The following is a 230,686-nucleotide window of genomic DNA, read 5'->3' as shown; positions in this document are numbered from 1 at the left end:
CTTCGAGAAAATCCGCAGCGAGCACCCGAACGAGCCTATTGCCACTGACTATCTGCTCTACAGCACCGTATTCAGCGAGCTCTTCCGCCTCGATCTGCTCGACACCACCTTCTACGCCAACGATGGATTCCTGACTGGAAAACATACCGTCACTGAAGATCCACAGATGCGCGATCACATCAAAGACCTGACGGATCAGGCAGTCGACAAGGCAACGCAGCAGTTGAAAGAGAACCAGAATGATGTAAATGCGCTCTTCGCCCGCGGCTGGGCCAAGAGCCTTCAGGCTGTCTATCTTGCTATGGTGGAACGCAGCTTCGGTGCCGCCCTGAAGCTCGCGTCGCAGGCACATAGCGATCACGCCAAGGTTCTACAACTGAGCCCGGACTACGTAGACGCCAAGCTGGTCACAGGTGATTATGAGTACGTGGTTGGCGCTCTGTCGCTGCCTTTCAAGATACTCGTTGGCTTTGCCGGAATCCACGGATCAAAGGCCACCGGCATGGAGATGCTGCGTGACGCCGGTTCGCGCGGTGTCATCACCTCCGTTGAGGCGCGCATTTGCATGATGCTCTTTCTGCGCCGCGAAGCAAAGTACCAGGAAGCCGAACAGATTGCTGAAGGATTGGTGAGGGAATACCCTCGAGACTTTCTGTTTCGTCTAGAGGTGGCCAACTTACAGAAAGACGCGGGGCAGGGTTTGAAGGCGATCTCAAGCTATCGCGAGGTGATCGAGCTATCGAGAAGGCCCGACTACTTCCCATCGTCTCATCTTGAGCTGGTTTACTTCGGCCTCGGCGATACCCTGCGCGGCCAGAAACTCTACGCCGAAGCCGTCGAGGCATTTGACAGCGCAGCATACGAGCCGACAACGAGTCCGGAACTGAAACGTCGCGCGCTGTTGTACGCCGGACAGGTCTACGATCTAATGCACGACCACGACAAGGCCCGCCAGCAATATCAAGCAGTGATCGACGCGGGCAGCGATTCCGCACAGGCCGACCAGGCGCGCAAGTTCATGCGGACGGCATACTCAGGGCGCTAGCCGCAGCAGATCGACTGAAGCCAAACGCATCCTCGATCAGGTCCGAAGCCATCTTCAATGCATCGATCTCCCGAATAGCAGCCTGTATCCTCTGCGCGGCTCTTCGATATTTCCCATCCCTGAGCACCGTCTGAACCGCCCGCCGCAGCCGATTCACTGAAAGCCTCTTCAGTGGAACCACCACTCCCACATTCCTGTAAGCAATGCGGGCGGCAACCCCCGGCTGGTCGTTCCCCAGCGGAATTGCCACCAACGGAATTCCCTCAGCAAGAGCCTCCAGCGTGGTATTTAATCCCGCATGCGTGATCACGGCTGCAGCTTTTCCAAGAACTTCCAGTTGTGGCGCATAGCCAACAACCAAAGGATCGCCCGCCAGAGGCCCAAGATCCTCAGGGCGAATCCCGCCGCCTAAAGAAATCACCAGCTGAGCATCTAAGCCCTTGCAAGCCTCAGCAATCATGCGAAAGACGTGATCCATCCGATTCTGCAGCGTTCCGAGCGAGGCATAGATCAGTGGCCGTCCATCAAGCCGCTCCCATGGAAAGGAAACAGGCTGCCGCATCCCCGCGTCCACAAACGGTCCCGTGTAGTGCAGCGGAGAAGGCACCTTGGAAAGAGGGAACTCAAGCGCCGCAGGTAATTGCGTAATCTGGGCAAGCGGCGACAGCATATCGCTCGCATGCCGAAGCATCGGCAGTCCCCAGACCCTGCGTTGCTCGTTGAGCACATCCAGGACCGGCGCAGCGAAACGAGACAGCAGCGTACCGCCAACGCGGTTGCGCAGCCTGCCGAAAGCTCCCGCACTGTACTTCCAGCCAAAAACAAAAGGGGGAATCAGATCGCTGCGAAGCAAAGGCGGAAAGCAGGCGATGGAGACAAAAGGCAGCCTTAGAAAGTCCGCGACAGTTCCCGAGGGATCAGCCTCATCCACTAGAAGAACCTCAGCACCGGAGTCCCTTACCGCATCCGGAGCGTCGTGCAGAATCATCCGCGTGTATTTCTTCACCCGCTCCACCGTGAATCGGAAGACATTCATGCCCCTCTGTTCCCCAAGCTGCTGATCCAGCCTTAAGAGCGTGCCAGGCGGATAGTCCTCTTCACCGATCAGCCGAAACTCAATTCCTGCCACGCGTACCTTCGACTCGACATCGGCGATTCCAAAAAGAACGAGCGAATGTCCTCGTTGCTCAAGGCTCCGCGCGAGCGCCATCATGGGATTCAAATGTCCGGTGCCGGGAAAACAGAATGCTCCTATACGTGCCATGCTTAAGCTCAATCTTTCTGAGGGTTTCTAGTTGTAAGGGCCGGAAAAACATTGTCAGGAAGCCGCTTACGGCAGCCAGTCGAATTACGAATAAAGGCCAATATTGGATTTGTGGCAGAATGAACGCAGTGGCGAATAGGGAACCGGCCACCCACGATTTGCGTATCTGTCTACAGTAGTTCGAGGAAATGATTTATGGCAGTATTTTGCAGCAATTGTGGCAAGTCTCTCACTGACGACGCACGTTTCTGTTCGGCTTGCGGCCGTCCGATCTACGTGGCAGCCCCCGTATATGTGCAGACGAGACTGATTCGCCCGCGCGAAGGACGCATGATCGCCGGCGTATGCCAGGGCCTCGCAAATAATTATCACTGGGACGTGGTGTGGGTGCGCGTGGTTACCGTGCTCGCGACAGTCTTCTCGAGTGGCGCTGGATTGATCGCCTACATCGTTTTCTGGCTCGTGATGCCGGAAGAGCCGCTTGCCCTGCCTCCAGTCACGACTTACACACAGCCGAACGGCAGTTAGCTGTGTTCTATAACTCAGGCGGCGTAAAGCTCTTCGCGGAAACAATAGGCGAGGGGCAGGATGTCATCCTGCTCCACCCGACACCCGTCCACCATGCCTTCTGGCTGCCCGTAGCCGAAATGCTCGCCCAGCGCTATCGCGTCATCATGCCTGATCTACGCGGCCACGGCCAATCCGAGGCCGGAGAAGGCGCGATCAAAGTCGAAAAGCTGGGTCAAGACATCGAGCGTCTGATGAACGAACTCGGCATCGGCAAAGCTCTTTTTGCAGGATGCTCACTCGGTGGCTACACCCTTTACGAGTTGTGGCGCCGTGTGCCGAATCGCATCACCGCTCTCGCTTTCTGCTGCTCAAAGCCGCAAGCTGATGCCGACGCAAACCGCGCAAAGCGCAAGGAGTGGATTGACGGCATCAGGCTGCACGGTACGGGTGATTTCTTCGAGGCGATGCTCAACACTCTCATCGGGGCGACAACACTCCGGCGCTTTTCCCAGAAGATCGGCGAGGCGCGAGAGATGATGCAACTCACTCGCGCCGAAGCCGCCATCGCCATCCAGCAGGGACTGGCTTCGCGCCCAGACTCGGTCGCGACCGCGAAGACCATTCGTGTTCCCGCCTGTGTCGTCGCAGCCGCAGAAGACTACGGCAGCACCGTCGAAGACATGAAGCTACTCGCAGAAACCATCCGCAACGGCGGCTATGGGGCCGAGTTCCATGTTCTTCATGATGCAGGGCATTACGCACCCTGGGAGCAGCCCGAAACCGTCGGCCCGATCCTGCGGCGCTTCTTCGATTCAGTTGTTGGTTAAGGGAACCAAAGCCTAAGATATAGCGTACTGGCAACCGAGAGTCAGGTTCCGCAGCAGGTTCAGATCCGCAAGCACGAAAGCAAGTTCAAGCACGAAAGCGAGTTCAGGAGCAGCAATGTCACGCCGTTGGCTCTATCTCTGTTTTCCCATTTTGCTAGGCATACTGTTTATCCCGCGCGCGCAAGCATCCACCGACCGTGTTTCCTTCATGCATGACATCGATATCAGTGACACGGACGAAGCCGACGACGCGGTTTGTTTCCTCTGCTCGATTCGCGTCAACGGCAAAGTGAATGGAGACGCCGTAGCTTTTCTCGGAGGCATCCACGTCAACGGCGAAATCAATGGCGATGCCGTCTCATTTCTCGGCGATGTTGCGATGGGCGACCAGTCCCGCATCGGCGGTGATTGCGTCGTATTCGGCGGCCCGCTGCGTCGAACCGGCAACGCCACAGTGAACGGCGACACGGTGAACTTCCCATTCATCATCATCATGCTGCCGTTCATTTTCGTTGCGCTCCTCATCTATGGAGTCATCGCGCTCTTCCGCCGCAGACGATACGCAGCATATCCCATGCCTCCTCCAACGATGCGCCGATAGTGCGCGCAAAGCTGGACGCAGATTCGAAAGATAGTTAGGCTCAAAGAAATACTCCCCGTTTTTTTTGAGGCCGCTTGATTTCGACACGCCCCTTTGCCCATCCTGATCCCAGTTCTCCCCTAGCCTGCGATGGCGTAAGCCTCGAAACTCTTGCGAAAAAATTCGGCACGCCGCTGTACACCTATTCAGCCGGCCAGATCCTTCACCGGCTGCGCCTCTTTACCAGCGCATTCGCATCCATCCCGCATCTCGTCTGCTATTCGGTCAAAGCGAACTCCGCGCTGGCGATTCTGAAACTGCTCGATCAGCACGGAGCGGGCTTCGACATCGTCTCGGGCGGCGAGCTGGAGCGCATTCTACGCGTCAACAAACAAGCCGCAGAGCGCGTCGTTTTCTCCGGAGTCGGCAAGACGGCAGCCGAGATCGACCTGGCCCTCCGCTCGGGCATCCTCATCTTCAACGTGGAGAGTGCCGCCGAACTCGACTTGCTCGCTGAGCGAGCCAGCAAGCTGCGCAAGCGCGCCCGAGTCGCGCTGCGTGTCAATCCCGACGTATTCGCCGAGACCCACCCCTACATCTCCACTGGGTTGCGCGAGCATAAATTCGGCATCGATATCCGTCAGGCGCGAGCTGTCTATAAATTGGCGGCAAAACAAAAGTACCTCGATCCATGCGGGGCAAGCGTCCACATCGGTTCGCAGATCCGCAGCGCCGATCCCTTCGGCGCCGCCGCGGAACGCGTCGCGCAACTCATCCGCGATCTCCGCTCGGATGGTCTGGCCATCACTTCAGTCGACGTAGGCGGCGGCCTCGGCATCGAATACCACTCCGATCACAGCTTCAATCCTGAAGAAAAGATTCATCAGTACGCGACGGCTCTTCTGAAGTCGCTGCGGCCGATCGAAAATCTCCGGCTGCTCCTCGAGCCCGGACGCTTCATCGTCGCGCAGGCAGGAGCCCTGCTGACACGCGTCCTCTACGTGAAAAAGAACGGTGAAAAAACCTTCGTCGTCACCGACGCAGCCATGAACGACCTCATCCGTCCCGCGCTCTATCAGGCGCACCATGACATCGTGCCAGTCATGCCGCGCAAAGGCGCGCGCAAGAAGGTCGTTGACGTCGTCGGCCCCGTTTGTGAAACAGGAGACTTCTTCGCACGTGACAGAGAACTGCCCGAGCTGAAGCCGGGAGACCTGGTCGCAATCCTTGATGCTGGCGCCTACGGACTCTCACTCAGCTCAAATTACAATTCGCGTCCGCGCCCTGCTGAAGTGTTGGTCGAAGGCAAAAGAGCACGACTCATTCGCCGCCGCGAAACGATGGACGATCTCTTCGCGCCAGAACAGATCTAAAGATGTATCGACGCATAATTAGCCAGCGGTCAAGGCGCTGTCATCCTGACACTGAGCGTAGCGAAGTGGAAGGATCTGCTTTTATCTTCCGAGCACGAAAAAGGGTGCCCCATCCTTTCGCTCTTTTGCGAAAGGGTGGGAAAGCAGATACCAGAATCTACTTCACACCCTTGGCCGGGTCCCACGATCCCTGTTCCTTGCGGATGGAAACGATCTGCCCGATGTGGTACGCATTGTGCGTGCCAATGTGCGCAATGGTAGAAGCCGATTCCGCCAGCTTCTTATCGTCGGCGCTTTCGACCGCCTTTTCCCACTCCGTCATCACTGCGTCGAGTTCGCGGACCGTTGCATCCCACTTCTTGCTGTCAAAGTTGGTGAAGGTCTCGTCATTGTTGCCGCTGAATTTCTCCGGCGTCTCGCCTTTGAACTTCGCCAGCGATTGCTTGTCCCAGAAGAGAATGTGATACGTGAGCTCTCCAATGGAGTGCATATCGGGTTTGCTCTTCCAGTTCACTTGCTCTGGCGTGAGCCCTTGCACTGCGATGTTGGCCGGCACAAACCAGTCTTCCACGTTGTGCGTCGTTTTAAGCTGCTCCAGCAAAACGCCTCTCAGTGTCATCGGTTTCTCCTTGGACTGATCCTGCGCGAAAGCGTGTAAAGAAAGCGACAACATCACAAGCGCGATGAGTCTTTTCATGCTCAAAGTCTCCTCGACCATATTCAGACCGGAGACTATTCGTGTCAGCACACCTATGTCTTCAAAATTTTGATAAAGCGCTGTTTTTTTGTAGATCAGCAGCCACGTCAGCCGATCGTACGCTGGCGAGAGCCGATCGACCATCAGGCGTGATAACGTTTTTTCATTGGAAAAACTAACAAGTTCAAGAAAGGGTTTTCTGGATGCGGGTGATTCTACGAAGTGCGGCAGTTGTGTGTCTTGTCGCTGCCAGCGCCACGCTTTTTGCCTCTGACGCGACACAAGTCAAGACAGACAAAGGCAAGGTTCAGGGATACGTCAACAAAGATGGCCAGATACGGATATTCAAAGGCGTTCCTTACGCGACTCCGCCCGTAGGACAGCTCCGCTGGAAGCCTCCGCAACCAGCCGCAAAATGGCACGACATTCGACAGGCCACCAGCTACGGTTATCGCTGCATGCAGCCTCCTGTTTTCGACGACATGATCTTCCACGATCCCGGCCAGAACGAAGACTGCCTCACCCTCAACATCTGGACGCCAGCCAAAGATAAGAAGGCGAAGCTCCCCGTCATGGTATGGATCTACGGCGGCGGGTTCACAGGAGGCACGACCTCCGAAGCGCGTCAGGACGGCGAAAATCTCGCGCACAAAGGCGTCATCGTCGTCTCCATGAATTACCGCCTCAGCATCTTCGGCTTCTTCGTCCATCCCGAACTGACCGCAGAATCGCCGCAGCACGCTTCCGGCAACTACGGCCTCCTCGACCAGACCGCAGCCCTTCAGTGGGTGCATAAAAACATCAAGCAGTTCGGCGGCGATCCGGATAAGGTAACCATCTTCGGCGAATCAGCCGGTTCGTCCTCGGTAAGCGCGCAAATGGCATCGCCGCTGGCGCGGAATCTCTTTCAGCGCGCAATCGGTGAGAGCGGTGGAGCGTTCAGCGCAACGCATCCTTTTGCCACTCGCGAACAACGCGAGAAGCAAGATCCCGAAAAGATAGCCGCGGCCCTTGGCACCACAAAACTCTCTGAGCTGCGCGCCCTGAGCGCCGATCAGATCCTGGCCGCCGCGACACCCAAGCCCGGCGACGATCCTGTTCGCTTTTCCCCGGACGTCGACGGCTATTTCCTGCCAGAGAGCGTCGCAGCAATCTACGCCTCCGGTAAACAGGCGCATATTCCTCTCATCGCCGGATGGAACGCCGACGAAGGCGGCATCCCGCAGAAAACGATGACCGTCGCTGAATACACTGAGATGGCGCAAAAGCGATTCGGCCCGAACGCCGACAAATTTCTCGCTGCCTATTCCGCCACAACAGACGACGAAGCTCTGCGCGCCGCCAAAGATCTCGCCGCGGACACGTTTATCGCCGACTCAACATGGCGCTGGCTCGAAGCCCAGGTTGCAACCGGCGGACAACCCGTCTACCGCTATCACTTCGAACTCGAATCTCCCGGCGACAAGTTCCACGAAGCCGGCACAGCCTTCCATTCCGATGACATCGAGTACGTTTTTGGGACACTCGATTCGCGACAGGGAGCGGTATGGCGCCCCGAAGATCGCAAAATGTCGGAGATCATCCAGACCTACTGGACCAACTTCGCGAAGACCGGCGATCCCAACGGTGGCGACTTGCCCAAGTGGCCAACCTACAACCCAGCAGACGGCTGGCAGGTGATGCACCTGACGCCTACGCCCGAGGCACGTCCTGACCCGCTCAGGGCAAGATACCAATTTCTCGAGCAACAACCTGCGGAAACCCTCTCATCAACCAGCGATAAGTAAAACGGATCGGGCAAGCTGGATCTCTTGCGAAGGACAAAGGCTGCGCTATCGCGCAGCCTTCATCATGAAAGCGATCTTTTAGTTCTGAATGGAGTGCGCCGAAGCGAGCGTGTTTGCTTCCGCTACAGACGGAGGAGATTTCGTCTGCGGGGCATCCACAGACTTTGCCGTGGTTGGCAGTGTACCCGTGTGATCCGGCCCTAGCCCCAGCTTGATCAGGGCACGGGAATCCGGAGTGAGCTTGGTCTGCCATCCATTGTCTGACTGAAATTTCTGCATCGCTGTCTGGGTTTCAGAATCCCATTGTCCAGACGGTTCGCCGCTCAGATAGTTCTGCTTGATGAGTGCACTCTGAATTTCGCGGGCGCGGTCAGGATCAATGCCGCGTTGTCCCTGGACTTTGTGTGAAACGGGTTTTTTCTTGCTATGGCCCGACGTCGGCGTACGATGGCTGCGCTCCGCGAATGCGGGAGCAGCAACAAGGGCCGCGGTTAGAAGAATAGTCTGGCAGGCTCGAACAAAAAGCATGCGGTTGGAAACCTCATTAGGGGAACTTTTACGAACCTTTTTGTGAAGGGTAAAGGCGAACCCTCTGAATTGCAAGCAATTCCATGCCGGCGCCTCATTACTTTTGAGGCGCCGGACACCAGAATGGTTTTATGTTCGGATTACGGAAGTGTTCCGCCGAGTAACGTGCCGCCATCTCTCGGGCGTTGCGGATCCACCACGTTGAAGACCACATCCGAGCCAGATTTCAGTCCGGAAATGATTGCGTTGTAATCAGCCTTATTGTGCACCGGCTGCTTGTTTACCGACGTAATCACGTATCCCTCAAGTCCCGAGAGCCCGATCTCATCGGCAAACGACCCAGCCTTGACACCCTGGATCAGCACGCCATGCAGCGCAGAAGGTGCATTCGACGGCAGGTCTGCGACGGTAATGCCGAGCTTGCTCTGTGAGGCATCCGTACCGTTGCCTGGAGCGTTCTGCTCTTCATCGTTGCCAGAACCCTGCGCTTCTTCCATCTTCGTGCGGTCGATGATCGAAACAGTCGCAGTGGACTGCTTGCCATCGCGCAGATAGCCAAGCTGCACTGTGCTGCCCGGCTTGCGCCCGGAAATATCATTCACCAGATCGTCGCCATCCTTGATCGAACGGCCATCGATGCTTGTGATGATGTCTCCCGGCTTGAGGCCGGCCTTGTCAGCAGGCATACCCGCAGTCACGCCGCGAATAATCACGCCGCTCTTCGCGCCATACACGCGCTGCACCGCGCTCGAAACCGTGGGCTGGAAGGTGATTCCAATCGATCCGCGCACAACCTTATGCGCTGGGCTGACGAGTGCGTTATAAACATCGACCACGGTATTCGCCGGCATGGCAAAGCCGATGCCCTGATACCCGGCAGATTGCGTAAAGATAGCCGTATTTACGCCGACCACCTCACCTGCCATATTCACGAGCGGACCACCCGAGTTGCCGGGGTTGATCGCCGCGTCGGTCTGAATAAAGTGCTGGAATTGACCTCTCGGGCCGCCTTCAATCGTGCGGTTCTTCGCCGACACGATACCCGCCGTTACCGTCTGGTTGAGGCTGAACGGGCTTCCGATCGCAACCACCCAATCACCCACCTGTGAGCTCTCAGAGTTGCCCAGTTTGACGGTGGGAAGGGGACGGTCCGCGTCAATCTTGATCACTGCGAGATCCGTGGCCTTATCGACGCCGACCACCTTCGCCGGATGTCCCGGTCCGTTGCCGTCAGGATCGCTCGCCAGCTTCACATAAATGCGATCCGCTTTGTCGACCACGTGGTTGTTGGTGACGATGTAGCCCTTGGGATCAACGATGAAGCCGGAACCAAGCGCGGCATGCGCCTGGTCATCTGGCTGTCCCTGATCGGGACCCATGCCAAAAAAGCGGTTGAAGAAATCCTGCATGCCGCCTTGGCCCTGGCCCTGGCCTTGTCCCTGATCCTGATCGTCATCATCGTCGCCGTTGCCGTTATCGGGATTTTGCGGCATCTGGCGGAAGCGCTGGGTGCCGGCGCCGCCGCGACGACGTCCCTGCTGCTGTTCCTTGGGCAAGGTTTCTGTGTTGATGTTCACCACTGCCGGGCCCACTTCCTTGGCAATCTTGGTGAAATCAGTCGAAAGATCCCGGGGCGAAGGAACCTTAAGCGGGGTCGCGTCGGAACTGTCGACCTTCGCTTCCTGCCCTCTCACACCATGCGAGACAACGGAGCCAATCAGAATTCCGGCCGTAAGCGTGGTCAGAATCGTAAAAGTGGTAGCGAGACGGCGTACACGAAGCCGTTCGAGCAGCGATTTCATTCAGGTCTAACCTCTATGTGTTGGTTGGAGCCATTCAATAGAACTGACGGCGCATGCGCGCGAGTCCAACATTCCAGTATACCGAGGAAAGTGAAGTTGAAATGGCGAACAGATGGGCAAGTTTCACTTTCTCTTCTCGTTCCATTAGACGCGCCAAATCGGGAATCTGTCGCAATTCGCTCAGTCTGGCCAATGTCTAGTTAAGTGGAACCGTTTCATGCGCCGTGGGTTGCATGCGGTTCGGCAGGAATTCTGTAAAACCGATCCCCGCCAGAATCAGCAGCGCCCCCGCGCTCGCCCGCAGGTTGAGCCGTTCACCCAAAATGACAAATGATGTTAGCCACGCAAAAACCGGCTCAAGCGCCAGAATCAGAGCCGTATGCGTCGCCGGTAGAAACTGCTGCGCCCACGACTGCACCGTGAACGCAGCAGCAGTAGCCAGCAACGCCGCAATCAAAAGCGCAACCACAACCCGCGGAGTCCACCGGATCGAAGGATGCTCCAGAATCGGACCGCTCACCGCCATAAACAGGGCACAGAAGCCGATCTGCAACAGCGCCAGCTGCGTATACGGAACGCGAGGCGCCGTATGCGCCAGCGCCAGCACATGCAACGCAAATCCGACCGCACACCCGAATGTCAGAAGGTCGCCGCGATTCACAGACACAAAATCAAACCCGGCCCCCGCAGGCGTAGTCAGCAAAACAATCCCGACGAACGCAACGAGCGCCCCGAGATAAGCGTTCCACTGCGGAACGTGCGCTCCCGCAGGGCGCAGCAACGGAATCCCCGAAAACAACGGCACCAGCACCACGACCAGTCCGGTAATAAACGCCGATTTCGAAGGACTTGTAAGCCGCAGCCCCGCCGTCTGAAATTGATATCCCATCGCCAGACAGAATCCAACAACCGCCCCACTCACCATCGCCCGTCGCGTCACATGTTTCCAGTGCGCGCGATACACAACCGCCAGGCACGCGAAGGCCAGCGCCATGCGAATGAAATTAAACAGCAGCGGAGAAACATCCCGCAGCGCGCCCTTGATCAGAACGAAGGTCGCTCCCCAGACAAACACAACCGCGGTAAGGAGCAGGTGAGCGCGCAGGGAACGGGACATGAGGGAAGAGTAGCAGAGCGTTTGGACCGGTCAGAGAGCGCCGCAGCGAAAAACACCCACGCCGTAGCGCTTATTTTGCGAGACTATCGAAAATCTCCCGAACATCAAGAAAGATAGGCGTCCCCGTCGCCTCAAAGCGCTCAGTCCTATGCCATCCCGCAACCCAGTCAAAGCCTGTCTGCGTAGATGGATCGATCACCCAGATATTCTTCACGCCCATCGCGCGATAGTCTTCCAGCCGATCGTTGTAGCGCTGCACGCGGTCTTCTGGCGAAAGAATCTCAACCACGACCAAGGGAGGATGCGTAATGACTTGTTCAGTCGGCATGTCACGCGATATAAGGCAGACATCCGGAATGCGCACGCGAGTAGAAGATACCCTTACACGTAGTTCGGGAAGAACATGAACATTCCATTCATTTCTGCGTGCATAAAACCACGCAAGCAAAGCCATCTGAACAGATGCATGATCGAACTCGCCCAAATTCCGCTCCTCAATCTCGCCGTCTACATAGTCGCGGTCGGGATGGTAGGAGGTCTTGAGATAGGTTTCGATTGCCACCTGTGCCGATGTAGCCATCGCCCCTCCTGCCCAACATTCTAACTAACCCAGGTCAAATTTATACAAGCCAACATCCAACCGCTGCGAGACAATCGCGCTAGCCGTATGAGCAGCGAAACTCCAGCCGCAAGAAGCAACACAGCCCTGCTCCCCGACGAGCCGCACCCCGCAAGCGGCCCACGTCGCGCCGCCGTTCTCTTTATCCTCGTCACCGTTACCCTCGACATGCTGGCGATGGGGATGATCGCGCCCGTCCTGCCGCGCCTCGTCACGCAATTCCTCCACGGCAACCAGACCCGCGCCGCCGAGATGTACGGCATCTTCGCCACTGTCTGGGCGCTCATGCAGTTCATCTTTTCGCCATTGCTCGGATCGCTCTCCGACCGCTTCGGCCGCCGGCCCATCGTGCTGCTCTCAAACTTCGGCCTCGGTCTCGACTATCTCGTGATGGCGCTAGCGCCTACGCTCAGTTGGCTCTTCATTGGACGCGTCATCTCCGGCATCACCTCCGCCAGCGTTCCAACCGCGATGGCCTACATCGCCGACGTCACTCCGCCAGCGAAGCGCTCGCAGGCTTTCGGCCTGATCAGTGCCGCCTTCGGCGTGGGCTTCGTGCTGGGACCCGCACTCGGCGGCATCCTCGGCAACATCAGCACACGGCTGCCATTTTATGTAGCGGGCAGCATGAGCCTGCTGAATGCGCTTTACGGCTTATTCATTCTGCCGGAATCGCTATCGCGCGAGCGACGCGGAAGGTTTTCGTGGGCCAGCGCGAATCCCATGGGTTCACTTGTGCTGCTGCGCCCGCACATCGAACTGTTCGGCCTGGCCTCGGTCATCTTCCTCGGATACCTGGCGCACCAGGTGCTCACCAGCACCTACGTTCTCTATGCCGATTACCGCTATCACTGGAGCGACCGCACTGTAGGCCTCTCGCTCGCCGTCGTCGGCATCTGCTCCGCCATCGCCGGCGCCGTCCTTGTCAAACCCGCCGTGAAATTGCTCGGTGACCGCAACGCGCTTCTGCTTGGCCTCGTATTCGCAACCGCAGGCTTTGCCATGTTCGGCCTTTCGCAAACCGGACTCCTCTTTTGGTTCGGAATCCCCGTCATGTGCCTCTGGGGACTCTCCGGTCCCACCGCGCAGAGCCTCATGACGCTTTACGTCCTACCCGATCAGCAAGGCCGACTGCAAGGTGCGGTGAGCAGTATTCGCGGCCTCGCCGGATTGATCGGGCCCGCGATCTTTGATGTGCGCATCGCCATCCATAATTACGGGAACGCCGGTGGTAGGGGTCGTCGAGAGGTCTGAGGCCATGATGACTGCTGATCCGCGCAGGAATCCAAAGGGAGAGGCGGCCATGCGTCCCAGGCGCAATGGCACAAGGTGGGCCTGACGTCTACGGTTGCTTTGAGCAAGCAGGTCGAGAGGGCTGGGCCTGTTTTTCGGGGGAGTCCAACCGCATGCATCTCTCGGGGAAGGCGTTTGCGCATCTCCTGCCCGAGTTCGCGTCTCTGTTGCCAGGGCTCAATGGCTCGTGTCAGATCAATTCGGTTTTCGGGACTTGGGCTTCCGAATCGATAGAGACCTACGATTCGAATTTCGCCATATGTGCTTTTTTGCCGTTCGCAGCGGATGTAGATTTTGGTCTTGTCATGAAGCAGACCTCTTGAACTCAGATTTCAAAGCGACCAAAGCATGCCAGCAAGAGTATGGCGGCCGACTACTTACCTGCAAGGGCTTTGAGATGGCTAATCTACTTGGCGGATTCGACGACGGGCTGCGGCGGCACTACCGCTTTGCCCGTGCGGCGAGCCAACAGGACGAGGGCGATTCCTGCAAGGATAGACCCGACAGCGGCGACTTGGGCGTTGCTCATGCCCCAGTAAAGTTTCGGGTTGATGCGAATGAACTCAATGAGAAAACGCGCGATGCCGGTCATGACGAGGTATTCGCCCGTAATCTCTCCAGCTGATCTTGGAGTTTCGGGCCTGCTGCGATGCCAGAGAATCCATGCAATCAGGAGAGCAGCAATCAGCTCATATATGGGAGTTGGATGGACCCGCTGGGTTGTTGGCACCAGACCATTGGGAAAGCTCATTCCCCAAGGAAGATTGGTCGGGATGCCGTAATCGCCATCTCCAGAAATAAGACAGCCGAGACGACCAACACCATAGCCCACGGCAGCCGCAGGCGCAGCGAGATCCAGCATGCCAAGCTTGCTCAATCCTGCTCCTCGGCTCTGCCACAGCAGAGCAAGAATGCCCGCAATCAGTCCGCCGAACCACGCGAAACCGGCGCGGTCGAGGAGCATTCCCGCTGGATCTTGAACGAGCAGTTGGGGCGTTTCAAGCACGTGCCACAACTTGGCGCCGAGCACCCCGATCACGGTGGAGATAGCTACAATACCGATAGCATCAGCATCGACTTTCCATCGCCGAAAATTGCGGTGAAGTACCCAGCAGGCTGCGACGGCCGCGAGCCAGAGCATAATGCCAAATGTTCCGATAGAAAAACGACCAATATGAATGAAGGGATACATGAACAGCTTACCTTCTCGAGTATAGAGCCTGCATAGAGAAGGTTCCACAACCGCATGCCATATTTAGAGCTATCCTAGTAACGTGATGAGCGCGCCTGTTACTCTCCCTGCCCTCAAAGTTCTCTTCAGCCGACAGCAAATCGCGGATCGAGTTGCGGAGATAGGACGGCAGATCGATCGCGACTATGCGGGCCAAAGCATTGTGCTGCTGGGTGTCCTGAAAGGCGCGGCGATCTTCCTTGCTGACCTGGCGCGCAATATCAGCATCGATTGCACCTTTGATTTCGTCGCTGTTTCAAGCTATGGCAAGGGACAGAAAACCAGCGGAGCCGTAAAGCTCATCAAAGATGTGGATCAGCCAATTGAAGGTAAACACGTCATCGTAGTGGAAGATATTCTCGATACCGGCCTCACGCTCGATTTTCTGCACAAACTCTTTCAACAGCATCAGCCGCGATCTTTGCGCATTGCCGCACTGCTCGATAAGCCTTCGCGACGCATGGTAAAAATTGAGGCGGATTATGTCGGCTTCAAGATTCCCAACCAGTTTGTCCTTGGCTACGGCATGGATTATGCCGAGCGTTTCCGTAATTTACCTGATATCTGTCTCATGCCTCCGGATTATCCGGAGTAGGCATGCCTGGAGTGAAGTAACCTCATGACGACCAAAGTAGTCACCCTAGAAGAAGTAGAGAAAGAGAACGGATCCTTTGATGCCGTTGCTTTCAGCCAGCAAGTACTTTCAAGTGGCCGGTCGCTGGCCGCAGTATTCGATCACACCCTTTTAAAGCCCGAAGCAACACGCGAGCAGGTTATCAAGCTTTGCGAGGAGGCGGCGGAGTATCGTTTCGCCTGCGCCATGGTGAATCCGGGTTGGGTTGGCACAGCGCACACGGTACTCGCGAGCAGTGGGGTTCCCATTGGTACGGTTCTCGGATTCCCGCTGGGCGCTTCACTCTCTGTCTCGAAGCGCGAAGAAGCCGTAGAGTTGGTGAAGCTAGGCGCGCATGATCTCGATATGGTTCTGAATATCGGGATGTTGAAGTCAGGGATGAACGAACGCGTCCAACAGGATATTCGAGGCGTAGTGGAAGTCGCGCATGAGGCTGGCGCCATTGTTAAAGTGATCCTTGAAACCTGTCTGCTCAGTGTCGAAGAGAAGCTGCGCGCTTCAGAGTTGGTCATTGCGGCCGGGGCTGACTTTCTGAAGACGAGCACTGGGTTCTCAACCGGCGGGGCTACTCCGGCAGATGTTGCATTGTTGCGCGGCGTAGCTGGTTCGCGCTGCGGCGTGAAGGCTTCGGGTGGCATACGCACGTTGGCTGATACCCGGGTGATGCTTGAGGCTGGAGCCAACCGGATCGGGGCAAGTGCTTCGGTCAACATTCTGCGCGAACTTCATCAGGGCTGAACGGGAATCAGCTTCGCTACCCAACGCCATCAGCAAAGGACTTACGAGCCGCGATATCATGGCTCGTTCCCTTTTCGTGTATCCAATGGGCCTGACAGGAGTTGCGTGACCAAAGAGCAAGCCAAAGAACAAGATCGTACTGCAGCGAAGAATCTCCCTGCGCCTGAGCGCGCGGGGGGACCGCAGACTCCCGAGCGCAGAGATACCGATCCTGACTTTGAGGGCGACTACAGGCCGACTTCTCAGGCGGTCGCACCGCAGGTGCAAGTACGCGTGGAGCCGCTGCAGACGGAATTCCTCGTCCGGCTGGCTGATGCTCTCAATACCACTCTCGATCTCCAAACCTTGCTGCAGCGCACGGCCGACCTGGTTCGTGCGGTTATCGACTATCGCATCTTTGCCATCATGCTGCTCAACGACCGCACCAACGATCTGCGCATGCGTTTTCAGATCGGCCATACGCCGGAAGCCGAGCGTTTGCGCATTCGCGTGGGCAAAGGAATCGTCGGCCAGGCAGCGCAGACACGCGAGGCCGTGCTGGTAAACGACGTCAGCAAAGCGGAGAACTACATCAACGTCCATCCACATGTCCGCTCAGAGTTGGCAGTACCGCTGATCGTCAAGAACCGCGTGATCGGCATCATCGATATCCAATCCGAGCAGCTTAACTACTTTCAGCCCGAACACCTGCATCTACTCAAGCTGACCGCGTCACGCATCGGACAGGCTATTGAGAACGCGCGGCTTTACACGCGCGTCTCGCGGCAAGCACAGACGCTGCAGGTGCTGAACGAGATCAGCCGCGAGTTTACGTCGATCCTGGATCTGGAGTCGCTGCTGGAACGCATCGGCACGCTGCTGCGGCGGATCATCGACTACCAGATGTTCTCAGTATGGATCGTGAACGAGCGTGAGCAGGTGCTTGAGAATCGATTCGCGCTGCGCTTCGGCGAGCGTTTCTATCCGAGCGAAAAGCTGCCGCTCGATGGTGGTTTGGTGGGCGTGGCGATTGCGGAACGTCGGCTGATTCATATTCCCGATGTGCGCAAAGATCCGCGCTATCGCATGTTCAATCCCGAGACGCGCTCGGAGATGGCGATGCCGCTCATTTATAAGGGTAAGGTTATCGGCATCCTCGATATCGAACACACGCGCGCGCACTTCTTCAACGAGGATCATGAACGCGCGCTGACGACACTCGCGGCGCAGATTGCCATCTCTATCGAGAATGCGCGGCTTTACCAGCGCGTTGCACAGCAGGAGCAGCGGCTGGAGAGCGATCTTGCGATGGCACGCGAGGTGCAGTTGCGGTTGTTGCCTCCGTTCAAGCCCAAACATACGCGGGCTGAGTTTGCGGCACGATTTCTGCCTGCGCGGACGCTTGGCGGCGATCTCTATGACTTCGTTCCGTATGATGCGAACCGCACTGCCATCGTGCTGGGCGATGTGAGCGGTAAGGCTGCTCCGGCTGCGCTGTACGCAGCGCTGGTGAGCGGCATTATGCGATCGGAGGCGACAGCGCATCTGTCTCCTTCAGAGATGCTGAAGACTCTGAATGACTCGTTGCAAGAGCGTCGGGTCGATTCGCAGTATGTGACGATGCTCTATTCCGTGTGGAATGACGAAAATCAGACACTGCAGATCTCCAATGCTGGTTCTGTTCAGCCTCTCTTCTGCCGCGAAGGCGAGGTCGAGACGATTCAGGCGGAAGGATTTCCACTCGGAATGTTTCCTAGCGTCAAGTATGAAGAGTTCACTCTTTCAACGCAGCCTGGCGATTCACTCATCTTCTTCTCCGATGGCATCGCCGATGCGCAGAATGCGGAGGGTGACATGTTCGGCAACGAGCGGTTGACGGCTGTGGTCAAGAAGCATCAGCACAAGTCGGCGTCGAAAATTGCAGAGGCCATTTTCAACGAGGTCGGCAAATTTCAAAAAGGCGTCGAACGTTTCGATGACGAGACCGTTGTTGTGCTTCGCGTGCTTTAGATTTTCCATCCATTCTTCTCTAGTAACTTTCCGGTACGATACATAGAAATGCTTGAGACGAAAACCGAACGCATTGTTACGCCTGCACGCAACATTCTCGGCAGCCTACGCCTGCCGGGGGACAAGAGCATCTCACATCGCTACGCATTGTTGAGTGCGCTCGCGTCCGGAACAACGAAGATCACCAACTTCTCAACTGGGGCGGATTGCGCCAGCAGCCTGGGGTGCGCCGCTGCGCTGGGGGCTGCCGTCACTCGCCGGGACGATGGCACGATCGAGATCCTCGGATCGGGCGAATTCAAGGCATCGTCTACTCCTCTGGATTGTGGCAACTCCGGTTCTACGATGCGCATGCTTACGGGGCTGCTTGCTGCTACGCCTCACACGTATACGCTGATCGGCGATGCATCGTTGAGCCGACGTCCGATGGAGCGCGTACGCAAGCCCATCTCGCAGATGGGGGCCGAGATTACGCTCACGGATGGGCATGCTCCGGTGACGATTCGCGGAGGCAAGCTCAAGGCGATTGACTATACGACTCCTGTTCCGAGCGCGCAGGTGAAGACCGCGGTGCTCTTTGCCGGATTGCAGGCTGAGGGGACGACGACTGTGCACGAGTCGGTTCGCACGCGCGACCATGGCGAGCTGGCGTTGCGCGCCTTTGGCGCTCACGTTGATCGCTCGGCGGATTCGGTGAGCATTGCCGGTAGTCAGGCTCTGACGGCGATTGAGGCTGCGATTCCGGGCGATATCTCTTCGGCTGCCTTCTTTCTGTGCGCTGCTGCGCTCTTTCCCGGTTCGAACCTTGTCTTCGACTCGCTTGGGCTGAATCCCACGCGAGCCACGCTGCTTGATGTTCTGACTGCCCTTGGCGCTCATATCGGCGTGCTCAACCTTGAGGAGAAGCACGGCGAATTGGTTGGAATGGTGCAGGTGAATGCTCCGGTGAACGGACTTACGGGAACGACGATTTCCGGTGCGCTTTCAGCGCAATTAATCGATGAATTGCCTGTTTTAGCGGCAATTGCGCCTTACACGCAGAATGGCATTCGCATCCGCGATGCGAAGGAGCTTCGCGTGAAGGAATCGGATCGCATTGCGCTGGTGGCGAACAACCTGCGCGCGATGGGCGCCCATGTTGAGGAGTTCGAGGATGGGCTCGATGTTCCAGGCGGCCAGCAGTTGCACGGCGCAGAGATCAATTCAGGTGGCGATCATCGCATTGCCATGGCGTTTTCTGTGGCTGCGCTGAAGGCCTCGGGCGACACGGTGATTCAGGGCGCGGAGTCGGCTGCGATTTCGTTTCCTGAGTTTTATGAATTGCTGGATCAGGTGGCGGAGCGGTAGTCCCCCCTCCCCAATTTTGGCTCTCTTTATTTTCAATGATTTAGCGGGGGATGATCCCCCGCTATGCGTATGAAACTAAATGAGTTAAGTACTTTCTAGTGTTTTCAATCACTTAGCGGGGGGGGTCCTCTTCGCTTCGCTCAGAATGACGAGCTATGTAGCCTGAAAAAACACCCTCTATTTCCAGAATAGCAAATTTCGCGAAATAGTACGCCAAACTTATTCCTCCCGCAACCTGCTCAGAATGAGTTGTTTACAGATATCAAGCTGCCTCAAGGAGCTTGACACGTGCAGAGTGCCGCGCGGTCGGGGCGGTCGAATACCGACGAGCAGCCAAAGCAGCTTAAATTAAAGGCGCGGCACACCTGAGAGTGTGCCGCGCCTTTGGAGCCGTTATACCACCACCGAGTTGCTGACCTGGCTGGACAACTGCCCCAGCCGCGTCGAAACACCGTCGAACCGCAGAACGGCCTTTTCAGCGAAGAACCAATGCCCATGGTAAAACTCGTTTGCGCCGGTCGGAGCCGTAGTACTGCGCGGCCTATTCAAGCACGTAACCCGGCGAAGATCCTTAACGAACCCGACGCGCAGCTGTCATTCTTCTGATAGCTGCGCAAGGGACGTTTTTACCCCGGAATGCACTTGCCTGACCAAGGCTGAATCCTCAGCCGTTACCCTGCAGGGAACAGGGAATCAAGAGAGTTAACACCACAGAGTGTCATTAGAACCCATTAGAACGTCCTGAACCGTCTTCAACCGTTCTGAAACACCTGAGGACATTCGGCTTGAAAAATCACCTAAAAAATCACCCCAGATTTGCACGGCACGGCTAGAAATGCAATCTTCAGGAACAGAGGCTGCAATGAAAAATCTTATGGAGGAAATCTGCATTTCTTGCAGCGAAAAATGCACCGAACTACCCGGTTTTTCAACCAAATTCACAGGCATTCGCGCCACGTTTTCCTCGAACGAAATAATGGTAGTCTGCACCTGTGATTGGCAAAACGGAACATTTTTGATCGCCAAAAACGACAGGGCCACATAGAGAAGGTTTTTGAAGCCCTGAAAACAAAGAAGCCTAGTGTGTCACCACTAGGCTTCTTAGGAAGGAGATGTATGAGCACTCCTTGTTGGATTGAGCGGGCGAGACCCCTGCTCAACTTCCTTGGAATTGTTCTAGTGCTTGCTGGGAAGTTTGTCGACTTACTGAGCAAGCTTAACAATAACTAACCATTGAAGGGCCTGTCTTCGTTTCCACGGGGGCAGGTCCTTCTTTGTCTCAGCCTCAGGCCACTGCCTTGTCGATGTCAAGTCTTCTTTCCAGACAACTGTGGAAGGGACATTTGCCCCCAGCCGCTCCGAGATGCAGGGCATGGCCAGATCTATTTTACGAAAACCTTATGTGTGGGATTGGCGTGCCGGGTCGTCGTCGGCACGCCATCCACTTCCAAATGGTCTCATGCATCCCCGCGGTGCAGAGACGAAACAGACAATTAGTCGCCGGTGCCGCAGGTGCAAATGCCTGCGCCACTGCCGAGAATGTTGATAAATGAGCACTGCGCCTGCAGGTTCGCCAGCTCAGTGGCACCCAGTGTCGAGTCCGAGGACTCGGTTTCAGTGACCGGCCATATTATCCCGCCGAAACTGCCAAAGGCAGTCCCAGGCTGAATATGGGTCGCCCACACGCGAAGGTTAGCCTTGGGGGTTACATTTGCGGTCGGATCGCACGGCGAGTTGTTCACAGCGGCGGAGATGACCTTGATCACGCCGGAGAATGGGCTGGTGCCGGGGCCGGTAAGCGGGTTTTTGGTGAGATCGGTGCGAACCGACAACCTGCGCAGGCCATTATGTGTTTCGACGCATCCGCAGCATTCGGCCAGCTGCTGATCCGCCGCAAACACATAAATCATCGCGCAGAGGTTGCCATACGTCAGGCCGGGATTGTCGATCCGGACTGTTGCGTCTGGCACCGGAAATCCGGCGAGGACCGGTGCGTTGAAGTCAAAATAGTTGACTTTGTAGACGTCCTGAGCAGAGGCCACGCCAGCGCCCGCTACTGCGAGGCCAACGAGTACCAAGCCCAGGGATAGGAATTTGGATCTAGAGATTAGCATTTTCGGGTTCTCCTAAGCGCTGTCTAAAAAGCAGGGACCCGGCGCTGCTGTCTACGATGAACCTCAGTCCAACAGCAGACAACTACCCAACCGGACTAATCAGGGGATTGGTTTCGCTATAAATTCTTCTACCTTTGGGACAATCTCAGGACGAACTCGTTTGCGATTTCTTCAACTCATGGGTAGAAACTATCCGTGTGTAACACGCTATGGGGTTGGAAGGGGCCTGGCACGCGCCGAGTGTCGCGCGATCAGGGAGATGGAGAAGCCGATGAGAACGATGTGGGCAAAAAGTGCGCTGGCCAGCTCTGTCCAGGAAAACCTTGCATTTGGGTTCTTCGGAACAGCAGAGAGCGGGATCACCACGTATTGCATAAAGAGATGAAGCCCGACACAAAAGATGGCGCCAGAGAGATACGGGCGCCGGATCAGGATCGGTAACTTCAGAGCAGTAAAGTAGTAGACGGTGGCGGCTCCGATGGCGATGGTGAAATGCAGGATGACTCCGAGAAGAACGCCGAGCGCGCCCAGTTGTGTCGCCGCGTGCATGCCTATAAGGCCGCTGGCGATGTAACGGAAGATGTTCCGCGCAGGAATGCCCAGCATGAATGTGTAGTGGATGATGGCATCAGAACCATCGAGGAAACCAGCCAGCAGGCCTCCACCGGCAATGGTGGCCAAGGCCCGGGGACGCGGGACGGTAGCAACAGCGGTTGCCATGCGGATGATTCCCTCCTGCTTGATAGGAGAGTCTTCCATTCACCTGGAGAAAAGTAAAAGGCCCGGCGATGATGAACCGGGCCTTCCGTGCGTTCTGCTGATTCTTAGTGTGGCTGGGGTTGCGGCTGTGTTGGCTGTGGCGGCAACGGTTGCGACTGCGGCCGGGCCTGTGGTTCAGGCACAGGCCGTTGCTCTTGTTGCTGCAGGTTCTGCTGTTGTGCCGGAAGCGTCACTTCCGGCAGCGACTTCGCTGGCTGAAGCCCCGGGACGATGGGCGCCTGCGAGATGTTTCCGGTTGCCGCTTCGGTGATGCTGATGCCGAAACGGTCCAGCGTGGCGGCCAGGATCTGTCCAAGCGCGGCGCGGTCGATGGCGTACTTTGCTGTCGACGAGATCACGGTGTTCTCCGCGATGGCCAGAGCACGCTGCTGCTGCAGCACCAGGGCTGTCGTGGATGCGCCGAGATGCAGCTTCTTGAGCTCTGCGTCGAGGCTCTGCTGATCGTAGTCACGCGTGGCCAGCGCCGATTGCACCGCAGCGCGATCGTTGGTGAGGGCAAACTGCGCGTTGACCACGTTCATGCGCGTCTGCACGTAGAGCTGCTGCAAACGCATCTGCGCCTGGCGGTACTCAAGTTCTGAACGCTCCTGCACAGACTGCGCGAAGCGGTTGCGGATTGGAACGCTAAGATTGAAGCCCACGCCCTTGTTCGGACCGCTGCTGTTGAAGAGATTGGAGAAGGTGGTGCTGTAGTCGACGCTGGGGTATTGTCCGGGAGGGCAAGGGACCGTACCCGATGCTCCAAAGTTGACGCAGTTGGGATTCTGCGAGCCGCCCAGGGCCGAGGCTCCATAAAAGCCGTAGACGTCGAGCGTCGGCAGGAGGCCGCTCTTTGCGCCTTTCAGCGTGATCTCATCGTTCTTGATGGCGAGGAGGGACTGCTCGATAGCCGGACTATTCGCGTCTGCCTGCCGCACCAGGTCATCAGCCGAGCGGCGCTCCTCAGGCATTTCGATCAGGCTGATGCGATCGGTGGGAATGACTGGCGCATTCGCAAGGGTTGGATCTTCCAGGCTGCGCGCAATGGCCTGTTTCATGACCAGCTGCTGATATTCGAGATTGCTTTGCGACGCGATGACTGCTTGCTTGTCCTGTTCGACCGCGCTGTTGGCGCTTACTACGTCGAGCGGAGCCAGCGTACCGATCTGGAGTTGCTTCTCGTTATCAGAAGCCAGCTGGGAGGACTGCTGCAGAGCACGATTCTTGGCCTGCAGGTCCTCGTAGGCGCTGACCAATCCCCAATAGATGTTCTCGATCTGATTGATGGTGAAGAGAAGCTGCTGACGGAAGGCCGAATCGGCGATACGGCGGTCGTTCTTGGCCTGGACGATGAAGCGGCCGTTGACGCCCCAACCGAAGCCATACAAAAGATGCTGGGTGATCTGCGCGTTGAAGGTCGAAGACAGCTGCGGGCTGTAGGCAGCAAAGACGTTCGCGGTGGTCTGGTAGCTGTTGTTAAACCCTACTTTCAGATTCGTGCCGGTGATGAAATCCTGGGCGTAGTTGAAGTTGTATTGGTTCGTGTTCTGCGACAGCGCCGGGGCGCCGGCGAACGCGGGAGTGCTTTGCGGAATGGTCTGGCGCTGAAGCTCGATGCTGCCCGTGAGTGCCGGATCGAAGTTTCCAGGGGCCGGTCCGGTCCCGCTGGTGGTGAGCGCCTGACCGCCGGTACCGGTACCCGCGCCGCCCACGGCTGCGCTTGTTCCACCGGGACCGCCGCCTCCGGTGACGGTGGTGCCTGCGCCGCCGAGGGTGTTGGTGACAAGACCGCTGCTGACGCCGAGCAGCAGGTTGGAGCCGGATTTCGCGCGCATGATGTCGGTATCAGCGATATCGAGCGTGAGGCGCTGGATGGCGATGTCGTAGTTATTTTCAAGCGCGAGTAAAACTGCGTCGCTCATGCTGAGATAAATTTTGCCGTTCTTGACCAGATCGTCGAGCCGGACCGAATTGCTGAAGCGGGGCGACGCCGGGTTGAGCGGTTTGTAAGGAGCAATGGGGTTTGGCCAGTACCCGCGCGGCTTCGAAAAGTCATACGGCGTGTCGCGCATATAGAGCGGCTGGGTAAAGTTCGGGGCCGGCTCCGTTGGAAATGTCTGTTGCGCATTGGCCGGCGCGGCGGCCGGGGTCGTAGCCTGGGCAGTCGTCGGGGGCTGCTGTGTCTGCTGGCCGAGCGCCCATGTCGGGGCGGTGCTGGCAAGCAGCATGGTAATGGCAGCTGTGGCCCGCAATTTCAAAAAGAACGCGCCTTTCCCAACCGATTTCAACTTCGATACTTCGCGGCGTTCACTCAAAAATTCCATTCGCCTCTCCATCTAATTACAGCGGTCACGTTCCAGACGCAGATACGGCATTTTCAGACGCGGCTGGCTTCCTCGTGTGCGCCCTCGCGCTGCTCAAGAGCACACTGGTTTATGGTTGCGTAACTTGGGCGTTACTCCTCGTCTATACGCGATTCATCCCGGCTTCGTTCCGTGGATTCGACAGACATGTCGTAGAAAACAGACGCAAAATCACCACCGTGACAGGAAAAGCTGAGTATATCGCAGGCCTGTTGAGACCTGGTTCTCAAGTGCCCCGTCTCTGTCCTTCCTAAAAGTACGAATCTTCAGACTCTAGATGTTCTATGCTCGCGTTTGGACGCTCTAAATGGTTGAGAAAATTCGCGAACGCGGCGAGCCGGGGGTATCGGGGTGGAAGCTGGTGCTGGCGTATGACGGCACGGACTTCCATGGCTGGCAGGTGCAACCGGATCAGGTGACGATTCAAGGCACGCTGGCGGATGCGATTGAGCGCATCACCGGCGAGCGGGTTCTGCCGCAGGGCAGCGGGCGAACGGATGCTGGGGTTCATGCGCTGGGACAGGTGGCTAGTTTTGCCATGGCGGCGGCGATTCCGGCGGCGAATTTTCATCGAGCGTTGAACCGCGCCCTACCGGCTTCAATTCGGGTGCTGGAGGCGGCGAGTGTTGCACCTGACTTTCATGCGCGGCATAGCGCCGTTGGAAAGCGATATGAGTACCGGATTTTTCGTGGGGAGATCTGCCCGCCGTGGATTTCGCGGTATGTCTATGCGTTGAACTGGCCGCTGGATCTGGATGCGATGCGGGAGGCGGCTGCCGTGGTGGTTGGCGAGCATGACTTTGCTTCGTTTGCGGCCAGCGATCCGGATCTGGCGAGGCGATCGGCCCCGAATACGATCTCTGATTCGATCTCAGATCAGGGTGAAGGTGCTTCTACGGTGAGGACGATCTTCTCTTCGCGCTGGGATTGCGTTGATTCGGATTTGCTGGTGTATCGGGTGCATGGGTCAGCGTTTCTGCATCACATGGTGCGAAATCTGGTCGGTACTTTTCTGGATGTGGGGCGCGGCCATATTGCGGCTACGGAAATGAAGCGGATTCTGGAGGCGCGGTCGCGGACGGCTGCCGGAGCAACGGCTCCGGCTCGGGGTTTGTGGCTGATTTCAGTGGAGTATTGACGGCTGGTGCTACGCTCAAAGTTATGGCGGTTACGGGTCCAGCGGCGGGTTTGGCTACTGCGTTTGCGCGCATCGGCCAACTCGCCTCGCTCCGGCCCGTGCATGAGGCGTTTGGCTGGCTGCATCTGCATGAACAGCAGATTATGGCGTGGCAGCAGGAACTGGTGATGGTGGCTGCGCCTCCGTTTGGCGAGGGGCCGCGCGCGGAGTGGCTGTGCGGGAAATTTCGCGAGCTGGAGCTGGATGATGTTGGGCTGGACGGGATTGGGAATGCGGTCGGCGTCTATCGCGGCGAGGAGAGCGGCGGCGCGTGTGTGCTGCTTTCGGCGCATATTGATACGGTCTTCCCTGCTGATACTCCGATTGAGCCACAGCTTAATGGGACGCGGCTGACTGCTCCGGGAGCATGCGACAACGGCGCAGGCGTGGCGGCGCTGCTCGCGGTCGCGGCGGCACTGGGCCATGCGGGGATTCGTCCGGCTTGCGATCTTGTTTTTGTTGGCAATGTGGGCGAAGAGGGTGAGGGCAATCTGCGCGGCATGCGGCATTTTTATCAGCATGCTCCGCTGCGCGATCGCGTGGCGGCACACGTTGTGTTGGATGGAGCGGGACACGAAGTGGCTGTGACGCATGCGCTGGGAAGCCGGCGGTATCTTGTGACCATTGCGGGACCGGGTGGGCATTCTTGGACGGATGCGGGACGCGCGAATCCAGTGGTAGTGCTGAGCCGGGCAATTGCGGGGCTTGGCGATCTGAATTTGTCTACGAAGCCCAGAACTACGCTCAATGTCGGCACAATTGAGGGTGGTACTTCGGTGAACGCGATTCCAGAACAGGTGACGGCGCGCTTTGATGCTCGGTCGACGGATGCTGAGCAGTTGATCCGACTGGAGGTGGAGATTCATCGCGCGGTGGAAGACGCGGTGATCGAAGCCAACGAGGGTGTGAAGCGGGAGCATGCGCTGCGATTTTCGATTGAAATGATTGGCGACCGGCCTGCCGGGGCTCTGGCGGAGCACTCGATCATCTTTGAGAATTTGCGGGCGGTGGATCGTCATCTCGGGATTCGCTCCGAGACGCGGATTGCTTCCACGGATGCGAATATTCCGCTGTCATTGGGAGTGCCCGCGCTTTCTCTCGGAGCGGGCGGCGATGGCGGCGGGATTCATACGCGCAACGAGTGGTATGACGCGCGCGGGCGCGAGCTTGGACTGCGGCGAATTTTATTACTGCTGCTAGCTTGCTGCTCGTGAACTTCTCCTGTGATTCACAAGCGAAAAAAGCAGGTCCTTCCCCTTCACTTCGTTCAGTGTCAGGATGACAGCCATCAATTTATCGAGATGTTAGACTCCGATTCGTGAAAGCAATCCTTCTTCTCTTCCCTTCTCTTTTGATTTCTGCTTGTGTTTCAGCGCAGACGGCTACTCCTGCCGACACAATTTATTTTCACGGCAATATTCTTACCGGCGTCGATCTTGAGGCGGCGCAGCCGCAGCGGGTTTCGGCGATTGCTGTTCGCGGTGGGGTGGTTGTGGCTTCCGGAACGGATGCCGATGTGAAGAAGCTGCAGGGTGCTTCGACCAAGATGGTGGATCTTGGCGGGGCGTTTGTGATGCCGGGGTTCAATGATGCGCACGCGCATCTGGGAGATGCGGGGCGGATCAAGCTTTCGGTGGATGTAACGGGGACGAAGTCGCTTGCGGAGATGCAGGAGCGAGTGAAGGCTGCGGCTCAGGCGGCTGCTCCGGGTGCCTGGCTTACGGGAGGGGGATGGGATCACACGCTCTGGGCTTCGAAGACGCTGCCGACGAAGGCGGATCTCGATGCTGCTGCAGGCGGGCATCCGGCGTTTCTGGTTCGCGTAGACGGGCATATTGCGATTGCCAACACAGCAGCGTTGAATGCGGCCGGGATCACGAAGACGACGCCTGATCCGCAGGGCGGCAAGATCGATCGCGACGCGAATGGCGTGGCTACGGGCATTATTCGTGAGACGGCACAGGCGCTGATCGACAAGGTAATTCCGCCGCCTACTCCGGAGCTGCGGCGGCGTGGGATTGAACTGGCGCTGGCGGATGCGGTCGAGCATGGCGTCACTTCGGTTCAGGACAATTCTGACTGGGAAGATTTTTTGGTCTACGAGCAACTGGAAAAGGAAGGCAAGCTTCCGGCTCGCATCAGCGAATGGCTGCCGTTCAATGCTTCTGTGGATCTGCTGAAGCAGCATCGCGCGTATCATCCGGCAGATGATGCGATGTTGCATACCACGATGCTGAAGGGTTTTATGGACGGGTCTCTAGGGTCGCGGACGGCGGCTCTGAAGGCTCCATATGGCGACGATCCGGGCAACTCGGGGATTCCGCGCTATCAGCAGGCGCAACTGAACCAGATGGCGATTGAGCGCGCGCAGGCTGGTTTTCAGATGGGCTTTCACGCGATTGGCGATCGCGCGGTGAGTATGGCTCTGGATGCGTTTGCGGCGGCACAGGGTTCTGGGCCGCTGAAGGCTGATATGCAGACAATGCGCGCTCCTAACGGGCGCAAGATCATCCACGCGACCCTGACGGGTTCGCGCAATCGCATTGAGCATTCGCAGGTGGTCGACCCGGCGGATTTTGCGCGCTACAAACAGCTGGGCGTGATTGCTTCGATGCAGCCGAACCATCTGCTCACCGATATGAACTGGGCCGAGCAGCGTTTGGGGCCGGATCGCGCCAAGTATGCGTATGCCTGGAAGTCATTTCTGGATGCGGGTGTGCCGCTTGCGTTCGGTACCGATTATCCGGTTGAGCCGATCACGCCGTATCGCGGCGTGTATTGCGCGGTGACGCGCATGAATGAGGCGGGGACGCAGACCTATTTCCCGGAGCAAAAACTCACGATCTGGCAGGCGATTTATGCGTATACGCAGGGGTCTGCTTACGCCGAATTTGCGGAGAGCAGGAAAGGCAAGCTGGCGAATGGCTATCTTGCCGACTTTGTTGTGCTGGATCGTGATATTACCTCTGTCGCTCCGCCTGAGATTTTGAGGACGCAGGTCTTGCGGACAGTGGTGAACGGGCAGACGGTATATCAGGCTGGCGTGAAGGCGCGTTAGGACCCTGCGGCTGTGGATTGATCCCACCCTTTCGCAAAGAACGCGAAAGGATGGCGCACCCAAAGGTTGCTGAATAAATTGGACACCGACCCACGCACACATTTGTCGCTGGTTTGCGGAACAGCAGGTCCTCGACTGCGCACCTTCGGTGCTCCGCTCAGGATGACAACTTTTTAATTGCTGGTCCCGACACTTCCCTGTCGCCGCGTTACGAAGAGCGCGAGGATCAGCGACATGAAGACGAAGAGAGCCGCCAGGTAGAACGGCATTCCCGGCATGTGCCAGCCGCTGCCAGGGCGAATGACAAAGGCAAAGCTGAAGGTAACAACTTCGGTTTTTTCGGTACGCCACAGCGCGACCTCGTATTTGATTTAAACGACTTCGACGAAACGGTAGTCGGTCCTTGGGACTGAGCGGCGAGTCGTTCAACTTTGTTGCCTGGGCCTGTGGCACTATCCTGGCACGCGCTCATTCCCGCACCAGTGAGCCGGCAGTTACTGCGGCAATTCGAAAATTCTTGATGAAGCTCTGGCCGATTGGGCCGAGCGGTACGGCGACCAGACGGAAGCCGATCATGCGACTCTCGTAAAAGCCATCAAGAGCGGAAAGGTAAAGGCCCAAACAGAAGGCATTGCCGAATAAGAATTACGGGCTGCTGTGAGTGCAATCTTATGCGCGAACAGCAGATCGAATCTTCGGCAATCCAGCGACCGTCTCTTTCAGTTCCCCATTCCGCGAGATCAGTTGCAGCAATCGACGCGTAATTTCGTCGTCGGCCTCGACATTGTGACGCAGGCTCACTGGATAGCGCACCACCGCTTCAAGCCCAGTGTCCGTAAGCTGGAGCTGTGCCTTCGGCTTCAGCGGCGCAAACGGTACCTCAAACCTCTCCTCAATGCTGCGTTGCTGTCGGTCGAGGAGCGGCTGATATTTTTCATAGACACTCTGAACAATCTGCATCATCGTCTCTTCGACCAGCTTGTGATTGCCCGCAGGTTGCAATCCAATCGAAATCTCATGCCATGAGTAATGCGTCCCGGGAACCTGCTTAAACATCGGCGTCGTCGGCTGAAAGAGCACGGCGTTGGCAAAGGCAACAACGCGTCCCGTCGGCTGCAGGTCGATGCCTGTGCCGGCCAACTCGAGCATATAAAACCGCACAAAGCCGACATCGATAACATCGCCCGTCACGCCCGAAATCGTGATGCGGTCACCCACCCGGATACCATAGCGACCAATCAGGAAGAAATACGCCGCGACTGACAGAAGAATGGTCTGGAGTCCTACGGCGATGCCGGCCGTTAGAAATCCGGCGAATGTAGCCAGTGCGCTGAACTCGGTAACAAAGCTGAAGATCAAGACCAGCCCGATCAGAAAGCCGATGACAAATCGTCGAACGACGAGGAATTGCCTTCTGCGTCGATTGTCGGCAATGTAGCGAAACGTCGCCCTTTTCCATAAGTCGGAAATCAGTAGCAGAAAACCAAGCACTGCGATCATGATTCCCACGCGGACCAAAACGCTACGTAAAAGCGCACCTGACTCGCGCCGTATGGAGTTGCGCCAATCCTCAAGGTTCGCCTTGCTCTCGTCGAGGGCCACCACTTCCTGGCTCAGCGGCACTTCTACTCCCGCAATCTGATCGAATCTGGCAGCGAGCGTGTCAAAGTCCTGCTTTGAAGGGAGCGCCTCGCCTGGTTGAGGATTATCCGCAGTGGTTGACAACGCGCGACCCTGTTGGATCGTTGCTCGCAGCTCTGTGCGGAGAGGCGAGCGTAAGGTGTTGACGAAATCCTCCAATTGGTTCGTCTCGAGTTGAAGGCTTTCAATTTGTCGGAGGCTCACAGATTGGTCGTAAAGCCTGTGAAGGGCCCCGAACAATCCAGTTGGACTATTGATGTTCTGCGGAGTCGACGCGGTAACCGGTTGGTTCTTAGGGTCAAAAATTTCCGGCAGAGTACTCTTCAGTTGCGCAACACTGGCTTCAAACCCATTTGGATTGGGCTGATTTTCCGAATCCCCCTTCTTCTTTGTAGCTTTCTGCTCAGAATTCCTGGTCAACTGAGTCAGCGAATTGATCATCGACTTGCCGAGATCGAGTTCGCCCTGCAGGCGATCTCTCTGGTCGGTCAGCGCCTGTACATCGCGGCGCCGGGCCGAAGCGATTTTGCTGTTCAGCTGGTTGATCTGCGTCTGTAACTGAGCGTTGTGGGTGGTTGTATCCTGCAGCAGCTTCACGAGGTTCTGGTGCGATGTTGAGGCCGCCCCCTGAGGAATCTCGCTGGGCAGAAGGGGAGCAGCCTTTTCCGCGGATGCAAATGCAAGCGCCACTACCTCGGTCGCCATTTTGTTCGCAGTCGACTGATAGAGCGCATCCGTGGGAAGGCCCACCGGCTGGATCTGCGTCTTGTTCTTGCGATACCAGGTAATGACCGAATTGAGGTGGTGTAATATCTGCCGCTCATCAAGCGTTGCAGTGGCAGGCTTTTGATCCTGTGTCTGCCCGCTGAGAGAAAAAGCTGCAAGGAGAACCGTGATCGCGCATGCGCAAATGTGCAGGGGAGGTCGAAATCGCATTAGCTCAATTTTAGGCGCGACAGCGCAAGTCGCATAATGCTATCGATGAATCTTCTCTCAATTTGCATGCCGAAGGCGTGTGCAGACAATTTTTGTGCAGGTCTCCGCATCGCGCCTGATCAAACTTCTTCATGGAGATCCGGACTGCCCTTTCTGCAACAAATGCTTCTTAGATGTGTAACAAGTTGAAAAGAATAGCAAGGAGCAAGAATGCAAGGCACGATTCGAAAGCAATTAACGGTAATTCTGACTGGTGTGATTTTGCTGGTGGCGGGATGCTCATCCAAAACAAAGCCAACAGACGAAAACTTTATGGCAGGCTTAAATGCTTATTACGCGAACCACAACGACTGTCTCTTTCCAAGCGCGCTGCGATTCCCATACGAAGTCAGTCCGGGACCCGATGCGAAACAAGACAAACAGCGCATGGATGCACTGATGAATTCCGGACTGATGAAGCGCACGGAAGACCAGAGTATTCATGTTGAGGTCTATGCGCTAACCGCTGCGGGCGAGCGCGCAGGGAGCAGGTTCTGCTATGGGCATCGTGAAGTGACCAGCATTGACAGCTTTACGCCGCCATCGAAAGAAGCGAATGGAATGCTCAAATCGACCGTTACCTACAAATATAAAATGATGGACGTGCCGGTGTGGGCGAGAACCGATGAAGTGCAAAAGGCGTTTCCGGAGATGGCCAAAGCGCTCTTAGGCGACGCCACCGGCGAAAACACCCTGGCGAATGCTGGAGTCGGATGGCAGATTCCCGACTGACTTCATCGCAGCATCAACTGCTCATGAAGTGTGAAAATCCGCCCCGTGACCAGGTGACTGGAAACAAAACAAGCAAGCGCGGAGGCAGAGAAGATCGTCGTCAACACAACAAATTGATAGAGTGCAGCAAACATAGGCGAAGCTCCTGAAAGCACCATGCCGGCCATGATACCAGGAATCCAGACAATTCCTAGCGAGCGAATATTGTCGACCGAAGGAATCAGGCAAGCGCGAAACGCGGCGTTGAGATAGGGCAGTACAGCCGCATCAGCGCTCGCTCCAAGTGCCAATGCCGATTCAATTTCTCCAACATGAGAGGTGACCTCACCACGTAGTCGATCAAGAAAAAGTGACTGCGTGTTCATCGTATTCGCAATCACCATACTTCCTACCGGCACAAGCATCGTGATTTTCAGTGGAATCACGCCGAAGACGATCATGATTGCCAGTACCACGCCCGTACCGGCGCAAATAGAGGTCAATGCCAGCAAGAATGCGCGTGGAATGCGCTTCGCGCGTTTCCGCACAATGCTTGCCGCAGCAAGCATCATCACAGCAAGAACCAGTAGGGATGTCCACTGAGGTCCGCGCAGCATGAGCGCGAGAATCGCACCCACGGCCACGATCTGTACTACACCTCGAATCTCCGCGACGGGCAATTCTTTGAGTATTCCGGGGGCACGCTTGCGCGCCAGGAGCATGACCGCCAACGCGAGCAGTGCGGCCACAACGCATTCCGCAATGCCGAGTGTAAGCTGCGAGTGAAACAAATGATTAAGCACGCAGCACCTCAGCCGCAGGTCCATAAGCTTTAACGCGTCCAAATTCAAGAGCGAGAACTTTGTCCGCCATTGCGCGAGCCTGTTCGCTGCTGTGTGTCACCCATACGCACGTTAAATGGCGCTCGTAGATCAACGATTCCAGAAGTGCCTCGACCCCCAGCCGCGCTGCTTCATCGAGCGCTGAGGTGGGTTCATCGAGCAGCAACGTCTCCGGGTTATTCGCCAGCGCTCGAGTAATGGCAACACGCTGTGCCTCTCCCCCGGAGAGCGTAAGTGCATCGCGCGATCCGAACCCTGCCAGTCCAACGTGGGCAAGCAATGCGTTTATTTCATTTGCGGGAATGCTCTGGCCATTTTGCCTTGGGCCAAAGGCAACATTCTCTGCAACTGATCCGGGGAAGAGATAAGCGCGTTGCATCACCATCCCCATTCGCCGTCGCAGTTCGCGTGGAGGCAGCGTGCGTGTGTCTGTCCCGTTCAGGCAGACGGTACCGCTTGTGGGCTCATCCAGCCGATTTAACAGTCGAAGCAGAGTGCTCTTGCCCGAACCGCTTGGTCCAACCACGGCGAGCACTTCGCCGCGCTGCAATTCGAAGTTCACATCAGTAAGGAGAGAGCGTGGTTCAGGTGATGTAAGTGTACGTCCCAGTTGTGAGCAGGCAAGCATGTAGTGGTAAGTGTAATTGCAGCAGAAGTTGGCTCTAGGTCGGCCATGGAACAGGACCTGTGAAGCTTCAGCGGTGTGACAAAGGCGTTATTGAAAACAAGTCAGAAGGACAAACAAGAAGACCCAGAAGATACCCATGGTGTGCCAATACCACGCCGTACAATCGACGACAATCTGACGCATCTCAACCCGTCGAAGTAGAAACAGCGCGCAGAGTGCGATCGCGAGCGCCAGAATACCCAATCCAAGATGGATTCCGTGGGTCGCTGTGATCAGGTAGAAGAAGTGGCTGTTTTCATTTGTCCCGAAGAAGAGGCCTTGCGAGGCGAGCTGCTGCCAAGCTATCCATTGTCCGGCCAAAAACATTAGGCCTAAGACAACTGTACCGATCAGCCAGGGTGACGCGCGTCGCACGGCTGGCCGTCCAAGCCCAAGCCACTCCTCCATCACATCGACTTCGTGAAAAAGGTGCTGGCGCGCAGTTTCGATCGTCGCGCTGCTCAGAAGCAAAATAGCTGTATTAATCCAGAGAATCGGTGGAACTGCCAATGGGTGCCAGTCGGACACGTAGTTATCGCGGGGATCGAAATGCCCGGCATTCTGCCGCACAAAAAAAGCGCTCACAATCGCGATAAAAAACATCAGATCGCCCGCCAGGGCAAAGAAAAGCCCAAGACGATAGCGTGTCAACAGTTCGCGTGGCCCGCGCCTCCCCTGTGGATGATTATCCCAGTTATCGTCGCCTCCGCCTCCACCCGTAGGCCGCCTGTCGACTGGCGGCTTGCCGCCAATTCCAGTATCTTTACGATCAATTTCGGCTGGGGTACGAGTAAAGGTGGCGGGCATGCGCGGAATCCCTCTCGCGTACAGCTTACTCCTGTTCGGCCTCCTCGGCACACTGCAGAACGAAGTCGGCTGAATTTGTGTGAAAACGATATTCATAAGGGCCCCGGTTGACCCTGTATTGGATGTTATCGGGTGCCCACTCCAGCGTTGTAGCTCGCCAGGGATTTGCCCCGGCAGGTTCTCCGCGTCGCACGCTCCAGACAAGATTGATCAGAAAAAGCAGCTGCGCCGTCGCCAGGAAGAGCGCCGAATGCGTAATTCCGGTTTGCAGCGGCAGCAGGGAATTCAGCATCGACGTGCTCCCGGTAAGTTGGGCGTAGTGTCGCGGTTGTCCGGCAAGGCCGGCGAAGTGCATGGGAAAGAAGGTCGCATAGGCTCCGACGAGAGAGAGCCAGAAGTGCCATTTGCCCAGCCGTTCGTTCATCATGCGACCGGTCATCAGGGGAAACCAGTAGTACACCGCCGCGAAGAGTGAAAACATCCCTGCCATCGCCATGATCAGGTGAAAATGTGCAACCACGAAATAGGTATTGTGCAGGTAAGCATCCAGAACCGGCTGCGCAAGAATGGGCCCTGTGAGGCCGCCCGCAATAAAAAAAGATAGAAATCCCAACGTAAACAGCATTGGCGTCGGTAGAGGAGTGACGCGGCTATCACGACCGCGAGACAGCATGGCCATCCATCCCAACATCTTCGCAGAACTGGGGATGGCGATTGCCATCGTCGTCAATGCAAACGCTGTTCCTGCATAGGGATTCATTCCGCTCACAAACATGTGATGTCCCCACACCAGCAGCCCGAAAAAACCGATTGCGAGTGTAGTTGCCACCATGAACCGATAACTGAAAACTGGACGCCGCGTGAAATTAGCCAGAAGAGAGGAAGTCAACCCCATTGCCGGCAAGATCGCGATGTAGACCTCCGGGTGCCCAAAGAACCAAAAAAGATGAAGCCACAACATTGGCGATCCGCTCGCGTGCGGATGAGTTCGATCAAGGACCAGCCCGTCGATGACTTCTCCAGGCGGCACAAAAAAACTCGTTGCCAGATGCCGATCGCTCAGCAGCAGCACTACCGCTGCAAATAGAACGCTGAAGGCAAAGAGAATGAGCACCGCCGTCACCAGCCATGCCCAGACGGTAAGCGGCATGCGCATCGCTGTCATTCCTTCGCAGCGCTTGGAGATGACAGTCGTCAGCAGATTGATTGCGCTTAACACCGAAGCCAGGCAGAAAATACCGATGCTCGCCAACCACAAATCCATGCCTGCAGCTTGGCCGGGCCCCGCGGCAGCGATCGCACTGAGCGGGGGATAGTTTGTCCACCCGGAGATTGGCGCTCCTCCGCCAACAAAAAACGCGCTGATCAATACTCCGAACGAGACCACAGTTAGCCACAGTGAAACCGCGTTCAACAGCGGGAGGGCCATACGCCGCGCACCAATCTGCGCTGGAAGGACAAGGCTGGCAAATCCATTCACTGGAGCTGTCGTCAGCACAAAGAAGACCATTAGAGTGCCGTGCATTGTTACCAGCGCCAGATATCCTTCAGGCGGTACTACGCCCCAGAGCGGCAACTTAAGATTTGGCGCGACGATGTGAATCCGCATGAAGATCGAAAGCATGGTGCCGACAGCGACGGCTATCAGCGAGAGCAGCAGGTAGGCAATGCCAATGGTACGGTGATCTGTCGTGAGAAACCATCGACGTGGCGCCTTGGTGATCTGCACTCCTGAACTCATCGTCCGGCTCCCGAAATGCCTGTGGGACTGTGGCTTGACAGCCAAGCAGAATATTCGCTCTCCGATACCACCCGAAGATGCGATTGCATCCGCGCGTGTCCTAGTCCGCAGACTTGAGAGCAAAGAATGGGATAGTCGCCTGCAACTGTAGGCGTGAAGTGGATATGCATCTCCATGCCTGGCACCGCATTCTGTTTTACGCGCATGCCTGGAACGAAGAATCCATGAATTACATCAATGGAGCGAATCCTGAGATCGACCTCGCGTCCGGCGGGGAGCAGGAGAACGCTCGAGACAATATCGTCCGCGCTGTGCGGATCCGTATGATCGAGCCCAAGCGGGTTTCCAGCCGGCGCGTTGATAAGTTCCGGCCGCGTCGGCCCAAACGAGTTGTCGGCTCCGGGATAACGGAAGTACCACTGAAACTGCATCCCAGTCACCTCCACTTGGAGGGCATTGGGAGCAGCTCCCTGATACCGGATTGTTGCCCAGAGGCGTTGCGCACTGACGGCCATCCACGCATAGATAAGCGTCAGTGCGATCAGCGGAACCAGTTCATGCTTCGGCGAAACGCCAAAACGGTTTAGAACAGGACCTTTTCGGCGGATCATTGTGGCCAGCACAAAAACGTGCGCCAGAAGAAACAGCGTTCCTAGGATTACCAGATTCCACCACATCAAGCTGTCGACTGGAACGCCGTGCAAGGCGCCGTTCGGTGGCATCCACCAGACGCGATCAGCCATCATGCAATGATTGTCTCTCAGTGGCTCTGTCCAGAACGAACCAGATCGACAAAGAGGCGATGGACACGACGGTCGGACGAGAGTTCCGGGTGGAATGTTGCTGCAAGCAGCTTTGCCTGTCTTACCAGAACAGGGAAGCCATCGCGCTCAGCGAGCACCTCGACTTCGGCGCCTGTTTTCACGATACGCGGCGCACGAATGAAAACCATTTCCAGCGGTCCTCCCTCAAGGCGCGTGTCAGCGTTGAGAATCGCGCTGTCGATCTGCCGCCCATACGCATTGCGCTCCACCGTTGCGTCAAGCACTGCGAGACTCTCCTGGCTGGGATTGCGTACTTCTTTCGCGAGCAGGATGCACCCGGCGCAGGTACCGAAGGTGGGCTTCTCCCGCACGAAACTTTGAAGGGCCTCAAGAAATCCATCCCGCGCGAGGAACTTGAGAAAGGTAGTCGATTCGCCGCCGGGGATAATCAGGCCATCGATAGCCGCCAGTTGTTCGGGTCTACGAACCAGCACTGCCTCCGCGCCCGCTTCGCGCAGAGCAACCCCATGCGCATCAAAGTCGCCTTGTATCGCCAGTACGCCAATTTGGGGAATCGTCTGACCCACTTCTGACTTTGTTGACACGTTCGAAGAGATACCTCGGTACTGAAGCTATTCAGCGAAATCGCAAAGAAGCAGTGCTGATAGCCCTCAACAAGATGCGACTTCCAATCAACGCGGAGCGCGTCCGTCTCAATAGCGGACTACCAACCACGAGTTTGGAGCAACTGGTCTTGCTCCAATGCGGACACGGCGAGTCCCTTCATCGTGCCTGTCACCTGTTCTGAAGCCTCTGCGACAATCTTCGGATCGTTGTAATGTGTCGTCGCTAGGACAATGGCGCGAGCTCTGGACACAGCTTCCGCGCGCGCAGCTTGATCATGTTCCACATCCAACGGAGTAGCGCGCTCTTTCATGAATATCCCGGAACCTACGAAAACGGTCTCAGCGCCCAGTTGCATCATCAAGGCTGCGTCCGCAGGAGTAGCAATACCTCCTGCAGAAAAGTTGGGTACCGGAAGCTTACCAGCCTTCGCAACCATGCGAACGAGTTCGTACGGAGCGCGATGTTCCTTGGCCGCCACGTAAAGCTCGTCATCAGAAAGCACTGTAAGGGCGCGCATCTCTCGAACGATCTGGCGCATATGCTTCACCGCGTGGACAACGTCACCCGTTCCAGCTTCGCCCTTGGTACGGATCATCGCCGCACCTTCGGCAATGCGGCGAAGAGTTTCGCCAAGATCGCGTGCGCCGCAGACAAAGGGAGTGGTGAAAGCATGCTTATCGATATGGTGAGCCTCATCGGCTGGGGTAAGGACCTCGGACTCGTCAATGAAGTCCACCCCGATCTCCTGCAATATCTGTGCTTCCGCGAAGTGGCCGATGCGCGCCTTTGCCATAACCGGAATGGAAACCGCGCCCATAATCTCTTTGATAAGCTTGGGACTTGCCATGCGCGCCACGCCGCCTTCAGCCCGAATCATGGCGGGAACGCGCTCCAGAGCCATGACGGAGACCGCGCCCGATTCTTCCGCGATGCGCGCCTGCTCAACGTTCATGACGTCCATAATGACGCCGCCCTTCAGCATTTCCGCGAGGCCGATCTTTAGCCGAAGACTCGTGGCGGTTGTGTTGCCATTATTTGTGCTCATTTTGCGTTCCTCCCGGCGTTGCTGGCCGCCTGGGAAAATAAGCGGTTTACAGATATACGCCCTTTGAAAATGTCTGTGAACACTACAGTTTAGCAGCTTTTGCATGGGCGTCTCATGCAGATCCTGGCGACTGCTAAGTCCGGACTTCTGGTCCCAAGATGCGCCACTATTACATTGAAACCATGATTTTGCTATAAGCAGAGGGTTTTTCTGCCCACTCTGCGATCGCCCGTGGCGCTTCATTGAGTCCAACAATCAGGCTGACTGCATCCTCCACGGGAAACCGCTTCGCCTCGAGCATTTGAACTACTGTGCGGAAGTCTCCCGGCAGAGCATTGCGTGAGCCGCGTATATCCAGCTCTTTCTGGACAAACCATCTTGTCTCGTAAGCCACCGGCTCTTTCGCGTATCCGATATAGACAACCCGCCCGGTAAAGGCCACTTCTTCCACCGCCATGCGGAATGTTTGCGGAAGACCAATCGCCTCAATGAATACGTCTGGCCCTAGACCGTTTGTCAGTTCTCGTAAAGCGCTGTGGCAATCCTGCGTCTCGCTGTTGATCGAATGCTGCGCCCCGGCCTTGCGCGCGATCTCCAGTTTCCGGTCGTCGATATCCATGGCAATCGTGGTTGCTCCAGCAAAACTGGCAGCCGCGATCGCGCCGAGCCCAACACCGCCACAGCCAAGAACAGCGACCGTATCCTTTGCCGTAAGCTGCCCGCGAGAAGTTGCGTGAAAGCCAATCGAAAGCGGTTCAACCAAACAAAGTTCTTTCAGGCTTAGATTCCCGCGCACGATCTTGTTGAGCGGAGCAGAGATATACTCCGTAAGCGCTCCATCACGCTGCACGCCCATTGTCTGGTTGAACTCGCATGCGTTCGGTCTCTGTTGCAAACATGATGCGCACTGGCCGCAATTCTTGTAGGGCAGAAGCGTGACATTGGCCCCCTGCGCCAAATCGCTATTCTCACCCGCATCTTCCACTGTGGCAGCAATCTCGTGGCCGGGAACACGCGGATAAGAAACCAGCGGATTCTTGCCACGAAAGGAGCTTAGGTCGGTGCCACAAAGCCCGACCAGGCGCACGCGCAACAGAACTTCGTCAGGCGCGCGCAGAGGGACCGAGCGGGTCCCAACGGTCAGTCTTCCCGGAGCTTCCATGATCAGTGCCTTCATGTTCGAACCTTTTCCGACCGCTGCAGCACGCTTCGATCGACAGTAATAAACAGCGCCTTGCCTCGCGCTAAAATTTCGCCTGAAGCGGACTCAATTTCGGCCTCGCAGTAATTTCTGCGTCCTTCGTGCGAAATCCTCCGGCCAGTCACAGTGATCTTCTGCCGTATCGGTACCGGGTGCAAATACTCAATCTCCATCTGCCGTGTCATGGCGATCACATCGTGTACGCGATTGGCTTTACTCATTGCCTCATCCAGGAGTGTAGCGATCACGCCGCCATGAGCATGTTGCGGAGGTCCTTCAAATCGCCTCGCCAGCGATGTATAGCAGACTACCTGATGGTTATCGTCGACGAGAAACTTCAGCCGCAGCCCAGAGCGGTTTGTCTCGCCACACCCAAAACAATGATTGGGCGCGCCATGCGATAGGGGCGTGACGGCCTTGGATTTCATGCGGTCTTCAGCGCATCCAGAAAGAGTTCCCGATCGACATTGCCGCCAGTGAACACCACACCCACGCGCCCATCGTGCGTCTCGCGTTCTTTTAGAACAGCTGCCAATCCTGCTCCTGCCGCGCCTTCAGCAACATTGTGTGTGTCTTCATAATAGGAGCGCATCGCATCAGCAATCTCGCCTTCACTCACTTCAACCATGTGATCGACATTTGCAAGGATGATTTCAAGCGCCTCGGGAACCGGCACCCGGCATGAGAGCCCGTCCGCCAGTCGTGAATTTGCCGTTGCGGAAAGTGCCTTTTTTTTACGGAACGATAACGCATAAGCGGGCGCATCTTTCGCTACCACGCCTACGATTTTCGTTTTCAGTCCAAGAGCATTTCGTACGGAGATCATCCCGCATATTGAAGATCCAAGCCCAATCGGCACATATACAACGCTGAGTTCGGGCGCACCCTGGAAGAATTCAAGCGCATAGGTAGCCGTGCCGTACACCAGCAGCGTGTGAAACGAGGGCACAGGATGCAAACCACGAGTCTCTGCGAGAGTCCGTGAGTGCTCCAGGGCCGCCTGAAAATCATCGCCATACTCAATCAACTCTGCTCCGAGTGACTGCATCGCCCGATTCTTCTCGCGACTGTTGCCAAACGGAACCACAATGACCGAGGTCAATCCAAGACGTGACGCTGCGAGCGCCACGCCCTGTCCATGATTGCCGCGTGTCGCTGCGATCACGCCAGTCAGCGTAGGTTTACTCTTTTTGAGCCAGTCCATATAAACAGCGGCGCCACGAAGCTTGAAGGCACCCACGGGTGAGTGGTTCTCATGTTTAACCCACACCTCAGTGCCACAGCGTGCATTCAGCAGCGGCCATGTGTATTGCGGTGTAGGTGGCATGACCGCGCGGACAACCTGTGTTGCGCTCTTGATCTCATCGAGAGTGGGCAGTTTCATAGAGGACTCTTTATCGTTAAGCTACCAAATTTTTACCACTCATCGTGACTGCGCCTTTGTGACCAGGAACAACTCTGAACACGATGCTATGAGCGATATAATCACAATATCTATGCCGAACTTCGATTTAATCGATGCGCCCCAGCCAGAAGCAGCGGCGCATTCAAGAACCTTCTATCTGGAAACCTTCGGATGCCAGATGAACGTGCACGACTCGGAAAAAGTCATCGGCACGCTCACGCAGCAGGGCTATCACCAGGTGGAAACCGAAGAGGCTGCCGACCTCATCCTCTATAACACCTGTTCCATCCGTGACAAGGCAGAGCAGAAGGTCTTCAACCGCCTGAATGACTACAAGAAACTGACCGCGCAGGGCAAGCGCTTCGGCGTTCTCGGATGCGTGGCGCAGCAGGAAGGCGAGCGCATCTTCGAGCGTGCCCCTTATGTCTCGCTGGTTTCCGGCTCGGCGTCCTACCGCAAGCTTCCCGAGATGCTCGTGCGCCTGGAACTCGGTGAAAAACGGATTACCGGTCTCGACGACCGCCAAACCGAAGAGACCTTCGAAACCGAATTCACGACACGCAGCAATCCTCATCGCGGCTATATCACCATTATTGAGGGCTGCGATAAGTTCTGTGCCTACTGTGTCGTTCCATATACACGTGGCAAAGAACGAAGCCGCACATCGACGTCGGTTCTGGTCGAAGCGCGCCGGATGGCCGATAGTGGTTACACCGAAATCCAACTTCTCGGTCAGAATGTTAATTCCTACTGTGATCCAGAAAGAAAGAAGTCATTTGCGGAGTTGCTCGCTGCCATAGGTGAAATTCCCGGCATTCGCCGCGTGCGTTTCACGACCTCGCATCCGCGGGATTTTACACGCGACATCGTCGACGCCATTGATGCTGTACCATCACTTTGCGATCACGTTCACCTGCCGGTGCAGAGCGGATCATCTGATGTGCTCCACATGATGCAGCGCGAGTATACACGCGACTGGTACCTTGAGCGCATCTCATGGATCAAGGCGGCTAAACGCCAGATCAGTATGACTACGGACGTCATCGTAGGTTTCCCTGGCGAAACGCAGGCAGATTTCGAGGAAACCATTACGCTTCTGCATGCGGTTCAATACGACGGTGTCTTTGCATTTAAGTATTCGCCGCGCCCAAACACCCCTGCTGTGAGGATGCCGGATTCCATATCCGACGAGATCAAAGCCGAGCGCCTGCAAGTCCTCCTTGATCGCCAGCGTGAAATCCAAAGGGTCAACTATAGCAATTACATGGGGCAAGTTCTGGAGGTGATGGTTGAGGGTCATAATCAGGCCAGGGGACAGGTCATCGGACGCACTTCACAGAATAAAACGTTGAACTTTACCGCTAGCCAGCCTATTCTTCCCGCTACGGGAAGCTATTTGCCGGTGAGAGTTACAAAGACTTTCCCGAACAGCCTCGTAGGCGAAGCGGTAGCATAAGAGGTCACGCTGGATGGAAATCGAGATGAAAATCCGGGGCCTGATGGTCGATCCATCAACCAATGCGCCGATCGTCATTCTGAAAGACGTGCAGGGAGATACTGTGTTGCCTATCTGGGTGGGTTTGTATGAGGCCAACGCTATCGCCCTTGAAGTGGAAAAGGCGACGACGCCGCGCCCCATGACACACGACCTGCTTAAAAACCTGGTCCAAGGTCTGAACGCCACCGTGCAACGTGTTGTGGTTACAGAGCTTAAGAACGACACCTTTTACGCTGTGTTGTGGCTTGAGCAAGACGGAGAGTCCGTCACCATTGATTGCCGCCCATCCGACGCTTTGGCGCTCGCACTGCGCGCTGACTGCCCGATTTTCGTGGATGAAGATGTCCTGCGCGTCGCCAAAGTCATCTCTAACCCCACCGATCAGGCAACACAGGAAGAGCTGCGTCGTTGGCTGGAGAATCTGAACGACGAGGATCTCGGACGTTACAAGATGTAGTTGAGCAGGCGTTCGTAGTTTAAACGAAGGCCCTATCGTCGATTAACAGAGACTGATGCCAATCATCCCTTGGCCATATAGATGAAGCGCAAGAGAAATAGCGCGGCCAAAACATACAGCAGCCAGTCCTGCCAGCGAAAGCGCCCGCTGAAGATATGCAGCAGCGCAAAAGCAATGATGCCGAAGCTCAATCCGTTCGCGATTGAGTACGTCAGCGGAATCGTCACAAGTGTCAGAAATGCCGGGAAGGCTATCAGCGGATCAGACCACTTGATTTCGCTGATGGACGAGAGCATCAGTCCACCGACAATGATCAACGCTGGCGACGTTGCGGCTGTTGGGATGGCGCCGACGAGCGGCGCTACAAACAGAGCCACAATAAACAGAATGCCCGTAACGATCGCAGTTACACCCGACCGCCCTCCCGCGGCAACCCCCGCGCTCGATTCAATGTAGCTGACGACCGTACTCGTTCCCGTAAGCGAGCCGGCAATGGTTGCAGTCGCATCGGCAAAAAAAATGCGGTTCAAGCGCGCGATACGATGTTGCGCATCAATCAGTCCAGCCTTCTGGCTCACTGCCACTAGCGTGCCAATGTTGTCGAAGAGATCGACGAAGAGGAAGACAAAAATAATCTCGAAAACGCCAATATGCAGTGCCCCGCGGATGTCGAGCTTAAAGGCTGTTGCCGTGATGTCGCTGAAGCGGTATGCCTCCGGATGCCAATGTACAAGGCTGAAGGCCCACCCTGTCAGCGCTGTGCCCATAATTCCGATCAGCATGGACGCGCGCACGCGAAATACCTGGAGCAGCGCAATGAGCAACAATCCAAAGATGGCAAGTGCAGTCTGCGGATTGCGCAGATTCCCAAGTCCCACAACGGTCGCCGGGTCGGCAACGATAATGCCAGCATTTCGTAGTCCGATAAATGCGATAAAGAGTCCGACGCCGCCCGCGACAGCCGCATGCAGTTCATGCGGAATCGCACCGACCAGCAACTGGCGAATGCCGCCGACGGTGAGCAGCAGAAAAATCACGCCGGAAAGAAAAACTGCACCGAGAGCCGTCTGCCATGGCACGCCCATGTGTTTTACCACGGTGTAGGTGAAGTAAGCGTTGAGTCCCATCCCCGGTGCGAGTGCGATTGGATAGTTTGCCAGCGCCCCCATCAGGATGCTGCCCAAGGCGGCGCAGCAGCACGTTGCCGCAGTCACCGCGGCAACGGGCATCCCGGTCTCGTGCAAAATCGCCGGATTCACGAAGACGATGTAGGCCATCGTGACAAACGTCGTGAAGCCAGCAAGAATCTCGGTGCGCCAGTTTGTTTCAAGCGCTTCAAAGAGGAAGTAACGCTCGAGAGCGGAGACAAAGCTCCCGCGCTTTTCTGGTGACGTAATCGTGGTCATGCTTGCGCGTAGTCTACACAGAAGGCCCCGTCGCCCCAAGCAACTTTATGGCGCTTTGCAATGAAGTGTCTCGGCCTTTCCGGCTGACATTTATCGCCCCGCACGAACCGCACCCGCCAGATCTTTAAGTAGGCCGTGGGTTTCGGTCCAGTCGATGCATGCGTCGGTAATGCTTTGCCCGTACGTAAGAGCCTTGCCATTCACAAGGTTCTGTGAACCCGCAATCAGATTGCTTTCGAGCATTACACCCATAATGCGGCGATCGCCCGCTGCAATTTGCGTAGCCACTTCGCGAGAAACCACACCCTGTTTCTTGTGATCCTTGCCACTATTGGCGTGGCTGCAGTCGATCATGATCCGAGCCTTAACGCCGGCTTTTTCCATCTGCTCAGATGTCGAGGCAACAGAGGCCGTATCGTAGTTCGTCGTCTGCCTGCCGCCGCGCAGAATGATGTGGCAGTCGGGATTTCCCGCCGTAAAGAGAATCGCAGATTGGCCTGTTTCCGAAGTACCAAGAAACGTATGCGGATGTCCCGCCGAAACGATGGCCTCAATCGCGATCTGTACATTGCCAGAGGTCCCGTTCTTAAAGCCGACCGGGCAAGACAAGCCGGAGGCGAGCTGCCGGTGTACCTGACTTTCCGTAGTGCGCGCGCCGATGGCTCCCCAACTGACCAGTTCAGCAACATACTGCGGCGAGATCATATCCAGAAATTCAGTCCCCGCAGGCACGCCCATCTCCGCAAGATCGAGCAACAGATGCCGTGCCAGTCTCAGTCCATCGTTGATACGGAAAGATTCATCGAGATGAGGATCGTTAATCAGTCCCTTCCAGCCAAGCGTGGTGCGTGGCTTCTCAAAATAGACGCGCATCACGATTCGCAACTCATTCCCGAATTCGTCGATTGCATTCTTCAACAATCCGGCATACTCGCGCGCAGCTTTGGTGTCATGGATGGAACAAGGCCCAACGACCACAACAAGGCGCGAATCGCTTCCATTGAGAATGTTGATGATCTCGTTTCGGGCCTGAAAAACAGTCGCTGATGCCCGCTCGGTGACAGGTAATTCTTCTTCGAGAAATACCGGCGGTAGGACAACCTTCGTCGCTTTTATGCGTAAATCATTTGTTGGGTAGAACATGGGTCTTACTTTTAATGTAACAGTGGAGTCCGCTTGCTGACTTTCGGCACGAGCCACGCGGAATGCTGCGCTTCGACGTTCGAGTGACCGCATCTGGTACTCTCGCCTCAGTAGCCCATGCCTGAGTTCTGTGATGTTGCCTTGCCTGTTCCATTGGATCGCGCCTTTACCTATGCGTTAAATGGCGAGATTCCCGGCGTCGGCTGTCGCGTCCTTGTGCCCTTTCGCAATGAAAAGCTTGCTGGTGTCGTGGTACGCGTGCATGACGACGCTCCGCCGGTCGAAGCAAAAGCTCTGATCGGCATTCTTGATCAGGAGCCGCTGATTTCTGGTCCATTGCTGGAGTTGGCGCAGTGGATCGCGCAATACTATATCGCTCCGTTGGGTGAGGTTTTGCGGACGATGCTGCCGTTGATGGCCGAGGTGCGGCGCATGGTGCTGTATCGGATTACCGATACAGGACGGCAGGTGCTGCAAGATGGCGCAGAGAGAGGCTCGTCGCGGCGCTCAAAGCTTCCTCCCGGCGAGCAGAACCTTGAATATGCGGTTCTCAATTACTTGGAGGGCGGGGGAACAGCCAGGGTTTCACGGTTGCGGTCCTCCACTGGAGCAAGTCTGCAGTTGCTTCAAGGCATGCTGCGTAAGCGCTGGATCGCGCGAGAGACGCAAGCAGATGCCCGCGATGCGCGACGAACGGTGCGGTGGGCAGTGGTGATTGAAAATGCGCGGCTTCCGAAGCTGAATGAAAATCAGCAAGCGATTCTTGCAGAACTGGCCGGTGCGGGTGGTGGCGAGTTACCTGTGGCGGAATTGCGCAAGTTGCCAACGCCCGCATCGACGGTGGCCACCCTAGTGAAGCGCGGATTGGTTCGGATTGAAGAGCGCGCGGCAGATTTTCATCTCAGTGGTCTGAGGGTGAAACGACCTGAATATGAGCTGAACATGCAGCAGAGAGCAGCCTTCGATGCCATTATCACCGCTGTAGCCTCGAACGAGTTTCGACCGTATCTGTTGCATGGTGTTACCGGGTCAGGGAAGACTGCCGTATACCTGGCGGCGATGCGACATGTACTGGATCTCGGCAAGTCCGCGATTCTCCTGGTGCCGGAGATCGGTTTGACTCCAGCGATGGCGGCGCAATTGCACCACGCCTTCGCGTCTGAGGTTGCATTGCTGCATTCGGCACTCACTCCTGAGGAACGCGCGGAGCAGTGGCACAGGATTCGCAGAGGCGATGCGCGCATAGTAGTGGGGACGCGGTCAGCGGTCTTTGCTCCAGTGGCAAACCTCGGACTGATTGTCGTCGATGAGGAGCATGATTCGAGCTACAAACAGGAAGAGATGCCGCGTTACCATGCGCGAGATGTGGCGGTAATGCGGGCGAAGCTATCATCCGCGGTTGTTGTGCTCGGATCGGCTACACCGTCGCTGGAATCGTGGCGGAACGCGCAGCGCGGGCGTTACGAAAAAATCAAAATGCATGAACGCGTGAATCAACGCCCACTGCCGATGGTAGATCTGGTCGACATGCGGCGGGAGTTTCAGGAGACAGGTCAGGAACAACTCTTTTCGCGGGCGTTGATTGAAGAAACAAAGGCCACGCTGGAGCGCGGAGAACAGGCAATTATTTTGCTGAATCGTCGAGGTTATTCCTATGTGGTTTTATGCCGGGCCTGCGGTGAAAAGCTGGAATGCGAGAACTGCGCCATCGCTCTGACCTATCACAAGACTGTTCCGAACGACGATCAGCATGCTCACGTGGGTCAGCGCCTGGAGTGTCACTACTGCGGCTACAAACGGACGGTGCCAAAGCTATGTCCCAAATGTGAGAGCGAGCACCTGTATTTTCTGGGTGCCGGCTCGCAGCAGGGCGAAGAACGGCTACAGGAGATTTTCCCGGGCGCGCGTATCGGAAGGATGGATCGCGACACGGTGCGCGGGCGACATGATCTGGAACGGCTGCTGATGCGCCTGCATTCGGGTGAGATCAATCTGCTGGTTGGCACTCAGATGATCGCTAAGGGTCACGATATTCACGGAGTGACGCTCGTGGGGGTTGTCGGTTGCGACCATGCGCTAGGACTGCCCGATTTTCGCGCCTCGGAGCGTGTCTTTCAGCTACTGACACAGGTATCAGGGCGCGCAGGCAGAGGTGAACTGCCCGGCAAGGTTATTGTTCAGACATACCACCCGGGCCACTACGCGATTGAGTGTGCCGCCAAGCACGATTTCCATGCTTTCGTTGAACGAGAGTTGAAGTACAGACGGTGGATGCACTATCCGCCCTTCGATGTGCTGGCAAATGTCCTCATTCAAAGTCAGCATTTGGAGGAAGCCGCCGGATGGGCTTCCTCTCTCGGGCGATGGTTTCAGCAGACGCAGTTGACTGGCGTACGTGTGCTTGGTCCAGCTACTGCGCCGATCTCCCGAATCAAGCGCATTTACCGCTTCCACCTGGTGATGAAAGCAGAAAAGCGCCAGGTTCTCGGAAACGGGCTGCGATCTGTGCTGGCACATGCCGAAGAAATTGGGATTCCGCGTCGAAGTTTGATTGTGGATGTGGACGCAATAAGCCTGATGTGAGGCTGCCTCGCTCCAGACAGGTTTTTGCAGCAAAAAGTCAGGAATCGAGAAGGTGCAGTTCCTTACCAGGCTTGAAGCGGACCGCCTTGCCTGGGGTTATGGTTACCTCCGCGCCCGTGCGTGGGTTGCGGCCAATGCCGGTTTTACGGGGACGTACATTAAAGACTCCGAAGCCCCGCAATTCGATGCGGTCGCCCTGAGCGAGAGCCTTTTTCAGGCTTTCGAAGACCGTATCCACCGCCGCTTCAGCTTTGTTGCGCGGCAGGCCTGTGCGTTCGATGACGTGATGGATAATGTCTTGTTTTATCAACGCGTTCACCTCTATTTCTTAGGCATTGCCGCCGGGATTCACGGCTACAGGGATACTAGAAAGCTTTTCCTGTGTTGTCAATGCGCTAAATGACTCATAAGATGCGCATTTTGAGTGGATTATTCAACTTTTTTTGATTTCGCGATACGCTTAAAGAGCATGGTGAGGAGTTGCATGTCAATTAAGAGCGACCGTTGGATTCGGGAACAGGCCACAAAACACCAGATGATCCATCCTTTTAGCGAAAAGCAAGTAAAGGAAGGGGTTATTTCGTACGGGTTGTCGTCCTACGGGTACGATTTGCGGGTTTCTGACGAATTTAAGATCTTTACAAACGTAAATAGCGCTATCATTGACCCCAAGGACTTTGACGAGCGGTCTTTTGTGACGGTGCAGGCCGAGTCAGTCATTATCCCCCCAAACTCATTTGCACTGGCGCGCTCTGTTGAGTATTTCAAGATTCCGCGTGATGTGTTGACTATCTGCGTAGGGAAGTCAACCTACGCGCGTTGCGGGATCATCGTAAACGTAACCCCATTTGAGCCAGAATGGGAGGGTTACGTGACCTTGGAGATTTCAAACACGACGCCTTTGCCGGCGCGTGTGTATGCCAACGAAGGGCTCTGCCAGATTCTGTTTTTCCAGTCCGATGAGGTGTGCGAGATCAGCTACGCTGATCGTCGCGGGAAGTATCAGAAGCAACAGGGAATTGTTTTACCGAAGTTGTGATGGAAGAGAAACGCATTTACGCGCAGCGCCTGCGAGTGGGCTTGTTTGCTGTGGAACCCATTCGTCGAGAAGGCCTGCGCAGCATACTTGAAGAAATTCGCGGCATTGAGCTTATCGATGCCGGTCTTGACGGTTTGTTGGTCGCAGAATCGCTGGATCTTGCCGTAATCAGCCTGATGGTCCGCTCCGAGATCCTCACAACCATCGAGCGCCTGAGAGCTGCTACGCCTTCGATTCGCATCATTGTGATGAGTGAAGACGGTGATGATGAGAGCGTGATCGCGGCGATTATGGCTGGCGCGAAGGGCTATTTGCTGGATACAGCCACGCCCGATGAAGTCTCCCGCGCGGTCGAACTCGTGGCTAGCGGCTCGATTTGGGCGCCAAGGAGAACGCTCTCGCTGTTGGTTGATCGAATGATCGATGGCGGGACCATCTCACCACGCTCTGCCCCACAATTCACCCACCGCGAATTGGAAGTCCTGCAATTGCTGGTTTCAGCTCGCTCTAACAGGGAAATCGCCGAAGCTTTAGGAATTGAGGTACGTACGGTTAAGTCATACGTAGGACGCATGATGCGGAAGGTTGGCGTGGGAAACCGGATTGCGCTCTCAATTCATGCCGCCAAGCATGCGCTGGGTGGCGGTCCTGGTCAAAACAGCTGATATTCGTTCGAATCGGCTACTTTCAACTCCCTAAATCCCCTTATTCAGGGCTTACTTAGGTCCATCCTACCTCTGTTATCTTGCGGGTCTGTCGGGAAAGCCGTAAAACCCTATTAGCAACAACGCAGATCTGGGGAACGGGGCTGGCCTGTGCAGATCAATGCACGGCCACCCCATTTTTTCTCTTCTTTATCTCCCCATCCCTGGTCATCTTGTCAATTTGTCAATCTTTGATCCACAGGCTCTTTCCCTGCCCTGAATTTTACGTCTACGTTGCCGTTGCAACTCAACCCTAGACGAGTGCCCTGCATCACAGTGTCTGAAGCGAAGAACGTGTTTCCCAGTTTCTTGACGCACACAGCATTCTGCTGAAGGATGAGAGTCGGCGTCGATTTGGCGAAAGATCAAATATCGACCGTAGGGAGAAAAAGAATCAACATGAAAAAGCTATTTGCGCTGTTGTGTGTTGCAGGAATGTCTTTACCGGCGCTTGCAGCCAGCGATAAGGCGGCTCTGGATACGCGTCTGGAGAATGCAAGGACCGTGATCGATGAGATCATGCAAACTCCGGACAAGGGAATTCCCGACTCGATTGTGAAGCAGGCAACCTGCATTGCCGTTGTGCCCAGCCTCAAGAAGGGCGCCTTCATTGTGGGCGGACAGTATGGGCAGGGCGTCGTCACCTGCCGAACAGGGCGTGGCTGGAGCGGTCCGGTGTTCATCCGTATGGCGGGCGGTTCATTTGGATTCCAAATCGGCGGCGAGGGGACAGATCTGGTGCTGGTTGCGGTGAACGACAAGGGCTTGCAGGATCTGTTGAAGAGCAAGTTCAAGATTGGTGGGGATGCTTCTGCAGCGGCTGGACCGGTGGGGCGTACTGCGCAGGCTTCGACCGACGTTACGCTGCATGCGGAATTGCTGACCTATTCGCGCACCAAGGGACTCTTTGCCGGCATCGATCTGGACGGGACTACTGTAAGCCAGAATACCGATGACACGACGACGTTCTACGGCGGGCCGCATGCCTTTGATCAAGTCCTGAAGGGAAATGTGCTGCCACCCGAAGACTCAAGGCCGTTTCTTCGCACGATTGCCAAATACTTCCATGAGTCACAACAGCAGTCAGGCGAATAGCCATCTTTGATTGCAAAATAGAAGAGGGGCCGCGCCAGCGGCTCCTTTTCTATTTCATCCCTGCTGCAGCCTTACGAATTCCTTTTGCATTTACACTGACAATTAATTTTCGTTCATGCAAGAGAGCCTTGAGTTCGCTGTCGTCTGGGGATTGGTCCGTCTGCTTCGCCTGTTGCCGGGCAACGTTGCGCGGGCTGTTGGAGTTGGCATTGGATTGCTGGCGTTCCGCATCGTACCCAGGCTACGGAGTGTCGGGCTCAGGAATCTGGAACTGGCATTCCCAGATTGGAATCACAAGCAGCGATATGACGTCTTGCGCAACCTTTATCGTCATCTGGGCTGGCTGCTGGCTGAATTCTGTCAGATGCCCCGGTACACACGTGAGAATTCGCGATCCTTTCTTCGATATGATGGGCTGGATCGCTATCTGGCTGCCCGCGATAAGGGCAAAGGCGTGCTCATCGTTACTGGCCACCTGGGCGCGTGGGAACTATCGAGCTTCTATCATTCGCTCATGGGCTATCCCATGAGCATGGTCATACGGCGTCTTGATAACGCTCGCGTGGATGGACTGGTGAATCACATTCGTTGCCTCCACGGGAATCGCGTGCTGCACAAGGATGACTTTGCTCGGGGATTGTTGGGGGCGATGCGTCAGGGCGAGACCGTTGGCATTCTGATGGATACAAATATGACTCCGCCACAGGGTGTCTTTGTGCCGTTCTTTGGGAAGCCTGCTTGCACGGCGTCAGGTCTTGCACGGGTGGCGTTGAAAACCGGAGCCGCGGTCCTGCCGGGATTTATGCTGTGGGAGAAGGCCGAGCAGAAATACGTGCTGCACTTTGGTGATGAGATTGTTTTTGACCGCACCGGTGATGACGAAGCGGACACCGTTACGAACACTGCCAAATGTACAGCGGCAATAGAAGCGTATGTGAGGCAGTATCCTGATCAGTGGCTGTGGGTTCACCGGCGATGGAAGACGCGCCCAGAGGGCGAGCCTCCAATCTATTGACCGCGGAAAAATTTCGGACGAGTTCATGCTTCAACTGAGGGAAATTGCAGCGTCGATTGGCGCGGATCTAGTGGGATCGAATGGTGTCGTGATCCGGCGCGTGACAAGTGCTTCGCTGGCTGATGCCGATTCGCTTGTCTTCGCTGAGGACGAGTTGACGTTACGCGAGGCACTCGAATCCAAAGCAGCAGCCGTGCTGGTAACGGAGGAGTTGTCAATACACGCAGGTGGCGCGAAGCCATTGCTGGTGATGCGACAGCCTCGTCTCGGATTTGCGAAGGCAGCGCGTTTATTGCGTTCTTCGCAGGAAAAGACCGGAGTGCATCCAACCGCTGTGATAGCCCCCACTGCTGTTCTCCATAACGATATTTTTGTTGGTCCGTATGCCGTTGTAGAGGATGATGCGGAAATTGGCGAAGGTTCGAGCATTGGTAGTGGTTCAGTTGTGGGCGCAGGGGTGCGCCTTGGGAAAAGTTGTCGGATATATCCGCGTGTGGTTCTGTATCCAGGGGTTACCCTGGGCGAGCGTGTGGTAGTCCACGCCGGCGCTGTACTGGGTGCGGATGGCTTCGGCTACGTGCGCGATGCCGCAACGGGTGAATACCTTCAGTTTCCACAGCAGGGAAAGCTCATCATTGAAGACGACGTTGAGATTGGCGCGAATACCACCATCGATCGCGGCGCACTTGAAGAAACGCGCATCGCATGCGGCGTGAAATTAGATAACCTGGTCCATGTCGGACATAATGTACGCGTTGGAAAGAACGTGGTGATCGCGGCGCAGACTGGCGTTTCGGGCAGCAGCGTCATTGGAGATGACGCCATCGTCGGCGGTCAGGTGGGGATTGCCGATCATGTTGAGATTGGCGATAAGGTCATTCTCGGAGCGCAGGCCGGAATCCCGTCACGCAAGAAGATTCGTGGCCCTGGGATTGTTTTCTGGGGTACACCAGCGCGGCCAATCAAGGACTATCTTAAAGAGCTAGCCGTGCTCGCCCGGCTGACTCGGTCGTCGAAGAAGAAGGAAGACTAGGATCTTGGCCATTGTCGTCATCGGCGGACACTCACGCAATATAGGCAGGACTTCGGCCGTTGCCACCTGATTGAACGATGATGTGGTGAGTTTTGCGCAGCAGCGCATAAGCCGCACGGCTCATAACAAGAAAGGAAATCTATGGGAATGGGAAGACGATGGGGCATCGGGCTTCTTCTGTTCCTCTTGTTGGTCATCGGCTCTCTTGCTGCATGGTTGCTTTATTGGAGAGGGAAGCGCGGCAGGGACATCGTCGATGCAGGGACAGTGCCGGTCCTTACTGTCACAAGTTCGGATTTTGCCAACGGCGGCATCGTTCCGCCGAGATTTACATGCGATGGAGGTAATCTATCGCCCCAACTGTCGATTTCTGGGCCGCCGGCGGCTACTAAGAGCCTGGCATGGATCGTCTATGATACCGATTCTCCAGTGATCTTCGTGCACTGGGTGGCCTTCAATCTCCCTGCAGAAATGCGCGATTTACCTGAAGGCGTCTCATCGCAAGCAGAAAGCCTACATGGTGCGGTGCAGGGAAAGAACGACTTTGACAAGATCGGCTATGGCGGCCCGTGTCCGCCGGGGAAGAAGCCTCATCACTACGTCTTCAATGTTTATGCGCTCGATACTCAGTTGCAACTCCACGAAGGTGCAACCCCAGAGGACGTAGTTCAAGCTGCAAAAGGCCACGTGCTGGCTGAAGGCAAGCTCGTAGGAGTGTATACACGCCGCCAATAGCGGCTTTCAAGGTTATTTCTGCGGTGGGAACGGCTCTGCTTTCATCGAACCGTCGCGTTGCTTCATGAGAATCTGCACTTTGCCTTCGGCTTGATCCAGATGCTCCTTGCAGACCGCGGAAAGACTCATGCCCTCCTCGAATAATCTGATCGATTCCTCGAGGGGAAGGTCACCGCGCTCCATCTGTTCCACAATCTTTTCCAGCCGCTTCAATGATTCTTCAAAGCTTGACAACGCTTGTTCCCTCGGTGATGTCCTGTTTTGTCACTGTGACGTTGGGGAGCACGGCAGCCAACACTTCGGCGGCAGACGTGTAGCGTCCGAAGGGTGCGCTGACCTGGACGCCCTGGACCATCGGTCGTGCCGTTTCCAGCATTTCCTGGGCGATACGAATACCCTCAGCGCGTGCAGTCTCGGGCGACGCTGCTGACTGCATCCGCAGCATGATGGTATCCGGTACGGCGACGCGCAGATCGTTCTTCATGAATTCAGCGTTGCGCAGACTGGTGAGCGGCCAAATGCCGGCAATGACCGGAATCCGGAAGCTCTCGATACGTTTGAGAAATGCTTCGAGGACCCGCAGGTCGAAGACGGGCTGCGTAATTGCGTATTCCGCGCCAGCCTCCACTTTGTAAGCGAACCTCCGGACTTCGTTATCAATATCCGGCACGCCGGGATTGGCGGCACAAGCGATGGTAAAGCCGGTGGATGCACCGATAGGGTTGCCACCGATGTCGAGTCCGTGATTCAGCCGGTTCACTATGTTTACTAGCCCGATCGCATCCACATCGAAAACTGCGGTTGCGTCGGGATAATTGCCAAGCTTCGGCGGATCGCCAGTCAGGCACAGGATATTTCTCAGACCGATCGATGATGCGCCCAGCAGATCGCTTTGAATGCTAAGCACATTCCGGTCGCGGCAGGTGTAGTGCAGGATCGTCTCGATGCCGGTCTTCTGCTGAATCTGAATGCAAAGACTTTGCGCGCTCATGCGTGCTGAGGCACGCGGAGAATCCGGCACGTTAATAACGTCGATGCCAAGGCCGGCGAGCAGACTGGCTCCGGCAAGCTCTTTGGAGCAGTCAATGCCCTTTGGCGGAACAATCTCAACCATCGCCACGAATTTGCCGTCGCGAATGAGTCGTCCGAGGCTTGAGCGTTCGTCGATCGGTGGTGGAGGCGTTTCTGTCACGATGGGCGCGCGCGCGGTATGTCCTGCGCTGCTTTTCTGCGCCTCCACAGCGCGTGTCGCAGACTTCATCGCGCGAATGTGATTCGGTGTGGTGCCACAACAACCGCCAATAATCTGTACGCCCGACTTCAAGAACTTTCGCGTGAAGCTTGCCATGTACTCTGGCGAACAGAGATAGATATTGCGCCCGTCTACAGCGCGAGGCATGCCCGCGTTCGGCATCACGGCAAGGGGAAGGTCGCTTGCGCCAGCCATGCATTCAATCGCAGTCAGAACCGTCGCCGGTCCTGTGCTGCAGTTCACGCCGATGGCGTCTGCGCCCCAGGACGCCAGCTTGGCTGCCGCGACTTCTGGAGTAGCGCCATCAAGGCAATGCGCCTCTTCATCGACGGTGACGAGAGCCATCACGGGCAGATCAGGCGCGATTTCGCGCGCCGCAAGAAGAGCTTGCTCGGCCTCGTTCAATGCGGGCATGGTCTCGATCACCAGCAGGTCTACGCCAACACCTGGACCGCCAGCAATAAGGCCCTGAATCTGCTCGGCAAATGCAGCGCGAGCTTCTTCAAGGGATGTCTTGCCCAGAGGTTCAAGATGAATGCCCAGCGGACCGACAGAACCAGCGACCCAGGCCATGCCAGCCTGTTTGTCTTTCAGTTGGTTAACTGCTTGCCGCGCGATGCGTGCTCCAGCCTGATTGATCTTTGCGACCTGGTCCTGCAGCCCATAGCGAACCAGCCGGAATTGGTTTGCGCCAAAAGTATTGGTCTCAATGACCTCGGCGCCGGTTTGCAGGTACTCTTCGTGAATGGAACGAACCAGTTCAGGTTGCGATAGATTGAGTTCGTCGTAGCACCGGTTAATAAATACACCGCGAGCATAGAGCATTGTGCCCATAGCGCCGTCAAATATGACAGTGCGGTTGCCAAACAGGTTGTGAAGACGGTTTGTCATTGGCCTTCTAGTCATGCTAAGGCACTTGCGTCGAGAGCGCCAGCGGGGAATCAGTTGCGATACGCTGAATCATGTTGACGTGACAGACTACAGTACGTCTGCTTTGTTATACTTGGCTTTCCCACGAACTCCGTAGAAGGATCGGTTGAGGTCTCAGGATTTGAAGAGAAGAAGTCTGCTCTCAGTTGTTGGATTAATGTGCTCCGTATCGTTTTTGACCGCTTGCGGCAAAAACTTTTACTTTGCCGGCCGTAGCCTTCCACCCAGCGGAGTTCTCAACCGCGTTATCGTAGCTGTCCAGAATCCCAGCGCTCTAGCCAAAGGCTCCCTGTTGTTCGACGACGCGTTGTATGACATTCGTCACGCCTTCAACAACGTAAATCAGACGTTTTCGATCAGCGGATTCTCAGGCGCTCTTCCGGTCACCATCCAGAACATGCCCGAGCAGCAGGTAGGCGCGGTGTTTTCCATTGGTGACGGGAGCCTCACAACGGTGAGCTATGCCTCGGAGAAGGTGCAGTCGACGACAGCAGCCGGCAACCTGAATGGAGTCTCGCAAAGCATCTTCATCTCACGTGATCTGAACTACATTTACGCAGCTTCGCAATCTGCGCATTCGCTTACTGTGGTGGATCACGGCGCAACTTATACGCTGAATGTTCCCGGTGTCTATCGCGTTTCCATGAACCCGGGAAATACGGTGGCGCTGGCTTTTGTGCAGAATACCGATGATGTATATAGCATCGTCCATCTCAATTCGGACCAGCAGCAACAGGCGATCAACAATCCCCACTGGAATCCGGGTCTGACGAATCCGCAACTGCAAAACACGCAGCCAGCTCAGGACTGCGAGCCGCAGAATCTTCCGGTCTACTGCGTGTTTCCGGTGAGTTCTGCAGCCAATGCGGGCACGATCACGAATCCATCCTCTACACCGACGGCAACGTTCGATCGTCCTGTCAAGGCGGTGTTTTCATCTGATGGTTCCACCGCATATGTTCTGAACTGCGGGCCGGAGTGTGGTGGCACGGCTTCCGGCATTACGACCCTGCCGATTACGGGGGCCTCGCTGAATCCCTCGGGAATTGGAGCCAGCGGCATTGCGCTGGTAGCCGCAAGCAACATCGCAGTCCCGGGCGGAGCGACCAACGGTCTGTTTAGCGGCAGCACCTTTTATGTAGCGGGTCAGCAACTGCAGAGCGATGGTCTGCTGGCCGGCAATCTTTCGATTGTGAACACGACCACCGGACAGGTGACTGGTCAATATTCAATCAGCGACGGTACCCACAACAAGATGGCCCTGGCTGATAATGACACCCTTTGGATCGGTTCGTATCAGTGCCAGTCCGGTGAACGCTACAAGCTGAGCCAATCCACCGCACCGGGAACTCCCTTTGGCTGCATTACGATGTTCAACACCTCGAACAACTCAGTCTTGGTGGAGTCGTTCAAGGGCGACGGCACTGGCATTGCCGCTGTGACCGGCCTGAACAAGGTCTATACGGCGGAGGGTGGTCAGGTCTACATCTACAACACGCCGGACGGTTCGGCCCGCGACAACACGAACGTGACGGTTACGGGAACAGCGTACGACGTGGCCTACATGGATGCCGCCAGCGACGGCGATAACACCACTTACTAAGGCATCATCCAGACTAACGAGGCGCGAAGATTACATCGCGCCTTTTGTTTGCTGCTTTTTCAACTCCATATAGAAAGCTTGCTCCCGATCGACCACATAGCTTTTGTAGCCTTGAGGATCGATGAACGGGTTAGCCCCGGCTTTGCCAATGCGCGCAAATTTTCCAGTCATTCCATAGTAGCCACCGTGCGCCCCTAGAAAAACATCACACGGCAACGAATTTAGAACACGGAATGTGCGCTCGTAGTCCTGCGCAATCTGTGGATACGCTGCGTTGTTCACAAGTTTGTATCCGGGATTGACATTTGGACTACCGACGATGACTACGTTATAGGTCTTGCCTCCATCGGCGACCTTGAGCGTCCATGTTGTGCAGCCTTTGGTATGGCCTGGTGTCAAATGTGCAACGAGCGCAACGTCCCCTAAGCGCACTTCATCACCATCGTGCAGAGTGCGATCGACCTTTGCAGGCGGATAGAACATGTCCCTTGATTTGCCGTATTGAAAATCACTTCGACCGCCGTCTTCGATCTCAGGAACGTCAGCGTCCATCACCATGTATTTCGCGCCTGTTAGTTGCTTGATAAGCGCGCTTCCCGCGCAATGATCGATATGCGCGTGGCTAATCAGCAGGATCTTGATATCGCTGAAACGAAACCCCAGATCTTCGACGCTCTTCTTAATCTGCGGTACTGAAGTTGTGAGGTTGCTATTGATCAAGATGTGGCCTTGCGGGGTAGTGATTAGGAACACGGCCAGGTCCTTGCTACCGACGTAATAAACGTTGCCAATCACACGATGCGGTGGAAATGAATCGGTCCAGTCGGGTTTGGTCTGCGCAAACAGATTGCCTGCAAGGAAAAAGGCGAGAGCAAACAAGCGAATAAGCATAGCCAACAGCATTACATTGGCTACCGTGCTGTCGCTATCGTCCGCTTCCAGAAACTAATGACGTTTTGTGTACCTGCTGCAAATCAGTGATACAAAAGCTTGAGGGGAAAATGTGAGCGTTCGAAATGAACGCGCTCTGTCTTATAAATGCCAGAAAACTCACTCGCCGATATTCTTGCGATTGCTGCGCATCGCGACGACGTAGAACAGACCTGCGGCGGCACGCTGCTCAAGATGAAAGCTCTAGGTTGGCGAACGGCGATCCTTGATTTGACACAGGGCGAAGCAGGAACGCGCGGTTCAGCCGCAGAACGCGCGGCTGAAGCGGCCGCTGCAGCGCGCATTCTCGGCGTGAGCTGGCGGCAGGCGCTGGATGTTCCAGACGGCCGAGTTGAGAACATCTATGAAAACCGGGTCAAGATAGTTCGCATTCTGCGCGAAGTTCGCCCACGGGTCGTGATTCTGCCCTATTGGACAGGACGGCATCCAGATCATTACACGACATCGACTTTGGGTTACGAAGCTTGCTTTCTTGCAGGGTTGGCTAAGCTCGATACGGGAGCACCGCCTCATCGCCCATTCAAAATCCTTTACGCCAGCCTCTACGCTGACGTGCGGCCCACTTTCGTTGTAGATATAACCCCATACATCCAGCAACGGCATCTGGCTCTGATGGCATACAAATCGCAATACCAGGATCAAATGGCTGGCAGTGGGCTCTTTGTTCCTGAAGAAGAGATCCGCGAACGCACCTTTTCGGAAGCGCGACACTATGGTTTACTAGGCGGGGTGCGTTATGCAGAGCCATTTGTACAGAAGGAAGTTGGGTTGATCGACGATCTCCTTCACATTCCTGTGCAATCAATGTGATTGAGACCCTATGCCTATTCGCCGGACATAGCTGCAAATAACTCACAAGACTGTCAACCATGACAATTTACTCTGGCCTTATCAGAGATAAGGCACTAGTATGCCGGGAGAAAGGCGTAGCACCCAGATGGGTACGTCTTTCGTTATAAAAGGCTTCTCAGTCGCTCTCGCAACCGTAGTCAAAGTGAAGCGAGCGCTGAGAGTTCAAGGCGCTCTTTCGTTCTTCGGTGTCCGCACTTGTTCGAGCCACGAGCAAGCGGATTTTGCTGCAAGTCATGTGTGCAGAGAGAAGGGAGATATGGGCACAGCAAGCGGTCAATCGGCGTCAACTCAGGAACGTCCTGTCGAAAAGATAACAACGGTTGGAATCCCAACGGCCGAAGGTACCGCTGAAGGTCGCCGACTCCTTGAAACGCATGGAAAGCTGCTCTGGCGGCGCTGGGGGCCGTATGTCAGCGAGCGATCTTGGGGGACTGTGCGCGAAGACTACAGTCCGAACGGAGCCGCTTGGGACTTCCTGTCTCATGACGCGGCACGGAGCAAGGCTTACCGTTGGGGCGAAGACGGCATGGCCGCGATCTGCGACCGCTATCAGTTGCTGGTGTTCGGGCTTGCATTGTGGAATGGCAAAGATCCGATTCTAAAGGAGCGGGTCTTCGGACTGACGCCGAGTGAAGGCAATCATGGCGAAGATGTAAAGGACTATTACTTCTATCTCGACAGCACGCCGACGCATTCGTACATGAAGTATCTGTACAAGTACCCTCAGGCACGCTATCCGTTTGAGTGGCTGCTGGATGAGAACCGCAGGCGCGGGGGGCAGGGATTCGAGTTCGAGCTTCTGGATACCGGCATTTTCGAAGAGAACCGTTACTTCGACGTGTTCGTGGAATACGGCAAGGCGTCTGCCGAGGACATGTGCGTGCGGATTGAGGCGATAAACCGCGGACCGGATTCCGCTCCATTGCATATCCTTCCGCAACTTTGGTTTCGCAATATCTGGGGATGGTCTGATCGTCGCGGCGCAACGCCGGTGATCAGTGACGGGCCCACAGCAGAGGGAACGATTAGCCTCCTTGCCGATGACGCCAAGGCTGAGCGACTCAAGAATCTGCCCTTTGATTATGAGCTCGGCAAGCGCTACTTGTATGCGCAGGCGGATGGCAAAGCACTCTTTACCGACAACGAGACGAATGCACAGCGGCTATTTGGGATTCCGAGCGCGTACCGCTACTTCAAGGATGCATTTCACAGTGCGGTCGTAAACGGCGAGCAGGATGCGGTGAATCCAAACCGCTCGGGAACGAAAGCCTGCCTGCATTACGAATATCTGGTTCCGGCGGGCGGCTCGGTAGTTTTGCGGCTGCGGCTCACGCCGGAGATGCTGAATTCCCCACTAGAGGACGTGGATAAGATCATCAATCAGCGGCGCGCAGAGGCCGATGAGTTTTATGCGGTAATTCACCCACCGAAGGCAACCGAAGATGAAAAGCGTGTTCAGCGGCAGGCTTTTGCAGGGTTGCTCTGGTCGAAACAGATTTATCTGTTCGATGTGAATGAGTGGTTTGACGGCGATAACCCGAAGTATCCGCCGCCGGGTTCGCGGCAGTTGATTCGAAACAAGCACTGGAGACACCTCAACTCCATGCGCGTCCTGTCAATGCCGGACAAGTGGGAATATCCGTGGTTTGCGGCCTGGGACCTCGCTTTTCATACGGTGCCGTTTGCGCTGATTGATCCGGAGTTCGCGAAAGAGCAGCTCTTTCTCATGTTGTTTGAACAATTCCAGCACCCGAGCGGGCAGATTCCGGCTTACGAATGGGAGTTTTCTGACCTGAATCCTCCGGTGCATGCCTGGGCTGTGTGGCGCGTGTACAACATGGACAAAACACGTGCTGGAAAAGGTGATCGGGAGTTTCTGGAGAAGTGTTTTCATAAGCTGCTGATCAACTTTGCATGGTGGGTTAACAAGGTGGACAGCGCGGGGAACAACGTCTTTGAAGGCGGTTTCCTGGGGCTGGACAACATCACGGTCATCGATCGCAGTGAGAAGCTGCCGGGTGGTGCGGTGCTCGAGCAATCGGACGCTACGGGTTGGATGGGGATGTTCTGCCTCAACCTGATGCGCATTGCGCTGGAACTGGCGAAAGAGAACAAAGCATACGAGAGCCTTGCGCTGAAGTTTTTCGAGCACTACATCTACATTGGTGCCGCCATGAAGAATATGGGCGGACGAAAGTATTCGCTCTGGGATGAAGACGACGGATTCTTTTACGATGTGCTCCGCTTCCCTGATGGCAGCTTCAACAAGTTCCGCGTCCGCTCACTGGTTGGGATCGTTCCGCTTTACGCTGCGGAAACACTGAAGCTCGACGATATTGAGACCTTTCAAGAATTCAAAACTAACTTCCTGTGGTTTGTGAAGAATCGCAAGCAGCTGACTGATAGCTGTTGCCATTACATTGAGCGAAAAAGACAATACGAACTCACAATTGTGGATGAAGGTCAGATGCGGCGTATGTTGATTCGTCTTCTCGGATCTGAGGAATTTCTCTCCAACTATGGCGTTCGCAGCTTGTCGAAATACCACGGTGAGCATCCCTTTGTTTTTGGAAACAGCGAAGTGCACTACGATCCCGCGGAGTCGAACAATAAGATCAAAGGCGGCAATTCAAACTGGCGCGGCCCGATCTGGTTTCCAACTACTTTTCTGATCATTGAGTCGCTGCGGACGCTTGGCGCGGGCTACGGCGACGACTTCAAGCTTGCGATTCCGGGCGATCCGCGCGGGGAACAGAACCTGCTTGAGATCGCAGGCGAGATCGCCAACCGCATGATTTCCATCTTTACTCGTGGCGCGGACGGAAGAAGACCTGTTTACGGCGGGACAGCGAAGTTCCAAGAAGATCCATATTGGAAAGACCTGATCCTGTTTTATGAGTTCTATCACGGCGATAACGGAGCGGGGCTGGGAGCGTCACACCAGACTGGTTGGAGCGCTCTGGTGGCGGCTCTGATCGAGGACTGGAGGCGGTGATAGGGTAGCGGAGGCGTTATGAGGAGGTTTGGGCACTGGAGCATTCGTTACAAGCTGCTGTCGCTTCTTCTGTTGTTGGGCGTGATGACGTTCGCTGTGACGGGAACGATTGCCTATATCAAATACCTCAGCGCTTTGAAGAACGATGTGATGAACCAGCTCACCGGTGTCACTCGTTCCAAAGCATTTCAAATCCAGGCATACTATCGGACGATTCATAACCACACCGAAACTCTCAGTGATGACAGGATGTTCATCGAGGCGATGCGGGAATTCCGGGCAGCATACCGGAAAATGGATGATGCTCCGATTCCGGCAGATGCTCTGAATGCGGTCCGCGAAGACTATCAGAACCACTTCTATCCGGACATGCAGAGGCTCAAGATGGCAAGGCCCCGGGTTGAGGATTACCTGCCGTTTACTCCTGCAGCGCTTGAGCTGCAATACCTCTATATCGCGAAAAACCCGAACCCTGCAGGCCGCCGCGACCAGCTTGCTGATGCTGGAGACAATAGCGATTACAGCAGGGTACATGAGAAATACCACGCCACGTTCCAAAGTCTTATCAATAAATTCGGCTACTACGATCTCTATCTGATCGACTATGACACCGGGCGCATTGTCTATGAGGTGAGCAAGGACCGAGATTTCGCCACAAGCCTCAAAGATGGTCCGTACCGGGACAGCAACTTGGCAAAAGTGTTCAAGCTATGCACCGAAACCAACAACGTGGACGATGTCTTTCTCACCGATTTCGAGCCCTACGAGGCTTCGATGGGTGAGCCGACACAATATATCGCAAGCCCTATCTGGGATGGCCAGGAGCACGTAGGCGTATTAGCGCTCCAGCTTTCGACGGCGGCCATCGACGAAGTTATGACAGGGAATCGCGGATGGGTGCGGGACGGCTTGGGGACGACGGGCGAATCAGTCATTATTGGGGACGATTATTTACTCCGTACAAATGCTCGCCAATATCTCGAGAATCCGGACGGATTTCTTGCGAGGCTGAAGGCGAATGGAGTTTCTGAGGAAAAGCTGGACAGGATTCGTACCTACAAGACGACGATTCTGCAGATCCTGGCGAAGTTTCCTTCAGTGACCGCGGCGCTCGACGGCAAAGAAGGAACGGTTATCGAACGAAATGCGAGAGGGCAGGGAACAGCCTCCCTGGTCTCATACATGCCCTTACATATCGAGGGCCTCCATTGGGCAATCGCCGCCCGGATGTATCTGGAGGAAGCGCTCAAGCCAGTAAGCGAAATGCGGCGGCTATTCACATGGTGGGGCGTGGGTTTGTTGTTTTTGACGGTGTTGGCGGCGTGGCTCATGACGCGCCAAATCCTGCGTCCGGTGAATGCTCTGGTGGCTGCCGCAGGGAAAGTCGCTGCTGGAGATCTGACGGCGCAGGTCGAATGGAAATACAAGGACGAGCTTGGAACACTCTCCGACACATTCAATGCGATGACAAAGAGCATTCGCGAGAAGACGGAGCTCATCGAGCAGAAGAATCGCGAGAATGAAGCGCTGCTCCTTAACATTCTTCCCGGAGAAATTGCGGCGCGCCTGAAAGAAGGCGAGCAAGACATTGCCGATAGCTTCGCGGACGTGACGGTATTGTTCGGCGATATTGTTGGTTTCACCGCTTTGTCGAGCAAGACATCTGCGACGGAAATTGTGGAGATGCTCAATGGATTGTTCAGCCTGTTCGATCACGAGGCGAGCGAACTTGGCATCGAAAAAATTAAAACCATCGGAGATTGCTATATGGCCGTCTGCGGCTTGCCGCGGCCGTGTCCCGATCATGCTGACAAGATGGCTCAGATGGCGCTCCGCATGCTTGATGCGACAGGGAGCTATGGCAAGGAGAAAGGGCTGGACCTGCGGTTGCGGATCGGACTGAACTCTGGCCCGGTGGTAGCCGGCGTCATCGGCACTACAAAGTTTATTTACGACTTGTGGGGCGATACTGTGAACCTTGCCAGCCGCATGGAATCGACAGGCGTGCCGGGACAAATTCAAGTCACCCGCAGCGTGTACGAGCGATTGAAGGACGCTTATCAGTTCGAAAGCCGCGGCATCGTCCAGGTGAAGGGCAAAGGCGAGATTGAAACCTGGATATTGCATGGTCAAATGCGCACCGCCGAGGTGGTCTGATGAAAATCAAGCTTCTAGGATCGTCGGTGCCAGATCCCGCCCGGCGCCAATACGTAAGCAGCTATCTCGTCAACGGAACAGTGGCAATCGATGTAGGCTGCCTGGGATTCTACGGCACTCCTCAGGAACAGGAAGCGATTCGCCATGTTTTTCTCACCCATTCCCACACCGACCATACGGCCAGCCTGCCGATATTTGTGGAGAATGCCTGGACGCCTGCCGGAAATTGCGCGCGCATCTATGGAAGCGTGGCAACTCTTGATGGAGTGCAGAAGCACATCTTCAATGACGTGATGTGGCCGGACTTCATCGCGCTCTCAAGAAACATGCCGCCGTTTCTGCGTGCCTTCCCGATTGAAGCCGAGGTGCCTGTGGAGGCCGATGGCCTTCAGGTAGTACCAGTTCCGGTCCATCACGTGGTTCCAACCTTCGGGTATGTCGTCGGTGACGGTAAAAGCGCAGTCATTTTCGGGGGCGATTCGGGGCCGACGGAGAGACTGTGGGAAGTCGCTCATCAAACTCCAGGTCTACGGGCGGTCTTTCTTGAAGCATGCTTTCCCAACCATCTGACTGGGCTGGCTGAAGCTTCCCTTCACCTAACGGTTGATATGTTCGGCCGCGAAGTGGCCAAGATGCCTTCTGGAATCAAGGTGGTAGCAGTGCACATTAAAGTTCGCTATCGCGAGCAGGTAATACGGGAATTGCAGGCGCTTCAGCTTCCCAATCTGGAGATTGGCGAGTGTGAGAGGGAGTACAACTTCTAACTTCGTCCCCGTAACGTTTAGGAGGGTGTTGACCTGTCTGGAGCGGGAGACCGGGATCGAACCGGCGACATTCAGCTTGGGAAGCTGACGTTCTACCACTGAACTACTCCCGCACTTTAAAATAAACTACTTAATAGTTATGTTAGGCTCACTATCCACATTCACTATCCATCTTGATACAATCGAGGCATTGACTGAGCTTCCAGGCAAGGAAAACAGCGCCGTCAGAACCCAAAACCCGGGGAGTGATGGATAGTGAACAAGATATTGAAGCACTCCATCAGAGTATCGCTCAAGCGATACCTGAGAATCAATGACCGCTGGCGATATGCTTCAGTTTTCCGTGAGCAAACCAGAGGCGGCGACCGCTGGCGTACCGATCTGATCGTGCTCGACGGTAAGCCGGTGAAGTGTGACATCGGCAGCTTCTACCTGGACTACAGACAAGACGGCAGGCGAAAGCAAGTTGCGTCGGCAACGAGGGCAGGGCGGCGGTTGATGCACTCCGGGCAAAGCAAGCGGAGCTAAACGGCGAAGCGCTACCTGCCGATCTTGAGGATCGGCCAGCGGAGCCGAGGGCGCGTACGCTAGTCGAGACTGCCGTCGCCGTCTTCCTCACGCAGACGAAAGCCACCAAAGAACCGGAGACGCATCGCGCCTACGCGCGCGATCTTGAGTGGTGCAAAGGTCATCTCGACCGGATGCACGTCCAGGACGTCACACGGAACGACATCCTCAAACTGCTCGGCGCTGGCAGAGAAGAAGACGCCAATCAGAAAACGATCAATCGCAGGGCGATGGTTCTGCTCGTGGCGCTCCGCAATGCCGGAGCGACCATCAAGCTACAAAAGGGGGACTGGCCGAAGACAGTCGACAACGATGTCGATGTCTGCTCACAGGATGAGATCAAGGCGTTTTTTGACGTCTGCGCTGCTGAGGAGAAGTTGCTCTTTCAGGTCTATCTTGCGACCGGCTTCCGCTTCCGTGAAGTCAATACGCTGACCTGGGATCGTGTGGACTTCCGGCGCAACGTTTTGTGGGTAAAGCCTGACGTTATCTATGGCTTTAAGCCTAAGAACCATGAGGTACGTAGCGTCAAGGTTCCCTCCTCACTGATCGAATCACTCAAGCAGCGCCAGAAGAGCAGCAAGACCCGTCTGGTGTTTCCAACGCGGCCACATCCGAAGCGGCCTAGCTACGGCGGCGATCAGCCGGACGCACATCATCTGGAGCTATGCAAAGAAGTTGCTTTCCGGGCTGAACTCAATTGTGGTCATTGCAAGAGCACAAAAGGGAAGTGCGCCACGACGGCAAACTGTGAACGCTGGTATTTGCACCGCTGGAGGGACAGCTTCGCGACAAACTTGCTCCGCTCAGGCGTGGATATAAAAACGCTCCAGACTTTACTCGGTCACAAGAAGCTTTCGACTACGGAGAAATATCTGGCGGCTTTGCGCATGGATGAATTGGATGACAAGGTTGAAGGCTACTCTCGATCAATCTCTACCGCCGCAAAGTGCGGAAGCAGAAATAGTAGGCGATACAGTTCCCCGAGGGTGAACGTTGAGGCGAGTGGACGAGCCGCAAGAGCCTCGCTTTACGACTCAGAGAACCATCTGGTTTCGATGAACGGCGGAGTAGTCACGCTGCTCTATGACGGCAATGGCACCCTCCAGTATGACAGCCTGCATCGAATGACATCGATGACAGCCTCGAACACAGCCTACAGCTAGACGCTCGGGCCAACGGGCATCCGCACCAGTGCAATTGATCTGAACCGACGCAGCGTGACGTGGAACTCCGACGGTATCTGTACGCCAGTGGCGACCCCGCTGAACTGTGCTAGTCCGAGTGAATGAGCGAGCATTCGTACTCAGCGCAGTACCGCAGTAGAACCCAACTGCGTGCAATCCCCGCGGTGGCAGCGGTTGCTTGTGCCGTTAACATTATTCAGCTCTTGGTGAACGTCCGAAAAGCTGAAGAGGAGACTAACGTCGTCCTAGACTTACCGAAGTGCTCACCAAAGGAAGAGCCAAGGCACAGCGAATGTGATCCAGGTGTTTTGTCCCCAGCCCGTGTGAAACGATGATTTGTCACAAGGACTCTTAATGGCTCTTACATATAGGTCGGGCGAAGAAATCAAGCCCGGCTGTGCTTTCAATTTGCTTGCAAAATTGCCCCGCCGCTGCTTCGCCGCTTCGGCCATTCCGGGCGAAGTATCCAGGCTTGACGAGGCTTGGCATACCAACTCAGCAAAGGAATCGAGTAAGCCCGTAGTTAAGCAAATTGCACATAAATGACACGCCATCGTTCATTCTTGCAAAACGATGCGGAAGGATCTGCTTTGAGTCGTACGGTTCTCTCAATCTGACCTGTTTTGAACATGTGATTGCATTGCTCACAATAGCAAGGCGGCACCACCTGAAATTCAACAGTAGTTGAGGTTGCAGGAAATTACGGCACGCGCGATAAACGGCGCGAGAGAAGATATGTTGCGACGTCACGTCAAGAAGTGTAGGCGTACTAATCCTGCAAACTGTGAAGGTGTTGTACGGGCTTTAGGGATCGAACTCCAGGTAGGCGCATTATCCGTGAAATCATGCCTAAGTAGTTTCAATCACCAGTCCGCGTGACCTCGAATTATTCGGATTTCTTATACATTGGCGGGACGGGGTGAAAGGCGGAGAACTCGGGCTTTGGATTTCCCTCGCGAAGAATGACCAGATGGTTCGCAGGGAGATCAGCGTAGGTATCGGATGAGCCATCAGGCCAGCGGACTTCCACCTTGCCAGTGCGAGTCGCGTTGCCCAACCCAAAGTGAAGGCGCAACTCGTTCTGCGACAGATAACTGCCGCCACTGCGGACTTCGTCAATCATGCGGTGGTCTCCCACAGAAACCGTGACATGAGCACCGATCGCGAAAAGATTTGAGCCGCGAGCGACCAATTGCAAAGACAGTGAACGGTTGGAGGTAAGAGCGAAGTTTCGCAAGATCGTGGGGATGTCACCAGAGTTGTTGATGACAATGTCCATCTGGCCAGTATTGAAGAGATCACCGAAGGCAGCGCCGCGCGCACTGCGCTTGAGGAGAATGCCAGGTCCAGCGCGCAGGGAAACATCCTCGAAGGAACCATCGCGCTTATTACGATAGAGGATCTTGCGTTGGCGATACGACGAGCCATTCTGGTCGCGGTCAACTTCGGGATAGACATGGCCATTGGCGATGAAGATATCTGGCCAGCCATCGTTGTCGAAATCAATGAAGCCCGTGCCCCAGCCGACATATCGTGTATTCACTCCGATGCCTGAAGCAAAGGTCACATCATCGAAGGTACCGTTGCGGTGATTGTGATAGAGAGAGCTGGTGTCTTCTTCGAAGTTCGTCTTAACGATATCGAGAGAGCCATCGCAGTCATAGTCTCCGGCGCTTGCACCCATGCCGCTCTGCTCGCGCCCGTCTTCGTTGTAGGCGACACCGGCGAGACTACCAAGCTCCGTGAATGTGCCGTTGCGGTTGTTGTGATAAAGCTGCGAGGCGGTGGAGTCATTGGCGACATAGATGTCGGGCCACCCGTCATTATCGTAGTCAAGCACCAGCGGTGTGAAACCATAGTGTGTCTCAGCTCCGATTCCAGCCTTTAGGGTTACATCAGTAAATCTGCCGTCGCCATTGTTGCGATAGAGAATATTGACACTGCCCTTCAGTCCGCGAGGGCCGCACATCACGGGTTGTCCTTTCCATTTGCAACCCGCCTGATCACCTGGAGAATGGCTCGTAGCTTCTGCGTAATCCGTATAGTGGGCGACAAAGAGATCAAGCTTTCCGTCGCGATCGTAGTCGAGGAAAGCCGCGCCGGTGCTGTACATCGGGGATTCAGTCAGGAGGCCAGCTTCGCGAGTAACGTCGATAAAGGTGCCGTTCCCGCGATTGCGGTAAAGGACATTTTTCCCATAGTAAGTCACGAAAAGATCGAGGTTCCCGTCTCCGTCATAGTCGCCGACGCAGACTCCCTGGCCCCAACCAACATGAGTAAGACCGGCGGCAAGGGTTACATCAGTAAATGTGCCATCACGATTGTTGCGATAGAGGTGGCTTGTGGGTTCTTGCCCTTTCGGAAAGCCCTCAAGACGGGAGCCGTTAACCAGGAAAATGTCGAGCCAACCGTCGTTGTCGTAATCGAAGAGCGCGACACCACCGCCGGTGGTTTCGAGGATGAACTTCTTGGTGCTTTCACCGCCGATCACAGTCTTGGCTGTCAAGCCGGCGAGCGCGGCGATATCCCGATAATCGGCTACTGCCGGGCCTATCTTGGGCTCGGTGCCGGGGCCGAGATTGCCGGAAGACATTTGCAGCAGGCTTGAAGCCCTCGCAGGTCGGATTGCTGCACAGGAGCCAAGAAGCAAGCGAAGAAGGCTGCGGCGGGAAATGAGCGGGGTCATAGGCGACTATTGAGCCTTCGATGGCGCGGGCAGCGCGGCGTCGTGCGGCCCTGTGATGTTCAGCGAAGGAGCGAGGCCATCGACTGGCTCAGAAGATGGCGGTCCAAGAGTGCCCGGTTTGTCCTGAGCCCGCTTCAGGTCCTTGAACCTGGTATTCCATTCCTGGGCTTCTTGCGCGTCTCCACTTTGCATGTAGGTACGGGCCAGAAGATAGTAAGGATAAGGCATGGATGGATTCAACTGGATGGCTATTTCTAACTCATGAATAGCATCGACTAACTTGCCTGCTTTAGCGTATAGCTTGCCGAGTAAGTAGTGAGCGGATGGCGGCGGCGGTGTTGCGGCGGCAGCCTTTTCCGCGAAGGGAATGGCTTCCGCAATCTTGTTTTGTTTTTCAAGGGCAAGAGCGACGTCATATGCGAAGAGGCCGTTGGCAGGTTCTAAACGCAGGGCTTCGGCATAGGAGTCGCTGGCGCGACGATAGTCTCCGGCGCGGAAGTAACAGAAGCCGAGCACATTGTGGGCGAGGGCTATATGAGGATCGAGGGCAATCGCCTGCTCGATCATAGGACGGGCCGCGTCCGTCCCGTGCACGGAGGCTTGGGCGAGACCCAGCAGCAAAGTGGTCTGCGCGGTCAGCTTCGCGTAACGGGCGGCATCCTGGAGGAGCGCGAGCGCGGCGCCAGCCTGATTGGTTTGCAGCTGCCATTTGGCGAGAGCCTCATACGATGCAGATTGCCCAGGCATGAGTTGGATGGAGGTTTGAAGTTCCGCCGCTCCCTGCTTTTGAATTTCTGGCGAGGTATTTTGCAGCAGCAGGACGCCAAGGTGATAGTGGGCGAGCGCGTCTTTCGGATCGGTGGCGGCAGCAGCCCGAAACGCGCTCAAAGCATGTTCGGATTGATGTGAAGAGAGGTAAGCGAGGCCGAGAAGATAGGAGACTTGTGTGGATGTGTCCGCGCCTGTCTGCAAGACCTGGATTGCGGCGTCGGGCTGATTGTTGCCAAGATACGCTTTGGCAAGTAAGACTTTGCCGGGAAGCGAGGCAGAGAAGGTATCGCTGGCAGTGAGGATAGATACGGCTTGTGAGTAGGAGCCACTCTCGATGAGGTCAGAAGCGAGTAGGGCAGCCGTAGTGGGATCGAGGCTGGCTGGCTGGAGATTTGCAATCAATTGCGTCGCCCGGTCCTGCCGCGAGGTGTGGAAGTAGCAATCTGCAAGACGAGCAGTAGCCGCCGCGTCAGAAGGTTGTTTTTCGTGCACGATCTCGAAATGCTCACCAGCATCGGAATAACGTCGTGTCTGAGAAAGCAGAACAGCAAGGTTGTACTGCACCTCCAGGACAGACGGGTTGGTCTTCACAACGGTGGTGAGTTCGCGAATAGCGCCCTGCAAATCACCCAGCTCGACCAGGGTGTGAGCGTAATTGTAGCGAGCCGATAGCAGGGAAGGGTCGAGCCGGAGAGCGGACTGGAAGGACTTAGCCGCCTGGGCAAACTCTCTGAGCTGGTTTTGGGTAATGCCTAACCAGGCATATGTCTGAGCGGATTTCGGATTGAGCGTGCTGGCGGTTTCGAATTCTTTGAGGGCCCCGGAGTAGTCGCGGGCCCGCAGCAACGCGATTCCCTGGTTAACATGCGTTGACTCAGGAGTTTCAACCTGCGCATGAAGAGTAGACAGACAAAGGGCGAGACAGGCCACAACAAACAGAAGGAGGCTTCGTATTCTGTTTACAATCTTTGTCGTCTTCCGATGATGTCCGGAGCGCATTTTCGAATCCGTGCTGGCATGCCAAGCTATTTCCAGCGGCAGTTAAGCCAAGGGCTTTTAGATTAGTAACTTCATCTCTCCACCCTCGCGCAGTTTAAGGAATCTGTTGGTAGGGAGCTTGCGCCAGATATCGACGGTTCCACTGGGCCAGCTGACCTGTAGCAGATCCACGACGTGCGCTTCACCCAGGCCGAAATGGATACGCAGGTCATTCTGTGAGATATAGCTGCCGCCACTTCTGACCTCATCGATCTGTCGAAGACCACCCGCCTCACAGACGACGCGCGCGCCGATAGCGCTACGGTTGGACTTAACCCCCACAAGCTTCAGGTTAATCCAACGATTATGATTGGTCGTTTCGCAACGCAAAAGGGAAGGAGGCGAGTTCTGATTGTTGATAAGAATATCGACGGCGCCATCATTGTTGAAGTCCCCGAAGACGCAGCCGCGCCCCGTGGATGGAAAGGTGACAACCGAACCCAATTCGGCGGATACATCGTCAAACTTTCCGTTGCCGAGATTGCGATAGAGAACGCGCGGTTGACGATAGGTGACGTTGGCTTGGATGCGATTCAACTCCGGATAGACGTGGCCGTTGACATAGAAGATATCGGGGTGGCCGTCGTTGTCAGGGTCGAAGAAGCCGCAACCCCATCCCACGAGATTTCCATAGCGATGGACTCCGGCACTCTGACCGAGATCATTGAAGATTGCTTTGCCGGAATTGATGTAAAGGTTGGGAAACTCATCGGAAAAATTCATCTTCAGGATGTCGAGACACCCTTTGCCATCGATATCTGCAGCAGCGACACCCATGCCAGCCTGCTCCTGACCAGTTTCTCCATAGGCGACCCCGCGTAAGGCGCCTTCTTCCCGAAAAGTTCCGTCGTGATTGTTCAGAAAAAGAAGGCTGGGCGTCGTATCGCAGGAGACGTAGATGTCCGGCCAGCCGTCGTTGTCGAAGTCGCCTGTAAGCACACCCAGTCCGAAGCCGCCGATGGCGCGGTCGATTCCAGCTTTTGCAGTGACGTCAGCGAATGTCCCATCGCCGTTGTTGTGATAGAGGGAATTCTTTTCAACGATTAGGCCTTTGGGTCCGCAGTTGACCGCCAGACCGCGATAGACGCAGTAAGGGTTACTCCCGGGATCGAGTGCGGTCCGCAGGTCAAATTTGACGTAATGGGTGACGAAGAGATCGAGATGACCATCGCGATCATAGTCAACAAAGGCACTTCCGGTGCTCCAGCGAAAAGGGGCGCCTGCAACACCGGCGCGGTGAGTGACGTCAGTGAAGGTTCCGTCCCCATTGTTGTGGTAGAGGACGTCTTCGCCCCAGTAGGTCACGAAAAGGTCCTCGTAACCGTCGTTGTCGTAGTCGCCGATGCAGACACCTTGTCCCCAGCCAGCGCGACCGAGGCCTGCGCGGGCCGTGACATCCGTGAATGTTCCATCGCGATTGTTGCGGAAGAGGCGATTGGTAGGTACTTGACCCGCGGGAAAGCCTCCGAGCCGGGAACCGTTGACGAGGAATATATCGAGCCAGCCATCGTTGTCGTAGTCAAAAAATGCTGCACCTGAACCTGTCGTTTCGAGGATGTATTTTTTGCCGGTATCTCCGCCGCAAACGTGCAAGAAATCAACCCCTGCTTGACGCGTTACGTCTGTGAGGTGGTAATCCAGCATAGGCCGCGTGGAGACGGGCGACTGTATACCAGCCAACTTTGCAGCCCGGGCCACTGGCTCGCAGAGCCGCGCAAATACCAGCTCCGAACCGAGAAGCTTCAGGGCTGCTCTGCGGTCCAATTTCATAAGTTTTTATGCCGGCCGCCTCAATGGCACCATCAAGAAAAACCGGATGTAGTTCAATTCGATGTCTGTCCCATGCCGGCTTTTCCTGTGAGCAGGATGTTAAGTTTGTTGTCGAAATTGGTGTCGTGTTCCTGTTGTAACTGCTGAAAAAGAGCGAGTTCTTTGCCTGCATCGTCCATCTTGCCTTCGCCGCGGTAAGCGACCATCAGAGCATAGTGTGCCTTTGCGTTGCGGGGATCTAGTTGGACGGCGATCCCAGCTTCATGGCTGGACTGATGGGGATCGTGTTGCGCCATGAACATCTGCGCCAACGCGATGTGTGCTTCAGCAAGGGAAGAATCCAGTGCTACGGCGCGCTGCAGGTGTTGCGCTGCCTGCGGAAAGTCCTGACGGCGGCGGAAGAGTTCGCCGACGGCGTACTCCGCAGCGGCCGACTCAGGATCGATTGCAAGCTCGCGCTGGAATTCGGCGAGGGCCTTTGTCTCAGAATCAGGGGCGGCCAGTTGCACGAGGATCTGTCCTATGCGCAAATGAATGCCCGCTGCTCGCTCGTTTTCCTTGAGAGCGAGGGTGTATTCACGGATTGCCTGGTCCCCTTTGCCCTGCGCCTCGTAGACCTCACCGGCGAGCTGATGGACGCGATAGGACTCTGGGTGTTTTTGGATCAGTTCGCCCGCGGCCTTGTTCCAGAGACGCGAGTACAGGCCGGCGAGCTTATAGAGGACGTCCGGATCACCAGGGTATTGTGCCTTTAGGGGTTCGGCTAACTGGAGGGCGGTGGTCAGGTGCCCCGCCGCCAATTCGCAATCAAGAGCTGACAGTCCGGCCAAGCGGCGCAGGCGAAGGTCAGGCTGATCTTTCCATTGAAGCTCAAGTGCTGGCAAAGCTTGAACGCATTGTCCTAGCTCGGCTTGGGTAAGGGCGAGAAAGAGTTGAATGCGAGGTTGGGAAGGATCCAGCCCGAGCGCATTTTGGAGAGCTGCCGAGGCCTCCCTAAGATTCCCCGAGGCATACAGTGCTACTCCGAGGGCAGAGGATGCCTCCACGTTCTTGGGATCGATAGAAAGGATGGCGAGGTATTCCCGCTCCGCTCGAGAAAGGTCGTTGGCCTTGAGCGCGCTGGTTGCGGCATTTCGGTGCAGTTGAATCGCATCGTCGTTATTTTGCGCGGCAAGAGGAATCGCGGCGAATAGGAAGAGCCGTGGCAAGAAGGTGGTGCAAAACTTAGTATACTTTACCACATCGTAAGACCCTGGTAGTTGATTATATTCGCAGACCGCACCTGGGATCGTGATGCAATGCGATACAAATCCGAACCCAAAAGAAAGAAACGCTAGAGAGGGGCCTCTGTGAGACCCCTCTGTAGCAAAGACCTAGAACAAATACTTTAAAGCGAACTGAATGAATCGCGGATCGCGTGATGAAGTAAATTGGCCGAACGTGCCATCTCCAACGGTGTTGTCCGGGTTATAGAAATTGGGATGGTTGAACGTGTTGAAGAACTCAGTGCGAAACTCGATCTTGCCGAAGCGCTCGCTGATCGGAAATTCCTTGAAGAAAGAAGTGTCGAAATTCACAAGCCCCGGACCGGTGAGGAAGTTTCGTCCAGTGCTCCCGAAGGTGTTCGGAGCGGCGTTGATGAATGCGGCGGTATTGAAGTACTCACGACGGGAGCGGTTTGAGATGTTGGGTGATTCGCCGGGAACCAGGTCGGCAGTGTCATTGCCAATACCACGCGCAGCCCGATCCTGATTGCTGTTGATGGAATAAGGCGCACCGGTCTGAACGGTTGCAATGCCTTGAATGCTCCAGCCGTTTAGAAGAGCGTTCGTGAAGCCGTGAAATGCTTGAGCCTTAGGGATTTGCCAGATATAGGACGCCACGAAGCGATGCTTCACGTTCATGTCCGAGGGTCCGTAGCTCAGGGAGAAGTTTTCAGGATCACGCGGACCTGTGCCACCTTCGGCGCCGTAGGAAACAATATCAAGATACTTGGCGAAGACGTACGAAGCGAGGAAAGTCAATCCCCGCTGCATGCGACGATTGATCGTCACCTGCAACGAGTTGAAGTTTGACCACGCGGCGGGATCTTCCTCTTCGAAGTTTCCGAAACATGGGATGCCATTGCATGTGACATCGCTTAGCCGACGACGCGTGCCGTCCGGAGCGCCCAGGGCCGAGAGGTTGGCGCTCAAATTCTGCTCGGCGGTCAGGGCAGGATTGATGACGTAGCTTGATGCAAGGGCGTAGTTGTACTCCCTGGAGATGTACAGGTGAGTCCCGTGATTGCCGATATACGAGACAGATAGAGTATAGTCATCGTGGAACTGCTGCTGCACTGTGAAGTTCCATTCCTGGGTGTAGCCGTTGTTGTAGTTAGGTGCCAGTACATCTTCCGTCGAATATGTTGGCCAGAAGCCGCCAAAGCTGGGGCTGAAGGCTGCTCTCTGCTCAGGAGCGCGCGGAATGATGAACGGGTAGGGATTGACGAGACCTGTGTTTGTATAGACGCTGTCTCCGGTCAGGCTGGGTGCATAGTTGTTCGCCGGTGAACCGGGGTTATTGACGGCGCTATTAGCGTCAAAGGGCTGGGCGGTCGAGAAGCGGTTGTAGGCAATCAGCCGCGCCTGATCCCAGAAGAGGCCATAGGAGGCACTGACAGATGTCTTGCCTGCTTTGGTCGGATCCCAGTTGATTCCGATCCGTGGAGCGAAGTTCTTCCAACGCGTAGGGATGAGCTGACGCGAGCATCCGCTGTCACCTTTGCCAAGCGAACTTGATCCGACCGGTGGGCCAGGAAAGAGCAGTCCCGGAGGCGCAGTGGGATAGTACGTCGACTTTGCGGTAAAGGTAGGATCCCAGCAAATCTGATCGTTGTACTGGTCGACTGGCGGAAGGAACGGTTCCCATCGCAACCCGGCATCGATGGTCACATTGGGAAGGACTTTATAGTTGTCGGACGCGTAGAGATCAAAGGCGCCGTGACGAAGCTGGCTTATTACCTCGGTCTGTAAGTCAAAAGAATCGGGAAGGCCGAGCAGCAGGTCGGAGAGGGAGTTTCCGGTAAAGCTGCCATTGAAGCTGAAGTTAGGATCGGTGTAATAATCCTCGACACGATTCACGGATTCTTTGCGGTAGTCACCACCAAATGCCATGATGTGCTTACCGTTGACCCAACTCAGGTAGTCCGTGTATTGCCATGTCTGACGATTCTGGGTAAAAGTACCGTCGCCGCCTCCGTTGATCGATCCGCTGACGTTTGAGTAAATTTCGGTGAACCCTTTCGTGCCCTGCGAAGCCGGGCCACCGTAGCTCGCCCATCCAAGATTCTGAGACGGGCCGCGAGTGTGTGAGAGTCGCGTGAACCCAAAGACCGCCGTGTTGAGCAGGTTCGGTGAGAATGTGTGCGTGTAATCGATGGCGACGTTCTGATTCCGGAAGTTTTTGTAGTGCTTGCCGCCAGGAAAGTTGTCAAAGCCGAGACCTGTCGCCCGATCCTGGTTGAAGAAGTAGCGGGCGAAGACAGTGTTAGTTGGATTAAAGTTGTGATCGACCCGAACGGCAAACTGATTCTGGTTGTCATCGTCGAGGTTGGGAGCCGAGGGAGCCGCGAAGATATAAGTGGGAACGCCGTTGCTTGAAGCGTTCTGCCGTGGCAGTAACGCTTTGATGAAGTTGACGGCGGTAGGGTCTATGCGACTCGCAGGAATTACGTTTCCAGGAAAGGGTGAACCAGATGGATTGGCCACAGTGATGGTCCGTGGATCCGCTGGGCAAGGTATGCCCGGACCGCCGCAGTCGCTGAAATTGGCATCTCCGGCCGGGTTGAGATCGGGGCGTTCCAGATCAGTAAGAACCGTTCCGGTTGTTGTTGTTGTATCTTTTCGCTGACGAGTGCCCTGGTAATAACCGAAGATGAAGGTCTTATTTTTCTGAATTGGACCCCCAATCGTTCCTCCGAACTGGTTAAGCTTAAACGAGGGCTTCTTCGCTCCCGGGACATCGAAAAAGTTATGTGCGTTGAGCACGTCGTTGCGGAAAAACTCAAATGCATCGCCATGCCATTGATTCGTACCGGCCTTGGTGGCAGCGTTAACAATGCCGCCGGAACTCCTGCCATACTGCGCGGTAAAGTTGCTTGTCTGAATGTCGAACTCTTGGAGCGCATCCGGGGCAGGAAAGGTAGGCGCGACGGACAGGTAGCTATCGGTCATGTCCACGCCATCGAGCAGATAGTAGTTCGAACCAGGTCGGTTGCCGTTAACAACGACCCCCTCGTGCTGTCCCTGGCCATGGGCGACGTTGTCATTGTCATAGGACACACCGGGCATAATGTATTGCAACTGAAGGGAGTCGCGCCCATTGAGAGGTAGATCGACGATTCTTTCTTCATCAACCACGTGGCTGATCGTTGCATCCGTCAAATTGATAGCCGCGGCGGTACCATTAACTTCGACGGTCTCACCGACAGCGCCGACAAGCAACGAGACAGGAACGGTAACGTTCTGATCGACCTGAAGAATGATGCCCTTTTGCTCGAAAGTTCGGAAGCCATCCTTAGTGACACGCACCGTGTAGTTGCCGACCGGCAAGACGGGAAAGCTGAATTCACCAGCGTCGCCACTGCGCGCTGTCCTGGTTTCGTTTGTGCCTTCATTGATGATGGAAACGTTAGCGTCGGGTACCGCTGCGCCTGTGTTGTCTATGACAGTTCCTACAATTTTCCCAGTAGGCCCGGCAGCATGCGCAAAAGGTAGGTTGAAGAGTAAAAAGGCGATCAAGCCCAGAGCCGCGAGCCCTGTCCCTAGAAACGAACTTCGTGGAATACTACGATGTACATTCATCCTAACCCTCCCTGAAATTGACGACTCGTCCCTAGATCGTTTTAGGCGGTGGTCTAAATGAGTTGGCTAGCACTTAAAAGTTAATGTACGACCGCGTTCGGTAATCGTTTTCTCGAAGGGAATTTATCCGCTAACGAGAGCGACCTGTTTTCCGTGGTCGTTAACGCTATTCGTCCGAATACCTCCTGTCAAGCGAAATATGATCGCTGTTTGTTGGCTTGTGAACATGCGAGTGTCGCAACCATAGTCAACGACGACGCGCTCGGTGGACGCCTTGGCAATTGCATTGACATCCTTCCCAAAATTCAAGCAGGAACGATTTCTCGCTCCAAGGGACATCCAACGTTTTGATCTAGGAGACGTTTTGCTGTAATTGTTGTTTCTGTTTACGAGAGCCTGAGAAATCCCTTTTGAAGAAGTTTGAAGAGAGATCTCCTGGAACAAAATGACGGTAGTTAGCAAAAGGATCTGTAAAGATGACCAACATCGATCGCAGGACATTCTTGAAGGAAACCGGTGCTCTGGCCATCGGTCCGGTGGTCAGCGAACTGAATGGACTGGCCGAGGGCTCAGCAGAAACAAAACCACTGCCAGAGCCAGCGCGCACTGTAGCGCCCTTCGAATGGCGGGCCGAAGGTGTCATCTTTTCTTTTGAATTTCTGGACAACCGGCTACGGATCAAGTCGATCTTGCCTGCGGGAGTTGCTGCTGTGGATGGAATTCCAGCGCCCACAAGCAGTTCAGGTGTGGAAGTAGCGATTCACTGTACGGGAGAAAATGCCGACGATCATCATGGGACGAAATTTACGGGAGGCATGCCTGGCGGACGCCTCGTCTATTCCGGCAAAGAGGAGAGCGCTATCGCAACAGGAAAGCGCATGGTGCTTACTCAAATCGATCCGGTATTGGGTCTCAAAGTTGAGTCAATCTACGAGTCGTTCCACGATATTCCGGTCCTCCGTCGTTCTACTCGGGTCACGAACCTCGGGCAGCGGGAGGTTGGTATTGAATATCTGAGTTCAGCCATGCTTCACAACTTGGCTATGCCACGCGGGTACGAGCAGGAACTGCTCGTACATTTCGCTTTCAACTCATGGCAAGCCGAAGGGCAGTGGCACGCGCTTAAACCGTCGGAGGCAGGATTCCTCGACAACGGCAACTTCACTCTTTCCGCGGCCTCTTTCAATAGTCTCGGAACATGGTCAACCCAAAAGTATCTGCCCATGGGCCTGGTCGAGAATAAAAGGCTGGGTGTGACTTGGTTCTGGCAGATCGAACACAATGGCTCGTGGCACTGGGAACTTTCTGATACTTCAGCAAAGGCGGTGTATGCCTATCTCGGTGGACCGGATGCGCAGCACTCACAAGCGTGGAAGAGCCTTCGACCGGGAACAATATATGAAACAGTTCCTATAGGGCTCGGATGCGTGCAAGGCGGCGTGGAGCAAGCCATAGAGGCGCTGACCGAATACAGGAGGGCCGCCTGCATACATCCTCACAGCAAGAATCGTCAATGCGCCGTCATCTTCAACGACTACATGAATTGTCTCGAAGGCGATCCGACCACGGAAAAAGAACTGCCGCTCATTGACGCTGCTGCTGAAGCGGGCTGCGAATATTTTGTGATCGATGCCGGCTGGTACGCCGAGTTGAATGAAGATTGGTGGGGTTCGGTTGGATTGTGGCAACCATCCAAAACACGCTGGGCTCCGGGAGGACTGAAATATGTGCTCGACCGCATCCGATCGAAAGGCATGATCCCGGGGCTGTGGCTGGAGCCCGAAGTGATAGGAATCCAGTCACCCTTGAAGAACAAGCCGGATTCCTGGTTTTTCATGCGCCATGGTCGAAGGGTGATTGATCATTCGCGATTCCTGCTCGATATGCGTAATCCGGATGTACGCGCCTACCTCGACTCTGTCGTGGATCGAATGGTCGGGGAATATGGCGTCGGATACATCAAAATGGACTATAACGTCGATGGGCTTGAGGGCACCGAGTTGCTCGCAGATAGCTTTGGTCAAGGATTGCTTGAAAGCAATCGCGCGCTGTTGTCGTGGCACGATGGCATCTTGAATCGCCACCATGACCTTGTGATCGAGAACTGCGGCAGCGGTGGGGGCCGCATGGAATATGCAATGCTTTCGCATTTGCAATTGCAATCTTCCAGCGATCAAGAGGACTACCGGAAATATCCGGCCATCGTCGTGGGCGCCACGGCTGGCGTGGTCCCCGAGCAACTTGCAACCTGGTCCTACCCGAAGGCGGCCGACGGTCCCGATGCCGCCAGTTTCAATATGGTGAATGCAATGCTCTGTCGCATCCATCAGAGCGGTGAGTTAGCAAGGCTATCGGACGACAGCATGGCTCAGGTGAAGACAGGCATCCATATCTACAAAGAAAATATTCGCCCACACATACCTAACTCATCGCCGTTTTATCCGTTGGGCTTCACAGACATTACCGACGACCGATCACCCATCGCACTCGGAATGCGTTCATCGGAGCGCACGTTTGTTGCTATCTGGAGACTGAACGGCGAAGAACGGGTGCATGTGCCGAAGCTGCCTGGCGATCTGCGCATTCTGTATCCCGCAGACCTTGGAATACGGCCAGAGCGGGAAGCGGACGGCTGGACTCTCATTTTCCCCAGGACATACATGGCGTGCATTCTTGCTTCATAGCAACAGGTGCTGGCGGTCTTAGCTTCCTCGCAATAGCTCCCGCACTCCGAGTACTGCTTGAAGAAATAGGTAACGAATGAAAAACTTCAGTCGACCGCATACAGCGCCGAAGCATGCGGAGCCAATACCACCTGCAGTGTCGCAGCCGAGCCCAGGTCCTTTTTCTGCCAAAGGTCACGCACCTTATAGCTTGACCCGCTGAGTCCCAACTGTTTCCATCCGTACGATAACGTCTGCTGGCTCTCGCCAATGTTGAACAATGCTACGTAACGCTTTCCCGCTGCGCCTTTTGCCGTCCAGACTACCGCAGTCTCCGTCTGGATCGTCGGTTTGTTTTCCGACGAATGCTGATCGACCACAATTACCTCGGTATTCGTGAGCAGCGATTCGGTGAGTTCGTCCATCTGCGTCAGGTTCGCGCCCAGAATGAGCGGTGAGCGCGCAATCGACCACAGAGTAATCAGTGTGCGCGCTTCATCCGTGCTAAAACGAGAGTGGCGCGGCTCACCCCATCCCGGTATTGGCCCTAAATAGCCGAGCGGCAGCATGTCGGCGTCCGGCCAGTGGCCGGTTTCCACGTGCGGAGACCACTGGGCCAGCTTTCCAAACTGGCGCGTTAAAGATTGGGGGAAATCTTGCGTATCGCTCTCAGGTTTCTTCCAAACATCCCAGAAATCGTCTGAGATACGCCATAGCTGTGCATATTTGCGCACATCGCCCGCCTGTGTAATAGGCGTAGGCCCGGGCGATAAGCTGAAAACGATGGGCCTTCCGCTTTCTTTGAGCGCAGCGCTCATCATGTGAATCTCATTGGCATTGTAGGGTTGCGAGATGCAGTCCACTTTAATGAAATCCAGCCCCCAACCTGCATAGAGTTTAGCGAGCGAATTGTAATAGGCTTGCCCCGCAGCATTGGGCTTCAACCCATAATTGTCAGGATTCCAACTGCACAGGTCGGAAGTATCGGCAGCATCGGCCGCATGGAACTGCGACCCGGCAATCGGAAGGTTTTTTTCGACTGCTTTCTTCGGGATGCCGCGAATGATATGAATCCCGAACTTCAGCCCCAGTGAATGCACGTAGTCGGCAACTGTTTTCAACCCCTCCCCATTCGCGCTGGAAGGAAAACGATTGGGCGCTGGAAGATAGCGGCCATTGCTATCCATGGTGTATCCCTGACCCGCGCCTTTCGTAGATGCATTCTCCGGATGCTGCAGGTACCAGCCCTCGTCGATCACCACATACTGCCATCCATACTGCTTCAGGTGCTGGTTGAACCACTGTACGTTTGCCCGGAATTGATCTTCCGTGATCGTCAATCCATAGGAATCCCAGCTGTTCCATCCCAGAGGAGGCGATGACGCCAGTATCGGGGAGCTACTCTGCGCATTGAGCGCGAAGGCCGCAAGAAACACTGAGCCGAGTACGCAACTTCGAAACGATGTCTTCATCTGTATTCTCCAGAGAACGTTTTCCGTGCCGCGCAACAAGTGTAGCTCAAAGCCTGTTCCATCGCCCGCGCGACAAATCGTTAGCCAGACACTCCGCTGTTGAGCCCGGATTCAAGAGTCTATTCCTTGAGGATGAAGGACTGCCCTCAGAGTTTGAGGCCTACATGAGCGATATTATTGTTGTGGGAAGTCTATCTTGGAGCACAGTGATGAAAGTCTCTTTGCCGCTCTAGAAAGAACCCTTAAGCTCCTATTTGGAATCTATGGTGAGCGAGGATTACTAGTTCTGCCAAGAGTCTTCGATTTGCTCGAGAGTCTTGGCCCTTGTTTCCGGAACCCATTTGACAACTAGAAAAAGGCCCGCGACACATATATTCGCGTAAATCCAGAATACCTTGGCGGCGCCGAGATTTCGGTTCAACAGGGGAAACGTATAGGTAAGAAGGAAGCAGGCAGTCCACAGGCAAGTTACCGCAATAGACATGGCAACGCCGCGAACTCGATTCGGAAAGAGTTCCGAGAGAAGTACCCAGGTGACTGGGGCAAGCGTCGTCGAATAACAGGCTATGGCGGATACGACAAGAAGAAGCACCCAAATGCCATGGCTGTGGCTGTAATACGCATATCCCAGGCAGAGATAGATCAATGCCAGACCTCCGCATCCCCCCAACATCAGAGGGCGTCTTCCCTGACGGTCAACCGTTGCGATCGCCACAACGGTAAACAGGAACATGACAAGACCCGTAATAACGATGTTTAGAAATAGGCTCGAGAGCGTATACCCTGCAGCTGCAAACACCTCCTGAGCATAGTTCAGGATGACATTGATGCCGCACCACTGTTGCAATATGGCAAGGGCAGCACCGATAAGTAATGGACGTCGGATCTCGGGCTCGAAGAACTCCGATATTCGCATCCGCTCAAGCCGCGGAGATTGGCTCGCCGCGATCTCACCGCTAATCTCAAGGCTGTAGACCGCCCCTCCGATACGCTCAAGAATTTTGCGCGCCCTGGCAGCGTTGCCAGATGCTATCAGCCATCGTGGACTTTCGGGTACAAGCAGTATTCCCAAGAAAAACAGAGTCGCTGGAATGGCGGTGACGCCAAACATCCATCTCCAGCCATGCTGTCCATTCCAGGATTGCAAGATTTCGAGATTCGCCGCATGAAGTGGAACCGGTTTCGCGATGACCCAGTTAACCACCTGCGCAAGCAAGATGCCGAAAACAATCGTTAGCTGGTTCAGAGAAACGAGTCGGCCGCGCACATCGGCAGGCGCAATCTCAGCAATATACATCGGCGACAGACTTGATGCCAGCCCAATCGCCAGGCCACCAGCCATGCGCCAGAGGACAAACTCTTCGAACGTGTTAGAACCCGCAGTACCGAGCGAGGTCAATCCGAAGACGACAGCAACCAGAATGAGTATGCGCTTACGGCCGAATCGATCGCTCAGAAAGCCGGAAATGACAGCTCCTAGTAAGCAACCGACCAGGGCACAACTCATCGCCCAGCCTTGTTGTGCAGGCGAGCTGAGCTGAAAATAGCGCTCGTAGAAAGGTTTTGCTCCACCAATGACAACCCAGTCGTAACCGAATAGCAGACCGCCGAAAGCCGCGATGACTGAAATCGCCCACAAGTAAGCTCTATTTACTTGAGCGGTATGAGAAGAGATGTCGGGAGTTTCGTTGCCAGTTACTATCATTTCTTCACCTGGATTCCGCAACGATCGTTTCGGCATTGGAGAAGCACTCGCGTGCAATGCCAACCAAAAGTTTGGATTCTTCCCATCGGTCGGATTCCTCATGTCCCGAGAAAGTTCGAGCGTAGAAAATATCGGCGGCCAGCAACTCCGTAGCAAAGCAGATGGAGGATTGGTTTGGGCTGCGATGGTTCGTTTTGTTCTGTAGAAAGCTGACGAAAACCTCCGTCCAGAGTGTCCGAAAATGTTCAATATAGGGTCGCCCGCTTGAGGCGTCGCCGACTGGAACTTGCATTGATCCAGGATTTCCAATTCGTCCGTGGATGAAACGACCTCGTTCGATGATTGGTCGAATGAACTCGACCTTCTTTTCAAAACCCCCATAGACCATCTCGAGGCCGGTATACCAATGCGAGAAATCACAATTGAATTCAAGAGTGGGGAAACGTCGAATGAAAGCCACCGTGCGCCACATGTCCTGAAATATAGTCGCGCGGTGGGTTTCGGGATAAAGAGGGATCTGATACCGGATGGATGCGCTGAGCACTGCAGCGATCAAGCTGCCCGCTGCATCATCATCTTCCAGACCCCAACCGACGTGGAGGGTGAGGCACTCGAGTCCGGCCGCTTGGGCCTCTCTGGCAAGGACTTCGGCGTCCAGGGGTTCATTTACGCGACCACTTCCGCAACACCTAGACCCAGGCTTCGCGCCTGCTCTACCAGTTGCCGGGATAGCGGCTCAACAAATTGCACACCGTCATATCCAGCCGCCCGAATCGCCTCCAAAGGGGCGCCTGAAAACGGTGGCAATCCATTCAAGGCCAGCCAGTTAAAGTAGCAGCGTAGGCGTGGCGAATTGGAGTCAGCCATTATTTTTGTAAGGTCACGGCGCTTTTATCGTCTTCGGGCTTCAACCAATCTGCGTCTCCCTGAGAATCCGTGAACCTCTTTAGGCCCGCCTGAAGGATCAACTCGTCAGGGACCTTTTTCAGAGGAGTGTACCGCGGATGATGCGATTCCTTATAAGGATCGTTTCGCGCTGCGTTATAACAGCAGATCATCGACCAGCGAGGATGATCAGAGCGATTCTGATCGGAACGGTGCAACAAATTTGCATGGAAGAATAGTGTGTCGCCTGGATCCATCTCGACATAGACGAGCTCCAATCTCTCCAGGATTTTCTCTACTCTTGCCGGATCTGCTCCAGCCTGGTCTCCACTGAGCACGTGATCAATGCGCCCGAGATTGTGTGAACCTCGGATGACCTGCAGGCACCCGTTCTCTTGAGTCGCTTTATCAATCGCAATAAACGCGCTGGTTAGAAGCGGAAACAGAACACCATTCTGGTACCAGTATCCGTAGTCCTGATGCCAGGTCCAGGCTCCGCCAACCTTGGCATCCTTCATGATCATCTTCGAGTGGTAGTGATATACCTCACCGCCTAGCAATTTTTCTGCGCATGAGACGATCGATTCACTTCGGGCTACCATGCCATAAATCGTGTCGGTTGGATGGTTCCATAAAGAGAGGCGCACAGTTCCACCTTCGCCATCCGCTCGGCCGTAAGCATGCTCATCGAGTGCGCGATCCTCACGCGCAGCTCGCCCGAGCAAATCAATCTGTTGCGCATTCAACATTCCTCGTATGAGGAGAAATCCATCTGTTTCATATTGTCGAAGTTCGTTGTTGCCGATAACACTGTAGCTCATTTCACCTCCCTCTTTCCCTGACATGATGTTTGAAGCGACAGATCAAAGTTCCCTGTACGTGTACGATTACGGAGCCTACGCAGCATTTCCCGCCATAGTCAAGCATCCGTCGAGTTGAGCGCCTATTGGAATTTAGGAGAAACCCCTGAAAAATTGAGCGTGCGCTGCGGCACAAATAGGTTCCTCCGCCGTCCCAATGCAGATATACTGCCTCCAGCTTAGGAAAACGTTATCCTCGGAGCGTGCCCAATGCTTCGATTAATGCCGCTGTGGCTGCTTTGTTTATTGTCAATAACGTCGTGGGCCGGCGAGGTAAGCCATGACTCGTTGAAACAAATCTGGACTCTTCGATCGGGTGCAAATGAATATTCTTTGTCGACGCGCGATAGAATTCTGTCTCTGTATGCCTTTGCCCCATTGAATAAATTAGAGACATTCAAAAGCAGCCACCCTGGCGGTAAGCCGATCTATTTTGATCTGTCAGGTCTGGCGGAGAACGAGCCGCTCAGTGCGGATGCATTCGAAATCGTGAGTACCGAAGCGACTACAGAGCAGCATGACATCGGAGTACTGACCGTGAAGTTACACCATCGCCTGTTGCCCTTGGAAGTAATTCTCAAATACAAAGCATGGGGTGATACCGGCGTCTTTACCCGTGATATGACTTTCGTTAACCGCGGACAGAAGCCGCTTTCGCTGGCGAGTACGCCGTCGCTCAGTTTAACGCTCCCAGGTGGTGAATATACGCTTCGCTATCTCTATGGCGGTTGGGGAGAGGAGCGCCAGTTGGCCGAACGCAAAGTGGAGGCCGGTAGCTTCACGATTCACTCTGTAAAGGGTCGTTCGACGAACGGCTTTGCTCCTTGGCTTTCTCTCCGCAATGAAGATACGCAAACCGAATACCTTGCCGAGTTGGCATGGTCTGGCAACTGGGATATGAGCGTATCGCGAGAGCCAAACTCCTGGCCTGGAGCGCTACGTGAGCGAGGCGTTGATGTGATGATGGCCGTTCACTTCGATTTCGGCGGAGCCTATCAGATCAGCTCCGGAACAGAGTTTGTCGTGCCAAGAATCGCCTTCACTGTTTCCAGTGGCGACATGGATGACGCTGCCAATGAAATGCACCGGTATCAGCGACAGTTCGTCTTTCCACACACTCAAGTCAATCACCCCCTGCTGGTTCAGTTCAACTCCTGGTATCCATACCAGGGAAAGATAACAATCGAGGATACGAAGAGACTGGCCGACCAGGCCGCGGCGCTCGGAGCAGAGGTGTTTGTGCAGGACGCGGGATGGTACAACCAGGTGGACTGGAGCGAAGAACTGGGCGATTATCAGGCAGATCCAAAGGCATTTCCTCATGGCCTTGAGGAGCTGGCGAATTACGTTCGCAATAATGGAATGAAATTCGGTCTCTGGGTGGAGATCGAGAACGCGGGTATTCAGTCGAGGTTATTCCACGAGCACTCGGGTTGGTGTCTCTCGTACAACGGCAAACCCCTGATATTCTCGGACCGCTGTCAGCTCGATTTCAGCAATGCGGAGGTACGTGCATGGGCTACGGCGACAGTGGATCGTTTGGTTCAGCAGTATGGATTGAGCTGGATAAAAATCGACTACAACATCGATATCGGTGACCGCTTCGATCCACATGGAGATGAAGGGCTTGGCGGAGTTCTCTATCAACACATCATCCACTACTACCGCTGGTTGGATGAAATCCGCGTGAAGCATCCTGATCTCACTATCGAGAATTGCGCAAGCGGAGGTTTGCGGTTTGACACAGGGATTCTGGCTCACGTGCACACCAACTGGCTTTCCGACAATGTAGATCCGATCGCTTCGTTGGCGCTGGGGTACGGGTGCAGCCTCCAATTTTCTCCCGAAGTTTGCAACCACTGGATGGTTGGCGATACAGATCAGGGTGCGGTCGATGTATCGAAGCCGGAAGGTTGGTGGAGTTTCCTGTTTCGCGTACCGATGAACGGTCAGTTTGGGTTTTCAAGTCGTGTCTTCCAATGGTCTCCCGCCTTGCAAGAGGATGCCCATTCGAATATCGCTTTGTACAAAAATGTTAGAGAGATCATTGCAGGAGCCGATGTGTATCACCTGACCCCTCAGCCCAAGCTGATACGCCCCACGGGTTGGATGGCGCTCCAATATGTGAACGATGATGGAAAGATGAGCGTTGTGGCCGCCTACAGGTTGCAGGATGATCTCGGCGAACAGGTATTTCGTCTTCGCGGTTTGGACGCAAAGCGCAGCTATGAAGTCACACGTGACGGCCACAGCGTCGGATATGTGACCGGCGCAGATCTGATGAAGATCGGACTGACCATTCGGCTCGACGAACCATGGCGAGCTAGCATAGTCGAGCTGCGAGGTCAGTAACCACACGGTCCAGCTCCTCTCCCGACAGGCGCAGATCGATTCGACCAGCGCAGTTAAGCAGGGGGGAACAAGCCTCTACGCTCAGCTGGCGCAAAGAGTCAGTCATTCGGAAGTTCTTCGTATTCTGCTGAGCATTGGGGGAACGGAGATCATGCACTTCCAGACGTGGCACGACAAGGCCGGGAATTGTCCGCCATTGAAGGGCGTGAAGGATCCGGTAAGCGGCGATACCGTGGACTTTCCGGATATCAGCAAGTTCGCAGGCAATGAAGATCTGCAGGCGAATCTCATCATGCCCGAGCCGACTAGTTTTCTAAACAGAAAATTTCCGCCGGTTTCCATCATCCGTCCGACAGCGACAAGGGGTGCGGCAGCGGCAACAGTGAAGGCATTTGTTGATGACGGGCTGTTTATCGGCCAGTCGCCGGCGTTCTTCAAATACATAAACGATCTGGCAGAAGACGCCGACGAGGCAAGGCGCAGGAATTGATTCGTAAAACCTCGAACCGTATCTGCGTTGTTCTCGCATGAAGCCAGCAGGGTGGGGCCGCTGGAGCATAGCGGGAGAAAAGAGGGCAGAGCCAACCAGCTCTGCCCTCGATGCATGCGACGTGACTTGGATGATCAGGTTGTCTTCTTCCAAACGAGATCCCAATTTTCCCGACGATCGACAAAGTCGGTGATTCTCCCATTGGCATCGCGCTGAAAAGATCTTGCGCATGCGCAGCCGACCTGCGATGAAGAAGACATCTCGGATCCGATTCTCTAACACGCATGTTAGCCTTTTGGCCGAAAGATAGGTTTGCCTTAAATCATATGGGTGAAATGATCCTCTCAGAAGTACTACACGAAGGGCGCGCTGAACTCACCGGATTGTGCAATGCGGCAGCAACGTTTTGATGTCGTCTAAAGCATTTATGGTGCTATATAACTCGAAGCGCCCATTCTGAGGTCGATTGCGCTTTCGATTTGCTCGGGATGACTAGAGGAAGAACGAAGATCGCCGTCAGGGCAACAATCGATGCGTAAAGTTTCCGGGTGAAATAGCCTGACCGCAACATATGTCTCTCCGCTGATCTTGAGATCTGGACACGAGTCTTTTTTGACTGCGCCAGTCCCGAGGCCTGATTACAACATCAGTGAGTAAGTCGACGAAGGTATACCAGCAGGACAGATACGTCGCCGACAGGCCGGACAAAACGCTTGATCCGAGACAATGTGGGAGAGAGTAGGTTTATTGCTGACCCTGTGTCGAATTTTGGTTACAGGGTTTCACCGCCTCTAGGGTGTTGCGGTTCCGAGCACGGGGTATGGCTCTTCAGAGAGGCAAGAAGATGGTGTCACCGAACAGAATTTGTGTCAACTGGGAATTGTGGTAATCAACCAGGTGCTGTTGTTGTAGTACCCGATGCGTGCCGGCGTGCCACCTTGGGTTGCATATGTGGGGTTCGGATCGGTGGTCAACACCTTGTCTTGGCTGTGTGCCGGTTCCTCTGCGTTTCAAGTTCGTCCAGATACTCGGCACAGTTCGATTGGCCTTCCGCTTCGTCCAACTGCCTCGCAGGATGCCGCTCTCCTTCGAAACGTTCGCCTCGACGAAGGTTCCATCTACTGACAGCTTGCCCCCGCACACCAGTTCAACTGCCAGGCATCGAGCCACAATTTCCTCGAACGACTGCGAGCACTTTCAATTCGTGAAGCCTCCATGGCGATTCGAAAACGTGGAGTGGTGTGAACTTCCTCATCGAAATCAAGGCCGGTGAACCATCGGCAGACGAGATTCTTGCGCAGTTCCTCAACAACCTTGCGTTCGCTGCTGATGCCGTACAAATAGCCAATCAATAGAATTCGCCGCCACAGTTCTAGATCGATCGAGCTGCTCTCGATGAAGACAATGATCAGAGCACGCGAGTTGGCTTTGGGCAATCTAAGGTAGGTCCATTTCCAGAGAGTAAATGTCGCGACTGCCGCGATCACGCAAAAGCAAAAAGGAGCCATTCGGCGTTACACCACTCCATGCGCCGTAAGTTCCGGCCGCAACAAAGTCCACAGGGAAGGCTTTCACCTGGCCATCTCTTACCGTCACCCGGATCAAGGCAGAATCTTTACGCCAGAGTGTGTTGCAGTAGAAGCGTGTTATCTCTTGTTTACCAACTTGTAACTATACGGTGGTGATCGCAATCCTCTATTCAAAAGTCGCTTCACCGGATCGACTCAATCTCCTGCCGCTGATTTGCTTGGTAACTTGGCAATCTCAAGGGTGGCATCAGGCCGCCCGCAGATGTTAAGCTGCGCAGCTACCAGCATTTCTGATAATGCTCTCCTCTGTTTGGCGTTTTCCAAGGAGGACGCTACGAAGACGTATCACCCCGAGAGCCGCTCTGCAATTTGGATGAGTGCGCTGGTCGCGCTCTCATTGGTGTGGGCAATGCACCCGGTTCGCGCGGGCGGGGACGCCGCGGACGAGGTCTCGACGACCATTCGACCGGAAGCCATACGCGCGGATATGAGGTTTCTCGCGGATGACTTGCTTGAGGGACGCCAAACGGGAACACGGGGACATGAGATTGCAGCAAACTTCATGGCAGCGGAATTCGAAGCGATGGGCCTGGAACCGGCAGGCGAGAACGGAACCTACTTTCAGAACGTGCCCCTGCGTTCGACACGGCCGGACGAAGACCATACAACCTTGAGCATTGTGCAAAGAGGAAAAACCCAAGCGCTAATTTTCCGGCAGGATTTTCTCAGCTACGGCGATCCAGGCCGGACAGACACTTCTGTCGAAGCTCCAGTGGTTTATGTTGGGTTCGGCGTAACAGCACCTGAGCAGGGCTATGACGACTATGCCGGCGTGGATGTAAGAGGAAAAGTTGTGGCTTCCATATACGGAGCACCGCCACAATTCGAATCCACAATGCGCGCCCATTACAGCTCGCGTGTGACAAAGGCAGCAAATGCAGTTGCCCACGGTGCCGTAGGAGCGATCTCGCTGGATAGTCCTGTCCTCGAGCAGCTCTATCCCTTCAAGGATCGAGTGAATGATCTCGCATTTCCGGACATGCACTGGCTCGATGCACAAGGGCAACCGAACGATTCTTTCCCGGAGCTGCGTGCGACGGCGATTCTGAGCATGGAGGCCACAGCAGGAGTGTTCGAAGGTAGCGGAAGATCCATCGAAGAGATCTATACGGCGTCAAAAGAAGGAAAACCATTATCACTTGCTTTGCCAGTCACCGCGAAGATCAGGCTAGTATCCAAGCTCGAAGACATCCGTAGCCCCAACGTTGCGGCTCGCCTCCAAGGGAGTGACCCCAAATTGCGCGACCAGTATGTAGTCTTCACCGCGCATCTGGATCACCTCGGGATTGGTGAGCCAGTGAACGGAGACAAGATCTACAACGGAGCATTGGACAATGCTTCCGGGTCAGCATGCCTGTTGGAGATTGCGCGGGCGTACAGCCAGATGAAGCCGCGACCGCGTCGCTCAATACTCTTTCTGTCCGTTACTGGCGAAGAGGAAGGGCTCCTCGGCTCAGACTATTTTGAGCATAACCCGACTGTGACCAACAGCAGTCTAGTAGCCGACATTAATATGGACGGCGCTGCCTTGCTCTGGCCTATCGAGGACGTGATTGCGCGGGGTGGTGAGCACTCGACTCTCAGCGCAGCCGTGCACGAAGCCGCAGCCCGGTTGAACATTGACGTGAGCCCTGATCCGCACCCAGAACAGGTACTTTTCATTCGTAGTGATCAATATTCCTTTGTGAGGCAGGGAATACCGTCGGTCTTCCCGCACTCGGGCATAAAATCGAGCAACCCGAAGGTCAAGCCGGACGAAATCCAAATGACGTGGTTCAAGACCATATATCACAAGCCCACGGACGACATGAGTCAGCCATTCGATTTTGAGTCTGGGGCGAAATTCGCACGCTTCAACTTTCTGCTTGGATACGTAGTCGCGCAGCAGAACGAGAGGCCCGTCTGGAATCCAGGTGATTTTTTCGGTGAGCATTACGGCAACAAGAAGGAGTGATTTCCCGTATTCGAAAGAAAGGGCGTTTCTTGCCAAGGGCCGTGTAGCGTCTGAGTCCGAACTAGGGCGGGCTGCCCGCTTGCATCCAACAGACAGGCCATACCACTCGTTGAGCTGCTAGATCGGTCATATGTCCTCAGCCATCCCAAGTACGCGAAAAACCGGCTATCCAGATTCCTAAGTATGCAAGAAGCGGACTTATCATCCAAGTGACTAGGTGTTTAGTCTCGGCATTTGATGGTGCATTCTTATCCAGAGAGTGGAAGGAGGCACTATGGGCCAGGTTCTACACCGAGGCGCCACCACGACAGAGGCGGTCCGTCGAGCGATACAGCATAGTCAAGAGAGCCTGAGAACATTGGCGCGTCGTCATGGGATCAACCCCAAGACCGTTGCGAAGTGGAGGAAGCGCTGCTCGGTGTCTGATCTTCGTACCGGGCCCAAGCATCCCCGCTCCACGGTTCTGACGGTGCAGGAAGAAGCTGTCGTTGTTGCCTTCCGCAGGCATACTCTGCTACCACTCGATGATTGTCTCTATGCCTTGCAGGCGACGATTCCTCATCTGACCCGTTCCTCCCTGCATCGTTGTCTGGAACGGCATGGCATCAGCCGGCTGCCGGAAGTGGAAGGCAGCAAGCCGGGAAGGAAGAAGTTCCAACGCTATCCGATCGGCTACTTCCACATCGATCTGGCGGAAGTGCGTACTGCGGAGGGCAAGCTCTATCTCTTAGTGGCCATCGACCGCACCTCGAAGTTTGCTTTCGTGGAGTTGGTCGAACGAGCTGACATGCAGGCTGCGGCGAAATTCCTCGAAGCTCTGGTCGCGGCTGTTCCTTATCTCATCCACACCGACAACGGCATCCAGTTCGCCGATCTGCCGAAGAATCGCAAGGGGCCAACGGCCCGCTTTCGCGGCCATCCTTTTGACCGGCTCTGTCTTCGGCATGGCATCGACCACCGGCTGACCAAACCGAACCATCCCTGGACTAACGGCCAGGTCGAGCGTATGAACCGCACCATCAAAGAAGCCACGGTTCAGCGCTACCACTACGACAGCCATCACCAGCTGCGCATTCACCTCAGCGACTTCGTCGCTGCCTACAACTTCGCCAAACGCCTCAAGACTCTCGGCGGCCTCACCGCCTACGAATTCATCTGCAAATGCTGGCAGAATGAACCGGATCGATTTACTCTCGATCCCATCCATCAATTGCCGGGACTAAACACCTAGCTCTCAATTTGTCGATGCGGCACTAGAGATTTGGCAACACTTGAGCCGCGACTGTGCCTAGACTCATGACTTGTTTACAGCGCAAGACGCATTCGGAAACGATCTTCTCCCTTATCGTCTACGCCTGCTCGGCAGCGTCCAGTTAAGTCCGAAACGAGGCGGCGGTTCGCCGATTTGATCGGGGCTGTGAGGAAGTCACTCCAGGAATGGATCGCAGTGGATCGATGCGATCAGCAGGCCCTGAGGAGATTTTTTGAATTTGCACCCGGATGGGCTGGCGAAGCGCGGGATCGGTGGGCGCGTACCTTAGGGGCTTCAGAATAGGCCATGCAGAGCATGGTCACGCTGACCCTGCGTCAAGTAAACGTTGGCGAGTTCGATGTGCACGAAGAAGGCACTGGGGTCGAGGCCAACGATTCCTGCAACAATCGCTGAGCAGCTGCCAAGTTGGGCTTCTCGGCGAAAATTTTCGTGATGGATTCTTGATAGAGGCTTCCCGCCAGAACGGGGCCGCAGGCACAGGTTCCGCGAAAAACCATCAGATTCCCAAATCGAGCAGCCGGAGTCGCGCTTCGCGGCGCGACATAGTCCCAGAACGGATGCTTCCCGAGAAAGCGCGCGTCTACGATCAGAGTGCCGGAAAATGTAGCGGATTCGAGCATGGATTGGTCGCGGTCCGCGTCTCGTCCTAGCCAGTCAATGCCGCGCGCTCTTTCTTCGACTTCGCTAATCGGTCCATAAAAGATGAAGGGGACTTCGCCGGATGGTTCGACGGCCTGGTGATAATAGGCGGCAAGTTCCTTGACACGCTGACCAAGATCGACGCCCTCATCGCTGAAGTACAGGTACGCACGGCCCGCGCCGCCCACAAATTCATTGAAGTACTCCCACCCCTCCTACAATCGCGAGGAGGACGACAACGGGTAGCGCATGGCGGATGCCAGCGTAAGTGGAACCCGCGATTAGTACCAGCATGAAGAAGGCTGCGGCGGCAAGCACGGTGATGGCAGCGTCGGGAGGAGCACGCCGCGTGGCAAACGCGAGAAAACCAATCAGGATGAGGACGCTCAGTCCGATTGGCAACTTCACAGCGATCATTGCTGGGAAGTAGCATTTCGGACCCCTATCGATGTACGCGCGGCCAAACGCCGTGATGGGAATGATGCGACCTTCCAAGCCCGAGCGGACCGTATCAGCAAGGCCCCAAATGTAGGCGCGGGGAACGATGTGGGTCAAACGCATCCCCTGGAGCACTGCGCGATAGACAGGCGAACGCACATCGGAGATCTTGTCGGCCAGCGGGCGATTGAACACCTCGCCTGGTGCCGGGCTTTCCACATAGCGGAACCTGTAAGTTGCCCACAGCACGGCGAGCGCGCCCACTACAACCGCCATCACCATTGCGAATCGCGAGAGCCTCCGCGGGGTCTGCGCGCCGGCCGGGGACGGACGAAACGCTCTGACGCAGCCGATGAGGAACACAAAAATCAGGAATATCGGAGCCGAATGTCTTGCTGCCAGCGCAAGTCCGAGAGCCACGGAGCAAGCTGCAAGATTCGTCCATTTCCAATTCCGGAATGCAGGGATGGTGAGCAACACGGCAGAGGCACACAGGAGAGAAAACGGAAGGCCTGTCATCACCACGGGGTAGGTGCGTGGCCACAGTCGGTTCGATCGCGAGAAATGCGATCGTTCCGACAGCGACGCCGGAACCAAAGGCTCTCCGAACGGCAAAGCCCAGCGCCATCAGCAGCAATCCGTTCAAGGCGAACATCGCGATCCGTGCACGCTTCTGCACTGTGTCCGGGTCGTTGTGGAGGTAGACGTCTTCTTCGGCAAACGTGCGCTCGTCCTGCTTATCAGAAAAGAGCCGCAGGGCGCTCGCTCTAAAACCGGTGGGGGAGATGCAGCTTCCCACCCACAGCTTGACCAGAGGAGGATGCTCCGGGTTGATCCGAAAATCACCGAGCCGCCCATAGTAAACACCGGCGGCGATGTGATAAGCCTCGTCGACGGTGAACCCATCAAGCCGGGTCGCGATAGCGGAGCGCACGATTGCAGCCGCTACGAGCAGAAGAAGCAAACCGTTGACGAGGCCTATGCCAATTCTTGGTGTGTTCCGGTTTCTTACGCTTGCTACTGCAAGATCTGCTGTCTGGCCAAGAACCTTAGCGAAGTGTTTCCGCCTCGATCTAAGCTGGCTTGATGTTCTGATTGAGGCGCAGCACATTGTTGGGGTCATACTTTTTCTTGAGTTCCATGAGGCGAGCATAGTTCAGCCCGTAGGCCGAGCGGACAAGTTGGTCACTCGTATCGCCCAGCTGGTTGACATACACTCCATGCGCAAAGGGCAGCAACGTGTCACGCGCGGAGTTGACCCATCGCACGACTTCCGTCTTCTCTAAGGGATTGCTCCAGACACCCGCCATGTCTAGCTCATAGCCAGGCTGCCGCAGAGCATACGCCGTATCGCTCAAATTGATGCGGGTAACGGCCCCGCGCAAAGGCACAATGATTACCTTGCACCTCGCCGGAGCATCATTGATTGCAGTCGTGATCGCCGCAATGGCGGACCCGCTAAGTTCCCGAAGAATCAAATTCGTTTGGAAGTGCGCAACCGGCGCTTGAAGAAAGCCACCGGCCGCCTGAGCTTCCAGATAGTACATAACCTTGACGCTGTCATCCTGCGGTTTGAGTGCACGCAGCGGCCTGAGCACGTTAGTCCCCATTCGTGGATCACCGCAATAGCAGACATCGATTTTGAATCTTGGCCCGCGTTCGGACGGCAACAACTGAGCAAACGCATCCATTTCATCAGGGGCCTCCGCAAGAAACCTAACGAAAGCCTGCAGAAGGTCTGGAATGCGCCCCGCAGGGTACATCAGCGTTCCCGACACAACCTCGCCTACGGGATGCAGTTGGTACTCCAGCGCCGTCACCACACCGAAGTTGCCGCCTCCCCCGCGAATCGCCCAAAAGAGATCTGGATTGGACTTCTGGCTGGCCTCGATTGATCTCCCGTCCACGGTCACCACTTGCGCCGACAGCAGGTTGTCACAGGCGAGACCATACTTGTCCATCAAGCGACCTTCTCCGCCGCCGAGCGTCAGGCCGGCAATACCTACCGTCGGACAGCCGCCTGAGGTTGTCGCACGCCCAAAGCGCTGCGTCGCTTCGTCCAGATCGCGCACGAGCGCGCCTGCCTCGGCGCGGGCCACGCGTTTGTCCGCGTCGACTTCCACTCGTTTCATTCCGGAGAGGTCGATCACCACACCTCCATCGCACATCCCATACCCGAGCCGGCTATGGCCTCCGCCGTGCACCGCCACCGTCAAATTCTTAGTTTGGGAAAAGTCCAGGGTGCGGGCGAGGTCGGAAGGTGCAGCGCAACGAACGATCACCGCCGGCCGCCGATCGAATGCCAGGTTGAAGATTAGGCGTGCCGCTTCGTACTCGGGCCCGTCCGGTGTGATTACCTGGCCAACAATTTCAGCTGCCAGCTTGCGGATCATCGCCGCATCGAGCGGAGGTCCACTCTGTTCCTGCGCGCCGAAAAGCTGTCGCGCTTCACCAATCGCACAAGCCTGGCACCCGTAGAGTGCGGCGGCAAGTGCAGTTTGCCGAACGAAGTGTCTCCGAGTAACAAGAGCCATGTTCAACTCCACCAACTCTCGGACCGACCTCCGGCGTCGAATTCAGCGACAGAGGTCGGGCCGTAAGTTGCTACCGTTCCGCCCTTAACCGCGTGGCTCCCGGATCGTTGGCCTGGATGGGCACGACGGGCGCCGGTGGTGCGCTCGGAAGTTTGAAGCGGGGTCCGGAAACCAGCGCAGGCATCGATGTATTCATATTGTTCATGCGCTCGGTTACATCCTCCATACGCACGCTCTCAGAGCCGCGACGGAGGGCCACGATACGGTAGTCGAAGGCTACAGTCGATCCGCCTCCACCCAGTTCCCGCACTTCGAAACCGGAGGCAGTCTTGCGGCTTATGTAGAGGCCCCGGCAGTCTCCCTCTGGAGTAAGGAAGACATGATAGTCCGCGGCTCCATTCACGGTCTCAGCAAAGGTCGGATCAAGGGCTACAGAAGCTGTGCCGTTTTCGAGCCGTCCCGCTCCGAAGTCCTCGAACCAATGCTGCGGCGACTCCATGGCATAGAGTGAGACGAGGCGCTGCCCACCGGCTACTGCGGCCGTCTCCGAAAATCCATGTTGGCAGTTTTCGTGCCCGTTGCTGTCAATGGTGCAATAGCCGCCGTTGCCGCCGGCTTGCAAAGTGAGTTGATTTGCCGCTCCCTGAAACATAAACGCTGTGGGCACGATTGTGCTGTTGTTTTGCAGGTAGATGGCGCGCGCTTCGTCCGCTGTCCCGATCAGAGCTGCGTCTCCGAACACGTTCGACCGCGTGTCTCCCCACACGCCCACCGCACAGCACCCGGCTAGGTTGTTTCCGGTATTGCTCATTCCTACACTCACACCAAGAACCCCAGTTCCTTTTGAACTGCTGGTGGATGCGCTCACGCCCAGAGTGGCGCCGCTGCTTGCCTCCTCTCCAGCTACTATACCGGCGGCGAATCTGCTGCTGCTCTGGTTGAATCCAGCAACCCCGGAAGTCTGCCCTGAAGTTCCCTGGGCTTCACCAACCACGGCAGCAGAATCGTTTACTGGACTGAAAATCTGGCCAAAGACGCCCCTCGCCAAGCCACTGGTTCCAGTCACGTCTCCGAACACTGCCGTGCCTACTTTGAAGGCGTCTGCCGCAAGCACGGTGCCCACCGCGCAGCAAGGGACGTTGTTGTCTGTGACTTGCAAAGCCGTCTGGGGTTTTGTGTTGTTGATACCGACGAGTCCGCCGGGGGCGATGGTAAAGACATCTGCCGCTGTGGACAGGTCGCGAATGTTCAGCTTGCTTGGGCCTTGAGCCGAACTGTTGCCGGTGGCTAGCAGCTCCCACCCTTTGCCGCCTGCTCCAGTGGTCTGGAGTTGGAGACCGGCACCTACACCAGCGAATGGCCCCTGTACCTGCTCTCCTAACTGATTGGGTGCATTGACCTGAAGCTGGAAAGCTGGTGCGGTAGTTCCAATGCCAACTTTCCCCCCGATTTCGAAAACTGTCGAATCGCCCAGCGTTGACGGGCTGGTCCAGATCGGCAGAAAGTCGGTTTTACCTGATCCGGAGATTGACGGCGTGGCTGCGGTACCTGATGTAGCTGTCGTACTCGGCGTAGTTGCCCTAGCCGGCGAGATGGACGAACTGTTCTCACGATTCGTGCCCTGCACAGGCGCACGCAAAAATGCAGAAGGCGGCAATCCGCCTATGGTCGCGGCATCCGACGCTCTCAACGCGTAGGGCACGCTCACAAAGAGTATCCGCGGTTGTTCGGCTTGCCCTTCGATCTGCACTCCGAGCCATCGCGGTTCGTTGGTGGTGAACAAGTCCATAGGCAAGCCCTCGGGCTTGGTCGAACCAAGTAACACAGAGTAGTTGCCTTCACTATCGGCATCTGCGACCTGCGGCTCCAGCCAGAGCGGCGCGCCATCGTATTGTTCCTTGTAGAGAGCAAAGGTGATGCCGATCTTGCCAGTCCTTGCATTGCCAAGATGATCTTTCAAGGCGCCGCTGAACTTTACCAGTTGCGGCACAGTTACTGACGAATCTGCACTGCTGGTTGATTGAGCCATGGTTATTGTTGCCATCAGGAGCAACAAGCACATTGTTACGATTGATTCTCGATATTTCCTCACGAAAAGTTTTTGGGTCACAATTCTTCTCCTCTCATCTCGGGCGGTGGATGTAACGGTGTTGTTCCGTACTTTGCCCCGCTCATAAAGGCGAGAACTGTGCGCGCAATTACCAATTCCCCGAAAGTCTTTTTTGGGGTAATCAGTAACGAACGTTGAATGGAACGCACTAAGCACTGGGGTCTAATTGCTGTGTGTTGTCGAAGAAGTTCAATGTCATCTGAAATTTTGCCTGCACTAGATGGCAACTTTGAGATGGAAAGCCAGTCTGTGGTTCAACCGCATTCCTCTGAAGTCACTGAGCTTCTTCATGCCTGGAGCGGTGGCGACGAGGCGGCGCTGGCCATAATTATCAAACTGGCATATCCGGAGTTGCGCGATATAGCGCGGCGATGCTTAAGCCGGGAGCGCCCTTATCACACCATTCAAGCCACAGCCCTTGTACACGAGGCTTACCTTCGGCTCGTAGACATAAAGCAAATTGGGTGGCAGGATCGGGCCCACTTCCTTGCAATGGGCGCACGAGTAATGCGCCGCATTCTTGTTGATTACGCTCGAGCGCGAGACTGCGCCAAACGTGAAGGACTCGCACGTCGAACAACATTGAACGATGCCTTGTTTCTTTCCTCGGAGCCGGATCCCATGGTGATTCGGCTACATGAGGCTCTCGAACGCTTGGCCGAGTTTGATACGCGCAGGGCCCGGGTCGTCGAGATGCGCTACTTCGGCGGTCTTACAGCCGATGAGATCGCAGCAGCCCTTCACATCTCTACCCAAAGCGTGAACCGCGACTGGAGCCTGGCCAAGGCCTGGCTCGTTCGTGAGATGAGTTACGAGGGTGAACATGGAGCCTCACCGCTGGGCGGTAATTGAATCGCTCTACGAGAGAGCGTCCGAACTTGATCCTGCCGAGCGCGCGGCCTGGCTTCAGCAGACCTGTGGCGACGATGTGATTCTGCTCAAGGAGCTCGAATCGCTGCTTGCCTGCGCAGACGCAAGTTTGTCGAATCCCACCGCCCGTCCCCGAATGGCCAGGCTCTTGGATCATATCGCTGGACAATCGGATATAGATTCGCAAGCGCCGAGTTCAGCAGCGACAGCTGATTCCGGCATCGCGCCTGCAGCAACTGCAATGACTTCACCATTGCATTCCAAGATTGGTCCCTATCGGATTCTCCGTCTCCTCGGCGAAGGCGGCATGGGTCTTGTGTATGAGGCCGAACAGGAGTACCCGCGGCGCACAGTAGCCCTCAAAGTCATCAGGTCCGGTCTAAGCGATCCAAAGTTAGTTCGGCGCTTTGAGCATGAATTACTCGCACTAGGACGGCTGCAACATCCCGGAATTGCACAGATCTATGAAGCAGGCACTGCTGACAACGGATTCGGACCACAACCGTATTTCGCCATGGAACTCGTCTGCGGTCAACGCCTGATCGAGTATGCCGATGCGCATCAACTGACAACTAAGCAACGGCTGGAGCTCATGTCCCGCGTCTGCGAGGCCGTTCACCACGCCCATCAACGCGGCATCATCCATCGCGACCTCAAACCTGGCAATATCCTCGTGGATGAAACGGGCCATCCCAAGATCCTCGATTTCGGTGTGGCGCGAGTGACTGATAGCGACGCACGAATGACGCACCAGACCGATGTGGGACAGATCGTCGGAACACTCGCCTACATGAGTCCCGAACAGGTCATGGCCGATCCTCTGGAACTAGACACTCGAAGCGACGTTTATTCGCTCGGTGTCGTACTGTATCAACTGCTGGCGCGTAGGCTGCCATACAAGATCAGCCCTAGCCTGCCTGAGGCCGCGCGAACAATTCAAGAGGAGGAGCCCACTCCGCTAAGTACGATCAGCGGTGCATACCGCGGGGATGTCGAGACTATCGTCGGAAAAGCGCTTGAGAAAGACAAGACACGGCGCTACTCATCGGCCGCCGAGTTGGCTGCAGATATAAGGCACTATTTACATGACGAGCCGATTATGGCCCGCCCGGCTAGCACGATCTATCAGTTGCAAAAGTTTGCGCGGCGGCACAAAGCGCTCGTATTGGGAATCACGGCTGTCTTCGTCGTGTTACTCGCAGGAATCATCGTCAGCATGCGAGAGGCGGCGCGAGCAAACAGAGAAACGGCTACGTCCCGGGCAATCAGCGATTTCTTGCAAAGCGATCTTCTCGCCCAGGCGAGCGCAGCCAACCAGGCGCAGCCCAACACCAAACCTGATCCGGATCTAAAAGTGCGAACGGCTCTAGACCGGGCGGCCGCCCGAATCTCAGGCAGATTCCTCAAACAGCCGGAGATAGAGGCTGCCATTCGGGACACCATCGGTCAGACATACATGGATCTTGGGCTATACCCGGAGGCACGCACACAATTCGAGCGCGCTCTTGACTTGCAGCGCCGTGTACTGGGGTCAAAAGATCCGGAAACGCTCAAGACCCTGAACCGTATTGGCTACTCAGCCTTTCTCCAAGGGAAGTATCCCGAGGCGGAGATGCTTCTCCGTCAGACCATCGAGGTGCAGCGCCGCGTGTTAGGTACCGGGCATCGCGACACGCTCTCTTCCCTCGACGCGCTGGCAGATGTCTACTGGCGACAGAGCAAATACCCGGAGGCAGAGGCACTTTACAGCGAGGTGCTCTCCATCCAACACCGGCTGCTGGGTCCGGAACACCCCGATACCCTGGAGTCCATGCACGACATCGCAATCGTCTACTTTGAGCAGGGTAAATACCCGCAGGCCATGGAACTGGAGAACCAGACGTTGGAGATCAGGCGGCGAGTTCTGGGTTCCGACCATCCTCAAACGCTGGCGTCCATGGACAATCTGGCAAGCGTCTATTACGCGCAAGGGAAGTACTCACAGGCCGAAGCACTTGAGGGCCGAACGCTTGAGATCCGACGCCGCGTTCTGGGCCCGGAGCACCCTGAAACACTCATGTCCATGGGGAATCTGGCCAACGTATATGACTCTGAGGGTAAGTATGCGGCGGCCGAGACCCTCCAAAGCACGAGCCTGGAGATCACGCGGCGCATCTTTGGTCCGGAGAATTCCGACACGCTGATGTCGATGAACAATTTGGCCAACGTCTACTTCGCAGAGGGCAAATACCAGCAGGCCGAAGGGCTTTATACCGAGGCGATTCAGATCCAGCGTCGAGTTTTGGGCCCCGAACACCCTGACACATTGGCCTCTATAAGCGATTTGGCTGGCGCCTACGCAGCACAGGGCAAGTACAAGGAGGCAGAGGCACTCTACAGCCAGGATCTGGAGGTGGAACACCGCGTGCTTGGGCCCGAGCATCCCGACTTTCTTGGTACCATTTCGGCCGCCGGGTCCATGTACCAACGTGAGGGTAAGTACTCCCAAGCGGAAACCTATGCCGCACAGGCCCTGGCAGGACGGCGGCACGCACTGGGCTCGGAGGACACAGATACCATGAGTTCAGCGGCTGATCTGGCGCTGGCCTACGAATCACAGGGCGAGTTCGCAAAAGTCGCGCCGCTCGCGCGCGAGTCTATGGAGTTCTATGAAAACCAGCAGCCGGATAACTGGCAACGATTTCGCTCCGAGAGCTTGCTGGGTGCAAGCTTAACTGGACAGAAGAACTACGCTGAAGCGGAACCGTTGTTGCTCGAAGGCAATGAGGGAATGGTAGTGCGAAAAGAGAGGATCGCCGTTCCGGATTTGTATCAAATCAAGTTGGCACGCATGCGCCTTATCGAGCTCTATCTGGCTTGGGGCAAACCCGCAAAAGCGGCGGAGTGGAGGAAGAATCTGCTGGGCCGGCGGTAGCGTCGCTTCCAGTAAGGAATGACCAACGCATGCTCCTTAAGCGGACACATCTTAACTTGGCGCTGAATGAGAACGTAAGCACCACTTAGGTGAGTGGAACTGGACTATGGCGAAGAATCGCCAACAGTGGTGCGATCTCAACTGTTGACTTCGATTGAAACGTCGACTGCGCGCTTCAGCAAATCATCCGGGACTTTAGGGCGTCCGTCGGGAAACCGTTCACCCTTCCAATCCGACGTGTAGAACAACATCTGTTCCTTCGTTATCTTCACTTGGGAGAAAGCGGGCAGGGCTGCGAGGGCGCAGATGGCAGAACAATCGAACGCGCTTCATGAATTCTCCTTCAGCGTCGAAAAACTTCGGTTGTTAGGATTGGTCAGGGTCAACTGAATATCGCGTCGTCCCACGATTGCTTTTCATCCCACATCGGCGTCGGCTCAAAATATCCAGTGCCCGGCTTGAGATGGCGCTTCATCTCATCGTCGTTCAGCGTAATGCCGAGTCCGGGCCCATCGGGAACCTTGATGAAGCCTTTGTTGATGATAGGCTTGTCGATTCCTGTTACCAGATTTTGCCAGAATGGAACATCGAGTGAATGGTTTTCGAGCGCGAGGAAATTGCGAGTTGCCGCGGCGCAATGGACATTTGCCATGCAACCTACCGGGGTGCCTGCAAAATGCATAGCCATGGGAACGCCGTAACGAAACGCCATGTCGCCGACTTTGTGGGTGCGAAGAATTCCGCCTGACGTTTCAAGATCAGGATGAATTTTGTCGACGGCGTGCTCCATGCAAAGCGTCTCAAAATCAGTGAACTCGTAAATGTCTTCGCCAGGGAGCGTCGGGGTCGGGCTGGCATCCGTGATCTGCTTCAATAGATCGGTGTAATACCACGGAATCACATCCTCCATCCACTCCAGATTGAAATTTTCGTATGCTTTGCCAGGCCTGATAGCAGACTTGACTCCAATATGGCCAAGATGGTCCATGGACAGAGGCATGTCATAACCAATCGCGTCGCGGACCGCCGCTACATATTCGCAGAGCCGGTCGATGCCCCTATCAGTGACTTTCGGTAGCCATGAACGGATGGGGCTGATTGTGCAATTCCCACGAGCCCGAGTAGGCGTACCATTTTTCGAGGCCTGACTCGGTGAAACTGGTGGCCATATTGCTCCATGCGTTGCGATCACCGATCTGGGCACTACGCAGTAGGTCACTGTATTGGAAGAGCAAGATCTGCGGAGTTTTAGCCAGCATGGTGTCCCAAAGCTGCTCGGCGTAACGGTCGATGTAGAAGGTGCCGTAGGTGTCGACCCATCCGCCGCCGTTGCGGCCTGGGGCGATGTTGTCGAGGTAACGCACGATCTCGTAGCTCTCGTATTGCTGGAGGTGCTGATCATTGAGGACGGGGTCGCGAGTCTCAGTACCGGTATAGATGCCGTCGTAGATCCTCGGCTCCTTTTCGAGGTCGTAGCCGTTAGCCGGGAAATGCTCATACCAGTTGGGGAACTTGATGATGACCTTAACGCGTGGATTGACGGCGCGCGCTGGACCTAGGACAAGTCCGCGTGAAACATCGTCCATCAGCTTGAGACGAAAGTCGGTCCATGACTCGTTACCCTTGGCTGCAATGTCAGAGTCACGCTTGGTGTTGTTGAAGAAGAAATCATCGAGGATGATCTCGTCGAACTGGCGTGCGGTGATTTCGGCGACGTGCTTGATCAGCTCGCGCTGCTTTGGATCGGTGTAGCACATGGAAATGAATGTGCCATCGTAGGCCACATCAGGCGAATCGAAGCCTGCGCTGTCTCCTGAACCGACGTAGGCGATGCCTCCCGCGACTTGAACGTTGTGAACCACGAAGAAGGCTTTCACAGTGTTGAGTAGTGCCTCTTCAGCGACGACTCCGCTGCGGTAACTTTCGATATAGACCTTGTCGACGCGTACCTGGCTGGTGAGGTCATCCCAGGATTTTTGCAGGTACGCCGGGTCCTTCATGTGCTGCACGACCCCAACGGGAATGTAAACTGCGACGCGGAACTGGTCGTAAGCCGGCGGCTGCGCTGCGTTCAGGCTTAGGGATGCCGCTATTAGGACCAATAAAACGAAGAAACGAGAGCGAGCCTGCATTTCGGCCTCCTCCTTGTGCGAGGTGCTGGCTTTTGAACCGAGCCAGTATATGTGCGGAATCTTCTGAAGTAAAACGTTTAAGGGAATCAAGAGCGAACGTGGCCACGGCAACGTTTGTTTCCTGCGCTTCGCAGACAGTCTGTGGATGTTCTAGTGTCGCGCGTATCTCAGGCGGCAACGGGCGTCCGGAGCCCGACTGCTCCTGCCCGTTTGGTGTAGTCCACCTTAGGTTGGAGATGATTCTAGATATTAGATTTGACAATTCCCTACACATTTGGCTTGACAAAACCGATTTGCCAAGCGTCAGATATCGACGCTGATTCTTGTAAAACGTTTTTGTACGACAAATGTAGTTCTTTTTGGAGGGAGGTATCTGTGACGATACAGAGATGGGTCTGGTCCGCAGTCTTCCTTGGCTCGCTGCTCATCGGCGGGTCTCTAGCATATGCGCAGGGGGTTTTCGCAACGCTTACAGGCCTTGTGACGGATCCATCTGGCGGCGTGATTCCTAACGCAAAGATTACCCTCCGAGACGCCGTATCCGGCTCAATCCGAGATACCGTGACCAACGGGGACGGTTACTATACCTTCGCCGCGGTGGCAGTAGGCACCTACGACTTAACAGTGGATGTTCAAGGCTATCGTCAGTACCAAGCCAACAACATCAGCCTCGGCGGCGGCGATGAGCGCAACATCAGCATTAAACTTCAGATCGGCTCGACAGCTGAAACCGTCCAGGTAAATGCACAGAACGTCGCGCTTGCTGTAACGGACTCCGGAGAGAAATCCTTCTCGCTTGAAACACAGGAGCTTCAGAACTTCACGCAGGTCGGCAGCAACGCGGCTGAATACATCAAGATCATTCCCGGCTTCGGCATTCAAAACGGCACACAAAACAAATCCAATTACAACGGCCAGACGATTGGAATTAATGCCAACGGCGACTCGGGAAGCCAAAGCCCATTAAATGCCGCGTACTCATACAACGGTCTGCCTACAAACTCGCTTGACATCACAGCGGACGGCGCGCACGTCTCCGATCCGGGTTGTAATTGCGATACGCCGGTGAATCCGAACTCCGATTTCATACAGGAGTTCAAGGTACTGACGTCGAACTTCAGCGCGGAAGAACAGAAGGGCCCGATCCTCATCACGTCAGTGACCAAAGCTGGCGGTGCACAGTTCCATGGCAATGCGTTTTTCTCGGCGCGAAACCATGCGCTTAATGCGAACGACTGGTTGAATAACTTCAGCGACGTCAAGCAACCGGCGAATTCCTACTACTATCCGGGCGGCAGTATCGGCGGCCCGATCATTATCCCCGGCACCAGCTTCAACAAGGATCGCAAGAGGCTGTTCTTCTTTACTGGGTTCGAGTACTTCCACCAGACGCTAGATACAGGATTGCTGAGAGCTACGGTGGCCACGCCTGGAGAGCTTGGCGGCGATTTCTCGCCGGAGGAAGTCGCAAAAGAAGGGAACATTACGGCATCTGGCAAACCTCCTGGACAACTCAATGCCGCGGCGCTCGCAGCCTTCGGCGGGACGACCATCCCGATGTGCAACGGCACTCCCAATGGCAAGTGCATCGATCCGAATATGCTGGCTCTTGCGAAACAGTTTCCGGCTGCCAACGTGGATCCGAACTCTACTGGCGGTTATAACTACACCCAGTCTGAGATCTTCGATCAGAACAACCGGCAGTGGACCATTCGCGGAGATTGGAGCATAAGCGACAACACGAAGGTGTTCGTGCGCTACAACTATCAGAGAGAACTTCAGCAGTTCCCGGTCGGTCTCTGGTGGCGCAATACTGACCAGGTGCCGTACCCCACCCCGGTCGACGGCAAGAACAAGTCGGACTCGATTTCCGGCACGATCACGCATGTTTTCAATCCGACCATGACGAATGAAACGGTGGTTGCTTACACTTTTGTAGGCTTCCCCAACGTATTTGCGGACCCTTCCAAGGTTAACCGTGCCAACGTCGGTTATGCCTACCAGGGCGTGTTCCAGAACGGCGTGGCGCAGATTCCGGCCTTCGGCAATTACGGCCCGAGCGAAGCTGCGTTATCCCTCAATCCGGGTGGTTTTGAGGCCGGCGGGCCTTCCGAGGGCCTCTACGCGAACAAGTGGATGCCGAGTTTAGGTGACACGCTTACCAAGGTCTTTGGCGACCATACGGTGAAGGTAGGCGGATTCTATGAGTGGATTCGGAATTCACAGCCGGACAACCAGTTCACCAATGGCTTCCTGCAGGTTTCCGTAGGCAACTCCTTCAGCTACGGCAACGAGTATGCGGACTTCTTGACGGGCAATCTATCGAATTACACCGAGTACAACAAAAATCGGATCAATGATATCCACTACACGACGTGGGAGTTCTTTGGGCAGGATTCCTGGAAGGCGACGCGACGACTGACTCTGGAATTCGGCGTTCGCTTTAGCCACTTCACGCCGTGGATCGACGGGGAGGGTTACGGATACTCGATCTTTAATACGTCTCAATTTAATCCCAGCTGTGCGTCTGCATTTTGCGGTTTTGAATGGCACGCCCAGACCCCCTCGGTCCCGCTGGGAGGATTTCCCACGCGAGCGCTCTTCTACCAACCTCGTCTTGGCGTTGCGTACGATGTCTCCGGAGCTGGGAAGACCGTTCTTCGTGGAGGTTGGGGCCGCTTCTACTATCACTCGGGACAATTCACGAGTGGTCTCGAGGCATCAGCGGGCGTCAAGTCTGCCAACCTGTCACCCAGCAACTGGGTGGGCGGCTCCGGATGCCCAACCAATCCCACTACCGGCTCTTCTTTGTTTACAGCGAATCTCTCCTGCTTAAATCTTGCCGCGACCCCCGCTTCGCCGGCGGCAGTAGATTCGAAGGACGACAACCAGCCATACACAGATAGCTGGAGTGCGACCATCGACCAGCAGACTCCCTGGCAAGGCTTGTTGGAGATGGCCTACGTCGGCAACCGCAGTAGAGATCTGCAGAACACCCAGGGAGGCGCAGGCAGCAACATCAACCTGGTGCCAGCGGGCGCGATGCTCTCCGCCACCAATCCCGGAAAGGCGAATGCGAACCTTTACCGACCGTTGCAAGGTTATGGTGATCTGAACCTTTCCACAAATAACCTCTACAGCAACTACAATGCGCTGCAGGTGAGTTGGGCGCGCCACGCCGGGATTTACGTCATCCAGGCGAACTACACCTGGCAGAAGGCATTGGGCATTCCACTTCCCACGGCGGATCCTTTCAACCTCGCAAACGACTATGGTGTCCTGCCGTCGGATCGCCGGAACCTATTTAACGCAGCCTATTCCATAGACCTCGGAAACCGCGTCCATGTGAACCCCTTCGTAAACGGGGCCCTGAATGGGTGGCAGTTCTCGGGAATCACGCAGTTACAGAGCGGAGCTAACCTGACGTACGGCGGCAACTACACTAACCTCCCCAACACGAATTACAACATGTCGTTGACTTGCGTCGCGACTGCGGCGGAAATGGCTGCCGGTATCTCATGTCCGCAATCGGCTGCTATCATTCCGGGTTCTATCAGTTCTACCAATCCGACCGGAATTCCGATCAATAATCAATCCATCCTGGGAACCAACGCTGCACTGTTAACCCCGCTCGTGACGTGCAATCCAAGTGCTCATCGGAGTGCGCATCAGTTCGTCAATGGCAATTGCTTCGCGCCACCGACCGTCGTCGGACAGAGCGGACCGGCGAACCTGCCTGTGTCTTATGGTCCTAGCTACTTTGATTGGGATCTGGCAGTTTTCAAGAACTTCCAGATGTCTGAGGCTAGAAAGCTGCAGTTCCGCGTGCAGGCGTACAACTTCCTAAATCACCCGCTGTACTCGTTCCCCAGCGGCAGCCTGCTCACCCTGCAATACGAGCAGGATCCAGTGACACAGCAGTTCACGCAGGCAAATTCAAGCTTCGGCACTACAAATCAAAAGCAGGGTCAACGCATTCTGGAGTTTGCAGCGAAGTTCTACTTCTAGCTTGATTGGAAGGTACAAAAATCATCGAAACGGAGTAAGGTGGACTTCATCGTTCATGTAGTCGGGACCTGTTGACGGTATGTTGAAGTTCACCTTCACTCTTGTTTTCAGCCTTGCTTTTACTGCGTCTGCACAGTCGCCTCAGCAACTGGTGCAGGACGCGCAGCAGAAGCAGCGGGCCGGTGATCTTGAGGGTGCGGTTGCAGAGTATCAGCAGTTCCTTCGACTCTATCCCGAGGCAACCGCCATCCATTCAAATCTCGGTGCGGCACTGGCTGGCTTAGGCCGTTTCGAAGAGGCTATTTCCCAATACAAAATCGCTCTGAGCCAATCCCCTAGGCTCGAGCAGGCAAGACTCAATCTGGCTCTCTGCTATTACAAGATGGGTAGGATCGACGACGCGGCCAGCGAGTTGGAAAAGCTCCGTGCCGAGGATCCAGAAAACCGCCAGGCGGCTCTTCTTTTGGGCGACTGTTACATGCGGATGGGGCGCGAGAACGATGTCATCCGGGTTTTGGAGGCGGAAGAAAAGAAATATCCTGACGACTTGGCGATCGCCTACCTGCTGGGAACAGCGCTGATTCGGCAGAAACGAGTCGAGGAAGGGCAAGTTCTGGTCGACCGCATTCTACGCAACGGCGACTCCGCAGAGGCGCATTTAATGTTGGGCACGGCGAAGATGGGCGCATCCGATTTTGCGGGTGCTCGTGATGAATTTGCCAAGGCCGTTGCTCTGAATCCGAATCTGCCCGAAGTCCATGTCCTCTATGCCAAAGCCCTGATGCTGACAGGCGACTCCGATCTCTCCGTGAAAGAGTTCAAGGCCGAATTGCAAATGGACCCTTATAACTTCGACGCGAACCTGCAATTAGGCGCCATGGCTAAGCAAGAGCAGGACTACGAGCAAGCCAAGAAATACTTTGTGCGCGCAGAGGAAACCCGGCCAGGAGATCCCGGTATCCGCTATCAACTGGCGCTGCTCGCTCTTGAAAACGGCGACGCGGAGAAGGCGCGACAGATGCTGGAAGCCTTGGTAAAAGAATCGCCGCAGTTCCTCGAAGCGCACGTCTCATTAGCTCTCGTGTATTACCGCCTGAAGCGTCCGGAAGACAGCAAGAGGGAACGTGAGATTGTCCAGAAACTGACCGCTGAAGTGCAGGCAAAGCAACCGGGCGTTAATCAGAATGGTGGCAAGCTACAGTGATTGCTAGACCGCCACAAGCCACAGGTTTCTCCGTTCTGAGGTACGTGGCAACAACTTTTAGACGTCCGTTTCTGCTTCTGCTATGGATTGCTCCCGTCATCGCCACAGCGCAAACCGATCGTGAGCACGCCTCCCCCTGCTCGCAGTGCCACACGGACGCGTTGTCACAACCAGCCACAAACATGTCACGCGCCCTCGATACAGTAGAGCAAAGCCGGGTTCTGATCGATCATCCACTCCTCTCCGCAACCTACGGCAAATATTCCTACCGGATCGAACGAAAAGGAGATCAAAGCATTTATTCCGTCACAGACGGCACGACGACAGTCACACTGCCGATTAGATGGGCTCTCGGCGCGAGTTCCGCGATCGGTCAGACCTTCATATTGGAGAAGGATGGCGAGCTATTCGAGAGCCGCATGAGCTGGTATCGGGAACTAAATGGTCTCGGCCCGACACTAGGGGCCGCCGGCTCACTTCCGGCCGATGTGCACGAGGCTGCCGGACGCCTGATGAGTCACGATGACAAACTCGCCTGTTTCGGATGCCACGCAACCAACGCGGCACACGGATCGCAGCTCACTCTGGATAAGATGGTCCCGGGAGTGCAATGCAGTCACTGCCACGAAAACGCCGAAGCTCACCTCGCAGCGATGTTGCACAAGAGCGGAGAAGCGGTCATTCCCCCCGCGCTATCAAAGATGTCGACAGAACAAACGTCGAACTTCTGCGGCCGATGTCACCGTACCTGGGCCGAAATCGCAATGCAGGGGACACCTAGCATCTCAAACATTCGCTTCCAGCCTTATCGCCTCACCGGAAGCAAATGCTATGACCCGGACGATGCCCGGATCAGTTGCGTCGCATGTCACGACCCGCATCAAGAGGTGAGCGCGCAGCCAGCTGATTACGACTCGAGATGTCAGGCATGTCATGGAGGAGGCAAGGTCGGAGCCAAAGCCTGCCCCGTTTCAAAGAGCAAGTGCGTGACCTGCCATATGACGAAGATAGAGCTACCCGGCGGCCACTACAAATTCTCTGATCATCGCATCCGGATTGTGAAACCAAATGAACCCTATCCCGGCTAGATTGAGCCTCAAGAATTTATGCAAATGAATACCGCAGCGAGCCAAAATGGCCGCAGTTGGTCGGTGATAGGATGATGCCGATGAGGTTTTCTAGGCGCGGGTTTCTGCGCCTCGGCATGGTCGCTGGGGCTGCGAAGGTTCTGCACATCCACTCACAGCCGCAAAGCCCAACCAATCCGCCATTGTTCAGCGAAGTGCCGCCTGAGATATCTGGCATTCACTGGGTCCACGAAAACGCAATGTCTGAGAGTCGCTTCCTGCCCGAGGCGCTTGGACCGGGGTGCGCCTTCCTCGACTATGACAACGATGGTTGGATGGACATTTTCCTGGTGAACAGTGGCCCCAGCGATTTCTGGAAGCCTACCAAGCCTGTTCGCAACGCACTCTACAAAAACAATCGCGATGGAACATTTACGGACATGACCGAAAAGGCCGGTGTCTCCGGGGCGTATTTCGGAATGGGCGTTGCCGTCGGTGACTATGACAACGACGGATGGCCTGACATCTTTGTGACCTCTTACGGCAAATGCATCCTCTACAAAAACAATCACGATGGAACATTTACGGATGTAACCGAGAAAGCTGGCGTCGCCACTCCGGGATGGACCACCAGCGCTGTGTGGTTCGACTATGACAATGACGGCAGATTGGATCTCTTCGTCTGCAGCTTCGTGGACTACACCGGAGTTCGCAAGCTCGAGTGCGGCAACAACCAGTTAGGCAAGAACTACTATTGCGTTCCTCGACTGTTCAAGCCAACGGCCAGCTTTCTTTATCACAACAACAGAGATGGCACCTTCACTGAAGTCAGCAAAGGCACAGCCATCGCCGAAGCCCTAGGCAAAGGCCTCGGTGTCGTTGCCACCGACATCAATAACGACGGACGCATGGACCTGTTCGTCGCCAACGATACCGTGCAGAATTTCCTGTTCGTGAACGGCGGTCCCGGAAAAAATGGTCATTGGAATTGGGATGAGATTGCCTTGCAGTCGGGGGTTGGTTTCAGCGAAAGTGGCCGGACACGCTCAGGCATGGGCGTAGATGCCGCGGACCTCAACGCAGACGGATGGCAGGACCTCTTCGTTGCCAACGTAGACCATGAGTTTTATTCGGTCTATATCAACGACAAAGATGAAACCTTTCACGACGCAGCTCAAAGAGAGGGCGTGGCAAACGATACAAGGCTGATGAGCGGCTGGGGATTAAAGTACTTCGACTACGACAACGATGGCCTCGTGGATCTCATCCTCGCCAACGGACACCCTGACGACATGATCGATAGCTATTCCATGCAGGTGAAATACAAGGAACCGCTGCTGCTCTACCATCAGGGCGAAGATGGCAAGCTGCACAATGTAAGCCAGATCGCCGGTCCTGCATTTCAGCAGCAATTCGCGGCGCGCGGTTTGGCTGTAGGCGATTATGACAATGATGGTGCTCTTGATGTGATCATCGGGATTAACGGCGATCATCCCGTGCTCCTCAGGAACAACGGCGCCAAGGGCAACAACTGGCTCGGATTGAAACTGGAGGGCGTCACATGTAACCGTGACGCGATTGGAGCGCGCATCATCTGGAAGGCTGGGGGCAGGTTGAGATCGCGACTCAAGAACAATGGTGGCAGCTATCTTTCGTCACACGATATGCGCGAAGTGCTTGGTATCGGCGCCGCTAGCGTGATCGACGAGTTAGAGATCCACTGGCCTGCTCCAAGCACGCACACCGAGAAATTGAGCAAACTTGCTCCCAATCGCTACATCCACATAATTGAGGGTAAAGGCATTGTGTGATGGACACACCTTGGACAAGGCGATTCCCTGAAATCTTACTCGTAAGTAAGTAATCAGAGAGTTATGTCTGAGATTCGCGCGAAGTGCTGTCATTCGATCCACTGTTGGCTAGCTTGTTTTGCCTCGGTCATCTCTCTCCTAGATGATAACCAGATACCTTGCAGAATTTGGAGGGATGATCTTTAGCCTGGAGACTGGCTGGCTGGTAGACCGCTACTCTTTTCGACCGGCCTTTGTACTCTTTGGTCTTATTCCGCTGCTTGCTGCCTGGATGATTTGGATGCTGCCGAGGAAAGCAGAAATCGAGATGCACTAAACATGCGCATAGTCATGCCGCCGTCGATAAGAGGCACTTCAGGAGAGCGTCTATAACCTGCTGGACGAAAACACTGGATATCTTTCTGCATGGGTACGAACAAGCTCGCAAGACGAGGATAAGAACCGCATCAATGATGGTTACGAAGCTGTGGCACGCGACCAGGCGCAGGTGCTGGCCAAAGTGCTGCGCGAAGGAACTCCACTTGGCCGCGAAGGAATTCTTAACGCGCTGTGGGACTTCCATATCCGCCACTATGCTCTCCCGGAACTCAAGTCCGACACAGTGTCCATTGGCCTCCCCACTGTTCTAACTAAATATGTGGCCGGAGTACCCGATCTTCATCGTCCAGACTATGAATACCCGCCTTATCGTGAGGCAGTCGATTTCAAGTATGACGCTCACAACAACTTCTTCCAGACACGCATAGGCAACGATAGCGATCTCATTCATTTCTTCAAGAGCTCCGGTCCTGAATTGGAAGACGCGCTTCTCGCTTGTCTCACGGGCGCGGACGATTCCATGAAGATTCAGGTCCTTAAAGCGGGTAGCACGCTAAGCGGAGCCGGTGACGCTCGGTTTACCCTCGCGGCCCTCGAGCTGTCTGAGGACCCAAATACTGCTGTGCGGCAGACCGTTCGCTATGTCTGCGAAGATGGCCAGCGTGGAATCCTGAATCTCGATGCTTCCGGCGCGCCAGATCCTCGCCTCGTAGGCAAGGTCGTCGAAATTCTCAAACACGGAAAATCCTGACAGCCAGGCCGTTGCGCTTCCTTTGCTGGCTGCACTGCCAGACACCTCTGCCTGGGAACAGCAAGCGGATGTTCAGAATGCGCTGCGATCTCTACTCGAACAAGATCCTCAACCCGCAAACTATGCGCTGGTTCTCGACGCAGCCTCTTCATTTACCGAACTGATGAACGAGTCGGAGCTGCAGGAGAAGGTTCTGGCGGGGCTGAATTCCTACAATCCAGATGTGCAGCGCGCTGCGGTGGAGGTTTCACTCGAGCATTTCCTGAACAATCCCCAATTGGCGCCCACGGTGAAGAAGGCATATGCCAACCTGAATGTCTCCGCGCAAAGAATCACCCAATGCCTCTGGCGTTTTCTCAGACCAGGACAGCGAAGAAAACTACAAGTATGCGATGCGGGTAGTCGACATCAATAACCCAGTGCAGAGCCTGATCCTTATCAAGCCGACTCGCCCAACCGACAGCGCGGGCAATGTCGGCAACTATCTGGCCACGCACAATGGCGGCCAACGCTGGCACGGTAATGAATCAAGTCCACAATATCAAACGATTCTGCAATGGATTCGCGGCAGCCGACTGGAATCCGCGGCGCTGTCTAGATGATTGGCGAGTGTAGCCGATGTGGCGGTCATACCTCACATCGCTACACAAGGATCGGATTTCCATTCGACCTCCGTTTCAAGAACGGCCGGATTTCAATCTGTCAGCAACAGATGATCAAGGGGAGATGCGGCCGGAGATGGGAAGTCGGGCGCTTAGCATGACGATTAGCACAGCGAATTCAACTAAGAATTTACTATCCAAATTTACTATCCAAGGCTCTGAAAAGCGCTCAAAACTGACAAATCTGCCCAAGTCTGCTCATGGATGAAAACGGACTTAAGCAGCTTATTTTCTCATTTTTATGCGAATGATGTTGATCTCGCTCGGAAAGGCTGAAAGTAGCTTCAAAGAAGTTGACGTTCTGTCACTGAACTACTCGCGCCCTTTATATTCAACTCGGGCTTACTATCATGCGCCTTGCGAGGGCGGATTGGAGATGGATAGTAAGGCAAGCTTCAAAGCGAACTTAAAAAGTATATCAACATGAATGGCAAATGGCGATTTGTGCCAGAGGTTACGGCCCAAACCCTCGTTGGCGTGATCTACGAAGATCGTCAGGGAATTCTGTGGGTCGGCACGCCCCAAGCGCTCGAAGGCATCGACCGCAAGGCAGGGCACTCCACTTCCCACCGCAGGATGGCCGGACCAGCGGAAAGTACCGATGTGATCGCGATTCGCGAAGATCACTCCGGCATGAGTCTCGCGATCTGCCGCTCCATTGTCGAATCATACAGCGGTCGCTTGTGGGCAAGCGCCAACAATGGGGCGGGGGGCTACGTTTCAGTTCATTCTTTCTGCCGAAGGTAACAAGGTCGTCATCTTCGGTCGCCTCACGCGTCAGTGAAGACGCGACTACATAAATACCACAGGCGAGGTAATCGGAGTTGACACTTATCGCGCCGCGACGCTTTTCGCTCGCGGGCGGATAGGGTTCTGCTGAAGGCGATCGTCTTGGGTCGAGACAAACCAATTTAACGATGCGGGACGGGCGCGGATTGGTGCTTGCGTCTGCGACCTCCGCTCAGTCTGCTTGCCTGAAAACGATCATCTTCTCTTCGGACATCTCGTTCATCGTGGGGCGGATGCCGCCGATGCCGTACCCGGATTGGCGGCGCCCGGCGAACGGCATCCAGTCTGTGCGGAACGCGGTGTGGTCGTTGACCATCACTGCCGAAGCATCCAACCGCTGCGCGGCCCGCAAAGCCGGCTCGATATCGGTTGAGAAGACGCTGGCTTGAAAGGCGAAGGGCAGGGAGTTGGCGATCTCGATGGCATCGTCGAGCTTTTCGAAACCGTAGACGCATGTCACCGGGCCGAAGATCTCCAATTGCGACACCTTGGCATCCGCCGCAGGCTCCACAAGGATCGCGGGCTCAAGCGTGGTCTCGGACCGCCGCCGTCCGCCGATCAACTGCGCGCCAGCCGCCACCGCCTCGTCGATCCAATTGCTCACGCGGGTCGCCTCGCGGGGGAGGATGAGTGGACCGACCTCGGTGTCGGCCAGGAGCGGGTCCCCCACGCGAAGCGCACGTACACGCGACGCCAGACGCTCGACGAATTCGGCCTTGATATCGTTATGCACGAAGATGCGCTGCGTCGAGACGCAAACCTGGCCAGCATGGTAGTAGCCGCCCTTGACGATAGGCTCGATGATCCGGTCGAGCCTGGCGCTGCGGTCGACCATCACCGGCGCCGCGCCTCCGTGTTCAAGCGCGCAACGCGTCCCTGGTGCGAGCTTGCTCCGCAGATACCAGCCAACACGGGCGGAACCGATGAAGCTCAGGAAAGCGATGCGTGGATCGGTGGCGAGCCGTTCGGACAGGGCATTGTCCTCTGTGACGAGGGTCTGGCACCACGGCTCTGGGAGGCCCGCCTCGCAGAGCAGAGCGGCCAGTTCCAGGCAGGACAGCGGCGTCGGCGCAGCCGGCTTGACGATCACTGGACACCCGACAGCGACGGCCGGTGCGACCTGATGGACGATCAGGTTAAGCGGATGGTTGAAAGCCGAGATCGCGGCGACGACGCCGATCGGCTCCCTGGTGGTGAAAGCCCAGCGACCATCGCTCGCCGGCGTGAGCCCCATGGGGATCTCCCGGCCGGCGAAGTTCCGGATTTCTTCGGCCGCATTGCGCAAGCCGTCAACTGCACGGATCGCCTCGATCCTGGCGTCCGTCAGCGGCTTCCCGCCTTCCTGCGCGATGAGCCGTGCAAATGTGTCCAGCCTCTCTCCCAGCAGCGCAGCGGCGCGAATCAAAATTGCGCTACGGTGGTAAGGCTTCAGGGCGCCGTCGCGATTCTTTATGAGCCGGAACGCCGCGTCCACCTTAGCCTCTAGCGCAGCAGCGTCATCGGCCGGGATTTCCTTGATCAGCGTACGGTCATAAGCCTGAACGACTTGATAGGGTTGGGACATGATCACGCCTCCTGCATCACGGGCAGCCGCTGCGCCAGCTCATCACCAGCACCCGCTTGTTTTCCGAATAGTCGACGGGAACTTCAAAGATGCGATCGACACCCTCGTTCTCAAGGGCGGCGACGAGAAGATCTGAACCTTTGACCATGCATGTCCCCAATTCGCGACGCTTGTGAATGTCCACTAAAGTGAGCGCGAATGCCCTCATGAAAGTGCCAGTCCTGCGCAGATTGTAGTTGCACAACGCTTGCGTAACCAGTGACCCCCCAGCGCCAGAGTGCTCGAATCAGATCGTGGTTCGTCTACCAGAAGAATCAGGCGCAGCCGCAGAGCCGCTTAAGGAAGTTGGCGAAGTTTTCGCCGTATTGATGCCAACCGCCGAAGGATTGGACTTTGCCGAGAGATGCGGCACTCATTTTCGCTCGTAAAGAACTGTCTTCGGCGAGTTGTTGAAGCGCGCCGTGAATCGCTTCCGGCGAGCGGATGGGAATGATGAAGCCTTCTTCGCCGTTGGTGTAAAGATCAGGGCCACCGGTGTTCGTGGTACTGATGACAGGACATCCGCAGGCCATGGCTTGCGTAAGCACCATTCCGAAGCCATCTTCAATGGAGGGAAGGACGAGCGCATGGCTTTGGCTCATCATATGCGCAAGCTCGGCTTGCGAGCGTGGACCGGTGATTTCAATGTCGGTGAGATCCTGCGTTTTCAGATATGGTCTGATCTCTTGCGGAACGAATCCAACGATGCGAAGGCGCTTGCGGGGATGCTTCAGTCTGCGGAAACCCTCAAGCAGGTAGGGGATTCCTTTACGAAAGCTGACCGTGCCGGCGAAAAGCACCTCAAACGAGTCGATTGGCGGCTCTGCGGTCTGGCGAAATACTTCGAGCTGAACGCCGAGAAGCATCTTATAGACTTTTTCCGGGGGCACGCCGCATTCAATGAAAGACCGGCGAGCAAATTCGGAGAGAACCGTGATTGCATCGGCGATTTCGTATTCGCGCTCCTCGCGATCGACAGATGAAGCTTGAGCGAACGGTACCTTCCAGCGTCGATATTCTTCATGCAGGAGTTGCTGCTGGTAGCGCGCGTGCGAAGAGCCCCTGTCGCAGACGTACTTTGCGCCAAGTTGCTGCGCCCGCTCACCGCTTTTCGATCCGGAGCCGGAGAGCGAGACGAAGGCGTCGCATGCAGAAAGTTGACGGGAAACCCATGCGTCAAAGGATGTTGCGATCCAATCTCCCAGAGGGCGATCGATGCTTTTCGGGATGGAGATATAACGGCCAGCCACCATCTGCGATGTGTGAAGCCAGGGAAACGTGGTGACAGATTCACGCGGAAGGCCCTCACGGCGCAATCGCCGCCAAGGATATGTGGAGTAGATCTGCTTCAAGTAGCCACGCGATTTCAGTTCGCGAGCTAAATGAAAATGATGAAAGGTGCCAAGTGTCGCCTGGATGACCTGCATGTATGAGAAGCGTGGCTATGTGTTTTCGTTCATTCTATATGAGGGTTTTCTGACGATCGAATGACTGAATCAGAGCCAATCAAATCTACGCAGAATCCAGAGCAAGATTACGGTGGAGGCGACCATCATGCCGATTACGATTAACAGGCCGTAATGAGTTTCTGATCCTGGCAAGCCTTTCACATTCATTCCATAGATTCCAGAAACCACAAGCGCGGGCAGGGCAATGGTGCTGAGAACGGTGAGGACCTTCATAACCTGATTGGTGCGATTCGCGACACTGGACAGATAGACGTCGAGGCAGCCGTTGAGCAGATCGCGAAGCATCTCAACGTGGTCGAGGTTGCGGGCGATGTGATCGTACACATCACGAAGGAAGGGCCACATGTCGCGCTTGATGTAAGGCGAGTCGACGCGCTGAAGATGTGCGGATACGTCGCGCGTATGCCCGAGGATGCGCCGCAATTCGATGAGCACACGTTTGATTTCGAAGATTCGAGAAAGCGTTTTTGGGGTAACTGCCTCCATGGCAATGTCTTCGAGATCGTCAATGATTTCGTTGAAGTGATCGAGCACGGGAAGGTATTTGTCGACCGTAGCGTCCACAATGCGGTAATAGAGCTGGTCAGGGCGGGAATGGTCATTGTTGGCGCGCAGTCGTTCGACGTTTTGGCGCGTGTCTTTGTCGTCCGGCTCCAGGACCGTGATGAGGTAGTCTCTGCCGAGGAACAGGTCAACATCGTGAGCGTCAATGTTGCCGTCGGCCCTCAACTCCACGCACTTGACTACAGTGAAGAGATAGGTCTCCCCTTCTTCGATTTTGGCGCTTCCAAGACGCTGACGGCAGTCTTCAATGTGGAGCGGATGAAGATGGTAACGCTCGGCCAGAGCATCGAGGTCGGCCCTGGACGCGTCGATTATGTTATGCCATTCCATAAGGTTCTTCGGGGGCTCCGGTACTTCTCACCGATTGTAAGTTGGGTGGGGGAATTGCTGTGGAGAAGTTCTTCGCAATGCCATTTACGGGCGATTTCTGATGCTTGAACGGTGAGTCGTGTAAATTTTGCGACATACTGCCGGGCCTTCGGGATTAATTTCCCGCTAACATATTGCAGTGTGAGACTTTCTGAAGAGCAGCGGCTGCCATCTTTCTGGCAGGTCCAGGCCGGAGGCTGGAGTGTTTACTTTGTTCTACAGCTGCTGAGCTTCCTTCCTTCAAAGGAGCTTCGAAGCGAGCTGCTGTACCGCCTCGCCTTTTGCGCAGTCTGTTTTCTAGCCAGTTTTCCGCAACACACTGTGTGCCGTCGCTTGTGGCGAAAGCAGGCTTCGTGGTCCCATGTAGTGCGCGTCGTGGCGCTTAGCTGTTACTCGCTTGGATTGATTTGCGGAACGCTGCTTTTGTGGCTGGAAGCGAAATACCTGATGCCATCGTGGGAGAAGTTCGAGTGGTATTACATCTTTGCGAATGCACTCAGTCCGACGTTCGTTCTTGCGTTGTGGAGCGCATTGTATTTCGGCATCAAGTTCTATGGGGCGCAGGCGGAAGAGCGTGCACGGCTGCTGCATCTGGAATCTCTGGTGCATGAGGCCGAGCTGAAAGCACTGCAATACCAGATTCATCCGCATTTTCTGTTTAATACGCTGAATTCGATTTCTACGCTGGTGTATGAGCGGGATACGGCGACAGCCAATCGCATGATTGCGCGACTAGCTGACTTTTTGCGAGCCACATTGGATGACAACGGCACCTACGAGAGCCCGTTGCGCGACGAACTTGATATTACAAGGCTGTATCTGGAGATCGAAAAGACGCGGTTAGGGGAAAGGCTGATGGTGATCGAGGAGACGGATTCCAGTTTGCTTGAAGCCGGGGTTCCTCGCCTGCTGCTGCAGCCGCTGGTCGAGAACGCGGTACGGCACGGCATTGCAAAGAAACGCAATGGCGGTGAGCTGTTCATGACCGCTTTTCGCGAGAAGGACGATCTCGTGATCCAGGTAAGGAATGAGCTGGTGCCGTTGAACGGAAAGCCGTGCACGTACGGAATCGGGCTGACGAATATTCGTACTCGCTTGCAGCAACTGTATGGCGATGCTCACGAATTCACAATTGATTTTTCCGCAGGAGATGTGTGCAAAGTAACGATCAAGATTCCTTTCCACACTTATATGGCGCCCGCTGAGCTGGCGGGTACTCGATTACAGGAGATCAGGGCACAATGACATATCGAGCCATCGTGATTGATGATGAACCTTTAGCGCGGCGTGGAATCATTTCGCGTCTGCGGCCTTACCCGCAATTTGAAGTGGTTGGCGAGTGCGGCAACGGCGAAGATGCTTTGGCCGCAATTTCGGAGCATCATCCGCATCTGATTTTTCTCGATGTGCAGATGCCGGAGATGGATGGCTTCGAAATGCTGGAGCAACTGGCCCCGGATGAACGCCCGGCCGTCATTTTTCTCACTGCATTCGATCAGTATGCGCTGCGCGCGTTCGATGTACACGCCGCGGATTACCTGTTGAAGCCAATCGATGATGTTCGTTTCACCGAGGCCATCGACCGGGTGCAGCGATTGCTGCAAATGGAGAAGGACAACACGCTGGGGGAGCGGCTGGAGTCATTGCTCTCTGATCTGCATGCCAAGCGTCCGTCAGGAAACCAGCAGCGGTTCGCCATTCGTAACGGCCGGAGGGTCTTCTTCATTACAGCAAACGAAGTGGAGTGGATTGAAGCGCAGGGCGACTATGCCGCGCTGCACGTCAACGGAAAGACGCATTTGCTTCGCGAGCCATTGCACATTCTGGAGCGCAGGCTCGACGCGTCGACGTTCATCCGGATTCATCGCTCCACGATTGTTCGACTGGATCGGATATCAGAAATGCAGGCGCTGGCGAATCGCGACTGTCTGCTGCGCCTGAAGGACGGAACCACGCTTCGCGTGAGCCGCAGTTACAGTGATCGATTGCAGGAAGCATTGAGCGGGGTCTAGGGATCGCTGGGCCTTATATGGAGTACTCAAGTTCGCTAACTCAAGGCATCAGCGCTTGCTAGGAAATTTCTGCCTGCATCTTCTATAGTTGGAATCAGTTATTTGATCGCACACGCGCACAGGACTGATTCGAGTGGAAGAATTTTCAAGACTCAAGAGACTGCCCGCCTACGTTTTCAACATCACCACGGAGCTTAAGTCGGCGGCACGTCGCTGCGGCGAAGACATTATCGATTTCGGGATGGGCAATCCTGATGGCGAAACGCCGCAGCACATCGTCGACAAGATGATTGAAGCTGCGCGCAAGCCGGAGACGCACCGGTATTCACTCTCGCGGGGAATTCCGCGGCTGAGAAAGGCGATCTGCAACTGGTATCAAAAGCGCTATGATGTCGCGCTGGACCCTGACACAGAGGCGATTGTCACCATTGGATCGAAAGAGGGAATTGCTCATCTGTGTCTTGCCACCCTTGATCAGGGCGACGTTGTCGTCGTTCCGAATCCGAGTTACCCGATCCATATTTATGGACCGGTCATCGCCGGTGCGAATATTCACAGCGTGGCGATCCATGACACGGAAGCATTTCTGGCGGAGCTGGAGCGGGCAATTCCGCTGATGTATCCGCGGCCAAAGATGCTTATTCTCAACTTTCCCGCGAATCCAACGACGCAGTGTGCGGATTTGACCTTCTTTGAACGCGTGGTGGCACTGTGCAAGGAACACAATCTCTATCTGGTGCATGATCTTGCGTATGCCGACATCTGCTTCGATGGATATAAAGCCCCGTCCATCTTGCAGGTTCCGGGGGCGAAGGATATTGCGGTTGAGTTCTTCACCCTCTCAAAGAGCTACAACATGCCGGGCTGGCGAGTCGGTTTTATGGTTGGGAACAGAAAGCTGGTAGCGGCTTTGGCTCGTCTCAAGAGCTATTTCGACTATGGAACATTTACGCCGATCCAGGTCGCGTCGATTCTGGCGCTTGAAGGATCGCAGGAATGCGTGCAGGAAATTTGCGAGAACTATCGCAGGCGCCGCGATGTGCTTGTGCAGGGATTGAATAAGCTGGGATGGCAGGTTCCACTGCCGAAGGCAACGATGTTCGTGTGGGCGCCGATTCCGGGGCCTTACAGGAGCCTGGGTTCGCTTGAGTTTTCTACCAAGCTGCTAAAAGACGCGAAAGTTGCCGTGAGTCCGGGAATCGGCTTCGGAGAATTTGGCGATGGCCACGTGCGATTCTCATTGATTGAAAATGAGGAACGCACACGGCAGGCGTTGCGCTGTATGAAGCAGATGCTCCTGAAAGATGGGGTCCTTGCGCAGCCAGTGGCACAATAGCCCGGCGTCTGTGTTGGATCAGGCTCCCGTGCCGCGAACGACGACCTGCGCCGTACGCATAAGAATCTTTACGTCCAGCCAGAAAGTCCAGTTCTCAACGTACGCCGTGTCCAATTCGATGTACTTGGCGAACGAAGCGTCCTGCCTTGCGTGAACTTGCCAAAGGCCGGTAAGGCCTGGCATGACCTCCAGGCGGCGGAAGTGTTCCAGAGCGTACTTTTCCACCTCACTGGCTATCGGCGGGCGTGGGCCGACGACGCTCATTTCGCCACGGAAGACGTTGAAGAATTGCGGCAGCTCGTCAAGGCTGTACTTGCGCAAAATGCGGCCGACGCGTGTTACGCGTGGATCGTTCGATACCTTAAAAAGGATGCCGTCGCGCTCGTTCAGGGCTGCCAGTTCGCGCTTCTTCTTCTCGGCATCGCGTACCATGGTGCGGAATTTGAAGCAGGGGAATACGCGTCCGCGCTTGCCAATGCGCTCCGAGACATAGAAGACGGGTCCTTTGCTGTCGACGCGGATGAGAACCGCGATGACAAACATCAAGGGAAGGACGGCAAGCAAGACTGCCAGCGAAAAAATGATGTCGAAGGCACGCTTGAAGAGATGTGACAGTGTTCTGGAATGGCTGCGATGCAACGACCTGACCGGATAGACGCCGAGATATTCGATTGTGGCGTGGCGGGAAAGATCGCCAAAGAGACCAGAGATGGCTCGAATATCGATGCCCAATTCACGCGCCTCTTCGAGCAGGAGAATCACTTGCTCTATTGGAAGCGCATGTGTGATGACGACTTCATCAATGAAATGCTGTCGCGTAAGCTGGCGCAGCCGATCGATGCTTCCCAGGATCGTCAAGGAGTCAACGGACTCGTCCGAACGGCCGGACGCTGAAAGATACCCGAGAAACTGATAACCAAGCCGATAATTGTTGGCGATGTGGTTGCCAAGCGCCTGGCTCAGATGATTTGTGCCCAGAATGACGACGTTGCGAAGATCAATACCTTTTTCGAAATGTCGATAATAGGCGAGCCGGATACTTGCCCGCCAGATGCAGAGGGCAATGGTAGTTGTACAGATCAGCAGTATGACGACCGCGCGCGAGGCCAGTTCCAATCGCGCCATGTAGAGACCGCCGCACAGAAGCAATCCGGCATTCAGCGTCGCCTGGACGGTTAAACGGAGTTCGCGAAGACCGCCGGCGCCTAGCACCGGATTGTAAAGATCATAGTGTTCTGAGACTAGGAGCAGGCAACAGAGAAACCACGCAAAGAAGCCTAAATAGAGGTAGACCGTGGAGGCGTGGGTGACTTGGAATGTGTCGTTCAAGACGTGAAGCTTGATTTCAAGAGCCAGAGCAAAGGCCAAAACAACGATGATGACATCGCCGGACATTCGTAGAAGCTTGGAGGCGAGAACCGGCCCGGCAACCCGGCGGCGGCTGATCGTTTGGTAACCTGCTCGCCTGAGTTGCCTTTCAGATTGCTCAGCCTTTCGAATGTACTCTGATGTTGCCATATTTGTTTACAGACACAGTTAGCCGAAGCTTGTTTCGATTTGAAAGTGGGAGCAGTAGTTGCCAACAGGGGAGTACGAGCGGCGGCCATTTGCCTCACCCGCGTTTTGAATGCTCCTGACTGGGGGCTACTCGAACCAATCAGGGTTTCCGAACAGCAAAATACGCGCACAGCGAGTGCAACGCAGATGAGATCTGATACTTATGAGTCAATGACAGTATACATAGTGGCCATTTACCCTCATTCCGCTTTTAGTGCAGCATGCATGCATCATAGTAAGAATGCAAGTTACTTTCGATATAACCGTCTATCAAAGTGAGCACTTTTTCATCAGTAGTGAATCTTGTGTTCACAAATGCAATCGTTACTGTGACAAACATGGCCGAAACACTCGTTACCAATCCGGTTCTCTCGATAGCGGCGAACTTCCGGTCTGAGATCTACTGCAGCAGTTCTTGTACCTGGCGCCGCAGTTGCTCCAACTTGCGGGGCGACGGTGGCCGAGACACAGATCCGGCCAGCAACTTGTTCTTGCTGCGGAGGACTCGTCCTGCCGCCTGTTGCACGCGCCGGCGAAAAGACGGCGAACGCTCGGCCTCCGAGAGCAATGCTTCATAAGCCTGAAAAACAAGTGCTTGATTTCTGCAAATCTCGATAACGTCTGTTCCTGCTGCGATTGCCTCCACTGCAGCTTCCTCCATGGATCGCTGCGTCAGTATCCCTCCCATTTCCATATCGTCCGATACGATGAGACCTCTATAGAGAAGTCTCTTTCGAAGCACATCGGAGATCCAAAATGGGGAAATCGAGGCTGGCAGCATGCTTTTCGATGCGTTGGGATAGGCTGCATGGGCCACCATGATCATGGGCAAGCGGCGGCTGAGAGCGTAGAAGGGGGCGATATCTGCGGCCCACATCTCTTTCCATGAACGTTGAATGACGGGCATGGCGTGGTGCGAATCAAGATTGCCGCCGCCGAGGCCGGGGAAATGCTTTCCACTCCCGAGGATGCCTTCGGCGGCAAGTCCATCAAGAAAGGCTGCGCCATATGCGATTACCTCGGCGGGATCAGCGGATACAGTGCGTGTGCGCATCACGCTGGCGGAGGCGGGGAGCGCGAGATCGAGCACTGGAGCGAAGACCGTGTTGAAGCCGAGGCTGCGTACCTCTTGGGCAATAAGACGGCCGTGTTTCTTAAAGAGCGCTGGTTTGCGCGTCGCGTAGACCTCGGCTGGCGATGGCATGGGTGCGATTAAATCGCGCAGTCGATCGACGAGTCCGCCTTCAAGATCGACGCAGCGCAAATTTGGTGCACCAGTGATCTGGGCGGCTTCACGCAGAAGCCGGACGGTCTGTTCAGCGTCGTCAATATTTCGGCGGAAGAGAATGATGCCGCTTGGTCGAATCAACTTGAGCCATGTACGCTCGCTGGACGTCAGTTCCGGTCCTTCGAGGCCCACAATTGTCAGCTGTCCAACCATCCGGCGAAGCGTTGTGCTCATGCATTACCCTGTGGTGATTTGATTTCGCTCTGCAGCTCCTCAAGAAGATTCAGCGCCTGCAACGGTGTCAAGGAGTTGATGTCCGTCTCCTGCAATCGATCGAGAATGCGTTGCGAGAGTGGCGTAAACATGGTGAGCTGCAGCGGCGCTGCTGTTTCTACCGCAACGTTGTTGCGTTCCGATCGCTCGTGCTGCTTCAGGACATGCCGCGCTCGCTGGATCACTTGAGGGGGCAATCCTGCGAGACGCGCAACGTCGATGCCATAGCTCTTGCTGGCCGGCCCCAGTTCGATGGCATGCAGAAAAACGATGCCTTGCGGCGTCTCTTTGACAGCTACACGGAGGTTCTTGAGATGGGCTAGTTGCTCGGCAAGGATGGTCAGCTCATGGTAGTGCGTCGCGAAAAGCGTGCGTGCGCCGATGTGCGCATGCAGATATTCAAGGGTTGCCCATGCGAGTGAGAGGCCGTCGAAGGTCGCGGTGCCGCGCCCCATTTCATCGAGCAGAATGAGCGAACGTTCGGTCGCGGTGTTGAGGATGGTCGCTGTCTCCGTCATCTCGACCATGAAGGTAGAGCGTCCACGCGCCAGATTATCGCTGGCCCCAATGCGTGTATAGATGCGGTCGACAAGTCCGTAGCGCATTGCGGCAGCGGGAACGAAGCAGCCCATCTGCGCCATGATGACCAGCAAAGCAGCCTGCCGCAGATAGGTTGACTTGCCACCCATGTTCGGCCCTGTGAGCAGCAAGATGGCGGGACCCTGGACATCCAGGTAAAGGTCGTTTGGAATAAATCGGCCCTCGCTCTGTTCTTCCATCAGGCACTCGATGACAGGATGACGTGCGCTGACGAGTTCGAGGAGTATCTCGGTCGCAAGCTGCGGCCGCGCATAATTTCGGAGCGCCGCGAGATGCGCGAAATTTGCCAGGAGATCGGCTTCGGCAACTGCGGTGCTGGTTTTGCGGATGCGGCTTGCATGGTCAAGAACTTCGCGGCGCAGTTCGGCGAAGATTCGCTTTTCGATTTCAACCGAGCGCTCCTGCGCGGTAAGGATCTTTGTCTCGTAATCTTTCAGCTCGGGAGTGGTAAACCGCTCGGCGTTTACCAGCGTTTGTTTTCGCTCATAGTCACCTGGAACGTTCGCGAGATTCGCCTTTGTGATTTCAATGTAATAACCGAAGACGGAATTGAAGCGGACCTTTAACGACGAAATGCCAGTGCGCGCTCGTTCGCGTTCCTCGATGCTGGCGATGGACTGGCGTCCGCTCTGGCTGAGGGTTCGCAGTTCGTCCAGTTCTTCGTCTCTGCCTGCCGCGATGACGCCACCTTCTGCGAGTGTGAGAGGCGGCGACGGTTGAATTGTCTGGTGAATCTTTGCGCAGATGTCTTCCAGGGTATCGAGCCGGGTGGTGATCTGCTTCCAAAGCGAGAGGTCAATGCCGGTCAGGGCGTTTTGCAATTGCGGCAAGTGTTGCAGCGAAGCTGCCAGCGCCAGCAGATCGCGGGGGCCTGCGCTGTCGAGGGAGATGCGAGCGAGCAGTCGCTCGAGATCGAGAATCCCCTCGAGAATCTGTCGGACTTTTTCGCGCAGGATCAGGTCATTCTTCAGGAATTCGACAGCTTCGTAGCGGGCATGGATCGTCTGTTCGTTCAGCAGGGGGCGAAGGATCGAAGCGCGAAGCATGCGTTTGCCCATAGGGGTCCGGCAGCAATCGAGTGTGTGGAAGAGTGTTGTCGCCGAGCCTGCTTCACTGAAGAGCGGTTCGAGCAGCTCGAGATTACGGACGGTCACCTGATCGAGTTGGAGATGTTCGGCGCGTTCGTAAAAGCGAATGCTGTCGATGTGGCCAAGCTCAACGCGCTGCGTGCTTCGCACATAATGCAGGATGGCTCCGGAAGCTATGGCGGCGGTTGGATGCTGCGATAATCCGAAGCCGTCGAGCGATGCAGTGCCTAATTGACGCTCAAGCAGAGGCACAGCGTAGTCTCTCGTGAACACCCAGTCTTCGATCGGGGTCTTTGTCTTGATGCGTTCGATCGCGAATGGCAGATCTGCTTTCTGTGTTAGCAGGGGATTCTGGCCGGGAACGAGCAGTTCGCTGGGCGATGCTTTCTGTAACTCGTCGAGGCATAGAGCGACTGCCTGGGCTCCAGTAAACTCTGCGGCACGGAAGTCGCCGGTTGAGAGGTCAAGCAGAGCGAGGGCCGCAACGTTTTCTCCAAAGGATACGGCGGCGAGAAAATTATTCTGCTCGGAACTAAGAGCGGGATCGATCGCTGTTCCCGGGGTGAGGACGCGCGTGACCTCACGCCGAACGATCTTCTTTGTCAGCTTTGGATCCTCCATCTGCTCGCAGATGGCGATGCGATAGCCCTTGCGCAGCAATCGCGAGATGTAGGCTTCAGCTGCGTGATAGGGCACGCCGCACATGGGCACGGCACGCTCTTTGTCGCGGGCAGTGAGGGTGATTTGCAGTTCGCGCGAGGCGACGTGAGCATCTTCAAAGAAGAGCTCGTAGAAATCGCCGAGGCGAAAGAACAGCAATGTATCAGGATGTTGTTGCTTGGCTGCGGCGTACTGACGCATGAGCGGCGTCTGCGCCGTCTCGACAGATTGGAGAGAAGTTTCGGACACTGGGAAAAGGTCAGCATATCGCATCGGGATGCGGATTGGTATGCGCTAACGGGTGATTGGTGAATCGAGTTGCGGGTACGGGAATCCATAACATAGCGGCCTGCGCCACTCTGGGCAGTTATACTTAGGGTTTACGTAAAGATTCCGACTGTATGTATCTGCTATGGCTAAGGGTTGCGGCGGTGCTTTATGGGCTGGCCAGCGTGTCTGTGCTGCCTGCGGTTTTTGGCGACCGTCCGCGCTGGCAGAGGATTTGCCTTCCGTTGACGATTGGCGGGTGGTTTTTCCACTTTGTCGCGTTCGTGGAAATGCTGGCCGCGGCGCATCGGTTGATGCCGGTTGGCATGCACCAGGTCCAGTCCACGCTTTCGCTGTTGATTGTCACCGCGTTTCTGCTGATCTGGCTTCGTTATCGCACGATCTCTTTTGGCGTGTTCGCGCTGCCGCTTGCTTTTCTGATTATTCTGGTTCCCGCCATCGGTCCGGATCGATATACATTCTCGTCTTCTCAGGTGCGAAGTGGTTGGATTGCAATTCATGTAACGCTTCTGCTGGCGGCTTATGCGGCGCTGATCTTCAGCCTGCTGGCAAGCCTTTTCTATCTGGCGCAGGAGCGGCGGCTTAAGAACAGGCAGTCGCCTGGGTTTCTGGAGTGGCTGCCGCCGCTCGACACCATGGACCAGATTGCCAAGACGACGCTCATCTTTGGCTTTCACTGCATGACCGGAGGCCTGCTGATCGGGTCGCTGATCGCGCAGGAACACATGGGCGCAGCATATTTCCTCGATCCGAAGGTTGTGCTTTCGTTCGTCATGTGGGTGCTGTACCTGGTGATTTTGTTCGTGCGGCGTTCCACTGGGCTGCGCGGCAAGAGAGCTGTATATCTCTCAAGCGCGGTTTTCCTTCTCATGCTGTGTGTACTGGCCGCGAATCTATTCAGTTCGGTGCATAGGTTTCCGACGCAATGAAGCTTTTGCTCACAGGTGTGAACCACAAGACGGCTCCTGTTGAGTTGCGGGAGCAGTTGGCTATTTCGCCCGAACGGCTGAGCGAGGCGACCCGCGCACTGCTCGAATTTCCCGGCGTGCACGAGGCGATGATTCTCTCAACCTGCAATCGCGTTGAGATGCTGGCTTGTCATGATTCGATCAGTCCGGACCTGTTGAGTTTTCTGCAAAGCTATCTTGGCATTGAAACTACGTCGCTGCGCCCGCATACCTATGAGTATCGCGAGACGGATGCGGTGCAGCATCTGTTTCGCGTGGCGGCCAGTCTCGATTCGATGGTAGTGGGTGAGCCGCAGATTCTCGGACAGGTGAAGGAATCATACACGGCGGCGCGCTCGGTAGGAGCGGTGCAAACACACCTGGAGAAACTGCTGCAGTCGACGTTCACCGTTGCGAAGAAAGTTCGCAGCGAAACCCAGATCGGCAGTTCGTCGGTCTCGATTGCCTCCGTTGCCGTCGATCTTGCCAAGAAGATTTTCGGATCTCTTGAAGGGAAGCGCGTTCTGCTGGTAGGCGCGGGCAAGATGAGCGAGCTTGCGGCGCGACACCTGATGCGGCAGGGCGCGGATTCAATTCTTGTTGCCAACCGCACGCACGAGCGGGCCGTGCGACTGGCGCAGAATTTCAAGGGACAAGCCATTCGCTTTGAAGACCTGTACGCGACGGCAGATCAGGCAGACATCATTATCGCCTCGACCGGCTCGCAGGAGCATATCTTCCGCCGCGAGCATGGGCAACAGTTTCTGCAGAAGCGTCGCAACCGTCCGATGTTCCTTATCGATATTGCGGTGCCGCGTGACATCGATCCAGAGATCAATCGTGTGGACGGTGTCTTCCTGTACGACATCGACGATTTGCAGTCGGTTGCAGCGTCGCACCTCGATGACCGGGCGCGGGAAGCGCAGCGTGCTGAGAAGATCATTGCCGAGGAGGTGCTTCGGTTCCAGCGGCGGGCGCAGTCTGTGAACGCTGCGCCGATGATCGTCGATTTGCAGAACACGGCTGAGGAGATGCGACAGGCAGAACTGCGTCGCGTACAGGCCCGGTTGCAATCGCTTACTCCGGAACAGCAGGCGGCGGTTGAAGCGCTGACGCGCGGGTTGATGAATAAATTCCTGCACATGCCCATGCAGGCCATCAAAGCAGCGGCGCTTGAGGCGGACACTCTGATGCTCGAAGTGATGCGCTCTGTTTTCCATCTCCCTTCTGCACAAGAACAGGTGAATCCGCCGTCTGTGTCGAAGACCGTTCCTGCGGATGCGAGAGAGCCTGTTGCCGCGGGCAAAGAAAAGGAACGTTCGTGATTCGTATCGGTTCGCGCGGCTCGCAGCTTGCACTGTGGCAGGCAAATCATATTGCCGATGCGCTGCGCGGCGCAGGGCATGAGGTCACAATTGAGGTCATTCGTACGACGGGTGATGCCTTGCAGGGTATCGCGTTCAATAAAGTCGGCACGAAGGGCATGTTCACCAAGGAGATTGAAGAGGCGCTCGTTGCTGAACGGATTGATCTGGCCGTACATAGTTTGAAGGACCTTCCTACGGAGCTTGCGGCTCCGTTTGCTATTGCGGCCATTCCTCCGCGTGTCGATCCGCGCGATGCGTTTGTTTCCGTGAACTACGACTCGTTCGCGGCTTTGCCTTCGGGCTCGCGCATTGGGACGAGTAGTCTGCGGAGGCAGTCGCAGCTTCGGGCACAGCGGCGCGATCTGGAACTTGTCGAGTTTCGCGGCAATGTGGATACGCGGCTGCGCAAGTTGAGTGAAGGCGTTGTGGATGCTGCTGTTCTCGCTTCTGCCGGGCTTGAGCGGCTGGAGCGCACGGAGTGGATTCGCGAGCGATTTTCACCTTTGGTGCTTTGTCCTGCTCCAGGGCAGGGGGCGCTGGCGATTGAGACGCGTGCCGAGGATGAGCGGATGCAGGCTGCTGTCGCGTTTCTGGATGATCCTGCCTCCCGCTTTGCCGTGACTGCTGAACGCTCGGCGCTTGCGGCGCTGGGTGGCGGGTGCCACGTGCCCATCGGTGTTTATTGTGAGCTCTTGGTTGAAGGGTATACCGTGACCGGGGTTGTGGCGCATCCCGATGGATCGGCGCTGGTGCGGGCAGAGCTTGAACATCAGCCAGGCCAGAACGCCGAAGAGCTTGGGCTGCGGTTGGCAGAGCGGCTGATGGAACAGGGTGCGCGCGAAATTCTTGGAGCCGTTCAGCTGTGAGTGAACTGCCGCTCAAGGGCCGGATCATTGTTGTCACCCGGCCGCGGCGTCAGGTCAGCCGTCTGCGGACGGAGCTGGAGGCTCTGGGCGCCTGTGTTATCGAACTTCCTACCATTGAGATTGTTCCTCCTGAATCGTATGAGCCGCTGGATGCTGCGCTGCAGGATTTGTCGCAGTACCAGTGGCTGATTGTGACCAGTGCGAATACCGTCCCGGTGCTGGCGGGGCGTTTGGCGTTGCTTCAGGTTGAGCCTTCCTCTGTTTCCGGAGTGCAGGTGGTTGCGGTTGGTTCGGCGACGGCGGCGGCTTTGCGTGAGGCCGGGTTTCGGGTGGACCTGATTCCTCCGAAGTATGTTGCCGAGTCGGTTGTCGATATTCTGCGCGACAAGGTTGCCGGGTCGCGGGTGCTGCTGACTCGGGCGGCCGTGGCCCGCGATGTGATTCCGGATGAACTTCGGCGGTTGGGTGCGACGGTGGATGTGGTGGACGCTTATCGATCGGCGATTCCGGAGGAATCGATTGCACTCGTGAGCGGGGTTTTCCTGAACACTCCGCTGCCGGATGCGGTGACGTTTACCAGCTCTTCGACGGCGACCAACTTTTTTCACCTGTTGGAAGAGGCGCGAATCTGTTCGGTACCGGAAGGTGTCCGGGCGCTTTCGATTGGGCCAATTACTTCGGCTACGCTGCGGGAACTAGGTTGGGAGCCTGCGGCTGAGGCTGAGCAGCACGATGTAGATGGGCTGGTGCAGGCGACGCTTCGAGCCTTGCCACCCTCCTCCCTATGTTTTTGCTAAAATCCTCATTCTTGATGGGGTTACGCGTATCGAGTCTGCGGGAACCGGGATTGGAGCCTGCCGTTACGGGGCCGAACAGCACGAGATCTACGGGCCAGATCAGGCTAGGCTGCGAGTCTTGGTACCCTCCCCCTATCTTTTGCTAAAATCCTCATTCTTGATGGGGTTACGCGTATCTAGTTACTCTGGCTTCTGAGGGCTTCCGACTTATTTTGCCCCTATTTCTATTGTAGCGATTTGCGCCAGGAAACACGCCAATTCCAGCCAACTTTAACTTTCGTTGTTGCAGCGAGTTAGCGGCGGAAACACAATTTGGGGGCTTGACACGCTTTAGTGCCGTGACGGAAAGTTGTCGGCTGGCGCGATGCTGGCGATTTTGAAAACCTGCGTGTTGGGGGCGGTGCTGGTGGCAGGCGCTGTTTCCGTTTCGGCGCAATCGACCTGCACTCTTGTGGTCCATGTGGACGGCTTTCGGAATCAGAAGGGCGATATTGGGGTTTCGCTCTTTACGTCTCCGGATGGCTGGCCGGAGAAAAATGACAAGGCGTTCCTTCATGGTCCGCATCCCTTTTCAGGGGATAAGGCCACGGTTACATTGGATGTTCCGGCTGGGCGGTATGCCATTACGGTGCTGCACGATGAGAATGGGAATCACAAAATGGACCGGAATTTTTTCGGAATTCCGAAGGAGGGGTTTGGATTTGCCAATAATCCGAAGGTCTTTCTTACTCCGCCCGACTTTAAGACAGCCAGTGTTGAGGTTGAGTGTCCTACTACCGAGACTACGATTCATCTGAACTACAAATAAGCCCGGGCTCGGGTAGTGGGTCAATTTAAGTTCCTACCAGGTCGTGGTTACCTGACCGCATAGTGTCGAGTGGAACACATCTGCCTTGCCGGCGCGCATGTTTCACCGATTCCCGATTGGCACAGTCCAAATCCGCGCGTGCCCGTTGAAAATTACTTCACCGATACGATCGAAAATGAGGGACTCTCGCGTAAGCCAGCGAAGATCATAGGTTTCATCTTCCGAAGTGTTCGTAACCTGCCTTGGCACGCCGCCTCCACTCGGTGCAATCCAGAGCGACGATCCTCCCCAAAAGTCGACATCTTTTCTGCCGTTGCGTGGTCGTGGTGAGAACGTGGCGTATGCGACTAGTGTTCCGTCGGGGCTCGGAATTGCCAGCCCGCCGTGGTCGGCTTTCAAGAGCTCGCGGCGCTCTTTACCGTTCGGTGAGGTGATATACAGGGAAGTGCCGGAGAAGAAGGCGAGATGCTTTCCGTCCGCGAACCATGGGTTCCAACCCGGCTTAAAGTAGTCCCACCCCGGATCGGGATGGATGGTGAGACTACCAAGATTGGCCAAGGTCTTCTCTTTGGTGTCGTAGACCCACAACGAGTGACCGGCGTCCGTTTCTCCCATTGAGAGATATCGTTCGTCCGGGGACGGCACGATCACTGCCGAGGTTCGGACGGGCATACCCTCGAACTCTGCCATTGGACCAGCCGTGGTTTGGAGAACAGTGCTCGTGTCTGTGTACTCAAGCCAGACGAACTTGCCCAGCTTCGAGAGATAAGCCACACGCTCCGGTAGTCTCGGCAGCATAGTCTTCATATCCCGCCCTCGAAGCATCGAATCAGACTCCCGGCTCCCACTTGGCGACAGCAAGGCAAACCGCCAATCGCGATAGCCGACAACGGCGCTGCTGTTGGATAGCCATTCGCCCAGAAATCCTTCAATGTTGGAGCCTTGCAGCGCTTGGCCGCTCGGGTCGCAAAACCTGACGTCAGATTGAAGATGGGAACGCCCGAGTCCAGCGAACATCTCAACTTTGCGGCCTGTCAGAACATAAGCAATCAGCTTCCCGTCTGGACTGGGAACCGGCTCATATGCGTTGAGTTCAAAAAGTTGCGTCTCGTGCTGCTGTGCTGCAGCAGCACCTCCTACTGACCCGATGAAAAGCACACAAGCCGCGATTTGATGCCTCACGTAAATCACTCTACTCCCGATGCTCAAAAGTGCAATCGCAGGGAAAGCGTCGTGTCGAACGCCGCTATCACTTCAGGAGCGTCACAACTGTTGGGCCTGCACTCGGGCAGGAAATCGCAGCGCAGGCAGTCGGCGATCCTGCTGGCATCGATCGTGTCGTTCTTCTTTTTGGCAGCAGCGATGGCCCGCAGCATCAGCGGATGAGCCACCTTAATTGCACTGGCGTGCGGCCGCAGATGGTCATAAATCCAGCCGCTGAAGATCGTCGCTTCCATCGCCATCGTGCGCGGTTGTGGAAGGGTTCTGATCCACGCATCCAACTCGGTCCGCGTCGATCCGATCCTGCCTCCCTGATGCACACAACCAGCCGCGTCCTTCACGCAGTAGCTGATCGTCTTCTTGTGAACATCCAGTCCGATGTAGTACATGTCGTCTCTGAGGAGCCTCCGAGGTTGTTCTCTGAATCAGCTGCCGCTGAGTTCAGCTTCTTGTAACACCTCGTGCTCCTCCCAGACTTAACATTCAAACAACTCAATAACAATCGCGATCCGATATAGAGTGTGGCGCACATTTAGCTGCGTTTAGTTTCTTTTTCGAGTGCAATGGCACAACGATTGACCGCCTCGGTGAGCGCCGCTAAACAGAGGATGAACGCCATTGCGAAAAGAACGAAGGCTATGGACGCTTGCCCCGTTCCCGTTGTTATCCAGCCAAGGAACGTGGCGATTGCTGCGATTCCAATTGCGATCCAATGCATCGAATGCGCTTTCATTAAATGTTCCCTCATGAAGAGCTTCCAGCTTATCGGAATGTGGCGTGTCACAGAAGACCTTCCGTTCGCGCTTGATTACCACTACACGGACCTAACAAGACCCCAGTCACCGCAGGAGAAGAGTAACTGGCGATACGAGTTCGCCGTTGGAATGTCCCTATGGCCGACAACGACGATATCTCCAGGAGTCCGAGACAGCATGAAGTAAAGTCCTCTCATGAATGTTCGTCTGCGTCCCTATCAGGCGAAAGATTTTGATTTCGCGCGTCAACTGTATTTTCAAACCATGCGCTGGGCGATTGAGCGCTTCTTTGGATGGGACCAGGCTCAACAGGAGACGAGCTTCGAGGCGTGGTCTAACCCTCATGAGGTCTCCATCATCGTGGCCGATGAGGTGGACGTTGGTTGGATTCAACAACGCTTAGATCACGACGCGATTTTCTTAGGATCCATCTACATTACGCCTAGCATGCAGAGGAAAGGCATCGGAACGCGCGTTATCCATATAATTCTCGATCTGGCCAGGCAGCAATCCCGACCAGTCACTTTGGCAGTGATGAAGATCAACCCAGTATTGGCTCTCTATGAAAGTCTGGGATTCAGGATCACTCATCAAGATGAGCACAAGTTCTATATGAGGTCAGACCCGGCGGAGGACTAGCCTCCGGTGCCGTATCACCGCCAATACGGAACCTTCGTTCTCGAAACTTCCGTGTTGCTGACCATACTCCCCCAGTTCTATTATCCGGGACGGCGGCGTAACATAACCGCACTGAGGTGTTCTCAATTGTAGACGTCGCTAATGGAGGAACCATGTTCGTCGACTCGATGAGGAATGTAGTACTTGCTTCAACGCCGCAATACGATCGGATCACTTCGCGGAAAAGGTCTTTCTCACCGGTCCAACTGAGTGTGCTAATGGCAGCACTTTGCTTGGTCTTTGTTGGTTCCACACTGCTGGCGCAGGATTCTAATCAGCAGGCGTCGAAGGAATCGGCAACGGCGCAGAACTCCAGGCCGGTGTCAGGTTTCTTAGGCGACTATTCCAATCTATCTCCAGACCCTAACAACGCCGATTTGCTCCTGTACGAGAAAAGCAAAGATGCCCTAAAGGATTACTCCAAGTTCCTGATCGACCCAGTGACGCTCTACTTACTTCCTGAGGCTTCGCAGCGTGGACTTGATCCCGATGATCTGGAGCGCTTGGCTCAGAGGTTTCATGACATCATTGTTGACGAACTCACGAAAGCCGGTTACCAAGTAGTTTCATCTCCTGGACCGGGTGTTTTAGACATACGCCTGGCCATCACAAATGTGGAGCCCAGCGGTGCCAAGAAAAATGCAGCTGTAAAGGCAGGGGCGACGGCGGCTTCTGTCGCCGTCGCGCCCGGCGCCGGTTTGGCACTTCCCAGGTTTAGTGTCGGCAAGGCTTCTATTGAAGGAGAAATGCTCGACTCGGTTTCTGGCGAGCGTCTGGGAGCGTTCGTAACCAACAAGAGTGGCCGAAGGTGGTTCGCCGGCCTCCAGGGCTACAAGACATGGGGAGACGTTGAGGCCGCATTTCGCACTTGGGCAAAGAACTTTGCTAAGCGTGTAGATCAAGCGCATCGAGCATAGGCTCGAATTGAGCGAATCAGAGCCGTGGGGCCGCTGAGAATCACGCCTCAGGGTGCTCGTCGAATTGTCTAATCGACGCATTCTGGGCGGTTGACCGGCAATACGGAAATTATGTTGTTGTGCCTGAAAAGTCCGGGTTGTCGGTAACTTCACGCCCAGATTAAATTGACCCACTGTTCGGGCCTGAACGATCCGTCAATGCGGAACGGGCGTGATTACTTAGCGTCGTCGATCCAGTAAGCGCTGCGGGCCTTCACTTCTAAATGCGGTTCATCTCCTTTGAGTTCTACGTGCAGGGTGTGCATGCCGGGCGTGGGCGGTTGCGGACGGAAGCTGAGCAGATAGAAGTTTGGCACGTCATTGCTGACGGCGGCGAGCCCGTTTTGCAGATCCTTGGCGTTTTTGAAGTGGGCGAACTCGCCGCCAGTGAGCTGGGCAATGGATTCGGCGGTGTTTGTCCGCAGCGCGTTGCGGGCGGCGACGAAGGCCATGGTGGCAAGTCGTACAGGCGGAGCAAGCTGGCTGATGCAGTCGAGGACCTGCTTGCTGTAGTGGCCTTCATATTCGGCATCGGCTCCATCGCGGTTGAAGCAGCCGTGAGTGGGGCCGGGATTATATTGATTGAATTTGGACGCCTCGTGATGGACAGCGGCGTGCGTGCTGGAGAAGGCGAAGGTGTACATGGTGGTGTTGGTATTGCTGATGAGTCGAAGCGCTTCTTCCAGAGTAGTGTCGCTGTCCTGATCTAGGGTTTCGCTGAAGAGAAGAATGGCGTGACGGTAGTTTGCCGGTTGTTGGCGCAGCTGGTTGACGGCGAAGGCTACCCCGTCGAGTATGGCGGCGCCGTTGTCTCCGGGCTGAAGGTTGTTGAGCTGTTTTGCAGCTAGCGTTGTATTTGGCGTGAACGCCTGCAGGATATGCGGTCTACTGTCGAAGCTGACGACGGCGACGAGATGATCAACGTTGCCGACGATGGCATCGATGAGAGCGCCGAGTCCCTGATAGTCATTGATGTGTGCGGTACCGGCTCCTCCGGTCTGGACGACGATGGCGAGAGCGAGCGGCTGTGATCCGGTATCGTCGTCAAGGGTGATGGTTTGGGGGATGCCGTTATCGGTGACGAGGAAGTTATCGGGGGTAAGCTCGTAGACGTTCTTGCCGGATTTTGTTTTGACCTGCACGGGCACCTGTACGAGCGTGGAGCTCACGGTGAGGGTGGTCGTCCCCTGGGGCTGCTGCGCGAGGGCAGGCGTAAGGCCAGGCAAAACCAGCAAGAGGGTGAGGGCGATGCGGGTCATTTCGGAGTCATTGTAAACGCCTGAGTGTTTCTCTGGTTGAGTCTGTGCCTTTCCCACCCTATCGCAAACTACGCGATAGGATGGGGCACCCATTTTCGTGCTGATGCGGAGAAGAAGCAGATCCTTCGCTCTTAGCTCGGGATGACAGCGCAGAGAATGGGTTTACTGTTCCGGCCAGGTTTTGCCGCTGGACCATGTCTTGTCGCCTGAGGTACAGACGGTTTCGAGGGTGCAATCGGCACATTTTGGTTTGCGGGCGATGCAGATCTGGCGGCCGTGGTGGATGATCTCGTGCGAGTAAGCGATCCAGTGATCCTGCGGAATGATCTTCACCAGGTCCTGCTCGACATTTTTCGGTTCGGTGGCCTTGGTGAGATGCAGGCGGCGGGAGATGCGCAGGACGTGCGTGTCGACGACGATGCCTTCGGCGAGGCCGTAGGCTACTCCAAGGACGACGTTGGCGGTTTTGCGGGCTGCTCCGGGGACGGTGGTGAGTTCGGCGAGTGTGCGCGGGACTTTGCCGTCGAAGTCGTTGGTGATCTTTTTGGCTGCGCCGAGGATCGATTTTGCCTTGTTGCGGTAGAAGCCGGTGGAGCGGATGAGTTCTTCGAGCACTGGTTGTGAGGCTTCGGTCATGGCCTTCGGTGTGGGGAACTGGCGGAAGAGCTCGGGCGTGACCATGTTGACGCGCACGTCGGTGCATTGCGCGGATAGGATGGTCGCGACGAGCAACTCCCAGGCGTTGCGGTGATGGAGTGCGCACTCGGCGTTGGGGTAGGTGGCGGCGAGGCGCTTGAGGATTTCGGCTACGCGTTCGGGGGCGAGATCACGCTTGGGGTTGAAGGTGTCTTTGGGTTTTGCGATGGACTTTGGCGGCTTTGCCAGAGCTGCATTCAAGTTGGACTTTTTCGCGGGTGTTTTGGGGGTTGCTTTCTTCGCAGTCATAGGGTCTAGATTGTTTTACCGCAAAGTGTATCGGGAATGCCAAGAAGCCGGAGCCATGCGTATTTTCGGGCAATTACTATGCGAAGCCGGGGATTTTCATGACGCTGCGCTTTTAGATGGAATGAGCGAAGTGAGCAGATCGAGCGTCAGGCACATGGCGGTATCTCGATTGACTTGATAGAAAGAGAACGTGCTGAATAAAGACCAGCAGAAGAAAGAAAGTGCACCCGGACAAAGCAGCGGAGACGGCGGGACTGTTTCTGCCAGGTCAGGCTTCCGTCGAAAGCTGATCAGCGCTTTCATCCTGTTTCATCTGATTGCTATCACTCTTTGGGCTATTCCTTATGACCTGCCTTCCATCGTGGAAGGCAGAGAGATCATCGCGCCTTATATGCGATGGACAGGCCTTTTCCAGCGATGGGATATGTTTGCGCCCAAGCCAATCCTAAAAAACCGGTACCTCAAAGCTGTTGTCATTACGACGCATCACCATATCTATATCTGGAGCTATCCGCGGATGGATCAGCTTGGCTTTGGAGAGCGATATCGTAAGGAGCGATATCGAAAACTTGCCGAGAACTTAACCGAGGATGAGAATCCGCTGTTGCTGGCAGATGTAGTGAACCACATCGCACGTTTCTATAACGATCCTAACGACCCGCCAGAAAAGGTAATTCTGCTGAAGTATGAGACCACGATGAGGCCGTGGTTAGATGATGGAAATGAGCCAGAGCCGAAGCCGGAGGTGCTCTATGAAGATTACATCGATCCGGCGGACCTTCAATGATTCTCGAAAAGATAGCCAGATGGTGGGATTGCTTCTTCTTTAAGCCGGAATCTCCGATTTGCATTGCCGCGTTTCGCATTCTGTATGGCATTTGCGTTGCGGCGACGATCATCCTGTTGCATTCGGATTGGCTGGAGTGGTTTGGCACACATGCCTGGGTTTCCGAGTCAACGATGCATAAGGTGGAACCAGGCATACGGCTGAATCTGTTTGGGCTCTTGCCGCAAAGCGATCGCTGGATCTCTTACTTTTTCTGGCTCGCGCTGCTGTTTTCAGTACTGCTGACGATTGGGTTGTGGACTCGGGTGAGCAGCGTGGCTGTATTTCTTTGCGTCAATTCACTTCAGCAGAGAGCGCTTTTCATGACTCACGGCGGTGATAAGTTTCTGCGTGTTGCCGGGTTCTTTCTTATGTTTGCGCCGGCTGGGGCAGTGCTTTCCGTGGATCATTGGATCCGTTTCCGCAACAGAAAGACCGAGGAAAGGCAGTTGCGGGCGCCCTGGGCGCAACGCATGATCCAATTTGAGCTGGCGTTGCTTTACTTCACTTCGTTCTTGTGGAAGCTGAAGGGAGCGGCGTGGCTCGATGGAACTGCACTCTATTATGTCTTCCACCTCCGCGACATTCAGCGGTTCCCACTGCCCGGCTGGGTTACGAGTATCGCCGTACTGAAAATCGGGAGCAGGCTGACCCTCGCTCTCGAATTTTCACTCGGCACTTTGATCTGGCTCAGGCGCTTTCGATACCCGGTGCTGTTATTGGGATTGTGCTTTCACCTGTTTCTGGAATACGCATTCAACTTACCAATGTTTGAGTGGGATGTGTTGTCAGCCTATGTTCTGTTCATCGATCCCGATGATTTGAACCGGGTTGTGCGTTGGGTGTCAGGGCGGTCAAATACGTGAGGCCGCTTAGTCTGGCTCGCTATAAATGCCGATTTCTGCGATGTGTGGGGAGTCGGCGCTGCATTCAAATGCAAGGCGGACTTTGCGAGCGGTGACCGGCGAGATGCGTTGGATGGTTGTCGGGGCGGGCACGCCGCCTTCGGCTATCGTTAACCAGTTTGCGCCGTCCCAGCGCTCGAATTTGTAGTTCTTGATGCGGCTTTGCTGGTAGTTGTCTGATCGTCCGACCGGTTCGACAAGGGCTACGACGTTGAAACGCTCATCTTTTGTCAGGTCGATTTCTACCCAGCCTGAAGTCTGGCCTTCATCGGGATACCAGGTGGAGGCGAAGTTGCCGTCGTTGGCTTCGTCGGGGCCGACAGTGTCGGGATAAGAGCTGGCGTGCGTGGGCTTGCCGGTGGCGAGATTTGGCGTTGTGATGACTACGTGCTCGCTGAGCTTTTCTGTCGGGCCTGGGTTCGTCCATGCTTTGCCGATCTCTTCGAGGCGGCTGACGACGTTAGGGGCGAGGCGGCCTTCACGCGTTGGCGGCGCGTTAAGGATGAGGTTGCAGTGGCGGCGGTTAAGCGGCACGAGCCATTCGTCGACTACGGTTGCGGTTGGTTTGAGAGGGCCGTTTATGTCGCTTTGCTTCCAGAACCAGCCCGGGGTGATGGTCACGCACGAGAGCGCGGGCACGTCGCTCCGCTGTGGCACCTTTTGTCCGGCGTTTTGTTCGAAGGCTTTGATGTCTGAGTAGTAGAGGCCGCCTGCCGGATACTGGCTGGCGTTCAGGTCGCAGATGAGACAGTTGGGCTGCAGGCTCTTAATGTGCTCGTAGATTTCGCGGAAGGGAACTTCCTGGTAGGTGATGCGACTCCACGGAGCGTCCCAGCCGTCGGTGATGAGGATGTCGATCTGTCCGTAATTGGAGAAGAGTTCGGTGAGCTGGTCTTTGATGAGCTGCACCTTTGCGGGCGTGACGTTGAAGTGGCGGATGTCGTCGCGCAGCGAAAGGATCGAGTAATAGAGGCCGACGCGCAGGCCGGCCTTGCGGAAGGAGTCGACGTAGGCGCGGACGACGTCGGTCTGGTGCGATGTCTGGCGGACGCTTGCGGCTTTGGTCTTTGTCGGCCAGATGCAGAAGCCGTCGTGGTGGCGCGTGGTGAGGCAGCCCCATGTCATTTTGGCGGAACGCGCGGCGGCGGCCCACTGGTCGGTGTCGAGCCCCGTGGGGTGGAAGAGTTCGGGCGACGAGGTGGGATCTCCCCATTCGCGGTCCTGGAAGGTCGCCATATTGAAGTGCAGGAACATGCCGAAGCGCAGGTCGACGAACTGCTGTTGTAAGTCGAGGAGGGGTTTTCCGCGGCGGATGCTGCGAGGTGGGTTCTCTGCGGCACTGGCGACGTTGTGGCCCGGCAGCATGGCCAGGGCTGTGGTTTCTGCGGCGAGGCGGAAAAAGTCTCTTCTTGTCGTCATAAGGTGAGAAGCGTAAGGCAAGGTTCAACCTCAGGCCTCTTTTATTTATAAATAAAATCTTTCACTTGAGAAACGGCACCTGTGCGTTGAAGCTGTTGTGCGTGGGATGGATCAGGCCTTAATCGCCGGACGAGTCATCACATGGAGACTTCGCTACCGGTTGTGTGACCGGGAGCGCGGGAACCTTGATTCGTGGATTCGCAAAATCGAGGACGCTGGCCAGGTTTCCGATGTCGGTGGAAGCATCTCGCGCGGTGAGGGGCTGCAGATTCCAGCGCCATTCGATTAGCTTCAGCGCAGATGTGTGGTCGAAGACCGTGCTGTTTATTTGAGGCGATAGCGATGAGCCCACGCTGAAAGGAGAGACCACCACCGTTGGCACACGAAAGCCTAGAAGAGCGCGGCCATCGATAAGGTCCGTATCGGTCGTGTTCGGCGCGACCACTCTGGGCGGCGGCACATGATCAAAGAAACCGCCCCACTCATCAAAAGTCACGATCAGAACTGAGTTGGGCCAGCAGGGGCTATTCACCAACGCGTGATACATCTGAGACAGGAACGCATCCCCGTTTCGAATATCATCGAATGGATGATCATCCATGAATCCGATCGTCGGAGAGTAGGGTGCATCGACAAATGACACCGCAGGCAACTGACCCGCAGCAGCGTCATGCAGATAATCCTCGTAGCTACGAGATACGTCCACGTATTTCCGCCCCCAGATCAACTCTAAGAACTGCGAGTAGCAGAAACCGCTGACCCCAGCCCCTGAGAGCCTGGTCCAAATGGTCTCCAGCTGACATAAGTCTGGAGTGTCACTGATCCGATCTGTCTGCGCTGCGTGCAGAAAGATACGATTCGGAGTTGTAGGGCCCAGGAATGAACAGAAGTATCGGTCCAGCGTCGTATATTGACGCGCCATCGCGCCGAGGAAGGTCAAATCCTCTTCCTGGTAATAGCCGATCGAAAACGTGTCACTAGCGGAACGCAGAAAACCATCCATCTTTCCCGCGTCGTATTGGATCCTTCCACCCTGATAGGAATGATCGGGCTGAATGTGCCCGCAACCGGTGAAGTCGCCTGCCAGGTGATATGTATGGTGGACGACCCCAGCTTGGTCCACGTAGCTCAGCCCGGCTTGTTTCCCGTCCGCGTTTGGCAGCCAACCCAGAAAGTGATCGAAGCTGCGGTTTTCCATCATGACGACCACGACATGCTCGATCCCGGAGTCTTCCGGTAACGGCAGATCTGCGGCCAACGGCGCCCGGAGGGAACTGCAGGAGGAAAGAAAGGTGGCGGCGGTGGCGCCAAGAGCGGAGCGAAGGAATTCCCTTCGTTGAATCTTCAAGCACTCTCCAACGCGAGCAGGCTTGGTGACGCTCGTGGCCATTACTCGATCAGACTACTCGTCGGGAGTTACTCGGGCCACCTTAGAAGTGAATGGGGCAGTAAAAGACTTTGAAGTGATGATAATCGCAGACGTTAGCAACTTTTTACGAAACGAACTCTCAAGAAGAACTTGGAAACGCGCAATGCATTTACGGCGAGATTCTCGGTGCACTTCTGGCGATCGGTTTAACGCAACGGAACAGCCGTCAATCGCCAGACGAGTCATCACATGGAGACTTCGCTACCGGAAGTTTGACCGGGAGCGAAGGAACCTTGATTCGTGGATTCGCAAAATCGAGGACGCTGGCCAGGTTTCCGATGTCGGTGGAAGCATCACGCGCGGTGAGGGGCTGCAGATTCCAGCGCCACTCGATGAACTTCAGCACAGATGTATGGTCGAAGACTGTACTGTTTATTCGAGGCGATAGCGATGATCCTGCGCTGAATGGAGACACAATCACGGTGGGCACACGCAAGCCTAAAAGAGCGCGACCGTCGATGAGATCTGTGTCTATTGTGTTCGGCGCGGCAACTCTCGGCGGCGGTACGTGATCAAAGAATCCACCCCACTCGTCGAAGGTCACGATCAGAACCGAGTTGGGCCAGCAGGGGCTATTCACCAGAGCGTGATAGGTCTGCGACAGGAAAGCGTCTCCATTGCGAATGTCTGCGAATGGATGGTCATCGACTGCTCCCATCTGCGGGGAGTAGGGCGCATCGACGAATGACACGGCGGGTAGCTGGCTGGCGGCAGCGTCATTCAGATAATCCTCGTAGCTGTAGATATAGTCTGAATATTCCGAACCCCAGAGATTTAACACCTGAGAGTAGCAGCGACCGCTCACCTTAGCGTCGGAGATGCGGTCCCAGATCGTCTCCAGCTCGCATACGCCTGCAGTGTTTCCGATCCTGTCGGTCTGCGCGGCGTGCAGGAAGATGCGATTGGGAGCGGTGGGACCCATGAAGGCGCAGAAATATCGATCGAGCGTGGTGTATTGGCGCGCCATTGCGCCGAAGAAGATCAAATCCTGTTCCTGGTAGTAGCCGATCGAAAAGGTGTCGTTGCCGGAACGCAGAAAGCCATCCATCTTGCCTGCGTTGTATTGGATCCTTCCGCCCTGATAGGAATGATCGGGCTGGATGTGGCCGCAACCGGTGAAATCGCCTGTCAGAGGGTGTGTGTATTGCGTAGCGTCGGTCTGGTCCACATAGCTCAGTCCGGCCTGCTTTCCGTCTGCGTTTGGCAGCCAGCCGAGAAAGTGATCGAAGCTGCGATTCTCCATCATGACAACGATGATGTGCTCGATGCCGGAACTTTCCGGGGATGGCAGAGTCGCGCCGGCGGGTGAACGGAGGGTACTGCTACAGGATGACAAAACGGAGGCGGCAGCCGCACCAAGGGCAGAGCGAAGGAAATCCCTTCGTTGAATCTTCAAGTAATCTCCAAGGCAAGCAGGTGTTGTGACTCTAAGTGGTCACCGCTCAGACTGCTTGTCGGGAGTTACCGGGGGCCCTTGGAACTTGCGGTTAGCGAAAACGTTCGAGGTGGGATAATCGCAACTTTAGCAACTGATTGAAATTCATTTTATGAGATGAACAACGATGGAGCAAAGTATTTTTCCTCGAGAGCGCTGTTGCTCAAAAGGGGATCGGTCCTGGTGAGATCTTCGGCCTTTTGGGGTATACGCCGACCGCAATTTTTTCGTATGCATTGTTAACCATCGATCCTTAGCCGCGTTATATCGGATGAACGCCGCAAATCACGCACAGGAGCTTGAAATTGCATATGGAAGACATTTTGGTACCGGGAAGCTTATTTTTCATGATTGGGTGGATTGTTTGGGTTCTTTTTTCATCGATCCGCCGCTACAAGATCGCCAAGTTTCAAGCGGACGTGCAATCACGGCTTCTGCAGAGACTAGATACGAGCCAGAGCCTGCTGGCATACGTGGAAACGCCTGCGGGAAAGCAATTTATCGAAGGGCTGAGCACGGAACGAGTGACGCCATACGAACGTATCCTCAGTGGCACGCAGGCCGCGATCATTATCACGGCTTTTGGTGTGGCGCTGCTGGTGCTGCGGGCCAAGCTTCCGTATTCCGATGAGGCTTTTACGATTTTCGGAACTCTCGGGATCGCGCTCGGAGTAGGTTTCGGCGTGGCTGCAGTGGCGTCGTATTTCCTGTCGCGGTCCTTTGGCCTCTTTGATCGCGGGCCGCGCGCGTAGTGAGTTGAAAGTTAGCGGATGACATTGGCGGAATCCATCACAAACTACGCTGGAAGCGCGAGGGAAGTATCGGCGCAGGACGAAGCTGCGTTTCAGCTGATCTATGACGCGACGGCCCGGCCGCTCTGGGCATATTTGCTGCGCGTTTCGGGACGGTCGGATGTTGCCGATGACCTGCTGCAGGAGACGTACTGCCGGTTTCTGGGACGAAAGAATGGCAGAAGCGAACTGGCCATGAGCGAGTTGGATATGCGCAGATACCTATTCCGCATCGCGACGAATTTGTTGCGTGATCGCTGGCGCAAGCATGAGAGCGATCAGGAAAATGATATGAAGCAGGAACTCGCCGTTGATGCCGATCCGGCGGCGAAAATGGATGTGGAACGTATGTTGCGGACGCTGAAACCCCGTGCGCGACAATTGCTGTGGTTGGCCTATGTGGAGGGCTTGAGCCATGCGGAGATTGCCGAAGTGACCGGACTGAGCGTGCTCAGTATTCGGCTGCTGCTTTTTCGCGCACGGCGGAGTGCCGCCGGGCTGCTGCAATCGAATGGCAGGGGAATGAGATGAATGCGATGCGATGCCAATATGAAACGGAAGTGATTCGGGCCCAGCAGACAGGCGAGTATTCAGAGAGATTGATGGCACACCAGAAAAACTGTGCTGACTGCCGCGAGGCAGCAATGCTGGCACAGGCTCTGCAGCAGGACGCAAGCGAATTGGCGACCCGATACATGCCTCCATCGGCAGAGCGGGTGTGGGCGGCGGCGGAGCGGCATCGCCAGATGGCTGCGCTGGCTCGGGCGACGCGGTTCCTTCATATATTGAGAATTGCCGGCTTAGTTTATGCCGTGATCTTTGCTTTGTGGGGACTGCATGTGCTGGCTGCGCGCGGGATAGTCGCGCCGTGGCTCGATGGCAAATCGCTGAATGTGGTGATGGAGGGTGCAGGGTTGGCTGTGCTCTTTGTCGGCAGTGGGCTATGGTATACGCTGCGCGGCGAGAGGCGTCAAGCCAGCTGAGTCTATTCCTTGCGCTGCCGAACTAGCCGGATTGCGTCTTCGGGGCAGGCGACTACGCATAGATTGCAGGCGTGGCACGCTTCAGCGCGGATGGTAAAGGCTTGCCATTTCCCAATGAGCTGGTGCGCTTTGCGTGGCGCGACGGGGAGCATGGCGAGATCGAGCGCGGTGATGCGCTGCATGGCGAAGACCTTGAAGGGGCAGACGGCGACGCAATCCTGCTCACCGTCGCAGCGATTGCGGTCGATGACGGGGAGAACGGTGCCGTCTTCCGGGAGGCACTCGCTGGGGAGTCTCGCCATATTTGGTGAGATGCGGGCAGGTATACTCAACGAGGATGACCGAAAAGATACTGGCCGTTCTCGCCTCCTTCATCATTGCTGTGATTTCCGCTTCCGGGTATGCCGGGATTGCCCTTTTGATGGCCATTGAGTCGGCGTGCATTCCGCTGCCGTCGGAGATCATCATGCCGTTTTCCGGCTACCTGGTACACACCGGGCAGTTGAAGCTCTTCTGGGTGGCGACGGCGGGTGCTATCGGCTGCAATCTGGGGTCGGTGGTGGCTTACTGGATTGGGGCGATTGGCGGGCGACCGTTCATCATGAAATACGGGCGCTTTGTGCTGTTGAACCATCATGATCTGGACAGGGCGGAGCACTTTTTCTCGCGCTATGGCGGGATTACGGTCTTCATCGGACGGCTGCTGCCGGTGGTTCGTACGTTTATTGCACTTCCAGCTGGAATTGCGCGCATGCCGCAGTTGCAGTTTCACCTCTACACCTTTGTCGGGTCGTGGCCGTGGTGCTATGTGCTCGCCTATGTGGGCATGAAGCTGGGGCAGGCTTGGGAGACGGATCCGCGATTCAAAGCGGCGTTCCATCGCTTTCATCTGGCGGTGGAAATAGTGCTGGTGATTGGGATTGCGTGGTTTGTGTGGACGCATTGGAGGAACCGCGTGCGCCCTGAAGCAGCGTGAACTGAATTGTTCCGTGGTGGCTGATTCTAATCGATTCCACAAAATTTCCATTCGCACCATGCAAACTACCATTCAGCTCTGCTGGATTTGCCAAAGCATGCTCTGAGGGCAGAGACTACATAGTTTGATACAGCTCAGAATTTTTATTGATAGAAGGACGGTTTAAGCAAGGAATGTCTATGCCTAAAGACAGCGGGAAGAACGCCGCTGCGGAATCGCCTGCTGTTGCTGAATCGAAGATCCAGCCAGCTAAAGGCAAGCTTGGAGTGATGACGGTCGGCATGGGGTCGGTGGCTACGACGCTGATTGCCGGGGTCGAAGCGGTGCGCAAGGGGCTCGCAAAGCCGATTGGATCGCTGACGCAGATGGGGACGATTCGGCTGGGCAAGCGGACGGATGCGCGAACGCCGCTGATCAAGGATTTTGTGCCGCTGGCTGATTTGCATGACGTGGTGTTTACCGGATGGGAGATCTTTCCGGAGAACATGTACGAGGCGGCGGAGCATGCGGCAGTGCTCGACCGCGATCATCTGAAGAGCATCAAGCCCTTTCTTGAAGCGATCAAGCCAATGCCGGCAGTCTTCGATCAGCACTATGTGAAGCGGCTGAACGGCACGCACGTGAAGCAGGGCAAGAGCAAGTGCGATCTGGCGCAGCAGTTGCGGTCGGATATTCAGGCGTTCAAGTCGCAGGTGGATCGCGTGGTCGTGCTCTGGGCCGGATCTACGGAGATTTTTCTCGAGCCTTCGGCAGTGCACCAGTCGATTGAGGCCTTTGAGAAGGGACTCGTCGATAACGATCCGAATATCGCGCCTTCGCAGATTTATGCCTATGCCGCGCTGAAGGAAGGGGTTCCGTTTGCGAATGGCGCGCCGAATTTGACCGTCGATCTGCCTTGCATGCAGGAGCTTTCGAAGCTGACGGGTGCTCCGATCTGCGGGAAGGACTTCAAGACAGGACAGACGTTCATGAAGACTGTTCTGGCGCCGGCATTCAAGGCGCGCATGCTGGGGGTTGCGGGGTGGTACTCGACGAACATCCTCGGCAACCGCGATGGCGAGGTACTGGACGATCCGGAGTCGTTCAAGACGAAGGAGGAGTCGAAGCTGGGAGTGCTGGACTTTATCTTGCAGCCGGAGCTTTATCCTGATCTATATAAGGATATTTATCACAAGGTTCGCATTAACTATTACCCGCCGCGCGGTGATAACAAAGAGGGTTGGGATAACATCGATATCTTCGGATGGCTCGGCTATCCGATGCAGATCAAGGTTGATTTTCTCTGCCGCGACTCGATTCTGGCGGCTCCCATTGCGCTTGATCTGGTGCTGTTCTTAGACCTCGCGCAGCGCTCTTCGGAACTGAAGCACCTGGGTATTCAGGAGTGGCTGAGCTTCTACTTCAAGTCGCCGATGACGGCGGAGGGGCTCTATCCGGAGCACGATCTGTTTATTCAGTCGATGAAGCTGAAGAATACGCTGCGGCACATTATGGGTGAGGATTTGATTACGCACCTTGGGCTGGAGTATTACGACTGAGGTTGTACTGATTGGAAACTAGCGGCGGGCTCTTTTCGAGCGTGCCGCTTTTCACTTTCTGAATCGGTTTGCGCAGCGATATTCTTAAAGAGTCAAGGAGGGCCTGCATGGCGACATCGACGCGAGTACCGGTTGAGGTGTATCTCAAGTCCTCCTATGAGCCGGACGCTGAGTACGTGGACGGGGAGATCGAGGAGCGTCCGATGGGCGAGCGAGACCATGCTGCGTGGCAGGCGGCGATCCAGAGGTGGTTTTTCAAACACGAAGAAGAATGGAATATCAGCGTTTTTCCAGAACTCCGCGTTCAAACGACGCCGACGCGATTCCGTGTTCCAGATGTAGCCATTCTTGATGCTTCTGCTCCAGTCGAGCAGATCACGACGCAAGCTCCTGTGGCAGTCTTTGAAGTGTTATCGCCTGAGGATACTGTCAAGCGGCTGAAACATAAGCTTGAAGATTATGCGGCGATGGGTATTCCGCAGATCTGGGTCGTTGATCCGGAGGATGGCAGCTTTTCGCGTTATGAGGATAAGCAGCTAATTCGGCGTGAGCGTTTTGATGAACCTGGACGCGGGATATCGTTTGCCGTGAGCGAGATTGCGAAGTTACTTCGCAAATAAGAGAAAAAAGTAGGTTCTCCCCCTTCGTTCCTCAGGGTCCGGATGACAGCGTGTACGGCCCGCACCAATTTCGTCACTCGTTTTCCTCATTTCATCTAAGTTTTGCGCTTTTGCTTCTCCTGAAGCGATCAGTGCTGTGGAACTAAAATAGTCATATCCCCATGGCTGAATTTACCCATCTGCATCTGCATACCGACTATTCGCTCCTGGACGGGGCTTGCGACGTGGACAAACTGGTGAATCGCGTGGCCGATATCGGCCAGCAGGCGGTTGCCATTACTGACCACGGCAATATTTACGGGGCGGTACATTTTTTCGATGCGGCGAAGAAGCGCGGCGTGAAGCCGATTCTGGGCTGCGAGCTTTATATCTGCAAGAAGGACGATCACCGCGCCGATCCGCAGGGCGATGACTATAACCATCTGCTGGTGCTGGCGGAGAGCGAAGAGGGCTACCGCAATCTGGTGCGGATTACCTCCGAGGCTTCGCTGTATGGGTTTTATCGCAAGCCGCGCGTGAGCAAGAAGTATCTGGCGGAGCACTCGGAGGGGTTGATTGGGTTCTCGGGCTGTCTGGCAGGCGAGCTGTGCGAAAACCTGATGGCGGGGAAGTACGAAGCGGCCCGCGCGACGGCGGGACAGTATCAGGAGATCTTCGGCAAGGGCAATTTCTTTCTCGAGATTCAGGATCAGGGGCTGGAGCTTGAGAAGAAGATTCATGCCGACCTGTTTCGACTGGAGAAGGAACTAGACATACCGCTGGTGGCGACGAATGACAGCCACTATCTCTGCGAGGACGACTCGCATGCGCATGAAGTTCTGCTGTGCGTGCAGACGGCGTCGTCGATTCACGATCCCAAGCGCTTCAAGTTTGATTCCGATCAGTTTTATGTAAAGACAGCGGCGGAGATGGACAAGCTCTTCTCGCATGCTCCGGAAGTCGTGAGCCGCACGATGCAGTTTGCTGAGCGCTGCAGTCTGAAGCTCAACAAGGTCGATAATCCGTTTCCGGAATTTGCTGTGCCGCCCGGGCACACCATCGACAGCTATTTTGAACAGATTTGCCGCGAAGGCTTCAGGAAGAGGCTGGACACTGCTGTACGGCATTTGCAGGACCGCGGGCTGCTGCGGCAGCCTATTTCGGAATACGAAGCACGGCTGGAGCGGGAGATTTCGATCATCAAGCAGATGAAGTTTCCCGGCTATTTCTTGATCGTGTGGGACTTCATTCGCTATGCGCGCGAGCAGGGTATTCCGGTAGGGCCGGGGCGTGGATCTGCGGCAGGATCGCTCGTCAGCTACGTGATGGAGATTACCGATATCGATCCGCTGCAGAATGCGTTGCTCTTCGAGCGCTTCCTGAACCCGGAGCGTATCTCGATGCCGGATATCGATATCGATTTCGACATGAACCGGCGCGGCGAGGTGATTGAGTACGTCACGCGCAAGTACGGGCGCGAGCAGGTTGCGCAGATCATCACGTTTAACACGATGGCGGCGAAGGCGGCGATCAAGGACGTGGGCCGCGCGCTGGATATGCCGTATGGCGACGTGGACCGCATCGCGAAGCTGGTGCCGACGACGATTGGCGTGACAATTGAAGACGCGCTCAAGGATTCGCCGGGGTTGCAGGAGGCTTACGACTCGAACACGCAGATTCGCGAGCTGATCGATACGGCGAAGAAGCTCGAAGGGCTGGTGCGCGGAGCGGGGGTACACGCGGCAGGCGTGGTGATTGCGCCTCGTCCGCTGACGGATCTAGTTCCTGTATCGCGCAGCAAGAACGACGAAATTGTGACCGCCTATGACATGAAGGCGGTGGAGAAGATGGGTCTGCTCAAGATGGATTTCCTTGGGCTGACGACGTTGACGGTCATCGACGATTGCCTGAAGCTGATCAAGCGCAATCGGGATGAAGTCGTGGACATGGCGACGATTCCGTTGGACGACCAGACGACGTATGAAAAGGTCTTTCATCGCGCGCTGACTTCAGGCGTCTTCCAGTTTGAATCGGGTGGTATGCGCGATGTGCTGCGGCGCTACAAGCCGACGACCGTGGAAGACCTGACGGCTTTGAATGCGTTGTATCGACCGGGGCCGATTCAGGGTGGCATGATCGATGACTTTATCGAGCGCAAGTGGGGTCGCAGAAAAGTGGAATACGATCTGCCTCCGATGGAGACGATTCTTAAGGAGACGCTGGGCGTCATCGTCTACCAGGAACAGGTAATGCAGATTGCCAATGCAGTTGCAGGCTACTCGCTGGGCGAAGCGGATCTGCTGCGGCGCGCGATGGGCAAGAAGAATCTTGAGGAGATGACGAAGCAGCGCGAGCGATTTGTAACGGGCGCCGCAGCGAATAAGTTTCCGAAAGATACGGTCACCAGGGTCTTTGACCTGATGGAGCAGTTTGCAGGATACGGCTTCAACAAGTCGCACTCAGCGGCGTATGCGCTACTCGCGTATCACACGGCGTACCTGAAGACGCATTACCCGGTGGAATTTATGGCGGCATTGCTGACGTCGGAAATCTCGAAGCCGGAGAACGTGGTCAAGTACATCAAGGAATGCCGCGAGATGGAGATTCCGGTCGAGCCGCCGGACGTCATCTTCAGTGACGCGGATTTTACGCCGCATGGCAAGGCGATCCGCTTTGGATTGACGGCGATCAAGAATGTCGGGCGCAACGCGATTGATTCGATTCTCGCAGCGCGGAATGAACTGGCAGAGAAAGGAAAGACCTTCGCCTCGTTCTGGGAGTTCTGCGAGAAAGTCGACCTGCGATTGATGAACAAGCGCGTGATTGAATCGTTGATCAAGGCCGGGGCGCTGGATTCGTTCGGGCGGCGTGTCGCGTTGATGGCCTCGGTGGACAAGGCGATTGAGCGGGCGCAGAAGACGCAGCGGGATCTCGAAGCGGGTCAGCATGGGTTGTTCGGGATTTTCGACGATCATCCCGCGACTGCGGCGAAGGCGGATGAATTGCCCAATCTTGCAGACTGGGATGAGCATCAGCGCTTGCAGTTTGAGAAGGAAGTGCTTGGGTTCTTTGTTTCGGGCCATCCGCTGGACAAGTATGCGGAGAAGCTGCGGAATCTGCCGGGCGTAATGGATACGGCGACAGCCCTTGAAGCCAAGCCTTCGCCGAGCAATGGGCGGCGTGGGCAGCCCATGGAGCCGGACACGGCGATTGCGGGCGTGATTGTCGGGTTGAAGGTGGCGAAGTCGAAGCGGTCGGGCGAGTTGTATGCGCAGGCATCGCTCGAAGATGCTATGGGCAAGATCGATCTGATCTGTTTCCCGAAGGACTATGAGCGGCTGAAAGAAACGCTAAAGATCGAGGTTCCCGTACTCGTGCGCGGGCTGTTGCGCGCGGAGGAGGATGCTGCGCCGAAGCTGGCGGTGTCGTCGATTCAGGCGCTTGAGGATGTGAAGGTGCGACTGCCGCAGAATATTCGGATTCGCGTGCCCCTGGAGCGGGCGAGCGAGGCGACGCTGATTGAGCTGCGGCAGATGATTACTGCTTCACCGGGACCGGGAAAGTTGATGCTCAATCTGGAGCAGAGGGGCGAGTTCTGCGTGATGATGGAGCCTGTCGGCGTTACGGTTGGGGCGGATCGGGCGTTCATGGATCGCGCTGAGGAGTTGCTGGGGCGCGGCATGGTGCAGGCTGTCGATTAGAGAACCGACGATGGGTCTGAAAACCATTCTGAGGGATCGGGTTAATCGAGGAGGCTGCTGCGTTGCCACGATCTATGTCCTCGTTGTTGTAGTCGTTTTTGCATATACCGCCATCACTACAAAGCCGGACAATGTTGGCTTAGACTGGATTCCTTTTGTCCTGCTATCGACGCCTTGGTATCAGACAAATCCGCGATTGCTTTTTCCGGGTTTAGTTGTAAATGCGGGTCTTATGTACCTGCTAGGCGCATTGCTGGATACACTCTGGCGGCGGATCGTTGGAGAGTGAGCAGACCGTTCTGTTTGTGTCGAATCCATTCCACCCATACAATCGAAAAGTAAGACTTGCAGCGTCTATGACTGAGCAGGCAGGCAGTGTTGAGCAGATTCAGGCGGTGGCTGAGCCCTCGCCTGCGGCGTGGGTTAAAACGGAGCTGGCACGGCATCCGCAGCGTCCGTATCCGATGGACTATATCGAAAGCATATTCACTGACTTCAGCGAGATCCACGGCGACCGCGGCTTTGGCGATGATGCGGCGATGTCGTGCGGGATGGCGCGTTTCCGTGGCGAAGAGGTCATGGTCATCGGCAACCTCAAAGGGCGCACCGTGAAGGACCGCATCCATCGTAAGTTTGGATCGCCTGATCCCGAGGGCTATCGCAAGGCACTTCGAGCGATGAAGATTGCCGAGAAGTGGTCGCGCCCGGTCTTTACATTTATCGATCTCGCGGGGGCAAATCCGGGAATTGGCGCGGAAGAGCGCGGGCAGGCCGAGGCGATTGCGCGGAACCTGTTTGAGATGTCGCGGCTGCGAGTTCCGGTGATTGCGACGATTACGGGCGAGGGTGGCTCTGGCGGTGCACTGGCGCTGGCGGTGGCGGATCGCGTGCTGATTCTGGAGAACGCGATCTACTCCGTGATCTCGCCGGAAGGCTGCGCTTCGATCATGTGGCGTGATGCGAGCAAGCGCGCGCATGCGGCGGAAGCGCTGAAGATTACGGCGCAGGATGTTAAGGCGCTGGGCTGTGTCGATGACATCGTTTCTGAGCCTCGGGACGGAGCGCAGGCGGACGCAGAACAGGCTGCACAATTGTTGGCGGAGAAACTGAGCTGGCACTTTAACGAGGTGAAGGCTCTGTCAGTTGAAGAGATGCTGGCGCGCCGCTATGAGAAGTTCCGCAACATCGCGCAGTTTTATACGTCATAATGGCGGTTTCCATCAATTTGCTATCCCGGCAGAATGCTAACGGAGTATCCCAATGAAGGCTGCGGGACGTCTCCGTTCGTTCAGCTGGTTCGCCATAGCTGCCTTTTACTTTGTTTTCGCGCAGCAGATTTCTCTGCGCGCGGCTAATGGCCTCAGCTCCGGGGATTCGTTTCTCCTGGTGCAGAGCATCATTCTGCTCTTTCTGCTGCTGGTCGGTTATGCAGCGATGGGATACGCCGGGCAGAGCCAGCGCGAACCGCTAAAAACGATGGGCCTCGCGCGGCGCGAGGGCTGGAAGCGTGAGTTTGCGCTCGGTGCTGCACTGGGATGGGGCGGTGTTGTGGCCTGTGTGCTGCCGATGGCGCTCATCGGGAGTCTGGTGATCCGGTTCTGGACGAACGGACACCAGTTTTTTGTCTTCCTGATGAGCCTGCTGACGTTGGCTGTCGCGGCGCTCGCCGAGGAGGTTGCATTCCGCGGGTATGCGTTTCAGCGGTTGATTGATGCGATCGGGCCGACGCTGGCGACGCTCGGGATGTCAGTCCTCTTTGCCGTGATGCATTTGACAAATACGAATGCCAGCGCGGCCAGCACCCTGGTTACGATTCTTGCGGGCTGGATGTTTTCGATTGCGTATCTGCGCACACGGGCTCTGTGGCTGCCCTGGGGATTGCACTTTGCCTGGAATGCAAGCATGGGTCTGCTGTTCGGGCTGCCGGTGAGCGGGTTGACTGTTTTCAATCCGGTGATTACGACGAATGCCCTGGGGCCACTATGGCTGACCGGAGGTCGATACGGTCCTGAAGGCAGCGCCATTGCCGTGTTCGTGCTGCCTGTGCTCACGATAATCCTGGTGAAAGTCACGCGCGACTATGCCCATCGCTATGCCCAGCCTGTGATCGTGCCGGGTGGTATTCCGGTTGATCTGGACGCCGTCGCTCGGCGGCAACATGAGGCGGCTATGGGGATACAGTCGCCATCGGAACCGCAACTGGTCCAGATTTTGCCGGCGTTCGGCTCCTCAAATGGAACCATGACTCAAATCGCAGAAACAAAAGCAGATGGTGAGCCTGCGCCGGAAGTTCCGAAAGAGGATTCCGGAATTGCTTCATAGTGTTCCGTTTTCTCCCATTTCAAAACAATCTATGCACGGTTCGGCACGCCGGGACTTGCAAATGCCGCTAAATAGGGCCATCCTATAGACCGTAAGATTTAGAGGGCCTCACGATGCAGGGGTTCGCAACTCATGGCACGAAGAGTCGGCGCCTGTTGCGAGAAGCAGCAGGGAATATGCTGCGAATTACGGCTGGCGCGGCTGCGCTGGTTTTGTTGTTGTCTGTCACGGCGACATCTCAGGTAATGACTGTTACCCCGGAAGGCGTGGGCGGGCACTATCTCGAGTTTCACCCTACCAACATTCCTCTTCCCACCGATCCTTTGACTGAACGCGGCAAGCAGGAACTCATTCGTTTCCTGACTGCCGAGCAGGGATTTGCCATGCGGCCTCTTCCGCTTGGCAGCAAGGGATTGACCCTGCATGCGAACGGGGATATGCAGCCGAGCGGCTCCGATTATATGAATGCGCTCAACGAGAAGGGCACCTCCGCCAAAGCGGGCGATCGCTGCGTGATCTCAGACGTAAAGATCAAAGACGACAAGATCATCCTGCAATTGAATGGCGGCCCTGACCACAAGCACAAATGGCTGCGGCACGTGTCTATCGGCATGGACCCGGTGAACACGAATCCGGTGGTTAAGGACGACGGACAGGAGCCGGTCGGCTCGCGCCTCACGCTCGTCTTTCCGCATGCTGTTCCGGAAGTCTCCGGCAAAACGGTCGAAGCGCTGCTCGCTCCGCTGCTTGGATTCGGCTTGAAGTCGCCTGTCGTAGCCTACACGGATACGCTGCCGCCAAAGCTAAAGCAGGCGATTCTCGACCACGAGGTGCTTGTGGGAATGAGCACCGAAATGGTGGTCTACGCGATGGGGCAGCCGCAGCAGAAGGTACGCGAGCGCGAGGGGCAGATGCCGTTTGAAGAATGGATCTACGGTGAAGCGCCGAAGCCGGTGGAGTTTGTGCGTATTAACGGCAATCGCGTCATTCGCGTTGAAGTAGCTGAGGTGGGCAAGCCTCCGGTAATTCGCGCAGATAACGAAATGGGTGATTACTGGAGCGCCAATCCCGCGGCTGCGACTGCTCAGAATGTACGCACGGTCAAGATGGGCGATTCGGACCCTGCAGATGAGGCGAAGCAGAATGCGCCGAAAGCTCCGCCGAGCCTGCGGCTGCCGGGTGAAACGCTGCCCACGGACGATGATAAGAATCACCCTGTGATGGGGCCGGTGCAGTTCCCGACTGGAACTGGGACGGACTCAGGTTCGACTCAGACGAAGCAGCAGCCGTCTACTCCGCCGCAATCTTCGCCACAGGGAACGCCGAGCGGAAGCACTCCTCCGCAGCAATATGTAGCGGCAGGCTCTGCGCCCCCGAGATAGACCTGACGCGAGACTTCGCGGCTTAGAATTTACGTGTCGGACCATGTATCCTGAATATATGGTCGATTACGAAATCACTCCCTCACAACTTTCTTCGCTCATCTCTTCGCCAGAGCGGGAGCAGGTTGTGCTGCTGGACGTTCGCGAACCAGCGGAATATGCTGTGGCCCGCATCGATGGCAGTATCCTGATGCCGATGGGCGATGTGCCCGGACGCGCGAATCAGGAACTCGATCCTGAAACGCGCATTGTCGCGATTTGCCACCATGGCGTGCGCTCAATGAATGTAGCCGTATGGCTGAGGAACCAGGGCTTTGAACAGGCTCAGTCACTGCGTGGGGGCATCGATGCCTGGTCCGCGCTTGTTGATCCTACTGTTGCGCGGTATTAGCGAAGCGATTTTTCTCAGGACACATGCCTAGTAGACGACTCAATCTCTTTCTGCACTGGATTCCGGCGATGATCGGCATCGTGGTCATTCTTATTGAATCGACGGCCACGATGTCAGCGGAGAACACAAGCCGTTGGTTGTTGCCCCTGTGGGTCAAGCTCTTTGGTCCGATTACACCGGAGCACTGGGCCGAGGTTCATCACTATATTCGTAAGACTGGGCATTTCGTCGGCTACGGTCTGGTGAGCCTGGGCTTTTTCGAAGGTTGGCGCGCTACGTTTTCAGAAAGGCTGCGACAGCACGGAGCGATCTTTGCCCTGGTGGCTCCGCTGGCACTCGTTTCGACGCTCGCGCTGGCGGGATGGGATGAATGGCACCAGTCGTTTCTGCCGGGACGCACGAGCAAACTCTCCGATGTTGGCCTCGATTTTTCCGGCGCGGTTGTGGCTCATGTCATTTTGCTGCTCGTGCTCGTCATTGTGTGGCGCCTGCGCGCTCGCTCAAAGCCCTCTACGCGTCGTGCTCGTCCGGTTTCGTCTCAGGTGTGATGCTGATCTGGAGGCGCTCCACGCCGCGGAGAATTTCGAGAGTTAGCGTTTGGCCTGCACACTCTGCCGTGAGTAGACGGTGCAGAGCATCGATTCCCGCAACCGGTTGCCCTTCAAGAGCAGTGATGATGTCGCCTTCGCGCAGAGCCGCGTGACTGGACGGGCTTCCATCCTGTACCGAGACGACCAGGATGCCGGTTGGCTCTTTGAGCTGATATTCGTAGGCGAGGCGACGAGGCAGCGGGACATTCTGGCCTGCGATTCCGATCCAAGAGCGGCGGACGCGGCCGTATTGCAAAAGCTGGGACGCGACGAACTTTGCCGTGTCGATACCAATGGCGAAACAGAGTCCTTGCGCGGAGACGATCGTTGCGGTGTTGATGCCGATGACCTCGCCGCGCGAGTTGACCAGCGGACCGCCGGAGTTGCCCGGATTGAGCGCTGCGTCGGTCTGAATGACTTCTTCCATCATGCGTCCGGTGCTCGACCGCATGCTGCGGCCAAGGGCGCTGATTACGCCTGCGGTGACGGTGAATTGGAATCCAAATGGATTGCCGACCGCAATTGCCAGTTGACCAACGCGCAGCGTGCGCGAACTGCCGAGCGTGGCTGGTTGAAGAATGGGAGCATCCGTGCGCAGGACGGCGGTGTCGGTGTCGGCGTCTTCACCGACGAGAGTTGCAAATGCCTGCTGGCCATCATTAAAGGTGAGCTGAAAACGCGAGCCGCCGTGCACGACGTGGCTGTTGGTCAGGACCAGCCCATCGGGTGTAAAGACAAAGCCTGAACCCGAACCTCCTCGGCGCGAAGACGAAGATTTTACGTCGATCTTTACGACGGAGGAACTGACCCGATCGACAGCGCGCGTGACGGCAGTGGAATAGGCATCGAGCAGCGGAGTGTCGTCGAGCGGAGCGGGCTCGTTGGGAATTGAGTCGCTGGGAAGCGTGTCGGCAAGAAAACTAAAACGGGGTTCCATGTTGCACCTGTGGGTGACTGATGCAACATGGACCGCTAAAGATTCAGATACGCTACGGCTGTTGTCCCTGAGAGATACACTGGGATGTTCCTTACTTGGGGAGAAACGATGCCGACTGCGGTTGAATTTGCGCGCGGAGAGTATCCGCGCTTTCTGGATGAGTTGAAGGCGCTGTTGAGGATTCCGTCTGTTTCTACGCTGCCGGAGCACAAGGGCGATGTGCGCCGTGCTGCTGAGGTTCTGGTGGCGGAGTTGAAGCGGATTGGAATGGAGAATGTGCGCCTGATTGAGGGCTCGGGGCATCCACTGGTGTATGCCGACTGGCTGCATGCCGCCGGCAAGCCAACGTGCCTTTGCTACGGCCACTACGATGTGCAGCCTCCGGATCCGCTCGATGAATGGTTGACGCCTCCATTTGAGCCGACGGAGCGGAACGGCAATCTGTTTGCACGTGGCGCGGTGGATGATAAAGGCCAGATGTACATGCAGGTGAAGGCTCTCGAATCACTCTTTAAAGCACATACGGGCAAGTTGCCGTTGAATGTCCGCGTGATTCTTGAAGGGGAAGAGGAAGTTGGCGGGGAGTCGATTGCGAAGTTCGTGCGTGAGCATCCGGAGCAGTTGAAGGCTGATTTCGCACTCGTGTCCGACACAGAGATGTTTGCGCCCGAGTTGCCGACGCTTTGTGTGGGGCTTCGCGGCATGATCTATACCGAGATTGAAGCGCGCGGCGCGAAGAACGATGTGCACTCGGGTATGTATGGCGGCGCGGCGCCGAATCCATTCGTTGCGCTGGCGCAAATCATCGCACAGCTTAAGGACAAGGATGGGCGAATCCTGATTCCGGGCTTTTATGACAAGGTGCAGGCTCCGAGTAAAGATGAGTTGAAGGCGTGGAAGAGTCTGCCCTTCGATGAGGAACACTATCGCCTCAATGAAGTTGGCTCGGTGCAACTGACGGGAGAGCCAGGATATTCGGTGATTGAGCGCACATGGGCACGGCCAACACTCGACGTGCACGGAATGCCCGGCGGTTTTATCGGAGCAGGCGCGAAGACGGTCATTCCGGCGAAGGCCGTAGCCAAGGTGTCGATGCGGCTGGTGCCGGACATGACGCCGAAGGAAGCGTTTCAGCAGTACAAGAGCTATGTTGAATCGATCAAGCCAGCGGGCGTGGAACTCGACGTGCGCCTCATTCACTCGGGTGACGCGATCGTGATCGGTACCGATAATCCTTATATCAAGGCGGCGACAAAAGCACTGAAACAGGTCTGGAACAAAGACACTGTCTTCATCCGGTCGGGCGGGTCGATTCCGATTGTTGGCGATTTTGAGCGCCACCTGAAGATTCCCACGGTGATGATGGGCTTCGGTCTGCCGGATGACAATCTGCATGCGCCGAACGAGAAATTTCATCTGGCGAATTTCTATCGCGGCATCGAATCGATCATTACTTTCTTTGAAGAGTTGGGGAAGTGAACGGATTCGTTCTAGCTGGCGGGCGCAGTACTCGCATGGGAAGGGACAAGGCTCTCCTGCCTTATGCTGGGCGTCCACTGATTGCGCACGCTGTTGATTTGCTGAAGATGGCCGGGGTTGAACCTCATATTGTTGGCGCGCGGCCTGACCTCGCTGCTTATGCTCCTGTTATCGAGGACCTGCATCCAGGTTGCGGTCCTCTTGGTGGAATTGAGGCAGCGCTGGCAGCGAGCAGCAGCGAGCTGAATCTCTTTCTACCAGTTGACTTGCCGCTGCTGCCAGCGGCGTTTCTCCGCTATCTTCTGCAACGCGCTGAGATCTCGGGTGCAGATGCAACGATGCCAACATGGGGAGGCGGCCCGGAACCGCTGTGTGCTATCTACTGCCGCGACCTGCTGGCGGGAATTCGCGAGTCGCTGGCATCGGGAAACTACAAAGTGATGCATGCTGTTGAGAATGCCGTTCGCCCAAGCGAGGTAGATCTTTTCAGCGTGGAAGCCGTTGCTGCGACGCGGGACGACTGGCCGCTGGACCCACCGTTGCGGCGGTGGTTTCAGAATCTGAACACACCCGCGGAACTGGCGCTGGTAAGCTGATGGAAAGGAGATCCACGGTTTGAGCGTCCCTGTCGTCGTGGTCGAAGAAAAAAGCAGCACGGCTCCAAAGCACGAGCCCTATATTGCGTTCGATAAGGTCTCAAAGTCGTTTGGCGACCTGGTCGTGTTGGATGAAGTAAGCTTCTATGTCTTTCCTGGCGAAACACTCTGCATTCTTGGACGCAGCGGCGTGGGCAAGTCCGTTTCGCTGCAGCAGATTATGGGCTTTCTTAAGCCGGACACGGGACAGATACTTGTGGCGGGTGAGAACATCTGCGGATTTACGGAAGAACAGATGCAGGCGATCCGCCGTAAGGTCACCATGGTTTTTCAGAATGGGGCTCTCTTTGATTCTTTGAGTGTCGGCGAAAATGTGGCGTTTCCTCTGCGTGAGCGCGGCGAATTGATGGAGGACCAGATTCAGCAGATTGTAAACGGCCTGCTTGAGATGGTTGGCGTGGCAGCGATGAAGGAGCTTCTGCCGTCGGACCTTTCGACTGGAATGAAGCGTTCTGTGGCCATCGCGCGTGCTCTTTCAGCGCAGCCGGAGGCGATTCTTTATGATGAGCCGACGACGATGGTCGATCCATTGATCGCGAGGCTGCTTGGGAATCTGATTCAAAAGTTGAAGCACCAGCTTCACCTGACCAGCATAGTGGTGACGCACGACATGCGCTTCGCCAAGAAGCTGGCTGATCGGGTACTCTTTCTGCACCAGGCTAAGGCGCACTTCTTTGGAACGATGGAAGAAATGGAGAAGTGCGACGATGAAGTGGTGCAGCAATTCCTGGAACTGGATGCGCTGATACTTCCGGAAGCGTAACTATGTCAGCTACAAAAGAGATGAAAGCAGGAGCATCGCAGACCGCGGGCGGCGAATTTGTCGGCACCTGGAAGCTGGTCGACTATTCGTTCCTGCATGAAGATGGAACGGTTGAGAAGCCGTGGGGCGATCACGTGGTCGGCTATTTGCTTTACTCGGCGGAAGGTTATATGAGCGCCAACCTCAGCCCGGCGAGCCGTCGGCACAACGTGGAGACTACCGAGAACCAGAAGACGCGGCGGAAGCGCGATTATATTGCCTACGCCGGGCCCTACACAGTTGAAGGCGACACCGTTACACACCATGTAGAGGTAAGCCTTTTTACCAACTGGCTTGGCACAGCGCAGGTGCGTCATCATAAACGCGTAGGAAATACGCTGATTCTGCGCACTCCACCCATTCCATCCGGTGAAGGTGTCGTGGCGGTGCAGCTCACATGGGAGAAGGTAACGAAATAAGGTTGTTACACTAAAAGAGTGAAGATTGCGCTCGCTCAGATCAATCCCACCATCGGCGATTTCACCGGCAACGTAGAAAGGATTCTCGATTTCACGCGGAAAGCGCATGAAGGCGGCGCTGACCTGGTTCTGTTTCCCGAACTCGCCGTATGCGGCTATCCACCCGCAGATTTTCTCGACAAACCATCCTTTGTTGCGCGATCGGAAGAAGCGATGACCGAGATCGCGGAAGCCACTGCGGAACTGACAATCGCAAGCATTGTTGGCTACGTTACTCCAGCTCACGCAAGCACCGGAAAGCGCGTGATGAATTCGGCTGCGCTGGTGCGCGGAGGGGAAGTGGCCTTCGTGCAGTCGAAGATGCTGCTGCCGTTCTACGATGTATTTGACGATCAGCGATATTTTGCGCCGTCAGAGAAGCAGCATCTGTGTCACTTCAGTGGCAAACGAGTTGCGCTCACGATCTGTGAAGATACGTGGAACGACAAGAATTTCTGGCAGAAGCGACTGCATAGTGTCGATCCCGTGGAAGAACTGATGCGTGAAGGTGGAGAGATCATTTTGAACATTGCCGCATCGCCTTACTGGCGCGGAAAGCGCAAGACGCGACGTGAGATGCTGGCTGCGATTGCGCGCCACCATTGTGCTCCGGTGGTGATGGTCAATCAGGTCGGCGGGAATGACAGCCTGATCTTCGACGGGTCGAGCCTGGTGATCGCGGCAGACGGGACGGTGATCGCTCAAGCAAAGTCATTTGAGGAGGACCTGATCTTTTGCGATATCGGGGCCCGCAGCGGCGACATGCACTGGCAGACCGACAACATAGATGAAGCGGTTTACAAAGCTCTCGTGCTGGGAACGCGCGATTATGTTCGGAAGTGCGGCTTTTCAAAGGTACTGGTGGGACTGAGCGGCGGCATCGATTCGGCTTTGGTGGCGGCGGTCGCGGTAGATGCGCTGGGCAAAGAGAACGTGACGGGTATCGGCATGCCAAGCCCGTATTCTTCGACTGGCTCGGTGGAAGATAGCCGCAGGCTGGCTGAGAATCTCGGCATTCGATTTGAACTCATTCCGATCAGCGATCTTTTTTCGGAATATGGCAAAGCCCTTGAACCTCTTTTCGCGGGCCTTCAGCCGGACATCACGGAAGAGAATATCCAGTCGCGGATTCGCGGCAACCTGCTGATGGCTCTGTCGAATAAGGTAAACGCGCTGGTGCTTACGACCGGCAACAAGTCAGAGATGTCTGTGGGCTATTGCACGCTTTACGGCGATATGGTCGGAGCACTCGCTGTGATTGGCGATCTGATGAAGACGCGTGTCTATGATTTGTGCCGTTTTGTGAATCGCGACAGTGAGCGGATTCCCCTGGCCATCTTGCACAAACCGCCCTCAGCGGAGTTGCGGCCAGGGCAAAAGGATACGGATTCGCTGCCACCGTATGAGCTGCTGGATCCGATTCTTGAGGCCTACATTGAACGCTATGAGACGCCGGAAGAGATCGCGACGAAACAGCATGTGGATTTACAACTCGTGCGCAAAGTCCTCAAACTGGTAGAGCGCAGCGAGTACAAGCGTCAGCAGGCGGCGCCAGTGCTTAAGGTAACGAAGAAAGCCTTCGGGCCAGGCCGCCGTTTCCCCATTGCTGTAAAAGTTCAGGTCTGAGCCTGTTAACTTAATAACAGGCTCCGGGCTCGATAAAGACCCCCTGCTTCGGCAGAAAGGAATTCAATGCAATTTTCTGTTTCTCTTCGCAATGCTCTTTTTGCGATTGCTCTCACTGGCATGGTGGCGCCGCTGCTGCATGGGCAGACCACTGAGGAAGTGCCCTCAGCACCCAGCGCTCCCGCTGCTACTGCTGCTCCCGCGCCAACGGGACCGCCGCAGTTTCCTCCCGTTGATCTCGCGAACTTTACGTCCGATACGCCGAGCAAAGACACGGTGAACGCATTCCTGCATGAGTTCTGGGGCTACGATCCTGAACGTGTGTGGCAGATCCAGGCAATCCAGAAGACGGCGGCACCGGGGGTGAGCAAGGTCACAGTGCTGGCGGCGCAGAAGACCAATCCGCAGATTGGGACGCTACAGTTCTTTACGACCCCGGATGGCCAGCATCTGATTTCGTCTGAGGTGATGCCATTCGGTGCGCGCCCGTTTGATGCAGCGCACAAGATATTGCAGACAGAGGCGAATGGACCCTCGCGCGGCGCTGCCTCAAAGGACTTGCTGCTCGTCGAGTTTGCTGATTTTCAATGCCCGCATTGCAAGGCCGTTCAGCCCACGGTGGAGAAGCTGTTGCAGGCCTTCCCAAATGCGCACTTCGTGTTTCAGAACCTTCCGTTGACGTCGATTCATACAGAGGCGATGAAGGCCGCACTGTATAGCGTGTGCGTGGCAAAGCTGAATGGCAACGAGGCTTTCTTCAAGTTTTCCGATCTTGTATTTCAGAATCAGGAAGCGCTAACGCCACAAACATCGGACAGCACGTTGAACGATGCAGCCACCAAGGCAGGTGTGGATGCCACTAAAGTGGCATCCTGTGCCCTGATGCCGGAAGCAAAGGCAACCGTCGAAGCTTCGATCAAGCTGGCGCAGACGCTCAATGTGAATGAGACACCGACTCTGTTTGTGAATGGTCGAGGGATTCCGATGGGCGCAGCGCCGTACGAAACGCTGCAGAAAATTGTTGCCTTCCAGTCGAAAGAAGATAAGTAACGCGCTGGCCCGGTTGTCTTCTCAAAAGACGCCGGGCCAGATTCCCTAAGGATGAACGGGCAGCATCACGAGATTGCTGGCTGGCTTCGTATGACTCAGGCGCACGATCTGCGGAGTGATCAGAATTACCAGCTTTGAAACGTCCACATCGTTGTTCTTGTTGGTCGTCGATTGAAAACCAGGTAGCTCGCTGAGTCCGGGGATTCCGCTGACGGCGGCGCTCTGTTGACGTGTCAGATTGGTGACCACCATCGCGCTCTCACCTTGCAGAAGCGTTACATTGCCCGTGTACTCCTGACTGGTAAGAATCGGGTTGCCGTTAAGCGTTTGACCGGTCAGCGATTCAATCTTCAGATCGACCTTAAGCGCTACATCTTTGTTCTGCTGAATGTGAGGCGTTGCCTTCAGCGTCAGCCCCAGGTCCTCGTACTGCACCTGCGGGATCGTCTGGGCTGCTGAACTCTGCAATGCGGCCGTGTTGACGCCCAGATTCTGGAGCGCGCTGGACACTCCTGCCTGCGATACACCGGGGATGGCGAGAGCTGTTCCAGTAAGATTGGAATAGGTAGAGGTAATGATGGGATAGCGGGTGCCGCTGCGAAGCGTGGCGTCTTCCTGGTCCTGAATACGCAGTTGTACCTGGTCGAGGACGCGCGCATCCGATGAATTGAGAGCGAGATTTGCGGTTACGCCCTGGTTCAACGTCAAACCACTTTGGGTAATTCCGCCACCGAAGAGAGCAAACGGCTGATTGAAGACGGTACCGGAGACCACTCCAGTCGCTATAAGAACAGCGACGATGGCAATATCATCTCCGGCAGGAGCGAGACCTTGGGCAACGACCTGCTGCGCCGCGCTCTCATTGGCTTGAATGATCTGATTGACTTCGGTAGGCACGTTGAAGATCGTCGTCCCTTGGGGAAGCTGTACGCCGATATTCGTCATGCGCGTGCGAGCCACTTGAAAGAGGCGCAAATTGAGCAGAACCTGGCTGCGGCCATCGAGCAGATCGACGAGCGTGCGGTTCAAGGCCGTGACGCGGGCCTGAGGCGCGCGGATGGTGAGGGTGTGCGCGTCCGCGCGAATGGAAGCCTGCTGCGCCTCAAATACATTGCGGGCAATGTTTGCCATGTCGCTCATCTCGGTCGCTGTCAGGCCGGGAAGATAGACCGTCTCCAACACTTCGCGCTCGAATTTGGCGCGATTGTCCTTTGTATCCAGCGCAACGAGAACGCGCTTTTCATCCAGCGGCACGAAAAATGTGTCCGTGGTCAGCTTGAGCATCATCGCCGCCTGCGCAAAGTCAACGTCATCGGCGTCGAAGTGAACGATTTTATTTTTTACAGAAGAATCAATCGTGGGCGTAATGCCGAAGGCGGTCAGCACCTGGCGCAACACTTCGTTGGCGGCGCTGCGTATATGAATGCTCTGCCGGCCCGCGGTTGGTGCGAGTTGTACGGGCGGAGCCGCTTCTTCAGCGGACGGCAACAGAACTGCGTCCTCTGATTGCGTATCACGCGCGAGGTCGTCGATGTGTTGCTTTACGATGCCGTTGTTCGGGTCGATGAGATAGGCTTCCGCAAGGAGTGCTCGCGCGTTGTCATCATGTCCGGCCAGGCGGGCTTTGCTCGCGTCCTGGACAAGCTGAGTGAGTAGGTGCTCCCGTGCGATCGTCAGTGCGGTGGAATAATTCGTATTGCCGGGGTCGAGCTCCGCAGCGCGCGCAAATTGTTTTTCCGCTTCACGGAGATCGTCTTTCTTGATGGCCTTTGCCCCTTCCACAAACGCCTTTGAGGCTTCGTTCTTGTCGTGTTCGGAAACCGTCTTTTCCGCGGCAGCCGTTGGTGCCTGCGCATCCGTGGCAGTCTTGGGTGTCTGTGCGCGGGAGTGTGAGGCAACGAGCACAAGTGTCGCGCCTATGAACAAAACAATGCTGCGGCGGAACTTCATAGCGTTGTCTTAACCGCCTGAGCCTGCAGCGCGGCCAGGGTGCTGACACAGACCTCGGGCTGATGCTGCATGAGTTCTTCGAAGGAGTAGTGTCCGGTAGCGACAGCAATTGTGGGCAATTGATTCGCCTTTGCCGCCTTGATGTCGAAAGGCGTGTCCCCGACCACGCACACGGTTGCGTCCGCGCCCTTGAGATTGCGCGCCTGCTTCGCGGCATCGGCAATCATATCCGCGCGAACAGGGAAGTTGTCGGCGAAGCCGCCGAAGGTGAACCAATGGCGTACGCCCAGCACCTCCAGCTTGAGCCAACCAATCGACTCGAGATTGCCAGTCCCGATGCCGAGTGCTGCGCCCTTGCTGTGCAGATAGGCGAGCATCTCATCGACACCGGGCATCTTCTGCAGGTTCATCTGGGCGCGCTGGGCTGCAACCGTGGTGCGCATATGCTCCAGAACGTCTGCGAGCATCGGCTGCCAGTGTTCCGGATCCAACTCGGCGAGACGGAAGGCATCGTAGAGGATGCCGGGATCGGTATTGCCGCTGAGGGTTACCCCATCAAGCACAAGCTCGTGGCCCATGACGGCACGGACGCTCTCGAAGAACGACTCGTAATGAATGCGGTCGCGGCTGCGCAGGAGGGTGCCGTCAATGTCAAAGAGATAGGCATCCTGCTGGTTCCAGAGAAACCCTTCCTGAATGTAAATGCTGGGGGGACCCGCCGCTGCTTGTGCCAGAACTGTATCGATTGTGGTGGAGCTCACCGACTCGCTCGCCTTTCCATGGTCTCTCTTTTAAGAGTAAAGCAGAGACCATGGCTTCTGCGAGTGTCTAGATGCCCGAAGACACGGCTTTAGCGGACGGCCTGCTTTATCTCAAATACAGGACGCTCGCTATGCGGCGGGCGCTTGAGCCCATTGCGGACCTGGGCTGGATCGATCTCCAGCTCGGCGATGATGCGGCTGAGGGTATTGCGATGAACGCCAAGTTCCTTGGCGGCCTTACACTGGTTTCCCTTGTTGTGCGCCAGAACGACCAGCAGGTAACGGCGCTTGAATTCGCGCACAGCTTCATCATAGGTAATACCGCCCGTATGCATTGCTGCTACAAGGGTTTCCAGTTCGCGTTTCACAAAAACCTCTCTCTCATGCCGGGTATGTTCCCGGCTTCTTTTGGTTCTGTTGCAAGGGCCCAGAATGAATCGCCGCGTTCGGCTTTAGCCAGTCCGGTTGTGCGTCGCGAATCATTTTTACACCCTCCCGTATTCGCTCACCCAGTTGAGCGGGAGTTACTACAGAAGCTTTATGCGCCACCGACAAAAAGTATGGCGCGATTCTCGATCGCTCAAGCCAAGTAGCCTGCGGCAGGAACGCTGCAATTGCCATTACGCCCAGCGTTACCAGTACGCATCCCTTCAGCAAGCCGAAAATGGCGCCGACAAAACGGTCAGCCCATCCCAGCCCGATCGACCGAACAGACCAGCGAATCAGGCGGCCTGCAAGTCCTGCAATCACCATGACCGCAATTGCAATAGCAACAAATGCGATCGCTTCGGCTACTCCCGGGGAATGAACCCAACCATTCATCCACGGGAGAATCTTCTGATAGTTCCAACAGGCAAGGAGCAATCCGAGAATAACGCCTGCCAGCGAGAACGCTTCTACAAAAAATCCATGTTTCGCCGCGCTCAGTACAGAGACGATCAGGATAATGACTATCGCCCAATCTATCAGTGCCATGCCCGGTCCCGTACCTCGTACTTCTTACAGTGACAGCGATTTTCCAGTGAGCAGTTCGTATGCCTGGAGATATTTTTCCTGCGTCTTCTTTACGACGTCATCGGGCAGGCCGGGCGCCGGCGCCTGCTTGTTCCAGCAAATGCTCTCAAGATAATCACGCACAAATTGTTTATCGAACGACGGCTGCGCGCCGCCTGGCGCATATTGACCACGGGGCCAGAAGCGCGACGAATCAGGAGTCAATACTTCGTCCGCAAGTATGATGCCTTCTGCCGTGGTTCCAAACTCGAATTTTGTGTCAGCAAGAATCAGCCCGCAGCTCTCCGCATGATCAGACGCTTTTTGATAAATGGCAAGACTTAAATGGCGCAGCGCCTGCGCAGTTTTCGCACCCACGAGCGCAATCATCTGATCGAATGAAATATTTTCGTCATGCTTGCCGTGCAGGCTCTTTGTTGCCGGAGTAAAAATCGGCTCAGGGAGTTTGTCCGATTCGCGCAGCCCGGATGGCAAAGGAATGCCGCATACCGCGCCTGTCGCCTGATAATCCTTCCAGCCTGATCCGGAGAGATATCCGCGCACAACACACTCGACCGGGAACATCTGCGCGCGCTTGACCAGCATGGAGCGATCGCGCAGCTCATCGTCGTAAGCGCGGAGTTCCTCGGGATACTCGCCGACATCCGCAGTGACCAGGTGGTTCGGCACGATGTCCTTTAAGAAATCGAACCAAAAGAGAGAAATCTGCGTCAGGACTTTCCCTTTGCCGGGAATTCCTGTTGCCAGCACGTGATCGAACGCGGAGATGCGGTCGGTTGCCACTAGAAGTAGAAACTCGCCGACCGAATATAAGTCGCGCACCTTGCCGCGCGCATGCAAAACGAGATCGCCGATTTCGGTTTCGAGAAGAGCTGGCAAAGGGGATAATACCTTTCGTAGAGAAGCTGAAAGTTGATTCTGCTTCCACCGGAAAAGTTTGTCAACGCATCCGAGGGGTACAAATAATGTAACGATGTAACGTCCTGTCACGGACGCTGCATCGCTGTCAATAGAGAAGAATCGGATTCAGAGAAAAATTGCTAACGGGGAAACAAATAGTTATTGGCATCTATCGTTTCCCCGATGCGAAGACAATCGCGTGCTTAAGCCGTGGCCCGGCGTGGCTCCCGTGCCTGTTCCTGACCACCCATGCGAACGCTCACCACCTTCGATACACCTGGCTCCTGCATGGTAACGCCGTAGATCAAATCGGCAGCGGTCATCATGCGCTTCGAGTGCGTCACCATGACGAACTGCGTGTCGGTTGCCATGCTGTGCAGCATATCGGCAAGGCGGCCTACGTTGGTCTCGTCAAGTGGCGCATCCACTTCGTCGAGAACGCAGAAAGGGCTCGGCTGGTACTGGAAGATGCCCATCAGCAGCGACAGCGCAGTCAGTGCTTTTTCACCACCGGAGAGCAGGAAGACATTCTGCAGCTTCTTGCCCGGCGGCTGGGCCACGATATCGACGCCGCTGTCGGCTGTGTTCTCTTCATCGGTGAGCCGCATGAAGGCCTGTCCACCACCGAACAGTCTGGCGAAGGTGACGCTGAAGTTCTCGTTGATGCGAACGAATGCTTCGTCGAACTTCGTGCGCGAAATCTCGTCGATTTCCTTGATCGTTGCCTGCGTGTTTTCAATCGAGTCCAGAAGATCCTTGCGCTGTGTTTCCAGGAATTGATGACGTTGTTCGGTTTCCTTGAATTCTTCGAGCGCCATCATGTTCACAGGACCCATAGATTCGAGCTTCTGCTTGAATCCGCGGCAGGTCTCGTCTTCTGTTGCCAGCGCCTCACCTTCGATGCGGGCGATGTCAGTATCTTCGCGCAGAGCACCGGCCTCAATACCCAGATCATTCAGGCAGGTTTCTTCCAGGTGCTTGAGGTCGGCGGTGAGGGTAGCATCGCTCGCACTGTGCTGGCTGCGGGTTTCGCGCAATGAATCGGTCTCTGAACGCAGCGTCTTCAGCTTTTGCTCGGTTTCGGCGAGACTGGCGCGCAGTATCTTTGCTTCTTCACTCAAGCGCGCTACTTCCTGCTGGGCTTGATCGCAGACCAGCGCCAACTCTTCACGCTGAACGGCAAGGTGCTCATTTTCCTGCGCGCGTTGCTGCTGTTCGGCTTTGGCGGTGGAGAGCTGTTGTTCAAGCTGCGCTACACGGCGCTCCAAGTCGCCGTGCATGCGGTCAATGCGAGCAAAGGCCGCTTCCGCACCGCGCCGCCGCTCTTCGAGGCCGGCTAGTTCGGCGGACATCTGCGCCGCTTCCTGCTGCGCGGCCTCGCGCATGTGTCGCAGGTCTTCTACCTGGCGTTGCAACTCTTCGAGCGATTTCTCCGCAGTCGCGTGTTCGGCTTCCTGCCGCTCAATCTGTTCGCGCTTCTCTTCGATCAAGCTCTGCTTGGCGTTTCGCTGATCCTTGTTGCGCTCGCTTTGCAGATTCCATTCCTGGAGGCGGCGTTCGAGGCGCTGTACCTCGGAATCCATTTGCCGAAGGGCCGCGCTCTGGTTGGCGCTTTCACGCTCGGCATTGCGACGTTCCTCGGTCTTTCCATCGAGCTGCCTCGTTAGTTCGCCAAGTTCGCGCGAGAGGGAAGCGGCAGCAATGTCAGCCTGCGCCAGCTCTTTTTCCACGATCTCGAGTTTCTGCTGCGTCTCTCGCAGTTCGCGCTTCAAGGCCAGCGGACCCGCCGCACTGGGCTTGCCTCCGGTCACGGTGACATTGTGGAAGCATTCACCCGACGGCGCGAGGAAGAATGCGTTCGGATTTTCCAGGGCGAGACCGCGGGCCGTCTCGCCGTCCGGCGTTACGTAGCCATCGCGCAGCTTGGGCAAAATCACTTCGAGCGATTTGCCGAAGCCGTCGAGCACGCGAATGCAGTTCTTGAGAGGCACAACGCCCTGTTGCTGTTCATAGTGGTTTCCATTCGCCTCGCCTGCGAAAGAAAACTTTGCCTGCGCATCTTCCGGATGGACCAGGAATGTGGCGCGACCGTCGACGTCGGTTTTGAGCAGGCGCATGCCTTCGTGCGCCGCGTCCCAGCTTTTTACGACGATGTAGTTCAGCTCGTCGCGTAGAAATTCGTCGACGACATTTTCGTGCTGGCCCGTGACTTCAAGAAAATCGGCAAGCGTGCCAACGGGCGCCAAGCCCCCGCCAAGCGAGTTGGAGCGGAAGAGCTTGCGCACCGTGTCGGTCGAGTAGCTGTGCTCGCGGATGAGCGAGTCGAGTGAATTGCGCTGACCAGTGAGAGTCGCATGCTCGGCGCGAAGCTGATCGCCACGCTTCTTCGCTTCGATCTCCGCTGTGCGCTTGGCGGCAATTTCATTGCGAAGGTCAGAGATTTCGGATTCGAGACGCTTCAGCGTTTCCGTGACAGACTCAAACTTCATCGAGACCTGTCCGCGCTCTGCTCCCAGGGATTCAAGATCACGCTTCACCGACTCCATTTCCGAGCCGAGGCGTTGCGCGTCGCGGTCGAGGGCAGCCAGCGACTCTTCGGCCTGCGTCATCTGATTGCGAGACTGGCCGACCTGTTGCAGCAGCTGCATGGCCTGACGCCGCGCGGCTTCTGTACGCTGTTCGGAAGCAGCGACGGCCTGTACGGCATCGCGTGCCTGCTGGTGCTTGGCCTGTGCCTGCTCGCGGAAGATTTGCGCTTCGGCAGCGGCCGTTTCGAGGAAGGCGCGGTTCGATTCGCGCTCGCTCTTCATGCCCTCGAATTGCTGCTTTGCCTGTTCAAGCTCTGTGGTCGCGGCAGCGGCCCGCGCCTGCAACTCGGCGATGCGCTCCAGATTTGCATTCTGGCGAGATGTGGCGCGTTCCAATTCGACGGCGCTCTGGCTCGCGCGTGTCGACGACTCTTTGGCGGCAGCGTCGAGTTCGTATCCGCGCTGCATGCCCGCTGTGTGCTCCGCGTCGAGTGTCTCTACCTGCGCGCTGTGCTCGTCGATCGTCTGGGTGAGGGAAGTGATCTCCTCTTCAAACCTCGCGTGCTCGGCGTCCATCTGCGAAATCTTGCTGGCCAGAACGATGCGCAGGCGGGCGCGCATTTCGTCGCGCAGGGCCGCGTAACGCTCAGCCTTTGCCGCCTGCCGCTTGAGGGAGGCTATCTGGCGTGTGACTTCTTCAAAGATGTCGTTGACGCGGGCAAGGTTTTGTTTTGCCTGTTCGAGGCGCAGCTCGGCGAGCCGCTTCTTCGTTTTGAAACGCGTGATGCCGGCTGCTTCCTCGATGATGGCGCGACGGTCGTGCGGCTTGGAACTGAGAAGCTGGCCGATGCGCTCCTGCCCAATGATCGCGTAGGACTCCGGCCCAAGACCGGTGCCCATAAAGATGTCCTGAATATCGCGAAGACGGCACAGCTTACCGTTCAGCAGGTATTCGCTCTCACCGGTACGGAAAAGCCGGCGGGTGACGATGATCTCGCCCTGCTGCGGAGTTTTGCGGAACTTGCGGCGGCGGATCTTGAGAACAACGTTGTTGGCCGCCGCGGTGTTCGCGTCGCCTTCGGCTGCCAGTGCTTCCGCCGGGCCATCGCCTTCGATCACCTGACCAGGCTGCGACTCGGCGATGATTTCTTCGACTTCAGCAGCCCGCTGCTCGCGCAGCTTTTCTTCGTCCCAGTCGCTTTCGAACTCGTTCTCTATGACAATCTCGGGTTCTTCGAGGAGTGGTCCGCCGGCGTACGCGTCGGGATCGATGAGCGTGATCGACACTTCGGCCATGCCCAGCGGCTTGCGGTCGCGGGTTCCGGCAAAGATGACGTCTTCCATCTTGCCGCCACGCAGACTCTTGGCGCTCTGTTCACCCAGCACCCAAGTCACGCCGTCCAAAATGTTGGACTTGCCGCAGCCGTTCGGTCCCACGACGACAGCGATGCCATCTCCGGGCAGTACGACCTCCGTACGGTCGCAAAAGGACTTAAAGCCCAAAATCTGGATTTTCTTCAGCTTCAACATGCGGATCTAAACTCCTTTGACTCCCGGAGGGTGAACAAGGCTTCGTCATTTGAAACTCTAGCCTTGAGGCAAGGCAGAATCAACACTCGCACCCCAACATCTTGTGGATAAGGCGTCCCAAATCCCACAAATGGGACCCTATGACAGATATTGTCGCAAAGTGCGACTCTGCCTGTCTGCCCGTAGGGTTGAGCTGTCGTTCGGATCGTCGCGGAGAATACTGCCAGATACTTCGATGCTAGACCCGAATTCAGGCAAAAACAAGCCAAAATCTGGTCAATAAGGTGCACATTTTGGTGCATTTAGATACCCTTCATGCCTACCTTGACTTTCTATCCATAGACAATCTATAGATAGCGCATGGCAAAGAAATCTGAACTTCTTCCTGGAACGCTGGACATGCTGATTTTGAAAACGTTGACGCGGGCGCCGCTGCACGGCTATGGGATTGCGCAGTCGATCAAGCGGATATCCGACGATGTGCTCACGGTTGAGGAAGGTTCGCTGTATCCGGCTTTGCAGCGGTTGCTGCTGCAAGGGTGGGTAAAGGCGGAATGGAAAAAGACGGAGACCAACCGCCGCGCGCGCTATTACACACTGACTCCGGCAGGTCGCAAACAGCTGGGCGAAGAGCTTTCGCAATTTGAGCTGATGATCGCGGCCATAGGCAGGGTGCTGCAAGACGCATAGGGAAGATATGGAATCATTCGGCCGCTTCTTCAGGAAGTTGTGGCTCTTCGCCAGGCGCGAGAAGTTCCATCGCGATTTGGAAGAGGAGATGTCCTTCCATCGGGATCAAGTAGAAGAGGAATTTCGATCCCGCGGGATGGGGCTCGAAGCCGCGCGGCATGCCGCAAGACGAGGCCTTGGCAATGACTTGCGGCTCAGGGAGCAGAGCCATGAGTCCGTTGCATTCTGGTTTGAACGCTTCTTTTCCGATTGCCGTTATGCGGTGCGTCAATTCCTGAAGGCGCCGGGTTTCGCTCTTGCTGTTGTGCTGACTTTGGCGCTCGGCATTGGGGCGACTACAACCATCTTTACTTTGGTCTACGCAACGCTGCTGCGCAATTTACCTTACCCCGAGGCGGACCGTATTCTCCATATTGCGGATATGCGATTGCAGGGACAATCCACTGCGGGGTTGGTCGCTGTCCCAAGATTTTTCGACCTGCGGGCGCGCAGCCGGTCTTTTGCCGCCGTCTCCTTTTTCTATTTCGATCACCCGACGATGGTTGCGGAAGGGCAACTGCCTATGGCGATGAAGGCTGTAGGGACGGATGGCCAGTTCTGGAATGTCCTGGGCGTGCAGCCATTGTTGGGGCGGACTTTCAACGACCAGGATGATCAGCCCAATGTGCCTGACGCCATCGTTTTGAGCTATCCGTTCTGGCAGCAACATTTTGGCGGCGATCCGGGAGTGATCGGCAGGCAGGTATCGCTCGATCAGAAAACGGCTACGGTGGTTGGAGTCATGCCGGCAAGCTTCCATTTGCCGAACGGAATCGAACTCTGGCGTCCTGCGCACTTTGATCCCGCAGACTGGGGAAAGTATCGGGGCGAGGGAACTCGCTTCATCAATGTGTTCGCGCGCCTGCGTCCGGGTGTTTCGATGCAGCTGGCGCAGAACGATCTGCAACGCATCGACGAACAACTGGCGCATGAACATCCGGATACCGATGGCGTGTGGCAATTCCACGGCGAAACTCTGCGCGACGATATGTATGGCGAGCTGCGACCCGCGCTTCTCGTACTGTTGATTGCCTCCGGCTTCTTGCTGCTCATCGCCTGTATGAATGTTGCCAATCTCCTGCTTTCGCGGGCAACCGCGCGAGAAAGGGAAGTTGTGCTGCGGCGTGCTCTCGGCGCATCGGAATGGCGGCTCCGCCTGCAATTTCTCACGGAAAGCACTTTGCTGTCGCTGGCTGGAGGTTGCATCGGGCTGGTTTCGACGTACGCTCTGGTGCGCACTGCGGGAACAAGATTGCCCGGCAGGCTGGGCACGCCGGGGACCATTGCGATGAACTGGCCGATCGTGTGGTTTGCAGTTGCGCTTTCCGTGGTTACCGGCATCGCATTTGGGTTAGCGCCAGCGCTGAAGAGGGTGTACGGCGACTTGAGCACCGGCCTGAAGCGGAACGAATCGCGTTTAGCGGGAGCAGCCGGGAACGGGGTGCGGAGTGCATTTATCGCGGTGCAGGTCGGCTTGTCCCTGGTTCTGCTTGTCGGAGCGTGTTTACTGGCTGAATCGCTTTGGAGATTGGTCAAGTCTCCGCTGGGGTTTGAACCAGACCACCTGCTGACGTTCGCGATTAATCTGCCGTGGGACAGCAAACAAGATGTTGTTCGCAATTTCTATGCGAATGTGCAGCAACGGATTGAATCGCTGCCGGGAGTTGCCGCAGTTGGTCAGATTGATGCTCTGCCGACAGTCGACTGGCATCTGCGCAGCAATTTCGATGCGGACTGGCTGCCGCGCATCGCCAACAAACCAGCGATCAGCGCCGAGGATAGGCATATAGCCGGCAGTTATCTCGGGGCGATGGGCACTCCACTGCTGGCTGGACGGGCTCTTACTGCGAGCGATGCGGAGGCCAAGGTTACCCCGATCATGATCAATCAACAGCTGGTACGACAGTATTTGCCGAACGGGAACCCGATCGGCAGGCACTTAATGATCGGCAAGGATGCGTTCGAGATCGTCGGAGTGATGAGCGACGTTCGCGGAACTGCGGGGTCTATTGCGAAGACTGTGGGGCCCGAAGTGTATTTTCCCGCGGATGGCGATCATGGAGTGGTGGTGAGGTCCTTTGTGGTCCGCTCCCATGTACCGCCGGAGCAACTGATCAAGGCGATCCGCGAACAGGTGCATCAGGTGGATGCGCAGCAGGCGATAGCCAATGTGAGCACGATGGATAGCCTGCTGGACAAAGCTGTGGCACAGCCACGTCTGAACATGGCGATGGTGGCCCTTTTCGCTGTCATTGCATTGGCGCTTGCCTGTGTCGGTATTTACGGTGTGGTTGCATACTCCGTGGCGCAGCGGACGCAGGAAATTGGTGTACGCATGGCTCTGGGCGCGACGCGCGGCAAGATTTTGCGCCATTTCATGCGACATGTTTTGCACTCGGCACTGGTCGGCCTGTTGGGCGGGATCGTGTGTGCGTTTCTGCTTACACGCCTTTTGCGAAGTCAACTGTACGGGGTTGAGCCGAACAACCTGCTTGTTTATCTGGGATCGGTGGCGCTCCTGCTCATCCCTGTGGTGCTGGCAACCCTGCGGCCCGCGTTGGCTGCGGCGTCGGTAAATCCCGTAGAAGCGTTGCGGAATGAGTGATGGTTATGCATAGGAGGTCAGGATGGACTGGATGCTGCGTATCTTTCGGAAATTGACAATTGTCGGACGCGGAGAACGCTTCAAGCGCGAACTGGAAGAAGAGATGGTCTTTCATCGCGAGGAAACCGCGAAGCAGTTTCGCGCAAGGGGTATGGCGTCTGAAGATGCTCGTTACGCCGCCAGCCGGCAATTTGGAAACGATGTGCGTCTGCGAGATGAGAGTCATGAGACGGTTGCATTCTGGTTTGAGGGCATGGTGCAGGATTTTCGCTTTGCCCTGCGACAGCTGCGCAAGAATCCGGGATTCGCTCTGACTGCTATTGTCATTCTGACTTTTGGCATTGGCGCGAGCGTGGCCATCTTCGGCTTTGTGGATGCGGCATTGATCAAGCCCCTGCCGTATAAGGACCCGAACCGGCTCGTCGTGCTGTTCGAAAGCATTCCCCTTGGCCCGAGATTTCACCTCTCTTATCCGGACTACGTGGACTGGAAGCGTCAGAATACGGTCTTCCAGTCGCTGGACGTGTATGCGCCCTATGGGTTCATGTTGACGGATTCAGACGGAACGCATCAGGCAGATGGGGCCCGCGTCAGCGATGGCTTCTTTCATACGTTGGGTGTGGCACCGGTGCTGGGGCGCGATTTTCGCAGCGGGGAAGACCAGAAAAATGCCTCTCGCACCGTTTTATTGAGCTATTCCGCGTGGCAGAGGCGCTATGGGGGACGGAAAGATGTGCTGGGGCAGACCGTGGTTCTCGATGGCAAGCCCAACACGATCATCGGAGTGCTGCCGCGTGATTTTCATTTTGCTCCCGCCGAGCCGGCTGACTTCTGGACAACTTCGCAGGGTGAGATCAGTGGTTGCCGAGGCTGTCATGGGCTCTATGGAATTGCGCGGCTCAAGGTTGGCGTTTCGTTCCAGACAGCCTTTGCCAACATCAAGGGAATCGCTGACCAACTTGCGCGCCAGTATCCAGACTCGAACCGCGACCAGAAAGCCTACATGCTACCGATGACCGAGGTGATCGTCGGAGATATACGTCCGATTCTGCTGGTGTTGCTGAGCGGCGCCGGTCTGCTGCTTTTGATTGCCACCATCAACGTTGCCAGCCTGCTGATGGTGCGCTCCGAGAGCCGCAGACGCGAGATTGCTGTGCGTGGAGCGCTGGGTGCATCGCGGATGCGGCTGATCCGGCAGTTCGTGACCGAAGGACTGGTGCTGGTTACGACCAGCAGCCTGCTAGGCATCGCAGCAGCATATGCGGGGATGCAGGTGATTGGGCACTCCATTCCCAAGGACATGATGGCGACCATGCCTTACCTGCGGGGACTTGGGTTCAACCCGAGAGTGTTGCTCTTTGCCTGCGCGATTTCGTTGATCGCCGGAGTCCTTTTTTCATTCACTCCGGCGCTGCGGCTGTCAGGCGCGGACATGCGGGAGGGGCTGACGGATGGCGGACGTGGATATGCAGGTACGATGTGGCGGCGCATCGGCTCGAATCTTGTTGTGGTTGAGTTGACCACTGCGATGGTGCTGCTCGTGGGCGCAGGCCTGCTGGGCCAAAGCTTCTATCACCTGCTGCATGTGGATATCGGATTGCAGCCCGACCATCTGGCATTTCTTACAGTGGGCGCAGCCTCGAACAGCTATGACAAGGACGAGCCGAAGATTGCGCTGGAGAGACGGCTCATCGGCGAGGTGAGCAGCCTGTCGGGCGTGAAGTCCGCGGGGATTTCCACTTCTTTGCCGATTGGCGACGGCGATGGCACGACCGGATTTCGGATCGTGGGCCGTCCGTACCATGGCGAGCACATGGAAGTGGCTATTCGAAAGGTGAGCTCCGGGTACTTTACAACGCTGCAGGCGCAGCTGTTGCGTGGGCGCTACTTGGCGGAGGATGAGGATAACTCGAAACCGCAAGTTGTGGTCATCAGCGAAACGATGGCAAAGCAGTATTTTCCGGGTGAGAATCCTATCGGCAAACAGATTGCCTTTGACATCGACAAGCCCAAGGAATACCTGGAGATTATTGGCGAAGTGAAAGACCTGCAGGAAGGGCAGCTTGATGCTGCTCCGCGTGGCGCGATGTATGTTCCATACAACCAGGGCCCGACCGGATTCTTTTCGCTGATCGTTCGTACATCGCAGGATGAGGAATCTCTTCTGCCCGCGCTGACTTCGCTCATTCACCAGATCGATCCGAACATCGCGACGTTTGGCGCTTCCACGATGAGAGAACGCATCCACAATTCTCCGGTTGCGTATCTGCATCGGTCTGCTGCGTGGCTTGTCGGAGGGTTCGCGGGGCTTGCGCTATTGCTGGGTGTTGTCGGGCTTTACGGCGTCATCGCGTATTCAGTCAGCCAGCGGACGCGTGAGATCGGCGTTCGCATGGCGCTTGGAGCACAACGAGGATCAGTGTACAGGCTCATTCTTCGGGAAGCAGGCTGGCTGACCGTGGTGGGAATCGCAGCGGGTATGGCTGCTTCGCTTGGCGTGACGATGCTGATGCGCAAGCTGCTCTTTGGCGTCCGGGCATGGGATGTATCGACGCTGATTGCGGTCGCTATCGTGCTGGGTGGGTGCGCATTGGTGGCGAGCTATCTGCCTGCGAAACGTGCGGCATCGGTGAATCCTGTAGAAGCGTTGCGGGCCGAGTAGCGATCAGGCTCAGGGCTTTTGCGTGGGCCTGAGCAGCACTTCACTCACAAATGATTGGGGCGCCTGCGTCACCAGCATGGCTACGACATGGGCTACATCGTCGGGCTGGATTTTTTTGTTGGGATCTTTCCTGTCGCCGCGGCCTTCGAAGCGCGTGTTCACCGATCCCGGCGCGATCACCGAGACCCGGATGCCGTGCGGGCGCAGCTCTTCGGCGACCGAGTAGCTCAGGCCATTCAGCCCCCACTTCGAGGCGGAGTACGCGGCTCCATTTGGCAACGGATTGTGTCCGGCGAGCGATGAAATGTTGACGATGTGGCCGGACTTGGCCGCGATCATCATGGGAGCCAGGGCGCGGATCATCAGATAAGGCCCGCGCAGATTGGTAGCCATCAGCTGGTCCCATTCCGCAGGAGACATTTCGAACAGTGGCTTGCCGCTGCTGCCGACGGCCGCGTTGTTGACCAGAATGTCGCAGCGCCCATGGCGGTTCTCGATGGCAGCGGCAAGGTTTGCGATGGACTGTTCGTCCTGCAGGTCGAGTTGTGCGGCTTCCGCCGATCCTCCAGCGGCCTGAATCTCGTGCTGGACGCGCTGAAGCTGCGTCAGGTCTCGCGCCGCAAGCAGTACGGTTGCTCCCATGGCTGCCAGCCGCTTGCCGACCGCTTCGCCGATGCCGCGACCTGCTCCTGTCACAATTGCCAGTTGACCTTTGATTTCCATGACGACAAAACTCCTATCAGGATGAGAGGCACCTTCGATGTCGATTCAGTGTCTTAGATAACAGTATCCGGCAGGAAGCCGGAGCGGGAGGTCAACGATTTGCGGCTTGGCTGCATCTCACTTTTCGCATTGACGGAATTGCCGAAAGCGATTACTTGTCACTGATGGCTGCGGGTTTTTATAATTCATCAAATCGCATCGGACTGCCGAAAATCTTCCGCAAAAATGCGCTGGCGTGTTTCAATGCGATTATTGATGCACCCTCAAACCCGCATTGAGCAATTATCAGGAGTTTTTCCTAGGAGCGTTGAATGAAGAAAGTCGTCGTTGCTTCCGTGTTGGCCGTTGCCACCGGTACCGCATTTTATCTGCCTGCTGCGCTGGCACTGGATGATGACCAGGCCCAGGGTGCGCAATCCAGCCAGCTCACCATCAAGGACCCGGCGGAATATAACGCCTACACCAACGCTGTGGGGCAGTCGGCTCCGGCAGCCAAGGCCTCTGCCATCGAGCAGTTCCTCACGCAATATCCGAACAGCGTGGCGAAGGAAGAGATGCTCCAGCAGCTGATGGCGGCCTATGAACAGGCCGGCCAGGCTGACAAAGAGGTCGATGCGGCGAATCGGCTGCTACAGGTGAATCCCAACAACCTGCGCGCTCTTACCATCGTCGTCTACATGGAGAAAAAGCAGACCAGCGACCAGTCGAAGCTGGATGACGCGGCAGCCAAGGCCAAGACCGCACTTGCCGCGCCCAAGCCACCGGGTCTCTCCGATGCTGACTATGAGAAGCTGAAGGCCGCGACGACCCCGATCTTCTACGATGCCGAAGCGGTGGACGCTTCCGCGAAGAAGGACTACAAGTCGGCAGTCGAAGCCTACACGGCTGAGCTTAAAGCCTATGGCGATCCGGCTCAAACACAGGCCGGGCCTGGGCTGCTGGCAACCTACAACCTTGGCAACGCCTATGTTTCCCAGGACCCCAAGGACCTTGTGAACGGCGTCTGGTTCCTGACGCGCGCCGCGCAATACGCTCCCGCCGGATACAAGGACCAGATCGAAAAGGCAGCCGAATACTGGTACAAGAAGTATCACTGCGCTCAGACAGATACCGCCTGCCAGACAAACGTTGAAGGTTACGCGGCCATTCAGCAGATGGCCAAGGCCAACCTCTTTCCACCGGATACCTACAAGCCGGTCGCTGCCCCTCCACCGCCGTCGCCACAGGAGCTTGCTCATCAAGCAGTCACCAGCACTCCGGATCTGAAGACCCTGGCGCTGGCCGATAAGGAATTCATCCTGGCCAACGGAACTCCAGAGGATGCGGGTAAGGTGTGGGACGTGCTGAAAGACGTGACGGCTGAAGTTCCGGGCACCGTCGTTTCAGCCACTCCTGACACGGTGCAGCTGGCGGTATCGGAGGACGCCAAGGCTTCGCAGAAAGCCGACTTCACCGTCAACATGAAGGCTCCGCTCAAGGAAGTGCCCCAGGCTGGCGCCCAGGTGAAGTTCACCGCTACCTTCGATTCGTATACCCAGAACCCGCCGATGATCATCCTGAAGGATGGCGAGCCGCCAGCTGCGGCAAAGAAACCGGCCGCACATCGTCCGGTTCATCATCCAAGTGGCAAGTAAGTCATCACCGCAGAAAAGGCAGCCGTCATGGCTGCCTTTTTCTGTTTTGTAAGAGTGAGATGTTAGAGTAAAAGCGAAATGATGAGACTTCCCAGCCTGGGTTGCCGGGCGGCTCTTGTAACCCTACTGACTCCGCTTCTTTTTGCGCAGAACACTCCTTCACCCAGCCCGACAACCGCCGGAGATACGACTCAAAACCAGGATCAGGCTGATACTGTGGTTTCGGCAGACAAGCTACAGTATTTTGTGCTTGAACACCGATCGCCGGAGCAGATTCAGCCGGAGGATGCCGCGCTGCTCAAGAAGCGCAAGCGCGATCTGCTGGCTGAGGGGGAATTCTACGGCTACGACATGAGCGCGAAGGGATGGAGCTACGAGCAGTCCGTCTGCCCGTTCATGCCCGATTTCATCCTGCTGCGCTATTCGAGCAAGGATGCTGCTGGGGCCGATTCCATCTTTACCGCACTTATGCCAAAGAGTGGAGGACGGATCCGGATCGTGCCTGTGCTCAATCATGGAGCTACGCGATTCAAACCCGCGGCGGTTGATCCTCGAAACTATCAGTTATTCGGGCAGGTTATTCCGGCTGAACTGGCTGCGCAAAACAGTGGCCCGGATGGAAAATGGCTTTCGCTTTCCATGTGTTATGCAGAGATGACCGGTGAGAAGCCGCAGGTGCCTAACACGCCCAGCCTCGACATACATATGATCAAAGCGCCGCCGCCCACGTTGCGGATTACTGTAGCCGCCAAGGAGCATGAGGTCCGTTTTGCCGAGCCCATATCGCCTACGGAATATCGACTCTGGAACATCAACTACAGCGGTGCGGGTCAGATTACGTCTGTGAGTGATGACGTTCATTCGTTCGGCGAGCCGGTAGTCAGAACCGTGCCTGAGCCAACTCCAAAGTTGATTCCGAACCCTCCGCCTCCGGTCGTGAAGGAGATCCCTTCTTCACAACAGGCGACGCCAATTCCGCAACCAAAGCCGGAGCAGCCTCAGTGAGCACGCGGTGGCCACTTCAATAGCGGCAGAATGCTGGAGTAGTCATCTGTCCAGAGGTTAACATCGCTTCGCAATAGCGACGGATGTGCCACGCGGACGATATCGGGTTTTGCGAGAAACTGTTCGTTATTCGTTAACAGCACCCAGTCGGCGATAAAGATCCCGTGACTTTCATCCCCGCCGGAATGAATGGTGATTGCATGCATTCCGTCCTGTTGTGCTTCGCGCGCCAGCACCGGCTCAAGGTCCAGATACTGGCTGGAAATGTGGAAAGCAAGAATGCCGTCGGGTGCCAGATGTTTGCGATAGAGGGTCAGCGCTTGCTGCGTAAGCAGATGCACCGGCACGGCATCCCCGGAAAACGCATCGAGAATAATCACATCATAGGGATCGCCATGCTCGCGGCTGATCGAATAGCGCGCGTCTCCCAATACCACATCAGTGTGTGCAGGCGTTTCGCGCAGGTAGGTGAACAACTCGCGTGCGATGCGTTCTACCAGCGGGTCGATCTCATAGAAGCGAAAGACGTCTCCGGTCTGCCCGTAGGCGGCGATGGTGCCCGCGCCTAGTCCGACAGCGCCGATGTGCTTCTTGCGACCTTCACAGCAGAGACGCAGCGCCAGGCCGACGCCCGAGTATGGTCCGTAGTACGAGGCTGGCTGCATGCGCATTCCGTTGCCGAAAAACTGGACTCCATGCTGAATGGTTCCGTGATACAGCGTTCGTGTGGTCCCTGCGAGGGGTGGCCAATGCGTTTGCGTCACACGGAGTGTGCCATAGAAGCTGCGCAACTGGACCAGGGCATCCTGTTGCCAGGCACGCGCTTGCACTGTGGCGATCCAGATGAGGGCAATAGCTAGACCGCTCCAGAAGAGCCGCGCCACAATGCCGAAGTTCCACATCACGATCAGGCCCAGAACAGCAGAGAGCACCAGGCCGATCCCCATTTCATAATTGGCGCGGAAGAAGTTCGGCGCAAATACTCCGACGAACAGAGACCCCAGCGCAGAGCCGAGTGATAGCACCAGATAGAAACCTGTGGCTGATCCAGCAGTGGGGCGCAATCGGTACAGCTCGCCATGAAAAAAGAAACAGAGCACAAACAGGCACACACAATAGAGCGGCACGGAAAGCTGGACTGGAAGCGCCTGATGCACATCGTGCGCAAGGTACCCAAGAATGCCGAGCGTGCACGCCGCAAGTCTCACCATCAGCCATCGCGGATATGCCTGCGGCGAATGAAACGCGATGATAAAGCTAAGCAGGTAGGCCGAGAGCGGCAAGATCCAGAGCAGAGGGATCGCCGCAACATTCTGGCTGAGATGGCTGGTGAAAGCGCATAGCAGCAGAGACGCACAGCCCGGCAGCAGCAGCCACAGCGCCTTCTGCTGCGCGGAGATCGATCCATCTGCATTCTCTGTTTCCTGACGCTGAATTCGTTCCGGCAATGTCTGCCGCACGCTCCAGGCGATGCCGCCACACAGAACGGCGAAGACGAAGAATCCAGTCGAGAATCCGCGTGTCTGCGCCTTCAATGTGACATGGGGCTCGATGAGTGTCGGGTAACAGAGCAAAGCCAGCAGCGCCCCTGCATTCGACAGCGAAAACATTCTGTACGACCAGCCCGCGCGAAAACTTCCTGTGTACCACGACTGCAAGAGCGGAGTCGTTGCGGATAAGGCGAGATAGGGCAGCCCGATGATCAGGCCTAAGAGGCCGAAGACGGTCAGCATCGGATGCCACGTTGCTGCCCACTGATTCGCGCGGATATGCAGGCCGAGCGTTGCCAGAGCGGCTGCCAGCAGCGTTACGTGGCTGAGAGCTTGCGCGCGAGGCCGCAGGCGCGTCGCCAGAAAATCAGCATATAGATAGCCAAGAAGTAAAGCTGACTGGAAAAAAACGAGGCAGGTTGTCCACACTGCAGCCGAGCCGCCAAGCACCGGCAAAAGCTGCTTGGCCACCATTGGTTGCACCAGAAAAAGCAGAAAGGCACTCAGGAACACGACACAGGCGTAGAGAAAAGTGAGCAGAGCCATGGGGACAAGACAGGAATTCATCCAGCCTACGCGGATTCACAATTCTGGTCTACACTCAGCCGTGAAGGATTTCGAGGTGGATGATGCTGGGCAATGAAAAGATTATGGCGTTTGTCGGAGTCAGTGATGCGAACAAGGCGCGCGCCTTTTATCGTGACACGCTTGGCTTAACCATGCTTTATGAGGATAACTTTGCGCTCGTCTTTGATGTGAACGGCGTCATGTTGCGCGTAACGCTGGTAGGTGAAGTGCGACCGCAACCATATACCGTGCTTGGGTGGCAGGTGAACGATGCAGTCACAACAGCGCGTACATTATCGAATGCAGGTGTAAAGATTGACCGTTACCCGCACGTACAACAGGACGAAGACGGCATCTGGACTGCGCCGGGAGGAGCAAAAATCGCCTGGTTCAAGGATCCGGACGGCAACATTTTAAGCATCGCTCAAATGTAAGCGATTAGTGCTTCTCTTTCTTTACGGACTTTTTCACGAGCTGGCTCAGGCTCGTCTGCGCCAGCTCTTTTTCTAGAGCTTTTTGCGCATCCTTAAAGACCTGGTTCAAAGCCTGGTTCAGTTTTCCACCCGCGCTCGCGTGGACCGAAGCCGCATGAAAGACATCGCCTGGGCTGAGCGCGCGATAAATATCGGCGAGCGAAATTTCCTTGGCTGAACGCGCAAGTCGCGAGCCGCCACTCGGGCCCTTCTGGCTCTCTACAAGTTCCGCCTGTTGCAGCAGCGAAAAGACGCGCCGAATCACGACGGGGTTCGTGTTTAGCTTGCGTGCCACATCCTCTGAGGTCTGCAGTACATCCGGTTCGACAGCGAGCAGAAGCAAGGCGTGGACGCCTGTAGCGAATCGGGTATTGACGGCCATACTGCCACGCTACCATAGGTTTTCGCGAATCCACATCTCAAATTGATCAAAATACGTTTGTAACCGTAATAGAACAAATAGAACTTCTGCCTGAGCCTGTTCTAAAGTGAATAACAGATTCTTATTCTGTCCTTGGAGTTTTGCGTTTGCGCATTCTTTTTGTTGGAGATGTTTTCGGGAGCGCCGGGCGCCGCATCGTGCGCGAACATCTCGGTCATGTCGTCGAGCAACATGAAGTCGATCTTCTAATTATTAACGGAGAGAACGCTGCGGGAGGCTTTGGCCTCACGCCCGCGATTGCCGATGAGTTGTTTGAGCTTGGCGCACATGTCATCACAACCGGCAATCATGTGTGGGACAAGCGCGAGATCATCGAATACATGAAGTCTGTACCCGAAGACAGCCACGAGAATCCGCGTCGCGTCATTCGCCCTGCAAACTATGTTGCCGGAACACCCGGTTATGGCTTTTATCAAGGGCAGCTTCCATCCGGGCAGGAATACGCCGTCATCAATCTGCAGGGGCGCGTCTTTCTCGGCTCTAGCGACGATCCTTTCCGGACAGCCGATGCGCTGCTGAAACAGATCACGGCGAAAGTCATCCTCATTGATTTTCATGCGGAGGCCACTTCAGAGAAAGCCGCTCTCGGATGGTATCTCGATGGCCGCGTAACGGCAGTGCTCGGCACGCATACTCATGTGCCCACTGCTGACGATCGCGTGCTGCCCGGTGGCACCGCTTATCAGACAGACGTAGGAATGAGTGGACCGTACGACAGCATCATCGGTGTCGAGAAGGAACTGGTACTGCAGCGCTTTCTCACCGGCATGCCAGGAAAGTTTGAGGCAGCGAAGGGCGATCCGCGCATGGCCGCTACGCTCATCGAGTGCGACGGCGCGACGGGCAGGGCATCGCGCACGCAACGATTTCTACTAGGCGAGTAACGAGATTCAAGCGAGGTTACCATGTCCATCAAGACGCCGGAAGAATTGGAAGGGATGAAGGCCGCAGGTCGCATCGTTCGGAGAATGCTGGAGGCTATGAAAAGCGCCGCTCGCTCCGGTGCGACGACTGCGGAGCTGGATGCCGTCGGCGCAGAGATGATGCGCGATCATGGAGCGCGTTCGGCTCCAGCGCTGGTCTACGGATTTCCCGGCGTAAGTTGCATCAGCGTGAATGACGAGATTGTGCATGGCATTCCAGGCAAGCGGAGACTTCGCGAGGGTGACCTTCTCAAGCTAGATGTGACGATCGAGAAAGATGGCTTCATGGCAGATGCCGCCGAGACAGTCGTAGTTGGAGATGGATCGCAGATCGGCCAGCGTCTCGCCGCCTGTGCCCAAAGCGCGTTCCAGCAGGCGTTGCATACTGCCCGCGCCGGAAATCGCGTGAATGAAATCGGCCGTGCCGTGGAAGCGGAAGTCCGCAGGAGCGGATTCTTCGTGGTTCACCAGCTGTGCGGACATGGGATCGGCCGCACCATTCACGAGAAGCCGAGCGTTCCGAATTTTGCCGATCCCCAGGCTAGGGAGGTCTTGACCGAGGGACTGGTCATCACCATCGAGCCGATCATCGCCAGCCAGTCGAGCCGCGCATTTCTGGCTCGTGACGGCTGGACGATGCGCACAGCGGATCGAGGGCTCGCAGCGCATCATGAACACACGTTGATGATCACAAAGGACGAGCCATTGATTCTTACTGCCGCGTAGTTGTTTAGTTGTCATCCTGAGCGCAGCGAAGGATCTGCTTTCTCTTGTCCTCAGCGCAAGTCCCGATTCGCGTCCGCACTCTTCGCTCAGGATGACAGCGGTAACGTTATTCTTCAGATTCTCTCTGTGGCCTCAGCAGCGGAAAGAGAATCACATCGCGAATGGACCTTGCTCCTGTGAGGATCATGGTCAGCCGATCGATGCCGATACCCTCTCCTCCAGTCGGGGGAAGCCCGTAGGACAAGGCGCGAACATAGTCTTCATCCATCTGATGGGCTTCGTCGTCACCGTGTTCGCGCTGGGTGATCTGCTGCTCGAAACGCTTACGCTGCTCTTCGGGATCGTTCAACTCGCTGAAGGCGTTTCCCACTTCGAATCCGCCGATGTAGAACTCAAAGCGCTCTACCCACTCCGGCTCGTCGGGCTTTTGTTTGGACAAGGGCGAGATGGCGAGAGGGAAATCGTAGATGATCGTCGGCTGAATCAAGTGATCCTCGGCAATAAATTCAAAAAGGTCGGCGATAGCTCTTCCCGCGGACTGATGACCTTCTAAAGCTCTTCTTAGCGATGAGAGTCGATAGTGAATCCATTGAATCTTCTCAATTGTGTCATCTGGATCCGGAAAAGTTGTCATATCGACAGTTTGTTCGATGAGTTCTTCAGCCTTCAGTAGCAGTGCCGAGAGGGCCTGCCAGCTATTGAAGGTTTCCATCGAAGGCTTTGTTCCCGCACTCTCAGGCCAGAACTCAATGATCGCTTCGCGCATCGAGAAGCGCCGCCACTTCGACAGGTCAATCTCATCGCCATTGAAGTGCGTGATGAGTGTGCCATTTACTTCTTTGGCGACATACTTGATCAGCTCTTCTGTTAACTGCATCAGGTCGTGATAGTTCGCGTATGCCTGATAGAACTCAAGCATCGTGAACTCAGGATTGTGTTGCGTCGAGATGCCTTCGTTGCGGAAGTTGCGATTGATCTCATACACGCGATCGATTCCACCTACGACGAGACGCTTCAGGTAGAGTTCAGGCGCAATACGCAGGAATAGATCCATGTCAAGCGTGTTGTGATGCGTCACGAAGGGCCGCGCCGCCGCGCCTCCTGCGATGGGCTGCATCATCGGTGTTTCCACTTCGATGTAGCCCCGCGCATCGAAGAAATTTCGCATCGCCTTCAGCACCTGCGCGCGCTTTACGAAGACGTTGCGCACATTGATCTCGTCGAAGCCGCCTTCGTTAAGCGGCGTGTTCATGAAGAGATCGACATAGCGCTGGCGGTAGCGCAGTTCAACATCTGACAGGCCGTGATATTTTTCCGGAAGCGCCAGCATGGCCTTCGAGAGAAAGCTAATGGTCTGCACGTGGACGGACAGCTCTCCCGTACGCGTGCGGAAGAGATAGCCGGTTACGCCGATGTGGTCGCCAAGATCGAGCAGCTTGTAAAGCTGGAATGCGGTTTCGCCGACATCATCTTTGCGGACGTAGATCTGCAAGCGCTCGCCATTCTGCTGCAGGTGCGCGAAGCCGGCCTTGCCCTGGCCGCGAATTGCCATCAGGCGTCCGGCAATCGAAACTTCAACGCGATTCGCCTCAAGCTCTTCTCCCGTGGCTTCGCGGTACTTCTGCCAGATGTCGGCGATGGAGTGGGAAGAGATGTATTGATTCGGGTAAGCCTGCTGCCCAAGAGCGGTGATCTGGCTCAGCTTCTCCTTGCGAAGAGCGAAAAGATTCCGCTCGAACTCGGATTCAAACACGTCGATGCCTCAATTGCTGCAATTTTGGAAATAGGTAAATGTCAGTATAGCGTTGGGGAAGCTAAGAAGCGGTCAGCTGAACTCCGGTTAGCTCAAGGACGGTCAGCTAAAAGCCGGCTAGCGATTTCATCGTCCAACAAATGCCCTTTTCGCCTCCATGCTTCAGCGCAAGGTTTTTTCGCTGACCGCTTCTTAGCTAACCGGTTCTTAGCTGACAGCATTATTGCTGACCGGCTCTTAGCTTGATATAACAACCTTCGAGTATCTGTAACCGATGGCCTTTCATAATCCACCCTCGAAAAAACCTGACGCGAAACCCGATGATGGCGGAATGGGCTCGCTGTTACGCGCCGAGAAGCTGACGCAGATCGCGTTTATTCTTCCAGCGGCAGTTTTTATAGGATGGGTGCTGGGCGTACTTCTCGACAAGTGGCTGCATCAGCACTGGATCTATCTTGTGGGTATCATTCTCGGATCGGTGGCAGGGTTTATTCAAATCTTCCGGCTGGTTGCCGCCTCAGGAAAAGACACGTAGTGACAGAAAGCGCTCACCCACTCTTCGACTTTACTGACGCTGACTTAAAAGCGGCTCTTCATCGCGCCCTCAAAACGACGGCGATCCTCGGCATTGTGCTGGCTCTTGTATTGGCGTTTGTTTACGGCTGGCAGACCGGAGCTTTGGTTCTCGCCGGAACCATTATTTCCGCAACCGGGTTGTGGGAATGGCAACGGCTGGTGGCCTTTATCAATGCCCGACTCGATAACCAGAAAACAACCGGAACGGGCCGCGTTTTGACCACCTTTTTACTCCGTTTAGTGCTTGCCGGTGGCATACTTTATGGTAGTCTAAAGTGTTTGCATGGATCGGTTTACGCGCTGGTAGGCGGCCTGGTTCTAGGGATTTTTGCCCTGACCGTCGAGGCCGTGCGCGTGATTCGTTCCTGACGGACATCCGCAGCAAAATACCTACAGGTTCTGATACGTTTTCTAGGAAGCCATGCACAGCATACTTGTCGCAATCACAACTCTGCTTAATCAGCTCTTCGGCGCGTCGATCACCGCGCTGCTCAACAAGCTGAACATCTATCCTGCGCAGCCTACCGCTCCCCTTAATAACGCGTTCACGCTTGAGCTGCTGGTTGTCCTCTTCCTCATTCTGTTCTTCATTGTTGTCCGGGCGAGCCTGAGTGTCGAGAAACCGGGAAGTATCCAGCATCTTGCGGAGATGGTCCACGGGTTTGTGGATGAGCAGGCGCAGTCCGTCATGGGGCAGCATGGCTATGAGGCGCATCTTCCATACGCAACTGCGATTCTGCTCTTTACGCTGCTGTGCAACATCATGGGCCTGTTTCCCGGAATTCTAACGCCGACCGCAGACCCCGTGGTTCCGCTGGGCATCGCCATACTTACGTTTATTTATTACAACTGGCACGGTGTGCGTGCGCAGGGACCGATTGGTTACCTGAAGCACTTCATGGGCCCGATCTGGTGGATCTCATTTTTGATGTTCCCGATTGAGATCATCTCGAACCTGGCGCGTGTCATGTCGCTCACAGTTCGTCTTTACGCAAACATGTTTGCCAGCGATCTGCTGACGCTGGTCTTCTTTTCGCTGGTGCCGATTGCCGTCCCGGTGATCTTCCTCGGACTGCATCTCGGCGTTGCTTTAATTCAGGCGTACGTCTTCATGCTGCTGACGATGATTTATCTCGGCGAAGCGACGGCGCACGAGACGCACTGATCCAGAAAAGGTTTCGCGTCCGGAGTTCTGCTTCCACTTCGACAACGCGGCCATGAGCGTGAGGGGGCCAGCACGGTGAGCCTCAACCACCCACTGATGGCACATTTTAAGGAGGCAAGGAGAAATACAATGCGCAAACTGCAATACATCTTCATGACGCTGGCCGTCCTCTGCATGGCATCGCCCGCGTTTGCACAGTCGACTGGCGGAAGCTCCGCTCCCAGCTGGGTTCCCATTGGCGCCGGTATCGGCATGGCCATCGCTTCCGGTCTTTGTGGCCTTGGACAGGGCCGCGTCGCGGGCTCCGCAGCCGAGGCAATGGCACGTAACCCTGGCGCACGCGCCGGCATCCAGCTTGTGCTGGTTCTTGGCCTCGCCTTCATCGAGTCGCTGGCACTCTTCACCCTGCTGATTATTTTCGCCAAGGTGAGCTAATCGCAGTTTGCGGATTAGAATTCAGAAAGGCCTCCGGTTTGCCCGGGGGCCTTTATTTTTTGATTTGGCGCACGCAGCTTTTATCCACGTTTCGTTCGCATCACATAAGATATGAGGCGCAGTTCACCTCATCTCAGTTGCATACACGAAAGGAAGACCAATGGCAGCACAGCAGAAGACAGGTGTATCACTTGAAGACGCGCGGCGCGTCATCGCAGCGGCAGAAAAGAAGGCGCAGGAGATCGGTCAGCCGATGAACATCGCTGTGGCTGATGAGGGCGCGAACCTTGTTGCATTTATTCGCATGCCGGGCGCGTGGATCGGCAGCATCGATATTTCGCAGAAGAAGGCATTTACCTCACGCGCATTTGATATTTCGACGAAGGATCTGGCGAAGCATTCGCAAAGCGGCAGCCAGTTTTTCGGAATCCATGCATCGAACGATGGAAAGATCATGATCTTCGCCGGCGGTATTCCATTGAAGAGCGGCGACACAGTTGTCGGCTCCATCGGAGTCAGCGGCGGCTCAGGGGATCAGGACCACGCAGTGGCAGAAGCGGGCGTCGCAGCCTTCTAATCCGCAGACCATCGCATTAACGTAAACCTTAAGACATTCACAGCGGTATCACGGAGGAACCATGGCCACGAATCGTGGTGTTGCTTACATGGGCCCCGGCAAGGTAGAGGTCCAATCCATCGATTTTCCGAAAATGCAGACGCCTCAGGGCCGCTCCATTGAGCACGGAGCGATTCTGAAGATTGTCTCGACCAACATCTGCGGCTCCGATCAGCACATGGTGCGGGGCCGCACCACTGCTCCCAAAGGCTTGATTCTCGGTCACGAAATCACAGGCGAGGTTATCGAGAAGGGAAAGGACGTTGAATTCATCAACGTCGGCGATCTTGTTTCAGTTCCATTCAACATCGCCTGCGGACGCTGCCGCGCATGTCGCGAACGTCACACTGGCGTTTGTCTCAATGTGAATCCGCAGCAGCCCGGCGGCGCCTACGGATACGTTGATATGGGCGGTTGGGTTGGTGGACAGGCACAGTATGTTCTCGTTCCATACGCCGATTTCAACCTGCTCAAATTTCCGGACAAAGATCAGGCCATGTCGAAGATCAAGGACCTTACGATGCTCTCCGACATTCTGCCTACGGGATATCACGGTGCGAAATCTGCCGGCGTTGAGGTTGGTTCCATCGTTTATATTGCCGGCGCGGGTCCAGTTGGAATGGCCGCTGCCGCCGCATCCCAGATCCTTGGTGCAGCGGTCACTATCGTCGGCGACAGGAATACCGAACGACTGGCTCACGCAAAGAAGATGGGTTTCGAGACGATTGATATCAGCAAGCATGACGATCTTTCAGCGCAAATCGAGCAACTCGTCGGGGTGCCGGAAGTCGATGCAGCTGTCGATGCTGTCGGCTTCGAAGCGAGCTCTCACGGAAAATCAAACGAGGCCGCACCAGCAAGCGTGCTGAATCAATTGATGGGCATCACCTTTGTTGCGGGCGGTGTCGGCATTCCCGGGCTGTATGTTGTCGAAGACCCAGGCGCGCCGAACGAAGACGCGAAGAAAGGGGTCCTCAAAATTCGTTTCGGAAAAGGGTGGTCACGCTCCTTGCACTTCCACACCGGCCAGGCCCCTGTGCTGCAATACAATCGCCAGCTCATGCAGGCGATTCTGCACGACCGATTGCCGATTGCGAAGATTGTGAACGCAACCGTTATCAGTCTCGACGATGCTCCTAAAGGCTATGCCGACTTCGATAAGGGCGCGGCGAAGAAATATGTGCTCGACCCGAACGGCTATCTTGGAAAGGCTGCGTAGAACAGCAAAATGGAAAGGCCTCCGGTTCGCCGGAGGCCTTTTTCCTTACCGCTTCTCATTATCGACCGAGAGCAAAATCAGCTCTGCAGCCACGGTCAACCCAGATGCCGCGCTGATCAAATCCCCAGCTGTATCCGCTGCGGCATGGGGCATCGCTTCTTTGCCGCACGAGGCGCACTCCGTTGCGAGTATTTGCCGGGCAGAAATTCCTGCTGCCATTATTAGACGAGCAAGTAATGACGCCGCCGGGAGGCGGAGGGTAGCCTGGTCCGGGTCCATAAAGAACTCTCACGACGAAATCAGCGCGACACCCTCGATCCACCCAGATGCCGCGTCTGTCATAGCCCCAACTGTATCCCTGTCTGCAGGGGGAGTTGCTTCTCTGGTTCACCATGCGCACGCCGTATCGCGTGTCGGCTGCACAGTAGTGTCTGTTGCCATCATCGGAAGCGCAGGTAATCCTCGGACCATCTCGATAGGTGGTGCCACTTTGTGCCAACAGATGTGATGTGCCAAGCGCAATGAACCCAGCTGCACAGAGAACGAACCTCAGTTTCCTCAAGATCTCTCCTCCGGTCGATTGAAAGGATACTCCGATTTCTACTACGGACAAAATGCGCTGCGGATAAATCTGCTTGCTTCGGCCTTCAGCAATTCGGTATAAGCTTGAACGTATTCTGGAAGGGTCTTCTCATGCGAAGACTTAAATTCGCTGCCGCGTTGGTTGCCTTATGCACGATGCTTAGCGTTACGCGATCACTCCGTTCTCTTCCGCAAGCTGGTTGGCGCGAATGGAGCGGGCAAGTCGACGGTGCGGCTCTCCTGCCGCCCACTGGTCCAATCCCTAAGTCATACAAGAGCTATTCGCTCTTTCTAATCTGCAATCCGCAATGGCTTGCGCCTGAAAAGAGCGGTGGGCTCTACGACCTCTATCTGAACTTCCAAGCCTTTGGCCGCACAATTGGTGACGATCAGCTTGCCGTCTGGTTTTTGAAAAGCTGGAGCCACTCTTTCGACCCGGCCCTGGCCAACGAAATCGACGTTGAACGCAGCGTGCGCTTCTGCAAAGCCTGGGGTCTCAAACCAAGTGCCGGACCTCATATCGTCGTCACTACAACGTATCCTGATGAGTCCAAACTATCCGATGGCCTGCCCAAAAACAGCGCTGTTTTTGAGCTTGGAAATATGTCGCCAAACCAGATCTCTGACCTCATCACCAAACTCACGGACGAACTTGTCCAGAAGGGCCATGTAGAAAATTCTGCTACTCCCTCTCCTCCGCCTCCCAGTATGTGGGTACAGCTTCTCGAATCCACACAACAACTCATCAATAACTTTGGATGTGCGTGGAGCTTTAAGATTGACGCTGGTCCGGTAAAGACCGATCTCCACTCCTGCCATTACCAGAAGACTTAACACTCATGTCCATCCAAAAATGGCATGTCGGAAAACTTATCATTCTCTGGTCCTGGGGCGGCGTCATCGCGGCCCTGGCACTTACTGACTTTACTACTCGTCCAGTCAATTCCGCGCCGGGCCTGCATTTGATCGAGCTGCTCATTGTTCTTATCATTCTTGTCGCTCTCTCAGCCGTTTCTTGGCACTGGCTTGGTGGCAAAGAATCCGATTCTACGGAGTGCGAGAACTCGCGCTCAACCTCTTCGAATGATGATGCGGTCGATTGAGCATTAGTAGGCACCAGGCCTGTTCACCTGCCTTGTAAGCAAACCGCCGGAATTGGATCAAACGAAATGTGAGCTGTAAAGCGAAGCCTAGAGGGAATGATGGGTGCATCCGATGACCCACCATCCGCTTTTGTCTCACAGTGTGCTTCTAAACTGGGTCAGGTGATTCCGTTGCCAGCACAAGATCCAGACACGCGTGCAAACGTTGGCTGAAATCAACAGGCAACTCGAAGACGCGATCATCCGCCATCAGGATGATGATGTTGCGCGTTGAATCCAGAACCGCCGAGCAGATCTCGCAGTGTGCAAGGTGCTGCTCTACATCGGCGCGCACAGAAGGATCGAGCGATCCATCGATGTAGTCGGAGATGCGGTCCCATACGTGTCTGCAGTTCAGAACCACGGCAACCTCCTTAGCATTCCACTTTTTGGTTTTGCCTTCCACCCAATACGCAACAGCGGTACTAGCCTTTTTTGCAGCAGCAGGCGAGCGCGGTGCAGGCGAACCTTTACCAACGCAACAGAAATCCCCAGCGCTTCCGCAGTTTCATTCACGCTCAGCTCTTCCATGTCCCGCAGGATCACAACCTGGCGAAACGTGTCCGGCAGCTCTGCAACGGCTTGCTGCATCAGCGCGCGAATCTCCTGCCGCTCAAGCACTTCAGAAGGAACTTCACGCCAGTCAGTCAGCGCAGCCGGTGTATAGTCGCCTTCTTGCGCATCATGGTCATCGAGAGAATCAACGATGGCTCGTTTTTCTTCCCGCAACCGGGAGCGGGCCTCGTTGAGCGTGATGGCGATCAGCCATGTACTGAACTTTGCATCGCCACGAAAGCCGGCTAGCTTGCGATACGCACGCAGAATCGCTTCCTGCGCTACGTCTTCTGCCTCCGTCTCATTCTTTACTAAAGTAAGCGCGGTGAGATAGACCTGCCGCTCATACGGACGGATCAGGTCATGAAACTTCTCGCGGTCTCCAGCAAGAATCGCAGCAATGAGCGCAGCTTCGCGCTCCTGCTGTAATCCTGCTGCAGCCTGAGGCATTGTCATGGCTACCGCTTACGATGCGAGAAGAAGTAATCGAGAGAGAAGAAGCCTGCTCCAAAGATGAGCACGATGAGGGACGCGAAAAGGAAAGTGAACGGATCCGCATTATAGAACTTGCCCGGATCACTGAAGATCGAGCGCAGCGCATCACGGTCTGAGGTCAGGTACGCGACAGCCATGTCGCACGCCAGCAGAAAACCCGTGAGTCGCGACGCCAGTCCGACAATCAAAAGAATGCCGCCAAACAGCTCAAGACATGAGACCGCCGGCTCCACGATCCCAGGTGCCGGGATGCCAAGGCTCGCAAAAAACTCAACTGCGTGCGAGTTGTGTAGTCTACCCCAGCCCGACTGTGCAAACTGCCAACCCCAGTAAAGTCGCACCAACAGCAGAAAGGGAGAGTCCAGCCGCGCGGCATAGTGCTTAAAGTAGCAGTAGTAACCGCTGAGTCTTCTAATCAATGAAGGCCTTCTTTTCGCGGAAACAGACATGGGTTGCATACTCATAGCAATTCTTGCCTTTCATTATCGAGTGAACCAGCCCAGAGAAGACCACGTTTGAAACGCTACCTGCAAAAACGATGCCCGTTCTTCTTCAGGAATCTCACTGCCTTCAAACGCTGTGTCGATAGCTTTGCCGATCGGTTCTCCTGCCATCAGCGCAGACAAAAGCCGATAGTCTTCGCGACTGAGACGCTTGTAATACACCGAGTTTTCGTGACGATGCAGGGCGAGGTAAATTTCTTCCGGCTCCAGCGCCGCAACGTGGCGAGCCTTCCTGCGTTTGCGTGCAATGCTTGCATTATTGCTGCTTGAATCGCTGCTCCCGCTCTCGCTGCGCAGTTCGATAATCAAATCGTCGACTGGATACTGTAATTGGAGAACCCGCAGATATGGTTGAAGATGCAGCTGTGATCCATCGTGGATGCCCGCCAGATCATCCGCGTCAATCAATGCATCAGAAGCGGAATCAAAAGCTTCAATATGCGCCCATTCAATGCGAACCATATCCAGTGCAAGTTCCGCGCGTGGTTCGATGTATTCGCGATGCGATAGCAGCCAATGTTCAAGCTGCGATCCGAGATTGCGCAACGAGAATGACTGGGAGGGGAAGTCGGTAAGGTAAGCGCGCGTGAGCACGTCGAACTTCTTTCGTCCGATCACGGCCATCAATCCCGGAAAATCTTCTTCAAACGACGAGTACAGACGAAACCAGTATTGGCGGTTGTAAATCTCCAGCCGCTCAAACGAAGAAAGCCTGTCATTCGGCTTGATGATGGCATCGGCCTCGCTCTTGTTCGAAGTGCCATCGTTTCGCTTGCGGAGCATCGTCTCCTGCTGCGTCAACGGATGCATGATCGCAGCCGCCACCCGGCGCTGTATTTCCAGAAGCTCGCTCATCGCGCTGCCTCCGCAAGTTCGGGTGCTGCAGCCTTCGTTGCAGTGATCAGAAACTTCTTCGCCTTCAGAGCTTCTGCGTGGACTTCTTCGAAGGAGGGAATGTTGTCATCCCACTCAAGCAACGTGGCCGTCGGCCCGGCGCGCTCAATAGTTCGCGCATAAAGTTGCCAGACTGGTTCCAGCACCGGATGGTCATGCGTATCCAGAATGTACTTCTCAAACTTCGAATGTCCCGCGATGTGAATCTGCGCAATGCGCTCAGCGGGAACAGCATTGACGTAGGTGATCGGATCAAAGCTGTGATTCTGCGACGAAACGTAGATGTTATTCACATCGAGCAGAATGCCGCAGTCCGCCCGCTCAACCACCTCGTTCAGAAATTCCCACTCCGTCATCTCGGAGACATGATATTCGGCGTAGCTCGAAACATTCTCGACGACAACAGGAATCTCAAGGAAATCCTGGACCTTCTTAATGCGCTCTGCAGTAACCTTCACCGCTTCCCACGTGTACGGCATGGGCAGCAGATCGTGCGTGTAGCGCCCATCCACAGATCCCCAGCAAAGATGGTCGCTTAGCCATGGCGTCTTCGTGCGCTTCACCAGCCGCTTCAGTCGCTTCAGATGCTCCGGATCCGGATCGGTGACCGAGCCAAAATACATCGACACGCCGTGCTGCACCACGTTGTACTGTTCGAGAATCTGATCGAGCACTTCGAGTGGTCGCCCGCCATCGACCATGTAGTTCTCGGAAATAATCTCGAACCAATCCACCACCGGCTTCTTATTCAGAATGTGCCGGTAGTGCGGAATGCGTAATCCAATCCCGACACCGTATTCGGTAAACCCGTTAAAGCGATTCGCAGGCACTGCCGTTCTCCCAGAATAGAAAGCTACCAAGTAGAAAGGGCCATGCCTTGACTGCGCATGGCCCTGACCAGAAAGAACTACTTCGGCATCTTCGAGCCGTCCGTTGCGCAGCCGCCTTTGCCTTTGCAGCTATTCTTGGCTTTGCAGCCGTTGTCGCTGCTCTTGCAACCACCCTGTCCTTTGCAATCATTCTTGCCTTTACACGAGTGCTTGCTCGTGTCCTGATCCATTGCGCTTTTTGCAAACGACGCTTTGCCCACCTTGACCACCGAAGTGGCGCTGGTTGACGAGGCTGCTGCCTGCACGGTTGCGGCACCGCCGAGTAAGCCTGAAACTGCCGCGGCAACCATCAAGGTCTTCATTGAGTGCTTCATACGTTGTCATTCCTCCATGGATTTGCAAGCCTAAGACCAGGCAACGGATGTTGCCGGTGGGAGACCTGCTGCCCATAAGAATATGGGACGTTGAAAAGGTTACAGCATTTGGCGGTAAAAAGATGTCACAGGTTGTAAAATCGCAAATCCCGCCGGATTCATGACTCGCGTAATACTTTTCTATAGGATGAACAAACATGAGTGAGAACAGTGTCCAGAGCTACACAAATTACAAGCGCAGGCACGCTCCCTTTCACTTCTTTCTAATCCCGATACTGATTACGAACTTGATTCTGGCCATCGTGTATCTCGTAAGACATCCCGATCTGGCGGTCGCATGGATGGTTCTTCTCTCCATCGCAATCCTCGTGCTGGCATTCCTCACGCGCATCAATCCGATTAAGGTGCAGGATAGGCTCATTCGTCTGGAAGAGCGGATGCGCCTCGCGGCGCTGCTTCCAGAGCCGCTGCGATTGCGTATTCCTGAACTGACAGAACATCAACTCGTCGCGCTAAGATTCGCATCCGACGCAGAAATCCCTCGACTCGTCGAAGAAACACTAAGAGACAATTTGAAGCCAATGGATATTAAGAAGAAGATTCAGAACTGGCGGCCTGACTACTTCCGCGTGTGATGGCGCCGACTAGCTCTGTTTCGCTTCCAACTCCGCCCAGCGGGCGTAGAGACCATCCACGGTGGTTCGCGCCTGTTCGACTTCAGCAAGGGTCTCCTGCAACCGGAGCGCGTCTACCGCAATCACCGGATTTTCCAGCAGGGCCTGCTTCTGTTGCAGCGTTTTTTCGGCTGCGGCGATCCGATCTTCGATGTCCGCCCACTCCCGCGCCTCCAGGTATGAGAGCTTCTTTTTTGATGCTGTCGAAGTAGGTTTCGAGATTTGCCGTTCCGCTTGTGGTTTTGGCTGTCTGCGCTCAGCCAGCCACGACTCCCATTGCAGATAATCCGCGAAGCGCTCAGCGCTGCCCATACCGTCCAGTCCCAGTACTACATTCGAAATACGGTCGAGCATGTAGCGGTCGTGTGTCACCAAAACGAGCGCGCCCGGATACTCAAGCAGGCTCTCTTCCAATATCTCAAGCGTGGCGATATCGAGATCATTTGTCGGCTCGTCAAGCAATAAAAGATCCGCAGGCTGCAGCATGAGATTCGCGATCAGCACGCGCGCCCGTTCGCCACCCGAAAGTCGCGACACCGGTTGATTCAGCTGTTCGCCGGTAAAGAGAAATCGCGCGGCCCACGACGCAACGTGAATCACGCGGTCCTGATAAACAACCGAATCGCCCTCCGGAGCAAGCGCACGGCGCAGTGTCAGCGATTCATCCATCTGCCGGTTCTGCTCGAAGTAAACAACCCTCAATGCCGTTGCTCGTTGAATCGATCCCGCGTCGGGTGCGATCTCGCCGCTGAGCAGTCGCAGCAGGGTGGTCTTTCCACTGCCGTTCGGGCCAACCAGTCCGACGCGCATGCCGGCAGTGATCGCGAAATTAAGGCCATGGAAGAGCTGCTTTTCGCCGGCTGTATATTGGATATCTTCAAGAGCAACCAACCGCTTCGTCTGGCGGTCCGTCGCGTTGAAATCGATCCCCGCAGAGCGGGTCTGCAAACGGCTGCCGAGATCGGCGAGCTCGCCAATCAATTCGTTCGCGCGGTCAATGCGCGCTTTCGACTTCGTTGTACGAGCTTTCGGGCCGCGCCGCAGCCATTCCTTTTCGATACGAACGCGATTCTCAAGCGCCTCCTGCCGACGCGACTGCGCCGCAAGAAACTCCTGCTTCGTCTCCAGAAATTGACTATAGTTTCCATTCACGCGCAGAAGCCCACCGGGATACGCGCGATTCAGCTCCGCCATCTGCGTGGCAACGTTCTCCAGGAAATACCGATCATGGCTGATCACAACGCAGGCAAACGGCGCTGACGCCAGCACACCTTCGAGCCATTCAATCCCGGCAAGATCCAGGTGATTTGTTGGTTCATCAAGCAGCAGTACATCTGGTTTCTGAACCAGCGCTTCAGCGATCGCCAGCCGCTTCCGCCAGCCTCCTGAAAATGTAACCGCCTCAGTTCCGAAATCATAAAATCCTGCGCGGCCAAGTATTTCCCGCAACCGTGCTTCCCACTCTGGCTCGGGAACACCAGCACGCTTCAGCGCAGCCTCGATGATAGATCGGACAGTAACGCCACTCGGAAACTCGGAGTCCTGGGAAACATAACTAAGCCGTGTCAGTTTGCGCGCTGCTACTTCGCCAGAGTCCGACTCTATTTCTCCGGCGAGGATCCTGAGGAGAGTCGATTTGCCGGAGCCATTTGGGCCGATCAATCCAATGCGGTCGCCTTCATCAACAGTGAAAGAAATATCGTGGAAAAGGGATGTCGCGCCGAAAGCCTTCGAGATTGCTTGTGCGTTCAGTATGAGCACAGGAACCAAACAGGTGAATCGATGGAATCAAAGGTAGGCGAGGGCTTCAGCCCTCGCAATAAGAGAAAGCACAAAGAAGAAGGGGCTTTAGCCTCAGGTTCTTACTTCGCCGCAGCCGTCGCCGCAACGTATTCCTCGTACGGACCCTTGAAGTCGTCAATCGTTCCATTTTCAAAATGCCAGATCCGCGTTCCAACTTCTTCGATCAAATCCTGATCGTGCGTGACGAGGAGCACGGTGCCTTCGTAACGCTGCAGCGCAATATTCAATGCATTGATCGATTCAAGATCGAGGTGGTTCGTCGGCTCGTCGAAGATAAGAATATTCGGCTTCTGCAGCATCAGCTTGCAGAAGAGCAAGCGTGCCGCTTCACCGCCCGAGAGCGCTTCTGTCGGCTTCAATCCTTCTTCGCCGCGGAAGAGCATCTGTCCCAGAATGCCGCGAATGTCTTCGGTCGTTGCCTTCTGATCGAACTGGTGCAGCCACTCGTTCACCGTCTTGCCATGCTCGATCACGCCTGCGTGGTCCTGGGGGAAATAGCCGATCTGGGCTTCATGTCCCCACTTCACATTGCCCGCGTCGAGATCAAAATCCTGCTCCGCAAGATCAGGATCGCTCGCCAGTAAGGACTTGAGCATCGTGGTCTTACCCTGACCGTTGCGTCCGATCAGGCAGATCTTTTCGCCACGCATAATCGAACCGGCAAAGCCGTCGATCACAACCTGATCGCCGTAGGTTTTGCGAATACCCTCGAACTCCAGCGTGTGCTTGCCCGACGGCCGCAATTGATCGAAGCGAATGTACGGACGTTGAATATTTGACCGCGCCAGTTCATTCGTCTGCAGCCGCTCGACTTCTTTTTTACGGCTCGTCACCTGGCTCGAACGCGTACCTGCAGAGAATCGCGCGATAAATTCATTCAACTGCGCGATCTTCTTCTCGCGCTGCTCATTCTGCGCCTCAAGGCGCGAACGCACCTGCGTCTTCGCCACCACCATATCGTCGTAGCCACCGGTGTAAGTGATGATCGTTTGGTAGTCGATGTCCGCCGTGTGCGTGGAAACGCTGTTCAGAAAATGCCGGTCGTGCGAAATCGTGATCAGCGTGCCTTCAAAGCGGGAGAGAAAATCCTGCAGCCAGTGGATCGAGTCAAGATCGAGGTAGTTCGTAGGCTCGTCCAGCAGCAGCGCCTGCGGATTGCCAAACAGTGCTTGCGCCAGCAATACGCGCACCTTCTGGCCGCCCTGCAGTTCACTCATCTTGCGCTCGTGCAATTCATCGGGAATATCGAGACCCTGCAGCAGAATCGCGGCATCGCTTTCCGCCGTGTATCCATCTTCTTCGCCGACGATGCCTTCAAGCTCGCCAAGGCGCATGCCGTCTTCATCACTCAACTCTGCCTTTGAATAGATGGCATCGCGCTCTTCCATCGCCGCCCACAGCGACTTGTTGCCCATGATCACGGTGTCGATCACGCGATAGACGTCAAAGGCATACTGATCCTGACGCAGAACGCCTAGCTTTTTCGGACGAACGACCGAACCTTTCTGGGCATCGAGTTCGCCTGTCAGTATTTTCATGAAGGTCGATTTGCCCGCGCCATTCGGCCCGGTCAGACCATAGCGACGGCCCGGTGTGAAGGTGGTGGTCACGTCTTCAAACAGAATCTTCGAGCCGTACCGCATGCTTACATTATTGACTGAAATCATGTGCTGTCCTGTTGCCATGAGACAGGGAACGCAATCCTCGCGGGAGATCCTCTTTGTGACCTCTGCGTCCTCTGTAACTGAAAATATCTTTCGAAAGTTAAGGCGCGGGTTACATCAGGATGCGAGCCGACATCGAGCCCGATATCACCGCTGTCTTAGTCAGTTTACTAGAAAAAGTGTGAAATCAATACGTTCGTCGCCAGCGCCCCAACGTATGCCAGCACGCTCATGTAAGCAAACTGTAACGCGGGCCACCGCCAGCTGTTCGTCTCGCGTTTCACGATTGCCAGCGTCGAGGTGCATTGCATGGCAAACGCGAAAAAGACGACGAGGGCCATTGCGCCGCCCAGCGTCAAATCATGACGCAGGGCCGCCTGCAGGCTGAGTGATTGCGTCGCCGGATCGGCTCCATAGAGCGTGCCCAGCGTACCGACGATCACTTCGCGCGCTACTACGGAGCTGAGCAGGCCGATGCCAATCTTCCAGTTGAAACCAAGCGGTTTGATCACCGGCTCAATCCACTGGCCAACGTGGCCAATGATGCTCTGCGGCAAATCGGCGTGGAAGGGAATATGGCTCAAGGCCCACAGCACCATCGTCACGCAAAGAATGACGGTTCCTGCCTGTTTCACGAAAACTTTGCCGCGATCAATCAGGCGCAGTCCCAGCGAACGCACCGTGGGAACGCGATACTGCGGCAGTTCGAGAATAAAGGGAGCCGACGATGCTTTCAGAATTGACGACTTCAGGAGCCGCGCGGTGGCAAGAGCCGCCAGGAATCCAAGCACGTAGAGGCTCAACATAACAGCGGCCTGCAACCCAAAGAAATCGCCGAGCAGGTGCTTGTTCGGAATAAACGCCGCGATCATCAACATGTAGATCGGCAGGCGCGCCGAGCAGGTCATAAATGGAGTAACAAGGATCGTGGCAAAACGATCGCGCTTGTTCTCGATCGTCCGCGTAGCCATGATGGCCGGAACCGCGCAGGCATACGCTGAAAGCAACGGGATAAATGCCTTGCCATTCAGCCCGATGGCGCGCATCACGCGATCGGCAATCAGCGCAGCGCGGGCCAGATAGCCCGAGTCTTCAAGAATGCCGACGAACAAAAACAGGAGGAGGATTTGCGGCAGGAAGATCAGCACCGCAGAAACGCCCTTCCAGATGCCGTCGATCAGAAGTGATTCCAGCCATCCATGGCCGAGCAAGAGACCGGCTTTTGTTCCTGCGTCATTCAGAAATGTCTGGAATGCATTGCTGATTGGCAGGCCAACGGAAAATACAATCTGAAAGACGCCGAAAACGACGACAAGAAAAAGCAGCGGTCCGGTTAGGCGGCCCAGCAGGAACGAATCGAGCTTGCGCGTCCATTCCGATGAGATTGGCGCCTTGTATTTCGTCCGCGTGCTGATGCCTGTGGCCCACTGCCGATACGAACGCGGATTGCCTACAACCGGAAGCTCCAGACGAGGCATTACCGCAACCGGTTCGCTCCTCTTGTGCAAAAAGTGCTTAATTGCGTCGAGCCCAGTACCCCGTGTCGCGCTGATCTTTGCCACTGGAACGCCCAGTTCCCGCGCCAGCGCCAGAGTATCCACCTCGCCGCCGCGCGTCTCCATCAGGTCGCTCATGTTGAGCAGAACGAGCGTTGGCAAACCCAGCGCGAGAATTGGAGCGGCAAGCATTAACTGGCGTTGCAGGTGCAGGGAATCGAGAACGAGCAAAACCGCGTCGGGCGCGGGTGCTCCCGGCATCCGGCCATGCAGCACATCCACGGCCACGCGGGCATCTTCAGAGTGCGTATTGAGGCTGTAAATTCCCGGCAGATCGATGAGGGTCAGATCAGGACGGTCAATTCCATTCAGTTTGCCGTAATGCTGTTCGACCGTAACGCCGGGATAGTTCGCGACCTTTTGCCGCAGACCCGTAAGGCGATTGAAGAGAGTCGATTTGCCTGAGTTTGGCGGGCCCACCAGTGCAACCGTCTGGATCTTTCCCGCAACCCGCGGAGTTGGTGCAATCTCAATCGTCGCCGTCGTGCAGCAGTCGCTCATCGTGACCCTTCTTCAAATTCCCGCACAGAAATCCACCGAGCTGTCTCCCGCCGCAGGGCCACTTCCATGCCATCGACCGCATAGACCGTCGGGTCGCCTGTGGGAGCCCGCCGTACAGCACGAACCAGAGCTTCAGGCATAAACCCCATGTGCATCAGATGGTGCTGGATCTCGTCCGGTAGCAGCAAACCTTCCACGACCGCCGACCGCCCAATCTTTAGTTCACTCAATGCCATCAAACTTGCACCCTTCCACAGCGAACAGCGCCCGAAAGAGGTTGAAATTCAACCTGCCTATTCATCATATCGCAATCTACGACCTATTTAATCCTAGTTAGGTTCGAATCCTCTATTTCTTGCCAAGGAATTACACTGAAGGCTCATTTCTAACGAGAAGAAAGATCATGACATCGCAGGAATTTCGCCATTCTCTACGAGATGAAGAGCCGTCGGCGAATCTGTCCCGGTTGCTGCAGGCGCTGTGGTGGGACGCGAAGGGCGACTGGAGCCGAGCCCACGAAATTGCTCAACAGATTGAAACACCGGACGCCGCCTGGGTGCATGCTTATTTGCATCGCAAGGAAGGAGATTCCGGGAACGCGCGCTATTGGTATGGTCAGGCAGGTAAGCCCGCCTCCAAAACAGAAATGGAAGCCGAATGGCTGGAGATTGCCGACCACCTGCTCACCCAGGAAATTCATAGTTAAATCGATCGAAATCGAGCTACAATGTGGTTCACCATCCCCACCGTCAAAACTAATGAGCGAAAACGTACTGGACAATACGGACAGCACTGTCCTCGAGACCGGGCAGGGGCAGAGCTTCTGGCTCATGGGCGATTTCTACGCGATTAAGACCACGGCCGAACATACCGGCGGCGCTTATTCGGTCACTGAGATCGAGTCGTTTCCCGGCAACGGCCCCCCGCCACATATTCACCATAAAGAGGACGAATGCTTTTACGTTGTAGAAGGCGCATTCTCCGTGATTCTTGGCAGCCGCGCTTTTGACGTAGCAGATGGTGACTTTATCCGCATTCCGAAGGGAACGCCGCACGCCTATAAGAACGTCGGAGCCATTCCCGGAAAGATACTGGTTATCCTTTCCCCGGGCGGCTTTGAACGCATGTGGGCGGAGCTGGGACAGCCGGGATCACTCCAGCAGCGTCCTCGTGATGAAGACCCATCCATCCTCAATCGGCTGCTTGCGCTGGCGCCCGGATACGGTCTGGAGATCTGTTCATAGAGACTCGCCGTAGCCTGTCCATTTCCGTACACCGCAATTCAATTCCGGACAGCAAAATCCCGGTCCAATCCGAAGTAAACCCCTGCTTATTAAAGATTTAACAAGAAATCATTTGGCATCCTAACTGCTACTACTTCAGTCGGGAGTGTGCCAGCATGTTCCTGAACGATCTCCGCTTCGCCATCCGCCAGCTTGATAAGAATCCCGGCTACGCCCTAGCGGTTATCTTGACGCTTGCCCTCGGCATCGGCGTCAATACCGCAGTCTTTAGCATGGTCGATGGCTTCATGCTGCGCCGCCTGCCATACCCCGAGCCGGAGCGCATTGCGGCTCTTGTCGTTCATCAAGAGGGAATAAACAACGGCAAAGCAATCAGCGATGACGATGACAGCTTCACCGGAGGAAGCTGGCAAATCCTCAGAGACAACGTCAGCGGCGTCACCTTCGCCTCCTATGGCGGCACGAGCGGAGTCAACCTCAAAGCCCCCGCCGATGCAGGCGGAGCTGTCCTGTATGTACACGGCACCCGCGTCTCCGCCCGCTACTTCGATGTTCTAGGCATTCCGTTGTTCCTGGGGCGCACTTTTACTGAACAGGAAGATGTCCCGCACGGACCACCGGTGGTTGTCCTCAGCTATAAGCTATGGCAGTCCACCTTCCACTCTGATCCAAAGCTGATCGGCAAATCCGTCGAGCTCAAAGGCGAGCCGTACACGGTCGTCGGTGTCCTTCCGCAAAATGCGGTCACCCCCACCAACGCGGACCTCTTCACGCCGCTCCGCCCAGCTCCAACCGGAGAATGCGGCGGCGACAACTGCGGCATCTTCGTGCGCCTCAATCCCGGAGCCACCTGGCAGCAGGTGAACGCCCAGTTCAACCACATCCGGTTTCCTGAATTCGCAGAGATCGAAAGCAAGTACCACGGCCATGCCTGGATCTACGCTCGTCCCATGCAGCTTGAGCTTGCGGGCGAAATGCATGACGAAGTCTCAGCTCTGATGCTCGCCGTCAGCTTCATCCTGCTCATCGCCTGTGCCAACCTCGCCGGACTGGCCCTCGTTCGCATCTCACGCCGGACTCCGGAAGTGGCCACGCGCCTCGCACTCGGAGCCACGCGCTTTGATGTCCTGCGCCAACTCTGGACGGAAAACCTGCTACTCGCGCTCGTCGGAGCAGCAGCCGGATTATTTCTCGCGCTCCTCATCCTGAGCGGACTCCGCGGCTTCCTGCCGGAATCGATGTTTCCCGTCGGCGGCTTCCATCTTGATGCCCGCGTCCTTGCCTTCACCTTCGTCACATCGCTCGTGACCAGCCTGCTCTTCGGCGCTTTGCCGGCGTTGCAAACACGCCGCGTCGACCTGCGCTCCTCAATCGCCGCAGGCAGCCATGCAGTAGTTGGTGGCGCAGGCCGCACTCGTCAGTGGCTCATCGGTGCGGAAGTTGCGCTCACCGTCATCCTTCTCGCGGCTGCGGGATTGCTGATCCGCACGCTCGTGCATCTGGAATCACAGCCCCCTGGCTTCGATTCGACCAACGTTATGACCGCAAAGGCGTCGCTCGACGATGCCCGCTATCGCAACGCAGCCGGATTCCAGTCGCTGCTCCAGAAAAGCATCGCGGCAATGCGCCGGATTCCCGGCGTTCAGGATGCTGCAGTCGGGCTAAGCGTGCCCTACGAGCGTGGCTTGAACGATGGCATCACCATCAAGGATGGCAAACGCGCAGGAGAGCAGAACGGTTCCAGCCTCGCCTACATTACTTCCGACTATTTCTCAACGTTACGTATCCCGCTGCTTTCCGGTCGCTACTTCACGGAGTCAGACTCTGCAAGCTCTGAGCCCGTCGCTATCGTCAATACCAGCTTCGCCCGCATCTTCTATCAGGATTCAGCTCCTCTGGCCCGGCACTTCGCCTCCGAAGGCACTACGTACACCATCGTTGGAGTAGTGTCCGAAATCGCAAAAAAACCCGGTATGCGGCAAGACGCTCCTATATCGCACGAGCCAGTCTTCTACGTCCCGGCGGCGCAGCTTCCACAAGGCTTGGTAAACATGGCCCACCAGTGGTTTCAACCCTCATGGATCGTCCGCACCCGAGGCCCCATTGTGGGCCTCACCGAATCCATGCAGCGCGCTCTAGCCGAAGCCGATCCCGACCTACCGTTCTCCGGCTTCTACTCCATGGATCAGATCCTCAATGAGCAGCTCCAGATGCAACGTATGCAAGTCTTGCTGCTGACCGTTCTCGGATCGCTCGCGCTCGTGCTCTCCTCCATCGGCATCTACTCCTTGGTTTCGAATCTGGTCGTGCAGCGGACGCGCGAAATCGGCATCCGTATCGCGCTGGGTTCAACGATCGAGGAAGCCATGATTCACGTCGGATCTACAGGACTCATCGCCGCAGGCGCAGGCCTCATCACAGGCGTGGTTCTGTCGTTTATCGCCATGCGGGCCTTGGCTAGCGAAATCTATGGGGTGAAAACATACGATCCGATCACCTTCGGAGCCGTCCTGCTGATCCTCGCATCGATCGCGCTCATAGCCAGTTTCTTGCCGACATTGCGCATCAGCCGTATTCAACCAGCAGAGACGCTGCGATCGGAGTAATTCCCATGCTGACCGACATCCGCCAAGCATTCCGCCGACTAGGCAAAGCGCCGGGATTCACCATCACCGCGGTGCTGACATTGGCCATCGCCATCGGCGGAGTAACCGCGGTCTTTTCCATCGTGAATGCTGTGCTCTTGCGGCCTCTTCCGTTTCAGGATCCGGCCCGTCTCGTCCGGCTGCATGAAGGTATTGCGCACATTCTCAACCCGGTCGACCTGCCCGCGCCCGATATCATCCGCTTCGCACGAAATAATCAGACCTTCAGCGCCCTCGGCGGCTTCGTAGCCTCAGAGTACGAACTGAGCGGAGTCGGCGCGCCGCTCCATGCGCGCGCAGAGCGCGTCACCGCCTCTCTGTTCCCAATGCTCGGTGTGCATCCCATGCTGGGCCGCAACTTTACGCAAAATGAAGACGACAACTCTGCGCCGGTCGCTCTCATTAGCTACGCTCTCTGGCGCGAGCGCTTTCACTCTGACGCCGCCACCGTTGGCCGCACCATCGACCTCAACCGCCGCCCCTACACCATCATCGGCATCATGCCGCGCAATCTCGAATTTCCTCTTGACCCGGGACGCCTCAGCCATCGTGACCTGTGGGTGCCCATGAGCTTCACTTCCGACGAAAAAGGAGACGAGGTTGACAACTTCCAGTACGGAGCCATCGCGCGCCTCAAACCCGGATCGACGCTTTCGCAAGCGCAAGCGGATATTGCCCGCATGCTCCGCGCCGAGGAATCGGGAGTCGCGGCGCAGCTTGGCATTCACCTCACCAGTCAGGTAAGACCGCTCCAGGAAGAAACGGTGGAAAGCGCGCGCCCGCTGTTGCGCATTCTGCTCGTCGCCGTTGGGTTCATCCTGCTTATCGCCTGCGCCAACCTCGCCAACCTCTTGCTCGTCCGCGCCGCCGGGCGGCGCCGCGAGTCGGGTGTGCGTCTCGCGCTGGGCGCGGCAGCCCGCACCATGCTGCGACACTCATTGGCTGAAAGTCTTGTGCTGAGCGCAATCGGTGGTTTCCTGGGAGTGATGCTCGCTGCCGTCACCGTCCGCCTCGGCAGCTTGTTTCTGCCTGCATCGCTGCCACGCTTGGCTGAGATTTCCATCCGCTGGCCGGTCCTCATCGCAGCCTGTGCGTTAACCGGCCTCACTGGCCTCGTCTGTGGCCTCGCACCTGCTCTTGCCAGCATGCGCACCGACATTCTCGATGCACTCCGCGATGGCGGACACGCCAATGTTGGAGGATTACAGCAGCGCCTGCGCAACGTGCTTGTCGTGATCGAGACGGCGCTTGCTCTGCTTCTGCTCGTAGGCTCCGGACTGCTTCTGCGCAGCTTCGCCCACATGCTTGAGACCGACCCCGGATTCCAGCCTCAGCACACGCTCACCGCGCATCTCTCTCTGCCCCAAAACGATTACTCTTCGCAGGAGAAAATCGATCGCTTCTACGCCGAGTTGCTGCGCCGCCTGTCCACTCTCCCGCAGGTGCGCTATACCGCGGCCTCCTCGAACATCCCGGTCATCGGTATCAACTCTGACCGCAACTTTGTTCCGGAAGGCTACACAGGGCGCAACAACCGCACGTGGCTTTCTACCTCCAACTACTTCATCGTGGGCGCTTACTTCAGCGCGATGCGCATTCCGCTGCTGCGCGGCCGCTATCTGAATGCCTCCGACGATCTTGCCGACGCACCCGTTGTCGCCGTTGTCAGCGAGTCGCTCGTCCGAATGGTATGGCCCGGAAAGAATCCCATCGGCAAGCGCTTCCAGATGGGCGGCAACCCAGACAGCAAACGGCCCTTTGTCACCGTGGTCGGCGTCGTTGGTGACATTCGTCAGGATGCGTTGGACCGCGATATCTATCCGCAGATGTATGAGCCTCTCTCTCAATTGCAGCGTCAGTTTCCACCGGAAGTTGCTGGAATTGTTGGCACACGAGGCGACATGCACCTTGTCATCAACACGGCGGGCGATCCATCCGCGCTTGCCAACAGCCTGCAAAGAATGGTGAATCAACTCGACCCGCTGCTTGCTGTGGAAGACATCCAAACCATGGACACGGTCGTCTCCTCCACCGAGGCGCCGCGCCGCTTCAACACACTCGCCCTCAGCTCATTCGCCGCTGTCGCCTTGCTGCTGGCGCTGCTCGGAATCGGAGGGGTTCTCGCGTACACGGTCAGCGAACGCACGCGCGAAATCGCCATTCGCATGGCGCTTGGCGCTACCCGTGAGAATGTTCTCGGCCGTATCCTGCGATCTGCGCTCGTACTCGCAGGAGCAGGAATCGCGCTGGGACTCGCAGCTTCGCTCTGGCTTACGCGTTTCCTCGAAAGCCTGCTCTACGGAGTCAAGCCACTCGATCCGGCTGCTTTCATCGCTGCCGTCGTTGTACTGCTTTTCTGTGCGCTGCTCGCCGGATGGCTTCCAGCGCGGCATGCCGCATCCATCGATCCTATGCAAACCCTGCGTGCTGAGTAGGTAGCGGGTCAATTGATCTGGGCGTGAAGTTAAGGAACTCGGGCGCCTGGACCACCGCCTGAATGCTGCTAGTGGACACTGTTCATCGAAAATGGACAGTACAGTAAAGCGTCCAGAGCCCTCGCCATCTTGTTATCTGCTGACAACAAAGAGGTAGCGCTCAGCGCGCCAACTGGAAGCTTGCGTGCAAACGTGGCTAGGCCAGGAGGATGTCGAATGCAATACTTCCAGAAAAACTGCTTCTGCACGATTCGTAATTCAATCGAGACGCTTACCCGACTGAGTCCTTCTCAGTCCACAAGATTCAGGACATGGCGCATTGTCCTTGCTGTCGTAGCACTAAACCTAACCCTGGCGTCCTTGGCCAACGCCCAAATCGCGCCGGACATGCCCAATCCGATCAAGGCGCCGAATCCGCTGACAAAGACGATATCCATTTTTCGCAGCAATATGCAGGACAAGATCATGAACGCGGCGAACACGATGCCAGATTCGAAGTACAGCTACCGGCCGACGAAGGACGTTCGCTCGTTTGCCGAGATCCTGGTTCATGTGGGGGACATATCCTACTATTTGTGTGCAAACGCCAAGAATGAAGCGCGCCCCGTCATAACTGCCGAGAAAAATTCGAAGACCGAGATCATCGCCTACCTCAAGGGCGCGTTCGAGTACTGCGATGGCGCATACTCCGGATTCACCGATGCGCACCTCAATGACCCGGCGGACTTCTGGGGCCACAATACGAACAAGATGTTCATCTTGACGCAGCTTGCAAATCACGATGCCTTGCATTACGGCAATCTCGTCACGTATCTGCGCATCAATGACCTCGAGCCTTCCGGGGGCTGGTTTTAATGGCGCAGCGGCGAGTCTTCTTTCAAGATCGGGAATAGGGGTCAACTGTTCTGGGCGTGGCGGCATTTTCCAATGCGGGGAACACTCCATTGACAGTCGTGGACTTCTGGCCCACTCTTTCTATAGATAACTATAGGAATAGGGCGTGGCTCCAGGTAAGAAAGACATATTGCAGGGTACGTTGGCTCTTCTTGTATTGAAGACGTTGCAAGACGGCTCGATGCACGGGTGGGGAATCACGCTTCATATCCAGCAAGTCTCAAATCAGGTTTTACGCGTCGAGGAGGGATCCTTGTATCCGGCGCTGCACCGCATGGAGCAGGAGGGATGGGTTGTCGCAGAGTGGGGAACAAGCGAAAACAATCGACGCGCTCGTTATTACCGGCTTACCCCAGTTGGACGCAAGCAGTTGGCTATGGAAGAAGAGAAATGGACGAAGCTGACGAATGCCGTAGCGCAGGTTTTGAATTTTGCGCCCAGCAAAGCTTGAGGGATGCCATATGGGATGGATGCAGAGGGTGCGCGCTCACTTCAGACAAGAGAAGCTCTCGGCTGATCTGGATGAGGAACTGCAATTTCACTTGACGATGCGCGAGCAGCTGAATGTTGAAAAAGGAATGTCGAAGGAGGAAGCCTACAAAGAAGCCAGGCGTCAGATTGGCAATCCGACTCGGCTGAAAGAGCAGATGCGCGAAATCGATCTCTTTACCTTCCCTGAAACAGTCTGGCAGGATCTTCGGTTTGCCTTCCGAATGCTGGCGAAGCATCCAGGGTTCACTTCCACCGGCATTCTAGCCCTCGGGCTGGGCGTTGGCGTCAATACTGCGATCTTCACTGTCTACCGTGCGGTTTTCGGGCTTGTGCCAGCGCTGGAATCATCAAAGCCAAATCTAACTTCTGCGCTCAGGGAAGATGGCACGCACTTCGCTTTTCTGGCCGGCAAGGGCCGCATGCGCGATGGACTGATTTGCATCCAGGTTGCTATATGCCTCGTTCTGATGACTTCCGGTGGATTACTGATCCGCCATCGATCCGATGCAAACCCTGCGTGCTGAGTAGGTAGTGGGTCAATTGTTCTGGGCGTGAAGTTACCAATAAGGGCAGGGCTTTGCAGGAATGCGGTAGTGCCGGGGCGCCACCTCGGGGCCTTGGCCACCTACCAATTCAGATGCAATGAACTCCCACTAGCCTGACGCCTCCCATTGCTGGACTGAACATGCTAACTTTCATAGGTCATGAACGAACTAGTCGCTTATCAACGAAACCTATTCGCTTTCTTCGAGGAGTTTTTCCAACGCGCAACCGGAAAGAGCGCAAAGGATTTTGCGCCTCTCAGGAAATTCGCTGAAACCGTGCCGACGTTGAGATCAAGATCAGAGGCAGTGCATAGTGCGTTCAGGTGGGCAGAGCCCGAACTGAACAGGATCTACAAGCATGGGACGATCAACACGTATAAAGATGCGGCGGACCTGGGCGGAATTAAAGTGGTTCAAGGTGGCGGCGCGCATTTCCGCACGTCCCACTTAAACGCAGCAAAACAAATGATCCTCTACACGGACACGGTCCTCATTCCGGATCCCGTCTTTGCGCTTGTCGAAACAAAGCGGCCAGAAGAGAGGTTTCATTCAATTCGAATTCTGGAAGAGATATTCTTCCTGCTTCGGCTCAAGCCCCTTGTTGACGCAGACCTCGGGGTTCCGCCGGTGGTGGTGTTTCCTAGTTTCGACAGACTCCTTTTAGCCCACGAACCCATTACTAAGGAGAAGCTGACTGCGTTTCTTGGCGGGACGCTCGGAAATCTTCTTGGTTTCCCATTGACGAGTGCCGAAGATGCCGCGGCATTCGCTACAGATAATCCAGAGCAGTTCCTTCAAGCCGTGGAGGCCAAGCGGTTGTTGGTGGCGCCCGGCGGCCCGATCGGCGAACCGCTCGATGAAGCTCTACGACGCTACCTTCGTGAGGTTGGCGCTTGGCGATCGCGCGAATTCATGGCGTTCGTTGAGGGTCTCTCAAAATCTCAGCAGGTCTGCAACGCGCTCCTGGAGAGATTAGAGCCGCAGTTCCACTTGATCGACAACGCGCTCGGAATGAGGGCCCAACCGCTCCTCTCGGTCGACCAACAGGCCTACTATTTCAAACTGAGTGCGAGTGCGTCCAGTGACTTTCTCGAAAGAGAATCGAAGATTTCGGCAGCCACGCGATCCTCAATCGACGCGCTGAGCACACAACAATTCGAATGGCTCTCAAACGCCACGATTGAAGCCCTGGTCGAGATGCGGCTGAATAATGAAAATGAGCTTTTCCGCAAAAGATTAGACGAATCAATGTCAGCCTTAAATGACGCCGATTTCCGGGATTTGGATCGCGTCGCAGCAGAAGTGGCCAAGAGCATCGGGGGCCTCTTAAATGATTACCGTAGGGACGCAAGGAAGCTGGATGAAAAATATCGGCGGAAATATCGGGCGCTTGCAGGAGTCGGGTTGCTGTCGGCCGGCGCGTGCCTTATACCAGCTCTTGCCCCGCTGATCGCCTCGGTCCCGGGCCTCACACTCGCCGGAAAATACGCTTACGAAAAGATGAAAGAGAAAAGCGAGAAAAGGGAGCTTGCTGGCTCGCTCATCGGTATCCTGGCAGAGGCACAGAATGCGCCAACGCAAGAGGAATAACGGACCGGTATCGTCTGAGGAGATCGCAGACGGGCCTGGGGCGAGCGAGGACGGCTTGCGTTGGATTGAAATAGCACGCTGCGAACACCCAATTGCGTTGAGCGCACTCCACCTCTCGACATTGTTGCCGGGTTGGCGGCAATCCCGAAGTAATCCAGCGTTCACACGGCGGGCTATCCGAAATAGTGCATGAAAAACGGGGTTATCGGTAACTACAGCCCGATAGAAACCTCAATCGACCCGCTACCGCAGAATAGGGGGCTTGACACCACTTGTTACGATAGAAGTGTAGGGTTGGTTTGCGACACGCATTTGATGTGTCCGAATCAACCCTTTTGGTTTCTGATACTTACACGCAAGTTGTCGCGTATCAATAATTTGCGCAATGTAAGGACGAAGTCTAATGGAATGAATATTTTAGCAACTAGGGGGGTCAGCTCAGGGGTGGAAGGCTGTCCGAAGCTCCGAAGAGAAAAATAAAACCGACCGCCAGACTGTAGACAGCTCCGGCAACCGAGAGGAACCGGTAGAGCCAGGGGCGGTGTAACCCGCTCCCATAAAGTCCGCTCAACGCCGCCGTCATGACCGTATTCATCAGGATCAAGCCAAGCGCAAACGCAAGGAGCCCAAGAAACCCGAGCAAAGTGCCCCCGAGGCTAGCCGCCAGGAGAAACAGCATCAGCTGCGTAGGAGTCTCGGCACCCAAACCGTGGAGTACACCGATTCCAAAGACGGAACCGCCGGTGTAATTCCAGGCAAACGGCTCAGGCTCAGGCAGATCCCGGTGGAACGTCCGCCGAACCCGCCAGATAGCATGACGCGACCCGTTGATCAACAGAGCCCAGCGGCTCTGGATCAGCTGATGGGAGTGAGAATGCGGTGACTTCGAGTGCCGCACAAGGTTGGCAACCACCAGAACACCAAGAACGATCAGCGTAACGCCGATCAGACGCTCCGCCCAGGCATCCAGCCGAGCGGGAAGGGAAATGTGAAGGAGGATCACCAAAGCGCCTAAGGCAACGACAGTACAAGCATGGCCGAGGGCGTAGAGAATCCCTAATCGCACACCCTGTCGACCCGACCGCTGGACTGCCGTGATGTCAGAGATCGCGGCCAGATGATCGTAGTCGAACCCATGGCGCAGCCCAAGCAGCGCACAGGAACCAATCGCAAGTGCAAGCTTCCAATGCATCGGACGAACCAATTGCAGTCTATCGCATGGTGGGAAAGAGAGTAGGAAAGAGAAACTAGCCGCTGATGCGAACGAGTTGTTCGGCCTCGATACGAGGCCCGAGGATCGAAACCTTGGGTACCTGTCCACGAGCCATGGCAACCTCGTCGCAACGATAAAGCCGGGGACAATTCTGGCAGTCCTTAAAGACTTTGTCAGGAATGGCAGCACGATCTTCGACAACTCGAAAACCGTAGCGGAAGAAGAAGTCGGGAATACGAGTAAACAGGCAGACGCAGCCGATACCGTGATCCTCAGCCTCATCGAGCAGTGCGCTGAGCAGGTTTGCACCCACGCCCTGACCTTTGGCCTCAGGACGCACCACGATCGACCGCACCTCAGCCAGGTGCGGCCCATACAGATGCAATGCGCCGCAGCCGAGAAAGACTCCGGAATCACTCTCGGCGACTGTGAAGTCTCGGACGTTCTCACATATCTCGGCGAAGACACGCCTCAGCAGCGTGCCATCGTGCGAGAGACTGTTTACCAGTTCGTAAATGTTGGTTGCGTCCTGTAGGCGCGCCTTACGCACCAGCATGTACAGCCTCCACCGTGGTGGAATCACTTGGCGCGTAAGCCTTCAACAGCGTCCGAACGCGGGTTTCAGTGGCGACAAGTGCCTCGCGCACGCGATGCCGCGCTGTGCCGCCGATAACATCGTGGCAGTCCAGCGTTGCTTCAAGCGTGATCGCAGCAAAGAAGTCCTGTTCGAATTCAGTGCCGAATTGTTTCAACTCGTCCAAGGTCAGATCGTTCAGTTCACAACCCTTGTCCAGGCAATACCGGACAGCGTTGCCAATCTTCTCGTGCGCTTTACGAAAAGGAACACCCTTGTATACAAGATATGTCGCCGCAGCCATCGCGTTCAAAAAGCCACTCTCGCAGGCAGCCCGCATACGCTCCGTGCGGAACTTGAGCGCCGCAGTAAATTTTGCCAGCAGTTGCACAGTGACGTCGATGGCGCTCGTCGCGGCAAAGACCGGTTCCTGCGTCTCCTGCATGTCTTTGTTGTAAGCAAGCGGCAAACCCTTAAGCTGTAGCGTAACTGACTGGGCCGCCCCATTGATGCGGCCAACCTTGGCGCGCACCAGTTCGGTCAGATCAGGATTCTTCTTCTGCGGCATCGCGCTCGAACCGGTCGAGAATGCTTCCGGCAGATCGACAAAGCCGAATTCAGCCGTAGCGAAGAGGGTGATCTCTTCAGCGAAACGGCTGGCGTGCAAAGCCAGCAGGGTCAGCGCGTTCAGATATTCGAGCACGAAGTCGCGGTCGCTGGTCGCATCCATGCTGTTCGCAGTTGGAGCCGAGAAAGCAAGCTCTCTGGCAGCAATGGTGCGATCAAGCGCGAGAGTTGCACCCGCAATTGGCCCAGAGCCCAGCGGAGAATAGTTCAACCGCGCAACACAGTCCTCAAGACGTGAAGCGTCGCGCAGCAGCATCTCGACATAGGCCAGCAGCCAATGCGCAACAAGCACAGGTTCTGCCCTCTGCAAGTGCGTATACGAAGGCATCACCGCATCGCCAGAAACCTTCGCCAGTTCAACAAGCGCCAGCGCCCACAATCCGATGTCGGCAATGATCGTGTTTGCGCGCGAGCGAATGTACAAACGCAGGTCAGTCGCAATTTGTTCATTGCGGCTGCGGCCTGTGTGCAGCTTGAGTCCAAGATCGTCAATCGCTTCAACCAGCTTCATCTCGACGAAGTGGTGAATGTCCTCACAGTGCGAAGCCTCGTCCATCCACTGCTTCGCATCTTCGGCCAGGCCGTGCAACGCGATTGCGCTCAGAGCGTCAGCGATCGCAGACTGCTCTGCACTGGTCAGGATGTTCGCTGCCTTCAGCGCAAGAGAATGCGCCTTGCTGGCAGCTACTTCTTCCTGAAGCAGCTGCCTGTCAAAGCCAAAGGAACGTTGCCAGTGGTCGAATAAAGGGTCAAGCGGCTCGCGAAAGCGGCCGGACCACATCTTGGCGGGCTGTGCGCTCATCAGTTTTCTTCGCCTTTCGTTATGCTCCCGTTTTTCGTCCCCCCGTTTTTGGCCCCACTGTTCAGTTGCGGCATCTCCGAGCCGTGGCTCAGTGTGATGAGACCGGTCTGCGCGTATGTCATCAGCTTGGCGCGGGTGTCGGTGATGTCGAGATTCCGCATGGTGAGCTGGCCAATGCGGTCGCGAGGAGAAAAGGCCGACTCGGTCTTCTCCATGCTGAGGCGTTCGGGCGCAAAGGTGAGGTTGGGCGACTCGGTATTCAGAATCGAATAGTCGTTGCCGCGGCGCAGCTCGAGCGTGACCTCTCCGGTGATCGCGCTCGCCACCCAGCGCTGTGCAGACTCGCGGAGCATGATGGCCTGGGGGTCGAACCAGCGTCCCTGATAGAGCAGGCGGCCCAGCTTGCGGCCGTTCTCGCGGTACTGCTCGATGGTGTCCTCGTTGTGAATGCCGGTGATGAGGCGCTCATAGGCGATGAAGAGCAGGGCCATGCCCGGAGCTTCATAAATGCCGCGGCTCTTGGCCTCGATAATGCGGTTCTCAATCTGGTCACTCATGCCCAGACCGTGACGTCCGCCAATGCGGTTGGCTTCAAGCAGCAGCTCGACCGGGTTGGAGAATGCCTTACCGTTCAGTGCGACAGGGAAGCCCTGTTCGAAGCGAATCGTCACCTCTTCATGCCTCACATCCACATCGTCACGCCAGAAGGCCGTTCCCATGATGGGCTCGACGATGCGAATGCTGCTCGAAAGCTGTTCGAGATCCTTGGCTTCGTGCGTGGCGCCGAGGAGGTTGGAGTCGGTCGAGTAGGCCTTCTCAGCGGACATCTTGTAGCCGAAGCCGGACTTCTGCAGGAAGGCAGACATCTCGGCGCGGCCGCCAAGCTCATCGATGAAGAGCGGGTCGAGCCAGGGCTTGTAGACCTGCAGATCAGGATTGACGAGCAGCCCATAGCGGTAGAAGCGCTCGATGTCATTGCCCTTGAAGGTCGAGCCGTCGCCCCAGATGTTGACGCCATCCTCTTTCATGGCTGTGACCAGCATGGTGCCGGTAACAGCGCGTCCAAGAGGCGTGGTGTTGAAGTAGGTGATACCCGCAGTCGAGATATGGAAGGCTCCGGACTGCAGTGCGGCGATGCCTTCGCGAACCAGCGGCCCGCGGCAATCGATGAGCCGCGCATTCTCCGCGCCGTACTCAAGGGCCTTGCGGGGGATGGCGTCGTAATCGGTTTCGTCCGGCTGGCCGAGATTGGCGGTGTAGGCGTAGGGCACCGCGCCTTTCTGCTTCATCCAGTGAAGCGCGGCGCTGGTATCAAGGCCGCCGGAAAAAGCGATACCGACTTTCTGCCAAACCGGCAGACTTTCAAGAATGACAGACATTTCGTGCAAAACCTCGTGATTCTTCGGTTGCTGTGATCGACCAGCCTGAGGCGCCATCTTTTTAGCGCAAAGAGAGGGAGACGAACTTACTTCGCCGGCTTTGCCCCGCCCAGCAACATAAGCATGAGCGCCTTCTGCGCGTGCATGCGGTTTTCGGCCTGATCGAAGACCACCGACTGCGGGCCGTCAAGCACCGCATCGGTTACCTCAGCATTGCGATGCGCAGGCAGGCAATGCATGAAGGCAGCGTGCGGAGCTGCGTAGCTCATCAACGTTTCATTCACCTGGTATGGCTTGAAGATCGGCGCGCGCTTGGTTACTTCATGCTCAAAGCCCATGCTGGTGCAGACGTCGGTGTATACAGCGTCCGCTCCAGTTACGGCAGCAATGGGATCATTGAGCAGTGTGATGTTGCTTCCTGTCACGTTCCCAATAGCGCGGGCCTGAGCCACTATGTCTGCTTTGGGGGCATAGTTTTTCGGAGTGCCCACCGTGCAGTGCGCTCCGAGTTGTGCCGCGGTCAGCATGAGCGAATGGCAAACATTGTTGCCATCCCCGATATAGGTAAACTTCAAATCCTTTGCGCTGCCAAACCGCTCTTCGATGGTCAAGAAGTCGGCGAGTGCCTGGCACGGATGTTCGAGGTCACTCAACGCATTGATGACGGGCACGCTGGCATATTGCGCCATCTCAGTGATCGTTTCGTGCGCATAGGTGCGCAGTACAATGACCGAGACCCAGCGCTCGAGATTACGCGACATATCGGCCAGTGACTCGCGCTCACCGAGCGGCGATTGCGTCTGATCGACGAAGATGGCGTTGCCACCCAACGTATTGATCGCAGTCTCGAATGTCAGGCGCGTCCGCAAGGATGCCTTCTCGAAAAACATGACCATCTGCCTGGCATCGAGGGCATAGCGATAGGTCGAAGGGTTTAGCTTTACGTCGTGTGCGAGCGCCAGGATTGCTTCTGTTTCGTCCGGCGTAAGATCGGCGATGGAGCAAAGGTCTCGTCCTGCGAGTGATTCCGTTGCCGGAGCAAGCACGCCGAGGCCAGTCTCGTGTTCCACAGCTGCGAATGCCTTGCTAGCCAATGTGTGTTCCTCCCATAGTATGAGCTTGCTCGCCGGCGTGTGCCGGGCTGTGCTCCGTTAAAATTGTGTCAAGAGCATCGATGGCGTCATCGACGTGCTCTTTGTCGAGAATGAAAGGCGGCAGAAAACGCAGAACCGTCTCACTGGTTCGATTGATGAGGATGTGCCGCTTCACCATCTCCGCCAATACCGTTTTCGCCAACTCCGCTGAATCCAGTTCCGCGGCCAACATCAGGCCGAGGCCGCGCACTTCCGTAATTGCGATGTGCTTCTGTTTAAGTTGATCGAGTTTCTGATGGAAGTAGTTGCCTACTTCCTGGACATGATCAAGCAGATGTTCCTTTTCAATCGTGTCGTAGACAGCAACCGCCACTGCGCAGGCTAGCGGGCCGCCGCCAAAGGTGGTGCCGTGCATGCCGGGATGAATCGCCTGCGCTGCTTCTTCGGTGCAGAGCATCACGCCAAGCGGCAAGCCTCCTGCAATTGGCTTCGCCAGTGTGGTCACATCAGGCTTGATGCCGTAATGCTGGTAACCGAACCACTTGCCAGTGCGGCCCAGACCCGCTTGAATTTCGTCGACAATCAGCAGTGCGCCGGTAGAGCGTGTCAGTTCGCGAGCGGCCTCAATGAATTCCTGGGAGACCGGACGGATTCCACCTTCACCTTGGACTGCCTCGAGCAAAACTGCGCAGACGTCGCTTGAAAAGTTTGCCTTCAGATCTTTAACATCGTTAAAGCGAACAAAGTCCACGTCCGGCATCACAGGAGCAAATGGCTCTCGATACTTTTCTTTGTACGTGGTCGCGACCGATCCCATCGTGCGCCCATGGAAGCTCTGTTCTAGCGCAAGAAACCTGGTTCCCAGGTGCTTGCCTTCGCTGCGCTTCATGCCTGCGTAGGCGCGCGCAAGTTTGAGCGCCGCTTCCCATGCTTCTGTGCCGCTATTTGAGAAGAAGGCGCGATCCAACCCACTTGCACCCGTGAGGCGCAAAGCAAGTTCAGCTTGCCCTTCATGGAAAAAGAGATTCGAAATGTGAATCAGCTTCTTGCTCTGTTCTGCGATGGCACTCTCAATTGCAGGATGGCCATAGCCGAGCGCGTTGACGCCAATGCCACTGAGCAGGTCGAGGTAGCGATCACCCTTTTCGTCAATGAGGTGAACACCGTCTCCGCGAACAAAGAGAATCGGATTGCGCTCGTAAGTTGTAAGCAGCAGTTTTGCCTCGGCTGCCTGAATTGCATCCAGCTTCATTCTGAATCTCCTATGCGACCATTACTTCTGTGCCGTGGGCAACGCGCGTGCTGCATAGATCGGGCAACACGCCGGCCAATTCCGCGGGCAGGATGCGTACGCGCTTGACTCCTTGCAAGAGTGCTTCGCGACAGGCGCTGAGCTTTGGCAGCATTCCGCCGCTGATTACGGCATCATTTGTAAGAGCCGCAATCCGGTCCACACTCAGCCAGCGCATCACTTCGCCATTAGCATCCCGAACGCCGGGTACATCGGTGAGGAAAACAAGCGCATCCGCCTTGCAGGCAGCTGCGCACGCGGCGGCCATTTCGTCCGCATTGATGTTGTAATACTCGCCGTCGAATCCGAGAGCGAGACTTGAAATGACCGGCACTGCGCCCATTTTCCAGATCGCCTCCAGCCAGCGTGTGTCGGATGCGACGATCTCTCCAACGAAGCCGAGATCGGGTGCCGTTCTCTTTTTACGCGCGCGGAAGATCAAGCCGTCACCGCCGCAGAGTCCGACGGCAGCCTGTCCATGACCCCCGAGTGAAGCGACCAGCGATTTATTCACGCGCCCGCTCAGAACCATCAGGGCCGTGTCGCGCGTCTCGGCGTCGGTGACGCGCAGACCCGCGATAAATTCGCTTTGCTTCCCCAATAGCTTGAGTGTCTTCGTCAGCTGCACGCCGCCGCCGTGTACCAAAGCCACCTGGTTTCCGTCTTTCACCAATTCGGCAATGGCTTTGGCGCAGCTTTCGCACAACTCTGGATTCTCAAGGGCCGCACCGCCAAGTTTGACAACGTATTTCACGCCAGCCCCTCCGATTCGTTCCATCCATACATTACGTTCAGGTTTTGCACTGCCTGTCCGGCAGCGCCCTTCAGCAGGTTGTCCAGGCAGGACACGATCACGCATCGTCGTCCATCGGGAGCCAGGTGGAAACCGATATCGCAGTAGTTCGTGCGTACCGAATATTGAATCTGGGGCAACTGTCCAGAGGGGAAGACCCGGACCATCGGGCTGTCCCTGTAAAACTCGCGATAGCAAGCCTCGATCTCTGTTGCCTGCTTGGCATCCTTAAATGACACATAAATGGTCGAAAGAATGCCGCGCGGAATCGGCAGCAGATGCGGCGTGAAGATAACTTGCTCGGGCAGCAGATCGAGCTGTTCGAGCAATTCTCCAGTATGTCGATGGCCGAATACGCCATAAGCGGAGAGATTGTCCGCAGCGTGCATAAAATGCGTCTTGGCAGACGGCGTTTTTCCTGCACCCGAAACACCGGACTTCGAATCGCTGACGATGCCACGATCAAGATCGATCCAGCCTTGAGCCTGCAAGGGTTTAAGAGCCAGGATGACGGACGTTGCAAAGCAACCGGGGTTCGCAACCAGTACTGCGTCTTTGATCTCGCCACGATGCAGCTCCGGCATACCGTAAACACTCTTCGTTTGCACCGATACTGCCGTCGCCGAACCTTCGTCTTCGAATTTATAAACGGAACGGTTTTGCGCGTCATCCAGCCGCCATGCACCACTCAGGTCTATGACGCGGAGCCCGTGCTCGATCGCTGCGGGAGCCAATTCGCGCGATTGCTCATGCGGTGTCGCCAGAAAGAGTACGTCGACCCCACGGTCTCTAAGCAGCCCCCATGAAAATGGTTCAAGCTTCAATGAGCGAGACCCATTGTTGTCGAGTAAATGAGGATGCAGGTCTGTCAGAGGCGTTGCATGGGCTGTTGCTTCTGCGCGTCCAAGGAACAAAGGCGAGCTGCCTTGCAGCTTCGGATGACGCAGCAGCAGACGCGCCAGTTCCAAGCCGGCATATCCCGTCACTCCCATTACCGCAGTTTGTAAAGTCTTCTTCATCTCTAATCTATAAGCTTGTTACCCGATCATTTCTTCGAGACGAGCACGCAATTGAGAGGCTCGTTTCAGATCCGGGCAAATGATCAATACCGTGTCGTCTCCGGCGAGCGTCCCGACTACCTCGGACCAGTCTTCGTGGTCGATGCCCAGAGCTACCGCCTGCGCGCTGCCGCTGGTTGTAATCAGGACAAGCTGGTTCAGCGCCTGATTCACTTTTAGCCCGAAGCTGCTTAACACATCGTGAATCGAGGGAAGATCTTCGTCCTCATTGCGCCCATTACCGTTACCGCTTGGCAGTGCGTAACCGTTCGGTCCCTTAAAGAGGCGCAATTCATGAATATCCCGCGACACGGTGGCCTGCGTGACATCAAAACCACGCTTTATCAACTTGCGGCGCAGCTCCTCTTGATTAGAGATAGCTGCTGCAGCTACCAGCTCGCGGATCGCATTGTGTCTTTCTGTTTTACTCAAACTGAAAAAACGCGGCTAAACTGGCCGCGCCTCGCTTTGCATAAAAATACAAATCTATTGTATAAATATGCATATAGTGTTTGTCAACTCTTCTCATAAAAGATTTTTCTCGCAGCTATAAAAGAAACCGCAGGAGCGATTTCATCGGTCCGTGAATCGGTGATTTCAGTGAAAATTTTCTGGCCCTTGCCAGAGAAAAGGGTCGTATAGTTACCTATGGGCTACATAACTTTTTTTAATTCTCCGGTGCCACCGGGGCGCAAAGGTGTCTCTCCCGTCCCAGCCCAACCCTCTCTCATAGATCCGCGCTTCGAACATGATTCGTGCGGAGTAGGCTTTGTCGCCACCCTCAGCAACCAGCCCTCACATGACATTCTCACGAAGGCGCTTACTGCGCTTGCCCGTCTAGCTCACCGCGGGGCGGTTGCCGCCGACGGTAAGTCAAGCGACGGCGTTGGTATTTGCACGGCGATTCCGCGCAACTTTTTGTTGGCTTCTACTGGAGCCACTCTCGCAGCCGAGATGCCTTTCGCTGTTGGCGTTGTTTTCTTTCCACCGGATGTGCCGGAAGCTCACGCGGAACTTGAGGATGCTCTTGCCAGCCAGAATTGCGAAGTGCTCGCATGGCGAGAAGTGCCCACAAAGCCTGAGACCCTGGGCGAAATCGCATTGTCGACAATGCCAGTGATTCGCCATGTTCTGATCACCTCGAAAGATGCCGATCATCTGAATCGACGTCTGTACCTCGCCCGTAAGCAGTTCGAGCGCAGTGGTGCATCGGGTTATCTGTGCTCGCTTTCATCGACAACGATGATCTACAAAAGCATGTGCGCTGGGCGCCTCTTGCCCGAGTTTTATCCGGACCTCGCCGACCCGCAATTCACGACGCCATTTGCTGTCTTTCATCAACGCTATGCCACCAACGTAGCTCCATCCTGGGATCGCGCGCAGCCCTTCCGCATGCTGGCCCATAATGGTGAGATCAATACGGTGTGGGGAAACCGCGCGCGCATGGATGCCCGCGCTGCAACGCTTTCCGACGAGTTGAAGCCGATCTTTTCGCCCGACGGCTCCGATTCAACCAGTCTCGATGAGATTCTTGAGCTGTTGGCGCACAACGGCAGAACGATCGCGGAGTCCGTGCGCCTGCTGTTACCGCCCGCACAAGATAAGGGGAATTCGGCCTTTTTCGCATACAACGAAGATTGCCTTGAGCCATGGGACGGGCCGGCGGCACTTTCCTTTACAGACGGACGCTTTGTAGGCGCGGCACTTGATCGCAACGGTCTACGGCCTTGTCGATTCTTCGTAACCGAAGATGATCTGGTTGTGGTTGGTTCCGAGGCTGGCCTGGTCGATCTCGACCCGGAGAAGATTGTGCACAGCGGCCGCCTCGGTCCCGGCGAGATGCTCGTTGCCGACATTCAGAAGCACAAGCTTTACGAAAATGAAGAGCTGCTGCAAATCTTTGACGATGCCGCTCCACAATACGAAAGCCTGCTCGAAGAGACGACGCTCGATCCTAAAACCCCAGTCGCGGTGCCCGACTCGTCAGAGTTGCTGCGTCTCCAACTCGGCTTTGGTTATACGCGCGAAGACGTGCGCATGATTCTGCAGCCCATGGCAAGTGACGGCAAGGACGCTGTCTGGTCAATGGGCGACGACACCCCACTGGCTCCATTGGCGCGCACGCCACGGCCTGTCTATGCCTATTTCCGCCAGCGGTTCGCTCAGGTTACGAATCCTCCGATCGATTCGCTGCGCGAGGCCATCGTCATTCAGCTGCATACCCGTCTCGGCCCGTGGCCCAGCCTGCTCAACAAGAAAGCAATGCTGCCGGGACTTTCGCTTTCTTCACCCTTTCTGTCTCTGGGGCAGATAGAGGCGTTGCGTACGCGTCGGCACGAACTCGCGGACGAACTGCCGCTTGCCGTGCTCGATTGCGTCTTCAATCCAGCCTGCAACCTGCTCACCGCTATTGACGATCTCTGCGCAAAAGCGATTGATCTGGTGCGCGGCGGTGCTGCGATTCTGCTGTTGACTGACCGCAGCTGCAACCAACAATCGATCCCGATTCCGATGGCTCTGGCCACGGGCGCTGTGCACCACGCCTTGATCCGCGCTGGCGAGCGCACCCGTGTCGGACTCGCTGTAGAAGCCGGCGATTGCCGCGACCTGCATCACGGAGCGGTGATTCTCGGTATGGGTGCCGGAGCTGTCTGTCCATGGCTGGCGCTGGAAACAGCGCGCTCGGTAAATGCCGAGAAGGGCGAAGAAAACCTGCTGCATGCTTTCGATGCCGGGTTGGCAAAGATCATGTCGAAGATGGGAATCTCGGTGGTGGACAGCTATCGCGGAGCCCACCTCTTTGACTCAATTGGCCTGAACGCCGAAATAATTGACAAGTGCTTCTTCGGCACTCCCGCTCCGCTTGGTGGCGTCGGTTTCGTCGAGTTGGAAAAACCTGTTCGTGACCAATGGCTGGCCAGCTTTAGCGATGATGCCGCCCCCGGCGACGCTCCAGTTGGTACAGCGACTGCCGTGAAGGACCTTCCCGATTACGGTTGGGTTCGCTTCCGCAAAGCCGATAAGGCTGAGCCTCATTCGTGGCAGCCGCAAACTGTGCGCCTGCTGCAAACGGTTGTCGGCACCGCACGGAGTGCAAGTGCCGTAGCTGAACCGGGCCAGGCGTGGGCAGCATTTGCCAGCATCGCGGTTGAGAAGGAGCCGACGGTTCTGCGCGATCTGCTGGAGTTCCGCCCCGCCGGTGCACCACTTGCTATGGAGCAGGTTGAATCTTCGGAGAACTATTATAAACGGTTTATCGCGAGCGCCATGTCGCTTGGCTCGTTGAGTCCTGAGGCGCACCAGACGATCACTGCCGCGATGAACATGCTCGGAGGTCGCTCGAATACGGGCGAAGGCGGGGAAGACCGTGCTGTTTACGACCCGACAGGCGAACTGCCGTTGAACGGTGTCAACGTTCCTGCTCATCTGCTAAACAACAAGGTGAAGCAGGTGGCTTCTGCTCGCTTCGGTGTGACAGCTGAGTACCTGATGAATGCCGAAGAGATCGAGATCAAGATCGCGCAAGGCTCAAAACCCGGTGAGGGCGGTCAGCTTCCTGGCCACAAAGTCACGGAATTGATTGCGCGTTTGCGTCATGCGCAGCCTGGCGTGCAGCTCATCAGTCCGCCGCCGCATCACGACATCTATTCAATCGAGGATCTGGCTCAGCTGATTCATGACCTGCGGCGAGTGAACCCGAAGGCCGCGATTGGTGTGAAGCTTGTCTCCGAGATGGGTGTGGGCACGGTTGCTGCCGGCGTTGCCAAGGCTTATGCCGATTACATCATCATTGCCGGACACAACGGCGGAACGGGAGCTTCACCGCTTTCGAGCATCAAGTACGCTGGCAATCCCTGGGAGCTTGGCTTGGCTGAAGCACAGCAGGTGTTGATCCAGAACGGACTGCGCGGCCGGGTTCGCCTCCGCACGGACGGTGGGTTGCGCACGGCGCGGGATGTCTTGTTTGCCGCGATGCTGGGTGCGGACGAGTTTGCCTTCGGCACTGCGGTACTCGTGGCGCTGGGTTGCGACATGGCGCGTCAGTGTCATCTCAACACCTGCCCGACTGGTATTGCGACACAACGGCCTGAATTGCGGGCGAAGTTCCGCGGGCGTCCGGAGCATCTGGTGAAGTTTTTCGAGGGGCTCGGACGTGAGATTCAGGCGCTGTTGGCCAAGCTTGGTCTTCCATCACTGGAATCTGCGATTGGACGCACTGACTTGCTCGATCAGGTGCGCCAGGTTGGTGGACTAGACCTGAAGCCTCTGCTTGCTGCTCCTGCCGATGGAATTGTGCGCTGGCAGGGCAAGCGGAATCTGCGTCCGGAAGAGCATGCTCCAATCGACGATGCGTGGGTTGGACCTGCGATCGCTGCTTACAAGGCCGGTGTGCCATTTGAACTGGAAGCCGACGTCACCAATGAAGACCGTACGCTCGGTGGACGCCTCTCAGGCGAACTGGCGCTGTTGCAAGACTACGGTGTTGCGCCGCAGGCTCCAATTTCTTTGAAGCTGAAGGGAGTCGCAGGGCAGTCTTTCGGCGCGTTCGCCGCTCCGGGGATGTCACTGACGCTCGAAGGGCTGGCCAACGATTTTGTTGGCAAAGGCCTTTGCGGTGGCGAGCTTATTCTTCGCGGGCAAGGGCGCGCAGCGCGTGAGAGCGATCGTCACGTCATTCTTGGCAATGTCGCCCTCTATGGCGCAACCGGCGGTTCTCTCTTTGCTGCGGGACGCGCAGGGGAACGCTTTGCTGTCCGCAACTCCGGTGCCGTTGCCGTTGTCGAGGGTGTGGGCGACCACGGTTGCGAGTACATGACTGGCGGCCTGGTCGCGATTCTGGGTGACACCGGCATCAACTTCGGGGCTGGCATGACGGGAGGTATAGCGTGGGTCTTCGATGAGGAAGATACGTTCCTCAGCGAATGCCGCTATCATTCCGGTTTCCTGAATGCCGATGGCTACGGTGCGCTCGATGCAGAGGCTCAGGCCAGTATTCGCGAACTCATCACGCTGCACGCCGAGAAGACGGGAAGCACTCGTGCCAAGCGGCTGCTGGCCGAATGGGAAATTCTTGGAGAGCGTTTCATTCGACTCACTCCGAAACCCCAGGCCTAATGACTGCTGGACACCCCGCATCCGTGGGGTGTCCAACGTTTTTCAGATCTCGCGGTCTCAGATACGGTCTGCACACGATCTTCGTCTCACCGGAATAGCTAGATGCCAAACTTCTGCCGGTATGCGCTGGGGTGAAACTTCCGTATGGCGCTGAAAAATTTTGCGAAAGAAAACGACATCCTGATAGCCGACAGCGTCACTGACTTCCTGCATGGTGCGATGATCGCTTTCAAGTAAGCGTTTTGCGGCGGCGACACGCAGCTTCTGCAGGTATATTAGCTAGCTGTCATCAGTAGGTTGCTTAAAACGACGCACGAAATTACGGCGGTGTGTTTTTTGCCAGCACCGTTGGCAATACCACAACATTGCAAGGCAACGAAGTGGTGGTCAAGATTGGACGACTTGCTACCGGCACCGAACAGAGCGTTTCTAGCCCTGTGGTCGTGTCGTCTGAGAGTCGCGTACGGATTGAGGCATCCGCTTCGGTCACTTCGGCAACTGCCCTGCCGTCCTTCACCAACAGCGTAACCTCGGTGGTAGTCCACTAAACGACGAGGCAATTGCCAAAGTGTGCGGCAGGATTGAAAGTTTCCTACCGCATTTTCGTCGAAGCCTGGGTTGTTCTGCTCGAACGTTAACTGATGAATTCTCCGCCATTCGCCATTGGCAGACTGCGTAAGCGAGTGCCTGTAGCTGCGAAGATAGCGTTGCCCACTGCGGGGGCAAGACCCACAATGCCCGTCTCTCCTGCGCCCGCCGAAGGCAGATCCTTCCGATCAATGAGAACTACATCGATCTCTGGTATGTCGCTAAAGCGGGGAACGCGATACTGCGCAAAATGCGGGTTCAGGATGCGTCCATCCTTAAACTGAATCGCCTCGAACAGAGCACCTCCGATGGCCTGCACCACAGCCCCCATCGTCTGATTACGCAATCCATCCGGATTGACAATCGCGCCTGATTCCCAAGCTTGCACAACACGGCGCAAGCGGACTCTCTTGCTGGCGGCATCCACCTCCAGATCAACAGAAGTGGCGACATACCCGCCTTTCTCAACACCCCCTGCGATGCCAAAGCCATGACCCGGCGCAGGCTTTGATCGTCCCCATCCA

At 56.0% G+C, this 230,686-nt stretch carries 198 protein-coding genes, 1 tRNA gene and 1 pseudogene (2 of these 200 running past the window's edge); 105 read left to right on the top strand and 95 right to left on the bottom strand.

The window, feature by feature from the left end:
* A protein-coding gene (locus H7849_RS09110) for a tetratricopeptide repeat protein (RefSeq protein ID WP_186745878.1) crosses the window boundary here: on the top strand, positions 1–1,045 show its 3' portion. 182 nt of this gene lie to the left of the window's left edge; only the last 1,045 of its 1,227 coding nucleotides appear in the window; the start codon falls outside the window, past its left edge; the stop codon is at positions 1,043–1,045.
* On the opposite strand, the gene H7849_RS09105 is transcribed toward H7849_RS09110, so the two are convergent.
* Complete coding sequence (locus tag H7849_RS09105; protein WP_186745876.1) at positions 1,017–2,309, bottom strand: glycosyltransferase; 1,293 nt, start codon at positions 2,307–2,309, stop codon at positions 1,017–1,019. The genes H7849_RS09110 and H7849_RS09105 overlap by 29 nt on opposite strands.
* A gap of 195 nt (positions 2,310–2,504) precedes the next feature.
* Between H7849_RS09105 and H7849_RS09100 the strand changes: the two genes are divergently transcribed.
* From H7849_RS09100 to lysA, 4 genes are all read left to right on the top strand, one after another.
* Positions 2,505–2,837 carry a PspC domain-containing protein gene (locus tag H7849_RS09100; RefSeq protein WP_186745874.1) on the top strand — a complete coding sequence of 111 codons (333 nt, stop codon included), beginning with the start codon at positions 2,505–2,507 and terminating at the stop codon, positions 2,835–2,837.
* Between the two features lie 2 nt (positions 2,838–2,839).
* Positions 2,840–3,646 carry an alpha/beta fold hydrolase gene (locus H7849_RS09095; RefSeq protein WP_186745872.1) on the top strand — a complete coding sequence of 269 codons (807 nt, stop codon included), beginning with the start codon at positions 2,840–2,842 and terminating at the stop codon, positions 3,644–3,646.
* A 115-nt stretch (positions 3,647–3,761) separates the two neighbouring features.
* Positions 3,762–4,247 carry a hypothetical protein gene (locus H7849_RS09090; protein WP_186745870.1) on the top strand — a complete coding sequence of 162 codons (486 nt, stop codon included), beginning with the start codon at positions 3,762–3,764 and terminating at the stop codon, positions 4,245–4,247.
* Between the two features lie 74 nt (positions 4,248–4,321).
* Positions 4,322–5,599: a diaminopimelate decarboxylase gene (lysA, locus tag H7849_RS09085; RefSeq protein WP_186745868.1), complete on the top strand. Its 1,278-nt coding sequence runs from the start codon at positions 4,322–4,324 to the stop codon at positions 5,597–5,599.
* 157 nt (positions 5,600–5,756) lie between these two features.
* Here the strand turns inward: lysA and H7849_RS09080 are convergent, their stop codons facing one another.
* The gene (locus H7849_RS09080; protein ID WP_186745866.1) at positions 5,757–6,296 is read right to left on the bottom strand and encodes a DinB family protein; all 540 of its coding nucleotides are present in this window, start codon (positions 6,294–6,296) and stop codon (positions 5,757–5,759) included.
* A 203-nt stretch (positions 6,297–6,499) separates the two neighbouring features.
* Between H7849_RS09080 and H7849_RS09075 the strand changes: the two genes are divergently transcribed.
* Complete coding sequence (locus tag H7849_RS09075; RefSeq protein WP_186745864.1) at positions 6,500–8,083, top strand: carboxylesterase/lipase family protein; 1,584 nt, start codon at positions 6,500–6,502, stop codon at positions 8,081–8,083.
* 78 nt (positions 8,084–8,161) lie between these two features.
* Here H7849_RS09075 and H7849_RS09070 read toward each other — a convergent pair whose 3' ends face one another.
* From H7849_RS09070 to H7849_RS09055, 4 genes are all read right to left on the bottom strand, one after another.
* Positions 8,162–8,611, bottom strand: coding sequence for a peptidoglycan-binding domain-containing protein (locus H7849_RS09070; protein ID WP_186745862.1), 450 nt, complete (start codon positions 8,609–8,611; stop codon positions 8,162–8,164).
* A 140-nt stretch (positions 8,612–8,751) separates the two neighbouring features.
* Positions 8,752–10,413 carry a trypsin-like peptidase domain-containing protein gene (locus H7849_RS09065; RefSeq protein WP_186745860.1) on the bottom strand — a complete coding sequence of 554 codons (1,662 nt, stop codon included), beginning with the start codon at positions 10,411–10,413 and terminating at the stop codon, positions 8,752–8,754.
* Between the two features lie 196 nt (positions 10,414–10,609).
* Entirely contained in the window at positions 10,610–11,530 is a 921-nt protein-coding gene (locus H7849_RS09060) for a DMT family transporter (RefSeq protein ID WP_186745858.1), read from the bottom strand.
* A 70-nt stretch (positions 11,531–11,600) separates the two neighbouring features.
* Entirely contained in the window at positions 11,601–12,110 is a 510-nt protein-coding gene (locus H7849_RS09055; protein WP_186745856.1) for a Uma2 family endonuclease, read from the bottom strand.
* Between the two features lie 87 nt (positions 12,111–12,197).
* Here H7849_RS09055 and H7849_RS09050 point away from each other — a divergent pair, with 87 nt between their 5' ends.
* On the top strand, positions 12,198–13,403 hold the full coding sequence (locus tag H7849_RS09050) for a TCR/Tet family MFS transporter (protein ID WP_186745854.1): 1,206 nt from the start codon (positions 12,198–12,200) through the stop codon (positions 13,401–13,403).
* Here H7849_RS09050 and H7849_RS27380 read toward each other — a convergent pair.
* Both H7849_RS27380 and H7849_RS09045 read right to left on the bottom strand, forming a co-directional pair.
* Positions 13,386–13,454: pseudogene (locus tag H7849_RS27380) on the bottom strand (DUF2252 family protein); the annotation flags it as partial. The gene H7849_RS09050 and the pseudogene H7849_RS27380 overlap by 18 nt on opposite strands.
* 394 nt (positions 13,455–13,848) lie before the next feature.
* Positions 13,849–14,634 carry a prolipoprotein diacylglyceryl transferase gene (locus tag H7849_RS09045; protein WP_186745852.1) on the bottom strand — a complete coding sequence of 262 codons (786 nt, stop codon included), beginning with the start codon at positions 14,632–14,634 and terminating at the stop codon, positions 13,849–13,851.
* Between the two features lie 85 nt (positions 14,635–14,719).
* Between H7849_RS09045 and hpt the strand changes: the two genes are divergently transcribed.
* From hpt to aroA, 4 genes are all read left to right on the top strand, one after another.
* Positions 14,720–15,268, top strand: coding sequence for a hypoxanthine phosphoribosyltransferase (gene hpt, locus H7849_RS09040; RefSeq protein ID WP_186745850.1), 549 nt, complete (start codon positions 14,720–14,722; stop codon positions 15,266–15,268).
* 24 nt (positions 15,269–15,292) lie between these two features.
* Positions 15,293–16,045 carry a deoxyribose-phosphate aldolase gene (deoC, locus tag H7849_RS09035; RefSeq protein WP_186745848.1) on the top strand — a complete coding sequence of 251 codons (753 nt, stop codon included), beginning with the start codon at positions 15,293–15,295 and terminating at the stop codon, positions 16,043–16,045.
* 105 nt (positions 16,046–16,150) lie between these two features.
* Complete coding sequence (locus tag H7849_RS09030; protein ID WP_349627461.1) at positions 16,151–18,034, top strand: SpoIIE family protein phosphatase; 1,884 nt, start codon at positions 16,151–16,153, stop codon at positions 18,032–18,034.
* 48 nt (positions 18,035–18,082) lie between these two features.
* On the top strand, positions 18,083–19,381 hold the full coding sequence (gene aroA / locus H7849_RS09025; RefSeq protein ID WP_186745846.1) for a 3-phosphoshikimate 1-carboxyvinyltransferase: 1,299 nt from the start codon (positions 18,083–18,085) through the stop codon (positions 19,379–19,381).
* 702 nt (positions 19,382–20,083) lie between these two features.
* Here the strand turns inward: aroA and H7849_RS09020 are convergent.
* From H7849_RS09020 to H7849_RS09005, 4 genes are all read right to left on the bottom strand, one after another.
* On the bottom strand, positions 20,084–20,329 hold the full coding sequence (locus H7849_RS09020) for a hypothetical protein (RefSeq protein WP_186745844.1): 246 nt from the start codon (positions 20,327–20,329) through the stop codon (positions 20,084–20,086).
* A 545-nt stretch (positions 20,330–20,874) separates the two neighbouring features.
* Complete coding sequence (locus H7849_RS09015) at positions 20,875–21,495, bottom strand: hypothetical protein (RefSeq protein ID WP_186745842.1); 621 nt, start codon at positions 21,493–21,495, stop codon at positions 20,875–20,877.
* A gap of 207 nt (positions 21,496–21,702) precedes the next feature.
* On the bottom strand, positions 21,703–22,215 hold the full coding sequence (locus H7849_RS09010; protein ID WP_186745840.1) for a hypothetical protein: 513 nt from the start codon (positions 22,213–22,215) through the stop codon (positions 21,703–21,705).
* Between the two features lie 104 nt (positions 22,216–22,319).
* Positions 22,320–24,578 carry a TolC family protein gene (locus tag H7849_RS09005; protein ID WP_186745838.1) on the bottom strand — a complete coding sequence of 753 codons (2,259 nt, stop codon included), beginning with the start codon at positions 24,576–24,578 and terminating at the stop codon, positions 22,320–22,322.
* A 346-nt stretch (positions 24,579–24,924) separates the two neighbouring features.
* Between H7849_RS09005 and truA the strand changes: the two genes are divergently transcribed.
* The 5 genes from truA to H7849_RS26765 all read left to right on the top strand — a co-directional run bounded on the left by truA (position 24,925) and on the right by H7849_RS26765 (position 29,494).
* On the top strand, positions 24,925–25,755 hold the full coding sequence (truA, locus tag H7849_RS09000) for a tRNA pseudouridine(38-40) synthase TruA (protein WP_186745837.1): 831 nt from the start codon (positions 24,925–24,927) through the stop codon (positions 25,753–25,755).
* The gene (locus H7849_RS08995) at positions 25,752–27,008 is read left to right on the top strand and encodes a M20/M25/M40 family metallo-hydrolase (RefSeq protein WP_251106707.1); all 1,257 of its coding nucleotides are present in this window, start codon (positions 25,752–25,754) and stop codon (positions 27,006–27,008) included. Before truA ends, H7849_RS08995 begins: the two co-directional genes overlap by 4 nt.
* A 104-nt stretch (positions 27,009–27,112) precedes the next feature.
* Positions 27,113–28,852, top strand: a complete 1,740-nt coding sequence (locus H7849_RS08990) for an amidohydrolase (RefSeq protein WP_251106706.1) — start codon at positions 27,113–27,115, stop codon at positions 28,850–28,852.
* Positions 28,853–29,130: 278 nt separating this feature from the next.
* Positions 29,131–29,265, top strand: coding sequence for a DUF2252 family protein (locus H7849_RS27375; RefSeq protein ID WP_432756546.1), 135 nt, complete (start codon positions 29,131–29,133; stop codon positions 29,263–29,265).
* A 115-nt stretch (positions 29,266–29,380) separates the two neighbouring features.
* The gene (locus H7849_RS26765; RefSeq protein WP_251106800.1) at positions 29,381–29,494 is read left to right on the top strand and encodes a hypothetical protein; all 114 of its coding nucleotides are present in this window, start codon (positions 29,381–29,383) and stop codon (positions 29,492–29,494) included.
* Between the two features lie 27 nt (positions 29,495–29,521).
* Here H7849_RS26765 and H7849_RS08975 read toward each other — a convergent pair whose 3' ends face one another.
* Positions 29,522–31,429 (bottom strand): mechanosensitive ion channel family protein, encoded by a 1,908-nt coding sequence (locus tag H7849_RS08975; RefSeq protein WP_186745835.1) that lies wholly within the window; start codon positions 31,427–31,429, stop codon positions 29,522–29,524.
* Between the two features lie 210 nt (positions 31,430–31,639).
* Between H7849_RS08975 and H7849_RS08970 the strand changes: the two genes are divergently transcribed.
* Positions 31,640–32,200: a hypothetical protein gene (locus tag H7849_RS08970; protein ID WP_186745833.1), complete on the top strand. Its 561-nt coding sequence runs from the start codon at positions 31,640–31,642 to the stop codon at positions 32,198–32,200.
* Positions 32,201–32,202: 2 nt separating this feature from the next.
* Here H7849_RS08970 and H7849_RS08965 read toward each other — a convergent pair whose 3' ends face one another.
* The 10 genes from H7849_RS08965 to H7849_RS08920 form a co-directional block, all read right to left on the bottom strand.
* Entirely contained in the window at positions 32,203–32,982 is a 780-nt protein-coding gene (locus H7849_RS08965; protein ID WP_251106705.1) for an ABC transporter permease, read from the bottom strand.
* On the bottom strand, positions 32,975–33,649 hold the full coding sequence (locus tag H7849_RS08960) for an ABC transporter ATP-binding protein (RefSeq protein WP_186745830.1): 675 nt from the start codon (positions 33,647–33,649) through the stop codon (positions 32,975–32,977). Before H7849_RS08960 ends, H7849_RS08965 begins: the two co-directional genes overlap by 8 nt.
* Positions 33,650–33,736: 87 nt before the next feature.
* Entirely contained in the window at positions 33,737–34,495 is a 759-nt protein-coding gene (locus H7849_RS08955; RefSeq protein WP_186745829.1) for a cytochrome c oxidase subunit 3, read from the bottom strand.
* 25 nt (positions 34,496–34,520) lie between these two features.
* Entirely contained in the window at positions 34,521–36,236 is a 1,716-nt protein-coding gene (locus tag H7849_RS08950; protein WP_186745828.1) for a cytochrome c oxidase subunit I, read from the bottom strand.
* Positions 36,233–36,982: a cytochrome c oxidase subunit II gene (locus H7849_RS08945; RefSeq protein WP_186745827.1), complete on the bottom strand. Its 750-nt coding sequence runs from the start codon at positions 36,980–36,982 to the stop codon at positions 36,233–36,235. The genes H7849_RS08950 and H7849_RS08945 overlap by 4 nt, the downstream gene beginning before the upstream one ends.
* A gap of 14 nt (positions 36,983–36,996) precedes the next feature.
* Positions 36,997–37,605: a pyridoxal 5'-phosphate synthase glutaminase subunit PdxT gene (gene pdxT, locus H7849_RS08940; protein ID WP_251106703.1), complete on the bottom strand. Its 609-nt coding sequence runs from the start codon at positions 37,603–37,605 to the stop codon at positions 36,997–36,999.
* A gap of 119 nt (positions 37,606–37,724) precedes the next feature.
* Entirely contained in the window at positions 37,725–38,672 is a 948-nt protein-coding gene (pdxS, locus tag H7849_RS08935; protein WP_186745826.1) for a pyridoxal 5'-phosphate synthase lyase subunit PdxS, read from the bottom strand.
* A 169-nt stretch (positions 38,673–38,841) separates the two neighbouring features.
* Entirely contained in the window at positions 38,842–39,849 is a 1,008-nt protein-coding gene (locus tag H7849_RS08930) for a zinc-binding alcohol dehydrogenase family protein (RefSeq protein WP_186745825.1), read from the bottom strand.
* On the bottom strand, positions 39,846–40,301 hold the full coding sequence (locus H7849_RS08925; protein WP_186745824.1) for a PaaI family thioesterase: 456 nt from the start codon (positions 40,299–40,301) through the stop codon (positions 39,846–39,848). The genes H7849_RS08930 and H7849_RS08925 overlap by 4 nt, the downstream gene beginning before the upstream one ends.
* Positions 40,298–41,257, bottom strand: coding sequence for a threonine dehydratase (locus H7849_RS08920; RefSeq protein ID WP_186745823.1), 960 nt, complete (start codon positions 41,255–41,257; stop codon positions 40,298–40,300). Before H7849_RS08920 ends, H7849_RS08925 begins: the two co-directional genes overlap by 4 nt.
* Before the next feature lie 112 nt (positions 41,258–41,369).
* Here H7849_RS08920 and miaB point away from each other — a divergent pair, with 112 nt between their 5' ends.
* Positions 41,370–42,734, top strand: coding sequence for a tRNA (N6-isopentenyl adenosine(37)-C2)-methylthiotransferase MiaB (gene miaB, locus H7849_RS08915; protein WP_186747341.1), 1,365 nt, complete (start codon positions 41,370–41,372; stop codon positions 42,732–42,734).
* Between the two features lie 13 nt (positions 42,735–42,747).
* Positions 42,748–43,233 carry a bifunctional nuclease family protein gene (locus H7849_RS08910; protein ID WP_186745821.1) on the top strand — a complete coding sequence of 162 codons (486 nt, stop codon included), beginning with the start codon at positions 42,748–42,750 and terminating at the stop codon, positions 43,231–43,233.
* Positions 43,234–43,295: 62 nt separating this feature from the next.
* On the opposite strand, the gene H7849_RS08905 is transcribed toward H7849_RS08910, so the two are convergent.
* Together H7849_RS08905 and H7849_RS08900 are read right to left on the bottom strand one after the other, a co-directional pair.
* Entirely contained in the window at positions 43,296–44,639 is a 1,344-nt protein-coding gene (locus H7849_RS08905) for an NCS2 family permease (protein WP_186745819.1), read from the bottom strand.
* Between the two features lie 90 nt (positions 44,640–44,729).
* Positions 44,730–45,782 (bottom strand): 3-deoxy-7-phosphoheptulonate synthase, encoded by a 1,053-nt coding sequence (locus H7849_RS08900; protein WP_186745817.1) that lies wholly within the window; start codon positions 45,780–45,782, stop codon positions 44,730–44,732.
* A 117-nt stretch (positions 45,783–45,899) separates the two neighbouring features.
* Between H7849_RS08900 and priA the strand changes: the two genes are divergently transcribed.
* Complete coding sequence (priA, locus tag H7849_RS08895; protein ID WP_186745815.1) at positions 45,900–48,365, top strand: replication restart helicase PriA; 2,466 nt, start codon at positions 45,900–45,902, stop codon at positions 48,363–48,365.
* Between the two features lie 37 nt (positions 48,366–48,402).
* On the opposite strand, the gene H7849_RS08890 is transcribed toward priA, so the two are convergent.
* Positions 48,403–48,675: an HU family DNA-binding protein gene (locus H7849_RS08890; RefSeq protein WP_186747339.1), complete on the bottom strand. Its 273-nt coding sequence runs from the start codon at positions 48,673–48,675 to the stop codon at positions 48,403–48,405.
* 174 nt (positions 48,676–48,849) lie between these two features.
* On the opposite strand from H7849_RS08890, the gene dcd reads away from it, so the two are divergent.
* From dcd to H7849_RS08860, 6 genes are all read left to right on the top strand, one after another.
* The gene (gene dcd / locus H7849_RS08885; protein WP_186745813.1) at positions 48,850–49,404 is read left to right on the top strand and encodes a dCTP deaminase; all 555 of its coding nucleotides are present in this window, start codon (positions 48,850–48,852) and stop codon (positions 49,402–49,404) included.
* The gene (locus H7849_RS08880) at positions 49,404–50,069 is read left to right on the top strand and encodes a LuxR C-terminal-related transcriptional regulator (protein ID WP_186745811.1); all 666 of its coding nucleotides are present in this window, start codon (positions 49,404–49,406) and stop codon (positions 50,067–50,069) included. Before dcd ends, H7849_RS08880 begins: the two co-directional genes overlap by 1 nt.
* A gap of 438 nt (positions 50,070–50,507) precedes the next feature.
* Positions 50,508–51,203 carry a lipid-binding SYLF domain-containing protein gene (locus tag H7849_RS08875; protein WP_186745809.1) on the top strand — a complete coding sequence of 232 codons (696 nt, stop codon included), beginning with the start codon at positions 50,508–50,510 and terminating at the stop codon, positions 51,201–51,203.
* 115 nt (positions 51,204–51,318) lie between these two features.
* Positions 51,319–52,218: a lysophospholipid acyltransferase family protein gene (locus tag H7849_RS08870; protein ID WP_186745807.1), complete on the top strand. Its 900-nt coding sequence runs from the start codon at positions 51,319–51,321 to the stop codon at positions 52,216–52,218.
* 25 nt (positions 52,219–52,243) lie between these two features.
* Entirely contained in the window at positions 52,244–53,251 is a 1,008-nt protein-coding gene (gene lpxD / locus H7849_RS08865) for a UDP-3-O-(3-hydroxymyristoyl)glucosamine N-acyltransferase (protein WP_186745806.1), read from the top strand.
* Positions 53,252–53,398: 147 nt separating this feature from the next.
* Positions 53,399–53,986 carry a YbhB/YbcL family Raf kinase inhibitor-like protein gene (locus H7849_RS08860; RefSeq protein ID WP_186745804.1) on the top strand — a complete coding sequence of 196 codons (588 nt, stop codon included), beginning with the start codon at positions 53,399–53,401 and terminating at the stop codon, positions 53,984–53,986.
* Between the two features lie 12 nt (positions 53,987–53,998).
* Here the strand turns inward: H7849_RS08860 and xseB are convergent, their stop codons facing one another.
* Both xseB and H7849_RS08850 read right to left on the bottom strand, forming a co-directional pair.
* Positions 53,999–54,169: an exodeoxyribonuclease VII small subunit gene (gene xseB / locus H7849_RS08855; protein WP_251106799.1), complete on the bottom strand. Its 171-nt coding sequence runs from the start codon at positions 54,167–54,169 to the stop codon at positions 53,999–54,001.
* 37 nt (positions 54,170–54,206) lie between these two features.
* Positions 54,207–56,129, bottom strand: a complete 1,923-nt coding sequence (locus H7849_RS08850) for a bifunctional homocysteine S-methyltransferase/methylenetetrahydrofolate reductase (RefSeq protein ID WP_186745800.1) — start codon at positions 56,127–56,129, stop codon at positions 54,207–54,209.
* A 160-nt stretch (positions 56,130–56,289) separates the two neighbouring features.
* Here H7849_RS08850 and H7849_RS08845 point away from each other — a divergent pair, with 160 nt between their 5' ends.
* Positions 56,290–57,771 carry a hypothetical protein gene (locus H7849_RS08845; protein WP_186745799.1) on the top strand — a complete coding sequence of 494 codons (1,482 nt, stop codon included), beginning with the start codon at positions 56,290–56,292 and terminating at the stop codon, positions 57,769–57,771.
* A 30-nt stretch (positions 57,772–57,801) separates the two neighbouring features.
* Here H7849_RS08845 and bla read toward each other — a convergent pair whose 3' ends face one another.
* Complete coding sequence (gene bla, locus H7849_RS08840) at positions 57,802–58,668, bottom strand: subclass B3 metallo-beta-lactamase (protein WP_432756529.1); 867 nt, start codon at positions 58,666–58,668, stop codon at positions 57,802–57,804.
* Between the two features lie 141 nt (positions 58,669–58,809).
* Between bla and bshB1 the strand changes: the two genes are divergently transcribed.
* The 4 genes from bshB1 (at position 58,810) to H7849_RS08820 (ending at position 65,490) form a co-directional block, all read left to right on the top strand.
* Positions 58,810–59,532: a bacillithiol biosynthesis deacetylase BshB1 gene (gene bshB1, locus H7849_RS08835; protein ID WP_186745795.1), complete on the top strand. Its 723-nt coding sequence runs from the start codon at positions 58,810–58,812 to the stop codon at positions 59,530–59,532.
* A 298-nt stretch (positions 59,533–59,830) separates the two neighbouring features.
* Positions 59,831–62,569, top strand: coding sequence for an MGH1-like glycoside hydrolase domain-containing protein (locus H7849_RS08830; protein ID WP_251106702.1), 2,739 nt, complete (start codon positions 59,831–59,833; stop codon positions 62,567–62,569).
* A gap of 18 nt (positions 62,570–62,587) precedes the next feature.
* Entirely contained in the window at positions 62,588–64,726 is a 2,139-nt protein-coding gene (locus H7849_RS08825) for an adenylate/guanylate cyclase domain-containing protein (RefSeq protein WP_186745793.1), read from the top strand.
* Positions 64,726–65,490, top strand: a complete 765-nt coding sequence (locus tag H7849_RS08820; protein WP_186745791.1) for an MBL fold metallo-hydrolase — start codon at positions 64,726–64,728, stop codon at positions 65,488–65,490. Before H7849_RS08825 ends, H7849_RS08820 begins: the two co-directional genes overlap by 1 nt.
* A gap of 38 nt (positions 65,491–65,528) precedes the next feature.
* On the opposite strand, the gene H7849_RS08815 is transcribed toward H7849_RS08820, so the two are convergent.
* Positions 65,529–65,603, bottom strand: a tRNA-Gly gene (locus H7849_RS08815).
* 142 nt (positions 65,604–65,745) lie between these two features.
* Between H7849_RS08815 and H7849_RS08810 the strand changes: the two genes are divergently transcribed.
* Both H7849_RS08810 and H7849_RS08805 read left to right on the top strand, forming a co-directional pair.
* Positions 65,746–66,018, top strand: a complete 273-nt coding sequence (locus H7849_RS08810) for a hypothetical protein (protein WP_186745789.1) — start codon at positions 65,746–65,748, stop codon at positions 66,016–66,018.
* 173 nt (positions 66,019–66,191) lie between these two features.
* A complete protein-coding gene (locus tag H7849_RS08805; protein WP_186745787.1) occupies positions 66,192–67,223 on the top strand; it encodes a tyrosine-type recombinase/integrase in 1,032 nt (343 codons plus the stop codon).
* Positions 67,224–68,130: 907 nt separating this feature from the next.
* On the opposite strand, the gene H7849_RS08800 is transcribed toward H7849_RS08805, so the two are convergent.
* From H7849_RS08800 to H7849_RS08780, 5 genes are all read right to left on the bottom strand, one after another.
* Complete coding sequence (locus H7849_RS08800; protein WP_186745786.1) at positions 68,131–69,837, bottom strand: CRTAC1 family protein; 1,707 nt, start codon at positions 69,835–69,837, stop codon at positions 68,131–68,133.
* Between the two features lie 99 nt (positions 69,838–69,936).
* A complete protein-coding gene (locus H7849_RS08795) occupies positions 69,937–71,700 on the bottom strand; it encodes a tetratricopeptide repeat protein (protein WP_285288940.1) in 1,764 nt (587 codons plus the stop codon).
* A 57-nt stretch (positions 71,701–71,757) separates the two neighbouring features.
* Positions 71,758–73,509: a CRTAC1 family protein gene (locus H7849_RS08790; protein WP_186745782.1), complete on the bottom strand. Its 1,752-nt coding sequence runs from the start codon at positions 73,507–73,509 to the stop codon at positions 71,758–71,760.
* 53 nt (positions 73,510–73,562) lie between these two features.
* A complete protein-coding gene (locus H7849_RS08785) occupies positions 73,563–74,750 on the bottom strand; it encodes a tetratricopeptide repeat protein (RefSeq protein WP_186745780.1) in 1,188 nt (395 codons plus the stop codon).
* A gap of 132 nt (positions 74,751–74,882) precedes the next feature.
* Positions 74,883–78,353, bottom strand: coding sequence for a TonB-dependent receptor (locus H7849_RS08780; protein WP_186745778.1), 3,471 nt, complete (start codon positions 78,351–78,353; stop codon positions 74,883–74,885).
* 476 nt (positions 78,354–78,829) lie between these two features.
* Here H7849_RS08780 and H7849_RS08775 point away from each other — a divergent pair, with 476 nt between their 5' ends.
* Positions 78,830–81,037, top strand: coding sequence for an alpha-galactosidase (locus H7849_RS08775; RefSeq protein WP_186745776.1), 2,208 nt, complete (start codon positions 78,830–78,832; stop codon positions 81,035–81,037).
* Positions 81,038–81,123: 86 nt separating this feature from the next.
* Here H7849_RS08775 and H7849_RS08770 read toward each other — a convergent pair whose 3' ends face one another.
* The 4 genes from H7849_RS08770 to H7849_RS08755 form a co-directional block, all read right to left on the bottom strand.
* Positions 81,124–82,488, bottom strand: a complete 1,365-nt coding sequence (locus tag H7849_RS08770) for a glycoside hydrolase family 27 protein (protein ID WP_186745774.1) — start codon at positions 82,486–82,488, stop codon at positions 81,124–81,126.
* Positions 82,489–82,768: 280 nt separating this feature from the next.
* Entirely contained in the window at positions 82,769–84,193 is a 1,425-nt protein-coding gene (locus H7849_RS08765; protein ID WP_186745773.1) for a sugar porter family MFS transporter, read from the bottom strand.
* A gap of 666 nt (positions 84,194–84,859) precedes the next feature.
* Entirely contained in the window at positions 84,860–85,060 is a 201-nt protein-coding gene (locus H7849_RS08760; RefSeq protein ID WP_186745771.1) for a hypothetical protein, read from the bottom strand.
* On the bottom strand, positions 85,060–85,899 hold the full coding sequence (locus H7849_RS08755) for a phytanoyl-CoA dioxygenase family protein (protein WP_186745769.1): 840 nt from the start codon (positions 85,897–85,899) through the stop codon (positions 85,060–85,062). Before H7849_RS08755 ends, H7849_RS08760 begins: the two co-directional genes overlap by 1 nt.
* A gap of 372 nt (positions 85,900–86,271) precedes the next feature.
* Between H7849_RS08755 and H7849_RS08750 the strand changes: the two genes are divergently transcribed.
* Together H7849_RS08750 and H7849_RS08745 are read left to right on the top strand one after the other, a co-directional pair.
* A complete protein-coding gene (locus H7849_RS08750) occupies positions 86,272–88,290 on the top strand; it encodes an alpha-galactosidase (protein ID WP_186745768.1) in 2,019 nt (672 codons plus the stop codon).
* A gap of 151 nt (positions 88,291–88,441) precedes the next feature.
* Positions 88,442–88,780 (top strand): hypothetical protein, encoded by a 339-nt coding sequence (locus H7849_RS08745; RefSeq protein WP_186745766.1) that lies wholly within the window; start codon positions 88,442–88,444, stop codon positions 88,778–88,780.
* 1,118 nt (positions 88,781–89,898) lie between these two features.
* Here the strand turns inward: H7849_RS08745 and H7849_RS08740 are convergent.
* A complete protein-coding gene (locus H7849_RS08740) occupies positions 89,899–90,288 on the bottom strand; it encodes a transposase (RefSeq protein ID WP_186745764.1) in 390 nt (129 codons plus the stop codon).
* Positions 90,289–90,682: 394 nt separating this feature from the next.
* Between H7849_RS08740 and H7849_RS08735 the strand changes: the two genes are divergently transcribed.
* On the top strand, positions 90,683–92,323 hold the full coding sequence (locus H7849_RS08735) for a M28 family metallopeptidase (protein ID WP_186745762.1): 1,641 nt from the start codon (positions 90,683–90,685) through the stop codon (positions 92,321–92,323).
* A 274-nt stretch (positions 92,324–92,597) separates the two neighbouring features.
* Positions 92,598–93,554 (top strand): IS481 family transposase, encoded by a 957-nt coding sequence (locus H7849_RS08730; RefSeq protein ID WP_186744786.1) that lies wholly within the window; start codon positions 92,598–92,600, stop codon positions 93,552–93,554.
* Positions 93,555–93,910: 356 nt separating this feature from the next.
* Here the strand turns inward: H7849_RS08730 and H7849_RS08725 are convergent, their stop codons facing one another.
* Together H7849_RS08725 and H7849_RS08720 are read right to left on the bottom strand one after the other, a co-directional pair.
* Positions 93,911–94,423 carry a hypothetical protein gene (locus H7849_RS08725; protein ID WP_186745760.1) on the bottom strand — a complete coding sequence of 171 codons (513 nt, stop codon included), beginning with the start codon at positions 94,421–94,423 and terminating at the stop codon, positions 93,911–93,913.
* Between the two features lie 4 nt (positions 94,424–94,427).
* Positions 94,428–95,093 carry a hypothetical protein gene (locus H7849_RS08720; protein WP_186745758.1) on the bottom strand — a complete coding sequence of 222 codons (666 nt, stop codon included), beginning with the start codon at positions 95,091–95,093 and terminating at the stop codon, positions 94,428–94,430.
* A 112-nt stretch (positions 95,094–95,205) separates the two neighbouring features.
* Here H7849_RS08720 and H7849_RS08715 point away from each other — a divergent pair, with 112 nt between their 5' ends.
* Positions 95,206–95,760 carry a hypothetical protein gene (locus H7849_RS08715; RefSeq protein ID WP_186745756.1) on the top strand — a complete coding sequence of 185 codons (555 nt, stop codon included), beginning with the start codon at positions 95,206–95,208 and terminating at the stop codon, positions 95,758–95,760.
* On the opposite strand, the gene H7849_RS08710 is transcribed toward H7849_RS08715, so the two are convergent.
* Both H7849_RS08710 and H7849_RS08705 read right to left on the bottom strand, forming a co-directional pair.
* Positions 95,747–97,207: an FAD-binding oxidoreductase gene (locus tag H7849_RS08710; RefSeq protein ID WP_186745754.1), complete on the bottom strand. Its 1,461-nt coding sequence runs from the start codon at positions 97,205–97,207 to the stop codon at positions 95,747–95,749. The genes H7849_RS08715 and H7849_RS08710 overlap by 14 nt on opposite strands.
* Before the next feature lie 70 nt (positions 97,208–97,277).
* Positions 97,278–99,251 carry a DUF8740 domain-containing protein gene (locus tag H7849_RS08705; protein ID WP_186745752.1) on the bottom strand — a complete coding sequence of 658 codons (1,974 nt, stop codon included), beginning with the start codon at positions 99,249–99,251 and terminating at the stop codon, positions 97,278–97,280.
* A 258-nt stretch (positions 99,252–99,509) separates the two neighbouring features.
* Here H7849_RS08705 and H7849_RS08700 point away from each other — a divergent pair, with 258 nt between their 5' ends.
* Both H7849_RS08700 and H7849_RS08695 read left to right on the top strand, forming a co-directional pair.
* A complete protein-coding gene (locus tag H7849_RS08700) occupies positions 99,510–100,169 on the top strand; it encodes a sigma-70 family RNA polymerase sigma factor (RefSeq protein ID WP_222439783.1) in 660 nt (219 codons plus the stop codon).
* Positions 100,141–103,101 carry a serine/threonine-protein kinase gene (locus H7849_RS08695; protein WP_186745750.1) on the top strand — a complete coding sequence of 987 codons (2,961 nt, stop codon included), beginning with the start codon at positions 100,141–100,143 and terminating at the stop codon, positions 103,099–103,101. The genes H7849_RS08700 and H7849_RS08695 overlap by 29 nt, the downstream gene beginning before the upstream one ends.
* A gap of 382 nt (positions 103,102–103,483) precedes the next feature.
* Here the strand turns inward: H7849_RS08695 and H7849_RS26760 are convergent, their stop codons facing one another.
* Complete coding sequence (locus H7849_RS26760) at positions 103,484–104,113, bottom strand: enolase C-terminal domain-like protein (protein WP_251106798.1); 630 nt, start codon at positions 104,111–104,113, stop codon at positions 103,484–103,486.
* Positions 104,114–104,162: 49 nt separating this feature from the next.
* Complete coding sequence (locus H7849_RS26755; RefSeq protein WP_251106701.1) at positions 104,163–105,233, bottom strand: hypothetical protein; 1,071 nt, start codon at positions 105,231–105,233, stop codon at positions 104,163–104,165.
* A 375-nt stretch (positions 105,234–105,608) separates the two neighbouring features.
* On the opposite strand from H7849_RS26755, the gene H7849_RS08685 reads away from it, so the two are divergent.
* From H7849_RS08685 to H7849_RS08655, 7 genes are all read left to right on the top strand, one after another.
* Positions 105,609–109,241, top strand: a complete 3,633-nt coding sequence (locus tag H7849_RS08685; protein ID WP_222439782.1) for a TonB-dependent receptor — start codon at positions 105,609–105,611, stop codon at positions 109,239–109,241.
* 79 nt (positions 109,242–109,320) lie between these two features.
* Entirely contained in the window at positions 109,321–110,445 is a 1,125-nt protein-coding gene (locus H7849_RS08680) for a tetratricopeptide repeat protein (protein ID WP_186745746.1), read from the top strand.
* Positions 110,446–110,489: 44 nt separating this feature from the next.
* A complete protein-coding gene (locus tag H7849_RS08675) occupies positions 110,490–111,533 on the top strand; it encodes a multiheme c-type cytochrome (RefSeq protein WP_186745744.1) in 1,044 nt (347 codons plus the stop codon).
* A gap of 80 nt (positions 111,534–111,613) precedes the next feature.
* Positions 111,614–113,323 (top strand): CRTAC1 family protein, encoded by a 1,710-nt coding sequence (locus tag H7849_RS08670; RefSeq protein ID WP_222439781.1) that lies wholly within the window; start codon positions 111,614–111,616, stop codon positions 113,321–113,323.
* A gap of 466 nt (positions 113,324–113,789) precedes the next feature.
* Positions 113,790–114,392, top strand: coding sequence for a hypothetical protein (locus H7849_RS08665; RefSeq protein WP_186745742.1), 603 nt, complete (start codon positions 113,790–113,792; stop codon positions 114,390–114,392).
* A 314-nt stretch (positions 114,393–114,706) separates the two neighbouring features.
* Positions 114,707–114,994: a hypothetical protein gene (locus H7849_RS08660; RefSeq protein ID WP_186745740.1), complete on the top strand. Its 288-nt coding sequence runs from the start codon at positions 114,707–114,709 to the stop codon at positions 114,992–114,994.
* Positions 114,995–115,477: 483 nt separating this feature from the next.
* Positions 115,478–115,801 (top strand): two-component regulator propeller domain-containing protein, encoded by a 324-nt coding sequence (locus tag H7849_RS08655; RefSeq protein ID WP_186745738.1) that lies wholly within the window; start codon positions 115,478–115,480, stop codon positions 115,799–115,801.
* A 214-nt stretch (positions 115,802–116,015) separates the two neighbouring features.
* Here H7849_RS08655 and H7849_RS08650 read toward each other — a convergent pair whose 3' ends face one another.
* The 4 genes from H7849_RS08650 to corA form a co-directional block, all read right to left on the bottom strand.
* Positions 116,016–117,407, bottom strand: a complete 1,392-nt coding sequence (locus H7849_RS08650; protein WP_186745736.1) for an aldehyde dehydrogenase family protein — start codon at positions 117,405–117,407, stop codon at positions 116,016–116,018.
* Positions 117,408–117,423: 16 nt separating this feature from the next.
* Positions 117,424–117,555: a hypothetical protein gene (locus H7849_RS27075; protein WP_285288939.1), complete on the bottom strand. Its 132-nt coding sequence runs from the start codon at positions 117,553–117,555 to the stop codon at positions 117,424–117,426.
* Between the two features lie 166 nt (positions 117,556–117,721).
* Positions 117,722–118,873 (bottom strand): glycosyltransferase family 4 protein, encoded by a 1,152-nt coding sequence (locus tag H7849_RS08645; protein ID WP_186745735.1) that lies wholly within the window; start codon positions 118,871–118,873, stop codon positions 117,722–117,724.
* A 69-nt stretch (positions 118,874–118,942) separates the two neighbouring features.
* Entirely contained in the window at positions 118,943–119,809 is an 867-nt protein-coding gene (corA, locus tag H7849_RS08640; RefSeq protein ID WP_186745733.1) for a magnesium/cobalt transporter CorA, read from the bottom strand.
* 180 nt (positions 119,810–119,989) lie between these two features.
* On the opposite strand from corA, the gene H7849_RS08635 reads away from it, so the two are divergent.
* The 3 genes from H7849_RS08635 (at position 119,990) to alaC (ending at position 123,196) form a co-directional block, all read left to right on the top strand.
* Positions 119,990–121,093 (top strand): sensor histidine kinase, encoded by a 1,104-nt coding sequence (locus H7849_RS08635; protein WP_186745731.1) that lies wholly within the window; start codon positions 119,990–119,992, stop codon positions 121,091–121,093.
* Complete coding sequence (locus H7849_RS08630; RefSeq protein WP_186745729.1) at positions 121,090–121,860, top strand: LytR/AlgR family response regulator transcription factor; 771 nt, start codon at positions 121,090–121,092, stop codon at positions 121,858–121,860. The genes H7849_RS08635 and H7849_RS08630 overlap by 4 nt, the downstream gene beginning before the upstream one ends.
* A 133-nt stretch (positions 121,861–121,993) precedes the next feature.
* Entirely contained in the window at positions 121,994–123,196 is a 1,203-nt protein-coding gene (alaC, locus tag H7849_RS08625; RefSeq protein ID WP_186745727.1) for an alanine transaminase, read from the top strand.
* An 18-nt stretch (positions 123,197–123,214) separates the two neighbouring features.
* Here the strand turns inward: alaC and H7849_RS08620 are convergent, their stop codons facing one another.
* The 3 genes from H7849_RS08620 to mutS all read right to left on the bottom strand — a co-directional run bounded on the left by H7849_RS08620 (position 123,215) and on the right by mutS (position 128,875).
* A complete protein-coding gene (locus tag H7849_RS08620; RefSeq protein WP_186745725.1) occupies positions 123,215–124,714 on the bottom strand; it encodes a sugar transferase in 1,500 nt (499 codons plus the stop codon).
* Between the two features lie 439 nt (positions 124,715–125,153).
* The gene (nagZ, locus tag H7849_RS08615) at positions 125,154–126,215 is read right to left on the bottom strand and encodes a beta-N-acetylhexosaminidase (protein WP_186745723.1); all 1,062 of its coding nucleotides are present in this window, start codon (positions 126,213–126,215) and stop codon (positions 125,154–125,156) included.
* Positions 126,212–128,875, bottom strand: a complete 2,664-nt coding sequence (gene mutS, locus H7849_RS08610) for a DNA mismatch repair protein MutS (RefSeq protein ID WP_186745721.1) — start codon at positions 128,873–128,875, stop codon at positions 126,212–126,214. The genes nagZ and mutS overlap by 4 nt, the downstream gene beginning before the upstream one ends.
* Positions 128,876–129,003: 128 nt before the next feature.
* Here mutS and H7849_RS08605 point away from each other — a divergent pair, with 128 nt between their 5' ends.
* The 5 genes from H7849_RS08605 to H7849_RS08585 all read left to right on the top strand — a co-directional run bounded on the left by H7849_RS08605 (position 129,004) and on the right by H7849_RS08585 (position 133,675).
* Positions 129,004–129,819, top strand: a complete 816-nt coding sequence (locus H7849_RS08605; RefSeq protein ID WP_186745720.1) for a cytochrome C assembly family protein — start codon at positions 129,004–129,006, stop codon at positions 129,817–129,819.
* A complete protein-coding gene (hemA, locus tag H7849_RS08600; RefSeq protein ID WP_186745718.1) occupies positions 129,816–131,162 on the top strand; it encodes a glutamyl-tRNA reductase in 1,347 nt (448 codons plus the stop codon). The genes H7849_RS08605 and hemA overlap by 4 nt, the downstream gene beginning before the upstream one ends.
* Positions 131,159–132,070, top strand: coding sequence for a hydroxymethylbilane synthase (gene hemC / locus H7849_RS08595; protein WP_186745716.1), 912 nt, complete (start codon positions 131,159–131,161; stop codon positions 132,068–132,070). Before hemA ends, hemC begins: the two co-directional genes overlap by 4 nt.
* Complete coding sequence (locus tag H7849_RS08590; protein ID WP_186745715.1) at positions 132,067–132,867, top strand: uroporphyrinogen-III synthase; 801 nt, start codon at positions 132,067–132,069, stop codon at positions 132,865–132,867. The genes hemC and H7849_RS08590 overlap by 4 nt, the downstream gene beginning before the upstream one ends.
* A gap of 349 nt (positions 132,868–133,216) precedes the next feature.
* Positions 133,217–133,675 (top strand): DUF2141 domain-containing protein, encoded by a 459-nt coding sequence (locus H7849_RS08585; RefSeq protein ID WP_186745713.1) that lies wholly within the window; start codon positions 133,217–133,219, stop codon positions 133,673–133,675.
* Between the two features lie 102 nt (positions 133,676–133,777).
* Here the strand turns inward: H7849_RS08585 and H7849_RS08580 are convergent, their stop codons facing one another.
* The 3 genes from H7849_RS08580 to H7849_RS08570 all read right to left on the bottom strand — a co-directional run bounded on the left by H7849_RS08580 (position 133,778) and on the right by H7849_RS08570 (position 135,644).
* Positions 133,778–134,857 carry a TolB family protein gene (locus H7849_RS08580; RefSeq protein WP_186745711.1) on the bottom strand — a complete coding sequence of 360 codons (1,080 nt, stop codon included), beginning with the start codon at positions 134,855–134,857 and terminating at the stop codon, positions 133,778–133,780.
* Positions 134,858–134,880: 23 nt separating this feature from the next.
* Positions 134,881–135,285, bottom strand: coding sequence for an IS110 family transposase (locus tag H7849_RS08575; RefSeq protein ID WP_186745709.1), 405 nt, complete (start codon positions 135,283–135,285; stop codon positions 134,881–134,883).
* 143 nt (positions 135,286–135,428) lie between these two features.
* Positions 135,429–135,644 (bottom strand): hypothetical protein, encoded by a 216-nt coding sequence (locus tag H7849_RS08570; protein WP_186745707.1) that lies wholly within the window; start codon positions 135,642–135,644, stop codon positions 135,429–135,431.
* A gap of 202 nt (positions 135,645–135,846) precedes the next feature.
* On the opposite strand from H7849_RS08570, the gene H7849_RS08565 reads away from it, so the two are divergent.
* Positions 135,847–136,290, top strand: a complete 444-nt coding sequence (locus H7849_RS08565) for a GNAT family N-acetyltransferase (protein ID WP_186745706.1) — start codon at positions 135,847–135,849, stop codon at positions 136,288–136,290.
* 257 nt (positions 136,291–136,547) lie between these two features.
* Positions 136,548–137,246, top strand: coding sequence for a DUF3313 domain-containing protein (locus H7849_RS08560; RefSeq protein WP_186745704.1), 699 nt, complete (start codon positions 136,548–136,550; stop codon positions 137,244–137,246).
* A gap of 215 nt (positions 137,247–137,461) precedes the next feature.
* On the opposite strand, the gene H7849_RS08555 is transcribed toward H7849_RS08560, so the two are convergent.
* A complete protein-coding gene (locus H7849_RS08555; RefSeq protein WP_186745702.1) occupies positions 137,462–138,544 on the bottom strand; it encodes a VWA domain-containing protein in 1,083 nt (360 codons plus the stop codon).
* 162 nt (positions 138,545–138,706) lie between these two features.
* Positions 138,707–139,489, bottom strand: coding sequence for an endonuclease III (nth, locus tag H7849_RS08550; protein WP_186745700.1), 783 nt, complete (start codon positions 139,487–139,489; stop codon positions 138,707–138,709).
* Positions 139,490–139,679: 190 nt separating this feature from the next.
* On the opposite strand from nth, the gene H7849_RS08545 reads away from it, so the two are divergent.
* Positions 139,680–140,276, top strand: coding sequence for a hypothetical protein (locus H7849_RS08545; RefSeq protein WP_186745699.1), 597 nt, complete (start codon positions 139,680–139,682; stop codon positions 140,274–140,276).
* Positions 140,273–141,181, top strand: a complete 909-nt coding sequence (locus H7849_RS08540) for an HTTM domain-containing protein (protein WP_186745697.1) — start codon at positions 140,273–140,275, stop codon at positions 141,179–141,181. The genes H7849_RS08545 and H7849_RS08540 overlap by 4 nt, the downstream gene beginning before the upstream one ends.
* A 6-nt stretch (positions 141,182–141,187) precedes the next feature.
* Here the strand turns inward: H7849_RS08540 and H7849_RS08535 are convergent, their stop codons facing one another.
* The 3 genes from H7849_RS08535 to H7849_RS08525 form a co-directional block, all read right to left on the bottom strand.
* Entirely contained in the window at positions 141,188–142,639 is a 1,452-nt protein-coding gene (locus H7849_RS08535; RefSeq protein WP_186745695.1) for an alpha-L-fucosidase, read from the bottom strand.
* A gap of 118 nt (positions 142,640–142,757) precedes the next feature.
* Entirely contained in the window at positions 142,758–143,987 is a 1,230-nt protein-coding gene (locus H7849_RS08530; protein WP_186745693.1) for an alkaline phosphatase family protein, read from the bottom strand.
* A 247-nt stretch (positions 143,988–144,234) separates the two neighbouring features.
* Positions 144,235–145,464 (bottom strand): alkaline phosphatase family protein, encoded by a 1,230-nt coding sequence (locus H7849_RS08525; protein WP_186745691.1) that lies wholly within the window; start codon positions 145,462–145,464, stop codon positions 144,235–144,237.
* A 350-nt stretch (positions 145,465–145,814) separates the two neighbouring features.
* Here H7849_RS08525 and H7849_RS08520 point away from each other — a divergent pair, with 350 nt between their 5' ends.
* The 3 genes from H7849_RS08520 to H7849_RS08510 all read left to right on the top strand — a co-directional run bounded on the left by H7849_RS08520 (position 145,815) and on the right by H7849_RS08510 (position 147,277).
* On the top strand, positions 145,815–146,255 hold the full coding sequence (locus tag H7849_RS08520) for a hypothetical protein (RefSeq protein WP_186745689.1): 441 nt from the start codon (positions 145,815–145,817) through the stop codon (positions 146,253–146,255).
* An 18-nt stretch (positions 146,256–146,273) separates the two neighbouring features.
* Positions 146,274–146,825 (top strand): RNA polymerase sigma factor, encoded by a 552-nt coding sequence (locus tag H7849_RS08515; protein ID WP_186745687.1) that lies wholly within the window; start codon positions 146,274–146,276, stop codon positions 146,823–146,825.
* 71 nt (positions 146,826–146,896) lie between these two features.
* Positions 146,897–147,277: a hypothetical protein gene (locus H7849_RS08510; RefSeq protein WP_186745685.1), complete on the top strand. Its 381-nt coding sequence runs from the start codon at positions 146,897–146,899 to the stop codon at positions 147,275–147,277.
* A gap of 2 nt (positions 147,278–147,279) precedes the next feature.
* Here the strand turns inward: H7849_RS08510 and H7849_RS08505 are convergent, their stop codons facing one another.
* Entirely contained in the window at positions 147,280–147,579 is a 300-nt protein-coding gene (locus H7849_RS08505; protein WP_186745683.1) for a 4Fe-4S dicluster domain-containing protein, read from the bottom strand.
* 35 nt (positions 147,580–147,614) lie between these two features.
* Between H7849_RS08505 and H7849_RS08500 the strand changes: the two genes are divergently transcribed.
* From H7849_RS08500 to H7849_RS08460, 9 genes are all read left to right on the top strand, one after another.
* Positions 147,615–148,253, top strand: coding sequence for a DedA family protein (locus tag H7849_RS08500; protein ID WP_186745682.1), 639 nt, complete (start codon positions 147,615–147,617; stop codon positions 148,251–148,253).
* Between the two features lie 179 nt (positions 148,254–148,432).
* Positions 148,433–149,791 (top strand): inositol-3-phosphate synthase, encoded by a 1,359-nt coding sequence (locus tag H7849_RS08495; protein ID WP_251106700.1) that lies wholly within the window; start codon positions 148,433–148,435, stop codon positions 149,789–149,791.
* Positions 149,792–149,898: 107 nt separating this feature from the next.
* On the top strand, positions 149,899–150,411 hold the full coding sequence (locus tag H7849_RS08490; protein ID WP_186745678.1) for a Uma2 family endonuclease: 513 nt from the start codon (positions 149,899–149,901) through the stop codon (positions 150,409–150,411).
* Between the two features lie 161 nt (positions 150,412–150,572).
* Entirely contained in the window at positions 150,573–154,091 is a 3,519-nt protein-coding gene (gene dnaE / locus H7849_RS08485; RefSeq protein WP_186745676.1) for a DNA polymerase III subunit alpha, read from the top strand.
* A 356-nt stretch (positions 154,092–154,447) separates the two neighbouring features.
* Positions 154,448–155,299, top strand: coding sequence for an acetyl-CoA carboxylase carboxyltransferase subunit alpha (locus H7849_RS08480; protein ID WP_186745674.1), 852 nt, complete (start codon positions 154,448–154,450; stop codon positions 155,297–155,299).
* 52 nt (positions 155,300–155,351) lie between these two features.
* Entirely contained in the window at positions 155,352–156,413 is a 1,062-nt protein-coding gene (locus tag H7849_RS08475) for a CPBP family intramembrane glutamic endopeptidase (RefSeq protein ID WP_186745672.1), read from the top strand.
* Positions 156,414–156,589: 176 nt separating this feature from the next.
* The gene (locus H7849_RS08470; protein ID WP_186745670.1) at positions 156,590–157,795 is read left to right on the top strand and encodes a hypothetical protein; all 1,206 of its coding nucleotides are present in this window, start codon (positions 156,590–156,592) and stop codon (positions 157,793–157,795) included.
* Positions 157,796–157,838: 43 nt separating this feature from the next.
* Positions 157,839–158,186 carry a rhodanese-like domain-containing protein gene (locus H7849_RS08465; RefSeq protein WP_251106699.1) on the top strand — a complete coding sequence of 116 codons (348 nt, stop codon included), beginning with the start codon at positions 157,839–157,841 and terminating at the stop codon, positions 158,184–158,186.
* A 23-nt stretch (positions 158,187–158,209) separates the two neighbouring features.
* Positions 158,210–158,734 (top strand): VanZ family protein, encoded by a 525-nt coding sequence (locus H7849_RS08460; RefSeq protein WP_186745668.1) that lies wholly within the window; start codon positions 158,210–158,212, stop codon positions 158,732–158,734.
* Here the strand turns inward: H7849_RS08460 and H7849_RS08455 are convergent.
* The gene (locus tag H7849_RS08455; RefSeq protein WP_186745666.1) at positions 158,697–159,713 is read right to left on the bottom strand and encodes a S1C family serine protease; all 1,017 of its coding nucleotides are present in this window, start codon (positions 159,711–159,713) and stop codon (positions 158,697–158,699) included. The genes H7849_RS08460 and H7849_RS08455 overlap by 38 nt on opposite strands.
* Before the next feature lie 108 nt (positions 159,714–159,821).
* Here H7849_RS08455 and H7849_RS08450 point away from each other — a divergent pair, with 108 nt between their 5' ends.
* The 6 genes from H7849_RS08450 to H7849_RS08425 all read left to right on the top strand — a co-directional run bounded on the left by H7849_RS08450 (position 159,822) and on the right by H7849_RS08425 (position 165,784).
* Positions 159,822–161,192: a dipeptidase gene (locus H7849_RS08450; protein ID WP_186745664.1), complete on the top strand. Its 1,371-nt coding sequence runs from the start codon at positions 159,822–159,824 to the stop codon at positions 161,190–161,192.
* Positions 161,189–161,788, top strand: coding sequence for a molybdenum cofactor guanylyltransferase (mobA, locus tag H7849_RS08445; protein WP_186745662.1), 600 nt, complete (start codon positions 161,189–161,191; stop codon positions 161,786–161,788). Before H7849_RS08450 ends, mobA begins: the two co-directional genes overlap by 4 nt.
* A 19-nt stretch (positions 161,789–161,807) precedes the next feature.
* Positions 161,808–162,611, top strand: coding sequence for an ABC transporter ATP-binding protein (locus tag H7849_RS08440; RefSeq protein WP_251106698.1), 804 nt, complete (start codon positions 161,808–161,810; stop codon positions 162,609–162,611).
* A gap of 2 nt (positions 162,612–162,613) precedes the next feature.
* A complete protein-coding gene (locus H7849_RS08435; protein ID WP_186745661.1) occupies positions 162,614–163,069 on the top strand; it encodes a lipocalin-like domain-containing protein in 456 nt (151 codons plus the stop codon).
* 18 nt (positions 163,070–163,087) lie between these two features.
* Entirely contained in the window at positions 163,088–164,734 is a 1,647-nt protein-coding gene (locus H7849_RS08430; protein WP_186745659.1) for an NAD+ synthase, read from the top strand.
* Between the two features lie 66 nt (positions 164,735–164,800).
* Complete coding sequence (locus tag H7849_RS08425) at positions 164,801–165,784, top strand: DsbA family protein (RefSeq protein ID WP_186745657.1); 984 nt, start codon at positions 164,801–164,803, stop codon at positions 165,782–165,784.
* A gap of 45 nt (positions 165,785–165,829) precedes the next feature.
* On the opposite strand, the gene H7849_RS08420 is transcribed toward H7849_RS08425, so the two are convergent.
* The 6 genes from H7849_RS08420 to smc all read right to left on the bottom strand — a co-directional run bounded on the left by H7849_RS08420 (position 165,830) and on the right by smc (position 174,467).
* Positions 165,830–167,734: a type II secretion system protein GspD gene (locus H7849_RS08420; protein WP_186745655.1), complete on the bottom strand. Its 1,905-nt coding sequence runs from the start codon at positions 167,732–167,734 to the stop codon at positions 165,830–165,832.
* Positions 167,731–168,495, bottom strand: coding sequence for an HAD family hydrolase (locus tag H7849_RS08415; RefSeq protein WP_251106697.1), 765 nt, complete (start codon positions 168,493–168,495; stop codon positions 167,731–167,733). The genes H7849_RS08420 and H7849_RS08415 overlap by 4 nt, the downstream gene beginning before the upstream one ends.
* Positions 168,496–168,584: 89 nt before the next feature.
* Complete coding sequence (locus tag H7849_RS08410) at positions 168,585–168,863, bottom strand: helix-turn-helix domain-containing protein (protein ID WP_186745653.1); 279 nt, start codon at positions 168,861–168,863, stop codon at positions 168,585–168,587.
* Between the two features lie 13 nt (positions 168,864–168,876).
* Positions 168,877–169,470 (bottom strand): CvpA family protein, encoded by a 594-nt coding sequence (locus H7849_RS08405; RefSeq protein ID WP_186745651.1) that lies wholly within the window; start codon positions 169,468–169,470, stop codon positions 168,877–168,879.
* Positions 169,471–169,494: 24 nt separating this feature from the next.
* A complete protein-coding gene (locus tag H7849_RS08400; protein ID WP_186745649.1) occupies positions 169,495–170,388 on the bottom strand; it encodes a phosphoribosylaminoimidazolesuccinocarboxamide synthase in 894 nt (297 codons plus the stop codon).
* Positions 170,389–170,612: 224 nt separating this feature from the next.
* Positions 170,613–174,467: a chromosome segregation protein SMC gene (smc, locus tag H7849_RS08395; protein ID WP_186745647.1), complete on the bottom strand. Its 3,855-nt coding sequence runs from the start codon at positions 174,465–174,467 to the stop codon at positions 170,613–170,615.
* 360 nt (positions 174,468–174,827) lie between these two features.
* Between smc and H7849_RS08390 the strand changes: the two genes are divergently transcribed.
* Genes H7849_RS08390 through H7849_RS08380 form a run of 3 tightly spaced genes read left to right on the top strand, consistent with a single transcriptional unit; the run spans position 174,828 to position 180,463 of the window.
* Positions 174,828–175,157 (top strand): PadR family transcriptional regulator, encoded by a 330-nt coding sequence (locus tag H7849_RS08390; RefSeq protein ID WP_186745645.1) that lies wholly within the window; start codon positions 174,828–174,830, stop codon positions 175,155–175,157.
* Between the two features lie 7 nt (positions 175,158–175,164).
* Entirely contained in the window at positions 175,165–177,801 is a 2,637-nt protein-coding gene (locus H7849_RS08385; protein WP_186745644.1) for an ABC transporter permease, read from the top strand.
* A gap of 22 nt (positions 177,802–177,823) precedes the next feature.
* Positions 177,824–180,463, top strand: a complete 2,640-nt coding sequence (locus tag H7849_RS08380; protein ID WP_186745642.1) for an ABC transporter permease — start codon at positions 177,824–177,826, stop codon at positions 180,461–180,463.
* Between the two features lie 9 nt (positions 180,464–180,472).
* Here the strand turns inward: H7849_RS08380 and H7849_RS08375 are convergent, their stop codons facing one another.
* Positions 180,473–181,186 carry an SDR family oxidoreductase gene (locus tag H7849_RS08375; protein ID WP_186745640.1) on the bottom strand — a complete coding sequence of 238 codons (714 nt, stop codon included), beginning with the start codon at positions 181,184–181,186 and terminating at the stop codon, positions 180,473–180,475.
* A gap of 311 nt (positions 181,187–181,497) precedes the next feature.
* Between H7849_RS08375 and H7849_RS08370 the strand changes: the two genes are divergently transcribed.
* Complete coding sequence (locus tag H7849_RS08370) at positions 181,498–182,820, top strand: hypothetical protein (protein ID WP_186745638.1); 1,323 nt, start codon at positions 181,498–181,500, stop codon at positions 182,818–182,820.
* Between the two features lie 78 nt (positions 182,821–182,898).
* On the top strand, positions 182,899–183,825 hold the full coding sequence (locus tag H7849_RS08365; RefSeq protein WP_186745636.1) for a hypothetical protein: 927 nt from the start codon (positions 182,899–182,901) through the stop codon (positions 183,823–183,825).
* On the opposite strand, the gene H7849_RS08360 is transcribed toward H7849_RS08365, so the two are convergent.
* On the bottom strand, positions 183,819–185,861 hold the full coding sequence (locus H7849_RS08360; protein ID WP_186745635.1) for a fused MFS/spermidine synthase: 2,043 nt from the start codon (positions 185,859–185,861) through the stop codon (positions 183,819–183,821). The genes H7849_RS08365 and H7849_RS08360 overlap by 7 nt on opposite strands.
* Positions 185,862–185,965: 104 nt before the next feature.
* Between H7849_RS08360 and H7849_RS08355 the strand changes: the two genes are divergently transcribed.
* Entirely contained in the window at positions 185,966–186,316 is a 351-nt protein-coding gene (locus H7849_RS08355; RefSeq protein ID WP_251106696.1) for a VOC family protein, read from the top strand.
* Positions 186,317–186,320: 4 nt separating this feature from the next.
* On the opposite strand, the gene H7849_RS08350 is transcribed toward H7849_RS08355, so the two are convergent.
* The gene (locus H7849_RS08350; RefSeq protein WP_186745631.1) at positions 186,321–186,737 is read right to left on the bottom strand and encodes an Rrf2 family transcriptional regulator; all 417 of its coding nucleotides are present in this window, start codon (positions 186,735–186,737) and stop codon (positions 186,321–186,323) included.
* Positions 186,738–186,883: 146 nt separating this feature from the next.
* Between H7849_RS08350 and H7849_RS08345 the strand changes: the two genes are divergently transcribed.
* Together H7849_RS08345 and map are read left to right on the top strand one after the other, a co-directional pair.
* On the top strand, positions 186,884–187,681 hold the full coding sequence (locus tag H7849_RS08345) for a TIGR00282 family metallophosphoesterase (protein ID WP_186745629.1): 798 nt from the start codon (positions 186,884–186,886) through the stop codon (positions 187,679–187,681).
* 21 nt (positions 187,682–187,702) lie between these two features.
* Complete coding sequence (map, locus tag H7849_RS08340) at positions 187,703–188,446, top strand: type I methionyl aminopeptidase (protein WP_186745627.1); 744 nt, start codon at positions 187,703–187,705, stop codon at positions 188,444–188,446.
* 106 nt (positions 188,447–188,552) lie between these two features.
* On the opposite strand, the gene H7849_RS08335 is transcribed toward map, so the two are convergent.
* The gene (locus H7849_RS08335; protein WP_186745625.1) at positions 188,553–190,199 is read right to left on the bottom strand and encodes a lysine--tRNA ligase; all 1,647 of its coding nucleotides are present in this window, start codon (positions 190,197–190,199) and stop codon (positions 188,553–188,555) included.
* A gap of 274 nt (positions 190,200–190,473) precedes the next feature.
* Between H7849_RS08335 and H7849_RS08330 the strand changes: the two genes are divergently transcribed.
* From H7849_RS08330 to fdhA, 6 genes are all read left to right on the top strand, one after another.
* Positions 190,474–190,734: an AtpZ/AtpI family protein gene (locus tag H7849_RS08330; protein WP_186745623.1), complete on the top strand. Its 261-nt coding sequence runs from the start codon at positions 190,474–190,476 to the stop codon at positions 190,732–190,734.
* Positions 190,734–191,144 (top strand): ATP synthase subunit I, encoded by a 411-nt coding sequence (locus tag H7849_RS08325; protein WP_186745622.1) that lies wholly within the window; start codon positions 190,734–190,736, stop codon positions 191,142–191,144. Before H7849_RS08330 ends, H7849_RS08325 begins: the two co-directional genes overlap by 1 nt.
* 52 nt (positions 191,145–191,196) lie before the next feature.
* Positions 191,197–191,940, top strand: a complete 744-nt coding sequence (gene atpB / locus H7849_RS08320) for a F0F1 ATP synthase subunit A (RefSeq protein WP_186745620.1) — start codon at positions 191,197–191,199, stop codon at positions 191,938–191,940.
* A 129-nt stretch (positions 191,941–192,069) separates the two neighbouring features.
* A complete protein-coding gene (locus H7849_RS08315) occupies positions 192,070–192,375 on the top strand; it encodes an ATP synthase F0 subunit C (RefSeq protein ID WP_186745618.1) in 306 nt (101 codons plus the stop codon).
* A 160-nt stretch (positions 192,376–192,535) separates the two neighbouring features.
* The gene (locus tag H7849_RS08310; protein WP_186745616.1) at positions 192,536–192,952 is read left to right on the top strand and encodes a GlcG/HbpS family heme-binding protein; all 417 of its coding nucleotides are present in this window, start codon (positions 192,536–192,538) and stop codon (positions 192,950–192,952) included.
* A 61-nt stretch (positions 192,953–193,013) separates the two neighbouring features.
* Positions 193,014–194,210: a formaldehyde dehydrogenase, glutathione-independent gene (gene fdhA / locus H7849_RS08305; protein WP_186745615.1), complete on the top strand. Its 1,197-nt coding sequence runs from the start codon at positions 193,014–193,016 to the stop codon at positions 194,208–194,210.
* A 58-nt stretch (positions 194,211–194,268) separates the two neighbouring features.
* On the opposite strand, the gene H7849_RS08300 is transcribed toward fdhA, so the two are convergent.
* The gene (locus H7849_RS08300) at positions 194,269–194,709 is read right to left on the bottom strand and encodes a DUF3011 domain-containing protein (protein WP_285288962.1); all 441 of its coding nucleotides are present in this window, start codon (positions 194,707–194,709) and stop codon (positions 194,269–194,271) included.
* A 194-nt stretch (positions 194,710–194,903) separates the two neighbouring features.
* Between H7849_RS08300 and H7849_RS08295 the strand changes: the two genes are divergently transcribed.
* Together H7849_RS08295 and H7849_RS08290 are read left to right on the top strand one after the other, a co-directional pair.
* Positions 194,904–195,626 (top strand): hypothetical protein, encoded by a 723-nt coding sequence (locus tag H7849_RS08295; protein WP_186745613.1) that lies wholly within the window; start codon positions 194,904–194,906, stop codon positions 195,624–195,626.
* A gap of 5 nt (positions 195,627–195,631) precedes the next feature.
* On the top strand, positions 195,632–195,895 hold the full coding sequence (locus H7849_RS08290) for a hypothetical protein (protein WP_186745612.1): 264 nt from the start codon (positions 195,632–195,634) through the stop codon (positions 195,893–195,895).
* 148 nt (positions 195,896–196,043) lie between these two features.
* Here H7849_RS08290 and H7849_RS08285 read toward each other — a convergent pair whose 3' ends face one another.
* From H7849_RS08285 to H7849_RS08260, 6 genes are all read right to left on the bottom strand, one after another.
* Positions 196,044–196,298, bottom strand: coding sequence for an anti-sigma factor family protein (locus tag H7849_RS08285; protein ID WP_186745611.1), 255 nt, complete (start codon positions 196,296–196,298; stop codon positions 196,044–196,046).
* The gene (locus tag H7849_RS08280) at positions 196,289–196,945 is read right to left on the bottom strand and encodes a sigma-70 family RNA polymerase sigma factor (protein ID WP_251106695.1); all 657 of its coding nucleotides are present in this window, start codon (positions 196,943–196,945) and stop codon (positions 196,289–196,291) included. The genes H7849_RS08285 and H7849_RS08280 overlap by 10 nt, the downstream gene beginning before the upstream one ends.
* Before the next feature lie 2 nt (positions 196,946–196,947).
* Positions 196,948–197,403 (bottom strand): DoxX family protein, encoded by a 456-nt coding sequence (locus H7849_RS08275; protein WP_251106694.1) that lies wholly within the window; start codon positions 197,401–197,403, stop codon positions 196,948–196,950.
* Positions 197,404–197,466: 63 nt separating this feature from the next.
* Positions 197,467–198,342 (bottom strand): HvfC/BufC family peptide modification chaperone, encoded by an 876-nt coding sequence (locus H7849_RS08270; protein WP_186745609.1) that lies wholly within the window; start codon positions 198,340–198,342, stop codon positions 197,467–197,469.
* Positions 198,339–199,211 (bottom strand): MNIO family bufferin maturase, encoded by an 873-nt coding sequence (gene bufB, locus H7849_RS08265; RefSeq protein WP_186745608.1) that lies wholly within the window; start codon positions 199,209–199,211, stop codon positions 198,339–198,341. The genes H7849_RS08270 and bufB overlap by 4 nt, the downstream gene beginning before the upstream one ends.
* Positions 199,212–199,288: 77 nt before the next feature.
* A complete protein-coding gene (locus H7849_RS08260; RefSeq protein WP_186745607.1) occupies positions 199,289–199,585 on the bottom strand; it encodes a hypothetical protein in 297 nt (98 codons plus the stop codon).
* A 197-nt stretch (positions 199,586–199,782) separates the two neighbouring features.
* On the opposite strand from H7849_RS08260, the gene H7849_RS08255 reads away from it, so the two are divergent.
* The gene (locus H7849_RS08255; protein ID WP_186745606.1) at positions 199,783–200,220 is read left to right on the top strand and encodes a DUF6526 family protein; all 438 of its coding nucleotides are present in this window, start codon (positions 199,783–199,785) and stop codon (positions 200,218–200,220) included.
* Between the two features lie 9 nt (positions 200,221–200,229).
* Here the strand turns inward: H7849_RS08255 and H7849_RS08250 are convergent, their stop codons facing one another.
* The 4 genes from H7849_RS08250 to H7849_RS08235 form a co-directional block, all read right to left on the bottom strand.
* Entirely contained in the window at positions 200,230–202,020 is a 1,791-nt protein-coding gene (locus H7849_RS08250; RefSeq protein ID WP_432756545.1) for an ABC-F family ATP-binding cassette domain-containing protein, read from the bottom strand.
* 101 nt (positions 202,021–202,121) lie between these two features.
* Positions 202,122–203,729: an ABC-F family ATP-binding cassette domain-containing protein gene (locus tag H7849_RS08245; protein WP_186747320.1), complete on the bottom strand. Its 1,608-nt coding sequence runs from the start codon at positions 203,727–203,729 to the stop codon at positions 202,122–202,124.
* Positions 203,730–203,896: 167 nt separating this feature from the next.
* Positions 203,897–205,783: a ferrous iron transport protein B gene (feoB, locus tag H7849_RS08240; RefSeq protein ID WP_186745602.1), complete on the bottom strand. Its 1,887-nt coding sequence runs from the start codon at positions 205,781–205,783 to the stop codon at positions 203,897–203,899.
* Complete coding sequence (locus H7849_RS08235) at positions 205,780–206,019, bottom strand: FeoA family protein (RefSeq protein ID WP_186745600.1); 240 nt, start codon at positions 206,017–206,019, stop codon at positions 205,780–205,782. Before H7849_RS08235 ends, feoB begins: the two co-directional genes overlap by 4 nt.
* 167 nt (positions 206,020–206,186) lie before the next feature.
* Between H7849_RS08235 and H7849_RS08230 the strand changes: the two genes are divergently transcribed.
* The 8 genes from H7849_RS08230 to H7849_RS08195 all read left to right on the top strand — a co-directional run bounded on the left by H7849_RS08230 (position 206,187) and on the right by H7849_RS08195 (position 215,628).
* Positions 206,187–206,489: a hypothetical protein gene (locus H7849_RS08230; RefSeq protein WP_186745598.1), complete on the top strand. Its 303-nt coding sequence runs from the start codon at positions 206,187–206,189 to the stop codon at positions 206,487–206,489.
* Between the two features lie 52 nt (positions 206,490–206,541).
* Positions 206,542–207,027 (top strand): quercetin 2,3-dioxygenase, encoded by a 486-nt coding sequence (locus tag H7849_RS08225; RefSeq protein ID WP_186745597.1) that lies wholly within the window; start codon positions 206,542–206,544, stop codon positions 207,025–207,027.
* A gap of 155 nt (positions 207,028–207,182) precedes the next feature.
* Positions 207,183–209,633 (top strand): ABC transporter permease, encoded by a 2,451-nt coding sequence (locus tag H7849_RS08220; protein ID WP_251106693.1) that lies wholly within the window; start codon positions 207,183–207,185, stop codon positions 209,631–209,633.
* 5 nt (positions 209,634–209,638) lie between these two features.
* Positions 209,639–212,107 carry an ABC transporter permease gene (locus H7849_RS08215; protein ID WP_186745595.1) on the top strand — a complete coding sequence of 823 codons (2,469 nt, stop codon included), beginning with the start codon at positions 209,639–209,641 and terminating at the stop codon, positions 212,105–212,107.
* Positions 212,108–212,323: 216 nt separating this feature from the next.
* Positions 212,324–212,962 (top strand): DinB family protein, encoded by a 639-nt coding sequence (locus tag H7849_RS08210; RefSeq protein ID WP_186745593.1) that lies wholly within the window; start codon positions 212,324–212,326, stop codon positions 212,960–212,962.
* 145 nt (positions 212,963–213,107) lie between these two features.
* A complete protein-coding gene (locus H7849_RS08205) occupies positions 213,108–213,452 on the top strand; it encodes a PadR family transcriptional regulator (protein ID WP_186745591.1) in 345 nt (114 codons plus the stop codon).
* A gap of 28 nt (positions 213,453–213,480) precedes the next feature.
* Complete coding sequence (locus tag H7849_RS08200) at positions 213,481–214,017, top strand: permease prefix domain 1-containing protein (RefSeq protein ID WP_186745590.1); 537 nt, start codon at positions 213,481–213,483, stop codon at positions 214,015–214,017.
* Positions 214,018–214,314: 297 nt separating this feature from the next.
* On the top strand, positions 214,315–215,628 hold the full coding sequence (locus H7849_RS08195; protein WP_186745589.1) for a hypothetical protein: 1,314 nt from the start codon (positions 214,315–214,317) through the stop codon (positions 215,626–215,628).
* A gap of 433 nt (positions 215,629–216,061) precedes the next feature.
* Here H7849_RS08195 and H7849_RS08190 read toward each other — a convergent pair whose 3' ends face one another.
* The 9 genes from H7849_RS08190 to H7849_RS08150 all read right to left on the bottom strand — a co-directional run bounded on the left by H7849_RS08190 (position 216,062) and on the right by H7849_RS08150 (position 224,891).
* Positions 216,062–216,820 carry a HoxN/HupN/NixA family nickel/cobalt transporter gene (locus tag H7849_RS08190; RefSeq protein WP_186745588.1) on the bottom strand — a complete coding sequence of 253 codons (759 nt, stop codon included), beginning with the start codon at positions 216,818–216,820 and terminating at the stop codon, positions 216,062–216,064.
* Positions 216,821–216,875: 55 nt separating this feature from the next.
* Positions 216,876–217,397 (bottom strand): GNAT family N-acetyltransferase, encoded by a 522-nt coding sequence (locus H7849_RS08185; protein WP_186745587.1) that lies wholly within the window; start codon positions 217,395–217,397, stop codon positions 216,876–216,878.
* Positions 217,384–218,844: an argininosuccinate lyase gene (gene argH / locus H7849_RS08180; RefSeq protein WP_186745586.1), complete on the bottom strand. Its 1,461-nt coding sequence runs from the start codon at positions 218,842–218,844 to the stop codon at positions 217,384–217,386. Before argH ends, H7849_RS08185 begins: the two co-directional genes overlap by 14 nt.
* A complete protein-coding gene (argG, locus tag H7849_RS08175; RefSeq protein WP_186745585.1) occupies positions 218,844–220,223 on the bottom strand; it encodes an argininosuccinate synthase in 1,380 nt (459 codons plus the stop codon). The genes argH and argG overlap by 1 nt, the downstream gene beginning before the upstream one ends.
* Positions 220,224–220,309: 86 nt before the next feature.
* The gene (gene argF, locus H7849_RS08170) at positions 220,310–221,317 is read right to left on the bottom strand and encodes an ornithine carbamoyltransferase (protein WP_251106692.1); all 1,008 of its coding nucleotides are present in this window, start codon (positions 221,315–221,317) and stop codon (positions 220,310–220,312) included.
* Positions 221,310–222,569 carry an aspartate aminotransferase family protein gene (locus H7849_RS08165; protein WP_186745584.1) on the bottom strand — a complete coding sequence of 420 codons (1,260 nt, stop codon included), beginning with the start codon at positions 222,567–222,569 and terminating at the stop codon, positions 221,310–221,312. Before H7849_RS08165 ends, argF begins: the two co-directional genes overlap by 8 nt.
* Before the next feature lie 10 nt (positions 222,570–222,579).
* On the bottom strand, positions 222,580–223,362 hold the full coding sequence (gene argB / locus H7849_RS08160; RefSeq protein WP_186745583.1) for an acetylglutamate kinase: 783 nt from the start codon (positions 223,360–223,362) through the stop codon (positions 222,580–222,582).
* Positions 223,359–224,420: an N-acetyl-gamma-glutamyl-phosphate reductase gene (gene argC / locus H7849_RS08155; protein WP_186745582.1), complete on the bottom strand. Its 1,062-nt coding sequence runs from the start codon at positions 224,418–224,420 to the stop codon at positions 223,359–223,361. Before argC ends, argB begins: the two co-directional genes overlap by 4 nt.
* Positions 224,421–224,438: 18 nt before the next feature.
* Positions 224,439–224,891, bottom strand: a complete 453-nt coding sequence (locus H7849_RS08150; protein WP_186745580.1) for an arginine repressor — start codon at positions 224,889–224,891, stop codon at positions 224,439–224,441.
* Between the two features lie 216 nt (positions 224,892–225,107).
* Between H7849_RS08150 and gltB the strand changes: the two genes are divergently transcribed.
* The gene (gltB, locus tag H7849_RS08145) at positions 225,108–229,574 is read left to right on the top strand and encodes a glutamate synthase large subunit (RefSeq protein ID WP_186745578.1); all 4,467 of its coding nucleotides are present in this window, start codon (positions 225,108–225,110) and stop codon (positions 229,572–229,574) included.
* A 57-nt stretch (positions 229,575–229,631) separates the two neighbouring features.
* On the opposite strand, the gene H7849_RS27370 is transcribed toward gltB, so the two are convergent.
* On the bottom strand, positions 229,632–229,787 hold the full coding sequence (locus H7849_RS27370; RefSeq protein ID WP_432756528.1) for a hypothetical protein: 156 nt from the start codon (positions 229,785–229,787) through the stop codon (positions 229,632–229,634).
* A gap of 116 nt (positions 229,788–229,903) precedes the next feature.
* Here H7849_RS27370 and H7849_RS08135 point away from each other — a divergent pair, with 116 nt between their 5' ends.
* Positions 229,904–230,122 carry a hypothetical protein gene (locus H7849_RS08135; RefSeq protein WP_186747937.1) on the top strand — a complete coding sequence of 73 codons (219 nt, stop codon included), beginning with the start codon at positions 229,904–229,906 and terminating at the stop codon, positions 230,120–230,122.
* An 86-nt stretch (positions 230,123–230,208) separates the two neighbouring features.
* On the opposite strand, the gene H7849_RS08130 is transcribed toward H7849_RS08135, so the two are convergent.
* Positions 230,209–230,686, bottom strand: partial view of a xanthine dehydrogenase family protein molybdopterin-binding subunit gene (locus H7849_RS08130; RefSeq protein ID WP_186745576.1) — the 3' portion only. The gene runs 1,658 nt beyond the window's last position; the window shows 478 of its 2,136 coding nt (coding positions 1,659–2,136); the start codon falls outside the window, past its right edge; the stop codon is at positions 230,209–230,211.

Origin of the sequence: Alloacidobacterium dinghuense, assembly GCF_014274465.1 — a bacterium.
Classification (GTDB): Bacteria; Acidobacteriota; Terriglobia; order Terriglobales; family Acidobacteriaceae; genus Alloacidobacterium; species Alloacidobacterium dinghuense.
This window is presented reverse-complemented; position numbering and strand designations above follow the sequence as displayed.

Coding starts and splice junctions, on each gene's coding strand:
- H7849_RS08235 (WP_186745600.1), bottom strand. CDS start 206,019: ATGGCATTGAGTGAACTAAAGATTGGGCGGTCGGCGGTCGTGGAAGGT.
- hemA (WP_186745718.1), top strand. CDS start 129,816: ATGAAGCTTTTGCTCACAGGTGTGAACCACAAGACGGCTCCTGTTGAG.
- mutS (WP_186745721.1), bottom strand. CDS start 128,875: ATGCGATATGCTGACCTTTTCCCAGTGTCCGAAACTTCTCTCCAATCT.
- H7849_RS08820 (WP_186745791.1), top strand. CDS start 64,726: ATGAAAATCAAGCTTCTAGGATCGTCGGTGCCAGATCCCGCCCGGCGC.
- H7849_RS08230 (WP_186745598.1), top strand. CDS start 206,187: ATGACATCGCAGGAATTTCGCCATTCTCTACGAGATGAAGAGCCGTCG.
- H7849_RS09100 (WP_186745874.1), top strand. CDS start 2,505: ATGGCAGTATTTTGCAGCAATTGTGGCAAGTCTCTCACTGACGACGCA.
- dnaE (WP_186745676.1), top strand. CDS start 150,573: ATGGCTGAATTTACCCATCTGCATCTGCATACCGACTATTCGCTCCTG.
- gltB (WP_186745578.1), top strand. CDS start 225,108: ATGGGCTACATAACTTTTTTTAATTCTCCGGTGCCACCGGGGCGCAAA.
- H7849_RS08385 (WP_186745644.1), top strand. CDS start 175,165: ATGGAATCATTCGGCCGCTTCTTCAGGAAGTTGTGGCTCTTCGCCAGG.
- deoC (WP_186745848.1), top strand. CDS start 15,293: ATGACGACCAAAGTAGTCACCCTAGAAGAAGTAGAGAAAGAGAACGGA.
- H7849_RS08805 (WP_186745787.1), top strand. CDS start 66,192: ATGCACGTCCAGGACGTCACACGGAACGACATCCTCAAACTGCTCGGC.
- H7849_RS08555 (WP_186745702.1), bottom strand. CDS start 138,544: ATGACCCGCATCGCCCTCACCCTCTTGCTGGTTTTGCCTGGCCTTACG.
- H7849_RS08465 (WP_251106699.1), top strand. CDS start 157,839: ATGTATCCTGAATATATGGTCGATTACGAAATCACTCCCTCACAACTT.
- H7849_RS08710 (WP_186745754.1), bottom strand. CDS start 97,207: ATGGCTCTTGTTACTCGGAGACACTTCGTTCGGCAAACTGCACTTGCC.
- H7849_RS08755 (WP_186745769.1), bottom strand. CDS start 85,899: ATGAGCTACAGTGTTATCGGCAACAACGAACTTCGACAATATGAAACA.
- nagZ (WP_186745723.1), bottom strand. CDS start 126,215: ATGAGCACAACGCTTCGCCGGATGGTTGGACAGCTGACAATTGTGGGC.
- H7849_RS08900 (WP_186745817.1), bottom strand. CDS start 45,782: ATGTTCTACCCAACAAATGATTTACGCATAAAAGCGACGAAGGTTGTC.
- fdhA (WP_186745615.1), top strand. CDS start 193,014: ATGGCCACGAATCGTGGTGTTGCTTACATGGGCCCCGGCAAGGTAGAG.
- dcd (WP_186745813.1), top strand. CDS start 48,850: ATGTCAATTAAGAGCGACCGTTGGATTCGGGAACAGGCCACAAAACAC.
- H7849_RS08695 (WP_186745750.1), top strand. CDS start 100,141: ATGGAGCCTCACCGCTGGGCGGTAATTGAATCGCTCTACGAGAGAGCG.
- H7849_RS08365 (WP_186745636.1), top strand. CDS start 182,899: ATGATGAGACTTCCCAGCCTGGGTTGCCGGGCGGCTCTTGTAACCCTA.
- H7849_RS08605 (WP_186745720.1), top strand. CDS start 129,004: ATGTATCTGCTATGGCTAAGGGTTGCGGCGGTGCTTTATGGGCTGGCC.
- H7849_RS08355 (WP_251106696.1), top strand. CDS start 185,966: ATGGCGTTTGTCGGAGTCAGTGATGCGAACAAGGCGCGCGCCTTTTAT.
- H7849_RS08510 (WP_186745685.1), top strand. CDS start 146,897: ATGGCACACCAGAAAAACTGTGCTGACTGCCGCGAGGCAGCAATGCTG.
- H7849_RS09015 (WP_186745842.1), bottom strand. CDS start 21,495: ATGCTAATCTCTAGATCCAAATTCCTATCCCTGGGCTTGGTACTCGTT.
- H7849_RS08920 (WP_186745823.1), bottom strand. CDS start 41,257: ATGAAACTGCCCACTCTCGATGAGATCAAGAGCGCAACACAGGTTGTC.
- H7849_RS09050 (WP_186745854.1), top strand. CDS start 12,198: ATGAGCAGCGAAACTCCAGCCGCAAGAAGCAACACAGCCCTGCTCCCC.
- H7849_RS08925 (WP_186745824.1), bottom strand. CDS start 40,301: ATGAAATCCAAGGCCGTCACGCCCCTATCGCATGGCGCGCCCAATCAT.
- H7849_RS08270 (WP_186745609.1), bottom strand. CDS start 198,342: ATGAGCGAGCTTCTGGAAATACAGCGCCGGGTGGCGGCTGCGATCATG.
- H7849_RS09055 (WP_186745856.1), bottom strand. CDS start 12,110: ATGGCTACATCGGCACAGGTGGCAATCGAAACCTATCTCAAGACCTCC.
- H7849_RS08295 (WP_186745613.1), top strand. CDS start 194,904: ATGCGAAGACTTAAATTCGCTGCCGCGTTGGTTGCCTTATGCACGATG.
- H7849_RS08390 (WP_186745645.1), top strand. CDS start 174,828: ATGGCAAAGAAATCTGAACTTCTTCCTGGAACGCTGGACATGCTGATT.
- H7849_RS08405 (WP_186745651.1), bottom strand. CDS start 169,470: ATGGCACTGATAGATTGGGCGATAGTCATTATCCTGATCGTCTCTGTA.
- H7849_RS08425 (WP_186745657.1), top strand. CDS start 164,801: ATGCAATTTTCTGTTTCTCTTCGCAATGCTCTTTTTGCGATTGCTCTC.
- H7849_RS09075 (WP_186745864.1), top strand. CDS start 6,500: ATGCGGGTGATTCTACGAAGTGCGGCAGTTGTGTGTCTTGTCGCTGCC.
- H7849_RS08860 (WP_186745804.1), top strand. CDS start 53,399: ATGGGAAGACGATGGGGCATCGGGCTTCTTCTGTTCCTCTTGTTGGTC.
- H7849_RS08775 (WP_186745776.1), top strand. CDS start 78,830: ATGACCAACATCGATCGCAGGACATTCTTGAAGGAAACCGGTGCTCTG.
- H7849_RS08955 (WP_186745829.1), bottom strand. CDS start 34,495: ATGCCCGCCACCTTTACTCGTACCCCAGCCGAAATTGATCGTAAAGAT.
- H7849_RS08905 (WP_186745819.1), bottom strand. CDS start 44,639: ATGACCACGATTACGTCACCAGAAAAGCGCGGGAGCTTTGTCTCCGCT.
- H7849_RS08185 (WP_186745587.1), bottom strand. CDS start 217,397: ATGCTGGTGCGTAAGGCGCGCCTACAGGACGCAACCAACATTTACGAA.
- priA (WP_186745815.1), top strand. CDS start 45,900: ATGCCTGAGTTCTGTGATGTTGCCTTGCCTGTTCCATTGGATCGCGCC.
- H7849_RS08535 (WP_186745695.1), bottom strand. CDS start 142,639: ATGACGACAAGAAGAGACTTTTTCCGCCTCGCCGCAGAAACCACAGCC.
- nth (WP_186745700.1), bottom strand. CDS start 139,489: ATGACTGCGAAGAAAGCAACCCCCAAAACACCCGCGAAAAAGTCCAAC.
- xseB (WP_251106799.1), bottom strand. CDS start 54,169: ATGGAGCGCGGTGACCTTCCCCTCGAGGAATCGATCAGATTATTCGAG.
- H7849_RS08565 (WP_186745706.1), top strand. CDS start 135,847: ATGAATGTTCGTCTGCGTCCCTATCAGGCGAAAGATTTTGATTTCGCG.
- H7849_RS08850 (WP_186745800.1), bottom strand. CDS start 56,129: ATGACAAACCGTCTTCACAACCTGTTTGGCAACCGCACTGTCATATTT.
- H7849_RS08360 (WP_186745635.1), bottom strand. CDS start 185,861: ATGGCTCTGCTCACTTTTCTCTACGCCTGTGTCGTGTTCCTGAGTGCC.
- H7849_RS27370 (WP_432756528.1), bottom strand. CDS start 229,787: ATGCAGGAAGTCAGTGACGCTGTCGGCTATCAGGATGTCGTTTTCTTT.
- truA (WP_186745837.1), top strand. CDS start 24,925: ATGGTTGAGAAAATTCGCGAACGCGGCGAGCCGGGGGTATCGGGGTGG.
- H7849_RS08970 (WP_186745833.1), top strand. CDS start 31,640: ATGCAAGGCACGATTCGAAAGCAATTAACGGTAATTCTGACTGGTGTG.
- H7849_RS08475 (WP_186745672.1), top strand. CDS start 155,352: ATGAAGGCTGCGGGACGTCTCCGTTCGTTCAGCTGGTTCGCCATAGCT.
- H7849_RS09070 (WP_186745862.1), bottom strand. CDS start 8,611: ATGCTTTTTGTTCGAGCCTGCCAGACTATTCTTCTAACCGCGGCCCTT.
- H7849_RS08260 (WP_186745607.1), bottom strand. CDS start 199,585: ATGAAGCACTCAATGAAGACCTTGATGGTTGCCGCGGCAGTTTCAGGC.
- H7849_RS08190 (WP_186745588.1), bottom strand. CDS start 216,820: ATGCATTGGAAGCTTGCACTTGCGATTGGTTCCTGTGCGCTGCTTGGG.
- hpt (WP_186745850.1), top strand. CDS start 14,720: ATGAGCGCGCCTGTTACTCTCCCTGCCCTCAAAGTTCTCTTCAGCCGA.
- H7849_RS08680 (WP_186745746.1), top strand. CDS start 109,321: ATGTTGAAGTTCACCTTCACTCTTGTTTTCAGCCTTGCTTTTACTGCG.
- pdxS (WP_186745826.1), bottom strand. CDS start 38,672: ATGAGCACAAATAATGGCAACACAACCGCCACGAGTCTTCGGCTAAAG.
- corA (WP_186745733.1), bottom strand. CDS start 119,809: ATGGAATGGCATAACATAATCGACGCGTCCAGGGCCGACCTCGATGCT.
- H7849_RS08825 (WP_186745793.1), top strand. CDS start 62,588: ATGAGGAGGTTTGGGCACTGGAGCATTCGTTACAAGCTGCTGTCGCTT.
- H7849_RS08165 (WP_186745584.1), bottom strand. CDS start 222,569: ATGAAGCTGGATGCAATTCAGGCAGCCGAGGCAAAACTGCTGCTTACA.
- H7849_RS08735 (WP_186745762.1), top strand. CDS start 90,683: ATGAGTGCGCTGGTCGCGCTCTCATTGGTGTGGGCAATGCACCCGGTT.
- H7849_RS08660 (WP_186745740.1), top strand. CDS start 114,707: ATGTCTCCGCGCAAAGAATCACCCAATGCCTCTGGCGTTTTCTCAGAC.
- H7849_RS08310 (WP_186745616.1), top strand. CDS start 192,536: ATGGCAGCACAGCAGAAGACAGGTGTATCACTTGAAGACGCGCGGCGC.
- H7849_RS09020 (WP_186745844.1), bottom strand. CDS start 20,329: ATGCCTGTGAATTTGGTTGAAAAACCGGGTAGTTCGGTGCATTTTTCG.
- H7849_RS08350 (WP_186745631.1), bottom strand. CDS start 186,737: ATGGCCGTCAATACCCGATTCGCTACAGGCGTCCACGCCTTGCTTCTG.
- H7849_RS08765 (WP_186745773.1), bottom strand. CDS start 84,193: ATGATAGTAACTGGCAACGAAACTCCCGACATCTCTTCTCATACCGCT.
- bshB1 (WP_186745795.1), top strand. CDS start 58,810: ATGCCAGAAAACTCACTCGCCGATATTCTTGCGATTGCTGCGCATCGC.
- H7849_RS08460 (WP_186745668.1), top strand. CDS start 158,210: ATGCCTAGTAGACGACTCAATCTCTTTCTGCACTGGATTCCGGCGATG.
- H7849_RS08520 (WP_186745689.1), top strand. CDS start 145,815: ATGGAAGACATTTTGGTACCGGGAAGCTTATTTTTCATGATTGGGTGG.
- H7849_RS08210 (WP_186745593.1), top strand. CDS start 212,324: ATGCAATACTTCCAGAAAAACTGCTTCTGCACGATTCGTAATTCAATC.
- H7849_RS08910 (WP_186745821.1), top strand. CDS start 42,748: ATGGAAATCGAGATGAAAATCCGGGGCCTGATGGTCGATCCATCAACC.
- H7849_RS08780 (WP_186745778.1), bottom strand. CDS start 78,353: ATGAATGTACATCGTAGTATTCCACGAAGTTCGTTTCTAGGGACAGGG.
- H7849_RS08790 (WP_186745782.1), bottom strand. CDS start 73,509: ATGAAATTGGACCGCAGAGCAGCCCTGAAGCTTCTCGGTTCGGAGCTG.
- argC (WP_186745582.1), bottom strand. CDS start 224,420: ATGAAGAAGACTTTACAAACTGCGGTAATGGGAGTGACGGGATATGCC.
- H7849_RS09105 (WP_186745876.1), bottom strand. CDS start 2,309: ATGGCACGTATAGGAGCATTCTGTTTTCCCGGCACCGGACATTTGAAT.
- H7849_RS08490 (WP_186745678.1), top strand. CDS start 149,899: ATGGCGACATCGACGCGAGTACCGGTTGAGGTGTATCTCAAGTCCTCC.
- H7849_RS09010 (WP_186745840.1), bottom strand. CDS start 22,215: ATGGCAACCGCTGTTGCTACCGTCCCGCGTCCCCGGGCCTTGGCCACC.
- H7849_RS08950 (WP_186745828.1), bottom strand. CDS start 36,236: ATGAGTTCAGGAGTGCAGATCACCAAGGCGCCACGTCGATGGTTTCTC.
- H7849_RS09090 (WP_186745870.1), top strand. CDS start 3,762: ATGTCACGCCGTTGGCTCTATCTCTGTTTTCCCATTTTGCTAGGCATA.
- H7849_RS08480 (WP_186745674.1), top strand. CDS start 154,448: ATGACTGAGCAGGCAGGCAGTGTTGAGCAGATTCAGGCGGTGGCTGAG.
- H7849_RS08655 (WP_186745738.1), top strand. CDS start 115,478: ATGAATGGCAAATGGCGATTTGTGCCAGAGGTTACGGCCCAAACCCTC.
- H7849_RS08215 (WP_186745595.1), top strand. CDS start 209,639: ATGCTGACCGACATCCGCCAAGCATTCCGCCGACTAGGCAAAGCGCCG.
- H7849_RS08945 (WP_186745827.1), bottom strand. CDS start 36,982: ATGATGGCTGATCGCGTCTGGTGGATGCCACCGAACGGCGCCTTGCAC.
- H7849_RS08420 (WP_186745655.1), bottom strand. CDS start 167,734: ATGAAGTTCCGCCGCAGCATTGTTTTGTTCATAGGCGCGACACTTGTG.
- H7849_RS09065 (WP_186745860.1), bottom strand. CDS start 10,413: ATGAAATCGCTGCTCGAACGGCTTCGTGTACGCCGTCTCGCTACCACT.
- H7849_RS08870 (WP_186745807.1), top strand. CDS start 51,319: ATGCAAGAGAGCCTTGAGTTCGCTGTCGTCTGGGGATTGGTCCGTCTG.
- H7849_RS08875 (WP_186745809.1), top strand. CDS start 50,508: ATGAAAAAGCTATTTGCGCTGTTGTGTGTTGCAGGAATGTCTTTACCG.
- H7849_RS08650 (WP_186745736.1), bottom strand. CDS start 117,407: ATGTCCCAACCCTATCAAGTCGTTCAGGCTTATGACCGTACGCTGATC.
- H7849_RS08630 (WP_186745729.1), top strand. CDS start 121,090: ATGACATATCGAGCCATCGTGATTGATGATGAACCTTTAGCGCGGCGT.
- H7849_RS08770 (WP_186745774.1), bottom strand. CDS start 82,488: ATGAAGACATCGTTTCGAAGTTGCGTACTCGGCTCAGTGTTTCTTGCG.
- H7849_RS08455 (WP_186745666.1), bottom strand. CDS start 159,713: ATGGAACCCCGTTTTAGTTTTCTTGCCGACACGCTTCCCAGCGACTCA.
- H7849_RS09045 (WP_186745852.1), bottom strand. CDS start 14,634: ATGTATCCCTTCATTCATATTGGTCGTTTTTCTATCGGAACATTTGGC.
- aroA (WP_186745846.1), top strand. CDS start 18,083: ATGCTTGAGACGAAAACCGAACGCATTGTTACGCCTGCACGCAACATT.
- lpxD (WP_186745806.1), top strand. CDS start 52,244: ATGCTTCAACTGAGGGAAATTGCAGCGTCGATTGGCGCGGATCTAGTG.
- smc (WP_186745647.1), bottom strand. CDS start 174,467: ATGTTGAAGCTGAAGAAAATCCAGATTTTGGGCTTTAAGTCCTTTTGC.
- H7849_RS08880 (WP_186745811.1), top strand. CDS start 49,404: ATGGAAGAGAAACGCATTTACGCGCAGCGCCTGCGAGTGGGCTTGTTT.
- map (WP_186745627.1), top strand. CDS start 187,703: ATGTCCATCAAGACGCCGGAAGAATTGGAAGGGATGAAGGCCGCAGGT.
- H7849_RS08670 (WP_222439781.1), top strand. CDS start 111,614: ATGAGGTTTTCTAGGCGCGGGTTTCTGCGCCTCGGCATGGTCGCTGGG.
- H7849_RS08290 (WP_186745612.1), top strand. CDS start 195,632: ATGTCCATCCAAAAATGGCATGTCGGAAAACTTATCATTCTCTGGTCC.
- H7849_RS08760 (WP_186745771.1), bottom strand. CDS start 85,060: ATGGCTGACTCCAATTCGCCACGCCTACGCTGCTACTTTAACTGGCTG.
- H7849_RS27075 (WP_285288939.1), bottom strand. CDS start 117,555: ATGGTCAAAGGTTCAGATCTTCTCGTCGCCGCCCTTGAGAACGAGGGT.
- H7849_RS08570 (WP_186745707.1), bottom strand. CDS start 135,644: ATGAGGGAACATTTAATGAAAGCGCATTCGATGCATTGGATCGCAATT.
- H7849_RS08435 (WP_186745661.1), top strand. CDS start 162,614: ATGTCAGCTACAAAAGAGATGAAAGCAGGAGCATCGCAGACCGCGGGC.
- H7849_RS08645 (WP_186745735.1), bottom strand. CDS start 118,873: ATGCAGGTCATCCAGGCGACACTTGGCACCTTTCATCATTTTCATTTA.
- H7849_RS08225 (WP_186745597.1), top strand. CDS start 206,542: ATGAGCGAAAACGTACTGGACAATACGGACAGCACTGTCCTCGAGACC.
- H7849_RS08495 (WP_251106700.1), top strand. CDS start 148,433: ATGCCTAAAGACAGCGGGAAGAACGCCGCTGCGGAATCGCCTGCTGTT.
- H7849_RS08830 (WP_251106702.1), top strand. CDS start 59,831: ATGGGCACAGCAAGCGGTCAATCGGCGTCAACTCAGGAACGTCCTGTC.
- H7849_RS08795 (WP_285288940.1), bottom strand. CDS start 71,700: ATGCGCTCCGGACATCATCGGAAGACGACAAAGATTGTAAACAGAATA.
- H7849_RS08450 (WP_186745664.1), top strand. CDS start 159,822: ATGCCGACTGCGGTTGAATTTGCGCGCGGAGAGTATCCGCGCTTTCTG.
- argH (WP_186745586.1), bottom strand. CDS start 218,844: ATGAGCGCACAGCCCGCCAAGATGTGGTCCGGCCGCTTTCGCGAGCCG.
- feoB (WP_186745602.1), bottom strand. CDS start 205,783: ATGAGCGACTGCTGCACGACGGCGACGATTGAGATTGCACCAACTCCG.
- H7849_RS08560 (WP_186745704.1), top strand. CDS start 136,548: ATGGCAGCACTTTGCTTGGTCTTTGTTGGTTCCACACTGCTGGCGCAG.
- argG (WP_186745585.1), bottom strand. CDS start 220,223: ATGTCTGTCATTCTTGAAAGTCTGCCGGTTTGGCAGAAAGTCGGTATC.
- H7849_RS08470 (WP_186745670.1), top strand. CDS start 156,590: ATGCTGCGAATTACGGCTGGCGCGGCTGCGCTGGTTTTGTTGTTGTCT.
- H7849_RS08620 (WP_186745725.1), bottom strand. CDS start 124,714: ATGGCAACATCAGAGTACATTCGAAAGGCTGAGCAATCTGAAAGGCAA.
- H7849_RS08800 (WP_186745786.1), bottom strand. CDS start 69,837: ATGTCTTCCGGCAATCTCGGCCCCGGCACCGAGCCCAAGATAGGCCCG.
- H7849_RS08740 (WP_186745764.1), bottom strand. CDS start 90,288: ATGGCTCCTTTTTGCTTTTGCGTGATCGCGGCAGTCGCGACATTTACT.
- H7849_RS08315 (WP_186745618.1), top strand. CDS start 192,070: ATGCGCAAACTGCAATACATCTTCATGACGCTGGCCGTCCTCTGCATG.
- H7849_RS08375 (WP_186745640.1), bottom strand. CDS start 181,186: ATGGAAATCAAAGGTCAACTGGCAATTGTGACAGGAGCAGGTCGCGGC.
- H7849_RS08730 (WP_186744786.1), top strand. CDS start 92,598: ATGGGCCAGGTTCTACACCGAGGCGCCACCACGACAGAGGCGGTCCGT.
- H7849_RS08380 (WP_186745642.1), top strand. CDS start 177,824: ATGGACTGGATGCTGCGTATCTTTCGGAAATTGACAATTGTCGGACGC.
- H7849_RS08515 (WP_186745687.1), top strand. CDS start 146,274: ATGACATTGGCGGAATCCATCACAAACTACGCTGGAAGCGCGAGGGAA.
- H7849_RS08975 (WP_186745835.1), bottom strand. CDS start 31,429: ATGCGATTTCGACCTCCCCTGCACATTTGCGCATGCGCGATCACGGTT.
- H7849_RS08280 (WP_251106695.1), bottom strand. CDS start 196,945: ATGACAATGCCTCAGGCTGCAGCAGGATTACAGCAGGAGCGCGAAGCT.
- H7849_RS08500 (WP_186745682.1), top strand. CDS start 147,615: ATGACCGAAAAGATACTGGCCGTTCTCGCCTCCTTCATCATTGCTGTG.
- H7849_RS08505 (WP_186745683.1), bottom strand. CDS start 147,579: ATGGCGAGACTCCCCAGCGAGTGCCTCCCGGAAGACGGCACCGTTCTC.
- H7849_RS08540 (WP_186745697.1), top strand. CDS start 140,273: ATGATTCTCGAAAAGATAGCCAGATGGTGGGATTGCTTCTTCTTTAAG.
- atpB (WP_186745620.1), top strand. CDS start 191,197: ATGCACAGCATACTTGTCGCAATCACAACTCTGCTTAATCAGCTCTTC.
- H7849_RS09060 (WP_186745858.1), bottom strand. CDS start 11,530: ATGTCCCGTTCCCTGCGCGCTCACCTGCTCCTTACCGCGGTTGTGTTT.
- miaB (WP_186747341.1), top strand. CDS start 41,370: ATGCCGAACTTCGATTTAATCGATGCGCCCCAGCCAGAAGCAGCGGCG.
- H7849_RS08220 (WP_251106693.1), top strand. CDS start 207,183: ATGTTCCTGAACGATCTCCGCTTCGCCATCCGCCAGCTTGATAAGAAT.
- H7849_RS08745 (WP_186745766.1), top strand. CDS start 88,442: ATGCACTTCCAGACGTGGCACGACAAGGCCGGGAATTGTCCGCCATTG.
- H7849_RS08245 (WP_186747320.1), bottom strand. CDS start 203,729: ATGATTTCAGTCAATAATGTAAGCATGCGGTACGGCTCGAAGATTCTG.
- H7849_RS08700 (WP_222439783.1), top strand. CDS start 99,510: ATGTCATCTGAAATTTTGCCTGCACTAGATGGCAACTTTGAGATGGAA.
- H7849_RS08330 (WP_186745623.1), top strand. CDS start 190,474: ATGGCCTTTCATAATCCACCCTCGAAAAAACCTGACGCGAAACCCGAT.
- H7849_RS08930 (WP_186745825.1), bottom strand. CDS start 39,849: ATGAAGGCACTGATCATGGAAGCTCCGGGAAGACTGACCGTTGGGACC.
- H7849_RS08370 (WP_186745638.1), top strand. CDS start 181,498: ATGAAGAAAGTCGTCGTTGCTTCCGTGTTGGCCGTTGCCACCGGTACC.
- H7849_RS26755 (WP_251106701.1), bottom strand. CDS start 105,233: ATGCAGGCTCGCTCTCGTTTCTTCGTTTTATTGGTCCTAATAGCGGCA.
- H7849_RS08255 (WP_186745606.1), top strand. CDS start 199,783: ATGAGTGAGAACAGTGTCCAGAGCTACACAAATTACAAGCGCAGGCAC.
- H7849_RS08705 (WP_186745752.1), bottom strand. CDS start 99,251: ATGGCAACAATAACCATGGCTCAATCAACCAGCAGTGCAGATTCGTCA.
- H7849_RS09005 (WP_186745838.1), bottom strand. CDS start 24,578: ATGGAATTTTTGAGTGAACGCCGCGAAGTATCGAAGTTGAAATCGGTT.
- H7849_RS09080 (WP_186745866.1), bottom strand. CDS start 6,296: ATGAAAAGACTCATCGCGCTTGTGATGTTGTCGCTTTCTTTACACGCT.
- H7849_RS08575 (WP_186745709.1), bottom strand. CDS start 135,285: ATGTACTACATCGGACTGGATGTTCACAAGAAGACGATCAGCTACTGC.
- H7849_RS08960 (WP_186745830.1), bottom strand. CDS start 33,649: ATGCTTGCCTGCTCACAACTGGGACGTACACTTACATCACCTGAACCA.